217 protein-coding genes, 4 tRNA genes and 2 pseudogenes (2 of these 223 running past the window's edge) are annotated in these 226,197 nt (G+C 64.5%); 76 read left to right on the top strand and 147 right to left on the bottom strand.

Annotation, left to right across the window (positions count from 1 at the left end; translation table 11 throughout):
* Both dapD and AC50X7_RS05060 read left to right on the top strand, forming a co-directional pair.
* Positions 1 to 523, top strand: the 3' portion of a protein-coding gene (gene dapD / locus AC50X7_RS05055) for a 2,3,4,5-tetrahydropyridine-2,6-dicarboxylate N-succinyltransferase (RefSeq protein ID WP_307094445.1). Its footprint begins 518 nt before the window's first position; 523 of the gene's 1,041 nt are visible here — the last part of the coding sequence; the start codon falls outside the window, past its left edge; the stop codon is at positions 521 to 523.
* 5 nt (positions 524 to 528) lie between these two features.
* Positions 529 to 1,380, top strand: a complete 852-nt coding sequence (locus tag AC50X7_RS05060) for a transglycosylase SLT domain-containing protein (protein ID WP_494978019.1) — start codon at positions 529 to 531, stop codon at positions 1,378 to 1,380.
* A 23-nt stretch (positions 1,381 to 1,403) separates the two neighbouring features.
* Here AC50X7_RS05060 and AC50X7_RS05065 read toward each other — a convergent pair whose 3' ends face one another.
* Together AC50X7_RS05065 and AC50X7_RS05070 are read right to left on the bottom strand one after the other, a co-directional pair.
* Positions 1,404 to 2,015 (bottom strand): hypothetical protein, encoded by a 612-nt coding sequence (locus AC50X7_RS05065; protein WP_307094443.1) that lies wholly within the window; start codon positions 2,013 to 2,015, stop codon positions 1,404 to 1,406.
* 99 nt (positions 2,016 to 2,114) lie between these two features.
* Positions 2,115 to 2,723: a TetR/AcrR family transcriptional regulator gene (locus AC50X7_RS05070; protein WP_494978020.1), complete on the bottom strand. Its 609-nt coding sequence runs from the start codon at positions 2,721 to 2,723 to the stop codon at positions 2,115 to 2,117.
* A 129-nt stretch (positions 2,724 to 2,852) separates the two neighbouring features.
* On the opposite strand from AC50X7_RS05070, the gene galE reads away from it, so the two are divergent.
* Positions 2,853 to 3,866: a UDP-glucose 4-epimerase GalE gene (gene galE / locus AC50X7_RS05075; protein ID WP_494978021.1), complete on the top strand. Its 1,014-nt coding sequence runs from the start codon at positions 2,853 to 2,855 to the stop codon at positions 3,864 to 3,866.
* A gap of 132 nt (positions 3,867 to 3,998) precedes the next feature.
* On the opposite strand, the gene AC50X7_RS05080 is transcribed toward galE, so the two are convergent.
* The 3 genes from AC50X7_RS05080 to fdxA form a co-directional block, all read right to left on the bottom strand.
* Positions 3,999 to 5,285 carry a citrate synthase gene (locus AC50X7_RS05080; protein WP_494978022.1) on the bottom strand — a complete coding sequence of 429 codons (1,287 nt, stop codon included), beginning with the start codon at positions 5,283 to 5,285 and terminating at the stop codon, positions 3,999 to 4,001.
* A 233-nt stretch (positions 5,286 to 5,518) separates the two neighbouring features.
* Complete coding sequence (gene dapC, locus AC50X7_RS05085) at positions 5,519 to 6,661, bottom strand: succinyldiaminopimelate transaminase (protein ID WP_494978250.1); 1,143 nt, start codon at positions 6,659 to 6,661, stop codon at positions 5,519 to 5,521.
* Between the two features lie 14 nt (positions 6,662 to 6,675).
* Positions 6,676 to 7,002 (bottom strand): ferredoxin, encoded by a 327-nt coding sequence (gene fdxA / locus AC50X7_RS05090; RefSeq protein ID WP_009356972.1) that lies wholly within the window; start codon positions 7,000 to 7,002, stop codon positions 6,676 to 6,678.
* A gap of 135 nt (positions 7,003 to 7,137) precedes the next feature.
* Here fdxA and AC50X7_RS05095 point away from each other — a divergent pair, with 135 nt between their 5' ends.
* Positions 7,138 to 7,374 (top strand): putative acetyltransferase, encoded by a 237-nt coding sequence (locus AC50X7_RS05095; RefSeq protein WP_494978023.1) that lies wholly within the window; start codon positions 7,138 to 7,140, stop codon positions 7,372 to 7,374.
* 157 nt (positions 7,375 to 7,531) lie between these two features.
* Here AC50X7_RS05095 and typA read toward each other — a convergent pair whose 3' ends face one another.
* Positions 7,532 to 9,460, bottom strand: coding sequence for a translational GTPase TypA (typA, locus tag AC50X7_RS05100; protein ID WP_307094439.1), 1,929 nt, complete (start codon positions 9,458 to 9,460; stop codon positions 7,532 to 7,534).
* Positions 9,461 to 9,730: 270 nt separating this feature from the next.
* Here typA and AC50X7_RS05105 point away from each other — a divergent pair, with 270 nt between their 5' ends.
* Positions 9,731 to 10,606 carry an SGNH/GDSL hydrolase family protein gene (locus AC50X7_RS05105; RefSeq protein ID WP_494978024.1) on the top strand — a complete coding sequence of 292 codons (876 nt, stop codon included), beginning with the start codon at positions 9,731 to 9,733 and terminating at the stop codon, positions 10,604 to 10,606.
* A gap of 9 nt (positions 10,607 to 10,615) precedes the next feature.
* Here AC50X7_RS05105 and AC50X7_RS05110 read toward each other — a convergent pair whose 3' ends face one another.
* The 7 genes from AC50X7_RS05110 to ychF form a co-directional block, all read right to left on the bottom strand.
* Entirely contained in the window at positions 10,616 to 12,337 is a 1,722-nt protein-coding gene (locus tag AC50X7_RS05110) for a dipeptide ABC transporter ATP-binding protein (protein ID WP_494978025.1), read from the bottom strand.
* The gene (locus AC50X7_RS05115) at positions 12,334 to 13,284 is read right to left on the bottom strand and encodes an ABC transporter permease (protein WP_307094437.1); all 951 of its coding nucleotides are present in this window, start codon (positions 13,282 to 13,284) and stop codon (positions 12,334 to 12,336) included. Before AC50X7_RS05115 ends, AC50X7_RS05110 begins: the two co-directional genes overlap by 4 nt.
* Positions 13,274 to 14,203 carry an ABC transporter permease gene (locus tag AC50X7_RS05120; protein ID WP_307094436.1) on the bottom strand — a complete coding sequence of 310 codons (930 nt, stop codon included), beginning with the start codon at positions 14,201 to 14,203 and terminating at the stop codon, positions 13,274 to 13,276. Before AC50X7_RS05120 ends, AC50X7_RS05115 begins: the two co-directional genes overlap by 11 nt.
* A 129-nt stretch (positions 14,204 to 14,332) precedes the next feature.
* A complete protein-coding gene (locus tag AC50X7_RS05125) occupies positions 14,333 to 16,003 on the bottom strand; it encodes a peptide ABC transporter substrate-binding protein (RefSeq protein WP_307094435.1) in 1,671 nt (556 codons plus the stop codon).
* Positions 16,004 to 16,281: 278 nt separating this feature from the next.
* Positions 16,282 to 18,045 (bottom strand): ABC transporter family substrate-binding protein, encoded by a 1,764-nt coding sequence (locus AC50X7_RS05130; RefSeq protein WP_494978026.1) that lies wholly within the window; start codon positions 18,043 to 18,045, stop codon positions 16,282 to 16,284.
* Between the two features lie 63 nt (positions 18,046 to 18,108).
* The gene (locus AC50X7_RS05135) at positions 18,109 to 18,255 is read right to left on the bottom strand and encodes a hypothetical protein (protein ID WP_494978027.1); all 147 of its coding nucleotides are present in this window, start codon (positions 18,253 to 18,255) and stop codon (positions 18,109 to 18,111) included.
* A gap of 462 nt (positions 18,256 to 18,717) precedes the next feature.
* Positions 18,718 to 19,803: a redox-regulated ATPase YchF gene (ychF, locus tag AC50X7_RS05140; RefSeq protein ID WP_494978028.1), complete on the bottom strand. Its 1,086-nt coding sequence runs from the start codon at positions 19,801 to 19,803 to the stop codon at positions 18,718 to 18,720.
* A gap of 102 nt (positions 19,804 to 19,905) precedes the next feature.
* On the opposite strand from ychF, the gene AC50X7_RS05145 reads away from it, so the two are divergent.
* Positions 19,906 to 21,135 (top strand): DNA recombination protein RmuC, encoded by a 1,230-nt coding sequence (locus tag AC50X7_RS05145; protein WP_494978029.1) that lies wholly within the window; start codon positions 19,906 to 19,908, stop codon positions 21,133 to 21,135.
* 108 nt (positions 21,136 to 21,243) lie between these two features.
* Here AC50X7_RS05145 and AC50X7_RS05150 read toward each other — a convergent pair whose 3' ends face one another.
* The gene (locus AC50X7_RS05150) at positions 21,244 to 22,323 is read right to left on the bottom strand and encodes a 4-hydroxy-3-methylbut-2-enyl diphosphate reductase (RefSeq protein WP_494978030.1); all 1,080 of its coding nucleotides are present in this window, start codon (positions 22,321 to 22,323) and stop codon (positions 21,244 to 21,246) included.
* Between the two features lie 9 nt (positions 22,324 to 22,332).
* Complete coding sequence (locus AC50X7_RS05155) at positions 22,333 to 23,178, bottom strand: hypothetical protein (RefSeq protein WP_494978031.1); 846 nt, start codon at positions 23,176 to 23,178, stop codon at positions 22,333 to 22,335.
* Between the two features lie 177 nt (positions 23,179 to 23,355).
* Here AC50X7_RS05155 and xseA point away from each other — a divergent pair, with 177 nt between their 5' ends.
* Positions 23,356 to 24,696 carry an exodeoxyribonuclease VII large subunit gene (xseA, locus tag AC50X7_RS05160; RefSeq protein ID WP_494978032.1) on the top strand — a complete coding sequence of 447 codons (1,341 nt, stop codon included), beginning with the start codon at positions 23,356 to 23,358 and terminating at the stop codon, positions 24,694 to 24,696.
* The gene (locus AC50X7_RS05165) at positions 24,689 to 24,907 is read left to right on the top strand and encodes an exodeoxyribonuclease VII small subunit (RefSeq protein WP_494978033.1); all 219 of its coding nucleotides are present in this window, start codon (positions 24,689 to 24,691) and stop codon (positions 24,905 to 24,907) included. The genes xseA and AC50X7_RS05165 overlap by 8 nt, the downstream gene beginning before the upstream one ends.
* A gap of 9 nt (positions 24,908 to 24,916) precedes the next feature.
* On the opposite strand, the gene AC50X7_RS05170 is transcribed toward AC50X7_RS05165, so the two are convergent.
* The 6 genes from AC50X7_RS05170 to AC50X7_RS05195 all read right to left on the bottom strand — a co-directional run bounded on the left by AC50X7_RS05170 (position 24,917) and on the right by AC50X7_RS05195 (position 30,753).
* Entirely contained in the window at positions 24,917 to 25,771 is an 855-nt protein-coding gene (locus AC50X7_RS05170) for a PPK2 family polyphosphate kinase (protein WP_494978034.1), read from the bottom strand.
* Positions 25,772 to 25,823: 52 nt separating this feature from the next.
* Positions 25,824 to 27,044 (bottom strand): pyridoxal phosphate-dependent aminotransferase, encoded by a 1,221-nt coding sequence (locus AC50X7_RS05175; RefSeq protein WP_494978035.1) that lies wholly within the window; start codon positions 27,042 to 27,044, stop codon positions 25,824 to 25,826.
* A gap of 175 nt (positions 27,045 to 27,219) precedes the next feature.
* Positions 27,220 to 28,182: an ABC transporter substrate-binding protein gene (locus AC50X7_RS05180; RefSeq protein WP_494978036.1), complete on the bottom strand. Its 963-nt coding sequence runs from the start codon at positions 28,180 to 28,182 to the stop codon at positions 27,220 to 27,222.
* Positions 28,179 to 28,925, bottom strand: a complete 747-nt coding sequence (locus AC50X7_RS05185) for an ABC transporter permease (RefSeq protein WP_494978037.1) — start codon at positions 28,923 to 28,925, stop codon at positions 28,179 to 28,181. Before AC50X7_RS05185 ends, AC50X7_RS05180 begins: the two co-directional genes overlap by 4 nt.
* Entirely contained in the window at positions 28,922 to 29,653 is a 732-nt protein-coding gene (locus AC50X7_RS05190) for an ABC transporter permease (RefSeq protein ID WP_494978038.1), read from the bottom strand. The genes AC50X7_RS05185 and AC50X7_RS05190 overlap by 4 nt, the downstream gene beginning before the upstream one ends.
* Positions 29,653 to 30,753: an ABC transporter ATP-binding protein gene (locus AC50X7_RS05195; RefSeq protein ID WP_494978039.1), complete on the bottom strand. Its 1,101-nt coding sequence runs from the start codon at positions 30,751 to 30,753 to the stop codon at positions 29,653 to 29,655. Before AC50X7_RS05195 ends, AC50X7_RS05190 begins: the two co-directional genes overlap by 1 nt.
* Before the next feature lie 248 nt (positions 30,754 to 31,001).
* On the opposite strand from AC50X7_RS05195, the gene AC50X7_RS05200 reads away from it, so the two are divergent.
* A complete protein-coding gene (locus tag AC50X7_RS05200; RefSeq protein ID WP_494978040.1) occupies positions 31,002 to 32,015 on the top strand; it encodes a pirin family protein in 1,014 nt (337 codons plus the stop codon).
* Between the two features lie 4 nt (positions 32,016 to 32,019).
* Here AC50X7_RS05200 and AC50X7_RS05205 read toward each other — a convergent pair whose 3' ends face one another.
* Positions 32,020 to 32,967 carry an N-acetylglucosamine kinase gene (locus AC50X7_RS05205; protein ID WP_494978041.1) on the bottom strand — a complete coding sequence of 316 codons (948 nt, stop codon included), beginning with the start codon at positions 32,965 to 32,967 and terminating at the stop codon, positions 32,020 to 32,022.
* Positions 32,968 to 32,991: 24 nt separating this feature from the next.
* Entirely contained in the window at positions 32,992 to 34,002 is a 1,011-nt protein-coding gene (locus AC50X7_RS05210) for a LysR family transcriptional regulator (RefSeq protein ID WP_494978042.1), read from the bottom strand.
* Positions 34,003 to 34,106: 104 nt separating this feature from the next.
* On the opposite strand from AC50X7_RS05210, the gene AC50X7_RS05215 reads away from it, so the two are divergent.
* Together AC50X7_RS05215 and AC50X7_RS05220 are read left to right on the top strand one after the other, a co-directional pair.
* The gene (locus AC50X7_RS05215) at positions 34,107 to 35,375 is read left to right on the top strand and encodes an MFS transporter (protein WP_494978043.1); all 1,269 of its coding nucleotides are present in this window, start codon (positions 34,107 to 34,109) and stop codon (positions 35,373 to 35,375) included.
* A gap of 51 nt (positions 35,376 to 35,426) precedes the next feature.
* Entirely contained in the window at positions 35,427 to 35,930 is a 504-nt protein-coding gene (locus AC50X7_RS05220; RefSeq protein WP_307094416.1) for an Lrp/AsnC family transcriptional regulator, read from the top strand.
* A 14-nt stretch (positions 35,931 to 35,944) separates the two neighbouring features.
* Here AC50X7_RS05220 and AC50X7_RS05225 read toward each other — a convergent pair whose 3' ends face one another.
* On the bottom strand, positions 35,945 to 37,186 hold the full coding sequence (locus tag AC50X7_RS05225) for an MFS transporter (RefSeq protein WP_494978044.1): 1,242 nt from the start codon (positions 37,184 to 37,186) through the stop codon (positions 35,945 to 35,947).
* Between the two features lie 167 nt (positions 37,187 to 37,353).
* Here AC50X7_RS05225 and AC50X7_RS05230 point away from each other — a divergent pair, with 167 nt between their 5' ends.
* Genes AC50X7_RS05230 through corA form a run of 3 tightly spaced genes read left to right on the top strand, consistent with a single transcriptional unit; the run spans position 37,354 to position 39,353 of the window.
* On the top strand, positions 37,354 to 37,887 hold the full coding sequence (locus AC50X7_RS05230; RefSeq protein WP_494978045.1) for an Lrp/AsnC family transcriptional regulator: 534 nt from the start codon (positions 37,354 to 37,356) through the stop codon (positions 37,885 to 37,887).
* 10 nt (positions 37,888 to 37,897) lie between these two features.
* Positions 37,898 to 38,323 (top strand): DUF1761 domain-containing protein, encoded by a 426-nt coding sequence (locus tag AC50X7_RS05235; protein WP_494978046.1) that lies wholly within the window; start codon positions 37,898 to 37,900, stop codon positions 38,321 to 38,323.
* 34 nt (positions 38,324 to 38,357) lie between these two features.
* The gene (corA, locus tag AC50X7_RS05240; protein WP_494978047.1) at positions 38,358 to 39,353 is read left to right on the top strand and encodes a magnesium/cobalt transporter CorA; all 996 of its coding nucleotides are present in this window, start codon (positions 38,358 to 38,360) and stop codon (positions 39,351 to 39,353) included.
* A 52-nt stretch (positions 39,354 to 39,405) separates the two neighbouring features.
* Here the strand turns inward: corA and AC50X7_RS05245 are convergent.
* From AC50X7_RS05245 to galU, 4 genes are all read right to left on the bottom strand, one after another.
* Positions 39,406 to 39,478 (bottom strand) — tRNA-Ala (locus tag AC50X7_RS05245).
* Positions 39,479 to 39,596: 118 nt separating this feature from the next.
* On the bottom strand, positions 39,597 to 40,514 hold the full coding sequence (locus AC50X7_RS05250; protein WP_494978048.1) for a hypothetical protein: 918 nt from the start codon (positions 40,512 to 40,514) through the stop codon (positions 39,597 to 39,599).
* Between the two features lie 81 nt (positions 40,515 to 40,595).
* The gene (locus AC50X7_RS05255; protein WP_494978049.1) at positions 40,596 to 41,216 is read right to left on the bottom strand and encodes a GNAT family N-acetyltransferase; all 621 of its coding nucleotides are present in this window, start codon (positions 41,214 to 41,216) and stop codon (positions 40,596 to 40,598) included.
* 4 nt (positions 41,217 to 41,220) lie between these two features.
* Positions 41,221 to 42,126 (bottom strand): UTP--glucose-1-phosphate uridylyltransferase GalU, encoded by a 906-nt coding sequence (gene galU, locus AC50X7_RS05260; protein ID WP_494978050.1) that lies wholly within the window; start codon positions 42,124 to 42,126, stop codon positions 41,221 to 41,223.
* A gap of 104 nt (positions 42,127 to 42,230) precedes the next feature.
* On the opposite strand from galU, the gene AC50X7_RS05265 reads away from it, so the two are divergent.
* From AC50X7_RS05265 to cpaB (AC50X7_RS05275), 3 genes are all read left to right on the top strand, one after another.
* On the top strand, positions 42,231 to 42,851 hold the full coding sequence (locus tag AC50X7_RS05265; protein WP_494978051.1) for a 5-formyltetrahydrofolate cyclo-ligase: 621 nt from the start codon (positions 42,231 to 42,233) through the stop codon (positions 42,849 to 42,851).
* A gap of 118 nt (positions 42,852 to 42,969) precedes the next feature.
* Positions 42,970 to 43,239: an FmdB family zinc ribbon protein gene (locus AC50X7_RS05270; RefSeq protein ID WP_494978052.1), complete on the top strand. Its 270-nt coding sequence runs from the start codon at positions 42,970 to 42,972 to the stop codon at positions 43,237 to 43,239.
* Positions 43,240 to 43,330: 91 nt separating this feature from the next.
* Positions 43,331 to 44,044, top strand: a complete 714-nt coding sequence (gene cpaB / locus AC50X7_RS05275) for a Flp pilus assembly protein CpaB (RefSeq protein ID WP_494978053.1) — start codon at positions 43,331 to 43,333, stop codon at positions 44,042 to 44,044.
* A gap of 32 nt (positions 44,045 to 44,076) precedes the next feature.
* Here cpaB (AC50X7_RS05275) and AC50X7_RS05280 read toward each other — a convergent pair whose 3' ends face one another.
* The 7 genes from AC50X7_RS05280 to AC50X7_RS05310 form a co-directional block, all read right to left on the bottom strand.
* Positions 44,077 to 48,192 (bottom strand): AAA family ATPase, encoded by a 4,116-nt coding sequence (locus tag AC50X7_RS05280; protein ID WP_494978054.1) that lies wholly within the window; start codon positions 48,190 to 48,192, stop codon positions 44,077 to 44,079.
* Positions 48,193 to 48,323: 131 nt separating this feature from the next.
* A complete protein-coding gene (gene guaA / locus AC50X7_RS05285; RefSeq protein WP_494978055.1) occupies positions 48,324 to 49,913 on the bottom strand; it encodes a glutamine-hydrolyzing GMP synthase in 1,590 nt (529 codons plus the stop codon).
* An 87-nt stretch (positions 49,914 to 50,000) separates the two neighbouring features.
* Positions 50,001 to 50,555: a DUF3817 domain-containing protein gene (locus AC50X7_RS05290; RefSeq protein ID WP_494978056.1), complete on the bottom strand. Its 555-nt coding sequence runs from the start codon at positions 50,553 to 50,555 to the stop codon at positions 50,001 to 50,003.
* A complete protein-coding gene (locus AC50X7_RS05295) occupies positions 50,552 to 51,406 on the bottom strand; it encodes an SURF1 family protein (protein ID WP_494978057.1) in 855 nt (284 codons plus the stop codon). The genes AC50X7_RS05290 and AC50X7_RS05295 overlap by 4 nt, the downstream gene beginning before the upstream one ends.
* A gap of 116 nt (positions 51,407 to 51,522) precedes the next feature.
* Complete coding sequence (locus AC50X7_RS05300; RefSeq protein WP_307094404.1) at positions 51,523 to 52,011, bottom strand: PTS sugar transporter subunit IIA; 489 nt, start codon at positions 52,009 to 52,011, stop codon at positions 51,523 to 51,525.
* A gap of 41 nt (positions 52,012 to 52,052) precedes the next feature.
* Positions 52,053 to 53,792 carry a glycerol-3-phosphate dehydrogenase/oxidase gene (locus tag AC50X7_RS05305; RefSeq protein WP_494978058.1) on the bottom strand — a complete coding sequence of 580 codons (1,740 nt, stop codon included), beginning with the start codon at positions 53,790 to 53,792 and terminating at the stop codon, positions 52,053 to 52,055.
* A gap of 102 nt (positions 53,793 to 53,894) precedes the next feature.
* Complete coding sequence (locus AC50X7_RS05310; RefSeq protein WP_494978059.1) at positions 53,895 to 55,031, bottom strand: GuaB3 family IMP dehydrogenase-related protein; 1,137 nt, start codon at positions 55,029 to 55,031, stop codon at positions 53,895 to 53,897.
* Positions 55,032 to 55,080: 49 nt separating this feature from the next.
* Here AC50X7_RS05310 and AC50X7_RS05315 point away from each other — a divergent pair, with 49 nt between their 5' ends.
* A complete protein-coding gene (locus tag AC50X7_RS05315) occupies positions 55,081 to 55,710 on the top strand; it encodes a hypothetical protein (protein WP_494978060.1) in 630 nt (209 codons plus the stop codon).
* On the opposite strand, the gene AC50X7_RS05320 is transcribed toward AC50X7_RS05315, so the two are convergent.
* From AC50X7_RS05320 to AC50X7_RS05335, 4 genes are all read right to left on the bottom strand, one after another.
* Positions 55,682 to 57,406: an ABC transporter ATP-binding protein gene (locus tag AC50X7_RS05320; protein WP_494978061.1), complete on the bottom strand. Its 1,725-nt coding sequence runs from the start codon at positions 57,404 to 57,406 to the stop codon at positions 55,682 to 55,684. The genes AC50X7_RS05315 and AC50X7_RS05320 overlap by 29 nt on opposite strands.
* A 119-nt stretch (positions 57,407 to 57,525) precedes the next feature.
* Positions 57,526 to 59,037 carry an IMP dehydrogenase gene (gene guaB / locus AC50X7_RS05325; RefSeq protein ID WP_307094399.1) on the bottom strand — a complete coding sequence of 504 codons (1,512 nt, stop codon included), beginning with the start codon at positions 59,035 to 59,037 and terminating at the stop codon, positions 57,526 to 57,528.
* Between the two features lie 251 nt (positions 59,038 to 59,288).
* Complete coding sequence (locus AC50X7_RS05330; RefSeq protein WP_494978251.1) at positions 59,289 to 61,334, bottom strand: acyltransferase family protein; 2,046 nt, start codon at positions 61,332 to 61,334, stop codon at positions 59,289 to 59,291.
* A 159-nt stretch (positions 61,335 to 61,493) separates the two neighbouring features.
* A complete protein-coding gene (locus tag AC50X7_RS05335) occupies positions 61,494 to 63,017 on the bottom strand; it encodes an ATP-dependent DNA ligase (RefSeq protein WP_494978062.1) in 1,524 nt (507 codons plus the stop codon).
* Between the two features lie 66 nt (positions 63,018 to 63,083).
* On the opposite strand from AC50X7_RS05335, the gene AC50X7_RS05340 reads away from it, so the two are divergent.
* Positions 63,084 to 63,686: a dihydrofolate reductase family protein gene (locus AC50X7_RS05340; protein ID WP_307094397.1), complete on the top strand. Its 603-nt coding sequence runs from the start codon at positions 63,084 to 63,086 to the stop codon at positions 63,684 to 63,686.
* Between the two features lie 110 nt (positions 63,687 to 63,796).
* On the opposite strand, the gene groL is transcribed toward AC50X7_RS05340, so the two are convergent.
* Positions 63,797 to 65,407 (bottom strand): chaperonin GroEL, encoded by a 1,611-nt coding sequence (gene groL, locus AC50X7_RS05345; protein ID WP_494978063.1) that lies wholly within the window; start codon positions 65,405 to 65,407, stop codon positions 63,797 to 63,799.
* Positions 65,408 to 65,485: 78 nt separating this feature from the next.
* Positions 65,486 to 65,779, bottom strand: coding sequence for a co-chaperone GroES (gene groES / locus AC50X7_RS05350; protein WP_003805290.1), 294 nt, complete (start codon positions 65,777 to 65,779; stop codon positions 65,486 to 65,488).
* 225 nt (positions 65,780 to 66,004) lie between these two features.
* Here groES and AC50X7_RS05355 point away from each other — a divergent pair, with 225 nt between their 5' ends.
* Positions 66,005 to 66,940: a DMT family transporter gene (locus AC50X7_RS05355; RefSeq protein WP_494978064.1), complete on the top strand. Its 936-nt coding sequence runs from the start codon at positions 66,005 to 66,007 to the stop codon at positions 66,938 to 66,940.
* Here the strand turns inward: AC50X7_RS05355 and AC50X7_RS05360 are convergent.
* A complete protein-coding gene (locus AC50X7_RS05360; protein ID WP_494978065.1) occupies positions 66,865 to 67,242 on the bottom strand; it encodes a hypothetical protein in 378 nt (125 codons plus the stop codon). The genes AC50X7_RS05355 and AC50X7_RS05360 overlap by 76 nt on opposite strands.
* A 53-nt stretch (positions 67,243 to 67,295) precedes the next feature.
* Between AC50X7_RS05360 and AC50X7_RS05365 the strand changes: the two genes are divergently transcribed.
* A complete protein-coding gene (locus AC50X7_RS05365) occupies positions 67,296 to 68,570 on the top strand; it encodes a THUMP-like domain-containing protein (RefSeq protein ID WP_494978066.1) in 1,275 nt (424 codons plus the stop codon).
* A gap of 7 nt (positions 68,571 to 68,577) precedes the next feature.
* Here AC50X7_RS05365 and AC50X7_RS05370 read toward each other — a convergent pair whose 3' ends face one another.
* Together AC50X7_RS05370 and AC50X7_RS05375 are read right to left on the bottom strand one after the other, a co-directional pair.
* Complete coding sequence (locus tag AC50X7_RS05370) at positions 68,578 to 69,396, bottom strand: shikimate 5-dehydrogenase (protein ID WP_494978067.1); 819 nt, start codon at positions 69,394 to 69,396, stop codon at positions 68,578 to 68,580.
* An 89-nt stretch (positions 69,397 to 69,485) separates the two neighbouring features.
* Positions 69,486 to 70,931, bottom strand: coding sequence for a glycoside hydrolase family 3 N-terminal domain-containing protein (locus AC50X7_RS05375; RefSeq protein WP_494978252.1), 1,446 nt, complete (start codon positions 70,929 to 70,931; stop codon positions 69,486 to 69,488).
* Between the two features lie 401 nt (positions 70,932 to 71,332).
* Between AC50X7_RS05375 and AC50X7_RS05380 the strand changes: the two genes are divergently transcribed.
* Complete coding sequence (locus AC50X7_RS05380) at positions 71,333 to 72,484, top strand: glutamate--cysteine ligase (RefSeq protein WP_494978068.1); 1,152 nt, start codon at positions 71,333 to 71,335, stop codon at positions 72,482 to 72,484.
* A gap of 79 nt (positions 72,485 to 72,563) precedes the next feature.
* Here AC50X7_RS05380 and tsaD read toward each other — a convergent pair whose 3' ends face one another.
* The 6 genes from tsaD to AC50X7_RS05410 are packed head-to-tail and all read right to left on the bottom strand — an operon-like array spanning position 72,564 to position 77,849.
* Positions 72,564 to 73,652 (bottom strand): tRNA (adenosine(37)-N6)-threonylcarbamoyltransferase complex transferase subunit TsaD, encoded by a 1,089-nt coding sequence (gene tsaD, locus AC50X7_RS05385; RefSeq protein ID WP_494978069.1) that lies wholly within the window; start codon positions 73,650 to 73,652, stop codon positions 72,564 to 72,566.
* Positions 73,649 to 74,128 (bottom strand): ribosomal protein S18-alanine N-acetyltransferase, encoded by a 480-nt coding sequence (rimI, locus tag AC50X7_RS05390; protein WP_494978253.1) that lies wholly within the window; start codon positions 74,126 to 74,128, stop codon positions 73,649 to 73,651. The genes tsaD and rimI overlap by 4 nt, the downstream gene beginning before the upstream one ends.
* 44 nt (positions 74,129 to 74,172) lie before the next feature.
* The gene (gene tsaB / locus AC50X7_RS05395; RefSeq protein WP_494978070.1) at positions 74,173 to 74,844 is read right to left on the bottom strand and encodes a tRNA (adenosine(37)-N6)-threonylcarbamoyltransferase complex dimerization subunit type 1 TsaB; all 672 of its coding nucleotides are present in this window, start codon (positions 74,842 to 74,844) and stop codon (positions 74,173 to 74,175) included.
* The gene (gene tsaE, locus AC50X7_RS05400; RefSeq protein ID WP_494978071.1) at positions 74,844 to 75,503 is read right to left on the bottom strand and encodes a tRNA (adenosine(37)-N6)-threonylcarbamoyltransferase complex ATPase subunit type 1 TsaE; all 660 of its coding nucleotides are present in this window, start codon (positions 75,501 to 75,503) and stop codon (positions 74,844 to 74,846) included. Before tsaE ends, tsaB begins: the two co-directional genes overlap by 1 nt.
* Positions 75,500 to 76,720, bottom strand: a complete 1,221-nt coding sequence (gene alr / locus AC50X7_RS05405; RefSeq protein WP_494978072.1) for an alanine racemase — start codon at positions 76,718 to 76,720, stop codon at positions 75,500 to 75,502. The genes tsaE and alr overlap by 4 nt, the downstream gene beginning before the upstream one ends.
* 37 nt (positions 76,721 to 76,757) lie before the next feature.
* Positions 76,758 to 77,849, bottom strand: coding sequence for a carbohydrate kinase family protein (locus tag AC50X7_RS05410; RefSeq protein ID WP_494978073.1), 1,092 nt, complete (start codon positions 77,847 to 77,849; stop codon positions 76,758 to 76,760).
* 82 nt (positions 77,850 to 77,931) lie between these two features.
* Here AC50X7_RS05410 and AC50X7_RS05415 point away from each other — a divergent pair, with 82 nt between their 5' ends.
* From AC50X7_RS05415 to AC50X7_RS05425, 3 genes are all read left to right on the top strand, one after another.
* Complete coding sequence (locus AC50X7_RS05415) at positions 77,932 to 79,350, top strand: family 4 glycosyl hydrolase (RefSeq protein WP_494978074.1); 1,419 nt, start codon at positions 77,932 to 77,934, stop codon at positions 79,348 to 79,350.
* A 77-nt stretch (positions 79,351 to 79,427) separates the two neighbouring features.
* Positions 79,428 to 80,690: a D-inositol-3-phosphate glycosyltransferase gene (gene mshA, locus AC50X7_RS05420; protein ID WP_494978075.1), complete on the top strand. Its 1,263-nt coding sequence runs from the start codon at positions 79,428 to 79,430 to the stop codon at positions 80,688 to 80,690.
* Positions 80,691 to 80,744: 54 nt separating this feature from the next.
* Entirely contained in the window at positions 80,745 to 82,421 is a 1,677-nt protein-coding gene (locus tag AC50X7_RS05425) for a formate--tetrahydrofolate ligase (RefSeq protein ID WP_494978076.1), read from the top strand.
* 238 nt (positions 82,422 to 82,659) lie between these two features.
* Here the strand turns inward: AC50X7_RS05425 and AC50X7_RS05430 are convergent, their stop codons facing one another.
* The 8 genes from AC50X7_RS05430 to glmS form a co-directional block, all read right to left on the bottom strand.
* Positions 82,660 to 83,745 (bottom strand): inositol-3-phosphate synthase, encoded by a 1,086-nt coding sequence (locus tag AC50X7_RS05430; RefSeq protein ID WP_494978077.1) that lies wholly within the window; start codon positions 83,743 to 83,745, stop codon positions 82,660 to 82,662.
* Between the two features lie 163 nt (positions 83,746 to 83,908).
* A complete protein-coding gene (gene mgrA / locus AC50X7_RS05435; RefSeq protein WP_494978078.1) occupies positions 83,909 to 84,949 on the bottom strand; it encodes an L-glyceraldehyde 3-phosphate reductase in 1,041 nt (346 codons plus the stop codon).
* A 103-nt stretch (positions 84,950 to 85,052) separates the two neighbouring features.
* Positions 85,053 to 86,822: a malto-oligosyltrehalose trehalohydrolase gene (treZ, locus tag AC50X7_RS05440; protein ID WP_494978079.1), complete on the bottom strand. Its 1,770-nt coding sequence runs from the start codon at positions 86,820 to 86,822 to the stop codon at positions 85,053 to 85,055.
* A complete protein-coding gene (gene treY, locus AC50X7_RS05445; protein WP_494978080.1) occupies positions 86,819 to 89,146 on the bottom strand; it encodes a malto-oligosyltrehalose synthase in 2,328 nt (775 codons plus the stop codon). Before treY ends, treZ begins: the two co-directional genes overlap by 4 nt.
* Positions 89,143 to 91,401, bottom strand: coding sequence for a glycogen debranching protein GlgX (glgX, locus tag AC50X7_RS05450; RefSeq protein ID WP_494978081.1), 2,259 nt, complete (start codon positions 91,399 to 91,401; stop codon positions 89,143 to 89,145). The genes treY and glgX overlap by 4 nt, the downstream gene beginning before the upstream one ends.
* 66 nt (positions 91,402 to 91,467) lie before the next feature.
* Positions 91,468 to 93,057 carry an NAD(P)H-hydrate epimerase gene (locus AC50X7_RS05455; protein ID WP_494978082.1) on the bottom strand — a complete coding sequence of 530 codons (1,590 nt, stop codon included), beginning with the start codon at positions 93,055 to 93,057 and terminating at the stop codon, positions 91,468 to 91,470.
* A gap of 23 nt (positions 93,058 to 93,080) precedes the next feature.
* Positions 93,081 to 93,428 (bottom strand): holo-ACP synthase, encoded by a 348-nt coding sequence (locus AC50X7_RS05460; protein ID WP_307094374.1) that lies wholly within the window; start codon positions 93,426 to 93,428, stop codon positions 93,081 to 93,083.
* 126 nt (positions 93,429 to 93,554) lie between these two features.
* Complete coding sequence (gene glmS, locus AC50X7_RS05465; RefSeq protein WP_494978083.1) at positions 93,555 to 95,441, bottom strand: glutamine--fructose-6-phosphate transaminase (isomerizing); 1,887 nt, start codon at positions 95,439 to 95,441, stop codon at positions 93,555 to 93,557.
* 133 nt (positions 95,442 to 95,574) lie between these two features.
* Here glmS and coaA point away from each other — a divergent pair, with 133 nt between their 5' ends.
* From coaA to mscL, 3 genes are all read left to right on the top strand, one after another.
* Positions 95,575 to 96,543 (top strand): type I pantothenate kinase, encoded by a 969-nt coding sequence (gene coaA, locus AC50X7_RS05470; RefSeq protein WP_307094373.1) that lies wholly within the window; start codon positions 95,575 to 95,577, stop codon positions 96,541 to 96,543.
* A 5-nt stretch (positions 96,544 to 96,548) separates the two neighbouring features.
* Positions 96,549 to 97,427 carry a M15 family metallopeptidase gene (locus AC50X7_RS05475; RefSeq protein WP_494978084.1) on the top strand — a complete coding sequence of 293 codons (879 nt, stop codon included), beginning with the start codon at positions 96,549 to 96,551 and terminating at the stop codon, positions 97,425 to 97,427.
* A gap of 89 nt (positions 97,428 to 97,516) precedes the next feature.
* Positions 97,517 to 97,921, top strand: coding sequence for a large conductance mechanosensitive channel protein MscL (mscL, locus tag AC50X7_RS05480; protein ID WP_104042507.1), 405 nt, complete (start codon positions 97,517 to 97,519; stop codon positions 97,919 to 97,921).
* Between the two features lie 66 nt (positions 97,922 to 97,987).
* Here mscL and glmM read toward each other — a convergent pair whose 3' ends face one another.
* The 3 genes from glmM to rplM all read right to left on the bottom strand — a co-directional run bounded on the left by glmM (position 97,988) and on the right by rplM (position 100,529).
* On the bottom strand, positions 97,988 to 99,349 hold the full coding sequence (glmM, locus tag AC50X7_RS05485; RefSeq protein WP_494978085.1) for a phosphoglucosamine mutase: 1,362 nt from the start codon (positions 99,347 to 99,349) through the stop codon (positions 97,988 to 97,990).
* Positions 99,350 to 99,540: 191 nt separating this feature from the next.
* Positions 99,541 to 100,047 carry a 30S ribosomal protein S9 gene (gene rpsI / locus AC50X7_RS05490; protein ID WP_050684362.1) on the bottom strand — a complete coding sequence of 169 codons (507 nt, stop codon included), beginning with the start codon at positions 100,045 to 100,047 and terminating at the stop codon, positions 99,541 to 99,543.
* Positions 100,048 to 100,085: 38 nt separating this feature from the next.
* Positions 100,086 to 100,529 (bottom strand): 50S ribosomal protein L13, encoded by a 444-nt coding sequence (rplM, locus tag AC50X7_RS05495; protein ID WP_015937805.1) that lies wholly within the window; start codon positions 100,527 to 100,529, stop codon positions 100,086 to 100,088.
* A gap of 500 nt (positions 100,530 to 101,029) precedes the next feature.
* On the opposite strand from rplM, the gene AC50X7_RS05500 reads away from it, so the two are divergent.
* The 18 genes from AC50X7_RS05500 to AC50X7_RS05585 all read left to right on the top strand — a co-directional run bounded on the left by AC50X7_RS05500 (position 101,030) and on the right by AC50X7_RS05585 (position 116,675).
* Positions 101,030 to 101,491 carry a prepilin peptidase gene (locus AC50X7_RS05500; RefSeq protein ID WP_494978086.1) on the top strand — a complete coding sequence of 154 codons (462 nt, stop codon included), beginning with the start codon at positions 101,030 to 101,032 and terminating at the stop codon, positions 101,489 to 101,491.
* Positions 101,492 to 101,770: 279 nt separating this feature from the next.
* Positions 101,771 to 101,965, top strand: coding sequence for a Flp family type IVb pilin (locus AC50X7_RS05505; RefSeq protein ID WP_494978087.1), 195 nt, complete (start codon positions 101,771 to 101,773; stop codon positions 101,963 to 101,965).
* A gap of 184 nt (positions 101,966 to 102,149) precedes the next feature.
* Positions 102,150 to 102,593, top strand: coding sequence for a TadE/TadG family type IV pilus assembly protein (locus AC50X7_RS05510; protein ID WP_494978088.1), 444 nt, complete (start codon positions 102,150 to 102,152; stop codon positions 102,591 to 102,593).
* Complete coding sequence (locus AC50X7_RS05515; protein ID WP_494978089.1) at positions 102,581 to 103,615, top strand: pilus assembly protein TadG-related protein; 1,035 nt, start codon at positions 102,581 to 102,583, stop codon at positions 103,613 to 103,615. Before AC50X7_RS05510 ends, AC50X7_RS05515 begins: the two co-directional genes overlap by 13 nt.
* 69 nt (positions 103,616 to 103,684) lie before the next feature.
* Positions 103,685 to 104,431, top strand: a complete 747-nt coding sequence (gene cpaB / locus AC50X7_RS05520; protein ID WP_494978090.1) for a Flp pilus assembly protein CpaB — start codon at positions 103,685 to 103,687, stop codon at positions 104,429 to 104,431.
* Positions 104,428 to 105,624, top strand: a complete 1,197-nt coding sequence (locus AC50X7_RS05525; protein ID WP_494978091.1) for a CpaE/TadZ family protein — start codon at positions 104,428 to 104,430, stop codon at positions 105,622 to 105,624. The genes cpaB (AC50X7_RS05520) and AC50X7_RS05525 overlap by 4 nt, the downstream gene beginning before the upstream one ends.
* Complete coding sequence (locus AC50X7_RS05530; protein WP_494978092.1) at positions 105,621 to 107,066, top strand: TadA family conjugal transfer-associated ATPase; 1,446 nt, start codon at positions 105,621 to 105,623, stop codon at positions 107,064 to 107,066. Before AC50X7_RS05525 ends, AC50X7_RS05530 begins: the two co-directional genes overlap by 4 nt.
* Complete coding sequence (locus tag AC50X7_RS05535) at positions 107,063 to 108,010, top strand: type II secretion system F family protein (protein ID WP_494978093.1); 948 nt, start codon at positions 107,063 to 107,065, stop codon at positions 108,008 to 108,010. Before AC50X7_RS05530 ends, AC50X7_RS05535 begins: the two co-directional genes overlap by 4 nt.
* 9 nt (positions 108,011 to 108,019) lie before the next feature.
* Complete coding sequence (locus AC50X7_RS05540; protein WP_494978094.1) at positions 108,020 to 108,922, top strand: type II secretion system F family protein; 903 nt, start codon at positions 108,020 to 108,022, stop codon at positions 108,920 to 108,922.
* 262 nt (positions 108,923 to 109,184) lie between these two features.
* Positions 109,185 to 109,388, top strand: coding sequence for a Flp family type IVb pilin (locus AC50X7_RS05545; RefSeq protein ID WP_494978095.1), 204 nt, complete (start codon positions 109,185 to 109,187; stop codon positions 109,386 to 109,388).
* A gap of 96 nt (positions 109,389 to 109,484) precedes the next feature.
* Positions 109,485 to 109,856, top strand: coding sequence for a TadE family protein (locus tag AC50X7_RS05550; protein WP_307094360.1), 372 nt, complete (start codon positions 109,485 to 109,487; stop codon positions 109,854 to 109,856).
* Complete coding sequence (locus tag AC50X7_RS05555) at positions 109,844 to 110,809, top strand: pilus assembly protein TadG-related protein (RefSeq protein WP_494978096.1); 966 nt, start codon at positions 109,844 to 109,846, stop codon at positions 110,807 to 110,809. The genes AC50X7_RS05550 and AC50X7_RS05555 overlap by 13 nt, the downstream gene beginning before the upstream one ends.
* A gap of 28 nt (positions 110,810 to 110,837) precedes the next feature.
* Positions 110,838 to 111,596 (top strand): Flp pilus assembly protein CpaB, encoded by a 759-nt coding sequence (gene cpaB / locus AC50X7_RS05560; protein WP_494978097.1) that lies wholly within the window; start codon positions 110,838 to 110,840, stop codon positions 111,594 to 111,596.
* Positions 111,593 to 112,786 (top strand): CpaE/TadZ family protein, encoded by a 1,194-nt coding sequence (locus tag AC50X7_RS05565; protein ID WP_494978098.1) that lies wholly within the window; start codon positions 111,593 to 111,595, stop codon positions 112,784 to 112,786. Before cpaB (AC50X7_RS05560) ends, AC50X7_RS05565 begins: the two co-directional genes overlap by 4 nt.
* Positions 112,786 to 114,288: a TadA family conjugal transfer-associated ATPase gene (locus tag AC50X7_RS05570; protein ID WP_494978099.1), complete on the top strand. Its 1,503-nt coding sequence runs from the start codon at positions 112,786 to 112,788 to the stop codon at positions 114,286 to 114,288. Before AC50X7_RS05565 ends, AC50X7_RS05570 begins: the two co-directional genes overlap by 1 nt.
* An 8-nt stretch (positions 114,289 to 114,296) precedes the next feature.
* Positions 114,297 to 115,229 (top strand): type II secretion system F family protein, encoded by a 933-nt coding sequence (locus AC50X7_RS05575; RefSeq protein ID WP_494978100.1) that lies wholly within the window; start codon positions 114,297 to 114,299, stop codon positions 115,227 to 115,229.
* A 7-nt stretch (positions 115,230 to 115,236) separates the two neighbouring features.
* A complete protein-coding gene (locus tag AC50X7_RS05580; protein ID WP_494978101.1) occupies positions 115,237 to 116,118 on the top strand; it encodes a type II secretion system F family protein in 882 nt (293 codons plus the stop codon).
* A 92-nt stretch (positions 116,119 to 116,210) separates the two neighbouring features.
* Positions 116,211 to 116,675 carry an Hpt domain-containing protein gene (locus AC50X7_RS05585; protein ID WP_494978102.1) on the top strand — a complete coding sequence of 155 codons (465 nt, stop codon included), beginning with the start codon at positions 116,211 to 116,213 and terminating at the stop codon, positions 116,673 to 116,675.
* A gap of 30 nt (positions 116,676 to 116,705) precedes the next feature.
* Here the strand turns inward: AC50X7_RS05585 and AC50X7_RS05590 are convergent, their stop codons facing one another.
* Positions 116,706 to 117,497: a response regulator transcription factor gene (locus AC50X7_RS05590; protein ID WP_494978103.1), complete on the bottom strand. Its 792-nt coding sequence runs from the start codon at positions 117,495 to 117,497 to the stop codon at positions 116,706 to 116,708.
* A gap of 255 nt (positions 117,498 to 117,752) precedes the next feature.
* On the opposite strand from AC50X7_RS05590, the gene AC50X7_RS05595 reads away from it, so the two are divergent.
* The gene (locus AC50X7_RS05595; protein ID WP_494978104.1) at positions 117,753 to 119,420 is read left to right on the top strand and encodes a sensor histidine kinase; all 1,668 of its coding nucleotides are present in this window, start codon (positions 117,753 to 117,755) and stop codon (positions 119,418 to 119,420) included.
* 22 nt (positions 119,421 to 119,442) lie between these two features.
* Here AC50X7_RS05595 and AC50X7_RS05600 read toward each other — a convergent pair whose 3' ends face one another.
* From AC50X7_RS05600 to rpsJ, 31 genes are all read right to left on the bottom strand, one after another.
* On the bottom strand, positions 119,443 to 120,336 hold the full coding sequence (locus AC50X7_RS05600) for a tRNA pseudouridine synthase A (protein WP_494978105.1): 894 nt from the start codon (positions 120,334 to 120,336) through the stop codon (positions 119,443 to 119,445).
* A gap of 32 nt (positions 120,337 to 120,368) precedes the next feature.
* A complete protein-coding gene (gene rplQ, locus AC50X7_RS05605) occupies positions 120,369 to 120,956 on the bottom strand; it encodes a 50S ribosomal protein L17 (protein ID WP_307094349.1) in 588 nt (195 codons plus the stop codon).
* A 71-nt stretch (positions 120,957 to 121,027) separates the two neighbouring features.
* Positions 121,028 to 122,038 carry a DNA-directed RNA polymerase subunit alpha gene (locus tag AC50X7_RS05610; RefSeq protein ID WP_013601812.1) on the bottom strand — a complete coding sequence of 337 codons (1,011 nt, stop codon included), beginning with the start codon at positions 122,036 to 122,038 and terminating at the stop codon, positions 121,028 to 121,030.
* 130 nt (positions 122,039 to 122,168) lie between these two features.
* Positions 122,169 to 122,570 carry a 30S ribosomal protein S11 gene (gene rpsK, locus AC50X7_RS05615; protein WP_018760435.1) on the bottom strand — a complete coding sequence of 134 codons (402 nt, stop codon included), beginning with the start codon at positions 122,568 to 122,570 and terminating at the stop codon, positions 122,169 to 122,171.
* Between the two features lie 54 nt (positions 122,571 to 122,624).
* Positions 122,625 to 122,999, bottom strand: coding sequence for a 30S ribosomal protein S13 (gene rpsM / locus AC50X7_RS05620; RefSeq protein ID WP_003803743.1), 375 nt, complete (start codon positions 122,997 to 122,999; stop codon positions 122,625 to 122,627).
* Between the two features lie 177 nt (positions 123,000 to 123,176).
* Entirely contained in the window at positions 123,177 to 123,290 is a 114-nt protein-coding gene (rpmJ, locus tag AC50X7_RS05625; protein WP_009358722.1) for a 50S ribosomal protein L36, read from the bottom strand.
* A 68-nt stretch (positions 123,291 to 123,358) separates the two neighbouring features.
* The gene (gene infA / locus AC50X7_RS05630) at positions 123,359 to 123,580 is read right to left on the bottom strand and encodes a translation initiation factor IF-1 (protein WP_009358723.1); all 222 of its coding nucleotides are present in this window, start codon (positions 123,578 to 123,580) and stop codon (positions 123,359 to 123,361) included.
* Positions 123,581 to 123,755: 175 nt separating this feature from the next.
* Positions 123,756 to 124,697 (bottom strand): P1 family peptidase, encoded by a 942-nt coding sequence (locus AC50X7_RS05635; RefSeq protein WP_494978106.1) that lies wholly within the window; start codon positions 124,695 to 124,697, stop codon positions 123,756 to 123,758.
* 102 nt (positions 124,698 to 124,799) lie between these two features.
* Complete coding sequence (gene map / locus AC50X7_RS05640; RefSeq protein ID WP_494978107.1) at positions 124,800 to 125,627, bottom strand: type I methionyl aminopeptidase; 828 nt, start codon at positions 125,625 to 125,627, stop codon at positions 124,800 to 124,802.
* A gap of 70 nt (positions 125,628 to 125,697) precedes the next feature.
* On the bottom strand, positions 125,698 to 126,267 hold the full coding sequence (locus AC50X7_RS05645) for an adenylate kinase (RefSeq protein ID WP_494978254.1): 570 nt from the start codon (positions 126,265 to 126,267) through the stop codon (positions 125,698 to 125,700).
* A 5-nt stretch (positions 126,268 to 126,272) separates the two neighbouring features.
* Positions 126,273 to 127,583: a preprotein translocase subunit SecY gene (gene secY, locus AC50X7_RS05650; RefSeq protein WP_494978108.1), complete on the bottom strand. Its 1,311-nt coding sequence runs from the start codon at positions 127,581 to 127,583 to the stop codon at positions 126,273 to 126,275.
* A 216-nt stretch (positions 127,584 to 127,799) separates the two neighbouring features.
* Positions 127,800 to 128,291 (bottom strand): 50S ribosomal protein L15, encoded by a 492-nt coding sequence (gene rplO / locus AC50X7_RS05655; RefSeq protein WP_307094345.1) that lies wholly within the window; start codon positions 128,289 to 128,291, stop codon positions 127,800 to 127,802.
* Complete coding sequence (gene rpmD / locus AC50X7_RS05660; RefSeq protein ID WP_028269574.1) at positions 128,292 to 128,498, bottom strand: 50S ribosomal protein L30; 207 nt, start codon at positions 128,496 to 128,498, stop codon at positions 128,292 to 128,294. It lies immediately after the preceding gene.
* 2 nt (positions 128,499 to 128,500) lie between these two features.
* On the bottom strand, positions 128,501 to 129,223 hold the full coding sequence (gene rpsE, locus AC50X7_RS05665) for a 30S ribosomal protein S5 (RefSeq protein ID WP_461187378.1): 723 nt from the start codon (positions 129,221 to 129,223) through the stop codon (positions 128,501 to 128,503).
* Complete coding sequence (gene rplR, locus AC50X7_RS05670) at positions 129,220 to 129,603, bottom strand: 50S ribosomal protein L18 (RefSeq protein WP_079596676.1); 384 nt, start codon at positions 129,601 to 129,603, stop codon at positions 129,220 to 129,222. Before rplR ends, rpsE begins: the two co-directional genes overlap by 4 nt.
* A 2-nt stretch (positions 129,604 to 129,605) precedes the next feature.
* Positions 129,606 to 130,142, bottom strand: coding sequence for a 50S ribosomal protein L6 (gene rplF, locus AC50X7_RS05675; protein ID WP_104042533.1), 537 nt, complete (start codon positions 130,140 to 130,142; stop codon positions 129,606 to 129,608).
* Positions 130,143 to 130,160: 18 nt separating this feature from the next.
* Complete coding sequence (gene rpsH, locus AC50X7_RS05680; protein WP_104042534.1) at positions 130,161 to 130,559, bottom strand: 30S ribosomal protein S8; 399 nt, start codon at positions 130,557 to 130,559, stop codon at positions 130,161 to 130,163.
* Positions 130,560 to 130,653: 94 nt separating this feature from the next.
* Positions 130,654 to 131,235 (bottom strand): 50S ribosomal protein L5, encoded by a 582-nt coding sequence (rplE, locus tag AC50X7_RS05685; protein ID WP_104042535.1) that lies wholly within the window; start codon positions 131,233 to 131,235, stop codon positions 130,654 to 130,656.
* Positions 131,235 to 131,594 (bottom strand): 50S ribosomal protein L24, encoded by a 360-nt coding sequence (gene rplX / locus AC50X7_RS05690; RefSeq protein ID WP_104042536.1) that lies wholly within the window; start codon positions 131,592 to 131,594, stop codon positions 131,235 to 131,237. The genes rplE and rplX overlap by 1 nt, the downstream gene beginning before the upstream one ends.
* Positions 131,595 to 131,597: 3 nt before the next feature.
* The gene (rplN, locus tag AC50X7_RS05695) at positions 131,598 to 131,966 is read right to left on the bottom strand and encodes a 50S ribosomal protein L14 (RefSeq protein ID WP_024366126.1); all 369 of its coding nucleotides are present in this window, start codon (positions 131,964 to 131,966) and stop codon (positions 131,598 to 131,600) included.
* A gap of 480 nt (positions 131,967 to 132,446) precedes the next feature.
* The gene (gene rpsQ, locus AC50X7_RS05700) at positions 132,447 to 132,752 is read right to left on the bottom strand and encodes a 30S ribosomal protein S17 (protein WP_104042537.1); all 306 of its coding nucleotides are present in this window, start codon (positions 132,750 to 132,752) and stop codon (positions 132,447 to 132,449) included.
* Entirely contained in the window at positions 132,749 to 133,078 is a 330-nt protein-coding gene (gene rpmC, locus AC50X7_RS05705) for a 50S ribosomal protein L29 (protein ID WP_018760452.1), read from the bottom strand. The genes rpsQ and rpmC overlap by 4 nt, the downstream gene beginning before the upstream one ends.
* A 2-nt stretch (positions 133,079 to 133,080) precedes the next feature.
* A complete protein-coding gene (rplP, locus tag AC50X7_RS05710; protein WP_013601829.1) occupies positions 133,081 to 133,497 on the bottom strand; it encodes a 50S ribosomal protein L16 in 417 nt (138 codons plus the stop codon).
* On the bottom strand, positions 133,498 to 134,334 hold the full coding sequence (gene rpsC / locus AC50X7_RS05715) for a 30S ribosomal protein S3 (RefSeq protein WP_307094342.1): 837 nt from the start codon (positions 134,332 to 134,334) through the stop codon (positions 133,498 to 133,500).
* The gene (gene rplV, locus AC50X7_RS05720) at positions 134,335 to 134,700 is read right to left on the bottom strand and encodes a 50S ribosomal protein L22 (RefSeq protein WP_009358304.1); all 366 of its coding nucleotides are present in this window, start codon (positions 134,698 to 134,700) and stop codon (positions 134,335 to 134,337) included. It lies immediately after the preceding gene.
* Positions 134,701 to 134,738: 38 nt separating this feature from the next.
* Complete coding sequence (gene rpsS, locus AC50X7_RS05725) at positions 134,739 to 135,020, bottom strand: 30S ribosomal protein S19 (protein WP_003803803.1); 282 nt, start codon at positions 135,018 to 135,020, stop codon at positions 134,739 to 134,741.
* A gap of 12 nt (positions 135,021 to 135,032) precedes the next feature.
* Positions 135,033 to 135,872 (bottom strand): 50S ribosomal protein L2, encoded by an 840-nt coding sequence (gene rplB / locus AC50X7_RS05730; protein ID WP_043454598.1) that lies wholly within the window; start codon positions 135,870 to 135,872, stop codon positions 135,033 to 135,035.
* A gap of 29 nt (positions 135,873 to 135,901) precedes the next feature.
* Positions 135,902 to 136,207 (bottom strand): 50S ribosomal protein L23, encoded by a 306-nt coding sequence (gene rplW, locus AC50X7_RS05735; RefSeq protein WP_011692807.1) that lies wholly within the window; start codon positions 136,205 to 136,207, stop codon positions 135,902 to 135,904.
* Positions 136,204 to 136,827 carry a 50S ribosomal protein L4 gene (rplD, locus tag AC50X7_RS05740; protein ID WP_307094341.1) on the bottom strand — a complete coding sequence of 208 codons (624 nt, stop codon included), beginning with the start codon at positions 136,825 to 136,827 and terminating at the stop codon, positions 136,204 to 136,206. The genes rplW and rplD overlap by 4 nt, the downstream gene beginning before the upstream one ends.
* 4 nt (positions 136,828 to 136,831) lie before the next feature.
* Positions 136,832 to 137,482, bottom strand: a complete 651-nt coding sequence (rplC, locus tag AC50X7_RS05745) for a 50S ribosomal protein L3 (protein WP_013601833.1) — start codon at positions 137,480 to 137,482, stop codon at positions 136,832 to 136,834.
* 17 nt (positions 137,483 to 137,499) lie between these two features.
* Positions 137,500 to 137,808 (bottom strand): 30S ribosomal protein S10, encoded by a 309-nt coding sequence (gene rpsJ, locus AC50X7_RS05750; RefSeq protein WP_003803825.1) that lies wholly within the window; start codon positions 137,806 to 137,808, stop codon positions 137,500 to 137,502.
* A gap of 400 nt (positions 137,809 to 138,208) precedes the next feature.
* On the opposite strand from rpsJ, the gene AC50X7_RS05755 reads away from it, so the two are divergent.
* A complete protein-coding gene (locus AC50X7_RS05755) occupies positions 138,209 to 139,645 on the top strand; it encodes a GH1 family beta-glucosidase (protein ID WP_494978109.1) in 1,437 nt (478 codons plus the stop codon).
* A gap of 18 nt (positions 139,646 to 139,663) precedes the next feature.
* Here AC50X7_RS05755 and AC50X7_RS05760 read toward each other — a convergent pair whose 3' ends face one another.
* The 7 genes from AC50X7_RS05760 to rpoB all read right to left on the bottom strand — a co-directional run bounded on the left by AC50X7_RS05760 (position 139,664) and on the right by rpoB (position 152,232).
* Entirely contained in the window at positions 139,664 to 139,789 is a 126-nt protein-coding gene (locus AC50X7_RS05760; RefSeq protein ID WP_258061655.1) for a hypothetical protein, read from the bottom strand.
* Between the two features lie 101 nt (positions 139,790 to 139,890).
* Entirely contained in the window at positions 139,891 to 141,081 is a 1,191-nt protein-coding gene (tuf, locus tag AC50X7_RS05765) for an elongation factor Tu (RefSeq protein ID WP_163161890.1), read from the bottom strand.
* 261 nt (positions 141,082 to 141,342) lie between these two features.
* A complete protein-coding gene (gene fusA / locus AC50X7_RS05770; RefSeq protein ID WP_494978110.1) occupies positions 141,343 to 143,457 on the bottom strand; it encodes an elongation factor G in 2,115 nt (704 codons plus the stop codon).
* 69 nt (positions 143,458 to 143,526) lie between these two features.
* On the bottom strand, positions 143,527 to 143,997 hold the full coding sequence (gene rpsG / locus AC50X7_RS05775; protein WP_026531948.1) for a 30S ribosomal protein S7: 471 nt from the start codon (positions 143,995 to 143,997) through the stop codon (positions 143,527 to 143,529).
* 1 nt (position 143,998) lies between these two features.
* Positions 143,999 to 144,373: a 30S ribosomal protein S12 gene (gene rpsL / locus AC50X7_RS05780; RefSeq protein ID WP_011692814.1), complete on the bottom strand. Its 375-nt coding sequence runs from the start codon at positions 144,371 to 144,373 to the stop codon at positions 143,999 to 144,001.
* A gap of 344 nt (positions 144,374 to 144,717) precedes the next feature.
* Positions 144,718 to 148,617, bottom strand: coding sequence for a DNA-directed RNA polymerase subunit beta' (locus AC50X7_RS05785; protein ID WP_494978111.1), 3,900 nt, complete (start codon positions 148,615 to 148,617; stop codon positions 144,718 to 144,720).
* A gap of 105 nt (positions 148,618 to 148,722) precedes the next feature.
* Entirely contained in the window at positions 148,723 to 152,232 is a 3,510-nt protein-coding gene (gene rpoB, locus AC50X7_RS05790) for a DNA-directed RNA polymerase subunit beta (RefSeq protein ID WP_307094337.1), read from the bottom strand.
* A gap of 437 nt (positions 152,233 to 152,669) precedes the next feature.
* On the opposite strand from rpoB, the gene AC50X7_RS05795 reads away from it, so the two are divergent.
* Positions 152,670 to 153,869 (top strand): acetyl-CoA C-acetyltransferase, encoded by a 1,200-nt coding sequence (locus AC50X7_RS05795; protein WP_494978112.1) that lies wholly within the window; start codon positions 152,670 to 152,672, stop codon positions 153,867 to 153,869.
* A pseudogene (locus tag AC50X7_RS05800) lies at positions 153,869 to 154,375 on the top strand (aminoacyl-tRNA deacylase). The gene AC50X7_RS05795 and the pseudogene AC50X7_RS05800 overlap by 1 nt, the downstream one beginning before the upstream one ends.
* A gap of 85 nt (positions 154,376 to 154,460) precedes the next feature.
* Here the strand turns inward: AC50X7_RS05800 and rplL are convergent.
* From rplL to AC50X7_RS05845, 9 genes are all read right to left on the bottom strand, one after another.
* Positions 154,461 to 154,835: a 50S ribosomal protein L7/L12 gene (gene rplL, locus AC50X7_RS05805; RefSeq protein WP_307094334.1), complete on the bottom strand. Its 375-nt coding sequence runs from the start codon at positions 154,833 to 154,835 to the stop codon at positions 154,461 to 154,463.
* Positions 154,836 to 154,912: 77 nt separating this feature from the next.
* Positions 154,913 to 155,509, bottom strand: coding sequence for a 50S ribosomal protein L10 (rplJ, locus tag AC50X7_RS05810; protein WP_307094333.1), 597 nt, complete (start codon positions 155,507 to 155,509; stop codon positions 154,913 to 154,915).
* Positions 155,510 to 155,806: 297 nt separating this feature from the next.
* Positions 155,807 to 156,925: a GNAT family N-acetyltransferase gene (locus AC50X7_RS05815; protein ID WP_307094332.1), complete on the bottom strand. Its 1,119-nt coding sequence runs from the start codon at positions 156,923 to 156,925 to the stop codon at positions 155,807 to 155,809.
* A 7-nt stretch (positions 156,926 to 156,932) separates the two neighbouring features.
* A complete protein-coding gene (locus AC50X7_RS05820) occupies positions 156,933 to 158,069 on the bottom strand; it encodes a GNAT family N-acetyltransferase (RefSeq protein WP_494978113.1) in 1,137 nt (378 codons plus the stop codon).
* A gap of 131 nt (positions 158,070 to 158,200) precedes the next feature.
* Complete coding sequence (gene rplA, locus AC50X7_RS05825; protein ID WP_163161877.1) at positions 158,201 to 158,908, bottom strand: 50S ribosomal protein L1; 708 nt, start codon at positions 158,906 to 158,908, stop codon at positions 158,201 to 158,203.
* A gap of 182 nt (positions 158,909 to 159,090) precedes the next feature.
* Complete coding sequence (gene rplK / locus AC50X7_RS05830) at positions 159,091 to 159,522, bottom strand: 50S ribosomal protein L11 (RefSeq protein WP_003803853.1); 432 nt, start codon at positions 159,520 to 159,522, stop codon at positions 159,091 to 159,093.
* A 129-nt stretch (positions 159,523 to 159,651) separates the two neighbouring features.
* A complete protein-coding gene (gene nusG, locus AC50X7_RS05835) occupies positions 159,652 to 160,476 on the bottom strand; it encodes a transcription termination/antitermination protein NusG (RefSeq protein ID WP_494978114.1) in 825 nt (274 codons plus the stop codon).
* Positions 160,477 to 160,590: 114 nt separating this feature from the next.
* Positions 160,591 to 160,875, bottom strand: a complete 285-nt coding sequence (secE, locus tag AC50X7_RS05840) for a preprotein translocase subunit SecE (protein WP_307094329.1) — start codon at positions 160,873 to 160,875, stop codon at positions 160,591 to 160,593.
* Positions 160,876 to 160,957: 82 nt separating this feature from the next.
* A tRNA-Trp gene (locus AC50X7_RS05845) sits at positions 160,958 to 161,030 on the bottom strand.
* Between the two features lie 277 nt (positions 161,031 to 161,307).
* Here AC50X7_RS05845 and AC50X7_RS05850 point away from each other — a divergent pair.
* Positions 161,308 to 162,525, top strand: coding sequence for a pyridoxal phosphate-dependent aminotransferase (locus AC50X7_RS05850; protein WP_494978115.1), 1,218 nt, complete (start codon positions 161,308 to 161,310; stop codon positions 162,523 to 162,525).
* A 129-nt stretch (positions 162,526 to 162,654) separates the two neighbouring features.
* Here AC50X7_RS05850 and AC50X7_RS05855 read toward each other — a convergent pair whose 3' ends face one another.
* Together AC50X7_RS05855 and AC50X7_RS05860 are read right to left on the bottom strand one after the other, a co-directional pair.
* Positions 162,655 to 163,344 carry a LuxR C-terminal-related transcriptional regulator gene (locus tag AC50X7_RS05855; protein ID WP_494978116.1) on the bottom strand — a complete coding sequence of 230 codons (690 nt, stop codon included), beginning with the start codon at positions 163,342 to 163,344 and terminating at the stop codon, positions 162,655 to 162,657.
* Positions 163,341 to 164,783 (bottom strand): ATP-binding protein, encoded by a 1,443-nt coding sequence (locus AC50X7_RS05860; protein ID WP_494978117.1) that lies wholly within the window; start codon positions 164,781 to 164,783, stop codon positions 163,341 to 163,343. The genes AC50X7_RS05855 and AC50X7_RS05860 overlap by 4 nt, the downstream gene beginning before the upstream one ends.
* 124 nt (positions 164,784 to 164,907) lie before the next feature.
* Here AC50X7_RS05860 and AC50X7_RS05865 point away from each other — a divergent pair, with 124 nt between their 5' ends.
* The 5 genes from AC50X7_RS05865 to AC50X7_RS05885 all read left to right on the top strand — a co-directional run bounded on the left by AC50X7_RS05865 (position 164,908) and on the right by AC50X7_RS05885 (position 169,019).
* Positions 164,908 to 166,491, top strand: a complete 1,584-nt coding sequence (locus AC50X7_RS05865; RefSeq protein WP_494978118.1) for a PspC domain-containing protein — start codon at positions 164,908 to 164,910, stop codon at positions 166,489 to 166,491.
* Position 166,492: 1 nt separating this feature from the next.
* Positions 166,493 to 166,771 carry a hypothetical protein gene (locus AC50X7_RS05870; RefSeq protein ID WP_494978119.1) on the top strand — a complete coding sequence of 93 codons (279 nt, stop codon included), beginning with the start codon at positions 166,493 to 166,495 and terminating at the stop codon, positions 166,769 to 166,771.
* Positions 166,772 to 166,774: 3 nt separating this feature from the next.
* On the top strand, positions 166,775 to 167,032 hold the full coding sequence (locus AC50X7_RS05875) for a PspC domain-containing protein (protein ID WP_104042559.1): 258 nt from the start codon (positions 166,775 to 166,777) through the stop codon (positions 167,030 to 167,032).
* Positions 167,033 to 167,213: 181 nt separating this feature from the next.
* A complete protein-coding gene (locus AC50X7_RS05880) occupies positions 167,214 to 168,239 on the top strand; it encodes an ATP-dependent 6-phosphofructokinase (RefSeq protein WP_494978120.1) in 1,026 nt (341 codons plus the stop codon).
* A gap of 63 nt (positions 168,240 to 168,302) precedes the next feature.
* Entirely contained in the window at positions 168,303 to 169,019 is a 717-nt protein-coding gene (locus AC50X7_RS05885; RefSeq protein ID WP_307094322.1) for a GNAT family N-acetyltransferase, read from the top strand.
* Here AC50X7_RS05885 and AC50X7_RS05890 read toward each other — a convergent pair.
* From AC50X7_RS05890 to AC50X7_RS05915, 6 genes are all read right to left on the bottom strand, one after another.
* Positions 168,981 to 170,501, bottom strand: coding sequence for a DHA2 family efflux MFS transporter permease subunit (locus AC50X7_RS05890; protein ID WP_494978121.1), 1,521 nt, complete (start codon positions 170,499 to 170,501; stop codon positions 168,981 to 168,983). The genes AC50X7_RS05885 and AC50X7_RS05890 overlap by 39 nt on opposite strands.
* A 49-nt stretch (positions 170,502 to 170,550) precedes the next feature.
* The gene (locus AC50X7_RS05895; RefSeq protein ID WP_494978122.1) at positions 170,551 to 170,988 is read right to left on the bottom strand and encodes an ankyrin repeat domain-containing protein; all 438 of its coding nucleotides are present in this window, start codon (positions 170,986 to 170,988) and stop codon (positions 170,551 to 170,553) included.
* A complete protein-coding gene (gene ygfZ, locus AC50X7_RS05900; protein ID WP_494978123.1) occupies positions 170,988 to 172,070 on the bottom strand; it encodes a CAF17-like 4Fe-4S cluster assembly/insertion protein YgfZ in 1,083 nt (360 codons plus the stop codon). The genes AC50X7_RS05895 and ygfZ overlap by 1 nt, the downstream gene beginning before the upstream one ends.
* Before the next feature lie 63 nt (positions 172,071 to 172,133).
* Positions 172,134 to 172,874 carry a flavodoxin family protein gene (locus AC50X7_RS05905; protein ID WP_494978124.1) on the bottom strand — a complete coding sequence of 247 codons (741 nt, stop codon included), beginning with the start codon at positions 172,872 to 172,874 and terminating at the stop codon, positions 172,134 to 172,136.
* 40 nt (positions 172,875 to 172,914) lie between these two features.
* Positions 172,915 to 173,523 carry a nitrobindin family protein gene (locus AC50X7_RS05910; RefSeq protein WP_307094317.1) on the bottom strand — a complete coding sequence of 203 codons (609 nt, stop codon included), beginning with the start codon at positions 173,521 to 173,523 and terminating at the stop codon, positions 172,915 to 172,917.
* 169 nt (positions 173,524 to 173,692) lie between these two features.
* Positions 173,693 to 174,460, bottom strand: a complete 768-nt coding sequence (locus AC50X7_RS05915) for a permease (protein ID WP_494978125.1) — start codon at positions 174,458 to 174,460, stop codon at positions 173,693 to 173,695.
* Positions 174,461 to 174,796: 336 nt separating this feature from the next.
* Here AC50X7_RS05915 and AC50X7_RS05920 point away from each other — a divergent pair, with 336 nt between their 5' ends.
* The 8 genes from AC50X7_RS05920 to asd all read left to right on the top strand — a co-directional run bounded on the left by AC50X7_RS05920 (position 174,797) and on the right by asd (position 183,037).
* Positions 174,797 to 175,495, top strand: coding sequence for a winged helix-turn-helix transcriptional regulator (locus AC50X7_RS05920; RefSeq protein ID WP_163161846.1), 699 nt, complete (start codon positions 174,797 to 174,799; stop codon positions 175,493 to 175,495).
* Positions 175,496 to 175,545: 50 nt separating this feature from the next.
* Entirely contained in the window at positions 175,546 to 176,514 is a 969-nt protein-coding gene (gene mshD, locus AC50X7_RS05925) for a mycothiol synthase (RefSeq protein ID WP_494978126.1), read from the top strand.
* 130 nt (positions 176,515 to 176,644) lie between these two features.
* The gene (locus AC50X7_RS05930; RefSeq protein ID WP_494978127.1) at positions 176,645 to 178,894 is read left to right on the top strand and encodes an RNA degradosome polyphosphate kinase; all 2,250 of its coding nucleotides are present in this window, start codon (positions 176,645 to 176,647) and stop codon (positions 178,892 to 178,894) included.
* Positions 178,895 to 178,905: 11 nt separating this feature from the next.
* A complete protein-coding gene (locus AC50X7_RS05935; RefSeq protein WP_494978128.1) occupies positions 178,906 to 179,874 on the top strand; it encodes an NUDIX hydrolase in 969 nt (322 codons plus the stop codon).
* Positions 179,875 to 180,153: 279 nt separating this feature from the next.
* Positions 180,154 to 180,957 (top strand): thymidylate synthase, encoded by an 804-nt coding sequence (locus AC50X7_RS05940; protein ID WP_494978129.1) that lies wholly within the window; start codon positions 180,154 to 180,156, stop codon positions 180,955 to 180,957.
* Positions 180,954 to 181,538 carry a dihydrofolate reductase gene (locus AC50X7_RS05945; RefSeq protein ID WP_494978130.1) on the top strand — a complete coding sequence of 195 codons (585 nt, stop codon included), beginning with the start codon at positions 180,954 to 180,956 and terminating at the stop codon, positions 181,536 to 181,538. Before AC50X7_RS05940 ends, AC50X7_RS05945 begins: the two co-directional genes overlap by 4 nt.
* A gap of 1 nt (position 181,539) precedes the next feature.
* Positions 181,540 to 181,758, top strand: a complete 219-nt coding sequence (locus AC50X7_RS05950; RefSeq protein ID WP_494978131.1) for an NF038396 family protein — start codon at positions 181,540 to 181,542, stop codon at positions 181,756 to 181,758.
* A gap of 136 nt (positions 181,759 to 181,894) precedes the next feature.
* Positions 181,895 to 183,037 carry an aspartate-semialdehyde dehydrogenase gene (asd, locus tag AC50X7_RS05955; protein WP_494978132.1) on the top strand — a complete coding sequence of 381 codons (1,143 nt, stop codon included), beginning with the start codon at positions 181,895 to 181,897 and terminating at the stop codon, positions 183,035 to 183,037.
* A gap of 842 nt (positions 183,038 to 183,879) precedes the next feature.
* Here the strand turns inward: asd and AC50X7_RS05960 are convergent.
* Positions 183,880 to 185,013, bottom strand: coding sequence for a winged helix DNA-binding domain-containing protein (locus AC50X7_RS05960; protein ID WP_494978133.1), 1,134 nt, complete (start codon positions 185,011 to 185,013; stop codon positions 183,880 to 183,882).
* Between the two features lie 54 nt (positions 185,014 to 185,067).
* Between AC50X7_RS05960 and AC50X7_RS05965 the strand changes: the two genes are divergently transcribed.
* The gene (locus AC50X7_RS05965) at positions 185,068 to 185,562 is read left to right on the top strand and encodes a hypothetical protein (protein ID WP_494978134.1); all 495 of its coding nucleotides are present in this window, start codon (positions 185,068 to 185,070) and stop codon (positions 185,560 to 185,562) included.
* Here the strand turns inward: AC50X7_RS05965 and AC50X7_RS05970 are convergent.
* The 8 genes from AC50X7_RS05970 to AC50X7_RS06005 form a co-directional block, all read right to left on the bottom strand.
* Positions 185,543 to 186,610 carry a UDP-N-acetylmuramate dehydrogenase gene (locus AC50X7_RS05970; protein WP_494978135.1) on the bottom strand — a complete coding sequence of 356 codons (1,068 nt, stop codon included), beginning with the start codon at positions 186,608 to 186,610 and terminating at the stop codon, positions 185,543 to 185,545. The genes AC50X7_RS05965 and AC50X7_RS05970 overlap by 20 nt on opposite strands.
* 40 nt (positions 186,611 to 186,650) lie before the next feature.
* Positions 186,651 to 187,088, bottom strand: a complete 438-nt coding sequence (locus tag AC50X7_RS05975; protein ID WP_494978136.1) for a MaoC family dehydratase — start codon at positions 187,086 to 187,088, stop codon at positions 186,651 to 186,653.
* A 2-nt stretch (positions 187,089 to 187,090) separates the two neighbouring features.
* Positions 187,091 to 187,552, bottom strand: coding sequence for an FAS1-like dehydratase domain-containing protein (locus AC50X7_RS05980; protein ID WP_494978137.1), 462 nt, complete (start codon positions 187,550 to 187,552; stop codon positions 187,091 to 187,093).
* 41 nt (positions 187,553 to 187,593) lie between these two features.
* On the bottom strand, positions 187,594 to 187,818 hold the full coding sequence (locus AC50X7_RS05985; RefSeq protein WP_494978138.1) for a DUF3188 domain-containing protein: 225 nt from the start codon (positions 187,816 to 187,818) through the stop codon (positions 187,594 to 187,596).
* Positions 187,819 to 187,870: 52 nt separating this feature from the next.
* The gene (locus AC50X7_RS05990) at positions 187,871 to 188,791 is read right to left on the bottom strand and encodes a DUF2797 domain-containing protein (protein ID WP_494978139.1); all 921 of its coding nucleotides are present in this window, start codon (positions 188,789 to 188,791) and stop codon (positions 187,871 to 187,873) included.
* Positions 188,792 to 188,820: 29 nt separating this feature from the next.
* Positions 188,821 to 189,684: an HpcH/HpaI aldolase/citrate lyase family protein gene (locus AC50X7_RS05995; RefSeq protein ID WP_307094302.1), complete on the bottom strand. Its 864-nt coding sequence runs from the start codon at positions 189,682 to 189,684 to the stop codon at positions 188,821 to 188,823.
* A gap of 166 nt (positions 189,685 to 189,850) precedes the next feature.
* Entirely contained in the window at positions 189,851 to 190,792 is a 942-nt protein-coding gene (locus AC50X7_RS06000) for an aldo/keto reductase (protein WP_494978140.1), read from the bottom strand.
* Positions 190,793 to 190,843: 51 nt separating this feature from the next.
* On the bottom strand, positions 190,844 to 192,556 hold the full coding sequence (locus AC50X7_RS06005; RefSeq protein ID WP_494978141.1) for a glycoside hydrolase family 13 protein: 1,713 nt from the start codon (positions 192,554 to 192,556) through the stop codon (positions 190,844 to 190,846).
* 96 nt (positions 192,557 to 192,652) lie between these two features.
* Between AC50X7_RS06005 and AC50X7_RS06010 the strand changes: the two genes are divergently transcribed.
* Complete coding sequence (locus AC50X7_RS06010; RefSeq protein ID WP_494978142.1) at positions 192,653 to 193,861, top strand: ROK family protein; 1,209 nt, start codon at positions 192,653 to 192,655, stop codon at positions 193,859 to 193,861.
* Here the strand turns inward: AC50X7_RS06010 and AC50X7_RS06015 are convergent.
* From AC50X7_RS06015 to yidC, 4 genes are all read right to left on the bottom strand, one after another.
* Positions 193,854 to 194,513: an SDR family oxidoreductase gene (locus tag AC50X7_RS06015; RefSeq protein ID WP_494978143.1), complete on the bottom strand. Its 660-nt coding sequence runs from the start codon at positions 194,511 to 194,513 to the stop codon at positions 193,854 to 193,856. The genes AC50X7_RS06010 and AC50X7_RS06015 overlap by 8 nt on opposite strands.
* Before the next feature lie 16 nt (positions 194,514 to 194,529).
* Positions 194,530 to 195,087 (bottom strand): dihydrofolate reductase family protein, encoded by a 558-nt coding sequence (locus AC50X7_RS06020; RefSeq protein ID WP_494978144.1) that lies wholly within the window; start codon positions 195,085 to 195,087, stop codon positions 194,530 to 194,532.
* Positions 195,075 to 195,656: a carboxymuconolactone decarboxylase family protein gene (locus AC50X7_RS06025; protein ID WP_494978145.1), complete on the bottom strand. Its 582-nt coding sequence runs from the start codon at positions 195,654 to 195,656 to the stop codon at positions 195,075 to 195,077. The genes AC50X7_RS06020 and AC50X7_RS06025 overlap by 13 nt, the downstream gene beginning before the upstream one ends.
* Positions 195,657 to 195,735: 79 nt before the next feature.
* Positions 195,736 to 196,524: a membrane protein insertase YidC gene (gene yidC / locus AC50X7_RS06030; protein ID WP_494978146.1), complete on the bottom strand. Its 789-nt coding sequence runs from the start codon at positions 196,522 to 196,524 to the stop codon at positions 195,736 to 195,738.
* A gap of 240 nt (positions 196,525 to 196,764) precedes the next feature.
* Here yidC and AC50X7_RS06035 point away from each other — a divergent pair, with 240 nt between their 5' ends.
* Complete coding sequence (locus AC50X7_RS06035) at positions 196,765 to 197,958, top strand: acyltransferase family protein (protein WP_494978147.1); 1,194 nt, start codon at positions 196,765 to 196,767, stop codon at positions 197,956 to 197,958.
* Between the two features lie 197 nt (positions 197,959 to 198,155).
* On the opposite strand, the gene AC50X7_RS06040 is transcribed toward AC50X7_RS06035, so the two are convergent.
* Entirely contained in the window at positions 198,156 to 199,298 is a 1,143-nt protein-coding gene (locus tag AC50X7_RS06040; RefSeq protein ID WP_494978148.1) for a tyrosine-type recombinase/integrase, read from the bottom strand.
* Positions 199,299 to 201,165: 1,867 nt separating this feature from the next.
* Between AC50X7_RS06040 and AC50X7_RS06045 the strand changes: the two genes are divergently transcribed.
* Positions 201,166 to 201,846 carry a hypothetical protein gene (locus AC50X7_RS06045; protein ID WP_494978149.1) on the top strand — a complete coding sequence of 227 codons (681 nt, stop codon included), beginning with the start codon at positions 201,166 to 201,168 and terminating at the stop codon, positions 201,844 to 201,846.
* A gap of 299 nt (positions 201,847 to 202,145) precedes the next feature.
* On the opposite strand, the gene AC50X7_RS06050 is transcribed toward AC50X7_RS06045, so the two are convergent.
* Positions 202,146 to 202,853: a DNA adenine methylase gene (locus tag AC50X7_RS06050; RefSeq protein ID WP_494978150.1), complete on the bottom strand. Its 708-nt coding sequence runs from the start codon at positions 202,851 to 202,853 to the stop codon at positions 202,146 to 202,148.
* A 3-nt stretch (positions 202,854 to 202,856) separates the two neighbouring features.
* On the bottom strand, positions 202,857 to 203,777 hold the full coding sequence (locus tag AC50X7_RS06055; protein WP_494978151.1) for a helix-turn-helix domain-containing protein: 921 nt from the start codon (positions 203,775 to 203,777) through the stop codon (positions 202,857 to 202,859).
* A 301-nt stretch (positions 203,778 to 204,078) separates the two neighbouring features.
* Between AC50X7_RS06055 and AC50X7_RS06060 the strand changes: the two genes are divergently transcribed.
* Positions 204,079 to 204,654, top strand: coding sequence for a recombinase family protein (locus tag AC50X7_RS06060; protein ID WP_494978152.1), 576 nt, complete (start codon positions 204,079 to 204,081; stop codon positions 204,652 to 204,654).
* A gap of 54 nt (positions 204,655 to 204,708) precedes the next feature.
* Here AC50X7_RS06060 and AC50X7_RS06065 read toward each other — a convergent pair whose 3' ends face one another.
* The 5 genes from AC50X7_RS06065 to AC50X7_RS06085 all read right to left on the bottom strand — a co-directional run bounded on the left by AC50X7_RS06065 (position 204,709) and on the right by AC50X7_RS06085 (position 210,391).
* Positions 204,709 to 206,295, bottom strand: coding sequence for an SIR2 family protein (locus tag AC50X7_RS06065; RefSeq protein WP_494978153.1), 1,587 nt, complete (start codon positions 206,293 to 206,295; stop codon positions 204,709 to 204,711).
* A 308-nt stretch (positions 206,296 to 206,603) separates the two neighbouring features.
* Positions 206,604 to 206,677, bottom strand: a tRNA-Met gene (locus tag AC50X7_RS06070).
* A 61-nt stretch (positions 206,678 to 206,738) separates the two neighbouring features.
* Positions 206,739 to 206,810: transfer RNA gene (locus AC50X7_RS06075), tRNA-Thr, on the bottom strand.
* A gap of 383 nt (positions 206,811 to 207,193) precedes the next feature.
* The gene (locus AC50X7_RS06080) at positions 207,194 to 209,329 is read right to left on the bottom strand and encodes a DEAD/DEAH box helicase (RefSeq protein ID WP_494978154.1); all 2,136 of its coding nucleotides are present in this window, start codon (positions 209,327 to 209,329) and stop codon (positions 207,194 to 207,196) included.
* 405 nt (positions 209,330 to 209,734) lie between these two features.
* Positions 209,735 to 210,391 carry an MOSC domain-containing protein gene (locus tag AC50X7_RS06085; RefSeq protein ID WP_494978155.1) on the bottom strand — a complete coding sequence of 219 codons (657 nt, stop codon included), beginning with the start codon at positions 210,389 to 210,391 and terminating at the stop codon, positions 209,735 to 209,737.
* Between the two features lie 196 nt (positions 210,392 to 210,587).
* Between AC50X7_RS06085 and AC50X7_RS06090 the strand changes: the two genes are divergently transcribed.
* From AC50X7_RS06090 to AC50X7_RS06100, 3 genes are read left to right on the top strand one after another with little or no spacing between them, the layout of a single operon-like run.
* Positions 210,588 to 211,223 (top strand): Tat pathway signal protein, encoded by a 636-nt coding sequence (locus AC50X7_RS06090; protein ID WP_494978156.1) that lies wholly within the window; start codon positions 210,588 to 210,590, stop codon positions 211,221 to 211,223.
* A gap of 2 nt (positions 211,224 to 211,225) precedes the next feature.
* Positions 211,226 to 212,437 carry a glutathionylspermidine synthase family protein gene (locus tag AC50X7_RS06095; RefSeq protein ID WP_494978157.1) on the top strand — a complete coding sequence of 404 codons (1,212 nt, stop codon included), beginning with the start codon at positions 211,226 to 211,228 and terminating at the stop codon, positions 212,435 to 212,437.
* Between the two features lie 13 nt (positions 212,438 to 212,450).
* Positions 212,451 to 213,995 carry an APC family permease gene (locus tag AC50X7_RS06100; protein WP_494978158.1) on the top strand — a complete coding sequence of 515 codons (1,545 nt, stop codon included), beginning with the start codon at positions 212,451 to 212,453 and terminating at the stop codon, positions 213,993 to 213,995.
* Positions 213,996 to 214,088: 93 nt separating this feature from the next.
* Here AC50X7_RS06100 and AC50X7_RS06105 read toward each other — a convergent pair whose 3' ends face one another.
* The 6 genes from AC50X7_RS06105 to AC50X7_RS06130 are packed head-to-tail and all read right to left on the bottom strand — an operon-like array spanning position 214,089 to position 219,847.
* Complete coding sequence (locus AC50X7_RS06105) at positions 214,089 to 214,859, bottom strand: SDR family oxidoreductase (RefSeq protein ID WP_494978159.1); 771 nt, start codon at positions 214,857 to 214,859, stop codon at positions 214,089 to 214,091.
* 25 nt (positions 214,860 to 214,884) lie between these two features.
* Positions 214,885 to 216,273 (bottom strand): MFS transporter, encoded by a 1,389-nt coding sequence (locus AC50X7_RS06110; protein WP_494978160.1) that lies wholly within the window; start codon positions 216,271 to 216,273, stop codon positions 214,885 to 214,887.
* Entirely contained in the window at positions 216,270 to 216,779 is a 510-nt protein-coding gene (locus AC50X7_RS06115) for a winged helix-turn-helix transcriptional regulator (RefSeq protein ID WP_494978161.1), read from the bottom strand. Before AC50X7_RS06115 ends, AC50X7_RS06110 begins: the two co-directional genes overlap by 4 nt.
* Positions 216,780 to 216,828: 49 nt before the next feature.
* Positions 216,829 to 217,992, bottom strand: a complete 1,164-nt coding sequence (locus AC50X7_RS06120; RefSeq protein ID WP_494978162.1) for a cystathionine gamma-synthase — start codon at positions 217,990 to 217,992, stop codon at positions 216,829 to 216,831.
* Between the two features lie 26 nt (positions 217,993 to 218,018).
* Positions 218,019 to 219,404 (bottom strand): cystathionine beta-synthase, encoded by a 1,386-nt coding sequence (locus AC50X7_RS06125; protein WP_494978163.1) that lies wholly within the window; start codon positions 219,402 to 219,404, stop codon positions 218,019 to 218,021.
* Between the two features lie 35 nt (positions 219,405 to 219,439).
* The gene (locus tag AC50X7_RS06130; RefSeq protein ID WP_307094286.1) at positions 219,440 to 219,847 is read right to left on the bottom strand and encodes a VOC family protein; all 408 of its coding nucleotides are present in this window, start codon (positions 219,845 to 219,847) and stop codon (positions 219,440 to 219,442) included.
* Between the two features lie 154 nt (positions 219,848 to 220,001).
* On the opposite strand from AC50X7_RS06130, the gene AC50X7_RS06135 reads away from it, so the two are divergent.
* Entirely contained in the window at positions 220,002 to 220,985 is a 984-nt protein-coding gene (locus AC50X7_RS06135) for a DNA-3-methyladenine glycosylase family protein (RefSeq protein ID WP_494978164.1), read from the top strand.
* 509 nt (positions 220,986 to 221,494) lie between these two features.
* Here the strand turns inward: AC50X7_RS06135 and AC50X7_RS06140 are convergent.
* Positions 221,495 to 222,907: pseudogene (locus AC50X7_RS06140) on the bottom strand (AMP-binding protein); the annotation flags it as partial.
* A gap of 114 nt (positions 222,908 to 223,021) precedes the next feature.
* Here AC50X7_RS06140 and AC50X7_RS06145 point away from each other — a divergent pair.
* A complete protein-coding gene (locus AC50X7_RS06145; RefSeq protein WP_494978165.1) occupies positions 223,022 to 223,300 on the top strand; it encodes a putative quinol monooxygenase in 279 nt (92 codons plus the stop codon).
* A 77-nt stretch (positions 223,301 to 223,377) separates the two neighbouring features.
* Here AC50X7_RS06145 and AC50X7_RS06150 read toward each other — a convergent pair whose 3' ends face one another.
* Together AC50X7_RS06150 and AC50X7_RS06155 are read right to left on the bottom strand one after the other, a co-directional pair.
* Entirely contained in the window at positions 223,378 to 223,791 is a 414-nt protein-coding gene (locus tag AC50X7_RS06150) for a thioredoxin family protein (protein ID WP_494978166.1), read from the bottom strand.
* A gap of 158 nt (positions 223,792 to 223,949) precedes the next feature.
* Entirely contained in the window at positions 223,950 to 224,495 is a 546-nt protein-coding gene (locus AC50X7_RS06155) for an acyl-CoA thioesterase (RefSeq protein WP_494978167.1), read from the bottom strand.
* An 80-nt stretch (positions 224,496 to 224,575) separates the two neighbouring features.
* Between AC50X7_RS06155 and AC50X7_RS06160 the strand changes: the two genes are divergently transcribed.
* Positions 224,576 to 225,307 (top strand): potassium channel family protein, encoded by a 732-nt coding sequence (locus AC50X7_RS06160; protein WP_494978168.1) that lies wholly within the window; start codon positions 224,576 to 224,578, stop codon positions 225,305 to 225,307.
* A gap of 354 nt (positions 225,308 to 225,661) precedes the next feature.
* Positions 225,662 to 226,197: the 5' portion of a LysM peptidoglycan-binding domain-containing protein gene (locus AC50X7_RS06165; RefSeq protein WP_494978169.1), read on the top strand. Its footprint extends 493 nt past the window's final position; only the first 536 of its 1,029 coding nucleotides appear in the window; it begins with the start codon at positions 225,662 to 225,664; its stop codon lies beyond the right edge, outside the window.

Here is a 226,197-nt window from a genome sequence, read left to right on the forward strand (position 1 = left end):
CTACGTTGTCCCCACCGGCGTCAGGATTGCCGACGCCGACCGCGTACGCCTGGGTGCCCACCTTGCCGAAGGCACCACCGTGATGCACGAAGGCTTCGTCAACTTCAACGCCGGAACGTTGGGCACCTCCATGGTTGAAGGCCGGATTTCCGCCGGCGTGGTGACCGGTGACGGCAGCGACGTTGGCGGCGGAGCGTCCATCATGGGCACGCTGTCCGGCGGCGGCAAAGAGAAGATCACCATCGGCGAGCGGGTCCTGCTCGGAGCGAACTCCGGCGTGGGCATCAGCATCGGCGACGATTCAGTGGTGGAAGCCGGCCTGTATGTCACGGCCGGAACCCGCGTGCGGGTACCTGGTCCCAAGGACGAGGTGGGCGAAGACACCACCAAGATCGTGAAGGCCGCCGAACTCTCCGGAGTCCCCAACCTGCTGTTCCGCCGCAACTCCACCAACGGTGCTGTGGAGGTCCTCCCCCGCGCGGGCCAGACCGTGGAACTGAACGACGCCCTGCACGCCAACTGATTTACATGGCACGAAGCCGCGGCCTGCACCGCTTCCTGGTGATGCTGCTCGCCCTCGCACTGGTGGCCTGCGGCGTCTATGCGGCGGTATTTTTTGTGCAGCGTTCCGAGACTCTCGTTTCGGAACGCTGCATCGCCGTCGTAGGTGGAGGAACGGCAGAATTGGCACCCGACCAGGCCGTATACGCTTCCCTGATTACCGCCGTCGCCGTCCAGCGGGGACTCCCGCCGCGGGCCGCAAGCATCGCACTGGCCACTGCAATGCAGGAGTCCAAGCTCCGGAACATCGCCCACGGAGACCAGGCAGGCCCTGATTCGCGCGGGCTGTTCCAGCAGCGTCCCTCGCAGGGCTGGGGAACCGAGGCGCAGGTGATGGACCCGTACTATGCGGCCAACGCCTTCTACGACGCGCTGGTCCGAATCCCGGGTTACGAGTCGATGGAGATCACGGAAGCGGCGCAGACGGTCCAGCGGTCCGCCTTCCCCACCGCCTACGCCCAGCATGAGCAGATGGGGCGCTCATTTGCCTCCGGACTGTCAGGCCAGACGCCCGAAGCCGTCGAATGCACGCTCCGTTCCGCGGCTGCTGCCGGCGACCCCGTCGCCGTTTCAGCCGAACTGGCCCAGGCTTACGGTCCGCTGGACACGGCAGTGGAAGGCCAGACACTGGTGGTGGAAGCCAGCGGCAACCAGGCCTGGTCGGTAGCCCAGTGGGCCGTCGCAAACGCCAAGGGCTACGAAGTGACGCACGTGCAGGTGGCAGGACGCAGCTGGGACCGGGGAGAGCGGAAAGGCTGGCACGAATCATCCGCCGTTGACGGCCAGGTCCGGATCACGGTTTCACCTGCCAGCGCCTAAGGCTGAGCTCCCTGCCTGCTGTTCTAGGCCAGGATTTCCACAACGGGCTGGACATAGCTGCGGAACAGTTCAGGCTGGCCCATCAGCTGGTGGCTCATGATGATTTTGTCCGGCTCCAGGTACCACGCCCGCTGCTCATTCAACGGCAACTCGATAATAGTCAGCTTGAAGTCACGGGCGTCCCGCCCCACCTCCAGCAGCCTGTCATCCACCATGTCTTCCAGCAACTGGTCCGCACCGATGGCAGCGCGCTCCGCTTCCAGCTCGGCGTACTCGCTCCTGCGCTCCCGGGCCCAGGTGAGGGCAGAACCGAAGTGCGCCTGAAGTACGCGCTGCAGGGCGGGCGAATTGCCAAACGCCTCAAATTCGGGCGGCGACAGTTCCGGCGAAGTCTGCGGATGGGCCTTAAGCAGCTGCGCCCACCAGGCTTCCCATTCCGTCTTGAGCACGCCCAGGCCACCAACGTCCGCGGTGAGGTGGGAGTGGTCCGCCTGGCGGATCTTTGGAGCGGCGTGTGACAGGGCCGGATGGCCTGCGCCGTCCAGCCCGGCTGCATCGCGGACATACAGGGCGATCATCATTGGCCCGGACGTGTCGGTGGTGATCTGCCACCCGGAACCGCCTGTTTGGTGCATCCGTAATCCTTCCCTGGCGTGCTGTTACCGGGCCTGTTGATCCGGTTCCACGCCCCCGGTTATCAGTCTATTCCCCCACGTTCCCGACGTTAACGGCAGTTATGGTTCCAGCCCGTCAAGGTGCCGTCCCAGGACATCCAGGCACATGCGGGCCGTCATCCAGCCCGGCTGGAGCAGGGCATGCATGCACAGCCCGTCGAGGGTCGCCAGGAGCCTTTCGGCCTCCACCACCAGCGTCTCTTCGGGCTCATCCGCGGGCACCAGGGTGGTGATCAGCCGTCCCATCAGGGCGGCGACCTCCCGGTGGCTGCGGTCCGCCTCCGCTGCCAGGAAGGGCCTGATTCTCGCGGCGTTGCGGAAAGCCATCCAGACGCAGGCCTCCACAGCCCGTTGTTCGTCCAGCGGCAGCAGTTCGCTCAACAGGGTTAAAACAGCTTCGCGGTGTTCAACGGTTCCGGACGGCTGGTTTTGAACGGCGGGCAGGGCCTGGTCCATCCTCGCCACAATACTGTCGATGGCCCTGGCGAAGGAGTAGGTGAGGAGTTCCTCGCTTCCCGCGAAGTAGTGGCGCACTGACCCGACGGCGAGTCCCGCCTCGTCTGCCACTTCCCGCAGTGACGCCCTTTCGAGGCCGTCGACGGCGATGATTCGCCAGACCGCTTCGACCACATCCTGGCGCCGGGCTTTGGCATTGACGATTTTAGGCACTCCCCTTTTTAGCACAGCTGTGCTCAATAAGACCCCCAACCCGCCGACGGCATTTGGGCTCCTTGTCATGCTGCCCGTCATCCGGGACATACCGGCGGAACGGTGCCCGGTTGGGATAGCGTTGGAGGCATGAAAATTCTGGTCACAGGGGGCACCGGCTACATCGGTTCCCACACTGTTCTGTCCCTGCAGGAAGCCGGCCATGACGTGGTGGTGATCGACAACCTTGTCAACTCCAGCGAAGAGTCGCTCCGCCGGGTTGCGGAACTCACGGGTAAGACCGCCGAGTTCCACGACGTTGACCTGGTGGACGAAGGGGCCGTGGAGAAAGTATTCGCCGGTAACACCATCGACGCCGTCATCCACTTCGCCGGGTTGAAGGCTGTGGGCGAGTCGGTGCAGGAGCCGCTCAAGTACTACTACAACAACCTGGTGGGAACCCTGAACCTCATCCGGGTCATGGACCGGCACAACGTCCGCTCCATCGTCTTCAGCTCCTCAGCAACCGTATACGGCGAGCACAACCCCATCCCCTACGTCGAAAAGATGGAGATCGGGGCCAACAACCCCTACGGGCGAACCAAGGAACAGATCGAGGACATCCTCTCGGACCTGGGTTCAGCCGACAACCGTTGGCATATAGCGCTGCTGCGCTACTTCAACCCGGTCGGGGCGCACCCCTCCGGCCGGATTGGCGAGGACCCCCAGGGCATCCCGAACAATCTGGTGCCCTTCATTGCCCAGGTGGCCGTGGGCCGCCGTGAAAAGCTGATGGTGTTCGGGGGCGACTACGACACCCCGGACGGCACATGCCTGCGCGACTACATCCACGTGGTGGACCTCGCCGAAGGCCACGTTGCCGCCCTGAATCATGTGGCGGACCGCACCGGCGTCTTCCGCTGGAACCTCGGCTCCGGCAAGGGCTCCTCGGTGCTGGAGGTCCTGCGCTCCTTCGAGAAGGCAGTCGGCAAGCCCATCCCCTACGAGATCACTGGCCGCCGCGCCGGTGACCTGCCCGCCTTCTGGGCCGACGCCACCTCAGCCCTCGCCGACCTCAGCTGGTCCACCACCAAAACAGTGGATGAGATGTGCGAGGACCACTGGCGCTGGCAGAAAAACAACCCCCAGGGCTACGCCTCCTAACCCCCATCGATTGCTCCGTAAGTGCCCTTATCAGGCCCAAAACGGCAGTTACGGAGCAATCGGTGGTGATTAACGACGGCGGCCGCCCACCTTTGGAAGGTGGGTGGCCGACGTCGTAATTCAGAATGTGTGTTAACGGGCCGGGTAATCCCGCTCAGGCTCACCGATGTAGAGCTGCCGCGGGCGGCCGATCTTAGTGTTCGGGTCGCTGATCATTTCGCGCCACTGGGCGATCCAGCCGGGGAGGCGGCCGATGGCGAAGAGCACCGTGAACATCTTCTCCGGGAAGCCCATGGCTTTGTAGATGAGGCCGGTGTAGAAGTCGACGTTCGGGTAAAGCTTGCGCTGGATGAAGTAGTCATCGTTCAGCGCCTTCTCTTCCAGGCGCAGGGCGATGTCCAGCAGTTCGTCGTTGCCGCCGAGCTTGGTGAGGATCTCGTGGGCGGTGGCCTTGACGATCTTGGCGCGCGGATCGTAGTTCTTGTAGACGCGGTGCCCGAAGCCCATGAGGCGGACCCCGTCTTCCTTGTTCTTGACCTTCTCCATGTAGTCCTCGGGCTTGGTGCCGTCAGCCTGGATCTGGCGGAGCATCTTCAGCACTGCCTCGTTGGCGCCGCCGTGGGCAGGCCCGAACAGGGCGTTAATGCCTGCCGAAACGGACGCGAACAGGTTGGCGTTGGAGGAGCCCACCAGGCGCACGGTGGAGGTGGAGCAGTTCTGCTCGTGGTCCGCGTGCAGGATCAGCAGGAGGTCCAGGGCCTTCGCCACCACCGGGTCAACTTCGTACTGCTCAGCCGGAAGCCCGAAGCTGAGGCGCAGGAAGTTCTCCACGAGGTTGTGTGAGTTGTCCGGGTACAGCATCGGCTGGCCAATGGACTTCTTGTGGGCGTAGGCCGCGATCACCGGGAGCTTGGCCATGAGGCGGATGGTGGAAACTTCCACCTGCTCGGCGTTGAACGGATCCAGCGAGTCCTGGTAGAACGTGGACAGCGCGGAAACGGCCGAGGACAGGACGGGCATGGGGTGCGCGTCGCGCGGGAAGCCTCCGAAGAAGCCCTTGAGCTCCTCGTGCAGCAGCGTGTGGCGGCGGATCTTCTGGTCGAACTCTTCCAGCTCTGTGGGAGTGGGGAGGTTGCCGTAGATCAAGAGGTAGGACACTTCGAGGAAGCTGGAGTGCTGGGCCAGCTGTTCAATGGGGTATCCGCGGTAGCGCAGGATGCCCGCATCGCCATCAATGTAGGTGATGGCCGAAGTTGTGGCTGCTGTGTTCATGAAGCCGGGGTCAAAGGTGACTGCGCCCGTCTGCTTCAGCAGTTTGGAAACGTCGTAACCTTCGTTTCCTTCAACAACCTGGATGCGCGGCAGCTCGAGCTCGCCTCCTGCGTGGTGCAGGGTCGCAGCATTGTTGGTCTCAGTCATGGAGTCCCCTTCATGAGGCGTCTGGGCCTCTGTCGAAAGCTTGATCCAACATCAGGTGAGCCGCGCACGAAGCCTGAGAACACAGGTTCCAACACCCGGGCTGCCTTCTTGTAGAAAGCCACCATTGATAGTCAGTTAAAAACTACCGCTCCTTGGCGGGTGCCACTAATCCGCGACAGTCCAAAAAGCCCTAAACTGATCCGGATGTGGCGCGAGTCACAGCATTGTTACGCTCAAGCACCCAACCGGGCCACTGCGGCGTCGATCCGCTCGTCGGTTCCGGTGAGGGCCACCCGGACATAGCCATTGCCTGCCTCACCGTAGAAAACGCCGGGGCCCACCACGATGCCGCGCTCAGCGAGCCGGGCCACAGTGTCCCAGGTGCTCTCCCCCGCCGTGGACCAGAGGTAGAGCCCGGCGTCGGATTCCTTGATCTCCAGACCAAAGTCAAGCAGCGCCGGGACCAGCCGTTCGCGGCGTCCGCGGTAAAGGTCCTTCTGGGCCTCTACGTGCTCGTCGTCGCCCAGGGCAACCCGCATAGCCTCCTGCACCGGATAGGGCACGATCATGCCCGCGTGCTTGCGGCTGTTCACGAGGTTTGGCATCAGTTCCGGATCCCCGGCGACAAATGCGGCCCGGTATCCTGCCACGTTGGACTGCTTGCTCAACGAATACACAGCGAGCAGGCCCCGATGCGATCCACCCGCCACCCGCGGGTCCAGGATGCTAGGCACTGCCTGGCCGCCCCGCTGGACGTCCCAGTCGCCCCAGCCAAGTTCCGCATAGCATTCGTCGGAGGCCACCACGGCGCCCAGCTCCCGCGCCTGCGCGACGAGCGCCTTCAGGGATTCAATCCCCCGGACGCTGCCCGTGGGATTTCCGGGGGAATTGACCCAGATCAGCCGGACACGCGAGCGGGTGGCGTCGTCGAGTTCGTCCAGGTTGTCTGTGGCAACAGAGGTGGCGCCGGCGAGGGTGGCGCCGATGTCGTACGTGGGGTAGGCAACCTTGGGGCGGACGACGACGTCGCCTGGCTTCAGCCCCAGCAGCAGCGGCAGCCACGCCACCAGTTCCTTGGAGCCCACGGTGGGCATGATGTTCCGCGGGTCGAGTCCAACCACTCCCCGGCGGCGTTCAAACCATCCGGCGATGGCTTCCCGGAGCGCGGGTGTGCCGTGGACTGTGGGGTATCCGGGCGCATTGGCGGCGGCCTTCAAGGCTTCCTGGATCAGCGCGGGCGTGGGGTCCACAGGAGTGCCGATGGACAGGTTGACCGCTCCCCCTGGGTGCTCCGACGCCTTCGCTAGATACGGCGCCATGGCCTCCCACGGGTAGTCGGGCAGGTCAAGGCCGAACGTATTCACTGCTGCGGTCACCATTCCTGCCTGCGTTAGTGGTCTTGGTTTTGCGGCGGCAGTGCGGCGATCATCGGGTGGTCCTTGCCGGTGTTGCCGATCTTTGCGGCTCCGCCCGGTGACCCGAGGTCGTCAAAGAACTCCACGTTGGCCTTGTAGTAGTCGGCCCACTCATCCGGGGTGTCATCCTCGTAGTAAATGGCCTCAACAGGGCATACGGGCTCACAGGCCCCACAGTCCACGCACTCGTCCGGATGGATGTACAGCGAACGCTCACCCTCGTAGATGCAGTCGACGGGGCACTCCTCAATACATGCCTTGTCCTTGACATCTACACACGGCTGCGCGATTACGTACGTCACGTCCCTTGCCTCTCCACGTTGGTTCCGGCATCCCGCCGGCACTTGCATCCGGCTACATGGCCGGACCCTGACATCTGAGCCTATTATCTCCCGGTCCATTCCCGCGAACCTAGCCGGACTGCCTAGTATGAACTGGTGAGTCAGCCTTCTACTCCCACGGGGTTTCTTTCCGCGGCCGCGCCCGGCACCCGGGTGGTGGTCCGCTACCGCATCGAGGGCGGGCTCACGGATGCCCTGGGTGATCTGGTGGAGTGCAACGCCGGTGCCTGCACCGTACGCACCCGGCAGGCCGATGTCGTCATCCACCTTTCTGACGTAGTGGCCGCAAAAGAGGTTCCACCGGCACCGAAGCGCCGCCGGCCCGCACTCTAGCGGGTACTCACTGCACAGGGACTGCCCTCACGGGCCGAAGTTAGCGCGCAGGCCGGTACTCACTAAGCCGCACCACTGGTTAAAAGAAAAAGCCGGGACGACGGCGGAAAATCCGCCTGCCGTCCCGGCAAGTTCAATGGCCCGGAGGCTGGTGTTGCTAGACCTTGGCGCGTGCGCGGTTGGCCTTGGAGCGCTCGTTGGTGTCCAGGATCACCTTGCGGATGCGGATGGCTTCCGGGGTCACCTCAACGCATTCGTCCTCGCGGGCGAATTCGAGGGACTCTTCGAGCGTGAGGTCGCGCGGGGGCGTCAGGTTCTCGAAGGTGTCGGAGGAGGCTGCACGCATGTTGGTGAGCTTCTTTTCCTTGGTGATGTTGACGTCCATGTCATCGGCGCGGGAGTTCTCGCCGACAATCATGCCCTCGTAGACCTCGGAGGTGGGCTTCACGAAGAAGGAACCGCGCTCCTGCAGGTTGATCATGGCGAACGGCGTCACAACACCGGCGCGGTCGGCGATCATCGAACCGTTGGTGCGGTACTCGATGGGGCCGGCCCAGGGCTCGTACCCCTCGGAGATGGAAGCTGCGATGCCGGCGCCACGGGTGTCCGTGAGGAACTTGGTGCGGAAGCCGATCAGGCCACGGGCGGGAACGATGAATTCCATCCGGCACCAGCCGGTGCCGTGGTTGGCCATGTTAGTCATGCGGCCCTTGCGGGCTGCCATGAGCTGGGTGACGGCACCGAGGTACTCTTCCGGCACGTCGATGGTCATGTGTTCCATGGGCTCGTGGATCTTGCCGTCGATGGTTTTGGTAACAACCTGCGGCTTGCCCACGGTCAGCTCGAAGCCTTCGCGGCGCATCTGCTCGACGAGGATGGCCAGGGCCAGCTCGCCACGGCCCTGGACTTCCCAGGCGTCGGGACGCTCGGTGGGGAGAACCTTGATGGAGACGTTACCGATCAGTTCCTTGTCCAGGCGGTCCTTCACCTGGCGGGCGGTGACCTTGGCGCCCTTGACCTTGCCGGCCAGCGGCGAGGTGTTGATACCGATGGTCATGGAGATCGCGGGATCGTCCACGGTGATCAGCGGCAGCGGCTGCGGGTTCTCGGCGTCGGTCAGGGTCTCACCGATGGTGATTTCTTCAATACCGGCGACGGCGACGATCTCGCCGGGGCCGGCGGATTCGGCCGGGACGCGGTCCAAGGCCTTCGTGGCCAGCAGTTCGGTGATCTTGACGTTCTTCAGCTCACCGTTGGCGCGTGCCCAGGCAACGGTCTGGCCCTTGCGCAGGGTGCCGTTGTAGATGCGCAGCAGTGCCAGGCGGCCCAGGAACGGGGAGGCGTCCAGGTTGGTGACGTGCGCCTGAAGGACACCTTCCGGGTTGTAGGTGGGAGCCGGGATGTGCTCAATGATGGTCTTGAACAGCGGCTCGAGGTCCTCGTTCTCCGGGGCGGTGCCGTCGGTGGGCTGCTCCAGGGAGGCGCGGCCAACCTTGGCGGCAGCGTAGACAACGGGAACTTCGAGGATCTTATCGAGGTCCAGGTCCGGAACTTCGTCTGCCAGGTCAGAGGCCAGGCCCAGGAGGAGGTCCATGGACTCGTGGACGACTTCCTCGATGCGGGCATCGGGACGGTCGGTCTTGTTGACCAGCAGGATGACAGGCAGGTGGGCGGCCAGGGCCTTGCGGAGCACGAAGCGGGTCTGCGGCAGCGGGCCTTCGGAAGCGTCAACGAGGAGGACAACGCCGTCGACCATGGACAGGCCGCGCTCCACCTCGCCACCGAAGTCGGCGTGGCCGGGGGTGTCGATGACGTTGATGGTGATGGTCTCGCCGTTCGAGGACGGACCGTTGTAGGCCACCGTGGTGTTCTTGGCCAGGATGGTGATGCCCTTTTCGCGCTCGAGGTCACCGGAGTCCATCACGCGGTCTTCGAGGTGGTTGTGCTCGGCAAAGGAGTTGGTCTGCTTGAGCATGGCGTCGACCAGGGTGGTCTTGCCGTGGTCAACGTGGGCCACGATCGCGACGTTGCGGAGGTCACTGCGTGATGCAGTGGCTACCGCGGTGTTGGTGGTGGTTTCAGACATGCGTAATGGCTCGATTCAGTGGTGAAAGTCAGCTGTTGTATCGCGACATTTCCAACTGGAACGCACGACGATCAGGCCCTTAGCACAGGGCGCCTTCCTCAATTCTAGCCGCAGAGCCGTTTATTGGCCTAAATTTTTCGAGGCCCGCCAGGTTGGGCGGGCGCTCAACGGCCAGATCCCGGACAAAATTGGTGAGGAAAATCACTGGTCATTCCTACTGCCGTGCCACATGATTGCTCATACATTCAACGCACGCCCGAAAGACACCAGATGCAAAAAGCCTTGGCCCGGACCCGCTTTGCCGCATCCGGAGCCGCCACCGTTATCGCGTTGTTAGGTGCTATCGCCTTGTCGGGCTGCGAGGCACCGGTCCGGGCCTCCGCCGCCCCACTGTTGCAGGCTCCTGCCGCGGGCCAGCCGGAAACTGTGGCCGTGGATACAGGCGTTACGGCTGCCGGTGCCCGTGTCCTTAACCCGGCGAACGGACGGATTGAGGCCGTTGTCCCCGATATCAGCAGTACGGTTCTTCTGATCGGGGATTCGCAGTCGGAACCGCTGGACGGCTGGCCCCGGCAGGGTCTCGCCGCTGCAGGATACAAGGTCTACTTCGGCGGGCGGGGCGGCACTGGATTCGTCGCCGCCAACGGCAAGACAGGCAATTACATCGACGCCCTGTTGCGTGGTGAGTGGCTGCTCCCCGCGGGCACGCCGGCCCTGATTGTCCTTCAGGGCGGCGGCAACGATGCTGCCCGCGGAGCATCCGACAGCCAGATCGCCAACAACGCCGGGCGTCTGATCGCGGAACTGCAGGCCCGGTACCCGGACACCCGGCTCGCAATGATCGGCACTTTGGCCCGGGGCAAGGACAACGGGGGCGGCCGGCGCAGTGAAGTTGATGCCCTGCTGGGATCGGTGGCCGCGCAGCATGGCCTGCCCTTCGTATCCGTGGGTGACTGGCTCACGAGGTATGGCCTGGTAAGAGACCTCGCCGACTCGGTACACATGAATTCCAGTGGCAGGGAGGCCCTTGGCACCCTCCTGGAGCGCAGCCTGCGCGAGCTGGGCCTGGAGCGCAAACCGGCAGGTGTTCAGGGGGAAAGCAGTTGGAGCCGGAGCCCGCGGGCTCCGGCTCCAACCGGTGAATAAGAAGGACTGCTAAGCCACTTCGGGCGGAAGCATCAGCTTCGCGCCGGGGATGGCGTTCAGCAGTGCCTTCGTGTACTCCTGCTGCGGCGCTTCGAAGACGTTGTCAGTGGATCCGGTCTCCACCAGGCGGCCCTTTTCCATCACACATACGTGGTCCGCGATCTGCCGCACCACCGCAAGGTCGTGCGTGATGAAGAGGTAGGTCAACCCCAGGTTGGACTGAAGGTCGGCCAGCAGGTTCAGCACCTGGGCCTGAACCAGGACGTCCAGTGCGGATACTGCTTCATCGCAGATGATGACTTCAGGATCCAGGGCCAGGGCACGGGCGATGGCGACACGCTGCCGCTGCCCGCCCGAGAGCTCGTTCGGGTACCGCTGCATGGTGGATTGGGGCAGCGCCACCTGGTCCAGCAGTTCGCGGACCTTCTTTTCCCGGCTGGCCCTGTTCCCGATCTTGTGGACCCGCAATGGTTCCTCAATGGTCCGGAAGATGTTGTACATCGGGTCAAGGGAGCCGTACGGATCCTGGAAGATGGGCTGCACCCGGCGCCGGAACTTGAAGAGTTCCGAGGGCTTCAGGACCGAAGTGTCGACGCCGTCGAAAAGGATCCTGCCGTCGGTGGGCTTCTCAAGCTGGAGCACCATCTTGGCCACAGTGGACTTGCCGGAGCCCGACTCCCCCACGATCGCCGTCGTGGTTCCGCGAAGCACATCGAAGCTCACGCCGTCGACCGCCGCAAAGTCCGACGATCTCCCCAGGCCCTGCCGAAGTTTGTACACCTTCCGCAGATCCTGGATCTGCAGCACGTTGTCGGCAGTGAGGGCCTCTGCAGCAGGGGCCAAAAGATCCGCTGCCTCCACGCCCTGTTCCTTGGCAACCTGGATCCTTCGGCTGGCCAGGGAAGGTGCAGACTCGACGAGCCGCTTGGTGTAAGGGTGCTGCGGGTTTTGCAGCAGCTCCAGGGACGGCCCTGACTCCACCACCTGCCCGCGGTACATAACCACTACTTTGTCCGCGCGTTCAGCTGCGAGGCCAAGATCGTGCGTGATCAGCAGGACAGCCGTTCCCAGCCCGGAGGTCATGCCCTCAAGGTGGTCAAGGATCTGCCGCTGCACCGTGACGTCCAGGGCCGACGTAGGTTCGTCGGCGATCAGCAGCCTCGGCTGGCAGGACAGGCCGATGGCGATCAGGGCCCGCTGCCGCATTCCGCCGGAAAACTCGTGCGGGTACTGCTTGGCGCGACGGTGGGAGTCCGGCAACCCGGCCTGCGACAGGACCTTGGCGATGTCCTCGGGGCCACTCGGACGGCCGTTGGCCTGGAGCGTTTCCTTGACCTGGTAGCCGATCTTCCATACCGGGTTGAGGTTGGACATGGGGTCCTGGGGCACCATGCCGATGGTGTTGCCGCGCAGTTCGATCATCCGCTTTTCGGGTGCGTGCGAGATGTCTTCGCCGTCCAGCAGGATCTGCCCTCCGGAAACCCTGCCGTTGCCGGGCAGGAGGCCGATGGCAGCCAGAGCGGTGGTTGACTTTCCCGACCCCGATTCGCCCACGATGGCAACGGTCTCACCCGGCATGATGGTCAGGTGCGCGTTCCGGACAGCATTAACTTCACCGTTGCTGGTCTCGAACGTGATGGCCAGGTCCCGGATTTCCAGCAGGGGACGGTCCGCGGGTGTTCCGGCTTCAGTAATAGTGACATCGGACGTGGTCACGTGTGCCTCCTTCATCGCTGGCGGCTCTTCGGGTCAAGAGCGTCGCGCAGGGCATCGCCCAGCATGATAAAGCTCAGGACGGTGATGGACAGGGCGGCAGCCGGGTAGAGCAGCACGGCGGGGTTGGTGCGGATGGACGCCTGCGCCGCAGAAATGTCGTTGCCCCAGGACATGATGCTGCCGGGGAGCCCAATGCCGAGGAAGGACAACGTGGCCTCCAGCACGATGAACACACCAAGCTCCATCGTGGCCAGCACGATGATGGGAGCAAGGGCGTTGGGCAGCACGTGCCGGATCAGGCTTTGGATCCTGGACACGCCAAGCGAACGGGCGGCCGTGATGAAGTCGGCATTCCGGACTTCGATCACCGCGCCGCGGGTCAACCGTGCCATAGTTGGCCAGGCCAGCAACACGATGATCATGATGACTGTCCACACACTCTTGTTTTCCCGGAAGAACGGGAGCTGGGTCACCACCAATGCACCAAGCACCAGCGGGAGTGCGAAGAAGATATCGCCGAGGCGGGCGATAACGGCATCAACCCAGCCGCCATAAAAGCCGGCAAGCGCACCGAGCGTCACGCCGATGAGGAGCACACCGATGACGGCGAAGACACCCACCATAACGGAAGCCTGCGTGCCGTAAATGACGCGCGCGTACACGTCGCAGCCCTGGAAGGTAAACCCGAATGGGTGGCCGGCTGACGGTGCGCCGTCCGAGTTCGCCAACTGGCAGTTGTCGTTCGGCGCCGTCTGGGTGAACAGGCCGGGGAAGAACGCCACGATCAGGATGATCAGGATCATCACTGCCGAGACGATGAACAGCGGACGACGGCGGAGCTTCCGCCAGGCGTCGGCCCACAGGCTCAGCGGGGCCTGGTCAGTCTTTACCGCGTCCGTCGCCAGCAGAGGGGTCTCCTCGATGGGGGCAACGTAATGAGTGGTGTCTTGGTTACTTTTCATAGCGAATCCTCGGATCAAGCCAGGCGTACAGCAAATCAACCAGGAGGTTGGCGACAACAAAGACCAGCACCAGCACGCTTACGATTGCGACGACGGTGGGTCCCTCGCTGCGGAGAATCGCCTGGTAGAGCTTCTGCCCCACGCCGGGAACGTTGAAGATTCCCTCAGTCACGATGGCGCCGCCCATCAAGCCGCCGAGGCTTGCGCCCAGGTAGGTCACCACGGGGATCATCGAGTTGCGGAGGATATGTGCCATCACCACGCGCGGCCGGGACAGCCCCTTCGCCGTCGCGGTACGGACGTAATCAGCCGTCGAATTTTCAATCACAGACGCACGCGTGAGGCGAAGCACGTAGGCGAAGGACACCAACGCCAGCGCGAAGGCCGGAAGCAGCAGGGTGTCCCAGCCGACGTCCGTGCCGACCGTGGGTTTGGCCCAGCCAAGGTAAACACCGAAGACGAGCTGCAGGACGAAGCCAAGCACAAAGATAGGAATGGCAATGACGACGAGGGAGGCGAGCAGCACCGACGAGTCGAAGATTTTGCCCTTACGCAGGCCCGCGATGAGGCCGAAGCCGATGCCGAACACTGCCTGGATGACCAGCGCTTCGACAGCGAGCATCACCGTGACGGGGAAGACACGGCCGAGGGTTGCCGCGATGGGCTGGCCGGTGAAGTCGACGCCCAGGTTGAACGTAAAGAGGTTTTTGAGGAACAGGCCGTACTGGACCCAGAACGGCTGGTCGAGGTTGTACTGCTGGCGAAGGGCTGCGATGACGGCCTCGCTGGGCGGGCGCTCACCGAAGAGTGCCCTGACGGGATCGCCGGGGAGGGCAAACACCATGAAGTAGACCAGCAGGGTGGTGCCCAGGAATACGGGGATGACTTGGAGCAACCGGCGGAGAATGAACTGGATCACAGCACACCCTCCGGGGATTTTGGAGATGTTGGGAAATTCATGTGGGACAGCTTCCTGCCGGTATCAAGGCTATGGGGGCCCGGCTGTTGCCGGACCCCCACTAGCTATTTGAGTTGGACGGTCTCAGAACTACTTTGCGGTGATGTTGTAGTACTGAATGACACCGTTCCAGCCGCTGTCCACGTTGGTAACGTTCTGGCTCCACACGACCTGGCGTGCGGAGTACCACAGCGGGAGGTTGGGCAGGTCCTGGAACAGGATCTCCTGGGCCTCGGTGAACTTGGCGTTGGCGTCGTCCGTGGACTTGGCGCCCAGTCCTTCGTTGAGGAGCTTGTCGAACTCGGGGTTCGTGTAGCCCTCGTAGTTGGCGCTGGCACCGGTCTTCAGGAGCGGGCCGAGGAAGTTGTAGAGCGACGGGTAGTCGGCCTGCCAGCCTGCCCGGGTGAAGCCGGGGAGGGTCTTCGCTTCGCGGAGGTCGAGGATCTCAGCGAACTTGGCGAACGGCTGTCCCTCTGCCTGGATTCCCAGGTTGTTCTTCAGGTTGTTGGCAACAGCGTCGATCCATTCCTTGTTGCCGCCATCGGTGTTGTAGGCGAGCTGCAGGGTCTTGCCCGCGGGCCAGGGGCTGATGGCGTTGGCCTTTTCCCAGGCTTCCTTTGCCTTTGCGGCATCGAACTTCAGGACCTCGGATCCCGCAACGTTCTCGTTGTAGCCATCCACTGCCGGGGAGGTGAAGTCCTTGGCCGGGATGCGGGTGCCGCTGAAGATCACCTTGGTGATTTCATCACGGTTGATCGCCATGGAGATGGCCTGACGGCGCAGCTTGCCTGCTTCGCCCTGGAACTCGGGCAGGTAGCCCGGGATGTTCAGGGTGGAGTTGCCGGCGTACGGCTTGTTCAGGTGGTTCTCGGGGAAGTCCGTGGTGTAGGTCTTCAAGGCGTTCGTCGGAAGGACGTCCGTAACGTCCAGGTTGTTCGCCTGGATGTCAGTGTAGGCGGGAGCCGGATCAGTGTAGAACTTGAAGGTGACACCGCCGTTCTTGGCTACGCGGGGGCCGGCATAGTCCTCGTTCTTAACGAGTTCAATCTGGCTATCGTGCTGCCAGGCGCCTTCCTTGGCCATCTTGTAGGGGCCGTTGCCAACCGGGTTCTCGCCGTATGCTTTCGGATCGGCGATCGCCTGGGACGGGAGCGGCATAAAGGCGCTGTAGCCAAGGCGCAGCGGCCAGTCGGCCTCCGGCTGGGTCAGCTTAACCTCAATGGTCGTGTCGTCCTTAAGGACCAGACCGGAGAGGGTCTTGGCGGTGGGAGCGGGAACGTCGCTCTCGCCTTGCTTCTTGGTGGCGCTGACGGCGTCGTAGCCTTCAATCGACTCAAAGAAGCTGCTGTTGGACTGGGCGTTTGTGCTCAGTGCAGCAAAGTTCCAGGCGTCAACGAAGCTCTTGGCAGTAACTTCCTCACCGTTGGTGAACTTGGTGCCGCTCTTGACCTTGATCGTGTAGTTCTGGCCGTCGGGTGATTCGATCGACTCGGCAAGGGCGTTGACTGACTTCCCACTGGGGTCGTAGCTGGTCAGGCCTTCAAAGAGAAGTTCGACGACGCGGCCGCCATAAACTTCGTTGGTGTTTGCCGGCAGCAACGGGTTCTGTGGTTCGTTGCTGTAAGCGGTGATGACCTTATTGGGGTCGCCAGCAGGCTGGCTGGCACCGTCATTGCTGCCGCCTCCAGCGCCGCAGCCGGTCAGGGCGAGCGCGGCGATTGCCACGATGCCCAGTGCTTTGGAAGTGCGCGCAAAACGCATTCCGCCTCCTATGAGTTGTGGGAGAAAACGAGGGGAATCTTTGCTTCCCCGCAGGCGAGACGCAGTTATCAACTGTGACGCAACCTACATGTACGAGTAGCCTAACCGCACGAAGTCCAGATACTGGTACTCCGTTGCCAAACCGTGACCGGCGCGGTTTCAGTGCCCTAGTCGGTGAACGGAAGTTGTGCAAGTCACATGCTACTCGCCGGTAGGCTGAACAGCGAATTGAAAATGTGAACCGCGCCACGCACGCTGCGGCAGGTGTTCAGGGGCCCTTAGGCCAACCGCCAGTCCCAGACGTTCCACCAGACGCCCAGGGGTCCGGGGCTGGCTTTGACCCCGGTAATCCGGGCGTTGAAAGCAGTGGTACCCACGGTTTGGTACAGCGGCAGGCCGTAGGCGTTCTCCCACACTTGCTTATCAATTTCCGCCAGGAGTTCGTCCTGTTTGGCGAGGTCAGTGGTCCGGGCCAGTTCTTGCATAACCCTGTCGGCGTCGCCGTCGGAGAATCCGTTGAAATTGCTTCCTGCGCCCGTGCGAAAGATCTGCGGAACGCGGCTGACGCCCACTCCGTTGCCAATCCAGCCGAGCAGTGCCGCGTCGTGCGCGCCGCCACCCAGGGCCTTGGCCCAGTCGGCGTTGCTTTGGCCGGCGTCGACCACCTGGAAGCCTGCCAGCGCTGCCGAGTCCCTGATCAGGGCAAAGGCTTGAGCCCGGTTGGGGTTGTCGCGGTTGTAGAGGATGCGGACTATGGGGGTTTCTCCGTCCAACAGCGCCCTTGCACCGTCAATGTCCACGTCCGCATAACCTGCGGAGCCGTTGTTTTTGGCAGTATCTTCGTACTTTGGCTGCCCGGGCAGAAAGACGTGCGAGTCGAGGGGCTTTGCCTCGGGCAGCAGGTCCCCGACCACGGCATCAACAATGGCTTGGCGCGGCACCGTCTTCAGGAAGGCCTCGCGGACATCCTCCCGTCCGAAGGGCCCGGAGAAGTTTAGGTCCAGGTGGTCATACCCGGACTGGTTGTACCGCTCAACGGTGTTGCCCTGCCCGGCCAGGCCGGTGAACAGATCATCGGTACCTGCTGAGGGCTGGGGCGAAATGATGTCTGCCCGGCCGTTCCGGAGGGCATCCACTGCCGCCGGCAGCGCGCCGGTAAAGCGGATGTTGATCTCATCGAGCCACGGCTCCTGGCCCCAAACGTAATCCCGGTTGCGGACCAGCCGCATGGAAACTCCGGGGACGATGTCCCGGACGATATACGGGCCGCTGGAAAGGTAGACGGCGGGATCATCAGGAAGTTCCTTGGTATCAAATCCGGAGTTCCAAAAGTCGCTGACCTGCTTCAGCGCAGTGTTGACTGCGGGCTCTTCGACGTCCCCACGGGGTGAGTCCACGATGAGGTCGATGAGGTCTTCCTCATCGTTAAGGCCGCCTTTCGCGGCTACCACGTGCGCCGGCAGGCCGACGTCGAACGCCACTTCCCAGTCGGCGTAGGGCAGGGTGTACTCCAGGGTAATGGAACGTCCGTCCGCTCCCACCTCGGGAAGCACGGTTCCTGCCAGCCCGCTGGTGTCGGCGGCGGTGGAGAAATACTTGGTGCCAGTCCCGGCCATGGGATCGGCGTCGTCGAAGTAGCCTGAGCCGGCAGCCCAGCTCAGCAGGAGGTCACCGGCGTCGATGGCTTCGCCGTCGGACCAGGTGACGCCCTCGTTGACGGTGTACCTCACCTTCAGGGGCTCGTCCGAAACCTTTTCAAAACGCCCGAACTTTTCGTTGCGGACGACTGTGGACGAGGCATCAAGGTAGTAGAACCCCGAGTGCGTGATGTGCCCCACCTTCGAGTTGATGTCCGTGTTGCCGTCAGTGCTGTAGGGATTAAAGGAGGAGAACGCGTTGACCTCGGCAACGGTGGCGCTGCCACCGCGCTTGGCCTCCCCCACCACTACGGGCGTGGTGCCTCCGCTGCTTGAGCAGCCCGAAAGCACCAGGGCAGCTGCTACCGCCGCGGTGAGGACCTGCATCAGACGCCTGACCGGCATGCCGCCTCCTTGTTTTGCTTCTGCGGGAGGGGCTCCTGGAATTGCCAGGATGACGCCCTGTACTCAGGATAAGGCGTCCGACGGCGCCATCGTCGACGCCGTTCGCAGCAGCCGTGTTGCCTCCTGCCCCGCGCCGAGCAACGCTTCAGCACGACGGCGGTGCTCCCGCCGCTTGTCCGGGTCCATCTTGTCGAGCAGTGAGACCACCATCCGCGACCTCAGGTTCCTTTCGAAGACCTCCCGGTGGTCATCAATGAAGGTCCAGTACAACCCATCCCAGTCCGACGTTCAGGGCCGATGTGAGCAGGCCGTGGCAAATGAACGGATGCGCAGTGGACCCACCTGCCGGTTCCCGCCGTCGACAAGAATGTCGAGCCGGCGGCACCAGGAGACCGAGTGCTACAGGAGACGATCGCGCTACAGCAGGCGCCCAATGGGCGAACACACCGGCCGGCAACGGTATCAAGGCCAGAGAAGCTTACTATCGACCCGGTTCCAGCCGCAGCCAGACTCTGTCGCCCAGCAAGGGCCCTGGACCTGAACGCATAGGTGGAACAACCAGGATGCCCGGGCGCCTTGAGATAGGCCGAGGCAAAGGTGTCTGCCAAGTATCTGAGATGATTCGATCAGGTCAATCGTGCAGCTGATCGAGTCGCCGAACCGGCGACCTATTTACACATTGAATCTAAATTCAACTACATCGCCGTCGGCCATAACATATTCCTTGCCTTCGATCCTGACCTTACCCCGGGACTTGGCCTCTGCCATGGATCCCGCTTCGATGAGGTCGTGGAAGGAGACTACTTCCGCCTTGATGAAGCCGCGCTGGAAGTCGGTGTGGATTACACCGGCGGCCTGGGGAGCCGTATCGCCGCGGTGGATGGTCCAGGCCCGCGCTTCCTTGGGACCTGCGGTGAGGTAGGTCTGCAGGCCCAGGGTGTGGAAGCCGACCCTGGCCAACTGATCCAGCCCGGATTCGTCCTGGCCGTTCATTTCCAGCATCTCCCGGGCCTCTTCCTCATCCAGTTCCACGAGGTCGGCCTCAAGCTTTGCGTCGAGGAAGATGCAGTCGGCCGGGGCCACGAGGGCCCGCAGTTCTTCCTGCTTTTCCGGGCTGCCAAGGATTCCTTCGTCAGCATTAAAGACGTAGATGAAAGGCTTGGCTGTCAGGAGGCTGAGCTCCTTGAGGTGGTCCATCTCCAGCTTGTCGCTCTTGATGGAGGAGAAGATGGTGTCGCCGCGCTCAAGGACCTTCTGTGCGGCGAGGATGGCGTTCAGCTCCGCGGCCTCGCGCTTTTTAATCTTCACTTCTTTTTCAATGCGCGGAATGGCTTTTTCGATGGTCTGCAGGTCCGCGAGGATCAGTTCGGTGTTGATGGTCTCCATGTCGGAGCGGGGATCCACCTTGCCGTCGACGTGGATTACGTCTGGATCGTCGAAGACGCGCACCACCTGCGCGATGGCTTCTGCCTCGCGGATGTTGGCCAGGAACTGGTTCCCGAGGCCTTCACCCTCGCTGGCGCCCTTGACGATGCCCGCGATGTCCACGAAGGAGACCGCGGCGGGCAGCAGGCGCTGCGAGTTGAAGAGTTCGCCAAGCTGCTTGAGCCGGGGATCCGGCAGGCTGACAACGCCCACGTTGGGCTCGATGGTGGCGAACGGATAGTTCGCTGCCAGGACCTGGTTGCGGGTCAGTGCGTTGAAGAGGGTTGATTTGCCGACGTTGGGCAGTCCGACGATGCCAATAGTAAGAGCCACGAGCATTGATTCTACCCGCAGCAGGCGTGGAGGCGGTTCGGGGACTGGCTCGCCGAAATGTCGCTTCGGGAAATTGTCACAGCCCCATGCGACAGTGAGCACATGGATGCATTCGCGCTGATACTGGCTTTGTTCATGCTGTTACTGGGGGCCCTTGCGGGCGCCGCAGCCACTTACTTTGCGCTGCGGAGGAACAGCCGCGCGGTCGAAGAGGACTTCGACGCCGTCTCGTCGCGGCTTTCGGAGGTGAGCGCCCAGTTCGCCGCGGCCGACGCCGAACGCCGCCTTTTGGCTGCACAGAACCGGGAGCTGGGCGAATCGCGGTCCCAGGACGGCAGCGTGCTCCGTGCGCTGGCGCCCGTGGCCGAGAAATTGACAGCAGTGCAGCAGCAGGTGGCCCTCCTGGAGCGCGACCGGCTGGAACAGTACGGCCAGCTCGCCCAGCAGCTGCAGGAGGCCCGGCTCTCGGACGAGCAGCTGATCCGGTCCACCCACGCCCTGGAGTCGGCGCTGCGGTCCAACAGCGCGCGCGGGCAGTGGGGCGAGGTCCAGTTGCGGCGCGTGGTGGAGGCGTCTGGAATGCTGCGGCATGTCGACTTCATCGAGCAGGTCCACAGCTCCGGCAGCGAGTCGTCAGTCCGGCCGGACCTGGTGGTCCAGCTGCCCGGCGAGAAGCAGTTGGTGGTGGATGCAAAGGTCCCCCTGTCGGCCTACCTCGAAGCCCAGGAGCTCGGTGCGTCCATGGACTCGCGCACAGTACAGGCCGGGCCGGCCTTGAATACAGACCGCCGCTCCCAGCAGGCGCTTTTGGCTGCCCACGCGAAGGCCCTGCGGGCCCACGTGGACTCACTCAGCAACAAGAAGTACTGGGATATCCCCGGCAACTCCCCTGAGCTGGTGATCTGCTTCATCCCGGCTGAATCGATCCTGGCCGCGGCACTCATGGCTGACGCCGAACTCCTGGACCATGCGCTGTCCCGGAATGTGGTTTTGGCCTCGCCAAGCACGCTGCTGGCCGTGCTGAAATCTGTTGCCTTCACCTGGCGGCAGGACGTCCTGACCGACAGCGCCCGCGAACTCTTCGACCTCGCCAGGCAGCTGTACGACCGGATGGGGACCCTGGGCGAAAACGTCACCAAGCTGGGCTCATCCCTGAAGACGTCCGTGGACCGTTACAACTCAATGGTGGGGACGCTGGAAGCGCGTGTCCTTCCCACTGCCCGGAAGTTGAACACGCTGGAGGAATCCGGCCTGGTCACTCCTCCGGTTGTGGAGGTAACGCCGCGCGCGCTGGCCGCCCCCGAACTCCAGAGCGAGGACGAGGCCGCGTGAGGGCGGACGCCGGGTAGGGATTCCCGGCCAAGAACTCCGGGACACATGCTTTTGGAGACGGGAAGGGCCTGGCAACTGATAGCTGCCAGGCCCTCCTACTTCTTACTGTTAGCCGCGCGGGCGTCGTCCACCCAGGGCACGGCTGACATCGCCGGCCTGCTTCAGGGTGGCCCGGAGCTCCTTGGGCAGCGAGAAGAGGAGGTCTTCTTCGGCGGTGACGACTTCCTCAACCGAGCCGTAGCCGTAGTCCGCCAGCAGGCGGAGGACGTCCTGCACCAGCACTTCGGGTACGGATGCCCCGGACGTCACACCAACGGTTGCGACGCCTTCGAACCAGGCCTCGTCCACTTCATTGGCGAAGTCCACCCGGTAAGAGGCTTTGGCCCCGTATTCAAGTGCAACCTCCACCAGCCTTACGGAGTTGGAGGAGTTGGCCGACCCCACCACGATGACCAGGTCGGCCTGGGGTGAGATCTTCTTGATGGCCACCTGGCGGTTGGTGGTGGCGTAGCAGATGTCGTCGCTGGGCGGGTCCTGCAGGGTGGGGAACCGGTCCTTCAACAGACGGACCGTTTCCATGGTTTCGTCAACGCTGAGGGTGGTCTGTGATAGCCAGATGACCTTTTCCGGATCCCGCACCGTCACCTGGTCCACTTCGTGCGGGCCATTAATGATCTGGATGTGTTCCGGAGCTTCACCTGCGGTGCCTTCGACTTCCTCGTGGCCGTCGTGGCCGATCAGCAGGATGTCGAAATCGTCCTTCGCGAACCGTACGGCTTCCTTGTGCACCTTGGTCACCAGCGGGCACGTGGCGTCGATGGTGCGCAGGCCACGGTCCTCAGCGGACTGGACCACGGCCGGCGATACGCCGTGGGCAGAAAAAATCACCAGTGCGCCCTCGGGCACTTCGTCGGTTTCATCAACGAAGATGGCGCCCTGCTCCTCCAGTGAGCTGACCACGTGGACGTTGTGCACAATCTGCTTGCGCACATACACCGGCGGGCCGTAGTGCTCCAGGGCCTTCTCGACAGCGATGACGGCACGGTCAACGCCGGCGCAGTAGCCGCGGGGAGCAGCAAGCAGCACCTTCTTGGTTCCGGATACGGGGGCTGCAGCAGCTACTTCCTCAGGAGAGCGGCGCCTACGCGGGATAGTGGGCATCGAAAGGGAAACAGCTGAGGGGGTCATTACTCAATTCTACCGGTTTGCCGGCATCCGCTTTCGCGCTATGAGGCCTGCCACAATCCCCACCAGCAGTAATACCCCACCGCTGACTGCCGCTGCCTGGGTCCACGTCTGGAAGTCGGCGGAAGACGCCGCTACGAACTCGTTCCGGAACATGTTCGCCACCTCGTTTCCGCTGTCAGCTGCCAGCACGGCAGCAGAGCCCAACTGCGCGCCGAACGCCCAGAGAGCCGCCAGAAGCAACGCGCCAGCTCCTGCACCCGCGAGTACCTTCCAGCGGCGGCGGGCGGCTACGAAGGCAAGCAGCAGCGCCACCGCCGATCCCCCGGCCAGCAGGTAGCCGGCCGGGGCATAGGTACTGAGTCGCTCGGTCCATTCCTTCTGCCCGGGCTGACCCACGCTGATCAGCGTTTCCTCCGGCGGATCCAGGGGAATCCGGGTGGTGCGTGATATTTCCTCGGCGCCCAGCGCCACCAAGGGCGCGACGTCGAGGGTCAGGGAGGATGCGGGTGCTTCAGCGCCGGCACCTGTACCTGCGAAACTCAGGCGGTGGCTTTTCCGCAGCGTTTCTTCCCACGCAGCGGAGTAGCCGGGAAGACCGGTCAGGGACTCTGCGGCACCTTCCAGAACGGGCCGGACCAGGTCCGAGAGGAAGCCCGGGACGGCGCTGGTGTCGATCGTCCCGATTGCCGCCGCTGCCAGTCCCTGCTGGAACTCCGAGTTCCTGCCCAGCGGCGCCGCCAGTTCCACGAAGCCCTGCTCCTGGACGATGTTGCGGTCCAGCCAGATGGCCGGCACTGCCACAGCAGCAAGCAGTACGGCCAGCACGATGGCAGCAGCGGAAACAAAAGTGCGCACGGCAGGTCCTTCAGATCGATGGCGGTCCACCCATCCTAGGCGGGCAATCCGGCCCGCCACTGTCAGCCCCGCGTGCTACAGCTTATGGATAAGGTTGAATGACCGCCGCACAACAGACTGCCGCACAACAGACAAAGGACCCCATGCCTGCAGCTCCAGCTCCGCAAGGGAGCCCGCATGTCTGAACAGACCTCGCTTCCGGTTTCCGGGCAGAAGATGGCAGCGCCCACCACCCTGCCTGCGACGGCGGCGGAAACTACCCCGGACAATCCCTGGCCGCTGCAGCTCCTCTCGCAGAAGCTGAAAGCCCACATCGACCGCACCCCGTCGGCGTGGGTTGAAGGCCAGGTCATCGAACTGAACCGGCGCGGCACCAACGCCTACCTCACCTTGAGGGACGTTGACGCCGAAGTTTCGCTGCCTGCTTCGGTGTGGACCAAAGTGCTGGAGCGCCAGAATTTGCCGCTGGAGCGCGGTTCCCGGGTAGTGGCCCTGCTGAAGCCGGAGTTCTGGATTAAGACGGGCAGGTTGAACATGCTGGTCCGGGACATCAGGCCTGTGGGCTTGGGCGATCTTCTCGCCCGGATCGAGCGCCTGCGCCAGGCTCTCTCCGCCGAGGGGCTTTTTTCGGACTCCCGCAAGAAGCCGCTGCCCCTGCTGCCGCACCGCATCGGCCTCATCACCGGCCGCGACTCGGACGCCAAAAAGGACATCCTGCGGAACGCCGCCCTGCGCTGGCCTGCCGTGGAGTTTGAAATCCGCGAAGTGGCTGTCCAGGGCAACACTGCCGTGTCCCAGGTGGTCCGTGCCCTTCGGGAGCTGGACTCCCGGCCAGAGGTTGACGTCATTGTCATCGCCCGCGGCGGCGGCGCCCTCGAAGACCTGCTGCCCTTCAACAGCGAAGAACTCATCCGCGCCGTGGCGGCCGCCGCCACCCCGGTGGTGAGTGCCATTGGCCATGAGGCGGACAGGCCGTTGCTGGACGACGTCGCCGATCTTCGCGCCTCCACCCCCACGGACGCCGCCAAGCGGATTGTGCCCGAAGTATCCGAAGAACTGGCAGGTGTGCGCCAGGCCCGGGAGCAGCTGCGCCGGTGCATGGAACGCCTTGTGGACAGGGAAACGGACCGCCTGGCGTCCCTCCACTCAAGGCCGGTACTGGCTGCGCCCGAGGCCCTGGTGACCGTCCGCTCGGACGAAATTGAGCGGCTGCTCCGAAGGTCCTCCGCGGCGGTGAGCTCCACCGTGGTGCGCGCAGCCGACCAGCTGGAGCACCTGAAGGCCCAAGTGCGTGCGCTGTCACCGCAGAAAACGCTCGACCGGGGCTACGCCGTCGTCGAACTCGCAGATGCCCTGGCCGCAAGCCGCGGCAGCTCAGGGCATGCGGTGGTGCGCCGCCCGGCCGAGGCGCCGGCGGGAACGCCGCTCTCGGTCCGGGTTGCAGAAGGCCGCTTCGGCGCAACCTCCACGGGCGCACTTGAACAGCACAGATCGGAAACCGGAGAATCCAATGACTGAACAAAAGCCAGGAAACGACGTCGCAGCGCTGAGCTATGAGGAAGCGCGCGAACAGCTCGTCGCTGTGGTGGGCAGGCTGGAAGCGGGTGGCGCCAGCCTTGAGGAATCCCTGGCCCTGTGGGAACGCGGCGAAGCCTTGGCGGCGCGCTGCGAGGAGTGGCTGGAAGGGGCACGGAAGCGGCTGGCCGCTGCCCGCGACCAGCCGCTGTAGACACCATGCTCAGGATCGGATGATCAGCTCCCGCTCGGTGGCGACGTCGAACTCGGCCTTGGGCCACTCAAGGTTCAGCCCGGCCAGTGCCCCCAGGAGCAGCTGCTGCACTGCGATCCGGGCGTACCACTTCTTGTTGGCCGGAACCACGTGCCAGGGCGCGTCCGGAGTGCTCGTTTCATCGATGGCAGCCTGGTACGCATCCATATAGTCCTCCCAGAACGCCCGCTCATCGAGGTCGCCCCGGCTGTACTTCCAGTGCTTGGCCGGGTCGTCCAGCCGGGCCAGCAGCCGCGCCTTCTGCTCTTCCCCGCTGATGTGGAGCATCACCTTGACGACTTTGGTCCCCGAATCCGCAAGACGTCCCTCAAACTCATTGATTGCCACATAGCGGCGTTTGATCTCATCGGGGCTGGCCCAGCCGTGGACGCGGTGAATAAGCACGTCCTCATAATGGGAGCGGTCGAATACGCCCATCATGCCGGCAGCAGGCACTTCCTTCTGGATCCGCCACAGGAAGTCGTAGGACTTCTCCTCATCCGTCGGAGCCTTGAAAGCCTTGAACTGGATGCCTTGGGGGTCGGTGGCGGCCATGACGTGGTTTACGATTCCGCCCTTGCCTGCCGTGTCCATCGCCTGCAGGATCAGGAGGATCCGCTTCCGTCCGCCAAAGCGTGACTCCGCAAAAAGCTTCTCCTGCAACTCGCCCAGCTCGTCGTCCAGGTCCGCCAGGAGGGCCTTTCCGTCTACCTTGCTGCCGCTGTAGCCGGGAGTGGAATCGGGATCCACGTTTGCCAGCGAGAACCCCTCCCCCGCCCGAAGGGTCTCGGAGGGGTGCTGGTCGAATTGGACGACGCCGGCCATGGGGAATCCTTTCCGCGAAGGTTCACGGGACCGAATCGCCCGTGTCCACAGGCTAGTTCCCCTGATACCTGCTTAGGAAGTCCCCCATCCGCCCGACTGCCTCTTCGATGTCCTTGACGTTGGGCAGAGTCACCATGCGGAAGTGGTCCGGGCGTACCCAGTTAAAGGCGCGGCCGTGGGAAACCAGGATCTTCTGCTCCCGAAGGAGGTCCAGGACAAACTTCTCGTCGTCCCGGATGTGGTAGACCTCGGGGTCCAGCCGGGGGAAGAGGTAAAGGGCGCCGCGTGCCTGCTGGGTACTGACGCCGGGGATGGCGTTCAACATGTCGTAGGCCTTGTTGCGCTGCTCCAGCAGTCGCCCGCCCGGCAATATCAGGTCGTTGATGCTCTGGTAGCCGCCCAGCGCCGTCTGGATGGCGTGCTGGGCGGGCACATTCGCGCAGAGGCGCATATTCGCCAGGAGGCTGATGCCCTCAAGGTAATCCGCCGCGTCCTTCTTGGGACCGGATATGGCCATCCAGCCGGCGCGGTACCCGCACACGCGGTAGGCCTTGGACAGCCCGCTGAAGGTCAGGCACAGGACGTGGTCGCCGGTGAGCTTGGCAAGATTTACATGGACGGCGTCCTCGTACAGGATCTTCTCGTAGATCTCGTCAGCGAAGATCACCAGCCCGTGCTTTTCGGCGAGGGCCACGATCCTCTTCAACGTCTCCTCCGGGTAGACGGCGCCGGTGGGGTTGTTCGGGTTGATGACCACGATGCCCTTGGTCCGCGGCGTGATCTTGGCTTCCATGTCCTCAAGGTCGGGCTGCCAGCCGGATTCCTCGTCGCAGAGGTAGTGGACCGGCTTTCCGCTGGCGAGCGCCACGGACGCGGTCCACAGCGGGTAATCGGGCGTGGGAATCAGGACCTCGTCACCGTCGTCGAGCAGGGCCATCAAGGACATGGTGATGAGCTCGCTGACGCCGTTGCCCAGATAGATATCGTCCACGTGGATGTTTTGGATGCCGCGGGTCTGGTAGTACTGCGAGACGGCGGTCCGGGCGGAGAAGATGCCCCGGGAATCGCTGTAGCCCTGGGCGTGCGGCAGGTGGCGGATCATGTCCACCAGGATGGCGTCCGGCGCTTCGAAGCCAAAAGGGGCCGGATTGCCGATGTTCAGCTTGAGGATCCGGTGGCCCTCCGCCTCCATCTGCTGGGCGGCCTGAAGAATCGGTCCACGGATGTCGTAAAGGACGTTGTTGAGCTTCGTGGACTGCTTGAATTCTGCCATCCATCAAATATGCCACAGTAAGGATGGGCTTCCGTTGAGACGTCAGCCACACCCTGCCCGCGCCGTGCTGGCGACTCACCACCCAGGGAATTACGACGGCGGCTGCCGGCCAGGGAGGTCAGAGACCCCGCGAAGTCCGGCAGCCGCCGTCGTACTGGTATCAGGACGTGAAATCCTACTTGACGATGCCCTTGTCCTTGAGCCAGGCGTCAGCCGCTTCCTTGGCGCCCTGTTTTTGGCTGCCGCTGACTGCACGGTTGAGGTTGACCAGGTCCTCGGTGGTGAGGATCCTCGAGACCGAGTTGAGCGCTTCCTTTGCCTTGTCCGTCATCTTGGCCTCGTTGTAGAGCGGGATGACCTGCTGGGCGATGAAGTTGTTCTTCGGGTCCTCGAGGACCACCAGGTCGTTGTCGGTGATGGACGGGGTGGTGGTGTAGATGTCCGCCACCTGCACCTGGTCTTCGAGAAGTGCCTTGAGCGTCACGGGGCCACCGCCGTCGCTGAAGGGCTCCAGCTTTTTGGGCTCGCAGTTGTAGTTGCTCTTCAGGCCGGGCAGCCCGTAGGCGCGCTCAGCGAAGGTGGCCGGGGCTCCCACCACAATCTCGCTGCAGACCTTGGCCAGGTCCTCGATGGACTTTAGCTGGTACTTCTCCGCTGTTGCCTTGGTGACCACCATGGCGTCCTTGTTCTCGGCCTTGGCAGCTTCCAGCACGGCGAGGCCGTCGGGCAGCTTGTCCGGCAGGGCCTTGGCGATCTCGTCCGCCGAGACCTCCTTGGCTTCCTTGTCAACATGCAGCAGGAGGTTGCCGGTGTAGTCCGGAATCACGTCCACCGACCCGTCCTGGACGGCCTTGAAATAAACCTCGCGGGAGCCGATGTTCGGCTTGGTGGTGGCCGTGACGCCAGCTGCATTCAGCGCCCCTGCGTACAGCTCGGCGATGATCTGGCTCTCGGGGAAGTCCGCGGAACCTATCACCAGGGAGGTGGCTCCCCCGGACGCCGTGCCGCTGGTTGCCGGGGCATCGCTAAGCGGATCGGACGATCCACCGCAGGCGGACAGCGCCAGGGCCAGGCCGATTCCAGCGGCCACCCCGCCGAATGCCCGCCTGCCAAAGCTTTGTGGTCGGCTTTCTTTCATGACTTACCTCCTTGTGCCACAGTCTCCGCGACAACGGGGTCTGTGAGATCGACCGCAGCCTGCTGACTGCGGTGGGACTGCTTCGAGGCCCCTGTTGTCAGGAACAGCCTCTGGAATAGGGCAAGGACAAGATCGACGCTGATGGCCAGTGCGGCGATCAGCAACGATCCTCCAAGCATCTGCGGGAAGTCGCTGAGGACGAGTCCATCGAACAGGTACCGGCCCAGGCCGCCCAGGTTGATGTAGGCCACCACAGAGACGGTGGCGATCACCTGCAGCACACCTGTCCGGAACCCGCCGAACATCACCGTCAGGGCGTTGGGCAGTTCGGCCCGGAACAGGACCTGGAGTTCAGTCATCCCCATGGCGCGGGCGGCGTCCACCACGTTGCGGTCCACGCTGGAGATGCCGGCATAGGTTCCGGCCAGGAGGGGCGGCACGGTAAGGATCACCAGCGCCCAGACGGGAGGCATCAGTCCAATTCCGGCGAGCAGGACAAACAGCGTGAGCAGGCCCAGTGTGGGAAGGGCCCGCAAAGCACCGGCGAGCGCCACGATGGCCACCCTGCCCCTGCCGGTGTGGCCGACGTAGAGGCCCACCGGGACGGCAATGGCGGTGGCGATCAGCATCACGAGCCCCGTGTATTGCAGGTGCTCGCCCAGCCTGGCGGGGATGCCGACGCTCCCGGTCCAGTGCAGCGGGTCGACCAGCCAGGCGAAGGTGTCGGAGAAGACGTTGCTCATGCGTTTCCACCTCCAGTTTTCGGTGCGGAGAGGCGGCGGGCCGCGGCGACGGGCTCTGCTGCGCTGCCGCCGGCCGGTTGCGGCCCGCGTCCTTGCCCGGCCCGCTCCCACGGAGTGAGCAGCCGCTCAAGCAGGACCAGGATGGCGTCCATCAGCAGCGCGAGGACCAGGATGGCAACGATGCCCACCATGATTTCTGTTACGAAGCCCCGCTGCAGCCCTGAGGTAAAGAGCATGCCCAGGTTTCCCACGCCCAGCAGGGCAGCCACACTGACCAGCGAGATATTGCTGACCGAAACCACCCGGAGGCCGGCGAAGAGTACGGGAAGGGACAACGGGAGATCCACGCGCAGGAACCGGGCGAACGGCTTGTACCCCATGGCGACGGCGGCCTGGCTGACGTCTTTGTCCACGGAGTCGAAGGCGTCCAGGGCAGCCCGCACCAGCAGTGCCACCGCGTAGATGGTCAGGGCTACCACCACGTTGAGTGGGTCAAGGATCCTGGTCCCCAGGACGGTGGGCAGGATGATGAACAGTGCCAGCGAAGGAATCGTGTAGAGCAGCGAGGACGCCGTGAGCACCACCGAGCGGAGCAGCGGATGCTGCCGCGCCAGCTGCGCCAACGGAATGGAGATCGCCAGTCCCAGGACCATGGGCACCAGGGCCAGCACCATATGCTGGCCGGCCCGTTCCAGGACCATGCCGCTGTTCGCGAGGAACCACTCCATCAGAGCGCAGCCTGCCTGACCTGGCGCGCCTCTTCGATGAGGGCCAGGACTTCACCGCCCCTGACAACGCCGAGTACCCGGCCCTCGGTGTCGACGGCCACGCCGAGGCCGGACGGTGAGGACAGGGCCGCGTCCAGGGCGCGGCGCAAACTTTCACCCGGGCGGAAGAGTGATCCGCCGGGAATGAGACCGCCGCCGTTTCCGGGGCCGGTCCAGCCCAGCGGACGCCCGTCGGCATCCACCACGAGCTGCCAGCCGGGGGCCGTGGAATGGGAGTCGAAACTGCCGTGGGGACCGCGCACCACCGTCGGCACCTGGTGCACGGCCACGCCGTCGGACGGTGTGAATCCCAGGTGGCGGAACCCGCGGTCCCGCCCAACGAAGGCAGCCACGAAGTCGTTGGCCGGCGCCCGCAGGATCTCCTCCGGCGTGGCGTACTGCGCGAGCTTCCCGCCGGTGGCAAAGACGGCCACCTTATCGCCAAGGGTTGTGGCCTCGTCGATGTCGTGGGTGACGAAAACGATGGTTTTGGCCAGGTCTTTCTGGAGCCGCAGGAGTTCCTGCTGAAGTTCGTCGCGGACCACGGGATCCACCGCGCTGAAGGGTTCATCCATAAGGAGTACAGGTGGATCGGCGGCGAGTGCCCGGGCCACGCCCACGCGCTGCTGCTGGCCGCCGGAGAGCTGTGATGGGTAGCGCTTCCCCAAGGCGGGGGCCAGGCCGACGACATCGAGCAGTTCCTCGGCGCGTTTCCTTGCGTCGGACCTGGCCACTCCGTTCAGCCTGGGCACGGTGGCGATGTTGTCCAGCACCGAGCGGTGAGGCAGGAGTCCGGAAGACTGCATAACGTACCCCATGGAACGCCGCAGGTCCGGGGCGGGGACCGAGGTGACATCCTTGCCCGCCACGGTGATGACACCCGAAGTAGGCTCGACCATGCGGTTGATCATGCGCAGCGAGGTGGTCTTTCCGCAGCCGGATGGCCCGACAAAGACGGTGATGGAGCCTGGGCTGATGGACATGGTGAGCTGGTCCACGGCCGGTTGTCCGCCCTGGTACTGCTTGGTGACGCTCTGAAACTCGATCATGGCCTGGTCCATGGTGCGGACTTACCTGTTCTGTTGGACGGCTTCGGAAAGCAACGCGAAATGTCACAGCACGCTGATAGTTACGGTAACCCAAACCGGACGTTGCAACACCTGCAGCGCACCCCAATTCGGGCAAAGGAATCCCTACTGTAACTATTCGGGGCCGGTCCTCTGCCGGATGGGGGGTGTTCTGCCGGAACAGCGGGCACGTGGCCGGGCAGGACATACCGCAGTCTGGCCACCCGGCCTAAAGTGGAGAGGTGACCAACTTGGAAGTTTCCCCCCAGCAGGAAGTCTGCCCGCCGGCGAGCCGGGAAGGGAGCTCCGGCCCCTGCCTGCAGCTGTGGCCCGGGCGTGAAGTACCGCTGGGCGGGGTGCGCGCCATGAATGTCCAGCGGACGCTGCCCCAGCGCGGGCTTCCGACCATCGGCGCCTGGTGCTTTTTGGACAGTTTTGGCCCGGACCGGACTGCGATGTCCGTGCTTCCGCACCCGCACATCGGGCTCCAGACAGTGACCTGGCCGCTGGCCGGGACTATCCGGCACCGGGACAGCGTGGGCAGTGACGTGGTGGTGAGGCCGGGCGAGCTGAACATCATGACAGCCGGGCACGGCGTTTCCCATTCCGAGTTTGCCGTGCTGCCGCCGGAGGGCGGGCTGCCGCTGCAGCGCGGCCTCCAGCTGTGGGTAGCGCTTCCGGACGGGCAGCGGCACCGGCAGCCGGCTTTTGAACAGCACCGCAACCTTCCTCAAGTCGCCGGCGACGGCTTCACCGCCACCCTCATGGTGGGCGAATTGGGCGGTGTTGCCTCACCGGCCACCATGTATTCCCCGATTGTGGGAGCAGACATTTCCGTTGAGGGAAGTGCAGTGTTACCCCTCAACGAGCACTTCGAACACGGCATCCTGGTGCTCGACGGCGGGCTGACGCTGGACGGGCAGGACGTTCCGCCGGGACCGCTGGGCTACCTCGGCACCGGCCGCCGGGAACTCCGGGTTGAGGCGATGCCTGGCACCCGTTTCCTCCTGATCGGCGGCGAGCCGTTCCAGGAGGAGCTCCTTATGTGGTGGAACTTCGTGGGACGCACACACGATGAAGTAGAGCAGGCCCGGGAAGAGTGGGAAGCGCAGGCAGCCCTGCCCGACGTAGACACGGCGGCAGCCCGCTACGGTCTGGTCCCGGGGCACGGTCCTGACGCCGGCGCCGAGGCGGGCCGCATCCCTGCTCCGCCGCTGCCCGCAGTGCGGCTCACGCCGCGGAAGCGGGCTGTGTAGCGGCTTAGGCCTGTTCTGCCAGCAGCTGCAGCACGCCGAATACCGGATCCTGGTCCAGGATTCGGACATCCGTCACGCCGGCTTTCGCCAGGTGCCGCCGGAATGCCTCCTGCAGGGGCACGACGTTCATGCCCAAGCCGCTGCCCAGGATGACGGGACCCGGGATGCCCAGCTGCTGCAGTACCTGCAGCGCCAGCGCGGCGAGGTCCCGGCCTGCCTGCTCCAGCAGTTCCTGGCTTGCCGGATGCCCTGCCGCTGCGGCTTCCACCACGTGCCGGGCCTGCTGCGCCCAAAAGCGGCGGCCGGTGTCCGGCGAGTGGAACTGCGCAATGAGGCGGTTGGGGGTGTCAGCCCCGCAGGAGGCCAAAAGCGCGGCAGTCAGCTGATCCACCGGAAGGCCCTGGTTCATCCGCCGCAAGCTGTGGCGCACTGCTTCGCGGCCCAGCCAATAACCGCTGCCTTCATCCCCGAGAAGGTAGCCCCAACCGCCCGCCCTGGCCTCGCCGCCGTCGGCATTCCTGCCCCACGCCGCTGATCCCGTGCCGGCGATCACCGCCACGCCGGTGCTGGCGTTGCCGGCCGCGAGCAGCAACCGTGAATCATGGACCACAGTGATCCGGGCGCCGGGAACGTGCGGTTCGATCAGCGCAGCAAGGGCCGCCGCGTCTTCATCCGTATCGATGCCGCCGGAGCCTGCGTACACATGGGACACATCGCCCCCGCCAATCCGGGCGAAAAGGCTGGCCAGGTTGCGGGCTGCCTCATCGCGCGTGACGTTCTGCACGTTCGAGCTGCCTGCCGACTCATCCGCTACCGGGGTCCCGTTTTCGAAGCGGACTCCGCGGGTCTTGGTCCCGCCGATATCCAGGCCGATGATCACGCCGCGTGGCAGGTCGTGGGGCGGTGTCAGCGGATGAGCGGGCCGGGCGGAGGAGTTTTCCGTGTTCGTCACGTCACAAGAGTACTGGCCACAGGGCTACCGGACGTCCGTGTCGGGCCAGCCGGCGCCGGCCAGCCCGGACCGTCGCTTCACCAGCCCCGCCAGGAGATCCGGCCCCTCCGCGAGGACCATTTCGCGAAACAACCGGACAGCTGCCGGTTCAATTTCGGCCCTGCGGTGCCGCCAGCTCAGGCCAACATCACGGAAGGCCAGGGCCGAGTCAAGGGGCACTTCCACCCAGCCGAGGTTGCCCGTTTCCGCGCTGACGTTCCGGCCGGGAGCGTCGTCTCCCGGGGGCAGGATGCTCACCCCGAGCCCGGCCGAGACAAGGCCCCGGGCAGTGTGCGAATCCTGGCTTTCGAAGGCGATGCGGGGACGGTACCCGGCCTCACGGAACAAGGCATCGGTCAGCGAGCGCATGCCGTAACCGGGACCGAGCGCCACGAACGGGTCGGAGCGGATATCAGCGACCGAGGCCATTGGACTGCCCGCGAGCGGGTGGGTGTGGTGAACCACCAGACGCAGGGGTTCCCGGTACAACGCGGCAGACAGCAGGTGGCGGCCTGCCGCGGCAACGGGTGCAGTCAGGGCAAGGTCGGCATCTCCGGCCGCCAGCTCGGCCAGGCAGGAGTCCCGAGCTCCCTGGCTCAGCGTAAAAACTGCGCCCGGGTGATGGCTGCGGAAGGCGCTGATGAGGAGCGGGAGCGTGGACTCGCCAAAGGTGTGCTGGAACGAGACGGAGATCCTGCCGCGGACCACATCGGACTCGTTGCGGACCACGTCCAGACCGGCCTGGAACTCGGTCAGTGCCCTTTCGATATACGGCAACAGGGACCGGGCGGCGGGGGTGAGGCGCACTCCCCTGCCGTCCCGCACCAGGAGTTCGGTGCCGACGACGGCGCTGGCCCGTGCCAGTGCCCTGCTCACCGTGGACTGGGGTACTCCGAGGAGTTCGGCGGTTTCGGTGACGTGCTCGGTCCGGCCCAGTTCGGCCAGCAGCGGCAGGAGTGGAAGAAGCTGCACCAGCTGTTTGTGGTCGGGCTCCATGCTCCTCCTGGTTCGCCGGTGGCGGGCGGTTGTTCCGGATTTGATATGAGTCTGGCACAAAAGATGCATTGGAGGCGTTCCTGTGGCGGCACTACGCTTGCCAGATGCCCCACAGCCTTCCGCATCCAGGCCACCCCACCTCCCCGGCGGGCTGGGAGGGGCACGCGAAAGGCTCGACGGCGTATGGCCGGATCATCGCCGGCCTCGCCTTTGCCGGGGTTGCCACCTTTGCCCAGTTGTATTCCACCCAGGCTGTCCTTCCGATCCTTGCCACAGACCTGCAGATTACGGCCGCAGAGGCGGCGCTCACCATCTCCCTGGCCACCGTGGGGCTGGCGTTCACAGTGATCCCCTGGTCCTTCCTCGAGGACCGGATTGGCAGGGTCAAGGCCATGACGTGGGGAATCTCGGTGGCCACCGTACTGGGCCTGCTGGTTCCCCTGTCCACCAGCTTCGCCATGCTCCTCAGCCTGCGGCTCCTCGAAGGGATGGCCCTCGGCGGGATCCCGGCCATCGCGATCGCGTACCTCAACGAGGAGGTCACCAAGGCCCACGCAGCGGTGGCAGCCGGAAGCTACGTAGCGGGCACCACGCTGGGCGGCCTGGCCGGCCGGCTGGTGGCCGGACCCGCCGGGGAGCTGTGGGGCTGGCGTGCCGCCGCCCTGGCCGTGTCCATTCTTGCCACCCTCGCCGCGGTCGCTTTCCTGCTGCTGGTGCCGCGGGCGCGGGGATTTACCGCCGTGAAGGCTCCCGGCCTTCGCGGAGCTGCGCGCACCCTGGGCGGCCACTTGCGCAACATCCGGCTGCTGGCCCTCTACATCCAGGCTTTCCTGATGATGGGCGGCTTCGTGGCCGTCTACAACTACCTGGGGTTCCGGCTCTCGGGAGCGCCCTTCAGCCTGCCAACTACGGTCATCAGCCTCATTTTCCTGGCCTACCTGTCCGGGACTTTCACCTCCCGCTGGGCTGCGGGGCTCACCATGCGCTTTGGACGCCGCAACGTGCTGCTCACCGGTCTTGCCCTGTCGACGGCGGGCCTAGCCCTTACCCTGGCGCCCTCGCTGGTGCTGATCCTCGCAGGGCTCGTGGTTTTCACCGGCGGCTTCTTTGCGGCGCACAGCATCGGCGCGGGCTGGACCGGCGCCATCGCCAGCACCGGACGGGCGCAGGCGGCCTCGCTGTACAACCTTGCCTACTATCTGGGGTCAAGTCTGATCGGCTGGGCCGGGGGCCTGCTTTTCCAGGCTTATGGCTGGAATGCCCTGGCCGCCGCCGTCATGGTCCTCGCCTGCCTCACCGCGGTGACTGTCGCCGTCGTCCATCCTGCTGTTTCTCCTGCCGCCCCTCCCAGGGAAGCCGGCGGCGCGGCCTGAACGGGACCGCCTGCGTCTAGGATGAACGCAGGAACTTTTGGAGGAGCCGCCGTGAGCACGAATGCCAGGAACGTCAGGCCGGGAGTGCATCTGGAGCCCCTTGATGCCATCGACGAACGCCTTCTTGCCGCCCTGGTGGAGGATGCAAGGATCTCCAACAAGCAACTTGCCGAACTTGTGGGCATCGCTCCCTCCACAGCGCTGATGCGGACCCGTGCCCTGACGGAGCGGGGCATCGTGCAGGGTTTCGAGGCGAAGCTCAACCTGTCATCCATCGGCAGGTCCGTGCAGGCCCTGGTCGCAGTCCGGCTGCGCGCGCACGACCGGGACCAGATCGACCGCTTTACCGCGCGCGTCCCGCACCTGCCGGCAGTGCTGTCCACCTTCCATACCTCGGGCTCCGTGGATTACCTGCTGCACATCGCCGTTGCCACTACCGAGGATTTGCGGGACTGGGTGCTGGATAACCTGGCCACCGATCCGGTGGTGGGCCATACGGAAACCACGCTGGTGTTCGAACACATCCAGGGCAACCACGGCCCGCTCCCGGAGTAGCCGCAACTGCGGGCTTAAGCCCGGGTGCGCACTGCGCGGCGGAGCGTGACCGCAGCCATAACAAGCGCGGCCGAGCCACAGAGCAGCACGAATCCGGCCACGGAAGCCGCCAGGCCGAACACGCCCGCGGCCCAGCCGAGCCCCAGAACCGGGACCGCGCTGCCGAGGTAGGTGATGACGTACATCGCGCTGATGGTCTGCGCCTGGCGGGCGGGCTCCACCCGGGCGGCCACGTCATTGAAAACAGTGCGGAAAGCGAGGCCCTGTCCCACGCCGGCGGCAAGACTGGCTGCCACCAGCAACACAGGACTGTTCCATGCCCCTGCGCCGCCGAGCAGGAGAACCGAAGCGCCGAGGACCGCCAGCCCGCCCGGGACAACGTAACGGCCGCGCAGGGTCACCAGCTGGGTCAGCGCAGACGCCCCAAGGGTGAGACCAGCCAGCACACCGATCACCGGCCGGCTCTCCACACCCAGGATCTGGGCGAAGTAGCCGGGAGCCAGCGAGAGGCAGAAACCAAAGACCGCGAAGCTGAGGAAGCCGACGCCGGAGGCCAGCCAGAACGCGCCCCTCGCCTCCCGCGTCACGGAAGGCCGGCGCGGTGCCAGCAGGTGCAGCGGCCTGGGGCCTGCCGGCGGCCGGATGGCAGGGCGGGCACGCAGGAGGTACAGCGGGACCAGCAGCGCTGCGAGGACTGCAGCATGAATGTAGTACGGCGCCGATGTGGCCCCGGGAAGCAGGGACAGGAACCCGCCGATGACCGGGCCTGAGGCCACTCCCCCGGCAGAAGCCAGCAGTGTGAAGCGCGAGGCCCATTCCGGGCGTGAGGGCAGCAGTTCCCGCAGGGCGGCGGCACTGGCGCCGGTGGCAAGGGCAACGGCAATTCCCTGCAGCGCCCGGCCCGCGCACAGCCCGGCCAGGTTCTGCGCCTCGGCAAAGAGCCAGCCGCCCGCCAAACCGGCAACAACGGCCACGATCAGGGCAGCCCTGCGCCCGATGTGGTCTGACCAGTGCCCTGCCAGCATCAGCGTGGCCACCAGAGCCAGCACGTAGCTGGTAAACGCCGCAGTGACGTCCAGCGGCGACAGTCCGAGTTCCGCCTGCAGGAGCGGGTACAGGGGCGTGGCGAGGTTGGCGCCCACCAGGAGCGTAAAGATGACGGCACCGGCCAGCACGAGGCGTGCAGTCACCGACGCATCCCAGCCGGCCGTGGTGGCTGGAGCCGGACGCATGCGGAGTTCGCTGAAGACCGTCATTGTGCCGCCTTTGCTGCTGCCGCGGCGGTGGTCCTTGTGGGAGCCCGCAGCGGGTGGACATGTGATAGCTCTAGGGTGCAGCATTTTTGCCCGTTCGAGCGGAATGTGGTGCCACAATTGAGCAGGATCATCAAATACTCAGTGCTGCAGTGACGGAGAGTGACCATTTGAACAATCTAGACCCCACCGACCTGAAGATCCTCCTGGAGCTCATCCGGGACCCGAGGATCCAGATCGGTGAGCTCAGCGATGCACTCGGGGTTGCCCGGAACACGGCGCAGTCACGGGTGCGGCGCCTGCTCCGGGCCGGGGTCCTGCGGTCCGGCGGCCGCGAGGTGGACCTCGAGGCCGTGGGATTCGACGTGGTGGCATTCGTGACTATCGAGGTTTCGCACCGTGAGCTGGACGGGGTGGTGGGTGCGCTGCGGCTGATCCCGCAGGTCCTTGAGGTGCATGAGATCTCCGGGCGGGGCGACGTCTGGTGCCGGGTGGTGGCTACCGATACCCACAACCTCCAGGCGGCCCTGCGGCAGGTCCTGAGGATCAAGGGCGTGATCCGCACCGAAACAGTCCTGGCGCTGCACACGCACATCCCCTACCGGACCGAGCCCCTGATCAGCGGCCTGGCCAAAGCTGCCGGGGCCAGCCAACACGCTCCGGCTAAAGCTCCACCGACCGCCGGGGCTGGGACGGACAGCTAGGATTTTCAGAATGGATTGGCTCTCGTACGTTACACAGATCAACTGGCTCGCCGTTCTGCTTGCCTTCATCGCCACCATGGCCATCGGCTTTGTCTGGTACATGCCGGCCGTCCTGGGGAACCGATGGATGGCCGCCATCGGCAAGACCGAGGACGATCTCAAGAACATGAGCGGCGGGGCCGGAGTCTGGGTCCCCATGGTGGTGGCGGCGGCCCTGACGGCGATCCTGCTGGCTGTCCTGATCAGCAAGCTCGGGCTGGACAATGCCCTGGCAGGGGGCTGGTTTGCCCTCGTGGTGGGGCTGGTCTTCCGTGCCGGCGGCCACGTGATCCACAACGGCTTCGCGGGCCGGCCTGCCGCTGTCACCCTGATCGATTCCGGCCACGACCTGCTGGCCATGACCGTTTCGGGCGCCATCATCGGGGCGATGTCCTGATGCCGCGCACCACCTTGGCGAAGGACAGCAGGCCATGACCATCATTGATAACGCCGTTTACGTTGACGGCGTGCGCCACGCCGAGCCCGAAAATCTGGAACAGACGTTCGAGACCCTGGCGCACCACGGCGGGATGGCCTGGATCGGCCTCTACCGCCCCACTGCCCAGGAAATGGCGGCGGTGGCCACGGAGTTCGGACTGCACGCGCTGGCCGTGGAAGACGCCATCTCCGCGCACCAGCGTCCCAAGCTTGAGCGCTACGAAGACAACCTGTTTACCGTCCTTCGGCCTGCCCGGTACCTGGACGCCACGGAGACCGTGGAGTTCGGCGAGCTCCATATCTTCACCGGCAAAAACTTCGTCGTTACTGTGCGGCATGCCGAGACGGCCGGCGTGGCACGGGTGCGGCAGCGGCTCGAAAGCAGGCCGGACCTTCTGCGGCACGGGCCCGAGGCCGTCCTTTACGCCCTGCTGGACCGGGTGGTGGATGACTACGGGCCGGTGGTGGCCGGGCTTGAAAACGACATCGATGAGATTGAAGACCAGCTCTTCAGCGGCGACACCACCGTGTCCCGCCGGATCTACGAACTCGCCCGCGAGGTGATCCAGTTCCAGCGGGCCATCCACCCCCTGCCGGACATGCTGCACCAGCTTGAGCGTGGTTTTGAAAAGTACGATGTCGAAAGCAACCTCCGGCACAACCTTCGTGATGTGGAAGACCACGTGGAGCGGGTGATCTCCCGGGCGGATTCCTTCCGCGACCTGCTGCAGAACGCACTGACACTGGACGGCACCCTCACAGCCAACCGGCAGAACGAGGCGAGCGCCGAACAGAACGAACAGGTGAAAAAGATTTCCTCCTGGGCGGCGATTTTCTTCGCGCCATCCTTCGTGGCCGGCGTCTACGGCATGAACTTCGACCAAATGCCGGAGCTCCACTGGGACCTGGGCTACCCGATGGCTATCGGTCTGATGGCCGCGACGGCTGGCCTTATGTACGCCATCTTCAAGAAGAAGGGCTGGCTGTAGGGGAAGGCACCCGGCCACGAGGGCGGCAGCCTACTTGACCGGGAGAAATTTGTGGAGCTAAGGGGATTCGAACCCCTGACCTCTTCGATGCGAACGAAGCGCTCTACCAACTGAGCTATAACCCCGGGAACCAGCCGCTTTCCTTCAGGTGCGGCACCGGTGAACCTAGGCTACAAATTTTCCTGACCCAATGCCAAACCGGCGCCGCAAAGCCGGGTTGAGGAACTGGGCCGGGACCAAAACTCAAGCGCGGCGGCGCTGCAGGACGTCGTCGAGATTGCTCAGCGCGCTCTGGGCCTTGCTGAGCTGCTGGGCATCCGGAGCCGCTGTGGCGGGAACAGCGGTGGCGCCCTGCTTGAGGGACGGCTTGCCGGTCGCCTTCGGGGCCTCAGGCAGCTCGAGCGGCTCAGGCGCGGGCCGCTCCGCCTTGGCCGCCTCGACATAAACCGGCTTGGGCACCTCCACAGGATCCCAGGTGCTGCTCGGTGCAGCCTGGACTGCGCTGGTGTCACCGGCGGCGACGGCGACGGCAAGTGCTGCCTCGCGCAGTTCCACTGCTGTCAAGGGCCTGATCTTCGGCTTGTCGGCCTCGGCGTCAAAGAGCGGGCTCTCCGCGCGCACGGGCGCCGCTTCAGGCTTCGGCGGGACGTGGGCAACTGCGGGCCGCGGAGCAGGTGCGCTCATCGCCGAGCGGAAAGCAGCGTTCACTTTGGCTTTGCGGTCCCGGACCGCCAACCAGCGGAGAAGGGCCACCGACCCCACTGTCAAGGCCGCGCAAGCGAGGGGAAGTGCTGGGGCGCCCAGTCCAAATGCCAGCAGTATCGCAGAGACAAACGCGGTCAGCAGGGAGACAAGTCCCACGAGGGCAAGAGCCGTCCGGCCGTATCGGATCCGGAACTGGCCCGTCGGCGCAGCGGTGGCTGTGGCCGTAGCGGATCCGGCGCTCTTCCTGGTGTCCATGGCTTTCTCCTGCTGGGCGGCGACCTTGAGAACCAGCCCTGCTCGCGGGTCCGGTATTTCATCGGCGGGGACGTCTGCCAGGAAGTCGCCGGCGGCTTGGAACTGGTGCCGGCGGTTCCGGAGGACGTAGGGGGCAACCCATACAATCCAGAGCACAACGGCAACCACAAGGATCACTGAGCTGCTAAGGGGGAAGTCCACACTCAAAACCGTATGAGCATCACGTCGGCTGCAGCCGCATTAGCACCGGTGTGTCGTGGCGTGGCTGACAAATCAATGGATTTATGACGGCCGGGAGGCAAGCCAGCGGTGCAACAGCCCCTCTGGAACTTCATCGGATGTCAAGGCAAAGGACCGGTGGTCGGCCCATTCGCCGTTGATGTGCAGGTAGCGCGGCCTGTATCCCTCATCCCGGAAACCCAGCTTCTCCACCACCCGCAGGCTTGGCCCGTTCTCGGGCCGGATGTTGATTTCCATCCTGTGCAGCCCCAGGGTCCGGAAGCAGTGGTCGGTCACCAGTGCCACAGCGGTGGGCGCTATCCCCCGCCCCGCCCGCGACTGGTCCACCCAGTACCCGAGAGTCGCCATCATGGCCGATCCCCACACGATCGACGAAACAGTCAACTGGCCCACGATCGCAGGGTTTCTGCTGGCGGGAACACGTTCCGTAATCACAAACGGAAGGGCCGTTGCCTGTGCCGCTTGCGCGTTCAGGGAACGGACCATTTGCCGGTAATCAGGGAGGCCTCCGGCCGGGTCCGGGTTGGAAGCTTCCCATGGCTCCAGCCATTGGCTGTTGCGGGCCCGCACTTCTGTCCACTCTTTTTTGTCCCGGTACCTGATGGGCCTCAGGACCAGGTCTCCGCACTCCAAAGTCACGGGCCAGATGGGGCCGGGGCGCACAGTGCTACTTGGACAGGCCGGCGGTGAAGCCCGGAAGCCACTCCCGCAGGCCGGGACCCAGGTCATCGCTGTCAATGGCGAGCTGCACGCAGGCCTTGAGGTAGCTCAGTTTGTCACCCGTATCGTAGCGGCGTCCCCGGAAAACGACGCCGTACACGCCTTGCCCCTCGCCCTCTCCGGCCGCGAGTTCCTGCAGGGCGTCGGTGAGCTGGATTTCGCCGCCCCGCCCGGGTCCGGTGCGTTCGAGGACATCGAAGACAGCGGGGTGCAGTACGTACCGGCCAATGACTGCAAGGTTGGAAGGGGCTTCCTCGGCGGAGGGCTTTTCCACCAAGCGGTTGACACGCACGTAGCCCTCGCCGTCGATCTCCTCGATGTCTGCACAGCCGTAGGCGCTGATCTGCGACGGCTCAACCTCGATGAGTGCGACGACGGACCCTCCCGTGTGCGCCTGCACCTCGATCATGGTGCTGAGCAGTTCGTCGCGGGCGTCAATGAGGTCATCGCCCAGGAGGACTGCGAAGGCTTCATTGCCCACATGCTGCCTGGCACGGAGGACAGCATGGCCAAGGCCGTTCGGGTCGCCCTGGCGGACGTAGTGGATGTCGCCCAGGTTGCTTGCAGCCTGGATGGACTCAAGTTTCGCTGTGTCGCCCTTGTCCTCAAGGGTGGACTCCAGGGTTGGTACGCGGTCGAAGTGGTCCTCGAGGGCCCGCTTGTTCCTTCCGGTGATCATGAGGATGTCGTTGAGCCCTACATTCACGGCTTCCTCGACCACATACTGGATGGCAGGCTTGTCCACGACCGGAAGCATTTCCTTTGGCATGGCCTTGGTGGCAGGCAGGAACCTGGTGCCGAGTCCGGCAGCGGGTATTACGGCTTTGCGAACTCTCGGGTTACTGGTACTCACCCGACTAATCTAACGTCAGCGTCAAGCATTCAGTAATTATTGACCGGCTGCCGGCCACCCTGCGGCCACAGCCCGCGCCGCCACAACCAATGGAGGAAGACAGCATGCTCGAGGACGCCAAGGCAATCAAGGCCAGGATCCGTACCGCCCACCGCCGGCGGCGGGCTGCCCTCACCCAGCAGCAGCTGGACGCGGCCGGGTCAGGAATCGCCCGCCACGGCGCTGACTGGGCGGCATCCATGACCGGCGGCGCTCCTGCCACGTTCTGCGTCTACTTCGGGGTCGGCGTCGAACCGCCCACTCTTCCGCTGATCAACGCACTCCACAACAACGGTCACCGGGCCCTGCTCCCGGTGTGCGAACCCGGGCGGGAACTGGCGTGGGTCTTCTGGAACCCGGATGCCGGCTTTGAGCAGAGCCGGTACGCGCCGATCCTGGAGCCCAAAGGCGACCGGCACGGACCCGATGTGGCAGGAACCGCAGCCGCCCTCTTCATCCCGGCCACCGCCGTCGACCTTGCAGGCAACAGGGTAGGGCAAGGCGGCGGGTACTACGACAAGTTCCTGGGCCATCTCGCCACGGCGGGGACGAATATTCCGCTGGCCGCCATCATCTATGACGAAGAGCTGCTCCCCGCCGGTGAAATCCCCGAGGAGGAGTTCGACCGCCCCGTCCCTGCCGTCCTGGCGCCTTCCGGAATCCGGCTGCTCGACGGCCACCACTGAAGCTCGCAGTCGAGCGCTGCGGGGATGATAGAATTAGCACTCAGGCCCTGCGACTGCTAAACGGTAACTCCATCCGCGCAGCACGGGACCTCTCGTTTGCCCAAGAGGAGGAGCACTAGTGCCAACGTACGCGTACGCCTGCAAGGATTGCGGCCATGCCTTCGACATCGTCCAGTCGTTTTCGGACAGCACTTTGACCTCGTGCCCCGAGTGCCAGGGGACACTGCGCAAGAAGTTCAATAGCGTGGGTGTCGTCTTCAAGGGATCCGGCTTCTACCGCACCGATTCCCGGGACTCCAAGGGAAGCACCGTCTCGCCGGCCCCCGCGGCAACGCCCGCTCCCGCTGCGGCGCCTGCCGCGTCCGCTCCGGTGGCTGCAGCCAGCTAAGCAGGCGTGTTCGACGCCGGCCCGTCCGGCTTGTCCACATAGCGCACCGCGCATCTGTCGCAGGTGTTCGCCCCCACCGTAGCCTAGGCGCATGCCTGCAAACCTTCTCCGCCCGGGCCGGGCCGGCTCCCGCTACCCGCGCACCCCTCGCCGTCCCGGCAGATCCGCAGCGGCCCGGTTCGGCGGGTGGTTGAGCCGCAACCGGCGGCTCGCCGTGGCGCTGCTGCTGTGCGCGGCTGCCTCCATCACCGTGCATCAGCTCACTCCCGCGCCCGTCCACACCGTCACCGCCCTGGCGGCTGCGAGGGATCTGCCGGCCGGCTCAGCGATGAAGGCGACGGACCTGGCCCATGTGCAGGTGCCGCCGGCCATGATGGCCGCGGGTTTCCTGGACGAAGAGAGCGAGTTGGCTGGTAAACAGCTGGCGGCTCCGCTGCGCAAGGGACAGCTGCTGACGGACGCCCAACTGCTCGGTCCCGGGCTCCTGGCAGGCACCCCGCCTGGCTCGGCCGCCGTGCCCCTTCGAATGGCTGATCCGTCCTCGATCCAGCTCGTCTCGCCTGGGCAGCTTGTGAACGTGGTGCTGACGGCGGGCAACGGCTTCGACCACCAGGCACCGTCCGAAGTCCTGGCAACAGCCGTGCCGGTACTGTGGACCTCCGGCAAGGGCGGCGGAAGCGGCCAGTGGCTGGGCACGGCCGAGACGGACGGGCTTATAGTGGTTGCGGCCAGTTCCGAGCAGGCTGCGCGGCTGGCCGGTGCTTCCACCCAGGGCAAACTGTTCTTCGTCCTCGTTGGCCCTTAGCCCACCCTGATTTCAGGGTGAGCCCCGGCCCGTCAGCCCCAGTGCGGCGGCTTCTGTTCCTTCAGCCAGGCGTCATGGTCATCGTCGGCATCGCCCCAGCGCCTCGGGTCATCTTCCGAGGCCTTCGTGGGCAGACTGCCTTCAGTCCCGGCCTGGCCTTTGCCTTGCTCCTGGCCCTGCTCGTCTTCGGGGGCCGGATCCACGGGGACGGACTGACCGTCCGCGGAGCCTTTTTCGTTCTCTTCAGGGGCCACGGGGACCACCTCCTTGCTGTCCAAGTCTTTGTCCTGCGGCCGGCGCCGGGCCTGCTCCCCGGCGTCGATGCCATTGAGCGCCTGGTCAACGTCGTCGTCAAGGAACCCTGTTGAAGTTGCCGGCCGGCCGGGAAGCACCACCCGCTCAAGGCCCAGGTAACCTGCAATCCGGTCAGCGCAGGCTGAAGGATCCGTAAACACCTCAATGGTCCACAGCGGCATGTACCGCCACCCGAGCCGCTCCAGCAGCTGCGGCCGCAGCCGGCTCCGTTCGCGGACGCTCGTGGTGCGGTACTGCTCGGTGCCGTCGGACTCGATGGCTACCGGCCATGGAAGGTCGGTCTCGTCCCGGCCCATGGTGTTCAGCGGATCCGCGGCCGCCACAACGTCGATCGCGCCGTCATACTGGTGCCAGACCCGGGCGCCCCGTGCCCGGAGCCGGTCCCCCAGGTCCGCTACCAGTGGATCGGCACCGAGTGCCTGTTCGCTGGCAGCGGCCCGGGAAGCGGGAGTCCCCAGGTCCGTGTTTCCCGCAATCTCACGGTCCAGCAGTGCGTACAGGTCCACCGCCCCGTGCGTCAGCCGGGTGTGGTCCAGGTCTTCGGGCCGGAAGCAGGTCAGCACGTGTATGGACCTGCGGGCCCGGGTCATGGCCAGGGCGAATTTCTCCCGTCCCCCTTCAGCGGAGAGCGGACCGAAGTTGTGCAGGGCGCGGCCGTGCGGGGTGCGTCCAAAGCCCGGAGAGAATATGACGTGGTCGCGCACCAGGCCCTGGGCGCGTTCCAGGTCTACGACCCGGAATGACTCGGGTCCGGCGCCAAAGAATCCTGCAAGGCCCGGGTGGTTGGGCAGCTGGAGCCGGATCGACTCGCCAATCCGGGCAGCATGCCGGAGGCTTGCTGTGACCACGGCAAGGGACGTGCGGGGGCGGGTGCGGGCGTGTTCGAAGACCAGCTGTACCACCCGGTTGACCTCAGCCACCACCGACTCCACGCCTTCGTGGTCCGCGCTCGGAAGGCCGGTGCCGTCCGGCAGGTACTCCACCACCAAAGACCGGTCCAGGCCGGTAGCGGACTGGCCCTCCGGAAGGCGGCGCAGGGCGCCGTCGTAAAAGTTCTTGCTGAGCTGGAGCACCAGGTCCTCGTCCACCGCGCGGTAGACGAAGTTCAGCCGCCACACGGGGAGCACTGCCGAGAGCGCCTTGAAGGCACTCTCCACCCGCTGGTGTGCCGGTTCGCCTGCTGCCAGCCGCTCCACGCCCACAGTAAACGTCCGGGGGCTGGCGATCATGGCGTCGCCGAAGGCAATAACCTGGCGGGCGCGGGCAATCGACGGCAGCACGGCCTGGAGCGAGGTCCCTTCGGAGTCGAGGATGACCACGGCATCGAAGCGCTGTTCCGCGGGCAGCAGCCCGGTCATCAGGTAGGGGCTGACGGACCAGACCGGAACGAGGGTGCCGATCAGGTCGGGAGCCTGTGCGGTCAGCGCGGGCAGGGAAACCCTGCCGTCTTTGAGGAGGCTCCGCATGAGGTCTGCCTGCCGGGGGTGGGCTGCGATACCGGCCCGCCACCGCTCGGCCAGATCCCAGCGGAGCCGTGCTGCACCGCTGGCAATGTGCGCGTTGTCCGCCAGCCGGAATTCGGCCTCGAGCTGCCGCAGGGCGTCACCGTCGGACATGGCGAGGTAGTCGTCCCCGCTGATCATCGCTTCCAGCGCCGACTGCCACCATGCAAGTTCAAGTTCGGCAGCGACCGAACCTGCCGGTACCTCGCGTTCGGCCAGGTCGGCCAGGAGCTCCCCCAGCCCGTGCTCGCGCATGTTCTCCACCAGCAGGGTGCGCTCCGGCAGCGTTTTGAGGGTGTCGGTGTCGGCCACCAGCCGCTCAAGCCGTTCCATCAGCTCTTCATAACGGATTGTGGACAGCTCGCCGCCCGCCTCCGTGTGCTGGAGTGCCTCTCCCAGTTGGGTGAGCTCCCGTTCCAGGGCGCGGTACATCACGTTGATTTCCGCCAGCCCGGACGGCACTGCAGGGTGGCGCTGAGTGGTGGCATAGCCCGCCCACAACGCACGCTGTTCCTGGACCAGGACCAGGGAGCTGTGGAGATCGGCAATGTGCACGCCGGGCCGGACGTATTCCTTGGCCACCCTGCGCAGCCGCGAACGCTGCATTGCGGTCAACTCGATGCCGCGCTCACGGCGCCAGGCCGACGGCGCGGTGGCCGAGATGAGGTCAGTGACTGGCCTGTCGAAGATGTCCGGGGTGAACTTGTCCAGGCTTCCGCGGACGGCGACGAGGAGCTCAAGCTGCTCGCCCCATTCGGCGAAGGAAGCGCCGAGCCGGATTTCCGCGTGCTCCGCCACGGCGTCCATGCGTTCGCGCAAGGCCGGGAGGCCCTTCTCCACGGACCGGACCAAGTCCTGGGCCTCCTCGGTCTCCTTGCGTGTGAGGAGACGTGCGCCGTGCCAGGGGCTCGTGGTGGACGCCTTGCTGAAGCTGCCCAGCTCGGCGGCGCGCCGGAGCCTGCCGGCAAGCTCGTCCCGGTCCCGGATGCTGTCCAGGACACTGCGCTTCAGCCGCACGGTGGTGGCCGGTGCGGGGTGGATCGACGTCAGCTCGGCGAGCGACTGCATGGCTTGGTAGGGCGAGCAGCCCCAGCGCTGGCGGACGTTGTGCAGGGACGCAACATGGTCCATGAGCGCGTGACGGTGCTCGGTCAGGGTGCCGTGCAGGTTTCCGAGCTGCGGTTCCAGTGACTTTTCGTTCCGGACGATCGCGCGGACCAGCTGGCCCTTCAACTGCTGCGGAGTCACGTTCCCGGACAGCTGGAACAGGATGGACTCAAGGCCCAGGCCTTCGAGCTGGCCCGAAATTTCGTTGAGGCTGGCACGGCGGTCGCCTACTACCAGTACCGTCTTTCCGGCGTCCACCAGGGCACCGATGGTGTTGATGGCAGTTTGGGTCTGGCCGGTGCCCGGCGGGCTGCTGACCACAAGGGAATCACCGGCACGCGCTGCGTCGATCACGTACTGCTGGTCAACGTCTGCATCCAGCAGGAGCATCTCGTCGCGGGGGTGCCTGCTGTCCAGTGAAGGGAAACGGGACGGATCCGGCTCGTCGAAGTCCACAACTTCGCCGCCTGCCGCAGTGGCCAGGGCGGACACAAGGGGGTTTGAGTCGTTGATCCACGGATCGTCCAGGTTCCCGGAAAGGTCGGCGAAGGTGGAAACCAGCAGATTGTGCTGTGCCTCGGCGCCGTGGATGGGCCGGATCAGTGTTGCCAGTTTGTCCAAGACGGGCTGGGGATCGAAGCGGGCGGTGCTGTAGGCGAGCCGGGTGACGGCATTGACGTCGAAGACAATCCCGTGGGTGTTCTTCAGGTGCCGCACCAGGGCCGGGTTGATGTGCGCCTGCTCAGTCAATTGCAGTTCGTAGTCGTCCTCCCCCGGACGGACAGTGAGCGAAATCGCCGTGAGCATCACCGGAGCGGAAATGCGCTGCGGCTTGCCGCCCACCGCGGAAGTCCATACCACCGTGCCCGCGGAGAAGTAGCCGGCGTCGATACCGCGGTCATTGGCAAGCTCGAAAATCTTGGACCGGATGTTGCGGGAAGCCCTGGCCGCCACGACGTACTGCTGACGGTCCCGGATCAGAGTCGAAAGCCGGGTCTTGCGCCCGGCCATGAGCTGGGCGAGGCCGGACGGGTGGGCGTGCGTCAGGTCGATGGAGCCTTCGGGGGTCTTGGTGAAGCGCAGCATCGTATCCGCCCCGGTGACGGGTTTGAGCCCGGACAGCCATTTACGGAGCTCCTCGGAGCCTTCCGGGTGGCCTTGACCAACTGACACTTCTGCCTTCTTTTCTGCGTTTGCACGTGACGCCCTGGACCATACCGGCATGCATTCGAGCGTAGCCGCTTCCACGCCCGGACTGAGAGACCGCAACACTGGAGCAGGCTAAATTACGGAGGTTTTCGCTGAAGAAACAGCAGTGGCCGGCCTCCTTCACCGGAGGCCGGCCACTCATGATGCTATTCCCACTCGATGGTTCCCGGCGGCTTGCTGGTGACATCGAGTACTACGCGGTTGACACCCTCCACCTCGTTGGTGATGCGGTTCGAGATCCTGGCGAGGAGCTCGTACGGCAGGCGTGACCAGTCCGCGGTCATGGCGTCTTCCGAGGAGACGGGACGGAGCACGATGGGGTGGCCGTACGTGCGGCCGTCGCCCATGACGCCCACGCTGCGGACGTCGGCGAGCAGGACCACCGGCATCTGCCAGACCTCGTTATCCAGGCCGGCTGCGGTCAGCTCTGCACGGGCAATGGCGTCGGCTTTGCGCAGCAGGTCCAGCCGGTCCCTGGTAACCTCACCGACGATGCGGATCCCGAGCCCCGGTCCGGGGAAGGGCTGGCGGCCCACGATTTCCTGCGGGAGTCCCAGCTGGGCACCGACGGCGCGGACCTCGTCTTTGAACAGGGCACGCAGCGGCTCCACGAGTTCGAACTGCAGGTCCTCGGGCAGGCCGCCCACATTGTGGTGGCTCTTGATGTTCGCAGCACCTTCGCCGCCGCCGGATTCGACGACGTCCGGGTATAGCGTGCCCTGGACCAGGAACTTGATCTTCTCGCCATGGGCGGCTGCCTCGGCGATGATGGCAAGTTCTGCCTCTTCGAAGGCACGAATGAATTCGCGGCCTATGATCTTGCGCTTGGTTTCCGGATCGCTGACGCCGGCAAGGGCGGACAGGAAGCGTTCCTGCTCGTTGGCGACGTAGAGTTTCACGCCGGTGGCTGCGACAAAGTCGCGTTCCACCTGTTCCGCTTCGCCTTCACGCAGCAGTCCGTGGTCCACAAAAACACAGGTGAGCTGGTCGCCGACGGCACGCTGGACGAGGGCGGCCGCAACGGCGGAGTCAACGCCGCCGGACAGGCCGCAGATGACCCGGGCGTCGCCGATCTGCTTGCGGATGCGATCCACCTGCTCCTCAAGGATGTTTCCGGTGGTCCAGTTCGGCTCCAGCCGGGCGCCCTTGAAGAGGAAGTTTTCCAGCACCTGCTGGCCGTAGGCGGAGTGCTTGACCTCGGGGTGCCACTGGACTCCGAACAGGCCCTTTTCCTCGTTGGCGAAGGCAGCTACTTCAGCACCCGCCGTCGTCGCAAGGACTTCAAAGCCGTCCGGCGCCTCGTGGACGGAGTCACCGTGGCTCATCCAGGTGTTCTGGTGCTGGGGCATGCCTTCCAGGACCGACCGGCCCTCGCCGAGAATGGTGGTTTCCGTGGAGCCGTACTCCCGCAGCCCGGTCTTGTCCACCTTGCCGCCCAGGGCGTTGGCCATCGCCTGGAAGCCGTAGCAGATACCAAAAACGGGAACGCCGGCTTCGAAAAGGTCGGGACCGACGCTGGGTGCCCCGTCAGCGTAGACGCTGGAGGGGCCGCCGGAAAGGATGATGGCGGCGGGGTTCTTGGCCAGGAGCTGCTCGGTTGTGTAGGTATGCGGAACCACTTCCGAATACACATTCGCTTCCCGGACGCGGCGGGCAATCAGCTGCGCGTACTGGGCACCGTAGTCAACAACCAGCACCGGCTTCTGGGAAGTCTGGGATGCAGTGGGAGTAGTCACCGTACTAGCCTACTGGCCGCTGTTGCACCGGCGCACCTTGAGAAGCTGCCCTGTGACGGAGCGAACTCCCACGTTTGCGGCGGCTGCCTAGTACCTCTGCGGTGCCTGGGGGTTGGCCGCGAGCTCTGCCTCTACCTCAGCATGGAACTTCTTCTCCACGATGAAGGACAGGAACGGAATGACACCGCCCAGCGCCAGCAGGATCATCTTCAGGAACGGCCAGCGCATGAGGGACCAGAGCCGGAAGTTAGACATCAGGTAAACCACGTACATCCAGCCGTGCACAATGAGGACCGTTACGGACAAGTTGACTCCACCGAGCACCCCCGGCGGTTCCGCATCCGCGAAACCAAAGCCGAACGGCTGGCCGGTCACGGCGTTGGTGCCGCCGGCAAAGAGGTACTGCCCGAATCCGTACCGCGCGATCAGTTCGGCGCACAGCAGCAGCAGCATGGCGCCTGTGAGGTAGGCCAGCACCTTGTAGAACTTCAGGGCCGATCGGATCTGCGCCTCGGTGCCGCCGAAGCGGCGCTTTTTGCCGGACGCCTTGCCGGCAGTGTTGCTGCCTGCGCTGGCGCCTGCGGCGGTGTTGGTGCCCGTGTTAGTGCCTGCGGGCGGAGTGGCGGGTTTCGGATCAATCATGGCTGTACCTTTTGCTGGTTCTGTGCAGGTTGCTGGTTCTGTTCGTGGAGCAGCGGGTTGTCGTCGTCATCGTCGAGGCTCTCCTCAAGATCCCGGTGGTGGTCGTCCTTGACCAGCCGCCACCAGATAAAGAGGGCAAAGCCGGCGAAGACAACCCACTCAAGGGAGTAGAAGAGGTTTAGCCAGTTGATCTGCCGGGCAGGCGGCTGCGGGCCGATCTGCAGGGGAAGAAGGTCCCCCGGCACTGCCGCCGGGCTGACGTCCGCACCATCGGCAACTTCCGCAGTGGCTGCAACAAAGCCGGGATAGCTGCTGACTTCCCAGTAATTGATCAGCTCGGCCACCGAAACCGCCGTGGCCTCACCGGGGGCGGCTGCCGTCCCTGCAACTGGAGCTTCGGACGGAAGCAGCCGTCCGGTCAGTTCAACAGTGCCCGACGGCGGCGCTGGAGCATCTGCGGGGTCTGCCACCCATCCACGGGCAACCGGGATCCACGTCTGGGGCGACGCGGCAACGCCACTGAGGGTGGGGGCACCAGTGACGGCGAAGGCGGAGACTACCCAGTAGCCCGTCTTGCCGCCATGCAGGCGGCCAGGGACCAGGACCTGCTTGGCCGGGTCATAGGTACCCTGCGCGCTGACCATCTGGTCGGCGTCGGTACCGTGGAAGAAATCCCCCGGCTCCAGCGTTTCGGTCAGGGGCTGCACCTGCTCGGTGGCCGGGTTGACCGGCACTTCCGGCTGGGTGGACCGTCCGAACTGCCATTGACTGAGCAGCACGAACACCCCGGAAATAGCGATCGCGAAGATGAAACCTGCGATCCATCGGGGTTTAAGGGCTGTTTTCCACACGTCTTAACCGTACTTCGTTCCCTTGTAGAACAACTAAACGCCGGGGGCGCGACAGTCAAGTCCCGCCGCAGGATCCGGCAGCGGCTTCCTGCGGAAGGAGGCCCGTGGCCTGAGCGTCAGTGGTCGAAAAACACCAGGCTGGAATTGATAAGCTCCGCGATCACTTCGGCATCATAGGCGCGGCGCAGCGATTCGCGGAATGACTCCTTGGACAATGAGCGGGCCAGGGTGGCCAGGACCTCGAGGTGGTCCGAGAAGGAACTGGCAGGAGTGGCGATCAGCAGGATCACCGTGGCCGGACCGTCCGCGGCACCGAAGTCCAGCGCGTGGCCGTACTTGGCAATGCCGACAGCTATGGAGGTGCGGGACACGAACTCGCTGCGGGCATGGGGCAGCCCGATCCCGCCCGGGAGCCCGGTGGCCAGCTGGTGCTCGCGCGCGTTGACGTGCTTGAGGAATCCGGGCAGATCCGATACCCGTCCGGCGGCGAAGAGGCGTTCCGCGAGCTGGGTGGCGGCGTCCGCCTTGTCCGATGCCTCAAGCTCCAGGATCACCATTTCGGGTGTGGTGAGGCCGGCATCGTACCGGTCAAGTGGTTCCGCCAAGGCGTATCCCTTCAGTCAGCGAGTGCTGGTGCTGCGGCCCCTCAGCGCAAGGGCACGATGTCTTCCACACCCAGGCGGGCGGCGTCTGCGGATTCGTCGTCCGGCTGTTGCTGGCTTAGGCGCTCCGCCTCCACCCGTGCAATATAGTGCCTGACCTCATTTTCACGTTGGGCGTCGCTCCAGCCAAGGACGTCACCCATCAGTTTAGCGACTACGGGCACGGCAGACACACCACGGTCCCAGGCCTCGATGGATATCCTGGTCCGCCGGGTCAGGACGTCGTTGACATGGCGGGCACCCTCGTGGCTTGCCGCGTACACGGCTTCGGCCTGCAGGTAGTCATCGGCACCGGGGATCGGCTCGGCCAAGGCAGGGTTCTCCGCGATGATGGCCAGTAATTCGGGTGTCAGGGACCCGTACCGGTTGAGCAGATGCTCAATCCGGGCCACATGGACGCCCGATTCCTCCGCCGTGCGGTTTCTTCGGTTCCAGGCCGCCTTGTAGCCGCTGGCTCCCAGCAGCGGGATGGTTTCCGTGCAGCTGGGCGGTACCCGCTCGTCCATGGTGCGGGTGGCCTCGTCCACGGCGTCCTTGGCCATGACCCGGTACGTGGTCCACTTTCCGCCGGCCACCACCACCAGGCCTGGCACGGGGTGTGCCACCACGTGTTCGCGCGACAGCTTGGCGGTGGAGTCGTTTTCTCCGGCAAGCAGCGGGCGCAGGCCGGCGTAGACGCCTTCCACGTCTTCCCGGGTGAGGGGGCGCTTCAGGACCTTGTTGACGTGTTCCAGGATGTAGTCGATGTCCTTGCTGGACGCGGCGGGATGGGCCTTGTCCAGGTGCCAGTCGGTGTCCGTGGTGCCGATAATCCAGTGCCGGCCCCAGGGAATGACGAACAGCACCGACTTTTCGGTGCGCAGGATCAGTCCCACGGTGGACTGGAACCGGTCCCGCGGAACCACCAGGTGGATTCCCTTCGAGGCGCGGACCTTCAGCTGGCCGCGGTCGGTGACCATGGCCTGGGTTTCGTCCGTCCAGACTCCGGTGGCGTTGATGACCTGCTTGGCACGGACGTTGAACCGCGTCCCGTCCTCGTGGTTGACCACTTTGGCCCCCACGACACGTTCGCCTTCGCGCAGGAAGTCCACCACGGCCATCTGGTTTACTGCGTGGGCGCCGTAGTAGGCAGCTGTCCGGATAAGGTTGGCGCAGTATTTCGCATCGTCCACCTGGCCGTCGTAGTACCGGATGGAGCCCACAAAGGCATCGTTCTTCAGGCTGGGCGCCGCCCGCAGCGTGCCCCGCCTGCTGAGGTGTTTATGGAACGGCACACCCCTGCTGTGGCCGCTGGAGACGGACATGGCGTCGTACAGTGCAATGCCGGCGCCCACGTAGGGGCGCTCGAAGAAGGGTTTTGTCAGCGGATACAGGAACGGCACCGGCCGGGCCAAATGCGGCGCCAATTCGGAGAGCAGCAGCCCGCGCTCCTGCAACGCCTCCTTGACCAGGCCAAAGTCGAGCATCTCCAGGTAGCGCAGACCGCCGTGGATGAGTTTTGAGGACCTGGAGGACGTACCGGCTGCCCAGTCGCTCGCCTCGACGATCCCCACGTCCAGCCCCCGGGTGACGGCGTCAAGGGCCGCGCCGGTACCCACGATCCCGCCGCCGACAATCAGGATGTCCAGTTCCTGGCCCGGCTCCGCGGTTGCACGCAGCCGCTGGATGGCTGCTTCCCTGGCTGCGGGGCCCAGGGCCCCACCGTTAGCAGGAACACTCTTCATCGAACGCCTCCAGTGCCACTAGTCCCGGTAGTGAGACCACCCTACTTCGTTGCGGCACGCTTGGGCAGGGCGGCAGGGAGCATTGGGCCCCGCCGCCGCGCGTCAGTTCCCTGCGTAGGGGGAAACCACGACGTCGACCCGCTGGAATTCCTTCAGGTCCGAATAGCCGGTGGTCGCCATGGAACGGCGGAGCGCGCCGATGAGGTTGGAGGTTCCGTTGGTGTGATGGCCTGGTCCGAAAAGGACTTCCTCGAGCGGACCAACGGTACCGACGTTTGCACGGTCACCGCGGGGCAGTTCAAGGTGGTGGGCTTCCTGGCCCCAGTGCCAGCCCTTGCCGGGCGCCTCTTCGGCCCGGGCGAGGGCGCTGCCCAGCATCACGGCGTCGGCGCCCATGGCAATGGCCTTGACGATGTCGCCCGAGCTGCCCATGCCGCCGTCGGCAATGACATGGACGTAGCGGCCGCCGGACTCGTCCATGTAGTCACGGCGGGCGGCAGCAACGTCGGAAATCGCCGACGCCATCGGCGAGTGGATGCCCAGGGCACGGCGGGTGGTGGTGGTGGCACCGCCGCCGAAGCCCACCAGCACACCGGCTGCACCGGTGCGCATCAGGTGCAGCGCGGGCGTGTAGCCTGCCGCGCCGCCCACGATCACGGGCACGTCCAGTTCGTAGATGAACTGCTTGAGGTTCAGCGGCTCGTGGTCCTTGGAGACGTGCTCGGCTGACACGGTGGTGCCGCGGATCACAAAGATGTCGACGCCGGCGGCCACCACGGTCTTGTAGTGCTCCTGCGTGCGCTGCGGGGTCAGCGACCCGGCCACCGTCACGCCGGCGGCGCGCATCTCGGCGAGGCGGGAGGTGATCAGTTCGGGCTGGATGGGGGCCTTGTACAGCTCCTGCATCCGACCCGTCACGGCCGGGCTGTTGGTCTCGTCTTCCAGGGCGCCGATTTCGTCAAGGACGGGCTGCGGGTCCTCGTACCGGGTCCAGAGGCCCTCGAGGTCAAGGACGCCGAGGCCGCCCAGTTTCCCGAGCACAATGGCCGTCGCCGGAGACATGGCAGAATCCATGGGCGCGGCGATGACGGGCATGCTGAACTGGTAGGCGTCGATCTGCCAGGAGACGGAAACGTCCTTGGGGTCGCGGGTACGACGGTTGGGGACAATCGCAATGTCATCCAGGGAGTAGGCACGACGCCCACGCTTGCCACGGCCGATCTCGATCTCGTAAGTCACTGCTCTAGGTTATCCCAGCAGCAGTACTGTCCTTGGCTACAGTGGCTGGATGGGTTCACGTTGGATTTTTGACGGGCACATCGCCGGGATCGGCACCGCGTCCGGGCTGCGCGCCGTGGTGGGCCTGTGGCAGCACTCCCCCTTCGGCACCTTCGCCGACGTCATGGTCCAGCAGCCCTCCGGGCACAGGCTGCTGTTGGCACCCACCGGGGAGGTGGCAGATTTCATCTCCAGCACCTACAGCTTCGACGAGGTCCGGGTGGTGGAGGTAGGCGCCACTTTGGCCCGTGGTCTACTGTCGGTCGACGCCGGCTCCCTGGCTGTCCGCGCCCGGCTCGGCGGGAGGACCATCCTGGGCAGTGCGCTGCGGGCAGTGCCCCGGCCCCTCGCGGTCCATCCTTGCTGGCTCCGGGCGATCAGCCCGGTTGCCGCCGTTCTCAGCGGCGGGTCGCGTACCTCGGGAACCGCCGGGAGCGGCCGGAACGAGTATTACGGGGTGAGTGACCTCCACAGCATCAGCTCCGCCGTCGTCAGCTGGGACGGGGTGGACGCCGGAAAACTGGCCCAGATTCTGCCGGCAGTGGAGTTCGGCTTCAGCAGCGTTCCGCCGCAGCCGAGCCTCGCCCGGGTCCGCACCACGGTGGTGGACGTTACACCTCTTCGGTCTCCTCCGAGGTGAGCTGGGATTCGAACATCCTGAAGTAACGGCCCCGCAGCGCCACGAGTTCATTGTGCGTGCCCTGTTCCACAATCTGGCCGTCTTCGAGCATGTACACGATGTCCGCCTTTTCGATGGTGGCGAGCCGGTGGCTGATGGCGATGATGGTGCTGCTGCGGTCCGCGAAGAGGCGGGTAAAGATGCGGTGTTCGGCGAGGGCATCGATGGCGGACGTGGGCTCGTCCATCACCATGAACGAGGCGTCCCGGTAGAAGTTGCGGGCCATTGCCAGCCGTTGCCATTGGCCGCCGGAGAGCCCGCTGCCCTTGCGGCCCCGGGGATCCTCCATCCAGTTGCTGACGTGGTTGTCCAGTCCGTTGGGCAGTTTGTTGATGAAGTCCAGGGCCTCGGCGTCTGCGGCGGCCCTGCGGATGCGGTCATCGTTCCGGGGCGAGTCGACGTCGCCGAAGTAGATGTTCTCCGCAGCGGTGGCAAACTCGTACTTCAGGAACTCCTGGCTCAGTACTGCGAGATGCCGGTGCCAGGAGGTCACGTCGACGGCGGCGAGGTCCACGCCGTCGAGCATTACCTGCCCGGAGTCCGGGCGGTAGAGGCCGGCCAGAATCCGGATCAGGGTGGACTTTCCGGCGCCGTTCTCGCCTACGATCGCGATGTGCTGGCCTTCCCGGATGGTCATGCTGATTCCGCGGATCACCTCGATATCGCTGCCCGTGTAGGTGAAGCGGATGTCCTTCATTTCCACGGTCTTCGGGGTCTCCAGCAACGGAGGCGCGTGCTCGGCGTGGACGGGCAGCGCCATAAACAGTTCGTAGTCCTTGAGGTTGGCCAGGTCCTCGTCGATGGAGCTGAGGGAGGACACCAGGCTGTTGGCCGTGGACAGTGCCCGGCTGACGATCTGCTGCACGTAGAGGAACTGGCCCACAGGCTGAGCGCGAGCAATAATCTGGCCCACCACCCAGATCAGCGAGACCACCTCCGCGCCGTACTGCAGGGCGTCGGCCGCGAGCTGCTTGGGGATGTAGCGGCGCTGGAAATCAAGACGGCGGCGCTCATCCGCGTCGCGGAGCCGGGACCGGAAGTCCATCAGGAAGCCCACAATGCCGTAGAGACGCATCTCGGCAATGTGCTGTGGCCGGAGCAGGTTTTGTTCGATCATCCGGCGCTGCCGCCGGGAATCCACCTGCGTGTTCCAGTGGGCGATCTGTTCCCGGGACAGCTTGAACTGGAGGTACACGCTGGGCACGATGGCCACCAGCACGATCACGGCTATCCACCAGCTGACCAGCAGCAGGGCACCGATTGCGAGGACGACCGAGACGAGCTGGGTGAAGATCGCGGCGATCCGGTCCAGCACCCGGGCGTAGGAGTCGGAGAACCTTTTGGCGCGGTCGTACAGGTCTACGGTTTCTTTATCGTCGTAGCGCCAGAACTCGAGGGCAAGGAACCGCTCGTACATCTGGTCGCCAACGATGGCTCCCACCTTGAAGCTCATGAGCTGCTGGATGTACCGGTCCACGCTGTTGAACGCGCCCCAGAAAAGGCCCAGGGCAGCGGTGATGATGACGTAGACGATCGCCAGCTGCCCGGCTCCGGCATCTCCCGAGTAGGCTGCGGCCAGCGCCGTGGTGGTGAGCGCCGCGAAGTAGGTGGTGACCAGCGGAAGCACCGCCGAGATCAGCGAGCCGAGCACTTTCATGACTACCGCGCCCGGGGAGGCCCGGAAGCTGACGCGCAGGACCTGGGCTACGGCCCGGGCATACGGACGAAGGGCCAGCCGGCGTTGCGGCTGGCCCTTCGTCCGATCAGGAACGGTTGTCAGCGTGATCCGTAGTTCGGGGCCTCGACGGTCATCTGGATATCGTGCGGGTGCGATTCCTTCAGCCCGGCCGGGGTGATCCGGACGAACTTGCCGCGGGCCTTCAGCTCAGGGACGGTGGGGGCGCCGGTGTAGAACATGGTCTGGCGCAGGCCGCCCACCAGCTGGTACGCCACGGAAGCCAATGGACCGCGGTAGGCCACGCGGCCTTCGATGCCCTCGGGGATGAGCTTGTCATCGCCGGAGACGTCCGCCTGGAAGTAGCGGTCCTTGGAGTAGGACGTGTTCTTGCCCCGGGACTGCATGGCACCCAGGGAGCCCATGCCGCGGTAGGACTTGAACTGCTTGCCGTTGACGAAGATCAGCTCGCCCGGGGACTCGTCGCAGCCGGCCAGGAGGGAGCCCAGCATCACGGTGTCGGCGCCGGCAACCAGCGCCTTGCCGATGTCGCCGGAGTACTGCAGGCCGCCGTCGGCGATCAGCGGAACGCCGGCAGGAATGGCTGCCTTGGCGGATTCGTAGATGGCGGTGATCTGCGGGACGCCCACACCGGCCACCACGCGGGTGGTGCAGATGGAACCTGGCCCCACGCCCACCTTGATGCCGTCGGCGCCGGCGTCGATCAGGGCCTGTGCGCCTTCGCGGGTGGCGGCCTGGCCGCCGATGACGTCAACGTGCGCCGCCACGGGATCAGACTTGAGGCGGCGGATCATATCCAGCACGCCCTGCGAGTGGCCGTTCGCGGTATCCACGAACAGGGCGTCGACGCCGGCATCCACCAGTGCCATGGCGCGCTCCCAGCCGTCCCCGAAGAAGCCGATGGCAGCGCCCACGCGAAGGCGGCCTTCGTCGTCCTTGGTGGCCAGCGGGTACTGCTCGGCCTTTGTGAAGTCCTTGGTGGTGATCAGGCCCTTCAGCCGGCCCTGCTCGTCCACCAGCGGCAGCTTTTCGATCTTGTTCGTGGCCAGCTTGTGGGAGGCCTCCTCGCGGCTGATGCCGACGTGGCCGGTAACGAGGGGCATCTTGGTCATAACGTCGCTGACAAGCCGCAGAGGGAAGTCGGCCTCGGGCACAAAGCGGGTGTCGCGGTTGGTGACGATGCCCAGCAGGCGGTTGTCCTCGTCCACCACGGGCAGGCCGGACACGCGGTACTGGGCGCAGAGGTCATCCAGTTCGCGCAGGGTTGCCTCGGGCCGGATGGTCAGCGGGTTGGTGATCATCCCGGATTCGCTGCGCTTGACGCGGTCCACCTGGTCCGCCTGGTCGGCGATGGACAGGTTGCGGTGGACCACGCCCAGGCCGCCCTGGCGGGCCATGGCGATCGCCATCCGGGACTCGGTCACGGTGTCCATGGCCGCAGACAGCAGGGGCGTCTGCACGGTGATGCGCTTTGAGATCCGGGAGGACGTATCGGCTTCCGAAGGGATGACCTCGGTGTGGCCAGGCAGCAGCAGGACGTCGTCGTAGGTCAGGCCGATGAAGCCAAAGGGGTTGTGTTCGGGCTCGGTCATGAGTGCGCCTCTTACCTTGGTTGCTGTGCGGGTAGGGGTTGCAGCCGATGACCAGCCCGTCATTACGGGACTGGCCTGTGCAGAAGGGACCGCCACGTTGTCGGCGCTCCGGGGTCAGAAAGTGTTGAGTAAATATTAGAACCTCGGGGCCAATCCCCCTATTCCATGCAGGCAATGTGAGCAACCGCACGCGCCCTGACCTCGCAAGTCCTCACAGCCTCCCTGCGGGCGTGGGCCGGGCTGCCGCGCCGTCAGTTCCATCCGGTAGCTGCGAGGAGGCGCCGTTCGAACATGGGGATCATGCTTTCCACATAGGTGCGCGTGAGGTGGTTGTCGTCCTTGTAGACGTACACATTCCCCACCACACCGGGGCAGATTCCGCGCGCACAGATGAAGTCACTCAGATCCATCAGGTGCAGCCCCTGAACCTTGCCCGCATAGCTTTCGAGCGGCGAGGGGTTTACCAGCGACTTTTCAAGGGACACGCTGCACTCCGGCGCGTCCGGGCCGTTCCGCTGGATGCACTCGGGCATGTTGAACGTGAATCGGGGGTTGTCCCGGATGCCAATGATCTCGATCCCGGCATCCGCAAACGGCCGGACACCCTCAAGGTAGCCCGGGACTTCGGTCTCGAACGGGGCTTCCTCGTGGGTCAGTGACGCCACCGTGAACACTGCATCGGGCTGGTGTTCCAGGACGTAGGCAGCGCTGGCCTGGTTGTAGGCGTTGCACTCGGCGTTCCTTTCCGCCGACTCGGCCCCGAAGCGGCACGCCGGCATCAGCAGCGTCACCAGTTCCCAGCCCCGGGCAGCCGCAATCGGAGCCAGCGCACCCAGGTACTGCTGGGAGTGGGAGTCGCCCAGGACCACAATGCGTTTGGTGGTTTCCCCTTCAGGGACCTCCTGCCGGCATCCCTCAAGGATGGGGTTGCTGGTGGCGTTGGCACCGGTGCAGGGGGCATGGATACCGGCCCAGTCGTGGTCCAGCGCGGCCGGCCCCGGAATGATTTTGGCGTCAGGAACCGGCACCGGGGCGTTCTTCGGGGTGAGCGCCGCCGCCCCTGGCGTGAGCTCCCGGGGCTGAGCCGCCGTCGCGCTTTCCTCTGCAGTGAGGGTGGTCTGCCATACGGCGACGGGACCGGCGAGGACGGTGCCGCAGGCAACGATAACGACGGCGGTGCGCCAGTCCCGGCGTTTGGGCCAGTGCCAGTCGCGGAGCGGCTTTTCCACGAAACGCGTGGTGAGGACTGCGAGCACCACCGCTGCGCCGACGATTCCCAGTCCCTGGGACAGGTTTGGTGCCTCCACGCCGGTGGCCGCGAGCGCGAGCACCAGGACGGGCCAGTGCCACAGGTACAACGCATAGGAATTGTCGCCGAGCGCCACCAGCGGCTTGCTGCTCAGGAACCGGTCAACGCCGCAGCGGCTGCCGGTTTGTCCCGCGACGATGATTGCCGCCGCCGCGAGGGTGGGCCACAGCGCGACGTACCCGGGAAAGGACCGGTCCACGGTCAGCAGCAGGCCGCAGGAAACCATGGCGGCCAGTCCTGCCCAGCCCAGTACTACCCGCAGCGCCCTGGCAGGTTTGAGGTAAGGCAGCGCCAGGGCCAGGAGGGACCCCAGTGCGAACTCCCAGAGCCGGGCCCTGGTGTCGAAGTAGGCGTACGCCTGGTTGGTTGCGGTCTGCTCCACGGAGTAGGCGAGGGAAAAGGCGAAGACGGCACCGAAGACCAGCGCCAGCACTCCCCTGTAGTTCACTCTGCTGAGTGCGGGGACGCGGCGGAGCAGCGCCAACAGTGCAGCGCTGCCGGCGAAGATCACTGGCCACAGGATGAACACCTGGCCCTGGATGGAGAGCGACCAGAAATGCTGGAGCGGGCTGGCTCCGGCATGGTCCTGGGCGTAGTAGTCAACGGCTGTCTCGGCGAGCAGCCAGTTCTGGCTGTAGAGCAGCGACGCCCACGCCTGGTCCAGCACCTCGGGCCAGCGGCTCTGCGGCAGGATCAGCCGCGTCCCGGCAAGGACGCCAAGAATGACCACGACGGCGGCCGGCAGCAGCCGCTTGAACAAATGCAGCCAGTGCGCCAGGAGCCCGAAGGGACGCCCTGTTTCTGCTTTCCGGACAAAGGAAAGCGTGAGCAGGAACGCCGAAATCAGCAGGAAGATGTCCACGCCGCCGGACACCCGGCCCAGCCACACATGGTAGGCGACCACCATCAGCACGGCGAGGGCGCGGAGCCCCTGCACCTCGGGCCGGAAGGTCGGTTTGCGGGCCTTGGCATCGGCTCCGGGGAGCATTCCGGCTGCAGCCTCTGTTCTCGCTATCGACACAAAAAACCTCATGGTCGCATGGGCAAAACATCAATTCTACCCATTTGGGGTATTTTCCCTGCAAGGTACCGCGAGTCGCGGCCTGCACCGACGCCGGTGTTACGCCCGGCGGAGAAGCGGCACAAGCTACGGACGCAGCAGGGCACGCAGCGTCTGGATGGTGTCGGCTTCCGCAGCCGTTTTGTCGTCGCGGTAGCGCTTCACGCGTGCGAACCGCAGCGCGATTCCGCCGGGATAGCGCGAGGATTGCTGCACGCCGTCGATGGCTATCTCAACCACGGTGACGGGCTCTACCCACACGGTGCCCGCAGTGCGGCGCATCTCCAGCTCCTGGAAGCGCTCCGTCTGCCAGCGCAGCAGGGCGTCGGTGAGTCCCTTGAAGGTTTTGCCCACCATCACGTAGCCGCCGGGTTCGCCGAACTCCCCCGCGGGGTCGAGGGCTCCGAGATGCAGGTTCGACAGCAACCCGGTACGCCGTCCCGACCCCCACTCGCAGGCGAGCACCACCAGGTCGTAGGTGAGCACCGGCTTTACCTTAATCCAGTTCGAACCGCGCCGGCCTGCCGCGTACGTTGATCCGACCGCCTTCACCACCACGCCCTCATGGCCCGCGGCGAGCGCCTCTCCGGACACTCTTTCGGCAACGGCGGGATCCGCGGTGATCTCCCCCGGGATGCGGTACCCCGGGGCGATGCGCTCAAGCATGCCGATGCGGGTGGCCAGCGGCTCGTCGAGCAGGTCGCGCCCGTCGATGTGGAGCACATCGAAGAACCAGGGATGCAACAACGTATCGCGCGCGGCGTCCGCCCCAAACCGCGACATGGTCTCCTGGAACGGCCTTGGGCCCCCGTCCTCGTCGAGGGCGAGGGTCTCGCCGTCGAGGATCACCTCGCTCACCGGCAGTCCGCGCACCACCTCCACCACTTCGGGCAGGCGGTGGGTCACCTCGGCCAGGGTGCGGGTGTAGATGCGCACGTCGCCGCCGGCGCGATGCACCTGGATGCGTGCGCCGTCGAGCTTGTATTCCACCGATGCTTCCCCGGTGGTTTCCAGCGCCGCGCCGGCGCTGGCCGCGGTTGAGGCGAGCATGGGTTGCACAGGACGGCCGACGACGAGGCCGACGGCGTCGAGCTGGGCTGCCGTACCGGTGATCGCCAGCATGGCGGTCCCGCCGAGATCACCGGAAAGCATCGCTGCGCGGCGTACGGCGTCCACGGGGCGCTCCGCGGCGCGGGCTACGGCATCCGCCAGCACCCCTTCAAGCGCACCGGTGCGCAGTTCGCCGAGCAGCACGCCGGCGATGAAGGCCTGCTCGCGCTCCGTGGCTGCCGCCGTCAGCGACCTGAGGGTCGCGGCGCGTTCGGCTGCCGATCCAGCACCTGAGGGGACGAGCAGCCGGTCCAGCGCGGCGTCGAGGGCGGCCACGGTCAGGCTCGGCCCAGCGGCCGGCTCCCCCATGGCTGCTGACATGCCGCGCCAGCCCACTCCTACCCGGCCCTGACGCGGCCTGGCGGTGAGCAGGCCGACCGCTGTCGCGATCTCCCCGGGCTCCAGCCGGCGCAGCAGGTCTGCGAGCGCGTCAACCTTCGCGAGCCGGGAGCGGGTGGACGCAACGGCATCCGCGGTTTTCACGAGCTCATCGAGCAGCATGGCACCAGTCTGCCACGCACGCAGCCGAGGCTGGACAGCGCCGGAGTGCAGTTCCACAATGGGCGCATGGGTATCATCGTCGCGAACCTGTTCCTTACCCTCGACGGCGTCTATCAGGCGCCCGGCGGCCGGGAGGAGGACACCGCGGGCGGCTTCGCCTTTGGTGGCTGGCAGGCGCCGGTGTCCGACGACGAGGCTGAGGCGGCCATCGAGGCAGAGATCAGCCGCATCGACGCCCTGCTTCTGGGCCGGAAGACCTACGACATCTTCGCTGCCTACTGGCCGCACCAGTCCGGCGACATCGGCACCGCGCTCAACCGGGTGCCGAAGTTCGTCGTCTCCGGCAGCCTTTCCGATCCAAGCTGGGCCGGCACAACGGTCCTGCCGGATGCCACGGCCGCGGGCCGGCTCCGCGAGGAGTACGGCCAGGTGCACATGTTCGGCAGCGGGGTCCTCATCCGTTCACTGCTGGCGGCAGACGTGATCGACCGCCTCCACCTTTGGCTTTATCCGGTTACCCTCGGTCAGGGCAAGCGCCTGTTCGACGCCGGGACTATTCCCGCCTCATTCCGCCTCGCGGAGCCGGCGCGCAGCTTCCCGAAGGGGGCGGTGTCGCTGGTGTACGAGCGTGCCGGCGACGTTGAGACGCAGGAGATGGCCGGCACTTAGGCACCAAAAAACCGGCCCAGCGGATGCTGGACCGGCTTTTCGTGTGGGTGTGGGCCCACGCCGTCCGGGTTCCCTGACCGAGCGAAGCGAGGTGAGGGAGACGGTGGGGACTAGTGGCTGTGGCCTGCGTGCTCGTCTTCCTCGGCAGGCTTCTCCACAACGAGGGTCTCGGTGGTGAGAACCAGTGCAGCGATGGAGGCTGCGTTGCGGAGGGCTGCGCGGGTGACCTTGACGGGGTCGATGACACCGGCGGCGATCAGGTATTCGTACTCGCCCGACTTGGCGTTGAAGCCGTTGTTGGTTTCGAGTTCGGCAACCTTGGCGGTGATGACGTAGCCATCGAAGCCGGCGTTCTGGGCGATCCAGCGCAGCGGCTGGACCAGCGCGCGGCGGACGATGCCCACAGCAGCGGCGGCGTCCCCTTCGAGTGCCTTGACGGCGGGGTCCTCGTCGAGGGCCTTCAGTGCGTGGATCAGCGCGGAACCGCCGCCGGCCACGATGCCTTCTTCGAGGGCAGCGCGGGTGGAGGACACTGCATCTTCGATGCGGTGCTTCTTTTCCTTCAGCTCAACCTCGGTGGCGGCGCCGACCTTGATCACGCCGATGCCGCCGGCCAGCTTGGCAAGCCGCTCCTGCAGCTTTTCCTTGTCCCAGTCCGAGTCGGTGCGGGTCAGCTCGGCACGGAGCTGGGCAACGCGTGCTGCCACGTCCTCGGCCGAACCTGCGCCGTCAACAATGGTGGTGTTGTCCTTGGTGACCGTGATGCGGCGGGCGGTGCCCAGCACCTCAAGGCCAACCGTGTCCAGGCTCAGGCCCAGTTCCGGAGACACAACCTGTGCACCGGTGAGGGTGGCGATGTCCTGCAGCATGGCCTTGCGGCGGTCGCCGAAGCCCGGGGCCTTGACGGCGACGACGTTCAGGGTGCCGCGGATGCGGTTGACGATCAGCGTGGACAGGGCCTCGCCGTCGATGTCTTCAGCGATGATGAACAGCGGCTTGGAGCTCTGCAGCGCCTTTTCCAGCAGCGGCAGGAATTCCTGCACCGCGGAGATCTTGCCCTGGTTGATCAGGATGAGGGCATCCTCGAGGACTGCTTCCTGGCGTTCCGCGTCGGTGACGAAGTACGGGGACAGGTAGCCCTTGTCGAACTGCATGCCCTCGGTGAGGACCAGTTCGGTCTGGGTGGTGGAGGACTCCTCGATGGTGATCACACCATCCTTGCCCACCTTGCCGAATGCCTCGGCGAGGAGCTCGCCGATCTCGTCGCTCTGGGCGGAGATTGCTGCAACGTTGGCCACCTGGGTGCCTTCAACGGGGCGGGCGTTCTCCAGCAGGCGTGCGGCAACGGCTTCAACGGAAACCTCGATGCCGCGTTTGATCTGGCCGGGAGCGGCGCCTGCCGCTACGTTGCGCAGGCCTTCCTTGACCAGGGCCTGGGCCAGGACCGTCGCGGTGGTGGTGCCGTCGCCGGCAACATCGTTGGTTTTGGTGGCAACTTCCTTGGCCAACTGCGCGCCAAGGTTCTCGTACGGATCGTCCAGCTCAACTTCGCGGGCGATGGTGACGCCGTCGTTCGTGATGGTGGGCGCGCCCCACTTCTTGTCCAGGACGACGTTGCGGCCGCGCGGGCCGAGCGTCACCTTGACGGTGTTGGCGAGCTTATCGATGCCGGCTTCAAGAGACCGGCGTGCAGCGTCATTAAACGCAAGCTGCTTTGCCATGGTTTTTGTCCTTTCAAGACAGAACCCCGCGCAGCTGACCAGCAGAATGCAAGACCAGCGGCACGGGGATCCGGGGAGTTACTTTACGACGATCGCCAGGACGTCGCGGGCGGACAGCACGAGGTACTCGGTGCCGCCGGTCTTGACTTCGGTTCCGCCGTACTTGGAGTAGATAACGACGTCGCCCACGGCTACGTCGACAGGAACGCGGTTGCCGTCTTCGAAGCGGCCGGGGCCTACTGCAACAACTTCGCCTTCCTGGGGCTTCTCCTGCGCGGAGTCCGGGATAACCAGGCCGGAAGCCGTGGTCTGCTCGGCTTCGAGCGGGCGGACAACAATACGATCCTCAAGAGGCTTAATAGAGACCGACACTCGGACCTCTCCTTTTCGTCAGCAAATTCGTGGACTGGAAAGCTTTCCGCCCTGGCTGGCAAACCGTCGTCGCGGTGCCGGCAGCAGCCTGGCTGGCAGCTCTTCATGTGTTAGCACCCTCCTAGGGAGAGTGCTAATGAAGACTCTATGTAAGGGTTAGCACTCGGTCAAGACGAGTGCCAGCGTTTCGTCATCGGAGCACTTGCAGCAATGTACATTTGACCGGTGCGAGCTGCTGTTTACCTCATCCTTGCCAACCTGTTCTGGGCCGGAAACTTTGTGGTCGGCCAGGCCGCCATGCAGACCATGGAGCCGCTCCAGCTGACGTTCTGGCGCTGGGTCCTTGCTGCCGTGCCGCTGCTGGTGCTGGCCCACTTCGTCGAGCGGCCGGACTGGCGGGCGGTCCTGCGCCGCTGGCCGGTCCTGTTGCTCCTGAGTGCCCTGGGCATGAGCGGGTATACCTTGCTGCTCTACAGCGCCCTGCAGAACACCTCGGCCCTGAACGCCTCCCTGGTGACGGCCGCAAACCCGGCATTGATTGTGGTGCTGGCCGTGGTCCTGCTCCGGGACAGGCCGCGCCCGCTGAGCTGGGTGGGGATCAGCCTGGGCCTCCTTGGCGTCCTGCTGGTGCTTACCGGCGGCCAGTTGCAGCGCCTGGTGACATTCTCGATCAACCAGGGCGAACTGCTGATCCTGGGAGCCATCACCGTCTGGGGCCTCTACACCATCCTCGCCCGCCGGCTGAGCATCCCCGCAATTACCTCCACGGCGGTCCAGGTGGCCATGGCGGCTGTGGCCCTCAGCCCGCTCGCGCTCGTTTCGGGCGCCGGCCTGCCGGAAACCCCTGTAGAGGGCTGGTCCCTGGCGTTCATCGCCCTGTTCCCCTCGCTCGGTTCCTACCTGCTCTGGAACCTTGCCCTCAAGCGCACCACGGCAGCCAATGCCGGCAACTACCTGAACCTCATTGCCGTGTTCACCGCCATCATCACCGTGATCCTGGGCCAGCCCATCACTGTCCCGCAGGTCCTCGGCGGCGTCCTGGTCATTTCCGGGGTGCTGCTGACCAGTGCAGGGGGCAGGATCCCTCAGCGTCCAAGGTCGTCGAAATCGACGTCGTCTTCACCCTCGCCGCCGACGGCTGCCGATTTCCGCGCCCGGTAAAGAACCACGCCTGCGGCAGCTGCCATCAGCAGGGCGAAAACCAGCACGGCGATGCTGCCGGCCCGGGCGCCGTCGTACAGCCCGCGGATGTCCCGTGCTTCCTGGGTGTCGCCGGCGATGTCGTTGCCGCCCACCGAGTAGACGGTGGCGTTGAACGTGTCGAGGAAAAAGATGACCACCAAAAGCCCGATGCACACCACCGCCACCAGGGATCCGGCGATCAGTGCCGGCCGGGCGAATCTGGCGGGGCCCCTGTCCCTGGTTGGTTCTTCGGACTGCCGGGGGCCTGCGCTCTCTTCCATGGTTTCAACACTATCCGCATCCCGCCGGACGCTCCTCCATTAGGCTGGAACGCATGCCCCAAGCTCCCCAGGACCAGATCGCGCCGTTGCTCACCCCCGAGGGCTGGGAGCTTTTGGCGTCTCTGGGCCCCTACCAGGAGGACAAGTCCTTCGAGCTCAATTCAGCACTGCGCAAGGCCGGCCACTCCCCCGCTTTGGTTTCCGCCGTTCTGACCCAGTCCCGGCTCCGCACCAAGGCCGAGGGGAAGTTCGGGGAATTTGCCCGCAGCATGCTGTTCACCCAGGCAGGCCTGGAGCAGGCAACCAGGCTCAACGTGGCCGCGCGTCACGCGCAGCGGTTCGCAGAGGCCGGAATCAGCCACGTCGCTGACCTGGGGTGCGGCCTTGCCGCTGACTCGTTGGCGCTGGCGTCGATGGACATCAACGTGACGGCAGTGGAAATGGACGAGACCACTGCCGCCTGCGCCACTGTGAACCTCATCCCCTTTTCCAATGCGACGGTGGTCCATGCAGATGCCACCGCTGTTCCGCTGGACGGGATTGACGGCGTCTGGCTGGACCCTGCGCGGCGGGTCACCTCCACTTCCGGCACCAAGCGCATCTGGGACCCGGAGGCCTTTTCGCCGCCGCTGTCCTTTGTCCAGTCCCTTGCTGCGTCCGGCCGGGCGGTCGGTGTAAAGATGGGGCCGGGGATGCCCCATGACTCCGTGCCGGCCGGCTGCGAAGCCCAGTGGGTTTCCGTGGCCGGGGATGTCACCGAAGTGGCGCTGTGGTTCAACGCCGTGCAGCGCCCCGGCGTCCGCCGGGCGGCGCTGGTCCTGGGTTCCGAGGGGGCGGCTGAGCTCACCAGCGGGGAGGATTTCGGGGCCGGTCCCGCCGCCCCCGTGGGTCCGGTGGAGGGTTACCTGTACGAGCCCGACGGCGCCGTCATCCGCGCAGGACTGGTGGCCGACGTCGCACTGCAGCTGGGCGGGCACCTGGTGGATGAACACATCGCCTACATCTGCGCTCCGCAGCTGGTGGACACTCCCTTCGCGCGGGCCTACAAGGTCCTGAATGTTATGCCGTACAACGTCAAGGCACTCAAGGCGTGGGTGAAGGCTGAAGGCATCGGGGTGCTGGACATCAAGAAGCGCGGTACCGCCGTCACCCCCGAGGAACTCCGCAAACAGCTCCTCCCCGGAGGGAAAAACACGGGAGGGAAAAACACAGGAGGGAAGAACGCGGGAGAAAAAAACGCAGGAAAAAAGGGTGGCAACAAAACAGCCACCCTGGTCCTGACCCGCATCGGTGAGGACCGGGTGGCCATCGTGGTGGAACCCGTCTAAGAATCCGCTACTGGGCGCGCGTGAACTCCTCGGCGGCGCGCACCTGCTCGGCGCTGGGCCGCACACCGGTGTAGAGCACAAACTGCTCCAGCGCCTGGATGGTAGCCACCTCCGCTCCGGTGATCACCGGTTTTCCGGCAGCCCGGGCGGCAGCGATAAGCGGGGTTTCAGCAGGCAGGGCAACCACGTCGAACACCACCTGCGCGGCGTCGATGGTGTCCTGCGGGAAGGCCAGGGTGTCCGCTCCGGGTCCGCCGGCCATACCGAGGGGCGTGACGTTGATGATCAGGTCCGCCGTTCCGCCGTCGAGCGCCGGACGCCACTGGAACCCGTACTGTTCCGCGAGCGCCCGCCCGGTGGTTTCGTTCCGTGCGAGGACCGTGACGTTGGTGAACCCTGCATCCCGGAGTGCGGCCACGGTGGCCTTGGCCATGCCTCCTGCCCCCTGGACCAGCACAGAGTAGCTGGTAGGCACGGCGTTGGAGGCCAGCAGCTGTTCAATCGCCGTGTAGTCGGTGTTGTAGGCCTTCAGGTGCCCGTCCGTGTTCACGATGGTGTTGACCGAGTCGATGGCCTCGGCCGACGGGTCCATCTCGTCAACGAGGGCGATGACGTCCTCCTTGTACGGCATGGAGACGGCGCAGCCGCGGATCCCCAGGCCCCGCACGCCAGCGATGGCCTGTTCCAGGTTGGTGGGGGCGAACGCCTTGTAGATCCAGTTCAGCTCCAGCTGCTCGTACAGGTGGTTGTGGAAGCGGGTCCCGTTGTTGCTGGGCCGGGCCGAGAGCGAGATGCAGAGGGTCATGTCTTTATTCAGAATGGGCACCTCACCATTTAACCCGGTCCCACCCAACTAGCTCGCAGTTGTTGTCGTTTGGACCGCGCAAAACGACAACTACTGCCAGTCAGTTGGGATCAGGGGCAGCCGGTTCCTGCGGGGTAGCTTCCGACGGCGGCGGGCAGCTTTCCCGGTGCCGGCGCCTTCCCAACCAGGACCGCGGCGAGGGCATCGAAGGCACCCTGGGTGCGGCCGTACAGGGCCACCTTGACCGGCGCGCCGGAGTGCTGCAGCGGCCAGGGCGCGTCAAGGGCGACGGCGATGTCTCCCCCCGCAGGCCGTCCGCCGTACGGGATGAGGCTGACCAGGGGTCCGGAGCCGAGGGTCAGGCCGTGGCGCGCCGCGGCGTCCGCGAACCGCGCCCTGTCCGCCGGGCTGCCGCCCGCCACCCGGACCCCGCCGGGGGCCAGGGCTCCGCTGCAGTGGCCGGAAAGGACGGTGACGGCGGCGGCGGACACCTTGGCGGAAAGAGGGGCGCCGCTGCCGGCTGCACTTCCTCGTGCTTTGCCGGTTCCCGCGGCTGCCCGGCCGTGCCAGGTCATCATGGTTGCCACGCGCTGGGCAGCTTCATCCAGCCTTGCCGCGGGCAGGCTGCCCGTGGACACGGCGTGGACAATCGCAGCGTGGGCCTGCCCGACGTCCGCGGGCATCAGCAGGAGGTCAGCTCCCGCCGCAAGGGCCATGACCGCCGCGGATCCGGCAGGGTACTTCTTGTGCACTGCCCCCATGTTGAGGGCGTCAGTCACGGCCACACCCTTGAAGCCGAGTCCCCGCAGCGCCGCGTAAGTAGGCGCCGAGAGCGACGCCGGTACTCCGGGTTCCAGCGCGGGCACGGCGATATGGCCGGTCATCACCATCGGCGCACCGGCGGTGATGGCGGCCCGGAAGGGCTTCCAGTCGCGGGCTTTGAGTTCCGCGACGGTGGCCGGCTGCGTGGGAAGATTCAGGTGCGAATCCGTGGTCACCGAGCCGTGGCCGGGGAAATGCTTGACGGCGGGAAGAACACCTGAGGCCAGCATGCCCTGCGAGTATGCCACCCCGAGCGCCGCAGCCGCGTCCGGGTTCGCTGACATGGAACGGGCACCGATAGTGGGATCCGCCGGCCCGATGGTCACGTCAGTGTCCGGGGCAAAGTCCGTGTTGAAGCCCAAAGGCACCAACTCGCTTGCCAGCCCCTTCCCGGCCTCGCGCGCCAGGGGCCCGCTGCCTGCGGCGCCGAAGCTCATGGGCGCCGGCCACTCCGTCAGCGGCCCGCCCAGCCGTGCCACCAAGCCGCCCTCCTGGTCAACGCCGATCATCCCGGGCCACGGCCTGCCGTCCGCGGTGGCCGCCTGCCCAAGCCTTTGGTTGATGGCTCCCATGGCCGCGAGGTCCACCTTCCCCTGCCGGTCCAGCGGCACATTGTCACCCATGATGATGGACCCGGCAAGGTGCAGTCGTTCGACCGCGGCGGCATGGGCCGAAGGGTTCGTGCCCGTGAAGAACGGAAGCAGGACCTGTCCCGCCTTCTGTTCCGGCGACATCTTCGCCACGGCTGCGGCGGCTGCGTCCTGGTCCCGCTGCTGCGGGCCCCACCCCAGCGGGCGCAGGGCAGGATCCGCCGACGGCGCAGGTAAGCGCGAAGGTGAGGGGGAAGCCGTGCGGGGTGCCGGCGTCGGACGCGGTGTCGCGGAAGGTGCGGCGGGGGTGGAAGCTGCCTGCGACGGGACTGGGGCCGGGGCGGCGGTGCAGGATGCGAGCGCCACCGCAGCCGAGACTGCAGCCAGGACGGGGAAGGTTTTGTGAAGACTGTCACGCAGGTGTTGGAACGAGGCCATCAATACGATGCTACCCCTGCACTAGACTTGAAACACCCGTTCGCCTGCCGGCAGAAGCCCTTCAGTGACGGCGTGAGCCAGCGGCAAACAGGACAGTTAGGAAACGCGTGAAGATTGAGTTCGCTTCATCGAGGCAATCAACACTTGGTGTCGAATGGGAACTCGCGCTGGTGGACGGCAGGACGGGCGAGCTCGCCTCCGTGGCCAATGAGGTGCTCCGCGGCGTGGCCTCCCGCCACCCGGAGCTCAACGAGGATGACGAACACCCGCACATCAAGCAGGAACTGCTGCTGAATACGGTGGAACTGGTTACCGGCATCTGCGAGACCGCCGCCGATGCCAAGGAGGACCTCAGCAGGTCGCTCGCGGCCGTCCGGGAAATCACCGATCCCATGGGTGTGGAAGTGTTCTGCGCCGGAAGCCACCCGTTCAGCCCGCCGCAGCTTCAACCGGTGACAGACAAGGCCCGGTACGCAAAACTGATCGACCGCACCCAGTGGTGGGGCCGCCAGATGGTCATATACGGCGTCCACGTGCACGTTGGGCTGGACCGGCGCGAGAAGGCGCTCCCCGTGGTGGACGGGCTGGTCAACTACTTCCCGCACTTCCAGGCGCTCTCGGCGTCGAGCCCCTTCTGGGGCGGCGAGGACACCGGCTATGCGTCGCAGCGGGCGCTGATGTTCCAGCAGCTGCCGACGGCCGGGCTGCCCTTCCAGTTCAGCTCCTGGGACGACTACGAGTCCTATGTGCAGGACATGTTCACCACCGGAGTGATCGACACACTTTCGGAAATCCGCTGGGACATCCGGCCCGTGCCGAACCTGGGCACCATCGAGATGCGCATCTGCGACGGATTGGCCACGCTGGAAGAGGTGGGCGCCATCGCCGCCCTCACCCAGTGCCTGGTGGACGAGTTCTCCACCACCTTGGACAACGGCGGAAGCATCCCCACCATGCCACCGTGGCACGTCCAGGAGAACAAGTGGCGGGCAGCCCGCTACGGCATGGACGCCATCATCATCCTGGATGCTGCCGGTAAGGAACAGCTGGTCACCGACCATCTGCTCGAAACGTTGAACCGGCTCGAGCCCATCGCCGCGAAGCTGGGCTGCCCGGATGAGCTGGCCGACGTCGAAAAGATTATCCGCCGCGGTGCCGGCTACCAGCGCCAGCGCCGGGTTGCCGAGGAGCACGGCGGCGACCTCCAGGCGGTCGTCCTGGACTTGGTGAAGCAGATGCGGAACGGCCCCACCGCCTGAGGTGTCATACTCAGTTGCCCTATCAGTTGTGGTCCCTAAACCGGTGGTTTGGGGACAGCAACTGATAGGGCAAGGCGGGTCAGGCGGGGAGGGACACGGCTGTGACCGGCATGGACGAGTCCGGGGCGAAGCCGATTCCGCTGGGCCCCACCCCTGCCATCACAAGCTGCGCTCCGAGTGCGGCGACCATGGCGCCGTTGTCGGTGCAAAGGTCCAGCGGGGGTACGTGCAGCCTGATCCCGGCAGAGGCGCAGCGCTGGCCCGTCAGCTCGCGCAGGCGTGAGTTTGCCGCCACGCCGCCGCCGAGCAGCACATCCTTGATGCCGTTTTCCCGGCAGGCCAGCACAGCTTTGGACGAGATGATGTCCACCACGGCTTCCTGGAAGGCGGCCGCGATGTCCGGGACCGGGACCTCCTCGCCGCGGGCCTCGAACTGCTCAACGCACCTGGCGACAGCGGTTTTGAGGCCGCTGAAGGACCAGTCGTAGCGGTGCGGGCCGGGTTCGTCGGCCGTGCCCATGTATTTAGGCTGGCTGAGGCCGCGGGGGAAACGGATCGCCTTGGGGTTGCCGGTGCGGGCCACCTTGTCGATCGCGGGTCCGCCGGGATAGCCGAGTCCCAGGATGCGGGCCACCTTGTCGTAGGCTTCCCCGGCGGCGTCGTCAATGGTGGAGCCGAGGAGGACCACGTCGTCGGTGATGCTGTTGATTTTAAGGATCTCGGTGTGGCCGCCGGAGACCAGCAGGGCGCCGAGGTTCTCGGGCAGCCGGGGGGCGGCGGCTTGCTGTCCATCCAGCAGGCCCACACCCACGTGCGCCACGAGGTGGTTGATGGCGTACAGGGGCTTGCCGGTGGCCACGGCCAGGGCCTTCGCGGCACAGACCCCCACCATGAGGGCACCGGCCAGGCCGGGGCCGGACGTCACGGCGATGGCATCTACCTCAGCAAGGGTCACGCCGGCGTCGGACAGCGCCTGTTCGAGGGTAGGGACGAAGGCGTCAAGGTGCGCCCGCGAGGCAATTTCGGGGATGACCCCGCCAAACCGGACATGCTCGTCCATGGACGAGGACACGGTGTTGGTCAGGAGGGTGGTCCCCCGGACAATGCCCACCCCGGTCTCGTCGCAGGAGGATTCGATGCCGAGCACCAGGGGCTGCGAGCGGTTCATGGCTGGCCTGCTTCCGTTGATGTGCCATCTCCCGTTCCTTCGCGGGTGCTGCCGGCGAGCTGGAGCCGCATGATGAGGGCGTCCACACCGTCGCGGTAGTAGCGGGGACGGACGTGGATCTGCTCGAAACCGAAGCGCCGGTAAAGCTGCTGGGCGCGGGGGTTATCTGCGCGGACTTCCAGAAGGAGGTCCGCAGCGTACCTGCGGCGTGCCTCCTCAATAAGCCGGGTCAGGAGCGTGGTGCCGATCCCGCGCCCTTCATATTCGGGCACGACGGCGATGGTCTGGACATCCGCGATGGGTTCAATGCACATTAGCCCGGCGTAGCCCACGATGCCTTCGCTGCCCTCGGCCACCAAGTACCAACGGGTCTCCGGTTGGGCCAGCTCGTCATAAAACATGTGCAGGGGCCAGGCGTCCACCGGGAATAGCCGCTGCTCCAGGACGCTGACAGCAATGACGTCGTCGGGGGTCATCTCCCGCACGGAGACGCCGTGGTTGTTGGGATTCGGGGCGGTGCTCACAGGGCCCTCTTCCTCGGTCCGGGGACCTGGGCATCGGATTCGCGGAGGTACAGAGGGGTGGAATCAAGGAGAGCGTCACCTGCGGCGAGCCGGGCCAGCGCGAACTGTCCCAGGTACAGGGCATCCGGCTGCTCCTGGGCGAAGTCCGGGTTTACCTTCAGGGTGTCTGCATAGAGGCCGGCGCCGGCGCCATAGGCGGGAAGGTCCGGCAGGTCCTTCGCAAAGCCAACGTTGGGGCCGTCCTCCAAGACGGGAAGCTGGCCGTCGGCAAGGCTGTAGCGGGCCCAATAGACCTCTTTGCGCCGAGCGTCCGTCACCACCAGGAACTCGGGGGCTGCGGCGGTCGATTCCGCCACTTCCAGCGCCACTGCGTCCAGGCTCATCAGCCCGTGCAGTGGCTTGCCCCAGACGAAGGCCAGGGTGCGCGCCGTGGCGATGCCCGACCGCAGGCCGGTGAACGGGCCGGGACCCACGCCCACTACCAGGGCATCAACATCTCTTCCGCTGACGCCGGCATCGAAAAGCATCTGCTCGATGCCCGGCGCGAGCACCTCAGCGTGGCTGCGGGTGTCCTCGGTGGAGAAGGTGCCCACCACGCCTTCCAGGGCGTCGCCGGACACCAGCGCCGCGCTGGCCACAGCGGAGGTGTCGATGGCGAGGATGAGCATCAGGCTTTCCCTTCAAAGGCTGCGACGGGTTCGGGAACGAATGGCCAGCGCGGACCATAACCGCGCATCACGATAGTGCGGGGCTCGTCAGTGTCCTCAGTCTCGAAGTCCAGGGTGCCGCCGTCGGACCTGCGGAAACCGGGGCCCGCTCCGGCAGCGGGGCCAGCAGCGCCGAAGCCCGTGCCGTTGAGTCCCGTTCCGCCCAGCCCGATTGCCCGGTGCAGGTCGATCTCCAGCCGGCTCTCGCTCAGGTGCTCCACCCGGTCGTGGCCCCATTCAACAACCGTCACCGAGGAGTCGAGGGTGTTCTCGAGGTCGATGTCGTCAATCTCCGCGGCTGAGCCCAGGCGGTAGGCGTCCACATGGACCAGGTCCGGCCCACCGGGGCGCGGGCCGTCCGGCAGGTTGGGGTGGATGCGAACCAGCACGAACGTGGGGGAAATGATGCCGGCGCGGACGCCCAGCCCCTCCCCCAAACCCTGGGTAAAGGTGGTTTTCCCGGCACCCAGCTCGCCGGAGAGCACCAGCAGGTCCCCGGCTTCCAGGACCGCCGCCAGGCGCACGGCGAGCGCGTGGGTCTGGTCGGCCGTCGTCGCCCTGAAGGTCTTTTCCCAATTGGGGCGGGCCTCACCGTTGTCCCGGGGTTCGGGCGCGTTCATGCCGCCCCCTCCGAAGCCTGCACAGCGGCGGGGGCCTGTTCGTTGATGAAGCGGCGGGGAACCCGCGGGCTGATCCGGGTGACGATCTCATAGTTGATGGTTCCGGCCGCGCGCGCCCAGTCATCAGCGGTGGGGCCGCCGTCGGCACCGTCCCCGAACAGCTCGGCTTCGGCGCCCAGCAGGCCTGCACTCGCAGGGCCGGTGTTCCCGAGGTCGATGACCATCTGGTCCATGGCGATGCGTCCCACCACGGGGTACGTTGTGCCGGCCACGCGGACGGGCCCGCCGGTGGCGATGCGGGGAACTCCGTCGGCGTAGCCCACCGGGATCAGGCCGAGCGTGCTGGGGCCGCTGGTGCGGTAGCGGAGTCCATAGGAGACGCCTTGCCCGTCCGGGACCTCCTTGCACTGCGACACCAGGGTCCGGAGCGTCATGGCAGGGTGGAGCCCCAGCTCGGCGGACGTCTGTCCTTCAAAGGGCGACAACCCGTAGATCCCCAGGCCCACGCGGACCAGGTCAAAGTGGGTGTCCGGGCGGGACAGCGTTGCCGGTGTATTGGCCAGGTGCCGGACCTCTGGGTCAACGCCGGCATCCTCGGCCACAGCAAGTGCTTCCCTGAACGCCGCGAGCTGCTCGTCGGTCTCCGGCCGCTCCGGTTCGTCGGCGACGGCGAGGTGGGAGAAGATCCCCACCACGCGCAGCAGCCCCTGGTCCTGGTATTCCATGGCCTCGCCCACCAGGTGGTCCCAGGTATCAAGCGTTGCACCGTTGCGGCCCAGACCGGTGTCCACTTTCAGATGGATGCGGGCGGGGCGCTCCTGCTCCCGGGCAGCCGCGACAATACGGTCAAGTTCCCAGCCCGAGCACCCGATGTCGACGCCGGCTGCCACCGCTGCGCCGAAGTTGCTTTCCGTGGTGTGCAGCCAGGCGAGCAGCGGCGCGTCGATTCCGGCAGCCCGCAGCGCCAGGGCTTCGGAGATGTGGGCGACCCCCAGCCAGGAGGCACCGGCTTCCAGGGCAGCGCGGGCCACCGGGACCGCGCCGTGTCCGTAGGCATCCGCCTTCACCACCGCCATCACTTTCGCCGGGGAAGCTGCCGCCGCCAACCGGCGGACGTTGTGCCGGATCGCGTCAAGGTCGATCACGGCGGACCGTTCGTTGCGGGGGTCCTGTGCCGGGGCGGCGTCGAAATCACCGGTTGTTGCGGGGTAAGTCACCCTAGTGATTCTAGTGCTGGCGCTTCGGGCCGAATAATCAGGCGTCCGAGAGGTGCGCGATGGTTGCCGATGCCCTGCGCTGGGCTGCGAGCGGCACGTCCTGAACGATGTCGGCCAGGAAGGAGAACCGCCGGAGCCACTGGCTGGTCTGCCGTTCGGGCCGGGCATTGGCCCGCTGCCACCAGTCGGCGATGTCGCCCCAGCCCGGCGCGGCCAGCGATCCTCCCACCTCCTGGACCGCCAGCGAGGCACAAAGGTTTGCGAAACGCAGCCTGTTCCCCAGCGGCCAGCCGGCCAGGCTTCCAACGATGAACGCGGCGTCGAAACAGTCACCGGCACCGGTGGGGTCGAAGGCTTTGACGGGCAAGGAAGGCACCCACTCCTCCTCCCCGGTTTCGGAATCAACTGCCATGGCTCCCTGCGGCCCGAGCGTCACCACCGCAACCGGCACCCGGTCCGCCAGCGCGTACAGAGCGGTCCACGGATCATCTTTGCCGGTAAAGGCCATGGCCTCGCGCTGGTTGGGCAGGAACGCGTGGAAATACTGCAGGTTCTCCAGCCGGACCGGTGCCCATACGCCGCTGGGATCCCACCCGACGTCCCCGAACAGCTTTACCCCCGCCTGGTGTGCCTCCCTGGCCCACGGCTCAACGTCCAGCCCTACTTCCGCGATGCCGGCGAGCGCGGGAGGCGGGTCCCCGATAAGCTCCGACGCCGTCACCGGCGCTGCATGGCCGTGGGTCACCAGCGAGCGGTCCTTGTCGACGCACAGCGAAACCGTTACCGGCGAGTGCCACCCGGGGACCTTCCGTGACAGGCTGAGGTCCACGTGCTCCTGGCTGGACAGGATTCTCCAGTTGAAGTCCCCGTAGCCGTCGTCGCCGAAGGCCGCGGCCAGGCCGGTGCGCAGTCCCAGGCGTGCCGCAGCGATGGCCTGGTTAGCAACCCCGCCGGGGCAGCTGCCCATGCCGTCGCTCCAGATTTCCGTGCCAGGTTCGGGTCCGTGGGGCAGGCCGGTAAAGATGATGTCCTGGAACACCGTTCCTGCCAGCAGCACATCAAATCCGGGGTCCAAGGGCGAGCGGACGGCGGCCAGGGGGTCAAACGGGCGTGCTGGAATCGCGTCCATGTGCCGCACACTACGCCTTGCTACGGACATCCGGTAGGGGCGGCCGTAGGTACCGCGGACACCCGCGCCTAGACTGCTGATTATGCGGCTTCTGATTGTCGGCGGTGGCGGTTTCCGGGTTCCGCTGATCTACCGGGCGCTGGTAGCCGGCCCCTATAAAGGCCTGGTCACCGAACTGGTGCTGTACGACGTCGATCTCTCCCGCCTTGCCGCTGTGACAGCGGTCCTGCGCAGCATGCACGGGCCAGGTCTCCCGCTGCCGGTCCATCCCACCACCGACCTCCCGGAAGCGTTGGCGGGAACGCAGATAGTGTTTGCCGCCATCCGTCCAGGCGGCACCGCCGGACGGGTCCTGGACGAGAGGGTCGCTCAGGACCTGGGCCTGTTGGGGCAGGAAACCACCGGTGCCGGCGGTATTTCCTACGCCCTCCGGACCATTCCGCACATGGTGGACCTGGCGCGGTCAATGAAGGAACACTGCCCGGATGCGTGGCTGATCAACTTCACCAACCCCGCCGGCATGGTCACCGAGGCACTCCTGCCAGTACTTGGCACGCGCGTCATCGGGATCTGCGACTCCGCGGGCGGCCTGGTGCACCGCGCCGCCCGCGCCGCCGGCGTTACCCTGCCGGAAGGAACGCTCGACGGCGTGGGCTACTACGGGCTGAACCACTTGGGCTGGCTGTACCGGCTGGAGTCCGGCGGACGGGACGTCCTCCCAGCGCTGCTTTCGGATCCCCTGGCCCTTCAATCCTTCGAGGAGGGCCGGCTGTTTCCGCAGCCGTTCCTTGCCCGCCTCGGCGCGCTTCCCAATGAGTACCTGTATTACTACTACCAGCAGGACGCCGCGCGGGAGGCGATGCGTGCCATGCCCGCCACCCGCGGGGAATCCATCCACAGCCAGCAACAGGAGCTGTACCCGCGTCTGGCTGCAGCGGGCAATGAGGCCTTTGGGTTGTGGGAAGCTGCGCGCCGGTCGCGGGAAGAGGGCTATCTGGCGGAGGCCCGCGGGAAGGACGAACACCGCGATGAGTCCGACCTCGCCGGCGGCGGCTATGAGCGGGTGGCGCTGGCAGCCATGCGTGCCTTGACCGGGTCCGGGGACGCGCAGCTGATCCTGAACACCCGCAACACGGTGCCTTCCGCTGGCGCGCCGGCCGCTCCCATCCCAACCACCACTCCGTTGGCCACCCCCACAGCCGCCATTCCGGGCCTGCCGGTGGACGCCGTCGTCGAACTTCCCTGCACCGTTACGCCCGACGGCGCGCTGCCGCTGGCCCAGCAGCCTCCCCCGCCGGAGCAACTCGGGCTGCTGCGGCAGGTGAAGGACGTGGAGCGGCTGACCGTGCGGGCAGCGGTGGAAGGTGACCGGGAGTCGGCGGTGCAGGCCTTTGCCCGGCACCCGCTGGTGGGGTCCGAAGAGCTGGGCGCGGCGTTGCTTGCGGGCTACGAGGAGACGTTTCCGGCTTTGGGGAAGATGTGGCGCGGCGGGAGGCGTTGACACAGGAGTAGTGTTTTATCGAATGCCCAGCACTGACCCGGCGCGTTGACCCGCGCCGGTGGCCGGAAGGAGGTCCCGTGGCACCGGTCCGCAGGGTGGCTTTACTGTCCCTCCACACCTCCCCCATGGAGCAGCCGGGTTCCGGCGATGCCGGCGGCATGAACGTGTACATCCGTGAACTGGCCTCCGCACTGGCCGAGGCAGGTGTGGAAGTGGAGATCTTTACGCGTTCCACCTCCGCCGGTCAGCCCGCCGTCGAGCACCCCGATCCAGGGGTGTGTGTCCACAACGTCCTCGCCGGGCCCACAAAGAAGATTCCGAAGGAAGAGCTTCCCGGACTTCTCCACCACATGGTGGAAGAGATCGAGCAGATCCGGCAGCGGCAGCCGCACGGGCGGTACGACGTCATCCATTCGCACTACTGGGTGTCCGGCATTGCCGGCCTGGAGCTGTCCGAATTGTGGGGCGTGCCGCTGGTCCACACCATGCACACCATGGCGAAGGTCAAGAACCTCCTGCTCGAGTCCGGTGAGCAGCCTGAGCCGAGGCGCCGCGAGCTGGGTGAGCACCGCATTGTGGACGGTGCCGCACGGCTGATTGCGAACACCAGTGCCGAGGCGGCGGAACTGGTGTCGCACTACGGTGCCTCGTACGACCGGATAGACATCGCCCCGCCCGGGGTCGACCTCAGCACCTTCACGCCTGCGTTCCGCGCCAAATCGCGGACGAAGCGGGGCATCAGCCCGGAGACTTTCCACCTGGTTTTCGCGGGCCGGATCCAGCGGCTGAAAGGGCCACAGATCCTGGTGAAGGCGGCCGCCCTGTTACGGCGCCGGCGGCCGGACATCAACCTGCGGCTCACCATCCTCGGCTCGTTAAGCGGGAACAAGGAGTTCAACCTCCGGCGGCTGGTTGCCGAGGCGGGGATGGACGACGTCGTCACGCAGCTTCCGCCCGTGAATTCACTGGAGCTGGCTGCATGGTTCCGGGCGGCCGACGTGGTGGTGATGCCGTCCTACAGCGAGTCCTTTGGGCTGGTAGCGCTTGAAGCGCAGGCCTGCGGCACCCCGGTGGTGGCCACGCGGGTCGGCGGGCTGTCGCGGGCAATTTTTGACGGCAGGACGGGGCTGTTGGTGGACGGCCACCACGCCTCGGACTGGGCAGATGCTCTGGAGGCCCTGTATGACGACCCTGCCACCCGTGAAGACATGGGGCGGGCAGCCGCCACCCGCGCCCAAAACTCCGGGTGGCAGCGCACCGCCGCCATCACGCTCGAGACTTACCACGCCGCCGTCGACAAGCAGGTAAGCCATCCCCTGACAACCGTTCCTGCCTCGTAACGCTACAACTGCTCCTCCGCTTAAGTCGCCCTACCGCTCCAGCAAAGGACAACGATGCCTGCTACCCCGAGTGACCTTGAGATCGCCCGCGCGGCACGGATCCGGCCCATCGAGGGGATTGCGGCCGCCGCAGGCATCAACGGGGAGGCGGTGGAACTGTACGGGCGGTACAAGGCGAAAATTGATCCTGCGGCGCTTTCGGCACCGCCGCCGCACGGGAAGGTAGTGCTGGTCTCGGCCATGTCCCCCACCCCGGCCGGCGAAGGGAAATCAACCACCACCGTGGGGTTGGCCGACTCGCTTGCCCGGGCCGGGCACCGGGTGATGATCGCACTGCGGGAACCGTCGCTGGGCCCGGTCCTGGGTATGAAGGGCGGAGCCACGGGCGGCGGGTACTCGCAGGTGCTGCCGATGGACGAGATCAACCTGCACTTCACCGGCGACTTCCACGCCATGACGTCCGCAAACAATGCCTTGATGGCGCTGGTGGACAACCACATCTACCAGGGCAACGAGCTCAACATTGACCCCCGGCGCATGACGTTCAAACGGGTGCTGGACATGAACGACCGCGCCCTGCGGGAGGTGGTCATCGGGCTCGGCGGGCCCACGCAGGGGGTCCCCCGCCAGGACGGGTTCGACATCACCGTGGCGTCCGAGATCATGGCCGTTTTCTGCCTGGCCACCGATCTCGCGGACCTCCGCGAGCGGCTGGGCCGGATCACGTTCGGCTACACCTACAACCGTTCCCCCGTCACGGTGGCGGATCTGGGGGTGCAGGGCGCCCTGACCCTGCTCCTGAAGGAGGCCATCAAACCGAACCTGGTGCAGACCATCGCCGGAACCCCGGCCCTGGTCCATGGTGGTCCGTTCGCCAATATCGCCCACGGCTGCAACTCCCTTATCGCTACCCAGACGGCCCGGCGGCTCGCGGACATCGTTGTTACGGAGGCCGGTTTCGGCGCTGATTTGGGTGCCGAGAAGTTCATGGACATCAAGGCGCGGTTTGGCGGCGTGGCCCCTTCAGCCGTGGTGGTGGTAGCCACCGTGCGGGCGCTCAAGATGCAGGGTGGGGTGGCAAAAGACCGGCTTACGGTGCCAAACCTGGCGGCCCTTGAAGCCGGGGTGGTGAACCTGCGGCGGCATGTGCACAACGTGGAGAAGTTCGGTGTGACGCCGGTGGTGGCCATCAACAGGTTCTCTTCAGATACCCAGGAGGAACTCGACTGGCTGCTGGCCTGGTGTGCAGCTGAAGGAGTCCTGGCAGCAGTTGCGGATGTTTGGGCAGGCGGCGGCGGTGGCGACGGCGGCGACGAACTGGCAGCCCTCGTGGCCCGTGTGGTGGACGGGCCGAACAGCTTCCGTCATTTATACCCGCTGGAACTGCCGGTGGAGGACAAGATCCGGACCATAGCCCAGGAGATCTACGGTGCGGACGGCGTCGACTTCTCGGTGCCGGCACTGAAGCGGCTGGCTGACATCGAGCGGAACGGCTGGTCCGGGCTACCGGTGTGCATGGCCAAAACCCAGTACTCGTTCACGGACGACGCCTCCCGCCTCGGCGCACCCAAGGGCTTCACCATCCACGTGCGCGACCTCCTGCCCAAGACCGGTGCGGGGTTTATCGTGGCCTTGACCGGAGCGGTAATGACGATGCCCGGCCTACCCGCCGCCCCGGCCGCGATGCGCATGGACGTGGACGACGCCGGCAACCCGGTGGGCCTCACCTAACCCACCCCCACCAACCCTCTCTCACTTAATGCGGGTTTTCCGGCAACCCTCTCTCACTCCGAGCGGCACTCGCCTGAGCAGCCGCGCCATTCGCCGCTACCTGGGTTAAAAGGCGCGGCGCTCCCCCACCGAAGTGAGAGAGCGCCGCGTGAAAACCCACGTCAAGTGAACGAGGATCGTCCAGAAACCGCCGTTAAGTGAGAGAGGGCCTCAGGGGTAGGCAGCCGGTCGGGAGGGGTTAGCGGTCGAGGTCTCCGCGGATGAAGGCTTCCACCTTTTCGCGGGCGAGATCGTCGTTGAACTGCTCCGGCGGGGACTTCATGAAGTAGCTCGATGCTGAGAGCAGCGGGCCGCCGATGCCGCGGTCCAGGCCGATCTTGGCGGCGCGGATGGCGTCAATGATCACGCCGGCGGAGTTCGGTGAGTCCCAGACTTCCAGCTTGTATTCGAGCGACACGGGGGCGTCGCCGAAGTTGCGGCCTTCGAGGCGGACGAACGCCCACTTGCGGTCGTCAAGCCACTGGACGTAGTCGGACGGGCCTATGTGGACGTCCTTGGCGGCCAGCTCGGCTTCCACGTTGGACGTCACAGCCTGGGTCTTGGAGATTTTCTTGGACTCCAGGCGGTCGCGCTCCAGCATGTTCTTGAAGTCCATGTTGCCGCCGACGTTCAGCTGGTACGTGCGGTCCAGGGTGACTCCGCGGTCTTCGAAGAGCTTGGCCATAACGCGGTGGGTGATGGTGGCACCGATCTGGCTCTTGATGTCATCGCCAACGATCGGCACGCCCGCGGCAGAGAACTTGTCGGCCCACTCCTTGGTTCCGGCGATGAACACAGGCAGGGCGTTGACGAAGCCCACGCCGGCGTCAATAGCGCACTGGGCGTAGAACTCGGCAGCGGCTTGAGACCCGACCGGCAGGTAGCAGACCATCACGTCAACGGCAGCGTCCTTGAGTGCCTGGACAACGTCCACCGGCTCTTCGGTGGACTGCTCGATGGTTTCGAGGTAGTACTTGCCCAGACCGTCGAGGGTGTGGCCTCGCTGGACGGTGACGCCGGTGGGCGGCACGTCAGCGATTTTGATGGTGTTGTTTTCGCTCGCCAGGATCGCATCGGCAAGGTCAACGCCGACCTTTTTGCCATCAACGTCGAACGCAGCGACGAACTGAACGTCACCCACGTGGTACTGGCCAAACTCGACGTGCATCAGGCCCGGAATTGTGGCCTTGGGGTCAGCGTCCTTGTAGTACTGGACGCCCTGGACCAGCGAAGCGGCACAGTTTCCTACGCCGACGATTGCAACACGAATCGGATGTGAAGACACGGAACTCCTTTGAGACAAACGTCAGCCGGCCGGGTTCCGCTGTGAGGAAAGTACGACGGCGGCCGGCAGGCTCGGCGCCGCGCGGCGCCTTTTCATAGTACCCAACACAGTGGGACGGAGGCTTGTTCCCCCGTCCCACCTTGTGGGATGACAAACGGGGAGATCAGACCGGCTGTTTCCAGAGGTTGATGTCCGATTCCACCGCGAACTCGTCGATAGCGTCCAACTCGTCGGCAGTGAATTCAAGGTTGTCGACGGCGGCCAGGGAGTCCTCCAACTGGCGGACGCTGGACGCACCAATCAGTGCCGAGGTCACAGGAGAGCCCTTCGGCTGGTCCCGCAGGATCCACGCGATGGCCATCTGCGCCAACGACTGCCCACGGCTCTCGGCAATACCGTGCAGTCCGCGGATCCGGTCCAGCTTCTCGTCGGTGATGGCATCCTCCGACAGGAACCGGGCCTTGGCGGCCCGGGAGTCAGCCGGGATACCGTTGAGGTAGCGGTCGGTGAGCATGCCCTGGGCCAGCGGTGAGAAGGCGATGGAGCCGGCCCCGACCTGGTCCAGTGCCTCGTACAGGTTGGGGCTGCCGTTCTCGGTCCACCGGTTGAGCATGGAGTAGCTGGGCTGGTGGATCAGCAGTGGCGTTCCTAGATCCTTCAGGATGCGGGCGGCCTCGGTGGTCTGTTCAGGGGTGTAGGAGGAAATGCCCGCGTACAGCGCCTTGCCCGAACGTACTGCATAATCCAGGGCACCCATGGTCTCTTCAAGCGGCGTCTCGGGGTCCGGCCGGTGGCTGTAGAAAATGTCCACGTAGTCCAGGCCCATCCGCTGCAGCGACTGGTCCAGGCTGGAGATCAGGTACTTGCGGGAGCCCCACTCACCGTAGGGGCCGGGCCACATGTAGTAGCCGGCCTTGGTGGAGAGGACCAGTTCGTCACGGTACGGCTTGAAGTCGTCCTTGAGGTGCCGGCCGAAGTTGGTCTCGGCGGAACCGTCCGGCGGACCATAGTTGTTGGCGAGGTCGAAGTGGTTGACGCCCAGGTCGAAGGCGCGGCGCAGAATGGCGCGCTGTTCGTCAAAACGCTTGTCGTCGCCGAAGTTGTGCCAGAGGCCGAGTGAGATGGCCGGGAGTTTCAGGCCGCTGCGGCCGACGCGGCGGTAGGGCATGGAGTCGTAGCGGTCTTCCGCCGCGGAATAAGTCATACGTTCCATCCTGCCAGTTGTGACCCGCATAACAGCCCAAGGCGGAAAAGTTACGCCGCGGGCTGACATCATCAGCCCGCGGCGCACCTTGCCCTGGAAAGGATCAGGACTTCAGAATCGCGGCGCTCCAGGGAGCCAGTGCCAGTGCGTCGCCTTCGATGGCGGTACCCTCATCCGTTGTCAGCAGAACCGACCCGGACACGTCGTCCAGACGCACCTTGGCGTCGGAGAAGTTGAGCAGTACCTCAACACTGCCGCGCCGGAAACGCAGCCAGCCCTCGTCGTCGTCGAACTTCACGGCCGTCTCGCCGAAGCCAAGCCCCGCGAGTTCGGGGTGCTTCCGGCGAAGAGCGGTCAGGGAGCGATAAAGCTCAAGCAGCCGGGCGTGGTCACCGCCGGCGGCTTCGTCCCAGTTCAGCTTGGACCGGCGGAAGGTTTCCGGGTCCTGGGGATCGGGCACGACGGCGGGATCCCACCCCATGCGCTCGAACTCCTTGATCCGGCCCTCTGCTGTGGCCTTGCCCAGTTCGGGTTCGGGATGCGAGGTGAAGAACTGCCAGGGCGTGCTCGCGGCGAACTCCTCGCCCATAAACAGCATGGGCGTAAAAGGCGATGTCAGGGTGAGCACGGCCGCCAGAGCCAGCTGCCCGTAGGACAGCGACTGCGAGAGCCGGTCTCCTGTGGCGCGGTTGCCGATCTGGTCGTGGTTCTGGTTGCAGACCACCAGCGCTGCAGGGTGGACCAAGGCAGGATTAATCGGCCGGCCGTGGTGGCGACCGCGGAAGCTTGAGTAGCTGCCGTCGTGCAGGAAGCCGTCCTTCAAGACCTTCGCCAGGACCTCCAGGGACTGGAAATCCTCGTAATACCCGGTGGTTTCGCCGCTGACGCTTACGTGCACGGTGTGGTGGAAGTCGTCGCTCCACTGTCCGGCAAGCCCGTAGCCGTTGGCGTCCCGCGGGTAGATCAGGCGCGGGTTGTTCAGGTCAGACTCGGCGATCAGCGTCTTCGGGAGCCCGGTTTCCGCCGAAACGGCATCCCCCAGTGCACCAAACTCCTCCAGGATGTGCACAGCCCGCTCATCGCGCAGTGCGTGCACGGCATCGAGCCGGAGCCCGTCCACATGGTAGTCCCGGAGCCACAACGCGAGGTTGTCCAGGATGTACTCACGAACCACATCCGAGCCGGGCCCGTCCAGGTTGACGGCATCGCCCCAGGTGTTGGCGTCCCCCTGCTTCAGGTACGGGCCGAACTTGGGCAGGTAATTGCCGCTCGGGCCGAGGTGGTTGTACACCACGTCCTGGATGACGCCCAGGCCGGCGGCGTGGGCCGCGTCCACAAAGCGCTGGTAGGCGGCAGGTCCGCCGTAGCCTTCGTGGACCGCGTACCACTGCACGCCGTCGTAGCCCCAGTTGTGGGTGCCGTTGAAGCCGTTGACCGGCAGCAGCTCCACGAAGTCGACGCCCAGGTCCACCAGGTAGTCCAGCTTCCCGGCAGCGGCGTCCAGCGTCCCCTCGGGAGTAAAGGTCCCCACATGGAGTTCGTAAATGACCGAACCCTGCAGTTCCTTGCCCTTCCAGCCGCCGTCCTGCCAGGAGTAGGCGGCGGGGTCAAAGGTCCGGGAGAGCTTATGGACGCCGTCAGGCAGCCGGCGCGAGCGAGGATCGGGAACGGGCTGGCCGTCCCCGTCCAGCAGGTAGCCGTAGTCCACATCGCCGTCAGCCGGAGCATCCGGGGCGGTCCACCACCCCTCCGAGCCGGGCGCTGTCTCCTTCTTCAGCATCGGGTACTGCCGGCCGTCCGCCTGCAGGATCACCGAATGTGCGTCCGGGGCCCAGACGTCGAAACGCTCGGGTCCACTGTGTAAGAGGGTCATGCCTTTTCTCCATCCACCGGTACGAGCAAAGCGACGGGGTAGGTACCCAGCACCTCGCCAACCGAAACGGCGCCCGGCCCGTAGCCGGCACCGGTGAGCTCGTCCCGCACAGCGACGGGGAGTTCGACGGCGGTGTCCCGCCAGCCGCCGTCGGCCGCCAGCCCTGCAGGGAGCCGGGTGGCCAGCGTCAGGGCTCCGGTGGCCCCGTCAGCACCGCGGTGGAAGGCGAGCAGGTGATCAGCGGCAGCGCCTGTTGCTGTCACCGGGCTGTAGCCCTGGAACAGTTCGGGCCGGTCGCGGCGGAGCCGGAGCGCACGGGAGGTGACCAGGAGCTTGCTGGTCTCGGTCCCCGCCTCCGGCAAAGTGCCGGCGTCGAGCTTTGCCAGCTCTTCCTGGCGGACCGCGAATTCCAACGGCCGCCGGTTGTCCGGATCGGTCAGGGACCGTTCCCAGAATTCGCTGCCCTGGTACACATCGGGGACACCGGGCATGGTCAACTGGACCAGCTTGGCGGACACGGAGTTGGTGGCGGCGTAGGAGTCGATCCGTGCCACGAAGTCCTCCACCACCTGGGTGACCCGGTTATCGTCGAACGCAGCATCAACCGCGGCCTTGACGGAGGACTCGAACTCCTCGTCCGGGTCCGTCCACTTGGTGGAGTTGCCGGCCTCCCGGGCGGCTTTCTGCGCGTAGCCCTGCAGCCGCTCCCGGCTTGCAGGCCAGGCACCGATGATGGCCTGCCACAGCAGGTTCTCGTATGGGCCGTCCGGAATCGGGGCCAGCTCGCGGAGGCTGTTAAGCGTGGCAGTCCACTCCTGGGGCAGTTCCGCGATCACCGAGATCCGGGCCCGGGCATCCTCGCTGCGCTTGGTGTCGTGCGTGGACATGGTGGTCATGGAAAGCGGAAGTTCCTGCTGCCGCCGGGCCATCCGGTGGTGGAACTCTTCGGGAGAGACAGAGAATTCCGTCGGTTCGGCTCCGACCTCCGTCAGCGTGCCGAGGCGGGTGTAGCGGTAGAACGCTGTGTCCTCCACGCCCTTGGCCATCACCATGCCCGAGGTCTGCTGGAACCGGACCGCGATTGGGTTGGCCGGGTCCAGGAGCAGCGGCAGCAGGGTGCCGACGGCGACCTCCAGTTCGGGCCGGTGGGTCGCCGCGGACTCACAGGCTTCCTTGAGGATCTCGGCACCCGTTGGCAGGTATGACCGGTACACGGGGAAGGCAGCGATGATTTCAGCGATGGCATCGGCGGCTTGTTCCACGGAAAGCCCGTGGGACTCCGGAACCAGGCGGGCCAGCCGCAGCACCTCGGAGCGGAGGATGCCGTCGGCGATCATCCGCTTGGTGCCCCGGATCATTTCGGCGTAGTCCGCGGGGGCTGCTGATTCCCGCAGCTTCGCGTCGAGGTCATCGAGCGGCTGCTCGCCGGCCGGATCAACGAAGACCCGGTCAACATCAGCCAGGGCGTCGTACCCGGTGGTGCCCTCGGTGGCGAAGTCCTGGGGCAGGACCTCGCCCGGCTCGAGGATCTTTTCCACCAGGATGTAGGCCCCGCCGCTGAGGTCCTTCAGCCACCGCAGGTAGCCGGCAGGATCCGCCAGTCCATCAGGGTGGTCCACGCGGAGCCCGTCCACGAGCCCTTCGTTGAACCAGCGGCCGACTTCGGCATGGGCTTCCTCGAAGACGCGGGGCGTCTCCACCCGGATGCCGGCCAGCGTGGTGACCGCGAAGAAGCGCCGGTAGTTCAGCTCGGCATCGGCGCGGCGCCAGTCGATCAGCTCGTAGTGCTGGCGGCTGTGGACCTCTTGCGGCGAGTCACCGTCGGAATAACTGCCCTCGGCCAGCGGAAAGCGGTGGTCGTAGTAGCGGAGTTCGCCGTCCTTGACCTCCAGCTTGTCCAGGTCCTCAGAGGAGCCCAGCATGGGGAGGCGGATCTTCCCGCCTGCCAGATCCCACTCAACGTCGAAGGCGTCGGCGTACGGCGAACCCTGCCCTTCCTTCAGCAAGGACCACCACCAGGGGTTCTGCGCCGGCGTGGCCACGCCCACGTGGTTGGGCACGATGTCCACGAGGACACCCATGCCGTGCTCGCGGGCAGCCTTGGAGAGAGCCAGCAGCCCTTCCGGGCCGCCCCGCTCCGGGTCCACGGCGGAGGGGTCGGTCACGTCATAGCCGTGGTCCGAGCCCTGCTCCGCCGTCAGGATGGGCGAAAGGTAGATCCAGTCGACGCCAAGGTCCTTGAGGTACGGGACCTTGTTCGCAGCATCGAACAGGGTGAAGCTGCGGCGGATCTGCAGCCGGTAAGTGGAAGCCGGAACCCTCACTTCTCGCTCGCCTTCCGCGCCCCCACCTTGGTGGTCTTCCCGGGTTCAGCGATAACAGGGGTGCTGATGGATTCCCCTTCGCTGGTGGTGGCCTGCGTCAGCGCCGCGAGGGATGCGGCCACGGAGTGGTCCGGCTCCACTTCCTCGACGGTGTGGGCCCGCAGGACCACCAGGGACTTGGCTTCCACGGGCAGCGGCTCTCCGGCGGCGACGGGCTCGGTGTCCGCGTTCTGCCCGGCGGTGTCGATCATGACGTCCCAGGCAGGGGCGTACTCGTCGGACGGGAGCGTGAACTTGACGGTGTCATCGTGCGCGTTGAAGTACAGCAGGAAGCTGACGTCGGTGATCCGGCGGCCCCGGCTGTCCTTGCCCTGAATACCGTCGCCGTTAAGGAAGACGCCCACGGACCGGCCGAACCCGCTGTCCCAGGCCTCGGGCTTCATGGTTTCGCCGTCCGGGTCCAGCCATACGATGTCCGGCAGCCGCTCGCCCTCGCCCCGCAAGACCGGCCTGCCGTCGAAGAATCGGCTGCGCCGGAACGTGGGGTGCTTGGCGCGGAGGGCGTTGACCGCTGCGGTGAACTCAACCAACGGCTGGTCAATGGTCTCCCAGTGGATCCAGGTCAGCTCGGAGTCCTGGCAGTACCCGTTGTTGTTGCCCTGCTGGGTGCGTCCCATTTCGTCGCCGTGCAGGAGCATGGGCACGCCCTGGGACAGCAGCAGCGAGGCGATGAAGTTGCGCTGCTGGCGGGCCCGCAGTGCCAGGACCTCGGGATCGTCCGTGGGGCCTTCGACGCCGCAGTTCCAGGAGCGGTTGTGGGATTCGCCATCGTTGTTGCCCTCACCGTTGGCGTCGTTGTGCTTTTCGTTGTAGGAGACCAGGTCCGAGAGGGTGAAGCCGTCGTGGGCGGTGACGAAGTTGATGGACGCCACGGGGCGGCGGCCGGAGTGCTCGTACAGGTCCGCCGAACCGGTGATGCGGGAGGCGAATTCGCCCAGCGTTGCGGGCTCGCCGCGCCAGAAGTCGCGGACGGTATCGCGGTACTTGCCGTTCCATTCGGTCCACTGCGGCGGGAAGTTGCCAACCTGGTAGCCGCCGGGGCCAACGTCCCAGGGCTCGGCGATGAGCTTGACCTGGGAGACCACCGGGTCCTGCTGGATGAGTTCGAAGAAGGTGGACAGCTTGTCTACGTCGTAGAACTCGCGGGCCAGCGTGGAGGCGAGGTCGAAGCGGAACCCGTCAACGTGCATTTCGGTGACCCAGTAGCGCAGGGAGTCCATGAGCAGCTGCAGGGAGTGCGGCTGCCGGACGTTCAGCGAGTTGCCGGTGCCGGTGTAGTCCATGTAGTGCTTTTCGTCGCCGTCCATCAACCGGTAATAGGCGGCGTTGTCGATGCCCTTGAAGGACAGCGTAGGGCCAAGGTGGTTGCCTTCGGCGGTGTGGTTGTAGACGACGTCGAGGATGACCTCGATGCCTGCCTTGTGGAGCGAGCGGACCATGGCTTTGAAGTCCTGGACCTGCTGGCCGGTATCGCCGGTGGAGCTGTAGGTGTTCTGCGGCGCGAAGAAGCCGATGGTGTTGTAGCCCCAGTAGTTGTTCAGGCCCTTGTCCTGCAGGGTGCCGTCGTTGACGAACTGGTGCACGGGCATCAGCTCGATGGCGGTGACGCCCAGCTTCTGCAGGTGGGAGATGACGGCGGGGTGCGCCACGCCGGCGTACGTCCCGCGCTGTTCCTCGGGAATCTCCGGGTGCAGCTGGGTGAGGCCCTTGACGTGTGCCTCGTAGATGACCGACTGGTGATACGGAATCCGCAGGTTCTGGTCGCCGTCCCAGTCGAAGAACGGGTTGATGACCACGCCCATCATCATGTGACTGGCGGAGTCCTCGTTATTGATGGTGTCCGGCTCTTCGCCCAGGTTGTAGGTGAACAGCGACGGATCCCAGTCCACCTGGCCGTGGACGGCCTTGGCGTAGGGGTCCAGCAACAGCTTGTTGGGGTTGAAACGGTTGCCCGAAGCAGGATCGTAAGGGCCGTGGACCCGGTAGCCGTACTTCTGGCCGGGCTGGATCTGCGGGATGTAGCAGTGCCAGACGTACCCGTCCACCTCGTCCAGCGCGATGCGGGTTTCCTTGCCGTCGTCGTCAAAAAGGCAGAGTTCCACTTTTTCAGCACGTTCGCTGAACAGGGCAAAGTTGGTGCCGGTCCCGTTGTAGGTGGCGCCAAGGGGATAAGCCGATCCAGGCCAGACTTCCATAATGCTCCTCGTTGAAATTTCGGCAGCAGAGGGACAGGGCCCACTGCTGCCGGTGCGAACTAATGCCTACCGTAACGGCTGGGTACGACTATTACGCTTCCGGAACCCAGAGTTACTAAGCGTGCTTACTTTACCCCAAACTTGGGGTAAGGAGTCGGCGATTCCGCCAGCAGCGATCGGCCCGCCGGAGCTGGCATCCGACGCCGCCCTCCCCGCCCGGCCATGCAGCGCGGCTCCCAGCGCAGCCACGACAGCCCAATGCCCCTCCTCTTTTGCCCCCTGCGTTCGTGAGCGTCCGACGTCGGGACCCGCCTGGGCGAGCAGCGCACCGATGATGCCCGCGAGCACGTCTCCGCTGCCTGCGGTGGCGAGCCAGGGGGTGCCGTCGGCCTGGCTGTACACATCCCCGGACGGTGCTGCGACCAGCGTGGTGGCGCCCTTGAGCAGGACCGTCGCACCGGTGAGGGTGGCGGCTTGGCGCGCGGCCCCGAGGGTTCCTGCCTCTACTGTTGCGCGGTCCTGGCCAGCGCCCAGCCTCTTCAACAGTGCAGCGAGCTCGCCGGCGTGCGGAGTCAGCACCACGTGCGGGGCGAGCACAACAGGAAGGGCGGGCAGGGCACCGGCGTCGGCCACCACGGGGAGGCCGGAGTCGACGGCGTCCCGGGCGCGCTGCAGCTGTTCGTGGTCTGCTGGTCCCATGCCGGAACCCACCAGCCACGCCTGGACCCGGTTATCGGCTGTCGTGCCGGTACTGCAGACAACTTCAGGGCAGGATTGACGGACCAGGTCGGCGACCCCGGGCGGCCCGAGGTACCGCACCATGCCTACCCCACCTGCCAGGGCTCCCCTGCATGCCAGGACGGCCGCGCCTGGATAGGCAGCGGATCCCGCCACCACTCCCAGGACTCCCCGCGAGTACTTGTGGGCACGCCGGGCAGGGTTGGGAAGAAGGCCCGCGAGGTCTTCATCTTCGAGCCGGCGAACGGCCGGCCGGCCGAAATTCTCCTCGATGCCGATGGGCACCACTTGCACACTGCCTGCGTGATCGGCACCGGGGTCAGCCAGGAGGCCCGCCTTGGCCGCGCCGAACGTCACCGTTATATCCGCGGACAGCACTGGTCCGGAGACCTCGCCGGTGTCGGCGTCGACGCCGCTGGGCAGGTCGCAGGCCACTACAAAGCCGGCAGTGTGTCCCCGGCCGTCCGCGATGGCACTGACCAGGCCGGCAGCACTCCCCCGCAGCCCGCCTTTCGCACCTGTCCCCAGCACAGCATCGATGACGACGTCGGCGCGCGCCGCTTCTGCCGCCAGTTCGCTGAGTGCCGCGTCCGTAAGGTGCCGGACCCTGCCGCCGGCACGCTTAAAAGCAGCCAGGGCTTTGGAATGGGCTGAATCAGCGGTAAGCACCGCCGTCGTACGCATCCCCCGGGCGGCGAGGGCAGCACCGGCGTACAGACCGTCCCCGCCGTTGTTGCCTTTGCCGGTGAGCACCACAACATTGGAGCCGTAGAGCCGGTGGCTGCGGGACTTGAGCTCGAGCACCACGGCGTGGGCCAGCCCGTGGGCCGCGCGCTGCATCAGGACGTCGCCCAGGTTGGCGGCCAGGAGGGGTTCCTCGGCTTCCCGAACCTGGGTTCCGGTGTATGCGCTGATCACGTTGTCAGTTGCAGCGGGCCGGTTCAGCCTTCGGCCAGGACCGTGGCCGTGGCGATGCCGCCGTCGTGGCTGATGGAGAGGTGCCAGCGCTTGACGCCCTTGGACTCGGCGACGGCCAGCACGGTGCCCTTGACCTGGACGGTGGGGCCGTTGTGGTCCAGGCCGATCCAGCAGTCCTGCCAGTTCATGCCGGCGGGGGCACCGAGGACCTTCGCCACAGCTTCCTTCGCAGCGAACCTCGCGGCCAGCGAACGGGTGTTCAGCTCCCGCTCGGCGGGGACGAACAACCGGTCCTTCAGGCCGGGGGTGCGCTCAAGTTGGCGGCCGAACCGCTCGATGTCTACAACGTCTACGCCTATGCCAACGATCATGCGGCTTATTCTACGGTGACGTTCCTGCGCTCCCGGTGCGCCGTGCCCGGCGCCAGGTACAAAGAACGCCCCAGGCCAGGGCCCGGGGCGTTCGGTGCAAACAACCGGCGCGTCGCCGATCCGCAGTTACTCGACGGTGACGCTCTTGGCGAGGTTGCGGGGCTGGTCCACGTCGTAGCCCTTGGCTGCGGCGAGTTCCGCGGCGAAGATCTGCAGCGGGACGGTGGTCAGCAGCGGCATGAGCAGGGTGGGGGTTTCGGGGACGTAGAAGACGTGCTCGGCGTAGGCCTTCACGGCTTCGTCGCCTTCCTCGGCGATGACCAGGGTGCGGGCGCCGCGGGCGCGGACTTCCTGGATGTTGGAGACCACCTTGGCGTGCAGGGAGTCGCGGCCGCGCGGGGACGGGACCACCACGAACACCGGCTTGCCCTCATCGATCAGGGCGATCGGGCCGTGCTTGAGCTCACCGGCGGCGAAGCCCTCGGCGTGGATGTACGCGATTTCCTTCAGCTTCAGCGCACCCTCGAGAGCCACGGGGTAGCCCACATGGCGGCCCAGGAACAGGACGGACTGCTCATCGGCCATGCTGCGGGCCAGTTCACGGAGCGGGCCGGCGCCGTCGAGGATGGTCTGGATCTTGTCCGGGATCTTGTTCAGGTCCGCGAGGACGTCCTTGATTTGGCCGGAGAAGATGTTCCCGCGCAGCTGCGCCAGGTACAGGCCCAGCAGGTACGCGGCGGTGATCTGGGCCAGGAACGCCTTGGTGGAAGCCACCGCGATCTCCGGGCCGGCGTGGGTGTAGAGCACGGCATCGGACTCGCGGGGAATCGTGGAACCGTTGGTGTTACAGATCGAGATGGTCTTCGCGCCCTGTTCCCGGGCGTAGCGGACGGCCATCAGGGTGTCCATGGTTTCGCCGGACTGGCTGATGGAGACCACCAGGGTCTTCTCATCCAGGATCGGGTCGCGGTAGCGGAACTCGTGCGCGAGCTCCACCTCGGTGGGGATCCGGCACCAGTTCTCGATCGCGTACTTCGCCACCGTGCCGGCGTACGCGGCGGTGCCGCAGGCCAGGACGATGATCTTGTTGACCTGCTTCAGCAGCTCCGGATCGATCCGGAGCTCGTCAAGGGTGAGGTTTCCGTTCAGGTCCGAACGGCCCAGCAGGGTCTGCCGGACGGCGTCCGGCTGATCGTGGATTTCCTTCTCCATGAAGGAGCTGAAGCCGTCCTTCTTGGCCGAGGCCGGATCCCAATCAACGTGGTATTCCTTGCCGGCGGCCGGGTTGCCGAAGAAGTCGGTGATGTCCACCGACTCCGCGGTGATGGTGACGATCTGGTCCTGGCCCAGCTCAACCGCACGGCGGGTGTAGTCAATGAACCCGGACACGTCCGAGCCCAGGAAGTTCTCGCCCTCGCCCAGGCCCACCACCAGGGGTGAGTTGCGGCGGGCGGCTACGACGACGTCGGGCTGGTCAGCGTGCACGGCGAGGAGGGTGAAGGCTCCCTCGAGGCGCTGGCAGGCGAGCTCCATCGCGCGGGTGAGGCCGCCGTCGGAGACGTCCCCGCCGAGCTTGTTGCGGAAGATGTCCGCCAGCAGCGCCGCGGCCACCTCGGTGTCCGTCTCGGACAGGAACTCCACGCCCTTTTCCAGCAGCTCGAGCTTGAGCTCGGCGAAGTTTTCGATAATGCCGTTGTGGATCACGGCGAGCCTGCCGCCATCAGCCAGGTGCGGATGGGCGTTCCGGTCCGTCGGCCCGCCATGGGTGGCCCAGCGGGTGTGGCCGATCCCGGTCACCGTCTCCGGCAACGGACGTTCCTCCAGCTCGGTGATCAGGTTGCTCAGCTTCCCCGACTTCTTCCGGGACTCAATCAAACCCTGGGACACCACGGCGACCCCTGCGGAGTCGTAGCCCCGGTACTCCAGCCGGCGCAGCCCCTCAAGAACTACATCCAGCGCACTGTGACTTCCGCCGTGATCAGAACGGCCCACGTATCCTACGATTCCACACATAGGCTCAAGACTATCGGCAGGGGTGCCTGAGATCTAAACCGGGAAGCCTCCCGGGAGCCGCTTCTGTTGCGCACTCACCCTTATGAACGTGCGCCCGCATTTCGCTCTCAGCCGGGCTGGGGGCAGAATCTCTATGGTGACTGTGCAACGCAATGACGCGAACGGCGAAGGCGTCTCCCCGTTCGTTGAGCTGGACCGGCAGACCTGGTCCCGGCTTGCAGATGAGATGGAACAGCCTCTTAACCAGGAGGACATCGTCCGTCTCCGGGGCCTTGGCGACCCGCTGGATATCAGGGAAGTACGGGACGTTTACCTTCCGCTCTCCAGGCTGCTGCACCTGTATGTCGAGGCAGCGGGCCAGCTGCATGCCGCCACCACCACCTTCCTGGGTGAGCAGACCCAGCGCACCCCGTTTGTGATCGGCGTGGCGGGATCAGTCGCGGTCGGGAAGTCCACCATTGCCCGCGTGCTGCGTGAAATGCTGCGCCGCTGGCCGGGCACCCCGAATGTGGAACTCATCACCACTGACGGTTTCCTGTACCCGCTGGCTGAACTGAAGCGGCGGCAGCTGCTGGAGCGCAAGGGCTTCCCGGAGTCCTACGACCGCCGCGCGCTCCTGCGTTTTGTGAGCGAAATCAAGAGCGGCGCCGAGGAAGTGCGGGCGCCCTGGTATTCCCACGTCACCTACGACATCGTTCCGGGCAAGGAAGTGGTGGTCCGCCGGCCCGACGTGCTGATTGTGGAAGGGCTCAACGTCCTGGCCCCGGCACGGCCCCGGCATGACGGCCGGCAGGGACTGGCGCTGAGCGATTTCTTCGACTTCTCCATCTATGTGGACGCCAAAACCTCCTACATCGAGGAATGGTACGTGGACAGGTTCCGCAAGCTCCGCACCACCGCGTTCGCACAGCCGGAATCGTACTTCCACCGGTACGCGGCGCTTTCGGACGATGAGGCCGAGAGCACCGCCCGCGATATCTGGAAGCGCATTAATGAGCCCAACCTGGAGGAGAACGTCCTCCCGACGCGCGGCCGGGCACAGCTGGTGCTCACCAAGGAGGCGGACCACTCGATCCGCCGGATGTTGCTCCGGAAGGTTTAGCACAGGTGTGCTACAACTGCGCTCCTCCCTCCGGACGGGCTGAGAGGGCGACGAGCCGGCGCAGCTTCGCTCTCTTCCTCGCGGCGGGGGCAGGACTGACTGTGCTGGCGGCCTGCACGCCGGGGGCACCCGGGGCGGTGGCGCCGTCGTCGGGCTCCCCCTCTGCCTCTGCCTCACCTTCGCTTTCTCCCTCACCGATCACCACGGCGGAGGTCACGACTGAGGCCCCCGCACGTCCCGAGCCGTCCCCCACGCCGTCGCCCTCCTCTGCGCTGCCGCGGCAGTTCTCCCTCACCGACCCTTCCAGCCCGTGGGTCGTCGTGAACAAGCACCGGCCGCTGGTCCCGGCCGGCTACGTGCCGGCAAACCTCGTGCGGCCCGCCATTGCCACAACGGTTTCCGGCGAGGCAGCAATGCTGAACAGTACGACGGCGGAGGCGGCCGAAGCGATGTTCGCGGCTGCCGCGCGGGACGGCGTAGCCATGGTCCTCGCGAGCGGGTACCGCTCCTATGGCACGCAGGTTGTCACGTACAACGGGTATGTCGCCTCCCGTGGCCAGGCCGACGCGGACACGGCCAGCGCCCGGCCCGGCTACTCTGAACACCAGACCGGCTGGGCCTTCGACATCGCGGACGGCGGGGGCGTGTGCAGCTTCCAGCCGTGCTTCGCAGACCAGCCCGCGGCCGTGTGGGCAAAGACCAACGGTCACAAGTTCGGGTTTGTGGTGCGGTATCCATGGATGCTCCACCCCGTCACCGGCTACTACTACGAGCCTTGGCACCTGCGGTACATCGGCGTGGAGGCAGCCACGGACATGGTGAACCGTGGCATCAACACGCTGGAGGAGTACTTCGGCGTGGAGGCGGCGCCCGGGTATCCGTAGGGCTTAGGGGCAGGCTGCGTTCCCAACACGCACCGGGGAGATTGCCGCCCTTCAACAGCGGTCAACGAAGCTGGGCTAGCTTGGTTCCTATGCTGAGTGGATTCAAGAATTTCATTATGAAAGGCAACGTCGTTGACCTTGCCGTCGCCGTCGTTATTGGAACTGCCTTCGGCGCAGTGGTTACGGCGCTGGTGAACAAGGTGTTGATGCCCTTTGTCGCTGGGCTGGTGGGCTCCCCCAACTTCGACAGCTTCGCGAAGGTTGACCTGAACGGCAACGCCATCGAGTTCGGTGTCCTGCTGACCGCAATCGTCAATTTCCTGCTGATCGCCGCGGCCATCTACTTCGTCGTGGTGATGCCAATGAACCTGATGATCGAACGCCGGAACCGCAAACTGGGGATCAACCAGGACGTGAAAGAGGTGTCTGCCGAGGATCCGCAGATCGCGCTGCTAACCGAGATCCGCGACGCGCTCAAGAGCCGCACGCCTTAGGTCCTCGCACAACGCAAGCGGCCCGCCTTCCGAAGGAGGCGGGCCGCTTTTTGCTATTTCCGGGGTTTACTCGGAGACGAGTTCCAAAGCGAGCTCTGCGCGGACTACCTGAGCCAAGTGTTCAGCGATGGACTGGGCGGTCTCTTCGTCGGCAGCCTCCACCATCACCCGGACAACGGGCTCCGTGCCGGAGGGGCGGAGCAGGACGCGGCCGGTATCGCCGAGCGCGGCTTCCGCCGCCGCCACGGCCTGGGCCAGGACTTCACTGCCGCCAACCCTGGTGCGGTCCACGCCCTTGACGTTGATGAGTACCTGCGGAAGCTTAACCATCACCGTGGCAAGTTCCTTGAGCGGCTTCCCGGTCAGGGCAATCTGGGCTGCGAGCTGCAGTCCGGTGAGGACGCCGTCGCCCGTGGTGGCGTGGTCGGCGAAAATGACGTGCCCGGACTGCTCGCCGCCGAGGTTAAAGCCGCCGTCGCGCATTTCCTCGAGGACGTACCGGTCCCCCACTGCGGTTTCGCGGATGCTGATGCCGGCGTCGCGGAGCGCGATCTTGAGGCCAAGGTTGCTCATTACGGTAGCTACGAGGACGTCATCCCTGAGCTTGCCCGAGGCTTTCAGCGCGACTGCGAGGATGGCCATGATCTGGTCGCCGTCCACCTCGTTGCCCTCGTGGTCCACGGCGAGGCAGCGGTCGGCGTCGCCGTCATGGGCAATGCCCAAGTTTGCGCTGTACTTCACCACGGCTTCTTTGAGGGGACCCAGATGGGTGGAGCCGACGCCGTCGTTGATGTTGTGGCCGTCCGGGTCCGCGCCGATGACCACGACGTTCGCGCCGGCGTCCTTGAACACTTGAGGCGAGCAGCCGCTGGCGGCGCCGTGGGCGCAGTCGAGGACAACCGTGAGGCCGTCCAGGCGGTGCGGCAGGGTCTGGAGCAGGTGGACGATGTAGCGGTCCTCGGCGTCGGAGAAGCGCTGGATGCGTCCGACGTCGGCTCCAACCGGGCGCACTGCTTCCTTAGACATTTGCGCCTCGATGGCGTCCTCGACCTCGTCGGGGAGCTTCTGGCCGCCGCGGGCGAAGAACTTGATGCCGTTGTCCGGCGCAGGGTTGTGGGAGGCGGAGATCATCACGCCGAAGTCCGCGTCCAGATCGGCGACCAGGTAGGCGGCGGCAGGGGTGGGGAGGACACCGGCGTCGTACACGTCAACGCCGGAGCTGGACAGCCCGGCCTCCACCGCGGCGGCAATAAACTCACCGCTGGCGCGCGGGTCCCGGGCTACTACGGCGCGCGGCCTGGAGCCGTTGGTATTGCGGTCGTGGCCGAGCACGACGGCGGCCGCCTGGGCCAGCTGCATGGCCAGCTCCGCAGTCAACAGACCGTTCGCCAGCCCCCGGACACCATCAGTTCCAAATAATCTAGACACCGGTCAAGTCTAGAGGATGGGGTGGGTTGAGCTTGAAACGGCAGGTGAGGCGCCGTCTAATGGCTGTTTACCTGCTTTGGCACGCCGACCGGGAGCCGAAATTCCTCCATGCTCCTAAAGCAGGAGCACTTAGCGCAAAACGGCAGAAGCCCGCCCCGCCAATGGCGGGACGGGCTTCTGTGCAAACGGGTTTAGCGCTTGGAGTACTGCTGAGCCTTGCGGGCCTTCTTGAGACCGGCCTTCTTACGCTCGATGACGCGGGCGTCACGTGAGAGGTAGCCGGCTTTCTTCAGCGTGGCGCGGTTGTTCTCGACGTCGATCTCGTTCAGTGAACGGGCGATGCCGAGGCGCAGGGCGCCGGCCTGGCCGGAGATGCCGCCGCCGTGGATACGGGCGATGACGTCGTAGGCGCCTTCGAGATCAAGGATCTTGAAGGGCTCGTTGACGTCCTGCTGGTGCAGCTTGTTCGGGAAGTAGTTGTCCAGCGCGCGGCCGTTGATGGTCCACTTGCCGGAGCCGGGAACAACGCGGACGCGTGCAACGGCTTCCTTGCGGCGGCCAACTGCTGCGCCGGCAACGGTCAGTGCCGGGCGCTCCTTCTTCGGCGCAGCGGCGTCAGCAGCTGAGCTTTCAGAGGTGTAGCTGGTCAGGGTTTCCTCAGCCTCTACGGCTTCGGTGGTCTCTTCGTTCTGAGCCACGATTCTCCTTGTATAGATAAGTTGTTTGGTGGCCAGGACTACTGGGCGACCTGGGTAATTTCGAAAGTCTTGGGCTGCTGGGCGGCGTGCGGGTGCTCAGCACCGCGGTACACCTTCAGCTTGCCCAGCTGCTGTGCAGCGAGGGAGTTCTTCGGGAGCATGCCCTTGATGGCCTTCTCAACGGCGCGGACCGGGTTGGATTCCAGCAGTTCCGCGTAGTTGACGGAGGTCAGGCCGCCCGGGTAGCCGGAGTGGCGGTAAGCGCGCTTCTGCTCCAGCTTGGCACCGGTGAGGGCGACCTTTTCAGCGTTGATGATGATGACGAAGTCGCCCATGTCCATGTGGGATGCAAAGGTGGCCTTGTGCTTGCCGCGCAGCAGGATTGCGGTCTGGCTCGCGAGACGACCAAGGACAACGTCTGTGGCGTCAATGACGTGCCACTGGCGGTTGATATCGCCGGGCTTCGGGGTGTACGTACGCACGGTGTTTGCCTCGTTCTTATTCTGGCGTTCTTGTTTAGGAGCCACTCAGGGGTGGGCACCTACTATCTGCGCGCTACCGGAACAGAGGTGAGGGCTCTATGTAACCAGTCATCCTGTGGTTCCGAATGTGCACGTTGAGTAGTTATCCTGCAACCGGATTCTCAGCGGGCACGCACCATCGGAATAGGACACGCACAACGACTACCAAGATTAGCGCGTCAGGGGGTTCGGGGTCAAAATGGGGTAGCCGGGGGCTGACTCAGCACTTGCCGGCCTGACGGACGCAGGGGGTCCACGTGTTTGCAATGGGTGATGACGGCTCCGCCGGTTGGCTCCTTGTCATCGGAGCCGCCCTCCTGGGGCTGGTCCTCTCCCCTCTCGCGGAGACCCTCATCGCTAAGTACCTTCCCAGGCTAGGCGGACTTCCCCCTCTCTGCATCAGAATCACGACGGCGGTACTTACCGGCCTTACATGCGGCGCCTTCAGTTTGCGGTCTGGAATGGGGATTGCCCTGCCGGCCTTCCTATTCCTAGCGATTCTCGGCGTTCAACTCGCCCGGATTGACGTTGCACTACATTTGCTGCCTAACCCTCTTATATTAATGCTGCTCGCGGGCGGCTTTTCCTTGTTTTTGATGCCCGGAGTAATCAATCAGCAGGCTGATGATTTGCCGCGCGCACTGCTCGGAGCCGTCATATTGTTTACCGGCTACCTTATTTTGGGACTAACTTCCCCTGGCGGGATCGGAATGGGCGACGTGAAACTCGCAGCGCCCGTCGGTCTCTATCTCGGGTACCTAGGCTGGAGCCAACTGCTCTACGGTGCGCTCCTTGGCTTCATCCTGAATGGCCTGGTTACAGTGCTGATTCTCAGCCGAAAAGACCGGAATAAAACGTCAGAAGTGGCCCACGGGCCCTCAATGCTCGGCGCCCTTGCGGCCGTCACGCTCTTCGTCGCTTAGCAGCGTGGGCGTCCTTCTCCCGCCCTCCCCCTAGCCGACTGCGCCCTCAATCCAAGTAGTGAGTCCCTGTACTCGCTTCGCACTCCGAGTACTGCCCCCGCTTTTCGAGTACGTACTTTTTGCGCCCTTTAAAAAAGTCGAGTACCGCTACGCATTGTTGCCCCTATCCCCTAAATGGCAATGTCTCCTTAGCGAAGTCCAGCCGCTAGCGATTTAGTGGGCAACTGGAATTTCGTTGGAATAAATCCCAATCGATTTCACCGAATTAAGGAAATTACAATGACTTCAATCATGGTCTCGATGATGGCTTTTGTCGCCGGCGTCAAGGATCGCTTCTCGTCTGAGAAGGGCGCAACCGCCGTTGAGTACGGTCTGCTGGTTGCACTGATCGCCGCTGTGATCGTGGGCACCGTCGCGTTGTTGGGAACCGAAATCCATGCCGGGTTCACGACTATCCTCGGCCAACTGGATTAGCCAGCCTTTGCAACAGCCCAGCCTGTGCCCGGGAGCAGGGCGGTAGGTAGGACCGTAAAGTCCACCACCGCCCTCCTGCCGGGCTCCAGCCGCCGAAACGCAGGTTTATCCCGGCCGCAACTCGGCCATCATCCCAGCCGCAGCTTCCCCGAGAATCGGGGCATTTCGAATTCGGTGACACAACATGAATTTATTTGTCCTTCTAAGGTCCCGGCAGCGACGCCGGAACGAAACCGGAGCTGCGGCAGTCGAGTTTGTCCTCATCCTGCCTATTTTCCTGGTCCTCGTCCTGGGCATTGCTGAAATGGGACGGGCGTTCAACATCCAGGTTTCGCTGACAGAGGCAGCCCGTGAGGCCGCCCGATACGCCGCCATCCACAATGCCGAGACGGGCTACACCACTGCCAGTGCGCAGGCTGCGGGCGTAGCAGCAGCCCCGTCCGTCGCCCTGAGCGCCACCGACATCGGCATCTCATATTCCTCGGGCGCGTCGTGTACCACCAGCGGCAACGCCTTAGTCACGGTCACTTACACAACTGCCTGGATGACAGGGTTCCCCAACCTCATTCCGGGAATGCCTGCCACCCTTTCGATCGAAGGCAAAGGAGTTATGCGATGCGGCGGCTGAGATCACGAGCGAGCGAACGGGGTGCCATCGCTCCCCTGTCGGCGTTGATCATGGTGGCCCTCCTGGGCTTCACCGCCTTTGCCGTGGACGTCGCCACCATTTATTCAGAGCACGCCCAGCTGCAGAACGGGGCCGACGCAGCAGCCCTTTCCATCGCCCAAGGGTGCCTGGAAACGCCGCCGGCGGCCGGCTGCGCTGCCCCGGCCACCGAGGCAGCCGCGATGGCAGGTCAGAATGCCCTGGACGCCAACACCAACATTGTCAGTGCCACGGTGGGCGCCGGCGTCGTCAACGTCACCACACAATCCAAGGACACTTCCGGCAACAACCACTTCTCGCTGACTTTCGCGCGAGCCTTGGGAGCCCAGACTGCCGATATCCGAGCAACAGCGCAGGCTAAGTTTGGCGGTTTCGCGGCGGGCAATGTCATCCCACTGACATTCTCGAAATGCGAATCGGATCCCTTTTTCACCAAGGACCTGCAATTCTTCCCGGCGCATGGAAGCTCCCTCGCCTCGGACCCGCTATACGAATGCATAACCCCGTCGTCCTCCGGACTGGAAGTCCCCGGCGGTTTCGGCTGGCTGGACGACCCTTCCCATGACTGCAGCGTCAAGGTGGACATTGCCGACCCATGGGTCGACACAGACACCGGCAACGACTACAACAGCGACTGCGCAACCATGATGAACCGGTGGGGTGCCATTCTGGCGGACCCGTCAAAGACCGTGGAGATTCTGGTCCCTATTTTCGACAACCGGCGCGGCACCGGCTCCAACGCCGAATTCCATCTCGAAGCCTTCGCTCAAATCTCCCTTCGTGGCTGGCATCTGAAGGGTGGCAGCGGCCTGCCCGAAACGTACATGACCTCCGAGGCCACGGCGCTTTCGAATTCCTTAAACCTGAAGAACAGCGATCTTGGAGTCTTCGGCCGCTTTATCAGGAAGATCTCCCTGGCCGAAGCTATGACTCTTGGCGGACCAACAACATACGGGGCCACAGGAGCCCAACTGAGTAATTGACGTCCTTTATGCAGCACCTGGGCTTGGAGCAGCCAGCTCAGCCGAAAATGAACCAAAGGAGAAAGACAAGTGAAGAACCGCCTTCTGGGAGGCATCGTAGCGCTTGTGCTCGCGGTAGTTGGCACCATGCTCCTAGTCTCATATGTCCAGGGTTCCGAAGCCAGGGCCCAAGCTAATTTACAGCCAGTACAAGTATTGGTAATCGAGAAACAGATTCCACGCGGTGCCACCGTGGACCAGATACAGGACTCCGTGCGGCTGGCGTCGTTGCCCGGGGCATCCGTACCCAATGGAGCGCTGAAAAGCCTTGACGGCCTAAAGGATATGGTGGCCGCCGCTGACCTGGTACCCGGTGAGGCCCTCCTTGGCGTCCGTTTGGTGGATCCCACAAGCCTTGCGGCACCCGGCTCGGTCCCGGTGCCCAAGGGAATGCAGGAAGTTTCCGTTCAGCTTGAGGCCCAGCGCGTTGTTGGAGGCCGGATTGCCGCCGGCGACACCGTGGGCATCATGGCGTTGTTCTCAGCTGGCACCGGTACGGGCGCAGGTGAGGAGATCGGGCAGCAAATCTTCCACAAGGTCCTGGTCACCAGCGTCCAGCGCTCCACAGCAAAGGCATCGTCCTCCGGAGACGAGGCAGAGCAGGCTAATACCCAACTGCCAGAGGGCCAACTGCTGGTTACATTCGCCCGGAATGATGTGGACGCAGCAAAAATCGCCTTCGCTGCAGAATTTGGAAAGCTATGGCTCACGAAGGAACCTGGCTCCGCCACAGAAAGCAGCCCGACAGTTGTGAAAAAGACGGAGCTTTTCAAATGAGCAGGTTCATCGTGGTCACCGCTGACAACGCCTTCTCGCAGCGCGCCCAACAAGCCGCCAAGGGACTTCATGGCAGTATCCAAGTGCTGCCGGCCGACTATCTTCCCCCAAGTCCCGAAGATATCCTCCGGGCGGTAAGTGCCGAACCCGCGGAAGTTGTTCTCTTGGGTCCAGGGTTGCCGTCAGAAGATGCAATCCGGATGGCCAGTCTTTTCGACCTGCAATTTCCGGAGGTCAGCATTGTCCTGGTCACGGAGGCCAACGAGGGTATTGCGTTGCCGGCCATGCGCGCCGGCATCCGTGATCTGCTTCGGCCGGATGCGTCGAGTGATGACATCAGAAAGATGCTGGAACGGGCCAGCTTGACCTCCGCCAGCCGCCGCCGGGGACTGGGAGCCACCCTTGCCGAACCCAAGACCGGTGGCCGAATAATTGCCGTAATGTCACCCAAAGGCGGTGTGGGCAAGACCACCGTCACAACCAACCTGGCAGTGGCACTGGGCAAGATCGCCCCCATGAGTGTCGTGGTACTGGACCTCGACTTACAGTTTGGGGACGTAGCCAGTGGTTTACTGCTGGAGCCCGAGCGGACACTGGCTGATGCGGTGACGGGAGCTGCCGTCCAGGACACCCTGGTCCTGAAGTCTTACTTGACGCTGCACAACAGCGGCATCTACGCGCTTTGCGCTCCTGTCAACCCAGCCCACGCTGATCACATCACCGGGGAGCAGGTGGCGCATCTGATCCGGCAGTTAGCCGCCGAATTCCAATATGTAGTGGTCGACACGGCGCCCGGGCTGGGGGATCACTTGTTGGCCACCCTTGATCAAGCAACCGATGCAGTCTGGGTTTGCGGCATGGACGTACCGAGCATCAGGGGGCTGCGAACTGGCTTCCAGATCCTCACGGAGCTGGATCTTATGCCGGACAACCGTCACGTTGTATTGAATTTCGCTGACCGGAAGAGCGGCCTGTCAGTGCAGGACGTGGAGGCCACCATCAGCCGGCCGGTCGATATCGTCCTGCCGCGGTCGAGGGCTGTCCCATTTTCCACCAACAAAGGTGTTCCTCTCCTGCAGGAGGGCAGCCGCGATGGCGTGGCCCGTGGACTCAGACAACTGGCTGAAAGGTTCAAGCCGGGCTGGGAAGAACGACCCCACAAGAAGCTGCACAGAAGGGCACTGGTCTCATGAGTCTTACACGAAGGTTAGATGCCGCACGCGGTCTGGGTGCGCCCGGGGAGATGGGCGCACAAGCGCCGGCCACCCCTTGGGCCACGGCAGGTTTGGACCCGTCAGGATATCCAACGGCCTCACAGGAAGCCCGCAACCACAGCAACGAGTCGAACGAAGCGTTGGCTTCCGTAAAGGACCGGGCCGCCGTGGCACTCTACGAGCGGATGGGCAGCCGAATCACAGACAGCTCCTTGGAAGATTCAGAACTTCAGCAGTACGTGAAAGATGAGCTTCGGAAGATCATCGAGGAAGAAGAAATCCCGCTCACGCTTTCTGAACGCGGACGCCTGGTGCAGGAGATTATCGATGACGTCCTTGGGCTGGGTCCCCTTGAGAAGTTCCTCAGCGACAGCGACATCACCGAAATCATGGTGAATGGGCCCGAAAGGATCTATGTCGAGCGTAAAGGAAAACTCACACTCACCGGGTCCCGCTTTACCGGTGAGGAACACCTTCGGCGTGTGATCGAGCGGATTGTTACCAAAGTTGGTCGCCGGATCGACGAGTCATCGCCGCTGGTGGACGCCCGTCTCAGCGATGGATCGCGCGTCAACGCGATCATTCCGCCCCTGGCCGTGAGCGGTTCATCACTGACCATTCGTAAGTTCGGCCAGGTACCGCTCACAGTCAACAACCTCATCTCCCTCGGATCCATGTCCCCGGAAATGGCTGAACTCCTGAAAGCATGCGTGCGAGCACGGCTCAACATTATTGTTTCCGGAGGCACCGGTACCGGGAAGACCACCATGCTTAATGTGCTCTCGTCGTTCCTGCCGTCCGATGAACGCATCGTGACCATTGAGGACGCAGTTGAACTTCAACTTCAGCAAGACCACGTGATCCGGCTGGAAAGCCGGCCACGGAATATCGAAGGCAAGGGCGAGATTACCATTCGGGATCTGGTACGGAACTCGTTGCGGATGCGCCCGGACCGTATAGTGATCGGTGAAGTTCGTGGCGGGGAGTCCCTGGACATGCTGCAGGCCATGAACACGGGCCACGACGGGTCCATTTCTACAGTCCACGCCAACTCGCCAAGGGATGCCATTTCACGTTTGGAAACGCTGGTCCTGATGGCAGGCATGGACCTCCCGTTGCGGGCCATCCGCGAGCAAATTGCCTCGGCCATAAACGTTATCGTCCATATCTCCCGGCTTCGCGACGGGACCCGCCGCGTCACGCACGTCACCGAAGTGCAGGGAATGGAGGGCGACGTCGTTACCCTCCAGGATGCCTTCACATTTGACTACAGCGCGGGGGTTGACGCCGACGGCAGGTTCCTTGGTCGGGCGAAACCAACAGGGGTCCGCCCCCGGTTCGTCGACCATTTCGCTGAACTCGGCATCCCCATCTCGCCAGCGGTATTCGGCGCTGCGCCCCCCGGAGGTGGATTCCGGTGACGGTCACCCATCCCCTGTTCCTGGTGGCCGGACTTGCCCTCTGTTTCGGTGCGGTCGCGGTGCTCCTGCTCATAACCTTTGGAAGCAGCACCGGACAGATCGCGTTATCCCGGCGCCGGCCAGGGGTCGTGGCGAGTCCGTCCCTCCTCACGCGCGCCACGGATTCCGCCACCGCTTACCTGGAACGAAACGTCAGCCGGAAGGCTGCGTTCGGCAGCAGGGCTTCCCTTGAACAGGCCGGCCTCAAGATGCGCCAGGCCGACTTCATCCTTCTGGTGGCCTGCATCGCTGTTACAGCCGGTGTCATAGGCTTCATTTTGTATGGCTTCCTGGTCGCGCTCCTGTTGTCTGCAGCCACTCCGTTGGTGGCAAGGCTGACCCTCAACGTCCTTTCGGGTCGCCGGCGGACCCGGTTCGACGTCCAACTCGGCGACACATTACAGATGCTGGCCGGGGGCCTCCGTGCGGGGCACAGCCTGATGCGCTGCGTGGATGCGGTCGCCCAGGAAGCCGATGCGCCTACTTCCGAGGAATTCGCGCGGCTCGTGAACGAGTCACGGCTGGGTCGTGACCTGCAGGAGTCCATGCAGGATGCCGCAGTCCGCATGCGGAGCGAGGATTTCAGTTGGATCGGGCAGGCCATCGAGATTCACCGGGAGGTTGGCGGAGACCTGGCCGAGGTCCTGGACCAGGTTGGTGAGACTATCCGAGAGCGAAGCCAGATCAAGGGTCAAGTCAAGGCGCTCAGCGCAGAAGGCCGCCTTTCTGCCTACGTCCTGATCGCCTTACCCGTGGGCATGTTCCTGTACATGTCGGTAGCAGGTAGCGCCTACATTTCCACTCTCTATACCTCTGTCATCGGATGGGTCTTACTCGGAGTGGCGCTGGTCCTTTTGGCAGTCGGATCCTTCTGGCTTAGCCGTGTCGTTAAGATCAAGTTCTAGGAGGCGACCATGACACCCATGGCGTGGCTTTTTGTTGGTCTGATCGTTCTTCCCATTGGCTTTATGGCCTGGCTGCTAGTTGCCGTAGACCGGCGTGGGTTTGCGGCGGTGCAGTCGAACCTTAGCCGGGGTCGTTTCGGCGGTGCTGGCCTTGACGGTTCGCAGGCACCGCGGACGGACGCAAGCGGTCCATCCGACCTTGGCTTGCGCCTCACTCCCAGCCGCTACGCGGCTTGGCTCGACGGGCTGCTTGCCCGCGCCGGCCGGCCGGCGCAGTTGCCCCTCGACAGGCTGTTGATCGCCAAACCTGCCCTCGCGCTTATCGCCTGCATCCTGGGCATCCTGATGATCAGCAGGAATCTGACAGCACCTGCAGTAACGTTCGTGGCGCTTGCGGCTGCTTTGGCTTACTTCATCCCAGACATCCTGATCCACGGGCGCGGCGCGGAACGGCAGAAAGCCATGGAACTGGAACTGCCCAACACGTTGGACCAGATGCTCATCTCCGTGGAAGCCGGCCTTGGATTCGAATCAGCGATGGCCCGGGCCGCACAAAAAGGGAAGGGACCGCTGGCCTTCGAACTGACCCGTACTCTCCAGGACATGCAAGTTGGCAGGAGCCGCCGGGACGCGTACCTGGCTTTGGCCTCGCGGACGGACGTACCGGACCTCCGGACATTCGTTCGGGCAGTGGTCCAGGCCGATGTCTACGGCGTCGCCATCGCCGGCGTTCTCCGGATCCAAGCAAAGCAGATGCGTGTGAAGCGCCGGCAGCGGGCTGAGGAGAAAGCCATGAAACTGCCCATCAAGGTGCTGTTCCCGCTGATGTTCTGCATCCTGCCTGTGCTCTTTATCGTGATCATCGGCCCGGCTGTCATCAATGTGATGGCAAGTTTCGCAGGGAACCTTTAGGTCCTGCTAATCTCCACGCCTCTAAGGCGCCCCATAAACCGGACCCCCTCGGCACCCAGAACCGAGGGGGTCCTCTATGTGACCACGTGTGTTCAAACCCAGCGTCAGCGCAGCGGGAAGCAAGCAAAAGCGCAGGAAAAGTGCGGGAGTGAAAGCGTTTGCGCAGGATGTTCCAAGATCCAGGTTTTGGGCCAAATGCGCTTGCTAGCTTCGTATCAGTGCTGGTGCAGGGCCAGCCATCCGACTCGCTCAGGAGTACAAAATGCTTTCTCTTTACACCAACCTCATGATCCGCCTTCGCACCGAAGAGAAGGGCGCTACGGCCGTTGAGTACGGCATCATGGTCGCACTCATCGCTGTAGTGATCATCATCGCCGTGACCACCCTCGGCGACAGTCTCCTCAACCTGTTCACGGACGTCAACACGGACATCGTCAAGCCGCCCGCCGCAACCACCGCTCCGTAACGCCCTCCCGAGTCCGGTTCCGGACCCGGTACCGGAACCGCACCGCCTCGCGCAGCAGGGTCCAGAATACGAGTCATTTAAGAGGAGGTGCAGCAGGTGTCACACGATTCGGAGCGCGGAGCAGCCGCCGTCGAATTCGCTATCCTGCTGCCTCTCCTCTTGATGCTGGTGCTGGGAACCATCGAGTTCGGCCGGGCCTACAATGCCCAGATCACCCTCACCAATGCAGCCCGAGACGGCGTACGCTACATGGCCATCGTGAAGGACCCGGCCGAAGCCAAGAAGAAAGCCCAGGCTGCGGCTGCCTCGGTCAGTACCATCCCCACCTCGGACATCAAGCTGAGTACCGAAGTTTGCTCGGAGGGTGCCCAAGTGACGCTCACCATCAAGTACAACCTGTCCACCATTACAGGCATTGCAGGGCCGTTCCCCATGACGGGCAAAGGAGTCATGCTGTGCGGCGGCTGACCCAGAACAGAGCAACAAACGAACGCGGCGCCATCTCGGTCATCGTTGCCATCCTCCTGGTGACCCTCCTCGGCTTCGTGGCGATCGCCGTTGACGTCGGAGTCATCTACTCGGAACGCGCGCAACTGCAAAGCGGGGCGGACGCTTCCGCCATAGCAATGGCGCAGAAATGCGCCAAGAACCTCAACGATCCAGCCTGTTCAACGACGTCAGAGCTAGCCGCCAGCCTCGCCAACCAGAACGCCTTGGACGGCATGAGCAAGGTGCACAACATCGAGCTCGACAAGACCGACCGGACCGTCGCGGTCACCACGAGTGCCAAAGAAGTGGGAGGCCCGGACAACTCCGTTTCCCTCTTCTTCGCCAACGCCCTCGGCATTCCCAGCAAGGAAGTCGGCGCACGGGCATCGGCCGCTTGGGGAACTCCTTCCAAAGGACCCGTTATCCTGCCGCTGGCAATTGCCCACTGCAAACTGAACATCCCGGCCGGCGGAACGCAGGGTACGGAACAACTGCTGGAACAGTCCGTCAATGGATGCGGCGGTATCCCAGGCGGGTTCGGCTGGATACAGACGACTTCCACAAAATGCGCCATAACGGCAACAGCTGGCGCGTCCAACAGTTCCGGCATCTGGTTCTCCAGCGACACCGGCGCAAGTGTGCCATCCACGTGCACCGCCGCCGACTTTACGCAGATGAACAACCAGACAGTCCTCCTGCCCCTGTACGACGTAGCGACAGGAACCGGTTCCTCGGGCAAGTACTACATCAAGGGCTTCGCCGCGTTTCATGTCACGGGCTACCACTTCGCCAGCATCAGCTGGACGGCGGGATCGAGAGTGGATAACAAGGCCATCCGTGGCTACTTCGTGAAGTACGTTTCGCTTGCCCAAGGTTTTGAACTCGGCAACACCACAGACTATGGGGCGTCCATCGCCCGCCTCACCCTCTGACCACAACATCAAACCACGGAGTAACACAGTGAAGTCTCGCCTGCTCGCCGGAACGGCCGCGGTTGCCTTGGCGCTCGTGGGAGCCATCCTCATCATCGTCTACGCGAACGGCGCGGACCAGCGGGCACTGGCATCAACGGAACCCGTGGAAGTCCTTGTGGTCAAGACCGCAATCCCCGCCGGCACTCCGGTCAATGACATGACTGCCTCACTCGTAGTTGAGAAGGTCCCGGCCGCCGGGGTGTCCGATTCCGCCCTCAGCACCCTGGACAACAAGGCCGGCACTGTCAGCGCCGTGGACCTCGTGCCCGGCGAGCAGCTGTTGGAAGAACGCCTCGTCGCCCCGGCAGAGGTCAAAGCTGATGGCGCCGTCGAGGTGCCCGCAGGCATGCAGGAAGTCTCCTTCCAGCTGGAACCCCAGCGCGTAGTGGGAGGCCGGATCGACGTGGGCGACCACGTGGGCATCTCTCTGAACTTTGAGAACGGCACCGACAAGGCCGCCGCCGACGATGCCACCACCCAACTCACCCTTCGCAAGGTCCTGGTTACCGCCGTCCAGCGCGCACCCCAAACGGCCAGCGCCGAGAAACCCACCGAGGGCGAAGCGGATCCGGCAGACACCACCCTCCCCGAAGGCTCCCTCATGCTGACCGTCGCGGTCACCGACGTGGACGCCAGCAGGATCATCTTCACCTCCATCAACGGCAGCCTCTGGCTCACGAAGGAACCCCTGAACGCCAAGGACAACGGGCCCCGGACGGAACGAAAGGACGTGGTGTTCAAGTGAGCCGTTTCGTCCTCCTCTCCCCCAACGGCGAGTTCGACCAGAAGCTGCGTGCCGCCGTCGCGAACGGCCTCCGCGGCTCCGTCCAGACCATCGCCTCGGACATCCTCCCCGCCGGCCCCCAGGAGCTGTTCTCCCTCCTCAACCAGGAGCAGCCCGAAGTCCTGATCATCGGACCCGACGTCCCGTACGAAGAGGCACTACGGTTCGCCAAGGTCTTCGACGTCCAGCTTCCCGGCCTCAGCCTGGTGCTGGTCAGCGACGTGGACCAGTCCTTCCTCCTGCACGCCATGCGCGCCGGCATCCGGGACATCCTCAGCCCACAGGCGGACGCGGCCGAAATCCGGGTGCTCCTGGAACGTGCCTGCCAGTCCTTCGCCACCCGGCACCGCAGCCCCCAAACACAGGCTGAAAACGGCGGCAAGGGCCTGGTGATCGGTGTCTTCTCCCCCAAGGGCGGAGTCGGCAAAACAACCCTCGCCACCAATATCGCCATCGGCCTGGGCCAGGTCGCACCGATGAGCGTTGTCATCGTGGACCTGGACCTGCAGTTCGGCGACGTCGCCTCGGGCCTGTACCTTAACCCCGAGCACACTGTCACCGACGCCGTCTCGCCGGCAGCAGCCCAGGACTCCCTGGTTCTCAAGGCTTTCCTCACCGTGCACCCGGCCGGAATTTACGCCCTCTGCGCGCCGCCCAACCCGGTGGACGCGGACCACATCACGCCCGAACAGATCACTAGACTGCTCGAGCAGCTGGCCCAGGAATTCCAGTACGTGGTCCTGGACACCGCCCCCGGCATGCCCGAAATCGGCCTGGCTGCCATGGAACAGTGCACAGACGTCGTCTGGGTCAGCGCGATGGATATCCCCAGCCTGCGCGGCCTGCGCTCGGGCCTCGAGGTGCTCCGGCAGCTGGAGATCATGCCCGAATCCCGCCATGTTGTCCTGAACATGGCCGACGCCAAGTCCGGGCTCGACGTCCGCGACGTCGAATCCACCATCGGCGCGCCCGTGGACGTCAGCGTCCCCCGGTCCCGCGCTGTGGCGCTCTCCACCAACCGCGGCATCCCCGTCCTCCAGGAATCCAAAAAGGACCCCGCCGTCAAGAGCCTCCGCCAACTCGTCGAGCGGTTCAACCCGGCCTGGCGTGCCCAGGCCCAGCGCAAACTTCACCGAAGGGTGGTCATCTGATGAAGCTCTCCGAGCGGATCAGTGCGGTCCAGGACCGCAACCAGGCGCCCGGCAGCAACGTCGCCGTGCTCAAAGCGCCGCGCCCCGCTGCTCCTGCCGCGCCCTCGGCCATCCCGACGGCGGAGGGGCACCTTTCCGCGCGCCCCGCCGTCGTGCCGGCGCCCGACGCCGGCGCACAGTTGGTGCCCACCGCACCCAAGGTGGATGTCTTCGCAGCCATGAAGCACCGGGCAGCCACCGCCCTTTTCGAGCGGATGGGCTCCCGCTTCAACGACGCCGCCGTCACCGAGCAGGAACTCCGGGCCACCGCCAAGGAGGAACTGACCCGGATCATCGACGCCGAACAAGTCCCGCTCAGCGCCGACGAACGCACCAGGTTGGTCCGGGACGTCGCCGACGACGTATTGGGCTACGGCCCCCTCCAGCGCCTGCTGGACGATCCGGCCGTCACCGAAATCATGGTCAACCGGATGGACCAGATCTACGTGGAGCGGAAGGGCAAACTGACGCTCAGCGAGTCCCGTTTCAGTTCCGAAGAACACCTGCGCAAGGTCATTGAGCGGATCGTCTCCAAGGTGGGGCGCCGCATCGACGAGTCCTCCCCGCTGGTGGACGCCCGGCTTGAGGACGGTTCCCGTGTAAACGCCGTCATCCCGCCGCTTGCCGTGGGTGGTTCCTCACTCACCATCCGTAAGTTCAGCAAGACTCCGTTAACGGTCCAGAACCTGATCGATTTCGGGACACTGACACCGGAGATGGCTGAGCTGCTGAACGCGTGCGTCAAAGCCAAGCTCAACATCATCGTCTCCGGCGGTACAGGCACCGGCAAAACCACCCTTCTCAACGTGCTGTCCTCCTTCCTCCCGTCCGACGAACGGATCGTCACCATTGAGGATGCCGTGGAACTGCAAATCCAGCAGCAGCACGTTGTCCGGCTCGAAAGCCGGCCACCCAACACCGAGGGCAAGGGTGAAGTCACCATCCGCGAGCTGCTCCGAAACTCGCTGCGTATGCGTCCCGACCGGATTGTGGTGGGTGAGGTCCGCGGCGGGGAATCGCTGGACATGCTTCAGGCCATGAACACAGGCCACGATGGCTCCCTCTCCACCGTTCACTCCAACTCCCCCCGCGACGCGGTGGCTCGACTCGAAACGCTGGTCCTGATGGCCGGCATGGACCTGCCGCTGCGCGCAATCCGTGAACAGATCGCCTCCGCCGTGAACCTCATCGTCCAGATCTCCCGCCTGCGCGACGGCTCCCGCCGCATCACCCACGTCACGGAAGTCCAGGGCATGGAAGGAGACATCGTGACCCTCCAGGACGCGTTCGTCTTCGACTACTCCGCCGGCGTCGACGCCCACGGACGTTTCCTGGGAAAACCCGTAGCTACCGGCATCAGGCCGCGCTTCATCGACCGGTTTGAAGACCTGGGCATCCATGTCTCCCCCGCAGTCTTTGCCGGTCCCCAGGCCCCCGCAACCCAAACCACCCCCGGAAGATAGGCACGGCAATGATTCTTGCTGTTGGAGCAGTCGTCCTGCTCGTGGCCGTTAGCCTGCTGGGCGTGGCGGTGCTTTTGCCGAGCGCACCCGAGGTGCCGCTGGACCGCCGTCGCCCCTTTGAGCCCGAGCCGCCGTCGTCAATCGCCCGCCTGGCGCTCTCCGCCGTGCGGTCCTCCGAACGTCTCCTGCACGGACGCCACGTCTCCCTGTTCTCCCGCGCGGAACTCGAAAACGCCGGGCTCCGCCTAAGCCAGGCCGAGTTCTTCCTCCTGGTGGGCATCGGGGCCGGCATCGGAATGCTCGTGGGGGTAGTCACGGTAGGGCCGCTGGTGGGAATCCTGCTGGCCATCCTCGCGCCGTTCGTGGGGAAACTGGTCCTGGGATTCCTGGCCGGAAAACGCCGCGCCGCCTTCGACAGCCAGCTCGGCGATACCCTCCAACTGCTCTCGGGCGGCCTCCGTGCCGGGCACAGCGTCCTGCGCGCCATCGACGCTGCCGCCACCGAGTCGCAGAAGCCGACGTCGGAGGAGATGCGCCGGGTGATCACCGAAACCAGCCTAGGCCGTGACCTGCTGGCCGCCCTCAACGACACCGCCGAGCGGATGAAAAACGAGGACTTTGTCTGGATCTCCCAGGCCATTCAGATCAACCGCGAAGTGGGCGGCAACCTGGCCGACGTCCTGGACCAGGTGAACGAAACCATCCGCGAGCGCGCCGAAATCAAGGGGCACATCAAGGCCCTGGCGGCGGAGGGCAAGTTCTCTGCCTACATCCTCATCGCCATGCCCTTTGGCATCGTGGCCATGCTGCTGGCAGTCAGCCCCACCTACATGAACTCGATGTTCACCCATCCCCTGGGCTGGATCATGATCGGTGCCTCGTTTGTTCTTATGACCATCGGCGCGCTGTGGATGCGCAAGATCATCGACCTGAAGTTCTGAGGAAGCCATGAACCTGATAGTTCTCCTCTCCATCCTGCTGGTTTGTGTTCCCGTCGCCGGGCTGGCCTGGTCCGTCCTCACCGTGGACAAGCAGGGCCGCCTGGCGGTCAACGATCTCCTGTCGCGCGGCGCCCCACTCACAGTCGTTGAAGCCACCAAGCCTGGCATGCTCGAGGGCATCGGCCGGCGCCTCACACCGTCGTCGTATGTCTCGTTCCTGGACCGCCTGCTCGCCCTCGCCGGGCGGCCCGCCACCATGCCGCTGGGCAAAGTCCTGGGCTCCAAGCTGGGGTTGGGCCTGGCGGGCGCCACCGCGGGCATCTACCCCACTTCCATCGGCAGCACTCCCCTGATGAAGCTTGCGGGCCTGTTTCTGCTCGTCCTTGGGTATTTCATCCCCGACCTCCTGCTCTACAGCAAAGGGCAGGAACGCCAGAAAGTGATGCAGCTGGAACTGGCCAACACGCTGGACCAGATGCTGATCTCCGTGGAGGCCGGGCTGGGCTTCGAAGGGGCCATGGCCCGAGCCGGCGATAACGGCAAAGGACCGCTGGCGGAAGAGCTTGTCCGCACTCTGCAGGACATGCAGGTGGGCCGCAGCCGCCGGGAGTCCTACGTTGCGCTGGCCGAAAGGACCAACATTCCGGAGCTGCGCAGTTTTGTGCAGGCCGTGGTACAGGCGGATACGTACGGCATCGCCATCAGCCGGGTGCTCCGCGTTCAGGCGAAAGTGATGCGTGTAAAGCGCCGCCAACGCGCCGAAGAAAAGGCCATGAAACTGCCTGTGATGATCCTGTTTCCGCTGTTGTTCTTCATTTTTCCGGTCCTCTTCATCGCAATTCTCGGGCCGGCCGTCATCAACGCCGTGGTGACATTCAGCGGGCAATAAGCCCCGCAGCGAGGCTGCAAAAATGCCTCAAGTTTTACACAGGATCACCCGAAATAGGCCAGCCAACTAATTCCAGGAAGTAGCCTTGAAGAATGCAAAGTCCAGATCCCGGCTCCAGCGACAGGAGCGCAGCTGCGTTTCCACCGCAGCCCGGGATCACAACGGTTACCGCCTCGGATATTTCACAGGAGGCGGCCGGGCTCTTGCCGCTCGTTGACGCGGCGGTGCTGGAGGAGCTGGAGGACGAGCTTGCCGGCTCCGGACTAGCCCAACGGTTCGCCCGCGATTACGCAGCCATGTGGGACCTGCGCTGCTCCCGGCTTGCCGCTGCGGTGGACAGCCAGGACAGCGATTCAGCCCTGGACGCGGCCATCAGCCTGAAGATCAGCTCGGCCATGGTGGGCGGCTTGCGCCTGGCCAAGCTGGCTGAGCTGCTGGAAGTGCTCATCCGCCGGGGTGACTTTGGCCAGGGGCAGGTCCTCATGAAGCGGGTTGCCCACGACGGTGGCCAGACGGTTTCAGAGCTCCAGTCCACGTACATCCTCAAAAACGGCTAGCTCTTCGCCTTCGGCGTCCGGTCAAGGGGCCTATTCAGCGTCCGGCCTGCCCGGCGCCAGCCGGTATCCAACACCCCGCACGGTCTGCAGCCAGCGGGGCGTGACCGAATCTTCCTTCAGCTTCCGCCGCAGGTTGCCGATGTGGACCTCGACGGCGCGTTCGTCGGCCTCACTGATGTAGGTGTCCTCGTCGTAGTACTCACCGCGGACGGCCCGGACCAGATCGGCCCGGGTGCAGACAGCCCCGCCGCCGCGCAGGAGGACGTGCAGAAGATCGAATTCGCTTCTGGTGAGTCCCAGCGGCTCACCTTTAACTTCCACCGTGCGGCTCCGGTGGTTCAGCGCCAGCCCGTTGTGGTGCAGGACGGCGGAGTCCTCGGGCGGGGCGGCCGCAACTGCCGCAGCAGGCGCCGCTCCCCACCCGGACGCAAGCTCCTGACCCTTGATTTCGTGGCGGGGCCTGCGCATCATGGCTGAAACGCGCGCCCTCAGCTCCCGGGGGCGGAAAGGCTTGGCGATGTAATCGTCGGCCCCGGCATTGAGGGCGGACAGCAGGTCTGGCTCCTCGGTCCTGCCGGTGAGCATCACGACGTAGGCGTTGCTGAAGTTGCGGATCCGCCGCAGCACCTCGAAGCCGTCGATGTCCGGCAGCCCGATGTCCAGCGTCACCACGTTGGCCTGCTTGTCGCGGACCACTTCAACTCCGGCCCGCCCGTCAACCGCTGTATGCACCTCGAAGCCCGCCTGGCTCAACACTCCCTCGAGGAGGTTGCGCACATCGGCGTCGTCTTCGATTACTACAGCCACACCAAGATCGTCCATTGCTATCCCTGCGCCAGGCAGTTATGACCCCCCATCAGCCCAGCGCCAATGCCATAACCGCTCCAACCCTTTATACGCTACAGATAAGCCAAGCTGATGACATCTCTTTCAACCAAGCATTTGAAAAGTCAATTATTATGACAAGGCATGTAGATTACGAGCCGGAGAGGACGCGTGCCAGGTTGCTATACAGAAACAAGTACGCAGACGCGGCCCGAATCGGTTCCATGTCCCCGCGCGGCCGGAGCATGATCCATGGCTGAGCGCCTGTTCCCTCGCGGGCCCACCCGCTTCTTCGAGCGGCTCGGGCCCCGTTCGCAGGTTGCCCTGTGCCAGCTGCCCCTGATCCTAATCGTGGCAGCCCTTGCCGTGGCCACTCCGTTCGCTTGGCCTACGCTGTTGAACAGTCCCCTCTTTCTGGCCGGGATCCTGCTGTCCGGCGCCCTTTTCCTCGGCTGCCTCGTAGTTCCGTGGGAGCGGCTGACGCACCGCCCCTACCTGCTGATCCCCATCCTGGACTTCGTCGCGATCGGACTGCTGCGGAACGGGGCAGCTCCCCTTCTCCCGGGCCTGGCAGTGCTGGCGGTGTTCCCTGTCATCTGGCTCTCGGCCTCCGGCATGCTCACCCGGAGCAGCCTGGTCCTGAGCTTCTTCGGCCCCATGCTGATCATGGTTCCCTCCCTGGTGGGACGCTTCCCCCACCTGACGGCCTCGGACGTCACTACCACCTTCCTCTTTCCCCTCATGATGCTCTCCGTGTCCCTGGCGATCCGGTTTGCCGGCATGCACGTCCGGCTGCAGCAGCGCGAGCTGGCGGAGAAGGACAAGGAGCTCCGGGAGCTGCTCCGCGAGAGCAGGGAGCGTGAAAAGCTGCTAATGACGGTCCTTGACGCCACCGACGTCGGAATTGCCGCCGTCGACCGTTCCGGCCACTTGCTGGTGTCCAACAACCGGCAACGGAACTTCCGCCAGGCGACCCATGCCGATGACGCCGTCCCCGGCCAGGGCCACCAGCTGATCTTTGGGCAGGACAGGCGGACCCTCCTCCCGCCGGACAAACGCCCGATCAGCCGCGCCATCGCCGGCGAGTCCTTCGCGGACTACCTTGTGTGGGCTGGAGAGGGAGCGGAGCAGCGGGCCGTGACGACGGCGGCCCGGCCGCTGGTCAGCGAGGACGGCCAGCTCACTGGTGCCGTAGTGGTTTACAGTGACGTCACCGGCTGGGTGGAGGCCCTGGCGGCGAACCAGGAACTTGTCTCCAACGTGACGCACGAGTTCAAGACGCCCCTGAACTCCATCATCGGCAACGTGGACCTGGTACTCGACGACGTTGCCGCCTTGCCGCCGCAGGTGGCCCAACGCCTGCTGGTGGTTGAGCGCAACGCCGAGCGGCTGCTGGCGCTTGTGGCGGATTTGTCAGCTTCGGCGTCCGCTGCTCTCAACGTCCACCCCAAGCGCACGGACCTCGCCAGCCTGGTGGAGACCAGCATCGGTTCCGCGCAGGCACAGGCGGAGCACGCGAACATCCTCCTCACCGCCGACGTTCCCTCGCCCCTGTGGGCCTACGCGGACCCGCTCCGGATCGGGCAGGCCCTGGACAACCTCGTGTCCAACGCCATCAAGTACTCTCCCGACGGCGGGAGCATCAGCATCAGCGCCAACAGCACCAAGGAGTGGGTGCAGCTCAGCGTCAGCGACACCGGGATGGGAATCAGCGGCGAGGACACTGCCAGGGTCTTTAACCGCTTCTATCGAACCGAGTCCGCCAAGGGCGCCGCCATCGCCGGCGCGGGGCTGGGCCTGTCCATCACCAAGATGATTGTGGAGCGTCACGGCGGGAAGATCACGTGCGCCAGCGGTCAGGGCCGAGGGAGCACATTCACCCTGACCCTGCCGGCGGAGGGTCCGCCGCCGTCGTTCTAGTGCCAGGGAGCAACCGATTGGTTCAGTGCTCCCGCCGGGCCCGGGTGAGTTCTGCGCGGGCAAGGAGCTCGTCGTCGGACGGGTAAGCCACTTCCTCGAGGACCAGCGGGTGCGGCGCCGCCAGCACGGACTTGGCGTCCCGCTTCTTCGCCAGCAGCCGCTCGTGCAGCCAGCCCGGCTCCTCCACGCCCTCCCCCACGTACAGCGCGGAGCCGATCAGGGCGCGCACCATGTTGTGGCAGAACGCGTCGGCCTGGACGGTGGCCACAATGACGCCGTCTTCGGCCCGGGCGAACTCGAAGCGCTGCAGCTCGCGGACGGTGGTGGCGCCCTCCCGGGGCTTGCAGAAGGACAGGAAGTTCTGCAGCCCCAGGAGCTTGGCGGCGCCCTCGTTCAGCAGGGAAACGTCCAGTGGGTTCTTGTGCCACAGCGTGGAGTACCGGCCCAGCGGGTCCCACAGGGCGGGGCCGTCGGCGATGCGGTAGCTGTAGCGCCGCCACAGGGCGGAGAACCGGGCGTCGAAGCCCGGGGGCGCCAGTGAGATCCGGTGGACCTCTATTGCCCCGGTGAGGTCGCCGAGCACCCGGCTCAGTGCGCCGCGCATCCTGCGGAGCATGGCGACGGCGGGATCGAGCTCGTGCCCCCGCGGAAGTCCCAGCCACTCGGCTTCGGTGAGGTCCAGGTGGACCACCTGGCCGCGGGCATGGACCCCGGCGTCGGTGCGGCCGGCGACTGTCACTCGGACGGGACGCCGGACCAGCATATGCAGCGCCTCCTCGAGGACGCCCTGTATTGTGAGGCGCCCGGGCTGCAGTGCCCACCCGCTGAAGGGCCCGCCGTCGTACGACACATCAAGCCGGATACGCAAAAACCCGCCGCCCCCGATAACGGGGGCCGCGGGTTTTTGGTGGTTCATAGACTCAAGTCTATGCGAAGGAAATCAGCGAATTACTTCGCGTCCTTCTCTTCAGCAGCCGGAGCTTCGGGAGCTTCCTCAGCGGCCGGAGCCTCTTCAGTTGCAGCTTCTTCAGTTGCAGCTTCTTCAGCAACGGGAGCTTCAGCAGCTTCGGTCTCGGCAACCTCAGCCTCAGGTGCTTCCTCGGCAGCCGGAGCAGCCTTGTCTGCATCGCGCTTGGCAGCAGCAGTAGCCTCGGCTACAACGGCCTGCTTGGCGGAAACGGGCTCAAGGACGAGCTCGATAACAGCCATGGGAGCGTTGTCGCCCTTGCGGTTGCCGATCTTGGTGATGCGGGTGTAGCCGCCGTCGCGGTTCTCCACAGCCTGGGCGATGTCGGTGAACAGCTCGTGGACGACGCCCTTGTTGCTGATCAGGCCGAGCACGCGGCGGCGGGAAGCGAGGTCGCCACGCTTGGCGAAGGTCACCAGGCGCTCTGCGTACGGCTTCAGGCGCTTGGCCTTGGTCACCGTGGTGGTGATCCGCTTGTGCTCGAACAGTGCTGCTGCCAGGTTCGCGAGCATGAGGCGCTCGTGAGCCGGGCCGCCTCCGAGGCGCGGACCCTTAGTGGGGGTAGGCATAATTGTTTCTCCTCAAATGGAAGCCGTGGGCTGTGCACACCATGGTGCCCGGCCCGCGGCCAAGGTCTGGTTTAGAGTTCGTCGTCGCCGAAGGCGGCGTCGTCCTCTTCGATTGCTGCGGCGCGTGCTGCGAGGTCAAAACCGGGAGGCGAGTCCTTGAGGGACAGGCCCAGTTCAACCAGCTTTGCCTTGACCTCGTCAATGGACTTGGCACCGAAGTTGCGGATGTCCATCAGGTCAGCCTCGGAGCGGGCAACGAGTTCACCCACGGTGTGGATGCCCTCACGCTTGAGGCAGTTGTAGGAACGGACGGTAAGGTCCAGATCCTCGATCGGCAGGGCCATGTCGGCTGCCAGGGCAGCGTCGGTGGGCGACGGGCCGATCTCGATACCTTCAGCTGCGGTGTTCAGCTCACGTGCCAGACCGAAGAGCTCCACCAGGGTGGTGCCTGCGGAAGCGACAGCATCGCGCGGGGCGATGGCCTGCTTGGTCTCGACGTCGACAATCAGCTTGTCGAAGTCGGTGCGCTGCTCAACACGGGTTGCTTCCACGCGGAAAGTAACCTTCAGTACCGGCGAGTAGATGGAGTCGACCGGGATACGGCCGATCTCAGCATCGCCGGACTTGTTCTGAGCTGCCGAAACGTAGCCGCGGCCGCGCTCGATGGTCAGTTCGAGTTCGAACTTGCCCTTCGAGTTCAGCGTAGCGATGTGCAGATCCGGGTTGTGGAATTCGACGCCGGCCGGCGGAGCGATGTCCGCGGCGGTGACGACTCCGGGGCCCTGCTTGCGCAGGTAAGCGACAACCGGCTCATCGTGCTCGGAGGAGACCGACAGGCTCTTGATGTTCAGGATGATCTCAGTGACATCTTCCTTGACACCCGGAACCGTGGTGAACTCGTGCAGCACGCCATCGATCCGGATGCTGGTTACAGCGGCACCGGGGATGGAGGAGAGCAGGGTACGGCGGAGTGAGTTTCCGAGGGTGTAGCCGAAGCCCGGTTCCAGCGGTTCAATGATGAAACGCGAACGGTTTTCGGAGACTACCTCTTCGGAGAGGGTGGGGCGCTGTGCAATGAGCACTTAGGTTTCCTTTCGGCGAGCATCCGCTATATGACGCAACACAGGTGGTGGAAATTCGGTCTGAAGACTTAACGCGCTGGGCTTGCCCGGACCATCAACGGTCCGGGCAAGCTCATGCGGCGGAAAAGCCTTAGACGCGGCGGCGCTTCGGCGGGCGGCAGCCGTTGTGCGCAGCGGGGGTGACGTCCTGGATGGAGCCAACCTCGAGGCCTGCGGCCTGCAGCGAACGGATCGCGGTTTCGCGTCCTGAGCCCGGTCCCTTGACGAAAACGTCAACCTTGCGCATGCCGTGCTCCTGGGCACGCTTGGCAGCGGCTTCGGCAGCCATCTGGGCAGCGAACGGGGTGGACTTGCGTGAGCCCTTGAAGCCGACCTCACCTGAGGAAGCCCAAGAGATAACAGCGCCGCTCGGATCCGTGATGGAAACGATGGTGTTGTTAAACGTGCTCTTGATGTGCGCCTGGCCCAGCGCGATATTCTTTTTGTCCTTCTTACGCGGCTTGCGAACCGCGCCACGAGTCTTCGGGGGCATTATTTCTCCTACAGAAAGTTATTGGGGAAAGTACCGTTAATCCCGGACGGGATTTTAACGGGCCTTCTTCTTGCCGGCGACGGTGCGCTTCGGGCCCTTGCGGGTACGGGCGTTGGTCTTCGTACGCTGTCCGCGTACGGGCAGGCCCTTGCGGTGGCGCAGGCCTTCGTAGCTGCCGATTTCAACCTTGCGGCGGATATCTGCTGCTACTTCGCGGCGAAGGTCACCCTCAACCTTGTAGTTGCCTTCAATGTAGTCACGCAGCTCAACCAGCTGTGCATCAGTCAGGTCCTTGACGCGAACGTCAGCGCTGATGCCAGTGGCAGCCAGGGTTTCGTGTGCACGGGTCTTGCCCACGCCGTAGATGTAAGTAAGCGCAATTTCCAGCCGCTTTTCGCGGGGAATGTCTACGCCAGCGAGACGAGCCATAGTGGCAATGCTCCTTGAATAAACCGGAGGTCGTAAGCAGTACACCCGCACGTTCTGCGCGGCCCCGGCCTCCGACCGGGGGTTAGCTGTCCGGGCTCATACGTCCCAATTCAGCTTGTGCTGCCTTTTATTTACTTGCGTGGGTTAGCAACCCAGGATTTCCTTCAGGGAAGGAAATTAGCCCTGGCGCTGCTTGTGGCGCGGGTTCTCGCAGATCACCATGACCCGGCCATTACGGCGGATCACTTTGCACTTTTCGCAGATCTGCTTGACGCTCGGCTTGACCTTCATGGCATTCCTTTGCGTGTAACAGTTGGTCAACTGGAGCGGCTCAGCTCGCACTGAAGCCGCCCAGCAATTTACTTGTAGCGGTAGACGATACGACCACGGGTGAGGTCGTACGGGCTCAGCTCCACCACTACGCGGTCCTCAGGGAGAATCCTGATGTAGTGCTGACGCATCTTTCCAGAGATGTGTGCCAGTACGATGTGCTTGTTGGTGAGCTCAACGCGAAACATCGCGTTAGGCAGCGCCTCGGTCACAACGCCTTCGATCTCAATGACCCCGTCCTTCTTGGCCATACCCTCCGCTAACTGTTGTTGCCGCAGTCCCGCCGGATTGCACCGGGCATGACCACGAACGTTTTTGTTGGATCGATTGTCAGCTCCAGGCCCCAAAAGGGCGTGGCAGTCCAGACAACCAACAAGCAACACTACTCTGTATCGCCGCAAAAGTTAAATCGGCCATAGTAACGTACTAGGCGCCGTACGCACCATATTCCCCGGCTGGAGTGCTCACGGCTTGAGCACTGGCCACGCCATCCAGGATGGCCAGACGTACGACGTCGGCTGCCGCACTCTGCAGCGTAATGAGGCTCATCTGCCGGGCAGCTTCGTCCGTGCGGTCCAGGTGAACTGAATTCGTCGCGAGGCAAAAGACGGTGTCCCCATCGGCCAGAGTGTGGCTGGGAGTTAGAGCCCGGGCAATTCCAGCGTGGGCAGCAGAGGCTGTCCGCCTGCACTCGGCCACGTCCAGGATCGCATTGGTGCCGACGACGACAAGCGTGGTGTTGAGCGGTGCCCCGTTGCTGGATTCCGCCCTAACAGCCGAAGCCCTCTGGGTCGTTGTGTCGAACGGCAGTCCCAGCGCATTCACCACGGCCAGTGCCCCGACTACGACCCCATTGTCCAGCGTGACGGAGGCAGTACCTACTCCCCCTTTATAGACTCTGGCGATTAGCGCTCCGGTGCCGGCTCCAACGTTGCCGCGTTCGACGTCGTGCCCCTCCTGTTGCGCAGCGGCGGAGGCAATTGCCGCGTAGCCCATGTCCGCCGTCGGACGCGCCGAAAAGTCACCGCCGCGGCCGAGGTCGAAGATCGCAGCTGCCGGGACAATAGGTACTACTCCCCCTGGAACGGCGAAGCCCCGTTCATTTTCCTCGCACCAGCGCTGGGCACCGGTGGCAGCTGCAAGGCCGTAGGCGCTGCCGCCGGTGAGCACCACGGCGTCCACTGCGCTGACCAACGTGGTGGGGTCGAGTGCATCGGTTTCGTGGGTGGCCGGGCCGCCGCCTTGGACGTCCACTGAACCAACAGTGCCCAGCGGCGGCAGGACCACTGTCACGCCGGTGAGCCAGCCGTCGTCGGACTTCTGCGTCTGCCCTACCCGGATCCCCGGCACGTCAGTAATGGCTCCCATGACACCCATTGTTCCCCCTCCCCCAACTGGCTCGCACTTAGCGTCCTCAAACGCCGTTTTCACGACGTTAAATGCGAGTCAGTTGGGAAGGGAATGGGGAAACTACGGGATCGGGACGGGGGTGACGCCGAGGGGCACGAGGTGCTCCGCGCCGCCGTCGGGCGCTGAAAGCACCCAGATGCCCTTGTCGTGGACCGCAACGGAGTGCTCCCACTGGCAGGAGCGCTGGCCGTCCGTGGTGACCACGGTCCAGTCGTCTTCCAGCACGGCGGTGTCGATGCTGCCCCGGACCAGCATGGGCTCGATCGCCAGGCACAGGCCCGGCCTGATCTTGGGGCCGCGGTGGCTGGTGCGGTAGTTCAGCACGTCCGGCGGCATGTGCATTTCCGAGCCGATGCCGTGGCCCACGTAGTCCTCGAGGATGCCCAGCGGCTTGCCCGGCACGGAGGACACGTAGTCGTCGATGGCCGCGCCGATGTCGCCCACGTGCTTGCCGGTGGCCAGTGCCGCAATACCCCGCCACATTGCTGCACGGGTGACGTCCGAAAGGCGCTGATCCTCGGGGTCAGCGGTGCCCACGATGACGGTCCGGGCAGAGTCGGAGTGCCAGCCGTTGACGATCGCGCCGCCGTCGATCGAGATGATGTCGCCGTCGCGGAGAACGCGGCTGCCGGGGATGCCGTGCACCACTTCCTCGTTGACCGAGGTGCAGATGGTGGCCGGGAAACCGTGGTAGCCGAGGAAGTTGGACTTTGCGCCGGCTTCATTCAGGACTGCCGCGAAGACGTCGTCCAGGTGCTTCGTGGTGACGCCGGGGACCGCTGCGGCCACGGCAGCGTCGAGGGCACGGGTCAGGACCAGGCCTGCTTCATGCATGGTGCGCATCTGGGCGTTGGTCTTGTATTCGATGCGGGGCTGGCCAAAGGCCATGGTGTTTCCTTTCAAATGGCTGAGGCTCCTCCCGTTTACCGGGAGGAGCCTCGGAAATGCTTTGCCTGGATCAGGCTGCCTGTGCGGCCTTAATGGCCTGCATCACGCGATCGGTGACCTCGTCGATGGGGCCAATGCCGTCAACCTGGGTGAGGATGCCGCGCTCGGCATACTTGGCCACCACGGCTTCGGTCTGCTCGTGGTACAGGTCAAGGCGGTGGCGGATGACGGCTTCATTGTCGTCGCTCCGGCCCGTTTCCTTGGCCCGTCCCAGCAGGCGGTGTACCAGTTCCTCGTCGTCGGCAGTCAGCTGCAGGACGACGTCGAGCTTCTCTTCGCCCTGGGCGAGGATCTCGTCGAGGTAGTCCACCTGGGCGGTGGTGCGGGGGTAGCCGTCAAGCAGGAAGCCGCTTTCGACGTCGGACTCACCGAGCCGGTCGCGCACCATCTTGTTCGTGACGCTGTCCGGCACAAAGTCCCCGGCGTCCATGTACTTCTTGGCTTCAATGCCAAGGGGCGTCTCGCCCTTTACGTTTGCACGGAAGATATCGCCGGTGGAGATCGCCACAACGCCGAGGCGCTCCGAGATCCGCTCCGCCTGCGTTCCTTTTCCGGAACCGGGAGGTCCAATAATCAGCATTCTCGTCATCGCAAAAGCCCTTCGTAGTGACGTTGTTGTAGCTGCGCATCAATTTGCTTGACGGTTTCCAGGCCAACGCCCACCATGATCAGGATCGAGGTGCCACCGAACGGGAAGTTCTGGTTTGCGTTGATCAGTACCAGTGCCACCAGCGGAATCAGCGCCACGAAGCCCAGGTAGAGGGCGCCGGGCAGCGTGATCCGGGAAAGCACGTACTGCAGGTAGTCGGCGGTCGGTTTGCCCGCACGAATACCTGGGATGAAGCCGCCGTACTTCTTCATGTTGTCCGAGACCTCTTCAGGGTTGAAGGTGATCGCAACGTAGAAGTAGGTGAAGAACACGATCATGGCGAAGTAAAGCACCATGTAGATCGGCTGGTCGCCGCGGACCAGGTTGTTGTTGATCCATTCAACCCACGGCTGGATCTGTTCCCCCTGCCGCGGCTGGTTGAACTGCGAGATCAGGCCCGGCAGGTAGAGCATGGAGGAAGCGAAGATCACCGGGATAACGCCGGCCATGTTGACCTTGATGGGGATGTAAGTGCTGGTACCACCCACGGTGCGGCGGCCAATCATCCGCTTGGCGTACTGCACCGGCACGCGGCGCTGCGACTGCTCAACGAAGACGACGAGGGCCACGGTCAGCAGGCCAACGGCGAGGACGGTAAAGAACGTTCCGGGACCCTGCGAGCTCCAGATGGCGCCAAGGGAGGTGGGGAACGTGGCCGCGATGGAGGTGAAGATGAGCAAGGACATACCGTTGCCCACACCCTTCTCGGTGACGAGCTCGCCCATCCACATGATCAGGCCGGTGCCGGCCGTCAGGGTGATGATGATCAGGATGGTGGTGATGACGCTGCTGTCCGGGATGATCGGCAGGTTGCAGCCAGGCAGGAGCTGCCCGGATCGCGCCAGGGATACCAGCGTGGTGGCGTTCAGCAGGCCAAGGGCGATGGTGAGGTACCGGGTGTACTGGGTCAGTTTCGACTGACCGGACGCGCCCTCTTCGTAAAGCTGCTGGAACCGGGGAATGACCACCCTGAGCAACTGGACGATGATGCTTGCCGTGATGTACGGCATGATGCCCAGCGCGAAGATGGACACCTGGAGCAACGCGCCGCCGCTGAACAGGTTAACGAGCTGGTACAGGCCACCTGCGGTCTGACCGTTCTGCAAGCATTGCTGGACATTCTGGTAGTCCACACCAGGCGAGGGAATGAAGGCACCCAAGCGGAAGATGGTGATGATTCCCAGCGTGAACAACAACTTGCGTCGCAGATCAGGCGTGCGAAAGGCCCGGCCAAATGCGCTAAGCAAGCGTCCTCCTGGTGGTAAATAAGAATGGTGTGATGCGGATCTATGGATCCCAACACCCGAGTCTAACGGTTGGATGCGCCATGCGAACAATCGTGGGAAGCACAAAGGCGATGTGCGGCGGGAAAGATACGCCCGGCGGATGTGAAAAAACTCCCGGCCTCCAGGGCCTAAGCCCCGGAAACCGGGAGTCAACAACGGGCTTGGCGCCCACCGGCTCTAGAGAGCGGTGGTGCTTCCGCCTGCTGCAGCAATCTTTTCAGCGGCGCTGGCCGAGAATGCGTGGGCGGTGACGTCAACCTTGACGGTGATGTCGCCGGTGCCCAGCACCTTGACGGGCTGGTTCTTGCGAACGGCGCCCTTTTCGACCAGGTTCTCCACGGTGACTGTGCCACCTTCCGGGAACAGCTCGTTGAGCTTGTCCAGGTTTACAACCTGGAACTCCACCCGGAACGGGTTCTTGAAGCCGCGCAGCTTCGGCAGGCGCATGTGCAGCGGCAACTGGCCGCCGGCAAAGCCAGCCTTGACCTGGTAGCGGGCTGCAGTACCCTTCGTGCCACGACCGGCGGTCTTACCCTTGGAACCCTCACCACGACCAACGCGGGTCTTGGCGGTCTTGGCACCCGGGGCGGGACGCAGGTGGTGAACCTTCAGGGCGTTCTGCTTCTCAGCAGCGGCGCTCTGAGCCTTGTCAGCAGTGTTCTCTGCCATTTACTTCGCCTCCTCTACCTTTACCAGGTGCGGAACCGTGTTGAGCATTCCCACGGTTACGGCATCGGCGGTGCGGACAACGGTGTGTCCAATCCGCTTCAGTCCGAGGGACCGCAGGGTGTCGCGCTGGTTCTGCTTGCCGCCAATGGCGGACTTGATCTGAGTGATCTCCAACTGGGTGTCGGAGGGAATCAGGTTTTTAGCCATAACTAGACACCTGCCTTCGAATTCAGGAGAGCCTTCACCAGTGCCGGCGGAGCGATCTCGTCGAGGGGCAGGCCACGGCGTGCTGCCACTGCTGCCGGCTCTTCGAGGCGCTTCAGGGCATCAACGGTCGCGTGAACGATGTTGATGGCGTTGGAGGAACCGAGCGACTTGGAGAGGATGTCGTGGATGCCCACGCACTCCAGTACTGCACGGACCGGGCCGCCGGCGATAACACCGGTACCGGCGGAAGCCGGACGCAGCATAACGACGCCTGCAGCAGCCTCACCCTGAACGCGGTGCGGGATGGTGCTGCCAACGCGGGGAACGCGGAAGAAGGACTTTTTGGCCTCTTCTACGCCCTTCGCGATTGCGGCAGGAACTTCCTTAGCCTTGCCGTAGCCAACGCCGACCATACCGTTGCCGTCACCGACGACGACCAGGGCGGTGAAGCTGAAGCGACGACCACCCTTGACCACCTTGGAGACGCGGTTGATGGTGACGACGCGCTCTACGAACTGGCTCTTCTCGGCTTCACGGCCGCCGTCGCGGCCGCCACGGCCACCACGGTCGCCGCGGCCCTGGCCACGGTCGCCACGCTCGCCGCGACGAGCGCCGCCACGGCGGTCGTCGGCAGCTGCGGGAGCAGTGGTCTCAGTGGCAGCTACGGCTTCAGTAGCCTTCTGATCTGCAGACACAGTGTCCTTTTCCTTGTTTGCTTCCGTCACAGTGACAGCCCACCTTCACGTGCACCGTCAGCGACGGCGGCGATCCGGCCGTGGTACTTGTTACCACCGCGGTCGAAGACAACAGCTTCGATACCGGCAGCCTTGGCACGCTCTGCGACGAGTTCGCCAACGCGCTTGGCCTTGGCAGTCTTGTCGCCGTCGAATGCACGAAGGTCGGCTTCCAGAGTGGAGGCGCTCGCTACGGTCAGGCCCTTGGTGTCATCGACAACCTGGACGAATACGTGGCGTGCGGAACGGTTGACGACCAGACGAGGACGTACAGCCGTACCGGATATGCGCTTACGGATACGAAGCTGGCGGCGGCTGCGCGAAGCAGACTTGCTCTTGTTCGTACGCTTCTTGTTAATTGAGATGGCCATGGTTACTTACCAGCCTTTCCGACCTTGCGGCGGATGACTTCGCCGGCGTAACGGATGCCCTTGCCCTTATAGGGGTCCGGCTTCCGCAGCTTGCGAATGTTGGCAGCAACCTCGCCGACCTGCTGCTTGTTGATTCCTGAAACAGAGAGCTTGGTCGGGGTCTCAACTGCAAAGGTGATGCCGTCCGGTGCGGAGACATTGACCGGGTGGCTGTAACCGAGAGCGAACTCAAGGTCAGATCCCTTGGCCTGAACGCGGTAACCGGTACCAACGATTTCAAGCTTCTTCTCGTAGCCCTTGGTAACGCCCTCGATCATGTTGGAGATCAGGGTGCGGGTCAGGCCGTGGAGTGAACGGGAGGCGCGCTCGTCGTTCGGGCGGGCGACAGTCAGGGTGTCTGCTTCCAGGGAAACCTCAATCGGGCTGGCCACAGTGTGGTTCAGCTCGCCTTTGGAACCCTTGACGCTGACGACAGAGCCGTCAACCTTGACCTCAACGCCGGCAGGAACGGTGATGGGGAGACGTCCAATACGTGACATTATTCTCTTCCTTTCCCGTTACCAGACGTAAGCGAGGACTTCGCCGCCCACGCCCTTCTTGCCGGCCTGCTTGTCAGTCAGGAGGCCGGAAGAGGTGGACAGGATTGCGACACCCAGGCCACCCAGCACGTGCGGCAGGTTGGTGGACTTTGCGTAAACACGCAGGCCCGGCTTGGAGATACGACGAACACCAGCGATTGAACGCTCGCGGTTCGGTCCGAACTTGAGCTCGATGGTCAGCTTCTTGCCAACCTCAGCGTCTTCTTCCTTCCAGCTGGCAATGAAGCCTTCGGCCTTAAGGATGTCAGCAACGCGTGCCTTGAGCTTGCTGTACGGCATGGACACGGAATCGTGGTATGCCGAGTTTGCATTGCGCAGACGCGTAAGCATGTCTGCGACAGGATCTGTCATTGTCATGGTGGGCTCTTGCCCTTCCTCATAACGGTTTCCGCGGTACTTGCTTCCTGAACAGAGTCAGAAGCCGTACCGCCGGACCTTTTACGTAGTTAGATTAGTCTTCGGCCTTGAACGGGAAACCAAGCGCCTTGAGCAGCGCACGGCCTTCGTCATCGGTCTTGGCAGTGGTGACAACCGTGATGTCCATACCGCGGACGCGGTCGATCTTGTCCTGGTCGATCTCGTGGAACATAACCTGCTCGGTCAGACCGAAGGTGTAGTTGCCGTTACCGTCGAACTGCTTGCCGGAGAGACCACGGAAGTCCCTGATACGGGGCAGTGCGAGGCTGACCAGACGGTCCAGGAATTCCCACATGCGGTCTCCACGCAGGGTAGCGTGTGCACCGATGGGCATGCCTTCGCGCAGCTTGAACTGAGCGATGGACTTGCGGGCCTTGGTTACCTGCGGCTTCTGGCCGGTGATCTGGGTGAGGTCGCGGACAGCGCCGTCGATCAGCTTGGAGTCCTTGGCGGCATCTCCAACACCCATGTTCACAACGACCTTCACGAGGCGCGGAACCTGGTTGACGTTTTCGTACTTGAATTCCTCAATGAGCGTGCTCTTGATGGAATCGGCGTACTTGGTCTTCAGACGAGGAACGATCTTCGTTGCCGGAGTCTCGAGAGTCTCAGTCATTAGATGTCCTTCCCTGAGCTCTTGGCCACGCGGACGCGCACTTCGCGCTGGACGCCATTGCGCTCAACAGTCTCGGTGCGGAAGCCAACGCGGGTGGGCTTCTTGGTGGACGGGTCAACCAGAGCCACGTTGGAGATGTGGATCGAAGCTTCAACAACCTCGATGCCACCGGTCTTGGTGCCGCGCTGCGACTGACCGACCTTGGTGTGCTTGGTTACGCGGTTGATGCCTTCGACCAGCACGCGGTTGGTCTCGGGGAACACGCGCAGGACCTTGCCCTGCTTGCCGCGGTCGCCGCCACGCTCAGCCTTGGCGCCAGTGATGACCTGAACGAGGTCACCCTTTTTGATCTTAGCCATGGACTAGAGCACCTCCGGAGCCAGAGAAACGATCTTCATGAACTTCTTGTCACGAAGTTCACGACCAACCGGTCCGAAGATACGGGTACCGCGGGGGTCACCGTCAGCCTTCAGGATCACAGCTGCGTTCTCGTCAAACTTGATGTAGGAACCATCCGCACGGCGGCGTTCCTTCTTGGTACGGACGATGACTGCCTTGACAACATCGCCCTTCTTTACGTTGCCGCCGGGGATTGCATCCTTGACGGTTGCGACAATGACGTCGCCAATGCCTGCGTAGCGACGGCCAGATCCACCGAGAACGCGAATGGTAAGGATTTCCTTAGCACCCGTGTTGTCGGCGACCTTGAGTCGCGACTCCTGCTGAATCACTATTTACTCCTTGCGTCGCGCCGGTTCTCAGACCGAAAATCTTCCTACGGAATGAGCCTTGCGGAACGGTTGATCGGGGTGTCTCTTGACCTGCCTGGATTTTGCCAGACCAGGCCTAAACTCCCGTGCCAGAAGCAGTTGCTCCCATCCGGTCCAGGAGATCCTGGGCGCAAGGGGGCACTATGCTGTGGCACGCTTGTTTACGAGGTTAGATGTCGGCGCACGAAAGGCGCCATACAAACTCAAAATCTTAGCACGTTTTCCGCTCATCCCCATATCACCGCCGGCGCTCCCCCGCAAGACGGACGACGGCGTTACGCACGGCAGCCTCTCCGCCCACCCTGCCTGCCACTCCCCCACCAAGATGCCGTGCCGCCGTCGTGCACTCACCAGGGCATGTTCGGGGTGACGCTCCGCCGTTAAAGCGGAAACCCCCGCTCCCAAAGGGAGCAGGGGTTCCGGATACCGAAGCAGCAGGTGCTACTTGGCCTTCTCGAGGATTTCCACGAGCCGCCAGTTCTTGGTGGCGGACAGCGGACGGGTCTCGGCGATGACAACGAGGTCGCCGATGCCGGCGGTGTTCTCTTCGTCGTGTGCCTTGACCTTGGAGGTACGGCGGATGACCTTGCCGTACAGGGCGTGCTTCACGCGGTCTTCAACCTGAACAACGATGGTCTTTTCCATCTTGTCAGAGACCACGTAGCCGCGACGCGTTTTGCGGTAACCGCGCTGCTCAGCCGTTGCTGCGGTAGCAGTTTCGGTCACGTTCTCGTCCTTTTCACTCACTTGGCATCCTCCTCGGTCTCAACCGTTTCAGCCTTTTCGGCCTTCTTGGTTGCTGCCTTCTTGGACTTCTTTTCTTCCTTGGCTTCCACAACCGGTGCGGCAACCTCGGCACGAATGCCCAGCTCGCGCTCACGGAGAACGGTGTAGATGCGGGCGATGTCCTTCTTTACCGCGCGCAGCCGACCGTGGTTCTCCAGCTGTCCGGTGGCGGACTGGAAACGCAGGTTGAACAGCTCTTCCTTGGCCTTGCGGAGTTCTTCAACGAGACGCTCGTTGTCGAAACCGTCCAGCTGTGCGGGAGCCAGATCCTTGGATCCTACTGCCATTTCTATTCACCACCTTCGCGACGCAGAATGCGTGCCTTCAACGGGAGCTTGTGGATTGCCAGGCGCAGGGCCTCGCGTGCTACCGATTCTTCGACGCCGGAGATCTCGAAGAGAACCCGACCCGGCTTGACGTTTGCGACCCACCATTCCGGTGAACCCTTACCGGAACCCATGCGGGTTTCGGCAGGCTTCTTGGTGAGGGGACGGTCCGGGTAAATGTTGATCCAGACCTTACCGCCACGCTTGATGTGGCGGGTCATCGCGATACGTGCAGACTCGATCTGACGGTTGGTGACGTATGCCGGGCTCAGGGCCTGGATGCCGTACTCACCGAAGGAGACCTTGGTGCCGCCCGTAGCAGCGCCGGAACGACCCGGGTGGTGCTGCTTACGGTGCTTGACTCGACGTGGGATAAGCATTTAAGCCTGTCCTCCTTCTACTGCTGCAGCAGGTGCAGCCTCAACTGCCGGTGCTTCAGCAGCAGGAGCTGCGTCAGCGGCCGGGCGGTCGTTGCGACGGCGGCGGTCACCACGGTCAGCGCCACCCGGACGGCCCGGACGGTCGCTGGGACCGCGGCCGCGGGACGGGGCGGAAGCGGCCTGCTGGGCCAGTTCCTTGGCGGTGACGTCACCCTTGTAGATCCAGACCTTCACGCCGATGCGGCCGAAGGTGGTCTTGGCTTCGTAGAAGCCGTAGTCGATGTTCGCGCGGAGGGTGTGCAGGGGCACACGGCCTTCGCGGTAGAACTCCGAGCGGGACATTTCAGCGCCACCCAGTCGACCGGAGCAGGCGATACGGATGCCCTTGGCACCTGCACGCTGTGCGGACTGCATGGCCTTCTTCATTGCGCGGCGGAAAGCCACGCGTGAAGTCAGCTGTTCAGCAACGCCCTGGGCAACAAGCTGTGCTTCCATCTCGGGGTTCTTGACCTCGAGGATGTTCAGCTGGACCTGCTTGCCGGTGAGCTTTTCGAGCTCGCCGCGGATGCGGTCTGCTTCTGCTCCACGGCGGCCGATGACGATGCCCGGGCGGGCCGTGTGGATGTCCACGCGGACACGGTCACGGGTGCGCTCGATCTCAACCTTTGCGATACCGGCGCGCTCCATGCCCGTGGACATGAGCTGGCGGATGCGGATGTCTTCGCGAACGAAGTCCTTGTACCGCTGGCCGGCCTTGGTGCTGTCAGCGAACCAGTGCGATACGTGATCGGTGGTGATGCCGAGTCGGAACCCGTGCGGGTTTACTTTCTGTCCCACTTAGCGAGCCTCCTCTTTCTCCGGGGTAGCGACTACCACGGTGATGTGGCTGGTGCGCTTCTTGATCTGAAATGCACGACCCTGGGCACGCGGCTGGAACCGCTTCATGGTCGGGCCTTCATCAACAAACGCTTCGCTGATGATGAGGTCGCCTTCGTCAAACGCAACGCCGTCGCGGTCCGCGAGGACCCGGGCGTTGGAGATTGCCGACTGAACTACCTTGAATACCGGCTCCGAAGCTGCCTGCGGGGCAAACTTCAGAATTGCCAGAGCCTCATTCGCTTGCAAACCACGAACAAGGTTGACGACGCGCCGGGCCTTCATAGGCGTTACGCGGATGTGGCGCGCAATTGCCTTGGCTTCCATTGCTTTCCTTCTCTCGTCTTTGACGTAAGTGCAGGCGCCTAGCGGCGCTTGCCCTTACGGTCGTCCTTGACATGGCCGCGGAATGTCCGCGTGGGAGCGAATTCGCCGAGCTTGTGCCCGACCATCGACTCAGTGACAAACACCGGAATGTGCTTGCGTCCGTCGTGTACGGCGATCGTGTGCCCGAGCATGTCGGGGATGATCATCGAACGGCGGGACCAGGTCTTGATGACGTTCTTGGTGCCCTTTTCGTTTTCCCTGGCTACCTTCACAAAGAGGTGCTGGTCAACGAAAGGACCTTTTTTCAGGCTGCGTGGCATGTGTCCAGGCTCCTATCGCTTGTTCTTGCCAGTACGACGGCGACGCACAATAAGCTTGTCGCTCTCTTTGTTCGGGCGGCGCGTGCGGCCTTCCCGCTTACCGTTCGGGTTGACGGGGTTACGTCCACCGGACGTCTTGCCCTCGCCACCACCGTGCGGGTGGTCAACCGGGTTCATGGCGACACCACGGACGGTCGGGCGGACGCCCTTCCAGCGCATACGGCCGGCCTTGCCCCAGTTGATGTTCGACTGCTCGGCGTTGCCCACCTCGCCGACGGTTGCGCGGCAGCGCACGTCAACGTTGCGGATTTCACCGGAAGGCAGACGCAGCTGGGCGAAGCGGCCTTCCTTGGCAACGAGCTGGATGGATGCACCGGCGGAGCGGCCCATCTTGGCGCCGCCACCCGGACGCAGTTCAACTGCGTGGATAACGGTACCCACGGGGATGTTGCGCAGGGGCAGGTTGTTGCCAGGCTTGATGTCAGCGTTGGCACCTGCCTCTACGAAGTCACCCTGGGACAGCTTGTTCGGGGCGATGATGTAACGCTTGGTGCCATCAACGTAGTGCAGGAGGGCGATGCGAGCCGTACGGTTCGGATCGTACTCAATTTCAGCAACGCGGGCGTCAACGCCGTCCTTGTCGTGGCGACGGAAGTCGATCAGACGGTATTGGCGCTTGTGTCCGCCACCCTTGTGACGGGTGGTGATCTTACCGGTGTTGTTACGGCCGCCCTTTTTGGGCAACGGACGTACCAACGACTTTTCCGGCGTCGACCGCGTGATTTCGATGAAGTCCGCTACGCTCGAGCCACGACGGCCCGGGGTAGTCGGCTTGTATTTACGGATTCCCATAATTTATTTCCTCGTTAAAGTGGTCTCCGCTACGCGAGCGGACCGCCGAAGATGTCGATAGTGCCTTCTTTGAGGGTGACAATCGCACGCTTGGTGTTCTTGCGGGTACCCCATCCGAATTTGGTGCGCTTGCGCTTACCGGCACGGTTGATGGTGTTGATCGATTCGACCTTGACGGAGAAGATTTTCTCCACGGCCAGCTTGATCTCGGTCTTGTTCGACCGGGGGTCCACCAGGAAGGTGTACTTGCCCTCGTCGATCAGGCCGTAGCTCTTTTCCGACACGACGGGCGCAAGCACGACGTCGCGGGGATCCTTGATGGTGGCTGCACTCACTTGGCATCCTCCTCGTTCTTTGCCACTGCCTTGCCGGCAACGAATGCTTCGTAGGCAGCCTTGGTGAAGACAACGTCATCAGACACGAGAACGTCGTAGGTGTTCAGCTGGTCTGCGTACAGAACGTGAACACCGGCGAGGTTGCGCACGGACAGTGCAGCAACATCATTGGCGCGCTCGATGACAACCAGCAGGTTCTTGCGGTCGGAAACGCCGCGCAGCGTTGCAAGTGCAGTCTTGGCGGAAGGCTTGGCGCCCTCAACCAGTTCGGCAACAACGTGGATGCGTCCGTTGCGCGCCCGGTCAGACAGTGCGCCGCGCAGTGCAGCAGCAATCATCTTCTTGGGGGTGCGCTGGCTGTAGTCACGCGGTGTGGGACCGTGGACAACGCCACCGCCGGTCATGTGAGGAGCACGGATGGAACCCTGACGGGCGCGGCCGGTACCCTTCTGCTTGAACGGCTTGCGTCCTGCACCGGAAACTTCAGCGCGGGTCTTGGTCTTGTGGGTACCCTGGCGAGCAGCAGCGAGCTGGGCAACGACAACCTGGTGCAGCAGCGGCACGTTGGTCTGAACGTCGAAGATCTCTGCGGGCAGGTCAACCTGGACAGTGTTAGCCATTGGACTAGGCTCCCTTCACGGCGGTGCGTACGAGTACGACCTGGCCGCGGGCGCCGGGAACGGCACCCTTGATAAGGAGCAGCGACTTCTCGACGTCAACCGCGTGGACCGTGAGGTTCAGCGTGGTGTGACGAACGGCGCCCATGCGGCCGGCCATTTTCATGCCCTTGAAGACGCGGCTCGGGGTGGATGCGCCACCGATTGAACCGGGCTTACGGTGGTTCTTGTGGGCACCGTGGGAAGCTCCAACGCCGTGGAAGCCGTGACGCTTCATAACACCGGCGAAGCCCTTACCCTTGGTGGTGCCGATGACGTCGATCTTCTGGCCGGCTTCGAAGACCTCTACAGAGAGCTCCTGGCCCAGCTCGTACTCAGCAGCATCTGCGGTACGGAGTTCGACGACGTGGCGGCGAGGCGTGACGCCTGCCTTTTCAAAGTGACCAGCCAGCGGCTTGGTGACCTTGCGGGGATCGATCTGGCCGTAGCCGATCTGAACGGCTACGTAGCCATCAGCTTCTGCGTTGCGCAGCTGGGTGATGACGTTCGAATCTGCCTGGACCACAGTGACGGGGATGAGCTTGTTGTTCTCGTCCCAGACCTGGGTCATGCCGAGCTTCGTGCCCAGCAGGCCCTTTACGTTACGGGTTGCGGTCATAGTCTCTCAGCACCTCCCTACAGCTTGATTTCGATGTTCACGTCGGCCGGCAGGTCGAGACGCATAAGCGAGTCAACAGCCTTCGGCGTGGGATCGATGATGTCGATAAGACGCTTGTGCGTGCGCATTTCAAAGTGCTCGCGGCTGTCCTTGTACTTGTGCGGAGAGCGGATTACGCAGTAAACGTTCTTCTCCGTCGGCAGCGGCACGGGGCCAACTACAGTTGCGCCTGCGCGCGTGACCGTCTCAACGATCTTCCGTGCTGAAACGTCAATGACCTCGTGGTCGTATGACTTCAGCCGGATGCGGATTTTTTGTCCCGCCATGTCGCCTGACTCTCTTTCAGTCTGTGCTTCCCCTGATTAGGGCTGCCCTGTTCACTTACTGTTGTGCGGCTGCCGAAGCATTTGAAGTCGTAACTACCACCCGCCGCACAAGCTGAATCCGGATAAATCCGGGTTCCTCAACCTGCCGGCGCAACCGACCCCCGCGGTCGGGCGTGTCGCGCTTTCTGCGCGTACTCGTCCGCAATTCCATGGGGAGTGGGTTATGTTTGGGCTCCTACTTGGACCCTGGCACCCGGCATTATCCGGATCGGGACGCGAAAGAGCGCTTGAACAACTCATCTAGTATGCCGGAATTTAGCGCCAGAAGCGAATTGGCCCTTTCCACCGGCACCGTGGCTGGGTCATTGCCAACGGGTACGCCCGAATGGATGATAGGGGCATGACGCTGGAGAGCACCGAATCCGTGACAGAACTGGCCAGCCGCATGCCGCCGTCGTTCACCCTGGGTGTGGCGGCCGCAGCCTTCCAGATCGAAGGAGCCCTTACCCAGGGAGGCCGGGGCCCTTCCGGCTGGGACGCCTTCGCCGAGAAGCCGGGCAGCATCATGGACGGGCACTCCCCCGCTGTGGCCTGCGACCACTATAACCGCCTGCCGGAGGACATCGCCCTTCTCCAGGAGCTCGGCGTGGACTCCTACCGCTTCTCGCTGTCCTGGCCGAGGATCCAGCCCGACGGCCGGGGAAACCTGAACGCGGAGGGGCTGGACTTCTATGACCGGCTGATCGACCAGCTGCTCGCTGCCGGCATCTCCCCGATGGCCACCCTCTACCACTGGGATACCCCGCTGCCGCTGGAACAGGGCGGGGGCTGGATGAACCGTGAGACAGCTGAGCGGTTCGGCGACTACGCCGCTGCAGCCGGCGAACGCTATGGCGACCGGGTAGCGCAGTGGGTCACCCTGAACGAACCACTGTCGGTGACTTTGAATGGTTACGCCCTTGGCGTCCATGCTCCCGGCCACACCCTGATGTTCGACGCCCTGCCGGCCATCCACCACCAACTCCTGGCCCACGGCCTCGGCGCACAGGCCCTGCGTGCTGCCGGGGTCAAAGGAGACGTTGGTGTCACCAACCTCCACTCACCAGTCCGGCCTGCCAGCCGGAAGGTCGGGGACAGGCTGGTGGCGAAGCTGTACGACCTGCTCATGAACAGGATCTACGCCGATCCGGTCCTGCTGGGCCGCTGCCCCAGCCTGCCGCTGTATGCCAGGCCGTGGCTGCGCTCAATAGGCAGGATCTCCGACGCCGACATGCGGACCATCAATCAGCCGCTCGATTTCTATGGGCTCAACTACTACTTCCCGGTGAAGGTTGCCATCGGCCGCGGCGTGACGCCGATTCCAGCCAATACACACAAGGCTGTAGCCCGGCTCCCCTTCCATGAGGTGGGCTACCCGGAGTACGACAGCACCGGATTCGGCTGGCCCGTGGCTCCAGACCATTTGGGTGTCCAGCTGAAGGAACTGCAAGACCGGTACGGTGACGCGCTCCCGCCGGTCTACATCACCGAAGGCGGAGCGAGTTTCCCTGAGCCTGACCAGGTCTCCGGACCTGTCCAGGACGAGGAGCGGATGAACTACATCGCTTCGCACCTGCGCGCGGCGCTGGAGGCCACCTCGCCCGGCGGGGCGGCCTCGGGCGTGGACCTGCGCGGCTATTACGTGTGGACCCTAATGGACAATTTCGAGTGGGCGGCAGGCTACTCGCAGCGCTTCGGCCTGGTGCATGTGGACTTTGAAACGCTGGAGCGTACGCCTAAACAGTCCTTCTACTGGTACCAGTCGCTCAGCAAGGCACGGAGGGCCCTGGCAGGTTAGCCATCCCGCCCCGCGCCACTACTGGTTTTTGTTTGCCCGGTTAATCCGCTTGGCGCGGTCAATCTCGTTGCGGAAGTGCTTCTTGGCCCAGAACACACCGGCGACCACAACAACCGCGATGATCAAAAAAATAAGCCATCCCATAATGAACTCCTTTCGGTCCAGCAACAGTATCAGGGAGGGGTTAACCAAAGAGAACAGCCCCGCTGCAGTAGCAGCGGGGCTGTTCTTCAGTTCAACCGGAATTACTTGTTGATCTTGGTAACGCGTCCTGAACCAACGGTGCGGCCGCCTTCGCGGATTGCGAAGCCGAGGCCCTCTTCCATGGCGATGGGCTGGATGAGCGCAACGGTCATCTCAGTGTTGTCGCCAGGCATAACCATTTCCGTGCCCTCGGGCAGGGTGATAACGCCGGTTACGTCCGTGGTACGGAAGTAGAACTGCGGGCGGTAGTTGGAGTAGAACGGGTTGTGACGTCCGCCTTCGTCCTTGGAGAGGATGTAGACGTTAGCCTCGAAGTCGGTGTGCGGGGTGATGGAACCCGGCTTGACGACAACCTGGCCACGCTCTACGTCATCGCGCTTCAGACCGCGGAGCAGGAGGCCACAGTTCTCGCCGGCCCATGCTTCGTCGAGCTGCTTGTGGAACATCTCGATACCGGTAACCGTGGTCTTCTGGACCGGGCGGATGCCGACGATCTCGACCTCGGAGTTGATGGCGAGGGTTCCACGCTCGGCGCGGCCCGTAACAACGGTGCCACGGCCGGTGATGGTGAAGACGTCCTCGATAGGCATGAGGAACGGCTTGTCACGGTCACGTACGGGGTCCGGAACGGACTCGTCAACAGCAGCCATCAGGTCCTCAACGGACTTGACCCACTCCGGGTCGCCTTCCAGTGCCTTCAGGCCGGAAACGCGGACAACCGGTGCTTCGTCGCCATCGAAGCCCTGCGAGCTGAGCAGCTCACGAACTTCCATTTCAACGAGGTCCAGCAGTTCCTCATCGTCAACCATGTCGGACTTGTTCAGCGCGACCAGCAGGTAGGGAACACCAACCTGGCGGGCGAGCAGAACGTGCTCGCGGGTCTGAGCCATCGGGCCGTCAGTGGCGGCAACCACGAGGATTGCACCGTCCATCTGGGCAGCGCCGGTGATCATGTTCTTGATGTAGTCAGCGTGACCGGGAGCGTCTACGTGTGCGTAGTGGCGCTTTTCGGTCTGGTACTCAACGTGCGAGATGTTGATGGTAATGCCGCGCTGACGCTCTTCGGGAGCAGAGTCAATCGACGCGAAGTCACGCTTCTCGTTGAGGGTCGGGTACTTGTCGTACAGCACCTTGGAAATGGCGGCCGTCAACGTCGTCTTACCGTGGTCAACGTGACCAATGGTGCCGATGTTAACGTGCGGCTTAGTCCGCTCGAACTTTGCCTTTGCCACAGGTTCCTCCTAGAACGTTTTCAAATGACATACCCTTCAGCCGCGCTTGTCGCGGCGGAAACTCAGGTAAGTCTACTTGGGGGGCTTTGGAATGGTGAAATTGCAGATTCAGGAACTAATACTAGCCCCTCGAGCCTGTTCGTGCAGATGGCCGGAGTCCGGCTTGTCCGGATGAATCCGGCCGTACCCGGCCACCTGCACCAGGCGGGCCTCCGTCAAACGGAAGCACACCCGAGTTTGTTCGCTGCGAGCGTCCGAAGACTATTCGCCGCGGGTCTTCTGGATGATCTCGTCGGCAACTGCCTTCGGGACCTCCGCGTAGCTGTTGAACGTCATGGAGTACACAGCGCGGCCCTGGGTCTTCGAACGCAGGTCACCGATGTAGCCGAACATGCCGGACAGCGGAACGTGCGCACGGATGACCTTGACGCCCTGTGCATCTTCCATGGACTGCATCTGGCCACGGCGGGAGTTGAGGTCACCGATAACTTCACCCATGTATTCCTCAGGGGTGCGGACCTCGACATCCATCAGCGGTTCGAGCAGAACCGGGTTCGCCTTGCGTGCAGCTTCCTTGAAAGCCATACGGCCGGCGATCTTGAACGCCATTTCTGACGAGTCAACATCGTGGTACGCGCCGTCAATCAGCGTGGCCTTGATGCCCACAACAGGGTATCCGGCCAGGACGCCGTCGTTCAGTGCGTCCTGGATACCAGCGTCAACGGACGGGATGTACTCGCGGGGAACGCGGCCACCGGTGACCTTGTTCTCGAACTCGTACAGCTCGCCTTCCGAGGTGTCCATCGGCGCGATGGCGATCTGGATCTTTGCGAACTGACCCGAACCACCGGTCTGCTTCTTGTGCGTGTAGTCGTGGCGTTCGACGGCGCGCTTGATGGTTTCGCGGTAAGCAACCTGGGGCTTGCCCACGTTTGCCTCAACCTTGAATTCGCGGCGCATGCGGTCCACCAGGATGTCCAGGTGGAGCTCGCCCATGCCGGCGATGATGGTCTGGCCGGTGTCTTCGTTGAGGGACACCTGGAAGGTGGGGTCCTCAGCGGAGAGCTTCTGGATGGCCGTGGAGAGCTTCTCCTGGTCACCCTTGGTGTTCGGCTCGATGGCAACCGAGATCACGGGCTCCGGGAAGCTCATGGACTCGAGAACGATCTGGTTGCTGGAATCACACAGGGTGTCACCCGTGGTGGTGTCCTTCAGACCGATCGCTGCGTAGATGTGGCCGGCGGTTGCGCCCTCAACAGGCATTTCCTTGTTGGCGTGCATCTGGAACAGCTTGCCAATGCGCTCCTTCTTGCCCTTGGTGGAGTTAACCACCTGGGCGCCTGCTTCCACGTGACCGGAGTACACGCGGATGAAGGTGAGCTGGCCGAAGAACGGGTGCGCAGCAATCTTGAAGGCCAGTGCGGAGAACGGCTCTTCGGAGGAAGGCTTGCGGGTCAGTTCCTTCTCTTCGTCGCGGGGATCGTGGCCGACCATCGGGGGGACGTCGAGCGGGTTCGGCAGGTAGTCCACAACTGCATCGAGCATGGGCTGAACGCCGCGGTTCTTGAAGGCGGAACCGCAGAAGATCGGGTAGAGCTCGGAGTTGATCGTCATCTTGCGGATGCCGGCCTTGAGCTCGTCGATCGAGATTTCTTCACCCTCGAGGTACTTCTCCATGAGTTCCTCGGAGGACTCTGCAACCGTCTCAACGAGGTTTGCGCGGTACTCTTCGGCCTTTTCCTGGAGGTCAGCCGGGATCTCGCGGATCTCGTACTTCGCACCCATGGTGACGTCACCCTTGGCATCGCCGGGCCACACCAGTGCGCGCATGTAGAGCAGGTCCACGACGCCGATGAAGTCGTTCTCGGCACCGATGGGCAGCTGCATAACGAGCGGCTTGGCGCCCAGGCGGCTGATGATGGTGTCTACGGTGAAGTAGAAGTCGGCACCGAGCTTGTCCATCTTGTTGACGAAGCAGATGCGCGGAACGTTGTACTTGTCAGCCTGGCGCCAGACGGTCTCGGACTGCGGCTCAACGCCTTCCTTGCCATCAAAGACGGCGACGGCGCCGTCGAGGACGCGCAGGGAGCGCTCAACCTCAACGGTGAAGTCAACGTGGCCGGGGGTGTCGATGATGTTGATCTGGTTGTTTTCCCAGAAGCAGGTCACGGCGGCAGACGTGATGGTGATGCCGCGTTCCTTTTCCTGTTCCATCCAGTCAGTGGTCGAAGCGCCGTCGTGCGTTTCGCCGATCTTGTGGTTCACACCCGTGTAGAACAGGATGCGCTCGGTGGTGGTGGTCTTGCCGGCATCAATGTGGGCCATGATGCCGATGTTGCGGACCTTACTAAGGTCGGTAAGCACGTCCTGTGCCACGGTGTCTCCCTTTCGGATGGACTACACGTTCGCCGCCGGCCTGGAAGGGCCGGCGGCGTACGGGAAGTATTACCAGCGGTAGTGTGCGAAGGCCTTGTTGGACTCGGCCATCTTGTGGGTGTCTTCGCGACGCTTCACAGCGGCACCGAGACCGTTGGAGGCATCCAGGATTTCGTTCTGGAGGCGCTCGGTCATCGTCTTTTCGCGGCGGGCCTTGGAGTAGCCAACCAGCCAGCGCAGGGCGAGTGCGGTGGAGCGGCCCGGCTTGACCTCAACCGGAACCTGGTAGGTGGCGCCGCCGACGCGGCGTGAGCGGACCTCGAGGGAAGGCTTGACGTTGTCCATGGCCTTCTTGAGGGCTGCTACGGGGTCGCCGCCGGACTTGGCGCGTGCGCCTTCGAGGGCACCGTAGACGATGCGCTCTGCCGTGGACTTCTTGCCGTCAACGAGCACCTTGTTGATGAGCTGGGTGACCAGCGGGGAGCCGTAAACGGGATCTAGTACGAGCGGCCGCTTGGGGGCCGGACCCTTGCGAGGCATATTACTTCTTCTCCATCTTTGCGCCGTAGCGGCTGCGGGCCTGCTTACGGTTCTTGACACCCTGGGTATCGAGGGCGCCACGGACGATCTTGTAGCGGACACCCGGGAGGTCCTTTACGCGACCGCCGCGAACGAGCACAATGGAGTGCTCCTGCAGGTTGTGGCCTACACCGGGGATGTAAGCGGTGACTTCCACGCCGCCGTTGAGACGCACACGTGCCACCTTACGGAGGGCCGAGTTCGGCTTCTTCGGGGTGGTGGTGTAAACGCGGGTGCAAACACCGCGGCGCATCGGGCTGCCGTTAAGCGCGGGAGCCTTGGTCTTTTTGACCTTAGGCGTGCGGCCCTTGCGGACCAGCTGGTTAATCGTAGGCACTCTCGTGTTCTCCGTTGGTTTGATCTCTACCGGGGCATTCGGGCGTCAGCCGTCACTGCATCGGTTTTGGCGTTGTCCCTGCAGCCCTGGCGTCTCGAACTGTGCCTAGGCGTGCAAAAAAGTGGCATTCGTTGCGCACCTAGCCCGCAACCCGGAAACAAGCTCACACCCAGCATCATGAGAACAAAACCAAAATGATGCTGCGGCGGCCTTCATCCACTGCCACATAGAACAATTACAAAAAGTCTAACACGGCTTGATCCCAAGCCTTAATCGGGTGTATACGAAAGGCCCCGTCCCCCTGCAGAACTAAAGCAGAGGAAACGGGGCCTTCCTACGGGCTCTTACCGGAAGTCGTTGCCCAGGTCGTAGTCATCCAGCGGGATGGCGTGGAACTCAGGAGCTCCGTCGCCGCCCAGGGTGTCGTACGAGAAGTCACTGAATGCGCTGGGGCCGGTGAACAGGTTGGCCTTTGCTTCTTCAGTGGGCTCGACGGTGACCTCGGTGTAGCGCGGGAGGCCCGTGCCGGCCGGGATCAGCTTACCGATGATGACGTTTTCCTTGAGGCCGAGCAGCGGATCGCTCTTGCCTTCCATGGCCGCCTGCGTCAGGACGCGGGTGGTCTCCTGGAAGGAAGCTGCGGACAGCCAGGACTCGGTGGCCAGCGACGCCTTGGTGATGCCCATGAGCTCAGGACGTCCGGAAGCCGGAGCCTTGCCCTCGGACACAACACGGCGGTTGGCGTCCTCGAAGCGGCTGCGCTCGGCGAGCTCGCCGGGCAGCAGGTCCGATTCGCCGGACTCGATGACCGTGACGCGGCGCAGCATCTGGCGAACGATAACCTCGACATGCTTGTCGTGGATACCGATGCCCTGGCTGCGGTACACGCCCTGGACCTCGTCCACCAGGAACTTCTGTGCCGCACGGGGACCCATGATGCGCAGGACCTGCTTGGGATCCACGGGTCCGTTGATCAGCTTCTGGCCGACGGTGACGTGGTCGCCATCCTCGATCAGCAGGCGTGAACGGCGCAGGACCGGGTAGGCGATCTCTTCAGTTCCGTCATCGGGCGTGATGACCAGGCGCATCTGTCGCTCGGACTCTTCGATGGTAATGCGGCCGGCTGCTTCTGCAATCGGCGCAACACCCTTGGGAGTACGGGCTTCGAAGAGCTCCTGGATACGGGGCAGACCCTGGGTGATGTCGTCGCCACCGCTGGCAGAAACTGCACCACCGGTGTGGAACGTACGCATGGTCAGCTGGGTACCGGGCTCACCGATGGACTGTGCAGCGATGATGCCCACGGCTTCACCGATGTCCACGGTCTTGCCGGTGGCAAGCGAACGGCCGTAGCACAGGGCGCAGGTGCCGACGCTGGACTCACAGGTGAGTACGGAGCGGACCTTGACCTCGGTGATGCCCGCCGCGAACAGCTCGGCAATGACTACGTCACCGCAGTCGGTGCCGGCGGCTGCGAGAACGTTGCCCTCGGAGTCCACGACGTCGACAGCCAGCGTACGTGCGTAAGCGCTGTTTTCGACGTTCTCGTCCAGTACCAGCTCACCGTTGGAATCGGCGACGGCGATGGGCGTGACCAGGCCACGCTCAGTGCCGCAGTCCTCCTCGCGGACGATGACGTCCTGGGACACGTCCACCAGACGACGGGTCAGGTAACCCGAGTTGGCGGTACGCAGCGCGGTGTCAGCCAGACCCTTACGGGCACCGTGCGTGGCGATGAAGTATTCCAGAACCGACAGGCCCTCACGGTAGGAGGACTTAATGGGACGGGGAATAATTTCACCCTTCGGGTTGGCCACCAGGCCACGGATACCCGCGATCTGGCGAACCTGCATCCAGTTACCACGTGCACCGGAGGACACCATGCGGTTGATGGTGTTCATCGGCGACAGGCTGTCGCGCATTGCCTGGGCGATCTCGTTGGTTGCCTTGTTCCAGATCTCGATCAGTTCCTGGCGACGCTCGTCGTCGTCGATCAGGCCCTTGTCGTACTGGCCCTGGATCTTGGCGGCCCGCTCCTCGTAGCCGGCGAGGATCTGCGGCTTTGCGGCCGGAACCTCGATGTCCGAGATGGCGACCGTGACGCCTGAACGGGTGGCCCAGTAGAAACCGGCATCCTTCAGGTTGTCCAGCGTTGCCGCGGTGACAACCTTGGGGTAGCGCTCGGCGAGGTCGTTGACGATGCGGGACAGCTCGCCCTTGTCTGCCACAGCCTCAACCCAGGGGTAGTCCTCGGGCAGGGTCTCGTTGAAGAGCACCTGACCCAGGGAGGTCTGGACGAGTGCAGGCTGACCCTGCTCCCAGCCTTCCGGAGCTTCCCAGCCTGCGTAGGGCACGAAGCCTTCGAGGCGGATCTTGACCTGCGAGTTCAGGTGCAGCTCGCGGGCGTCGAACGCCATGATGGCTTCCGAAACCGACGCGAAGACGCGGCCTTCGCCAGCTGAACCGGCACGCTTGGTGGTCAGGTGGTAGAGGCCGATGATCATATCCTGCGAGGGCAGGGTGACCGGGCGTCCGTCGGAGGGCTTCAGGATGTTGTTCGAGGACAGCATCAGGATGCGGGCTTCAGCCTGGGCTTCGGGGCTCAGCGGCAGGTGCACTGCCATCTGGTCGCCGTCGAAGTCGGCGTTGAAGGCGCCACAAACCAGCGGGTGGAGCTGGATTGCCTTACCTTCAACAAGCTGCGGCTCGAACGCCTGGATGCCGAGGCGGTGCAGGGTAGGTGCACGGTTGAGCAGCACCGGGTGTTCGGTGATGATCTCTTCCAGCACGTCCCAAACCTGCGGACGGTAACGCTCAACCATGCGCTTGGCCGACTTGATGTTCTGCGCGTGGTTGAGGTCAACCAGGCGCTTCATCACGAACGGCTTGAAGAGCTCCAGGGCCATCTGCTTGGGCAGACCGCACTGGTGCAGCTTCAGCTGCGGGCCGACGACGATGACCGAACGGCCGGAGTAGTCGACGCGCTTGCCGAGGAGGTTCTGGCGGAAACGGCCCTGCTTGCCCTTGAGCATGTCGCTCAGGGACTTCAGCGGACGGTTGCCCGGTCCGGTGACCGGACGGCCGCGGCGGCCGTTGTCGAAGAGGCTGTCAACAGCTTCCTGAAGCATGCGCTTCTCGTTGTTGACGATGATCTCCGGAGCACCCAGGTCAAGCAGTCGCTTGAGGCGGTTGTTGCGGTTGATCACACGGCGGTACAGGTCGTTCAGGTCAGAGGTCGCGAAGCGGCCGCCGTCCAGCTGGACCATGGGGCGCAGTTCCGGCGGGATCACCGGGACGGCGTCGAGGACCATGCCAAGCGGGCTGTTGTTGGTGGTCAGGAACGCGTTGACCACCTTCAGGCGCTTGAGGGCACGGGTCTTGCGCTGGCCCTTACCGTTGGCGATGATGTCGCGCAGCAGGTCCGACTCGGCCTGCATGTCGAAGTTTTCAAGACGCTTCTTGATGGCTTCGGCACCCATGGAGCCTTCGAAGTACATGCCGTAGCGGTCGCGAAGCTCGCGGTACAGGCCTTCGTCACCCTCGAGGTCTGCGACCTTGAGGTTCTTGAAGCGGTCCCAGACCTGCTCGAGGCGCTCGATATCGGCGTCGGCACGCTTGCGCACGTTGGCCATCTGGCGGTCGGCGGAGTCGCGGGCCTTCTTCTTGTCGGCAGCCTTCGCGCCTTCACCCTCAAGGCGGGCAATTTCGCCTTCGAGGTCGCGGGCGATCGCCGCGATGTCGGAGTCGCGGTTGTCGATGAGCTGCTTCTTCTCGATGTCGTGCTCAACCTGCAGGTTGGGCAGTTCCTCGTGGCGGGCAGCTTCGTCAACGCTGGTGATCATGTAGGCAGCGAAGTAGATGACCTTTTCGAGGTCCTTCGGTGCCAGGTCAAGGAGGTAGCCCAGACGGGAGGGAACACCCTTGAAGTACCAGATGTGCGTGACGGGAGCAGCCAGCTCAATGTGGCCCATGCGTTCGCGGCGGACCTTTGCGCGGGTGACTTCAACGCCACAACGCTCGCAGATGATGCCCTTGAAGCGCACGCGCTTGTACTTGCCGCAGTAGCACTCCCAGTCCCGGGACGGGCCGAAGATCTTCTCGCAGAAGAGTCCGTCCTTCTCGGGCTTGAGGGTGCGGTAGTTGATGGTTTCCGGCTTCTTAACCTCGCCGTAAGACCAGCCGCGGATGTCTTCCGCGGTTGCGAGGCCGATTTGCATGAGGCCGAAGGAGGATTCGCTGGACATATGGTCCCTGTTCTCTCTTGTTCTCTAAATTCTGAAGTCTTGGGTTACGGGAAGAGGGAGGTGACTTGCTCCGGCGGGTGCGAACCCGCCGTCGCAAGTCCCCTGCTAAACCTCTTCTACCGAACTGGGCTCTGCACGAGACAGATCGATGCCCAGTTCTTCCGCAGCGGTGAAGACTGCGTCATCAGAGTCACGCATTTCAATTGTGGTTCCGTCCGTGGAGAGGACTTCCACGTTCAGGCACAGCGACTGCATTTCCTTGATCAAGACCTTGAAGGACTCGGGAACACCTGGCTCGGGGATGTTCTCGCCCTTGACGATGGCTTCGTAGACCTTCACACGACCATGGATGTCATCAGACTTGATCGTGAGGAGTTCCTGGAGCGTGTAGGCGGCGCCGTAAGCTTCGAGCGCCCACACTTCCATTTCACCGAAGCGCTGGCCACCGAACTGTGCCTTACCACCCAGCGGCTGCTGCGTGATCATGGAGTACGGGCCGGTGGAGCGCGCGTGGATCTTGTCGTCCACCAGGTGGTGGAGCTTCAGGATGTACATGTAGCCGACCGAGATCGGATCCGGGAACGGCTCGCCGGAGCGGCCGTCGAACAGACGGGTTTTGCCGGAGGAGTCGATCAGGCGCTGGCCGTCACGGGTCACGTTGGTGGAGTCCAGCAGGCCCGTGATTTCCTCTTCGCGGGCGCCGTCGAACACCGGCGTTGCAACAGTGGTCTGGCCACTTTCGCGCGGCAGGTTCGGCAGCTGCTTGACCCACTCGGGCTCGCCTTCGATCTTCCAACCGGTTTTGGCAACCCAACCGAGGTGCGTTTCGAGCACCTGGCCCACGTTCATACGGCCCGGGACACCCAGCGGGTTCAGGACGATATCAACGGGGGTGCCGTCGGCAAGGAAGGGCATGTCCTCGATCGGAAGGATCTTGGAGATAACACCCTTGTTGCCGTGGCGGCCGGCGAGCTTGTCGCCGTCGGTGATCTTGCGCTTGGCAGCCACGTAGACGCGGACCAGCTGGTTCACGCCCGGGGGCAGCTCGTCGTCGTTGTCGCGGTCGAAGACGCGCACGCCGATGACGGTACCGGACTCGCCGTGGGGCACCTTGAGGGAGGTGTCGCGGACTTCGCGGGACTTCTCACCGAAGATGGCGCGCAGCAGGCGCTCTTCCGGGGTCAGCTCGGTTTCACCCTTCGGGGTGACCTTTCCGACCAGGATGTCCCCTGCTTCAACCTCGGCACCGATGTGGATGATGCCGCGCTCGTCCAGGCCGCCAAGGACTTCCTCGGACACGTTGGGGATGTCACGGGTGATTTCCTCGGCACCAAGCTTGGTGTCGCGGGCATCAATCTCGTGCTCCTCGATGTGGATGGAGGAAAGTACGTCCTCGGCAACAATGCGCTGCGAGAGGATGATGGCGTCCTCGAAGTTGTGGCCTTCCCATGACATGAATGCCACGAGCAGGTTCTTACCAAGGGCGAGCTCGCCCTGGTCCGTTGCCGGGCCGTCGGCGATGATGCCGCCAACTTCCAGGCGCTGGCCTTCGTTTACCAGGACGCGGTTGTTGTAGCAGTTGCCCTGGTTGGAGCGCGCGAACTTGTTGATGCGGTAGTTGGTTTCCGTGCCGTCATCGTTGAGCATGATGACCAGCTCAGCGGAGACCTCGGTAACCACACCGGCCTTCTTCGCGATGGTGACATCGCCGGCGTCGACGGCTGCAGCGCGCTCCATGCCGGTGCCCACGAACGGAGCCTCGGAACGGACCAGCGGCACGGCCTGGCGCTGCATGTTGGCACCCATGAGTGCGCGGTTTGCATCGTCATGCTCGAGGAACGGGATCAGGGCGGTAGCCACGGACACCATCTGGCGCGGGGAAACGTCCATGAACTCGACGTCCTCGGCGGGAACCAGGACAGGCTCGCCTCCACCACCACGTGCACGGACCAGGACGGTGTCCTCGGCGAACTTCTTGTTCTCGTCCAGCGGCGCGTTGGCCTGGGCGATCAGCACCTCAGCCTCGTCGTCGGCCGTCAGGTACTGGACGTCGTCGGAAACCACGCCGTTCTTGACCAGGCGGTACGGCGTCTCGATGAAGCCGAACGGGTTGATGCGTCCGTACGATGCCAGCGAACCGATCAGACCGATGTTCGGGCCTTCAGGGGTTTCGATGGGGCACATACGTCCGTAGTGGGACGGGTGCACGTCACGGACTTCCATGCCGGCGCGGTCACGGGAGAGGCCACCGGGGCCAAGGGCCGACAGGCGGCGCTTGTGGGTCAGGCCCGAGAGCGGGTTGTTCTGGTCCATGAACTGCGACAGCTGGGAAGTTCCGAAGAACTCCTTGATCGCTGCGACCACGGGGCGGATGTTGATCAGGGTCTGCGGCGTGATGGCCTCAACGTCCTGAGTGGTCATACGCTCGCGGACAACGCGCTCCATACGGGACAGGCCGGTGCGGACCTGGTTCTCGATGAGCTCGCCGACGGCGCGGATGCGGCGGTTGCCGAAGTGGTCGATGTCGTCGATTTCGACGCGCAGGTCCACTTCCTGGCCATCGCGGATGCCCTTGGTGGTCTTCTCGCCGGCGTGCAGCGCGACGAGGAACTTGATCATGGCAACGATGTCTTCAACGTGCAGGACCGAAGCTTCCTTGTCGCCAAGGGAGCGGTCGATGCCAAGCTTGCGGTTGATCTTGTAGCGGCCAACCTTGGCCAGATCGTAGCGCTTGGAGTTGAAGTACAGGTTGTCCAGCAGGGACTGGGCAGCCTCAACGGTGGGCGGCTCGCCCGGGCGCAGCTTCCGGTAGATGTCCAGCAATGCGTCTTCGCGGGTTTCGGTGGCGTCCTTCTCCAGGGTTGCCCGCATGGAGTCGTACTGGCCGAACTCTTCGAGGATCTGGCCTTCGGTCCAGCCAAGGGCCTTCAGCAGGACGGTGACGGACTGCTTGCGCTTGCGGTCGAGGCGAACGCCGACCTGGTCACGCTTGTCGATTTCGAGCTCGAACCAGGCGCCGCGGGACGGGATGATCTTCGCAGTGAAGATGTCCTTGTCGCTGGTCTTGTCGGCGGCACGCTCGAAGTAGGCGCCCGGGGAACGGACCAGCTGGGAGACGACGACACGCTCGGTGCCGTTGACCACGAAGGTGCCCTTCTCGGTCATCAGCGGGAAGTCGCCCATGAACACGGTCTGCTGCTTGATTTCGCCCGTGTTGTTGTTCATGAACTCGGCCTTGACGTACAGCGGAGCCGAGTACGTTGCGTCCCGGTCCTTGCACTCGGCCATGGTGTACTTCGGGTCAGCGAACTCCGGATCGGAGAAGCTCAGGGACATGGTGCCCTGGAAGTCTTCAATCGGGGAGATCTCTTCGAAGATGTCCGAGAGACCGGACGTGGTGGCGACGCTAAGATCGTTTTCTTCGACGGCCTTCGCTACGCGTGCCTGCCAGCGTTCGTTTCCGACCAGCCAGTCGAAGCTGTCCGTCTGGAGGGCAAGCAGATTCGGAACGTCAAGGGGTTCGTGAATCTTTGCGAATGAGAGCCGGCGAGTGGCACCATCAGTGCTGTCGGCGGTGTTAGCGGTTTCGTTATTAGAGGTGCTCGAGGCGACCAAGAGGGATCCTTCCACAGACCTTCAGGCGTTTTCAGATCTCCCCCGCTGTGCACCCTGCGGAATGCTCCGCAGTGCTACCATCCGGTTCCGCTATATGACCCGGGGCCGGTGCTGACTATGCTGTGACGTTGTTGACGGCACGTTGATTGCCAGCTGCCAGGCGAAAGCCCACCGCTATATGAAGGCTGAAGGTAAACAGGGAAGACGCAAATATCTACGATACGGCAAAATAACCTACATGTCTACCCCACATCCGTCGCGATTGCAAGCACCGGTTTTGCGGACTGGCTCGCGGCGACTTCCAAGGCGGCTTCCCGCAGTCCGCGAAGCCGGACCCTGCCGGAATGCACATAGCGGCCGGGGCGTTTGAATAGTTGGGTGACGAGCGTCACGATAGCCTTGGTGGCCTACAACGGAACAGATCGGAAGAGATACACATGGGCAACTCCGCAGACAACACTGACGTTGTCATACTTGCAGCAGTCCGTACTCCGCAGGGCCGGATCAACGGGCAGCTGGCGAGCTTTACTGCCGTCGATCTCGGCGCGCACGCCATCAAGGCAGCGCTGGAGGCCAGCGGTGTAGACGCAGGCCAGGTGGACGCCGTCATTATGGGACAGGTGCTCCAGGCAGGCGCCGGGCAGAACCCCGCACGGCAAAGCTCCATCAGCGCCGGAATCGGCTGGAATGTTCCGGCCGTGACCGTGAACAAGGTCTGCCTCTCAGGGCTGACGGCGGTCATCGACGCCGCCCGCATGATCCGCGGCGGGGAGGCGTCCGTGGTGGTGGCGGGCGGTCAGGAGTCCATGACCCGGGCACCGCACCTGCTGCCCGGGTCGCGGCAGGGGTGGACCTACGGCGCCATCCAGGCCCTGGACGTTGCTGCGCACGATGGACTCACCGATGCCTTTGACGGCCAGTCAATGGGCCTGTCCACCGAGACCCGTAACCTTGCGCTGGGCATCGACAGGACGTCCCAGGACAACGTCGCCGCCCAGTCGCACCAGCGCGCGGCGCTGGCGGCCAAGAACGGCACGTTCGACGACGAGATCGTGCCCCTTAGCGTGAAGCAGCGCAAGGGCGATCCGCTGGTTGTCTCCACGGATGAGGGGGTCCGCCCCAACGCCTCCGTTGAGTCCCTGGCCGGGCTGCGGGCTGCCTTCGTCACGGACGGCACCATTACCGCCGGCAACTCCTCTCCCCTGTCCGACGGCGCCGCCGCCCTGGTCCTGGCTTCCCGCGCCTTTGCCGAGGAACACGGGCTGGAATACCTGGCAGTCGTCGGCAAGCCGGGCCAGGTTGCCGGGCCGGACAACTCGCTGCATTCCCAGCCGTCCAACGCCATCCTGAACGCCCTTGGCCGTGCGGGCTGGACCACCGCGGACCTGGACTTCATCGAGATCAATGAAGCGTTCGGATCCGTGGCAGTGCAGTCGCTGCAGGACCTGGACTACCCCTTGGAGAAGTGCAACATCCATGGCGGTGCCATCGCACTGGGCCATCCCATCGGCGCATCCGGCGCCCGCCTGGCAGCGCACGCCGCACACGAACTCAAGCGGCGCGGAACGGGCAAGGCAGCAGTGTCCCTGTGCGGCGGCGGCGGGCAGGGCGAAGCGCTCCTGCTGTACCGCGACTGATGGGAGACGAAACCGGGGCGGGCACTCTGCCTCAAGGCGGCGCCGGCAGGGACAGGTTCCTTTCCGACGCCGCAGCCCGGGGACTGCAGGTGGACGTAGTGGAAAGGCCGGCTGCGAAAAGCCTGGAAGAGGCGGCCGGCATCCTGGGCATCACGCCCGCGGACATCGTGAAGTCGCTGGTGGTCAAGCACAAGGACGGCTCGTTCCTCTTTGCGCTGATCCCCGGTGACCGCCAGATTTCCTGGCCCAAGCTGCGGAACCTTGTGGGCGTCAACAAGCTTTAGCTGCCGACCGCGGACGTGGCGCTGGTCGCAACCGGCTATGAACGCGGCACCATCACCCCGCTTGGCAGCACCAACGAGTGGCCGGTGTACGCCGATGCCACCATCAGGGGCCGGCGGATTTCCATGGGCGCAGGGGCGCACGGCTACAGCGCCTTTGTGGACGCCGATGCCCTCACGGGCGCGCTGCACGCCGTCGTCGCGGATATCAGCGATCCCGCCTGATCCGTCCCGCCCCAACTAAGTAGCGCTGGAACGCAGAAAGCCCCGCCCACAAACGTGGACGGGGCTTTCAAAGGAAAAGGCGTTGTTACTTGAGGGTAACGGTAGCGCCTGCAGCCTCGAGCTGCTCCTTGGCCTTCTCGGCAGCTTCCTTGGTGGCGCCTTCGAGAACAGCCTTGGGTGCGCTGTCAACCAGGTCCTTGGCTTCCTTGAGGCCGAGGGAGGTGATGGCGCGAACTTCCTTGATCACTGCGATCTTCTTTTCGCCGGCAGATTCGAGGACGACATCGAAGTCGGTCTTCTCTTCAACCTCTTCTGCAGCAGCGCCGGCGGGGCCAGCAACAGCTACAGCAGCAGCGGTAACTTCGAAGGTCTCTTCGAAGAGCTTGACGAACTCGGAGAGCTCGATGATGGTCAGTTCCTTGAAAGCTTCAATGAGCTCTTCGTTGCTGAGCTTCGCCATGGTAGGCGTCCTTCCTGTTGTGGTGTTCAGCGGCACGGAGCCACGCGTCACACCGGAGTCTGGTGGGGTGAAGAGAATTAGTTCTCTTCGGCTGCGGGAGCGTCAGCTGCGGGAGCTTCGGCTACTGCTTCGGCTGAAGCATCAGCAGATTCTTCAGCGGCAGGCGCCTCGGCAGCTGCCGGTGCACCGTTCTCTTCTTCAAGCTTGAGGCGCAGTGCGTCAATGATGCGTGCAGCAGCGGCGGCGGGTGCCTTGAGGACACCTGCAACCTTGGCGAGCTGCAGCTCACGGGACTCGAGTGCTGCCAGTGCGGCAACCTCGCTGGCGTTCAGTGCCTTGCCCTCGAAGTAACCGGTCTTGATAACCAGCTGCTTGTTGGTCTTGGCGAAATCCGTCAGGCTCTTGGCAGCGGCAACTGCGTCACCCTTGATGAACGCGATTGCAGTGGGGCCGGCAAGCTGGCCGTCGAATGCTTCGACGCCGGCTTCCTTGGCTGCAATGGCGGTCAGGGTGTTCTTGACGACCGAGAACTTGGTGTCCTGGCCGAGAGAAACACGCAGCTGCTTGATCTGTGCAACTGTGAGCCCACGGTATTCGGTCAGGACAGCGGCGTTCGATTCCTTGAAATCGTTAGTGATCTCAGCTACTGCTGAAACCTTTGCAGGCGTTGCCATAACCCTCCTTCCGGGGATAGTGCCGGTATGCGACGGTCCCCGCTCAAGGTGAGCTAAAACTAAAAAACGCCCCGCGCAGATGCACGGGGCTTGGCTCGACACGGAGATTCCGTGGAACTTGGCTTCGTTCACCTGCGCCGGTCGCCCTACGTTCAGGGTCCTTCGTCCAGAAAGCCACTGCTTCCCCCGCGCACAACTGCAGAGTTGAGCCATGTTCGAGAGAGTGGATTTCCAACAACCGACGGTCTTTGGTCCTTCAAGTCTACGGGAGAGCCACCACTGGCGCCAAATCGGGGCTCAGCTGGTGCTGGTGTGCAGGTGCGGGAGCTCCTTTTGCCAGATTCCCGTCACCCCTGCCGTCTGGAAACCCAGCTGCTGGTTGACGGTGAGGAGGTACCGGTTCTCCGGCGCGTTCCAGGTGTAGATGATCCGCGCGTCCGGGAACTGCTCGGTGAGCCGCTCCATATTGGCCACCTTGATCAGCAGGCCCAGCTTGTTCCCGCGATGCTCCTGCAGCACCAGCGTGTCGTCCTGGAAGACAACGTCCGCGCGGTGCGCCAGCACCGTGATGGTGGTCAGGCCTACCAGCGCTCCCGAGGCGAGGTGCTCGACGGCGGTGACCACCGTCCGCCTGCCCTGCGCAATGGCGACTTCCTCGGCTTCCCGGAGGATGTCGCCGTCGAGCACCATGTCCTGTTCAACGGGCGGATCCAAGGAGGGGTCGACGTCGGCCCCCGCCTGGTTCTCAAGGGCGGCCACGGCTTCCAGCCAAGCGTCGGGACAGCGGTCCGTCCAGTGGTGCAGGCGGTACCGTCCGCTGTTGGCAGCGTCGGCCTCGGCCTGCAGGTCTGCAACCAGCTTCGTGTCCAAGGGCAGCGCGCAGGAGCTGAACTGCTCGATGTGCTGGAGCGTGTAGCCGGTCTTTTGTGCGAACTCGACTTCACGGCTCTCCAACGGCACGAAGCCCTGCCCCGTGCCGGGAACCAGTTGGGCGCGTTCAAACTCATGGAGGGACGCCCCGGGGTGGTTCGTGTCCACCAGGATCATGGTGCGGCCTTCCCCGCGGGCAAACTGCTCGGCGGCCTGGAGAAGGCGGCGGCCCACGCCCTGGCGCTGGAACTCCGGCAGGATATCGAGGGTGAATTCGGCCAGGTCCAGGTTGTCCGTGAGCGGAAGGGCGATGTCGACCGTACCCACAATCTCCCCGTCCACCTTGGCGACAAGAATGAGCTGCCGTTCGTACGGGTCCTGGAACTCAAGCAGCTTCTCCAGGGGGCCGTAAGCGAGGTCGTCGCTCCCCCACGTCTGCATTCGAACCTTCCGGCCCACCTCGACGGCGGCGAGGAAGTCCGCTGCGTCCGGCGCGTCCAGTGAATCGGGAATCCAAAGCTGCTCGATCTTTACGTCAAAAGCCATAGGCGCATCATCCCAGCCGTTTCTGCCACTCGCCTTCATAACCTGCGGGTTTGAATCCAAGTGCGATATTTATGGCCAGCATATGTTGGTTTTCGTCGGCATTCCATGTCAGCACCGACCTTGCTGACGGCCATCTTGCCTGGGCGCGCCGCAGGTTCGCGACTTTGGCCAGCATGCCAAGGCGACGGCCGCGGTGTTCCGAGAGGACCAACGTGTCCTGCTGGAGGATGGTGTCCGGCACGCCGGCACGCCAGTTCAGGACGGTATAGGCCACCAGTTGCCCCGAGTCCCTGTGCCGGGCGGCCGTGACAGCTGATTGGACCCCGCTCCGGTTCAGCGTGTTCTCCTCTTCCCGGACCCTGGCGGCGTCCCAGTCCTCGCCTTCCCAATCCATCCCGGCGATGGGAACGTCCGTGGTCATCGTGGACTTGAGGCGGGCATAGGCATGCACCAGGTCCTCCGGGCAGGTGTCGTCCCAGCCGGTGAGGGTGTATTCCGCTGCCCGGGCCGGGGCGTCGGCCTCCAGCCGGTCCAGCAGTTCCGGTGCAACGGGCAGGTCGAGGCGGCTGGACCGTTCCACCTGTTCCAGCTCATAGCCCGCGGCAACGGCAAATGCCACGGCCGGTTCATCAAGCGGCAGTCCGCCGGCTCCGGATTTCGCCGGCAGCAGGGCAGCTCCGTCCGCAGCCTGCAACGGCACTTCGTGGTAGGCGTCAAGGGACGTCCTGCCGCGTTCGCGGGCGGCTGCTTCGGCGTGCTCCAGAAGGACACGGCCCAGGCCCTGGCGCCGGTATGCAGGGGCGACCAGAACCTGGATGCCGGCGGTGTGCGTGTTCTCACGCAAGGGGAACGTCACCGAGCACATGCCCACGGTTACCGCGCCGATCTTTGCCAGGTACAGTCGTCGTTCCTCATACTCATTGCCCCGCCAATACTCCACAGCCTCCTGCAGCGTGTCGCAGCGGTCCAGGCTGCCCCAGACGGCGAGCTCGTGCTCCACCCGCAGGGCGTGGCACTCCTGGAATTGGGCGGTAACCGGACCGGCACCAGCGGGCGTTTCGTTGCCCCGCGGCTGGACGTCCACGGCAGTTATCGCCAGCTCAACGGTTTTTCCAAAGTCGGGTGCCACTTCCGGTTCGGCCATTTCTACAGCTTAGGCAGGAATTCGCCCCTCCGGGCGTGGTTCCTGGGCTTAAACACCAAACCGCCCGGCGCGGGCGCCGGGCGGTTTGGTTGTGCAGCGGAAGGATCAACTGCGAAGCTTCAGACGAGGATTTAGGCCTCGGTCAGAACCTTGGTGACGTTGGGGTCAACGGAAATGCCGGGACCGAACGTGGTGGCAACGGTGGCCTTCTGGATGTAGCGGCCCTTGGAAGCGGACGGCTTCAGGCGAAGCACCTCTTCCAGTGCTGCTGCGTAGTTCTCAGCCAGCTTGATGGCATCGAAGGACACCTTGCCGATGATGAAGTGCAGGTTGGAGTGCTTGTCGACGCGGAAGTCGATCTTTCCACCCTTGATGTCGTTGACGGCCTTGGTGACGTCGGGGGTCACGGTGCCCGTCTTCGGGTTCGGCATCAGGTTACGCGGACCCAGGACCTTACCGAGGCGGCCAACCTTGCCCATGAGGTCAGGGGTGGCGACGGCGGCGTCGAAGTCGGTCCAGCCGGCTGCGATCTTTTCGATCAGGTCATCGGAACCAACGAAGTCGGCGCCGGCAGCGATTGCTGCCTCAGCCTTGTCACCGGTGGCGAAAACCAGGACGCGGGCAGTCTTACCGGTGCCGTGGGGCAGGTTGACGGTGCCGCGGACCATCTGGTCGGCCTTGCGGGGGTCCACGCCGAGGCGGAATGCAACCTCAACAGTGGCGTCGAACTTGGACGGGTTGGTGTCCTTGGCGAGGGTCACTGCCTCGAACGGCGCGTAGAACTTTTCCGCGTCGATCTTGGCGGCTGCTGCCTCATATGCTTTGCTGCGCTTTGCCATGCTGCTTATTTCTCCTTGTGCAGTTGTGGTCTGCGGACCGCGCTGGGCCCTGCCACAGTTGGTGAGCGGGCTCGTTATCCGTGCCCGGTTCCCAACATTTCAATTTCGGTGGTGCCGGTTTCCCGGCGGTGCCGCCCGTCGTCGTGATCGGTTTCCCGAGCCGACATCCGGCAGCGAGGGGATTAACCCTCGACGGTGATACCCATGGAGCGGGCGGTGCCGGCGATGATCTTCGCTGCGCCTTCGAGGCTGGTGGCGTTGAGGTCTTCCATCTTGGTGGAAGCGATCTCGTTGACCTGGGCCTGGGTCAGCTTGGCAACCTTGACGGTGTGCGGGGTTGCTGAACCCTTGGCGACGCCTGCAGCCTTCTTGATGAGCTCTGCAGCCGGCGGGGTCTTGGTGATGAACGTGAAGGAACGGTCTTCGTAGACCGTGATTTCCACGGGAATGACGTTTCCGCGCTGGGCTTCCGTCGCAGCGTTGTACGCCTTGCAGAATTCCATGATGTTGACACCGTGCTGGCCAAGCGCAGGACCGATCGGCGGAGCCGGGTTAGCGGCACCTGCCTGGATCTGCAGCTTGATGAGGCCGGTGACCTTCTTCTTGGGAGCCAATGTAGGGTCCTTCTCTCAATAACGTCCTGGGGCACAGGAGCGTGCCTCAGGTTTTTGGCCGCCATGGCGAGGCGACCGGCCGTTCCGGTGCTGCTAAAGCGGGCAGCCCCGGGACGAATTCTTGGGGTGTCAGATCTTGGTGACCTGGTTGAACGCCAGGGTGACGGGCGTTTCGCGCTCGAAGATGGAAACCAGCACCACGAGGGTCTGGGATTCGACCTTGATCTCGGAGATCGTGGCGGGAAGGGTCTCGAACGGGCCTTCCTTGACGATGACGGACTCGCCAACTTCGAAGTCGACATCCACGGGAGCCTGGTGCTGCTTGTTGACCGGCTTGCCCTTCTCGGCCTGCTCTTCCTCGAAGACGGGGGCGAGCATGGAGAAGACCTCGTCCAGGCGCAGCGGCACGGGGTTGTGGGCGTTGCCCACGAATCCGGTGACACCCGGGGTGTGGCGGACGGCGCCCCACGAGGCGTCGGTCAGGTCCATGCGGACCAGGACATAGCCGGGGATGCGGACGCGGTTGATGACCTTGCGCTGAGCGTTCTTAATCTCAACGACTTCTTCCATCGGCACCTGGATCTCGAAGATGTAATCTTCCATGTCCAGGGTCTGGATGCGGGTTTCAAGGTTGGCCTTCACGCGGTTTTCATAGCCAGCGTAGGAGTGGATGACGTACCAGTCTCCTTCCTGGCGGCGCAGCTTGGCCTTGAACTCCTCGGCGGGGTCAACGTCGGCCTTAGCGGCGGCAGCAGCGAGGGCGTCGGCGGACTCTTCCTCGGAGCCGGCGTCGTCCGCCTCAGCGTCCTCGTCAGACTCAACGTCTTCATCAGACTCGGCGTCGCTGGCTTCGGGCGCGGAGGAATCGACCTCAGACTCGTCACCGGCTTCTGCCGTGATGTCCGCGGACTCTTCCAGCTCAGTCTCGGTTACCTCGAGCTCCTGCTCAGACACTTGGTCTCCTGCTTCCTCATTGCCTAACATGCCTATTTAAATGGCTCAATTCCGCACACCGGTGTTTCCCTCCGGTTTCCCGGATGGAACACTCGGCCTGCGGACGGTTCAGCCTTAGTTGTCCGTGGGGACGCTGCCGCCGAAGATCCAGCTGACGGCGGTTCCAAAACCGAGGTCCAGCAGGCTGACGATGATCATCATGATGCCGACGAACACCAGCACCACGAGCGTGTAGTTGATCAGTTCCTTGCGGGTTGGTGCAACAACCTTCTTCAGTTCGCCGATGATCTGGCGGATGAAGAGTGCAATGCGGGCGAAGAAGTTTGCCTTGGCGTCCTTCTTAGCTGGGCGGCCCTTGGAGCTGCTGGCAGCTGTTTCGGTCACCTGGTCCTCGCTCATCTTTGCAATGTTGGATTACCCGGCCCTGATCAGAACCATGGTTGCTGCGCTTGCCCCGGATTTTCGCCCGGGGCAGCTTGCGCAGGGCAGACAGGACTCGAACCTGCAACCTGCGGTTTTGGAGACCGCTGCGCTACCAATTGCGCCACTACCCTATGGAGTGAATTCCACGCTTCGACAATGAACCACCAATTTCCACTGGGGCGCACGTCATCATCCGTGTTTTCAACACCGGTGAACCAGTCTACGCAACAACTTCGCGTTCGTCGAACCAGCCCGTTTCCGACCCTCCCCACTGACCAGTTATGACCTTGACTGGCAGGCAGTCACAATCAAAACGGGCAACCCGGAGGGTCCGGTGAACAGCATAGAGTAGATCACGTCGAATCCCACATTCCAGCCTCCGGGCTGCAAGCGAAGAACGGACCTGCCATGTCTGCCGCCCGCGTTTCCCAGCGCATTTCCGCTATTGCCGAATCCGCAACCCTTGCCGTTGATGCCAAGGCGAAGGCGCTGAAGGCAGCAGGCCGGCCGGTTATTGGTTTCGGTGCAGGTGAACCCGACTTTCCCACCCCGGACTACATCGTCCAGGCAGCCATCGAAGCAGCCAGCCAGCCGAAGTACCACCGCTACTCCCCCGCCGGCGGGCTGCCCGAGCTGAAGAAGGCCATTGCCGAGAAGACCCTGCGGGACTCCGGCTACGCCGTCGACGCTTCCCAGGTCCTGGTGACCAACGGCGGCAAGCAGGCGGTCTACAACACCTTCGCCACCCTGGTTGATCCGGGCGACGAAGTTATAGTCCCCACCCCGTTCTGGACCACCTATCCTGAGGCCATCCGCCTCGCCGGCGGCGTGCCGGTGGAGGTGTTTGCCGGCCCGGAGCAGGACTACCTGGTGTCCGTGGAACAGCTCGAAGCAGCCGTTACTGACAGGACGAAGATCCTGCTGTTCGTCTCGCCGTCGAACCCCACCGGATCCGTTTACTCACCCGAGAAGGTGGCGGAAATCGGCAAGTGGGCCGCTGCCAAGGGCCTGTGGGTTGTCACCGATGAAATCTACGAGCACCTGACCTACGACGGCGTTCCCTTCACCTCAATCGCTACCGCAGCCCCCGAATTGGGCGACAAGGTTGTCATCCTCAACGGGGTCGCCAAGACCTATGCCATGACCGGCTGGCGCGTGGGCTGGATGATCGGCCCGGCCGACGTCATCAAGGCTGCCACCAACCTGCAGTCCCACGCCACGTCCAACGTCTCCAACATCCCCCAGGTGGCCGCCCTCGCCGCCGTGTCCGGGCCGCTGACCGCCGTGGACGAGATGAAAGTCGCGTTCGACCGGCGCCGCAAGGCCATCGTCGCCGGCCTCAACGCCATTGAAGGTGTGGAATGCCCGACGCCGAAGGGCGCCTTCTACGTCTATGCGGACGTTCGCGCGCTGCTGGGCAAGGAATTCCCGACGGCGTCCGGCACCGCCACGCCGCAGACCTCCGCCGAACTCGCAGCCTTGATCCTGGACGAGGTGGAGGTGGCAGTGGTTCCGGGCGAGGCTTTCGGGCCCTCAGGCTACCTGCGCCTTTCTTACGCGCTTGGCGACGAGGACCTGGCCACCGGCGTCCAGCGGCTGCAGGACTTCCTCGGGAAGGCCCAGTAGGCACGCTCGCTCATTTCCTGCAGGAAAATCCCAAATGCTCTCTCACCCGGTGAGAGAGCATTTGAGTTTAAGCGACAGCAAGTGAGCAGGCGTTTAGGAAAAAGCGGCAGAAAGTGCGCGGGCGTCGGATTAGAGGAGGCGGCGCTCGGCGGCCCACTTGGTCAGTTCGTGCCGGCTGGAGAGCTGCAGCTTGCGAAGCACGGCGGACACGTGGGTTTCCACCGTCTTGATGCTGATGAACAGCTCCTTTGCCACTTCCTTGTAGCTGTAGCCGCGGGCGATCAGGCGCATGACCTCCAGCTCCCGGGCGGAAAGTTTGTCCAGTTCATCGTCCGCAATGTCCGCGGGGGCTGTGCCAAAGGCGTCCAGGACAAAACCGGCAAGCCGCGGCGAGAAGACGGCGTCCCCGCCGGCAACCCGGTACACGGCATCGGTGATTTCCGCCCCCGAGATGGTTTTGGTGACGTAGCCACGCGCTCCCGCGCGGATCACCGCCACAACGTCCTCGGCCGCGTCGGAAACGCTGAGGGCGAGGAATTTGGTGGTGGACAACAGGGCAGCGGAACCGGCGATGACTTCGCGGCCCCCGCCGCCGAGGCCGCCGGGCAGGTGGACGTCCAGCAGCACCACGTCCGGGCGCTCCTGCGCAATGACGGCGATAGCCTGCTCCACCGTGGCTGCCTCCCCCACCACGTGGATGCTGGGGTCGAGGTCCGCCTTCAGGCCTGAGCGGAAGATGGCGTGGTCGTCCACAATGACTACCCTTGCTGACCTGGCGGTCCGGACAGGTCCTGTACCGGGTTCCTGTGTTGTATTCATGGTTTACCTTCCGTGCTGTCCTGCGGGGCGGCGGGGAAGCCCAGCCGCACCTCCGTGCCTTCACTGGTGCTGGCGATGGTGGCCGTGCCGCCGTGTCGGTTCATCCGGCCGATGATGGACTCCCGCACGCCAAGCCTGTCCTCCGGCACGTCCTGCAGATCGAAGCCGGGGCCCCGGTCCTTGATGAAGACCTCGGCGCGGCCGTCGGATGCCTCCAGGTAGACCGAGACCGTCCCGCCGCCGTGGCGGGAGGCGTTCAGCATGGCCTCGCGGCTGGCCTGGATCAATGCCTCATGGCCCTCGCTAACGGTGGTGTCTCCCACGCTGACCACCTCGACCGCGTTGCCTAACAGGTCTTCCACTTCGGCAGCTGCGGCCTTGATCCGGTCCGACAACTGCCCGGCGTCCTTGCCCGGGTCCTCGAACAGCCAGCCCCGCAACTCCCGCTCCTGCGCGCGGGCCAGCCGGACGACGTCGTGCTCATTGGCGGCACGGCGCTGGATAAGTGCCAGCGTCTGGAGCACGGAGTCGTGCAGGTGGGCTGCAATCTCGGCCCGCTCGGTTTCCCGTATCCTGCCGGCGCGCTCCGCTTCCAGGTCCCGCCAGAATTTCAGCGCCCACGGAAGCAGGACCAGGACCACCCCACCGAGGACAGCCGCGGAAGCCAGCAGCGCCAGCCAGGTCTGTTCCCACGAACCCGATCCGGACACCATCACCAGAACGCCCGCCACCACCAGCGCCAGGCCTGCCGCAAGTCTGGCCCAACCGCCGGCCTGGTCCGCTTTGGTCTTGTCCACGAGCCCGGCCCGCCGGGTTTCATCCAGCTGCATCCATGCAATTGAGGCGCCGCCGAGAACTGCAGCCGCCGGTATCAGGGTGCCCAGCGGAACGTCCACACCCAGGAGCTGGGCGACCAGGATGCCCGCCACCAGGAGCAGCCCGACGCCCAGCAGGATCTCCTTGCCGTACCGCATCTCACGGAACCTGAACAAGGGCGGCCGGGCAGCCTCGGAAGCATGTCCGGGAGCCGGCCCGCCCGTTGGGTAGCCACGGGCACCGGGAGGGGCAGCGGACGCGCCACGGCCGCCGTCGGCCATTCCGGGCGGCACCGCTCCAGGGCTACGCAAGGACGCTCCAGTTCCTGCCGGTGCCATCCCCCGGGGAACGGAGGCGGGCACGGGCCCGCGGCTCACAGCCGGGGCAATGGGCGACGCCGGACGGCGCGCCTGCCGGCGGGCGCTTTCGTCCGCGGTTGGCACCATGATCCACAACCAGGCATAAAAAACGACGCCGGCCCCGCCGGCCAGCGAGGCCAGGACCATCGCAACCCGCACGTTCTTGACCGGCCAGCCCAGATGAATGGCAAGGCCGGAGCACACACCCGCGAGAAAGCGGTCGCTGCGGCGGACCAGCGGGGGGCGGGCGGGGACGGTTGTCATGGATCAATCCAAGCACGGATCAGGGTAGCCCGGACCGTATTCCGGCCGGAACCGGGGGCCACTCAGGGACCGTTCAGGGTGTCCCCCAATAGAGCCAAACCGCCGTGGGCGGAAGGATCGAGGTATGAACTCGCAAACCCCCACCCCTGATGACGGCCAGCCAACGGAGCCCCTCCCCAAGCGGGAAAACGAACACCCCACGGAGCCCCTGCTGCCGCCTGCTTCCCCATCGGCGTCGGACCAGAACCCGGAGCCGGAATCCACACAGGACTCCCCCCAGGAATCCAACCAGGACTTCGCGGCGCAGGACAGCTCCGGCGGGCCCACCGCAGGGCCGTCGGCCGGACCCTACTCAGGCCAAGGCACCTCAAGCCGGAACAGCGGCAGCTACGCCTACGCGGGAATGCCCAACCAACAGGCGGACTTCTTCGGGTGGATCCGCAGCCATGGAATCACGCGAGGCCAGGACCGCTGGATCGGTGGTGTCTCCAGCGGGATCGCCCAGCGCCTAGGCATTGACCCGCTGATCGTCCGCGGCGTCTTCATCGTCCTCACCCTCTTCGCGGGCATCGGTGTGCTTGCCTACGGCCTGGCGTGGGCGTTCCTGCCCGAGCCCGACGGCAGGATCCATGTCCAGGAGGCCGGGGCCGGCAGGTGGACCAGCGGCATGACCGGTTCCCTGATTGCGGTCATCCTCGGCTTCGGCGGACTGGGCGGCGGATTCTGGGGCTGGGGCGACCGCGGCTTCGGTGCCTTCCTCTGGACCGTCTTCTGGGTTGGCGGCGCCATCTACCTGATCTACTACCTCGCGCAGCGGAACAAGGCAGCGGTTGGAACACCGGCCAGCGCGGCAGGGCCAGTCACGGCCTCCTACCCCGGCAGCACAACCTACCCCGGCACCAACGCCTACTCGGCAGCGGCTACCACTGGAACCACTCCCCCTTACTCGGACGTTGCGGGCACAGGTCCTTTCACCGGCAGCCCTTACGGAGGCAGCGGGTCCGGCAGTGGATGGAACAACGGCGGTGCCGGTGGCACCCGCCAGCCGCAGGGTCCCCCACCCGCTCCCAAGGTCCGCCCCGCGGGTCCCGGTGCACCCGCCGTCGCTATCGCTGCCGGCAGCGCCCTGCTGGTGGGCGCGGGATTGAAAGCGCTGGATGTAACGAACATCATTGACCTCGGCGACTCCACCAACGCCATCGCCTGGGCCAGCGCAGCAGCCGTCCTGGGCCTCGGGATCCTCATCCTGGGCCTGCGCGGCAGGACCTCCGGCATCCTGTCGTTCTTCGCGGTGGCTGCCCTGATCATTGGCGGAATCTTCAACGTGGTGGGCAATAACGGCGACCGGGTCCGCTTCCAGCAGGTTGACTGGACGCCCACGAGCATCGGGCAGGCCAGCGACGGACTGAACATCACGGCAGGCCGCGGCACCGTTGACCTCACCGAGCTCGCCCTTGCCACCCCGCTACAGTCCGACGTCGTGGTCCCGCTGGACTTCACGGCGAGCAACGTCACGGTGGTCATTCCCGACACCGTGCCCGTGGACATCCGGGCCGACATGACCCTCGGCAACCTGACCGAAGGCGGAAGCCAGCGCGGCGGAACCACCACGCGGGAAAGCAGCTACAACACCGACAAGCCCGGCAGCCACCTGGTGATCCAGATCGACGGCACCGTCAGCAACGTCACCATCAAGGAAGGTAACTGACATGAGCAGCCAAACTCCGGACCCGTACGTTCCGGGAAGTTCGACGGCGGCACGCACCGATTCTGCCCCTCCTTCGGGGGCCCGGGTGGGAACCGTGGTGTGGGGCCTGATTGTCCTGGCCCTCGCCGCCCTGATCATCATCGCGCAGTTGGGAATCATCACCCTCAACGGGACCTACGTCCTGATCGGACTGATGATCGGCGCCGGCGCGGCCCTGGTGGTCGGCGGCCTCCTCTCCGCCCGGAAACGTGACAACAGCCCTACAACAGGGAAGTCTTGAACCATGGACAAGTTTTTCAGCATCGTCAGGGGCCTTGGCCTGAAACGCGGACCGGAGCGCTGGCTCGGAGGGGTGCTGGGAGGTATCGCAGCGAAGCTGAACGTGGATGTGGCCTTTGTCCGCATCGCTTTCCTCCTCTTCTGCCTGCTGCCCGGCCCGGCCGTCATTTTCTACCTCCTGGCCTGGGTGGTCCTGCCGGACCAGCGGAACGTCATCCCGCTCCAGACGTTCCTTGACCGTCGGTCCATCGACCGCCCCTGAGACTGTCAGCAGAAGGCCCCGCTCCTTGTTGGAGCGGGGGCCTTCTTGCGTTGCGGCCTGATCCTCCGGCGGGACCTTATGTAACCAGTTTGTGTCGTACCGCACACCCCGCACTAGACTCTATGTGAGCTCAGCGTGGCGCTCTGCCTGTATACCTTCTCCCAGGATTTGAGCCAGAGACATGAAAATTGGAATTCTCACCAGCGGTGGCGACTGCCCCGGATTGAACGCCGTGATCCGCGGAGCCGTCCTCAAAGGCATTGCCATCCACGGTCACGAATTCGTGGGTTTCCTCGACGGCTGGCGCGGCGTGGTCGAGGGCGACATCATTAACATCCCCCGCACCATGGTCCGCGGTATCGCCAAGCAGGGCGGCACCATTCTGGGCACCTCCCGCACCAACCCCTTCGAAAACGGCGGCGGCCCCGAGGTCATCAAAGCCCACATGGACCGGCTGGGCATTGACGCAATCATCGCGATCGGCGGTGAGGGAACCCTGGCCGCGGCCAAGCGCCTCACCGACGCCGGCCTGAAGATCGTGGGTGTTCCCAAGACCGTGGACAACGACCTCGACGCCACCGACTACACCTTCGGTTTTGACACGGCTGTGCAGATCGCCACGGAAGCCATCGACCGGCTCCGGACCACCGGCGAGTCCCACCACCGCTGCATGATCGCAGAAGTGATGGGCCGGCATGTCGGCTGGATCGCCCTGCACGCGGGCATGGCCGCGGGCGCCCACGCCATCCTCATTCCTGAGCAGAAGGTCAGCATCGAGCAGATCACCGAATGGGTGAAGGAAGCCCACGCCCGTGGCCGCGCGCCGCTGGTAGTGGTGGCCGAAGGGTTCGTCCCCGAGCACATGGAAACCCCGCACTCCGAACGTGGCCTGGATACGTTCGGCCGGCCCCGCCTGGGCGGCATCGCAGACCAGCTCGCCCCGGAACTTGAAGCCCGCACCGGCATTGAAACCCGTGCCACCATCCTCGGCCACATCCAGCGGGGCGGTGTACCGTCGGCCTTCGACCGCGTCCTCGCCACCCGGCTGGGCATGGCAGCCATCGACTCCGTGGTGGAAGGCTACTGGGGCACCATGGTCGCCTTGAAGGGCACGGACATCGAGCATGTGGGCTTCAAGGAAGCCCTGGGCCAGCTGAAGACCGTTCCGCAGAACCGGTACGACGAGGCCGCCGTCCTGTTCGGCTGAGGTGTTTCGCACAGCCAAGGTGTCCTGTTCGGCTGGGCTCCCTGCCCGCCCTAGGCTGGGAGCATGACACTTGACCCCGGTTCTGCCGCCATCATCCAGCTTGCCTGGGCCCGGCGCCTGGGACTCGACGACGACGCCTTCGGAACTGCCCTGGCCTCCGGCGAGCGGATCGTCCGGGCGGACGAATCGGCGCGGACCGTGGAGTTCGTGCGGCTCTTTGGCAGTTCGGCACTCGTGGGTCCGCAGTGGGTCATTGACGCCGCTGCGGGCATTCCGGATGAGGAGATGGCCCAGCACGTCACGCTCCTGACGCTGACCCGGTCCCACGGCGGCCACGGCCTGGGTGCTGCCGCGTTGTTCTTCGCCGACGATCTGCCCCTGAAGCAGCCATCGGAAGAGATGACCATTTCGCACGGCAACCCGGAGGCCATCGAATTGGAGGGCCGCTGCCCGCCGGATGACGTCAATGAGGTTGGCCTCTCTGACCTCGAAAACCGCTACACCATCGTGCATGAGGTTGACGGCCGCCGCGTACCCCTGGCCTGCGGGGCCTACTCAGAGTGGGTGGGCCTGCTGGCGCACCTGGGTGTCCTGGTGGATCCGGAGTGGCGGCGCCGGGGCCTGGGTTCACTCGCTGCGTCCATCGCGGCGCACGAGGCGCTGTCCGCAGGGCTCACACTGCAGTGGCGGACAGATGTCAGCAACACCGGATCCCTGGCACTGGCCCGGAAGCTCGGCCTGTCAGCCGGGGGAATCCAGACCAGCGTCCACCTTGGCTGAAGGGACGGCCCCGCTGCCGCCCCAGCCCTGAACCGGCTGGGGCTTCGCAAAGAACAGTGCCACGGCGGCCCCGACCAGTACCACCCCGGCGGGCAGCAGGATGGACTGCCCCATCGCCGTCGAGAAGCCGCTGTGGAGGGCCTCCGGCAAACTGCCGGACAAAGCCATTCCCTCGCCGGCAGCCCCGCCGGGTCCGCCCGCGGGAAGTTCGGCTGCGAGCCGGGACTGGATCAGCACGGCGATGGCGGCGCTGCCCAGCACTGCACCGAACTGCCGGGTGGTGTTGTAGACACCCGAGCCTGCGCCGGCCTGCCGCGGCGGAAGGTTCCGCGTGGCCGTGGTGCTCAGGGGCGCCCAGATGCCCGCGTTGGCAAAGCCCAGGACGGCGCTCGGCAGCAGGAACATCAGGATGGGGGTGTCCGGCTGCATCAGGACGGAGTTCCACACCAGCGCCACGGCCATCAGTGTCAGTCCGCCTGCGGCGAGGTACTTCGGGTTAACCCGATCCACGATCTTCCCCACCACCGGTGCCAGGCCGCCTGAGATCAGCGCCATGGGCACCATAAGGAGGGCGGACTGCGTTGGGGTCAGGCCACGGACCATCTGGTAGTAGAAGATCAGCGGGAGGCCGAAGGAGGTCACGGTGAAGCCCACCATGGTGATACCGATGTTGGCGAGGGAAAAGTTCCGGTCCCGGAACAGCCCCAGCGGCAGGAGCGGCTCACCCTTGTTGAAGCGCTGCCACACCACAAACCCGGTCAGCACGGCAAAGCCGGCGATGATCAGTCCCCACACACTGACCGGTCCAATGATGGTGCCCCAGTTGTAGGTTTCGCCTTCCTGGATGCCGAACACCAGGAGGAAGAGTCCGACGGCGCTGAGCACCACGCCCGGGATGTCGAACCGGTGCTGGTGGGTGCTGAGGGAGGGAACGTTCCGCCAGGCGAGGACGAACCCGACGATGCCGATGGGAACGTTGATGAAGAAAATCCACTCCCAGCCGAACCCGTCCACCAGCACACCGCCGAGGATGGGGCCTACCAGCGTGGCGACGCCGGCGGTGGCTCCCCAGATGGCCATGGCGGCACCCCGCCGGTCCGGCGGGAAGATCCGGGTGATGACGGCCATGGTCTGGGGTGTCATGATGGCTGCGCCGAAGCCCTGGATAACCCGCGCGGCAATCAGGGTTTGGACGTCACCGGACAGGCCGCACCACAGCGAAGCCAGGGTGAAAACCACCAGCCCGGCGAGATACAGCTTCTTCGGCCCGAAACGGTCGCCCAGCCTGCCCGTAATCAGCAGCGGGACGGCGTAGGCGAGGAGGTAGGCGCTGGTGACCCAGATGACCGCGTTGATATCCGCGCCAAGCCCCTCCATGATCCGGGGATTCGCTACGGAGACGATGGTGGTGTCGATCAGGATCATAAAGAACCCGATTACCAGTGACCAAAGGGCCGGCCACGGCCTTGCTACGTTTTCCACGGGTCATCCTTTGGTCAGGTGGTGATCTGCCGGGCGGGACCCGGTGGTGCTAGCCCAGGAGATCCAGGATCTCCTGGCGCGCGAACATCTGGGCCGCCGCGCGGGCAGATGGTGAACCGGCGTCAGGATCGGCTCCGGCGTCGAGCAGGACCCGGGCAACCTCCGTGTAGCCCTTGAAAGCCGCTCCGGCGAGCGGAGTCTGGCCGCGGTCGTTGGCGGTGTCCGCTTCAGCGCCGTGTCCCAGGATGAGCTGAACGGTCTCCGCGTGGCCGTGATAGGCGGCCAGCATCAGGAGGGAATCACCGGCGGAGTTGGTCAAGGCGGCGGGAGCGCCGGCGTCGAGATAGGCACGCAGCATTGCTGTGTCCCCTTCCCTGGCCGCCTGGAACAGCGTGTGTGCCAAAGCCAGCGCATCGTCGTCGTGCCCTCCCGGGGCCGCAGGAGATGCGTCCGACTGCCCTGAACCATGTCCTGCCGTGTCTGTCATTATCGGGGCCCCCTAAGGAATCCGGTCTGGCGCCCCACTACCTGGCCGGCGTCGGGGGCAACGATGAGTTCCTGGGCGGCAGGATAAGGCTCCTCGCCGTCCAACACCGTCAGTATTTCATCCGCGCCCACGGAACGCTTTATGACTGCCAGGGCAACCGGCCCCATCTCGTAGTGCTGCGCCACTGAGGTGACCGTCCCGACCTTCCGCTCTCCCACCAGCACAGGGCTTCCGGCCTGCGGCAGCGTGTGCTGGGATCCATCCAGCTGGAGGAAAACGAGCCGGCGCGGCGGGTGCCCGAGGTTGTGCACACGCGCGATGGTTTCCTGGCCTTTGTAGCAGCCCTTGGCCAGGTGGACTGCGGTGCGGAGCAGGTCCAGCTCGTGCGGGATGGTTTTGTCGTCCGTCTCAGCACCGATGCGGGGCCGCCAGGCGGCGAGCCGCAGCGCTTCGGCTGCGAGGACGCCGGCCAACTGTCGCCCTCCAACGGTCTGTTCCAGTTCCGCGGCCGGAACCAGGTACTCAAACCAGGGGCGCTCCAGCCCGGGATGGCTTGCCGGGGGGACGGTGGCGTAGGAGTAGCCGCCCGGGGCCACGTTGGGCCAGGGATCCTGCCACGCCAGCAGTGCGGACCATTCGGGAACTGCCCGGGTGCTGCCCACTGCCGCCCAATCGGCGGAAACGTCAGCAATTTCCACCCGCAGCATGAACTTCATCCTGTTCAGGAACTCTGCCAGGGGTGCTGCTTCGGCGGCTTCTACGAGCAGCCAGGTGGTCACGCCGTCGTCAATCACCCTGGCGTCGAAGTCGATCCTGCCCTGGACACTCAAGAGGAGCAGTTCGCTGGACTCCCCCGGCTGGAGGCCGGTCACCTGCTGCGAGGACAGCGTGTTGAGCCAGCTCAGCCTGTCCGGCCCGGTGACCGTGACAACGCCGCGGTGGGAAAGGTCGACGACGGCGGTACCGGCAGCGAGTGCGCGCTGCTCGCGCAGCGGCTCACCGTAGTGGGAGGCGACGCCGGCGTCCGCACCGGTTGCCTCAACGGCTCCAGGGCGCGACAACAGAGGGCTGGGAGTAGTCATACTGGGGGCAACGTCCTTAGGTCAGTGTGTATTCCGGTTTCGACAGCTCAACCACCGCAGGGGCTAGCGGTACTCCGGGTTTTCGAAATCGAAACGCGTTCCTGCCGCCCACTCCTGCGGAAGATTGCCGTGGGCCGGGTAACCGCCGGCGTCCTTGAGGATCCGGGCAAGGTGCAGGAGGTTCCAGGTCATGAAGGTGGCGTTTCGGTTGGTGAAGTCGCTTTCGGGCCCGCCGGAGCCCTCGTCCAGATAGCTGGGGCCTGGGCCCACCGGACCGATCCAGCCTGCGTCCGCCTGGGGCGGGATGCTGAAGCCGATGTGCTGGAGGCTGTAAAGGACGTTCATGGAGCAGTGTTTGATGCCGTCCTCGTTGCCGGTGATCAGGCAGCCGCCCACCTTGGGGTAGAAGACCCACTGGCCTTTGCTGTTGAGTTCGCCGGAGTGGGCATACAGCCGCTCTATCAGCTTCTTGGTCTGCGAGGAGTTGTCTCCCAGCCAGATGGGCCCGGCCACCACCAGGATGTCCGCGTCCTCCACTGCCGGGTAGAGCTCAGGCCATGCGTCAGTGGGCCAGCCGTACTGGGTCATGTCCGGGTAGACGCCGCTGGCGATATCGTGGTCCACGGTGCGGATCACCCTGGTGCTGACACCCTGCTTTTCCATGATGAGCCGGCTGATGTTGATCAGCCCGTCCGTGTTGGACGTCTGAGGCGATCTTTTCAGGGTCCCGTTGAAGAAAACAGCTTTCAGATCGCTGTAGTCCCGGCGGTTCCCGGAGGCAGGTACGCTCTGCGGATCTTCCATGTGCCACCACCCGCTTTCATTCCCTCCGGACCGCGGACGGTCAGGAGACTTTTTTGAGGAAGGCGGAGGCGTGGGCTTCCAGTCCCTTGCCCTCCTTGCCGCCGACGGCGACGTCCCACCGCCACAGCAGGTTCCCATCCACCAGGCCGAAGATGCGCGTGGCGGCGCTGTAGTCCTTGGAGTGGCTCCCACGCATCACCATGTCCGTTGTGAGCTGGATCTGGGGTCCTTTGATCTGCCCGTAGTACAGCTCGGAGATCCCGCCGGGATGCGAGATGGACACGGAGATGTCGAAGCCGCCCTCGCTGTTGCGGAGGGCTTCCACCTCATCGGCACTCTTCAACGCGGGAACGATGTCCGCCGGGATCAGGCCGGGGCCGCCATCGGCATCGAGCTGCTTGCGCTCCAGTGCCCAAAAGCCGGTCTCGACGGTCAGGGGCCGCAGGCGCGTGCCGTCGTCGTCCGTCAACCAGCTCTCCGCACGGTACTGGAGGTAAGCCAGCCCGTTGTGGGTGAAGGACACGTGCTGCAGGAAGTGTTCCGAGTCCTCGTCCCCGGAGCCCAAACGGCCGCGGCCCTCCCACTCACCAATGAGCCAGGAAAGCGGGACAAGTTCTGGGGTCAGGTCTGTGGGAATCTCAATCGGCACAGCAAATACCTCGGGAAACTGCTAGCTCCGGAAAGGGTCTACTTCTGGCCTTTGAACAGGCGGTAGACCACAAAGCCGGCAAACCACGCCATGGACAGGCTGGCGATGCCGAGCAGGACAAGGAAGAAGATTTCAAAAGCAAGTACGGACATGATGCCATCCTAACCCGTTAGTAGATGAGTAGTTTGTCTATGAAGTAAGCCAGGGAACCCACCGCGGAGACGGGCGCCAGCCCCATGCTAAGGGCAGCAGGACCATTAAGCGGTGCACCGCGGAGCGTCACGAGCCGGCGGAAGCTGACCAGGACCGCGCCCACCACAACACCAAAGATGGCAGCCGGCAGGACGGCGATGTCGGAGAGGACCAGCCCTGCGAGCGGACCGGCAAGTCCGGCGAGGATGATGCCCAGGGGCGCGATGATGCTGTCCGGCCACCTGATCAGGCAGGCCATCAGGGCAACTGCCGCGCTGATGGCTGCCACCAGCAGCATCTCCCTTACCCCGTTGAACCGGGCGCCGGCGATCCAGCCCGCGCCGAGGCAGGCCAGCAGCACTCCCACCGAGCAGCCAAGCGTCGACTCCAGCCGCTGGGCCTGCCCCGTTCCGCGGATCAGCTGCACCACAAAGACAGCCATGATTCCCAGGGCGATGAAGGGCGGTGTCCAGTCCAGGTAGCCCGGAGCGGGCGCGTACGCGGCGGCGAGCGCCGAGCCGGCTCCGGCGAGGGCAATCACCGCCGCGAGTGTCTTTTTGGCGGGAATCCGGAGGAAATGGGGCCAGCCGATGCCCACCGCGGCCGCGCTGGCCACGGCAACAGCGACGAGGGCCTCGCGGGAGGTGTATACCCCGGCGATGATCGCAGCCAGCCCGGCGATGCCCACCACGCCGATGGTCCACGAGCCAAGGGAGCGGACCGGCGCCTGCAGGTCCGCCGTCATACGGATCCCGGCCGGGGCTTAGTCTGTGCACTCACTGCGCTGCATCCCATCCTGCGTTGACCTTGGAAGGCGGTCCGCCCTCAGTGGCAGGGCATCAGGCCCTGCCACAATCCTGCCTTATGTGAACGGCTTATGTCGCAAAACGTCCCTCGATCAGGACCGGACCAGTGCCAGCTTAAGGGCCGCCGGGTATACTCGGAGCTCAGCTAAGTTCCCTGCTGAAGTGGCCGGACCCCTGCCGTCGGCGGAGTCCCAAACCGGGGCAGGGAGCCAGTACCGGCCGGTGAGAATCCGGTTCAGTCGCCCAACGATGCGCGGACGGCCCTTGGAGGAACAATGTCGCACATCCTGTTACTGACGAACAGCACCGGTTCTTCGGTGGACATCCTGCCTGCCTTGGAATTGCTGAACCACCGGGTCCACATCCTCCCCGCCGAGCCCACCGCCCTGCTGGAGACGGACCCCTGCGACATCGTGCTGCTGGACGCCCGCAAGGACCTGGTGGGGGCCCGGTCCCTCACCCAGCTCCTCAAGGCCACCGGCCTGAGCGCCCCGCTGGTGCTGATCCTCACCGAAGGCGGCATGGCCGCTGTCTCCTCCGCCTGGGCCGTGGACGACATCGTGCTCGAATCTGCCGGCCCCGCCGAGGTGGAGGCCCGTATCCGGCTGTCCGTCGCCCGGGCCGTCCCCGAGCAGGAGGACACGCCGTCCGAAATCCGCGCCGCCGGCGTCGTCATCGATGAGGCGAGCTACACCGCCCGTGTGAACGGGGCACCCCTGAACCTGACGTTCAAGGAATTCGAGCTCCTGAAGTACCTGGCACAGCACCCCGGCCGTGTGTTCACCCGCCAGCAGTTGCTCACCGAAGTGTGGGGCTACGACTACTACGGGGGCACCCGTACCGTGGACGTCCACGTCCGGCGGCTGCGCGCCAAACTCGGCGCCGACCACGAGAACCTCATCAGCACTGTCCGCAACGTTGGCTACCGGCTCACCCTGGTGCGGCAGCAGGAAGACGAGCTGACGGAAGCCTGAGCCGGGCTGACCGCGGTCCGGTATCCGATGATCCCGTATAGCCTTGCCTCATGACTCCAGCGCACCCTGAGAAGTGGCCCGTCCAAGTTGTTCAAGGCGGTATTGACCGGCAGCTCCTGAAGGACTGCGGCAATCTGCTGGCTGCAGCGGAAGAGTCTGACGGCAACCCCTCCATATCGGAGCAGACCCTCATCAGCATGCGCGCCGGCGATTCCGCGGAACACCAGGTGCTCACCCTTGCCCTGTATGCCCCGGACGAGGACTCTGATCCCTCCTCCGGCCAGGACCTTGCAGGGTTCGCGGCGGTGGTCGAAGAAGCGGACGGCAGCGGCGTGGTCGAAATCGCCGTGCATCCCAGCTACCGCAACCAGGGTGTCGCCGACCGCCTCGTGGGCGCCCTCCAGGACAAGCGGGGGCTCCAGGGACTGAAAGCATGGTCGCACGGCAACCATGAGGCAGCCGCGGATCTTGCCGCCCGCTACGGCTATGTGCCCGTGCGCGAGCTGTGGAAAATGCGGATGACGACGGCGGCGGCGGACCTTCCCGACGTCGTCCTTCCGGACGGAGTTCACATCCGGGCGTTTGTGCCCGGCCAGGATGAGGACGGCTGGCTGGCTGCCAACCGTGCAGCGTTTTCCCACCACCCCGAGCAGGGCAGCCTCACCCGCGCCGACCTCGATGCCCGTATGGCTGAGGAATGGTTTGACCCCGCAGGCTTCCTCCTTGCCGTCAATGGGAACGGCCGGCTGCTCGGCTACCACTGGACCAAGGTGCACCCCAGCCACGGCTCCCACCCCGCGATCGGTGAAATCTATGTGGTGGGCGTGACCCCGGAAGCCCAGGGGTCGGGCCTGGGCAAAGCGCTCACGGTGGCGGGCATCAAGTACCTGCAGGGCCTGGGGCTGCACGCGGTCATGCTGTACGTCGACGCCGACAACGCACCCGCGGTCTCCCTGTACCGGCGGCTGGGCTTCACGCGCTGGGACATGGATGTGATGTACGGCCCCGCGTCGGGTTAGTCCAATCCCCTGACGCAAGGGCCCTGCGGCGTGAAATCCACGGCCCCTGGCTACTGATTGCTTGTAAGGTTGAAACAGAACCGCGCAGGCCGGATACGGCCGCATCAAAGCGCCAGGTAAAGGAGATGCCATGAACCCGGAACCTTCCGGAGCAGCCACGTCCCAAGAGACTCCAGTCCCCGTGCGCGCCCGATTCGGCTCCTCGGAGGTTCCGGCGTCGCGGGCCACACAGGACCGGATTGACATCCCGGACTTCGCGCCCAACCTGGAACCCGAGGGCGACATCCGGCCGGACCGCTTCCTTGACCGGGAACTGAGCTGGCTCAGCTTCAACTCCAGGGTCCTGGAACTTGCCGAAGACGCTTCCCTGCACCTGCTGGAACGGGTCAGCTTCCTCTCCATTTTCGCGTCCAACCTGGACGAGTTTTTTATGGTCCGCGTGGCCGGCCTGAAGCGGCGCATCGCCACCGGACTGGCTGTTCCCTCCCCTGCAGGCCTGAGCCCGGTGGAAGTGCTGGAAAAAATCGGTGAGGAAGCCCACCGGCTCCAGCAGCGCCACGCACAGGTCTTCGCGGAACAGATCCGCCCGGCCCTGGCTTACGAGCACATCCACCTGATGCACTGGGACGAACTGGATGATGCTGCCAAGCAGCAGCTCAGCCAGATGTTCGCCGAAAAAGTGTTCCCCATCCTGACGCCCCTGGCGGTGGACCCGGCACATCCGTTCCCCTACATTTCGGGCCTTTCCCTGAACCTGGCCGTCGTGGTGCGGAACCCCGTCAGCGACAAGGAACTGTTCGCGCGTGTCAAGGTGCCGGACCAGCTGCCGCGGCTCATCTCCATCGACGGCCCGCGTGCCGGCGCGGTGGCAGGCCGCGTGGCCCGCTTCATCGCGCTTGAGGAAGTCATCGCCGTCCACCTGGACAAATTGTTTGCCGGGATGGAGGTCCTCGAGCACCACACCTTCCGGGTCACCAGGAACGAGGACGTGGAGGTTGAAGAGGACGACGCCGAGAACCTGCTGCAGGCGCTCGAAAAGGAACTGCTGCGCCGCCGCTTCGGCCCGCCCGTCCGGCTCGAGGTGACCAACGACATCAACCCGAACATCCGTGCGCTGCTGATCCGCGAACTGGGCGTTGAGGAATCCGAGGTCTACTCGGTCCCGGCCCCGCTGGATCTCCGGGGCCTTTCAGTCATTGCCGGCATCGACCGCGCCGACCTCCACTACCCCAAGCACGTTCCCCATACCTCCCGGTACCTGAACGAGTCCGAGACCTCCAAGGCCGCCAACGTCTTCGCCGCGATGCGCCGCCGCGACATCCTGCTCCACCACCCGTACGACTCGTTTTCGACCTCGGTGCAGGCCTTCCTGGAGCAGGCGGCGGCGGACCCCAAGGTCCAGGCCATCAAACAGACCCTGTACCGCACCTCGGGCGACTCCCCCATTGTGGACGCCCTCATTGATGCCGCCGAGGCAGGCAAACAGGTCCTGGCCCTGGTGGAGATCAAGGCCAGGTTTGATGAGCAGGCAAACATCTCCTGGGCCCGCAAGCTTGAACAGGCCGGCGTGCACGTGGTGTACGGCATCGTGGGCCTGAAGACGCACTGCAAGCTCTCGCTGGTGGTGCGCCAGGAAGTGGACGGGCTGCGGCGGTACTGCCACATCGGCACGGGCAACTACCACCCCCGCACAGCCCGGTACTACGAGGATCTGGGCCTGCTCACGGCCAACGACCAGGTGGGCGAGGACCTCTCCAAGCTTTTCAACCAGCTCTCCGGCTACGCTCCCAAGTCAACCTTCAAGAGGCTTCTGGTCGCTCCGCGTTCGGTGCGTTCCGGGCTGATCGACCGGATCGAAACCGAGATCCGGAACGCCCGGGCCGGGCTGCCGGCCCGGGTCCAGATCAAGGTCAACTCCATGGTGGACGAAGCCATCATCGACTCGCTCTACCGTGCGTCCCAGGCCGGGGTGAAGGTGGATGTTATCGTCCGCGGCATCTGCTCGCTGCGCCCGGCGGTGCCCGGGCTCAGCGACAACATCACCGTCCGTTCGGTCCTGGGCCGGTTCCTGGAGCACTCCCGCGTGTTCGCATTCGCGAACGGTGGGAATCCGGTGGTGTATATCGGCTCGGCGGACATGATGCACCGCAACCTGGACCGCCGGGTTGAGGCCCTGGTCCAGCTGAGCGCTCCCGATGACATCAACTACGTCCTGGACCTGTTGCGCCGCTACATGGCCCCGGAAACTGCAAGCTGGCACCTGGACAACGAAGGGAACTGGTCGCGTCACCATCTGGCCGACGACGGCAGGCGGCTGGAGGACGTCCAGTCCTTCCTGCTGGCCTCACGGCCGCGGCAACGTAGCCTGAGCCGACGGTAAGGGCTGCGGTTTTGTCGAGCGACGCACTCGTAGCAGACCAGACAGACCACCCAGGCGAACCGGTAGCCGTCACGGCTGCCGGGGCGCTGCCGTGGCGCGTCAACAAGGACGCACTTGAAGTACTGCTGATCCATCGGCCCCGTTATGACGATTGGTCCTGGCCAAAAGGCAAGATCGACGACGGCGAGACCATCCCTGAATGCGCCGTCCGCGAGGTGTGGGAGGAGATTGGGCTCACTGCCGCACTGGGCAGGCCGCTGCCCCCCATCCACTATCACGTGGCAAGCGGCTTGAAAGTCGTTCATTACTGGGCCGTCAAGGTCAATGGCGCCGGGCTGGTTCCGGACGGCAAGGAGGTGGACAGCGTGATGTGGTGTGCCCCGGATAAGGCGGCCCGGCTGCTGTCCAACCCCTCCGACGTGGAACCCCTTGAATACCTGCGGGACGCCCACGAGCGTGGGGAACTGGACACTTGGCCCCTGCTGGTGGTCCGGCACGCAAAAGCAAAGCCCCGTTCGTCCTGGAGCAAGGCTGAAGGCGAGCGGCCGCTGGCTGCCACCGGAACGCGCCAGGCACAAGCTGTGGGCCGGCTGCTCCAGGCATGGAAGCCGCCCCGGGTTGTCACCAGCCCGTGGCTCCGATGTGTTGCCACGGTCGCGCCCTATGCAAAGGCGACCGGTGCAAAGGTCAAACTGGTGGAGGCCCTTACCGAACACCGGCACGAGCGGAGCCCCAAGAAAACAGCGGCAGTCATCGAGGCCCTTCTCGAGAGGCAGCGGCCGGTAGCCGTCTGCACCCACCGGCCGGCGCTGCCCACCGTATTCGGGGAGCTGGCCAAACACATGCCCGCGCATCTGGGCGCCCTTCTGCCCGCCGAGGAACCGTTTCTGTCCCCCGGCGAACTGGTGGTGTGCCATGTGGCTCCAGGCGGGAAAAACAGGATTGTTGCCGTGGAGCAGTTCAAGCCGTTCGACGACTGACTCCTGCAGTGACAGCGTCGGCAACCACAGCATCGCGGCACGCCCTTTGGGTGGGGATCCTGGGCTGACTGGTCAGCTCGCTGCAGCCCGCCGGAAACGCCGGCATCCTTCCGGCCAGTCCAACCGCCACCCCGCCCCCGATCCCGGCGGCATCATCGTGCCCTCGCCTGGCCCGTGCTGGGCTGCCTGGCCGTCCACGCCACTGGTGGGGCTGCTCGGCGTAAGGTTGCGGAGGTCATGATGCCCGAAGGCCGGGACCCACCCCGATAGACTTGGGGGGTGAGCATCCCAACGCCTTATGAAGACCTCCTGCGCGATGTCCTGGCTTCCGGCACGCACAAGTCGGACCGCACCGGGACTGGAACCACCAGCGTTTTCGGGCGCCAAATGCGCTTTGATCTGGCCAAGAGTTTCCCCCTGATCACCACCAAGCGGGTCCATTTCAAGTCCGTGGCAGTTGAGCTCCTGTGGTTCCTGCGCGGCGAAACGAACGTGAAATGGATGCAGGACCAGGGCGTCACCATCTGGAACGAGTGGGCTGACGCCGATGGTGACCTGGGGCCCGTTTACGGCGTCCAATGGCGCAGCTGGCCCACCCCGGACGGCGGCCACATCGACCAGATCGCCGAGCTGGTAGAGAACCTGAAGTCCAACCCGGACTCCCGCCGGCACATCGTCTCCGCCTGGAACGTCTCCGAACTGCACGACATGGCCCTGCCACCGTGCCACGCGTTCTTCCAGTTCTACGTGGCGGACGGCAAACTCTCCTGCCAGCTGTACCAGCGCTCCGCGGACATGTTCCTGGGTGTGCCGTTCAACATCGCCTCCTACGCACTGCTCACCTGCATGGTGGCCCAGCAAGTGGGACTCGAGCCCGGCGAGTTTGTCTGGACCGGCGGTGACGTCCACATCTACGAAAACCACATGGACCAGGTCCTCAAACAGCTGGAACGCGAACCGTACGAGTACCCGCAGCTGAAGATCAACCGCAAGCCGGCCTCGATCTTCGATTACACGCTGGAGGACTTCGAAGTGGTCGGCTACCGGCACCACCCCACGATCAAGGCCCCGATCGCCGTATGAGCACGGAGAACTTCACCGATCCGCAGTCCTTTACTGAGGAACTGGCTGCTTCCGTGACCGGCGTGGGGCTCGTTTGGGCGCAAACCTCGGACGGCGTTATCGGCAAAGACGGGGACATGCCCTGGCACCTGCCGGAGGACCTGAAGCACTTCAACCGGCTCACGCTAGGCCACCCCGTGGTGATGGGACGCAAGACCTGGCTGTCCTTTCCGGAGAAGTACCGCCCGCTGCCCGGCCGGACCAATATCGTTGTCACCCGGCAAAAAAGCTGGGCCGATACGCCCGAGGCGGAGGGCGCCGTCGTGGTTACCTCCCTTGATGACGCGCTGCTTGAGTCCCAGTTCGTCGACGGCGGCGGAACCGTCTGGATCCTGGGCGGCGGCGAGATTTTCCGCCAATCAACCGAGCTCGCCAACGTTGCGGTGGTCACCACTATCGACGTCGATGCTGACGGCGATACGTTCGCCCCCGAGCTTGGCACGAGTTGGGAGGCTGCCGCTTCCGTCCCGCCGGACGGCTGGCTGACGGCCGCCAACGGAACACGCTACAGATTCACTAAATGGTTAAGGACTGAGGGCTAGCATGTTGAAGAAACCGGAAACCCTCTTTGTGCTGGGCTACATGCTGCTCCCCCTGCTGGCGCTGCTGTCCGCCATCGTGGGGTTCACCATGATCCTTGGCGGCAACAAGATCGCCGGCGCCATCGTGCTGGTGGTGGTGACGCAGGCGTTCGCCTTCGGCGCGTTCTTCGCGCTGCGCGCCCGGAAGGCCGCGGTCTTGGAGCAGTCCGACCGGGGCTAGCCATGGGGGGAATCCCCGACCCCGCAGCCAAACAGTTCGACGGGTAACGGGGCAGCTTCCTGGTGGTCTTCGACCGGGAATCAGTGAGTGACGTAACCGACTGCGCTGTGCCGGTACCGGCGACTAAACTGGACCAATGACTACAGCAGCTACCCCTTCCGTCGGCCTGGTCGGATGGCGCGGCATGGTCGGTTCCGTCCTCATGCAGCGTATGCAGGACGAGGGCGACTTCGCCAACATCAACCCGGTGTTCTTCTCCACTTCCAACGCGGGAGGTGCCGCGCCGTCCATTGCTGGAACAGCAGAAGGCAGCGCAGGCAAGCTCGAAAACGCGTTCGACGTCGACACGCTGGCTAAGCTGCCCATTATCGTCACCGCCCAGGGCGGCGACTACACCAAGCAGGTGCACGGCGAGCTGCGCAGCCGCGGCTGGGACGGTCTCTGGATCGATGCCGCCTCCACCCTGCGCATGAACGACGACTCGATCATCGTCCTGGACCCCATCAACCGGGACGTCATTGACAAGGGCCTGGTCAACGGGACCAAGGACTTCATCGGCGGCAACTGCACCGTGTCCTGCATGCTCATGGGCCTCGGCGGGCTGTTCAAGAACAACCTGGTGGAATGGGGCACCTCCATGACCTACCAGGCTGCTTCCGGCGGCGGCGCCCGGCACATGCGTGAACTCCTCAGCCAGTTCGGCACGCTCAACGCCGAGGTCAGCACGGAATTGGACGACCCCGCCTCGGCCATCCTGGACATCGACCGCAAGGTCCTGGCCCACCAGCGCACCGGCATCGACGCCACCGAGTTCGGCGTCCCGCTGGCCGGCTCCCTGATCCCCTGGATCGACGCGGACCTCGGCAACGGGCAGTCCAAGGAAGAATGGAAGGCCGGGGTTGAGACCAACAAGATCCTCGGAACCTCCGACCAGGACCGGGTCATCATGGACGGGCTCTGCGTCCGCATCGGCGCCATGCGCTCGCACTCCCAGGCCCTCACCCTCAAGCTCCGCGAGGACCTGTCCGTCGCCGAGATCGAGAAGCTGCTGGCCGAGGACAACCAGTGGGCCAAGGTGGTCCCGAACACCAAGGAAGCCTCCATGGCGGAGCTGACCCCGGTGGCAGCGTCCGGCACCCTGGACATCCCCGTGGGCCGTATCCGCAAGATGGAGATGGGCCCGCAGTACATCAGCGCCTTCACCGTGGGCGACCAGCTCCTCTGGGGCGCCGCCGAGCCGCTGCGCCGCATGCTCAACATCGCCACCGGGAACCTGTAACCCGCGCTCCTTCACAAAGGCGGCCCTGCCCCACATGAACGGTCCTGCCCAGGACCGCTCATGCGGGGCAGGGCCGCCTTTGTTGTCAGTCGGACATCCTTCGGGAACGCGCCGCCATCGCAGTAAGTCGCTGCTTGAGCTCTACAGGCCGGCCAAGGTGCTTCCATTGGAGCCGAAGGACCAGCCACCCATCTTCGACCAGCGCATTCTCCCGCCGGCGTTTGGCAAGAAGGACCTCCTCCACGGGCCGGTAGTCGGTGTACTTACCGGTGCCATCAAATTCGATGATGATCTTTGCTTCCCGGTCAGCAAAATCGCCCGGAAGAGCCCGCCGGAAGTAGAAATTTCAACCTGGGGTGTGAAGCTTTGTATGCCCAGTGCGTGCAATAGGAGCCTGGTCCGCGTCTCGCCCGCTGATTCGGATCGTCCATCCAACGCGTCCAACAGAAGTTGCGCGCGCCTGCTCCCCCGTTTCTCCTGCCCTTCGTCCAGTAGTGCTTTCATCTTCATGAGGCTGGCTCCTTTCCGCAACGCGTGGTCACCGATCACGGCAGCGTGTTGGAGCGGCAGGATCCGGGCGCAGTCCAGGACTGTTGAGTCGACGCTACGGAAAAGCCGGGCCAACGCCCGTCCACCAGGGCACGGAGACTGTCAGGTTTCATGGTCAAACATTCCCCTGCCCGCCGGTCGCGCTGGAAGCCTAACTTGGTTGGATGTGGACAACCGGCCGCGCTGTATTCAGCACCAGCGGCCTTGGCCCGCACAAGCGGTGTTGCCCAGGACCGCTTGTGCGGGGCAGGGCCGCTTGAACGGTAGGGGGAGACGATTCGCCCGCGTGCCCGTCAGTGATCCAGGAACTTCAGGTAGCGTTCAGCGGAGCGGGCGAAGGCAGCCCGGGCCGCAACCCCGAGCGGTCGGTTTTCGTCGAAGAGCTCGGGCACGACGGCGGCACGCGGACCTTTGCCGGTGACCGCCCAGGTGCCTATCGCCTCTCCCCCGGCCACCACGGTCTTTTTGAAGACGCCGTTGCCGCCGGGGACGATCTTGTTGGCGTGCTCCGGTGCCAGGACCAGACTCCGGTCCCTGTAGCCCAGCACAAACTCGTCAAAGCCGGGCAACAGGAGGACGGACCGCTGGCCGGGCACACCGCCGTCAGGCAGGGACGCTGTCGCCGGGGACAGCCAGTAGCTGAGGCCCTCAAATTCCAACTCCACCAGCTCTTCCTTAACGTCTTCCAGCGCCGCCCGAACCTCTGTCAGGGGAATCTGCGTCCACCACGCGAAGTCCCGTACAGTTGCCGGGCCGTGGCTCCGGAAGTAGCGCAAGAGAAACTCCGCGATCGCCTCCTCACGTTCGAGCTTCCGCGACACGGGGATCCAGCTCTCGAAGGCCACAAGCAGTTGCTGGTTTCCGGCCAGCGGCCCCTGCACGAGCCACCCATGCCGGCACAGCGTCCCCAGGATATGGACGCCCCGCTGGCCGGTGGTTGGCTGCCCTGCGGCCTCAAAGACGGTGAAAAGCTCCGCCCGGCTGGCAGCCCCGCCGCCGGCAACCCGCTCCAGCGCAACGTCGCGGGTCTTCTCTATGTCCGCCCACGTGATGCCCAGTTCGCGGTGCCGGGCGGCGATGCTCTTGGTGAGCCGCGCTGCAGTGAGGTCCAGCATCCAGTGCAGGTCCTCCGGCGCTACAAGGTGCAAGGTGCCCCGCATCGGCCACGACCGCACCACAACACCCGAGTCGAGGGCTGAGCGCACGTCCTGCAAACCCGCTCCCGGTACCCTCACGCCCACAGCCCACAGTGCAGCCTGCAGATCCTGGGCCTGCATCGCGGTCATCCACCGGACCGTCCCGGCCACGGAGGCCGCGACATCCGGTACCACCGGCGGCGCGGCCTGCATCGGCACCAGCCGTTGGGACGCCAGCCGCAGCCTGCCCATGCTTTGGCGGTCAAGTCGGGTTCCCACCCTCGAAGCCATGGGCCCATCCTAGGCTCCGTAGTGGCCCGCCAGCATGGCCGCTAGGGTAGAAGCATGACTTTGGGGAGTTTGTGGCAGTTGCTTGATTTGAGAACGAAGCGGTGGATGGCTGGCGGGACAGTGTCCGTCCTGGCGGGAACGGGCCTGGGGCTGGCCTCCTTGTCCGCCGTCCTGGAAAGCGGGCGTTCTGACCCCCTGCTGCTCCTTCCACCCCTCGCCTTAAGCCTGGGCGGCGGATACGCGGTACTCTTTCCCGGCATCAGCGTGAACCGGAACGGCCTGCACATCTTCCGTGACTGGCGCCGGCACCCTCCGTTCGGGAAGGCCCTGTGGGTCCTGTCCCTCGCCATCGCCGCGGGGGGACTTGTGACCTGCATCGTGGCCGGCCTGGCCAACCCGCTGGCCCCCGGCCTGCTCGTCTGGCTGTTTATGGGGCTCTACCTTGCCAGCGCCGGCTGGGCCTCCGCCATGATGGGGGTGGGCTACGCCGTCACGGGGGCGCTGAACGCAGAACCTGATGAGGCGCGGGCTACAGTTCCAAGCCGATAAGCAGCGGCTCCGGGTGCAGTTTGATTCCGAAGCGCTGTTCGACGCCGGAACGCACTTCGCGCGCCACGGCCACCACGTCCGCGGCGCTGGCCGAGCCGCGGTTGGTGATGGCGAGCGTGTGCTTGGTGGACAAGGATGCGCGGCCCCCGCTGACGCTGCCCGGCTCCAGGCCGAAGCCCTTGCTGAAGCCGGATTGGTCGATCAGCCAGGCTGCGGAGAGCTTCACCAACCCGTCTTGGCCTGCCGGGTAACGCGGCGCCCCCTCGGGAAGCGCCGCAGCGACGTCGGCCGGGACGATGGGGTTGGTGAAAAACGAACCCGTCGAGTACGTGTCCCGGTCCTCGGGGTCCCACACCATGCCCTTCGAAGCCCGCAGGCGCAGCACCTCGCGGCGCACGTCGGTGGCGTAGGCGCGTTTGCCCTGCTCCACGCCCAGCGACCGTGCCAGCTCCGCGTAGCGGATAGGTGCGCTCATGCGGCCCAGCGGCAGTTGGAACTCCGCGGTCAGCACCACGAAGCGGGGTGAGCCGTTGACGGTGGTCTGCTTAAGGATGGAGTCCCGGTAGCCGAATTTCAGCTCCGAGTTCGTAAACGTCTTGACGGCGTTCCGCTCGCGGTCCCAGGTTCGGACAGCGGCGATGGTCTGGGAAACATCAGAGCCGTAGGCCCCCACATTCTGCACCGGAGTTGCGCCCGTTGAGCCAGGGATGCCGGCGAGGGCCTCGATGCCGGACCACGCGTGCAGGACGGCATGCTGCACCAGCTTGTCCCAGTTGTGCCCGGCCTGCACCACCACGGCCACGCCGCCGCAGGAGTCCTCCGCGTTGACGGTGAACCCCTCCGAGGCGATTTTGACGACGGTGCCGGGGAACCCGTCGTCGGAAATCAGCAGGTTGGAGCCGCCGCTGATGATCAGCAGCGGCTCACCGGCTGCGTCCGCCGAACGGACGGCGTCGATGATCTCCGCCTCGGTCCGGGCCTCGATGAAGGCGCCGGCCGGGCCTCCGACGGCGGCCGTGGTCAGCTGGGAAAGCAGAGTGGAAGTCACTTAACAACACTATCGGGAAAGTCAGGCCAGGCTTCCCGGCTCAGCTGAGCCGGACCACTGCCTGGGCCTTCATCAGGACTTTCTGCCCGGCGGAAACTACGGTGAGGTCGACGCGGGCGGTGCCGGCCTCGGCGTCGAGCTTTCCGATGGTGCCGCTGACCTCGATGGTGGCGCCGGGCTCAGCGGTTCCCGTGGTGTCGGTGACCAGGACCGGCTTGGTAAAGCGGGTCTGGAAGTCGACAACGGCGGCTGGGTTCCCTGCCCAGTCAGTGACCAGCTGAACGGCGGAGCCCATGGTGAACATGCCGTGCGCGATGACGCCGGGCAGTTCCACGCCGGTGGCGAAGGCCTCGTTCCAGTGGATGGGGTTGAAATCGCCGGAAGCGCCGGCGTACTTAACCAGGTCTGTGCGGGTGACCTCGATGGTGCGGCTGCCGATTTCCTGGCCGGCGCTGAGTTCGTTGAAGGTGGGGCTCATGGTTACTGTCCCTCTCCGCGGACCAGGATGGATGACGTGGTGGTGGTGACCGGCTCCCGGGAATCATCCGAGCCCAGGACGAAGATTTCGGCACGCGTGGTGATCATCGCTCCCCCGCCCATGGCACGGACGCCGTCCACGTGGAGCTCCGCAACCAGGCGGTCGCCGGCCAGGATGGGCCGGTGGTGGATGAAGCGCTGATCGGCATGGACCACGCGGGAGAAGTCGATGCCGGCCTCGGGATCCTCGATGAGCTGGGCGTCTGCGCGCTGGGCGATGATGATGGCGAACGTTGGCGGGGCAACCAGATCGGTGTGGCCAAGTGCCTTGGCAGCGTCTACATCAAAGTGCGCAGGGTGGGTGGCTTTGACGGCGCGGGCGAATTCGCGGATCTTCTCGCGGCCAACGTCATAAACCTCTGCAGCAGGGTAGCTTCGGCCCTGCAGGTCCGGATTGATAGTCATGGGCTCAAGCCTATCGCCACGCTTGGGAGCGGCCTGAAAGGTTACCGGCGCAGGTTCTTCCGGATGGTTTGGCCACGGACCACGATCCCGGCGATGTGCAGGACCAGGCCCAGCCCGATCAGGGGAAGGGATGCGGTGGCGAGGCCGGGGTTGCCGCTGGTGTTGCCCACCAGGTTCAGGATGATGCCGACGGCGATCAGTCCCATCGCGCTGAAGACCAGGACTTTATAGCGGGTGGGCGCGGTGGCCCAAAATTCGTTCAGCACTCTGCCATTCTACTGGGGTGCGGCCGGGGCCTGCCCCGGTGTTGGCTCCAAGTCAGAACAACGCTTCCTGGACGGCCGGCACCTCGGAGCTGTAGTGGCCCAGTTCGATGGTGCGGCCCTTGAGCTGGCCAAGATCCACCACGAATTCCAGGTCGGCGCCATCGAGGGCGGCCAGCACAAAGCTGCCGCAGATGGACTGGATGGTGAACCCGTGCTGCCCCGAAGCCAGCGCGTGGGGGTACGCGTGCCGGACGCTTCCGGAGCACAGCCGTTCCGCCAGTCCGGGCCTGCTCCAGCTTTCGTCCACCACTTCGAAACCGTCTTCGCCGGCCCCGGAAATGACGTGGCGGGCGGTGGTTGCAAGTGCCGCGTTATGGGCACTGAGCCTGGAAGCAGGAGCCGGGGTTGCCAGGGCGGCGGCTTTGGCCGCGGACCGCACCTGCTGCGGAAGCCCGCCGTCGCGCGTTACCAGGTCCTCAAGGATCCGCACCACACGCCCGTCCGCCGCGCGGGCCACGTAGCTCGCCGCCACGGCACCCTGTTCGGCGAGCCGCTGCCATTTTCGAAGATCAGACGCAGTACCTACTTTGCTTGCCCCGTTGGCGAAGGTGGCGACGTAGAGCCAGTGCGGCTGCATCAGGTAGCTGCGCAGGCCGGGCGGGACGCCTCCACCCCTGTGGAAGTCGTGCATCAGCCGGAAGTCGTCCACCACAAAGCACCGCTCGCATTGGTTCCCGCGGGCCACCGGTGATTGCCCGGCACACAGGACGTGGTCCCGGTGGGCGGGTCCGTGCACGCGGTGGTGGCCAAGGCAGGTTTTCCCCTCGGCGGCGAGCCGGAAACCCAGGCGGGTGCCGCCGTCGAGCGCTATCTCCCGGAAAGTGCCGTCCGAAGCCTGCAGCCGCAGCACCGGGCAGGAGGCCGGCGGGGCAGGCCAAAAGACCCCGTGGACCAGATAACGGGTATCGGTCACGGGGTCTCCTGACGTGAAGCGTGTGGGTGCTACAGCGCGGGCTGCACCCCAAAGGCTACCGCGAGCTTCATGATCTTCTCGGCGCGGCCCAGCCGGGGCAGGTCCGAGCCGTCACGGATGACGCGGCCGTTGGCTTCGAAGTCGGCCATGAAGTCAGTGGCCCAGGCGACGTCCGACGGTGTGGGGCTGATGACCTCGTTGATGACGGGGGTCTGGTCGATGGCAAGGCAAAGTTTGCCGGTCATGCCCATCATCACGGTGACACCGGTCTGCTCCCGCAGGATGGGGTGGTTGGTGCCGACGGTGGGGCCGTCGATGGGGCCGGGGAGGTTCCCGACGCGGCTTGCTACCACCAGTTTGGCGCGCGGGTAGGCCATAGCCTCAGCCGTGGCGGCCATGCCGGTGTCCCGGCGGAAGTCCCCGGAACCGAAGGCCAGGCGGAAAGCGCCCTGGGCCTTGGCGATGTTGTTGGCTTCCTCGATGCCGACGGCGGATTCCACCAGCGGGATGACGGGGGTGTTGCCGTCCATGCGGTGGAAGCTCTCGGTGACCTGGTCGGCGGATTCGGTCTTGGCGAGCATCACGCCGAGGAGGCCGGGAGTGCCGCGGAGGCCGGCGAGGTCGGCGGCCCAGAAGGGGCTGGTGGCATCGTTGATCCGGACCCAGGCCTTGCCGCCGGCGGTCAGCCAGTCAACCACGTTGTTCCGTGCCTGGTCCTTCTGGGAAGGGTCCACGGCGTCTTCAATATCCAGGATGATCGAGTCGGCGCGGGACACAGCCGACTGGTCAAAAAGCTCCGTCTTCATGGCATTAACAAGGAGCCATGAGCGTGCGATTTCTGCTGGGATATTGCGTTCCGGCCTTACGGTCTCGGTGGCGATGGTAGACGTCATGTATCTACCGTATCCGCCCCGCAACCGGCATTGCGCAGAATTCGGCCCCCTTGTGAGGTTCAATACGAACTAAACCGGATATGACAGGGCTCGCGGTGAGAGTAGGTAGCAGCAAGTGCCGTCATGGAGCTTCAAAACGACACTTGCTGCTACCCGGTTGGGAAGGTCAGGGGATGTTGCTGCCCCGGGCCGTCACCCAGAGCCTGTACCACTCTGCCCGGCTCATGGCCTCGGCCACGCGGGCAGCGTCAGCGCAGGCACGGATCCTGCCGGGGTTGACCGTTCCGATTACCGGGGCGATACCCGCCGGGTGCTTCATCAGCCAACCGAGCAGGACAGCTTCGCCGGAGCTGCCGTACTCCCCCGCCAGCTCCGCAACCAGCTCTGCGGTTGCGGCTTCGGCCGACGTCGGGCTGTCCTGTTCCGCGCCCGTATACAGGCCGCGGGCCAGCGAGCCGTAGGCCTGCAGGGTGATCGAGTTGCGGACGCAGTACTCCAGCGTGCCGTGCGGGAAGCTGTAGTCCAGGTGCTCGGCATGGTTTACCAGCACCTGGCTTTCCAGCCAGGCCCGCTTGAGCAGGCTCACTTCCAGCTGGTTCGCCACCACCGGGGTTTCCAGCCGGTCCTGCAGCGCTTCAATCTGCGCCCCGGACATGTTGGACACACCCAGCTGCCGGACCTTTCCTTCGGCCATCAGCTGCCCGACGGCGGCGGCAACCTCTGCGGGGTCCGCCAAGGGGTCCGGGCGGTGCAGCAGGAGGATGTCCACGTAGTCCGTCCGCAGCCGCTTCAGGCTTTCGTTGACGCGCTCCAGGATTGCCTCACGGCTGAGGTCGTAGTGCGTCTGCAGGCCGCGTTCGTTCAGCCTGATGCCACACTTGGTCTGCAGCCGGATGCGGTCCCGAAGCCCTGGCGTGGCAGCCAGCACCTCGCCGAAGACGGCCTCGGATTTGCCGCTGCGGTAAATGTCCGCGTGGTCAAAGAGGGTGATCCCCGCGTCCAGCGCGGCCTCGACGGCGGCAGCGGCCTCGTCCACATGCTCACCTGCGTGCGGCTCGTCGGACCAGCTGCCGCCCAGGCCCATGCAGCCATAAACCAGTTCCTGCATCAGCTCAGCTCCTGCATCAGGCTGCGCACCCCGGGAGGCATTGTGCTGACATCAGCGCAGCCATGCGGTGGTGGCGGCGGGCAGCTTGCCGTCCTCGAGGGGGGCGCTGCTGGCCAGGACCGCGCCTGCCGGAAGGTCGACGGCGGTGTCCCCGAAGTTGGTCACTGACTGCCAGCCGTTGGGCCGGCGGAAGTGCAGGACGTCCGGGGTGCCGGTCTCCACCCATTCCAATTCCTCGTCGGTCTGCAGTTCGCGGCGGAGCTTCAGGGCGGCGCGGTACAGCTCCAGGGTGGAGCCTTGGGTACCGTCCTGTGCCTCCACCGCGTACTTGCTGAACCAGTCCGGCTGGGGCAGGTGCGCGCCGCCGTCACCGAAGCCGAAGGAGGTTCCTTCCACCTTCCAGGGCAGCGGCACGCGGCAGCCGTCGCGGCCGATTTCCACGCCCTTGTTACGGAAGAAGGACGGGTCCTGCCGCTCCGACTCGGGGATGTCGGCCACTTCCTGGAGGCCAAGTTCCTCGCCCTGGTACAAGTACGCGGAGCCCGGGACGGCGAGCATCAGCAGTGTGGCGGCGCGGGCACGGCGTTCACCGAGCTCCACATCCAGCTCCTCGGCGGGTCCGCCGGCAAGGAGCCAGTCCTTGCCGTCCTGGCCCTTGGTGCGCTCCTTGCCCCTGGACACCTGGGGCAGGCCGTAACGGGTAGCGTGGCGGACCACGTCGTGGTTGGAAAAGACCCACGTGGAGGAGGCACCGGTGGCCGCAGCCTCGGCGAGGTTCCGGGTGATGATTTCGCGGTACTCAGCACCGTCGAAGTCGGCCTGCAGCAGGTCGAAGTTGAAGGCCTGGCCGAGGCCCTGCGGGCTGGCGTAGCGGGCACGCCGCGTGGCGTGGACCCAGGCTTCGGCGACGGCGGTGCGCGGCGGGTTGTACTCGTTGAACACCTCGCGCCATTCGGCGTAGATCTCGTGGACCTCGTCGCGGTCCCAGAAAGGGTGGGTGCCGTCGTCGAATCCGTCCACACCGGTGTTGGCCGCGCTCAATTCCAGCTTCGAGAGCAGGGGTTCAGTGAGGTCCTTGGTAAGGGCGTGGGCGACGTCCACCCGGAACCCGTCGACGCCCCGGTCAGACCAGAACCGCAGGGTCTTGAGGAAGTCCTCGCGGATCTCCCGGTTGGACCAGTTCAGGTCCGGCTGTTCCTTGGCGAAGATGTGCATGTACCACTGTCCCGGGGTGCCGTCCGGTTCGGTGATGCGCTCCCAGGCAGGGCCGCCGAAAACGGAGTCCCAGTCCGACGGCGGGAACTCGCCGTTGGGGCCCTTGCCGTCACGGAAGATGTAGCGGTCCCGGGCCGGTGATCCCTTGGGTGAAGCGAGCGCTTCCTTGAACCACTCGTGCCGGTCCGAGGAGTGGTTGGGCACGATGTCCGCGATGAGCTTGATGCCCGCCTTATGCAGCGCGTTGGCCATCTCGTCGAAGTCCGCCAGCGTTCCCAGCTTGGGGTCCACGTCGCGGTAGTCGTCCACGTCGTAGCCGCCGTCTGCCAGCGCCGAGGGGTAGAACGGGCTCAACCAGACAGCGTCGATCCCCAGCGACTTCAGGTACGGGACCTTGGCAGTGATGCCCTTGAGGTCACCGATGCCGTCGCCGTTGGAGTCCGCGAAGCTCCGCGGGTAGATCTGGTACACAGAGGCCTGGCGCCACCAGTTGGGATCGGCCAGGCGGTCGGAATCGGAAAGGGTTGCCAGTGTGGCGGTGGTGGACAAGGGGTGATCCTTTGCTTCTTGTCGACTATATTTATATTGATTCTAAATTTAGTTGCCCGATCATTATCTGGCGCGACGTACGGAAAGGTCAACAGCATGGCTGATACGGCCCCGGCAACCCCCCAACTGCTGCGCAGGGTCAGTGCCGGCTCTGTGCTGGAGTTCATGCGCTCCTCCGGCGACGTGACCGTGACGGAGGTCATGGAAGCAACGGGGCTGACGCGTGCCACAGGCATTGCGGTGTGTGAAGACCTCAAAGAACGGGGCTGGATCCGGGAGCTGGAAAACCAGCGGGCTTTTGGCGGGTACCAGAAGGGGCGCCCCGCCAGGCGTTTCGAGCTGAACGAGCGGGCCGGCTACGTACTGGGCATGGACGTCGGGGTGTCAAAGGCAACGGTGGTGGTGTCAGATCTCCGCGGAAATTTTGTTGGCAGGTCAAGCCTGCCGTTCCCGGAAGCGGAGATTTCGGCGGAGGAACGCGTCTCCGTCATCGACCACGCGGCCCTGATGGCCCTGGACAGCGCGGGCGCCTCGGCCGATTCTGTCCTGGCCGCAGCCGCCGGCATCGCCGCCCCCGTGGACCGGAACGGGGACGTGCTGGTGGCCCAGCACTTCTGGGGACTGTTCGACGTCGGCCTGAAGTCGGCGCTGCGGGAGCGGCACGGCTGGACAGTGCTGCTCGAAAACGACGCCAACCTTGCAGCCCTTGGGGACCGCTGGCGGGGCGCTGCGGCGGGAGTCGAGGACGTCGTCGTGATTCTTGCCAGTGAACGCCTGGGTGCAGGGATGCTCGACGGCGGGCGGCTGCTCCACGGCAGCCGCGGCGGCGCCGGCGAGCTCGCATTCCTCGAGCAGGTCCAGGGCGTGGGCGACACGTTCGGCATTGCGAGCCTCGCCAGGGCCTGGGCCGCAGAAGCCATCGCCGGCAAGGCCAGGACGTCCCTTCGCGCCCACCTGCAGCATGGCGGCGCGGAAGCCGAGCACGTCTTTGCGGCCGCCGCTGGCGGGGACGGCGTGGCCCTGAAGATCCTCGACCGCCTGGCCGACAGGATGGCCAGGGTCATTGGCGCGGTGGCCACGATGCTCAACCCTGAGCTCGTGGTTATTGGCGGCGCCGTGGCCAACTCGGCCGGTGTGCTGCTGGAACCGATCGCCGGGAAGCTGAAGGAGTTCACCGCCACGCCGCCGCGGGTGGCGGTATCGCCACTGGGCGACTCGATCGTCACCGTCGGTGCCGTGCGTGCCGCCCTGGACTATGTGGAGAAGAACTCCTTGGACCTGGAGCTTGCCGGCGCAGTCAGCTAAGTGACTCCAGCGCGGCGGCAACCGGCAGCGAACCGTCGCAGAATTCAATCATCCGGCCAGCCGTTTCCGGCAGGTCCAGCACCGCGGCCGCCACGATGGCCGTGTTGCTGCGCGACGTTCCCCGGTCCCCCTCGCCGGGTTCCGGGTCCACCTTGATCGAGCCGGTGCCGGGTTTGTCCGTCAGGGTGCCGGGCCCCAGGATGGTCCACGCGAGGTTGGTGCCCCGAAGATAATCATCAGCGGCGGCTTTGGCTTCGGCGTAGGCGAAGAAGCCGTTGTTCTCCGGCACGCCGTGGTCCTTGCGGGCTCCCAGGTAGGACACCATCACGTAGCGGTTCACTCCCGCCTGCGCTGCGGCGTCCATCGACCGGATGGCCGCGTCCCGGTCCACGGCGTACGTGCGGGCCGGGTTCCCGCCGCCGGCGCCCGCGGACCAGACCACGGCGTCGTGGCCCTTTAGCGCCTCGGCGATTGCCGCCGTCGTCGTGTTTTCCACGTCAAGGACCGACGGTGTGGCGCCCGTTTGCGCGACGTCGGGGACATGGTCCGGGTTGCGGATGAACGAGGTGACGCTGTGGCCCTCCCCGGCGAGGATGGTGGACAGGCGGAGGGCCACTTTGCCGTGGCCGCCGATGATGGCGATGCGGGTCATGGACCCATTCTGCCCCTCAGGGCAGGCAACGGTAGCGAAGGTACACCACGCCGTTGCCGAACCGGTGCTCGTCGAGGAGCTCCAGCCTGGCTTCCAGTCCGTCCGGCAGGGCGCGAAGGCCTCCCCCGACGACGACGGGATTGATCAGGAACCCGCACTCGTCCACCAGCCCGGCAGCCATTGCCAGCCCTGCCAGGTTGGCGCCGCCGATGCCCATCTTGCCGTCCCTGGCATCCTTCATGGCACGGACGGTGGCCGGATCGAAGGTGCGCTCGATCCTGGTCCGTTGCGTCAAAGGGGCTTCGAGCGAGGAGGAGTAGACAACCTTGTCTGCCCGCTTCCAAATGGCGGCGTAGTCCTGGATGACCGGCGGGTCCCCGGGTGCACCCATGGTTTCCCAGACAGACATAACGTCGTACATCCGGCGGCCGAGCAGGAAGGTCCCCAGATCCCGTTCGAGGTCGTTGACGAAGGCGTGGACTTCCTCGTGCGGTGCGCTCCAGTCGAAGTTGCCGTTACGGTCCGCGACATAGCCATCCAGGGAGGTGATGGCTGTGTAGGTCAGCTGCGCCACGGCATGGCTCCCAGCAGGGCTGACTGCAGTTCCGGGCTGAGGCCTGCGGGGACGTCCAGGTCAACGTTCAGAGCGAGGAGCGCGCGGCTGAAGAAGTTCCGGGCAGCCGCGGCCAGGGTGATGTCGGCGAGTTCCCGGTCGGTGAAGCCTTCGTCCCGCAGGGCCTGCGCGTCGCTGTCGGTCATGGCCGCGGCGTCCGTGCTGAGTTCCACGGCATAGTCCATCATGGCCACCTCTCCGGAGGACAATCCGGCATCGTGGAAATCGCGGGTAACGGGCAAAAGTTCCGCTTCGGTCATGATGGTCAACGTCTTCTTGCCATGGGCCAACCTGCAGTGCGTGGACCCGATGGCCTGGGCCGCGGCCAGGGTCACCAGCTCGTAGCGGCGCAGGCCCAAGGATGAGCTGATCGCCTGCGTCAGTGATTCCCAGGCCACGTACGCCTCGGGATTCAGGCTGATGGCCTTGGTATGGCTTGGCACGTAGCCGAGCGAGCGGACGTCGTCGTCGTAGATGTCAGCCTGCAGGCCGTCCACTTCGGACTCGGGGATCGTTTTGAGGATGGTCATTGCGGGTCCTCGGGGGGGCGGGGGCTTTCGTTGGTGCGCTAATTCTGGTCCCGGCCCTTGTGTTTGTAAACCAGCCGATTCAGGCATTGCGGGTGACCAGGAACTGCTGGACCAGCGTCCAGAGGTTGGAGACGGTCCAGTAGATGAGGACGCCGATGGGGAAGATGATGCCGCCTGCGCCGAACACCACCGGCAGGACATACAGCAGGATCTTCTGCTGGCGTAGGAACGGGCTCTCCGGGTCCTGGGCGGCCACGGTACGGGCCAGCACGAGCCGCTGGGTGAGGAACTGGCAGCCGGTCATCGCCAGGATCATCACGACGGCGAGAACGGCGACTGTGGTTGGGTCACCTCCGCCGTGCACCAGGGAGGCGGACAGCGGCGCATCAAAGATGGCGGATGAGGCGAACTGGACCGCATTGGCGTGGCTCATAGCTCCAATCCCTTCACCCCGTGCGCTGGCGTCCGCGATACCGGCCAACAACTGGAAGAGGGCAAGGAAGAAGGGCGCCTGGACCAGCAGGGGCAGGCAGGCGGAGAACGGGTTGGTGCCGTGCTTTTTGTACACGGCCATCTGTTCCTGGGCCATGGCCTGCCGTGACAGCTGGTCGGTTTTGCCCCGGTACTTATCCTGAAGCGCCTTGAGGTCCGGCTGCAGCTGCCGCATCCGGCGCTGTGCACGAACCTGGGCGAGGAACACCGGGATCAATGCTGCCCGTATGACGAGCACCAGCCCGATGATGGCCAGCGTCCAGGTCCAGCCTTCCGCAGCCGGCATACCGAGGGCCGCCAGTCCATCGTGAAAGGCCACCATGATGACGGACACCAGCCACCTGAACGGCTCCATCACCTCATTCAAGAAGTCCATTCAGTCCCCCACTCCGCTGTTGCTGCAAAAGCTACTGTGCCTGCACCGTCCCTGTCATGGAGCCGGCCTTTCTTCCAGGTGACCCTGCTGGGAAATGGCCACGTAGCCCTTGGCCAAAATTCGAGTACAGGAGACGGGTGCCCTTGGAAGTATGGGCTGATAGCGTCAGTTTCAGCTCGATGGTAGCGCCACCTGCGCCTGCCGTTGAGGTCTGAGAGGGACCAGCGAGGGGACCGGGACATGGAAAAACGGACGGCGAGCACCAATCCCCCGCTTCCGGCCGTCGCGCTTGGACGCCTTACCGAGCCGGATACCACCGCCGACCGTCTTGTCCGCGACCGCACGGGGCGGGACCGGTACCTGGACCTGCTCCGGGCGGTCGCCCTCACGCGCATCGTCGCGTATCACACTTTTTCCGGTGCAGCCTGGCTGACCCTGGTCTTCCCGTCCATGGGCGTGATGTTCGCCCTCGCGGGTTCCCTCATGGCTCGTTCCCTCGAACGGCCTGCCCTGGGCGTCCTGAAAAGCCGAGCCCGGCGTCTCCTGCTCCCGCTGTGGGTTTACAGCGCCACGGTTGTGCCCCTCATGCTCCTGCAGGGCTGGAGCCCGGAGCAGCAGGAGGGACGTTCCTGGGCGGACATCGTGTTCTGGTTCATCCCCCTGGGAGACGCGCCCTACCCGGATACCATCGGATCCGAGGACGGCGTGTTTGGCAACATCTGGGCGCACGAAGCCGGGGTGATCCTCTGGTACATCCGCGCCTACTTCTGGTTCATGCTGCTGTCACCCCTTCTGCTGGCGGCTTTCCGCCGGGTGCCCTGGATTACGCTGATGGCGCCGCTCGGACTCTTGGTGCCCATCGTCGCCGGCTGGATCACACTGCCCACGTGGGCTGAAAACGGCGTCAGCGACTTCGCAACCTACGGCTCCTGCTGGATCCTCGGGTTCGCCCACTACTCGGGAATGCTGCGCAGGATCCCGGCCTGGACCGTGTTTTCGGCAGGTCCGGTGATCATGGTGCTGGGCCTGCTGTGGGCAGCACCCCAGCTTGCGGACGTGGGGTGGGACATGAACCACGTTTTTGGAGGGAATGGGCTGTACGCCTTTGGGTTCTGCGCGATGCTCCTGTGGATCTCGCCATCCTGGACGTCACTGCCTCGGCCAGTCAGTTTCCTCGACAGGCCACTGACACTCATGAACAACAGGGCAGTCACCATCTACCTGTGGCACACCCTGCTGCTGTCGCAATGCTACACCCTCGTCAACAAGCTCTGGGAAATCGACCTGATGGGCGAAACCATCCCGTGGCTGCTGGACAGTGAATGGTCAATATTCGCCGGCGCCTGGCTGCTCCTTGCCCTCGTGTTCGTGACCGTGGGCTGGGTCGAGGACGTGGCGGCGAAACGGGCGCCGCGGCTCTGGCCGGACCGATAACCCGACCTGTCCGTTACGCGGGACTAAAAAAGCCCCCGGATCTGTTGATCCCAGGGGCTTTTCCTGTAGCGGTGGGGAGGCTCGATCTCCCGACCTCACGATTATGAGACGTGCGGTTCCGCCCCTAAGTCGCTGGTGTTATCTTTCCACTTGTAGCCATTTTGTAGCCATCTTGTTTCTCGTGGCCAACCACGTGGCTACGCAACGTCGCCGTTCAGGAGTGCATCCACAGCCCGCGCAGAGGACTGTGCATCATGGGCGAAGAGTTGTGCATACACGTCAAGAGTCGTCACGGCAGAGCTATGCCCGGCAATTTGCTGAACCACTTTCACGTTAGCCCCGGCGCTGATGGCAAGCGTGACTGCGGTACGGCGGAGGTCATGGAAGACCATTTCAGGAAACGTCGAGTCCACTTTCCGGCACCGCTCCACGGCTGGGTGGAAGACCCGGCGCGCGAAGTTGGAAGACCGCAGTTGAGTGCCAGTTGGTGAAGTAAATACCAGCCCACCGGAGGCCACGTGCTTCACGTGCGCCTCAAGCTCAGTCGCAACAGAGCGAGGAATGGGAACCGTGCGGGGCTTGCGGCCCTTAGTCGTCTCCCGAAACTCCAGACGCCCATCCACGGGCACGAGGGTAGACCGAACGACAACCTGGGGGTTGTCACCAATGGTGAGGGCACCCGCCCTCAGGCCCGAGACTTCCGACCATCTCAGCCCCGTGGTGCCGGCGAAGAGGATCAAGAGCTTGTAAGTGTCGTGAGACTGCCCGGCATAGCGTCCGCCCTCTGCGGCCTGCTCTGCCAGCGCCATGAGTTGTGCAGCGGTGAGCGCGGCAGGCTCCCTCACGGGCTCAGGAGTCGGCACGTGATTGATCGTGGCGTTACGCGCGGGATTGGCGGCAAGATGGCCACTGTCCACGGCGTATTGCAACATCCGGCCCAGTTGTCGGTACGCCCGGCGTCGGGCGTCATCGGTGGTAAAGGTTGCCAGCCACTCATTGATCACAGGCAGAGTGACACTTGCCAAGGTGCGGTGCTCAAGGTGGGGCTTCATGTGCTTTTCGTAGATGCGCCGGTACCCGGCCACGGTTACGGGTGACGTAGGCCGCTGGCCCCGTGCGCCCACGCGCTCTATCCGGTCGAGCCATTCAAGGTACAGATCATGAAATCTGATCTTGCCCCCCTTGCGGGTGTCAATCAGGGTGCCCCCCGCCTTAGCGGTGTTGATCTGCAACTCATGAGCCAATGCCTCTGCCTTGGTCCTGAACTGCTTGTAGGTGCGCTTACCTGCTACGCGGTAATCGTGCCGCCACTTCCCGTTTTCAAGTTTGTTGATAGCCATCCGGACACTGTAGCCATCAAGTCGTAGGTTCGCGAACAGGGCTTGCCGTCCAATTAGCGGCAGAATAACGGCGCTCTTACGGTCGTTACTCTATCGTTACAATCTTTCCCCTTCCCTGAGATGGCGCGGAGCGCCCATAAGCTTCGATTCCGCTTCTCGGGTGTTGTTCATGTGTTACTTCGGGTGTTGGGCAAAGGGTCCCTACGGCCGCTGATAGTCTTTTTTCACGCCATCACGGAGGGCCGGGAGCCCTCCAGATTGGTACTCCCGAAGACATGCGATCACCCCTTGGGAATGGGGCCGCACTTCACTGATTCAGCAGTGAAATGTCTGCTTGGATTCCGCTCTGCGGCATGCTCCAGCCTTGTGGCTCAGAGCATCCCAGCGCGATCCACCACAACACATCATCGTGCGCCCCTTTTGGTGCGCCCTGTCCCCCACTGCCGTCTGCCCTTTTGGCATCGGCACCCATCCTCATGGAGTTTCGTTTGTATCAACCACCATCACGGCCACCCTCGAAAAGGCCAGAGAGCTTACCGGGTCCATCTACATGGACCGCCGCGCAACGGCGCAGTACATAAGCGTCAGTGAGAAGTTCCTAGCTTCTCACTTGACCGACGGGCCGAAGCGTATGCGCGTCGGCTCCAGGATCGTTTACCGGTTGTCCGACGTGGAGAACTGGATGCGCCAGCAAGAAGTGACGGAATGAGCAGCCCCTCCGCTGGGGCTACGCGACTGACAAAGGAAGAGCAGTTGCCTAATAATGCACCGGCCATGAACAAGGCCCAGCAGGGGCAGAAGTTCGCGCCAACATTGGGCAGTTTCGTCTTCCGGCAGCCGCCATACACCCTTTTTTCCGGGACACGCGGTAGTGGCCGCCGTGGGTAGAAAGAAGACCCAACACAAGTGCGAGATAAAGGGCTGTGCCAAGGAGGCCCACGGTCGTAACAAGTGCTGGACGCACTTCAAGCGATGGGATCGCGCCTACGGGCACTTGCGGTGCCATTGGCCGGGATGCAGAGTCCACCAGGAGGACGGCGGACGACGCATGAACGGCGTGTTCTACTGCCGAAAACACGAATCCGCACACCTGCGAATCACACCGCAGGCCCTTGAACTGAACATCCGGCGCTTAGGGGACGGCGTCGTTGCTACCGCCAACGGCTGTTGGCTGTGGCAAGTGCCTACCAATGGCGACGGTTACGGGATCTTTGTCCCTGAAGGTGCGAACACTGCCGAGTGGCTAACCCACCGAGTTGCATGGGGCTTACTAATTGGCGGGCACAAGCCAAAGCACCAACTGGACCACCGCACTTGCAAGCAGCGCAATTGCGTGAACCCTCACCACCTTGAGCCAGTCACGGCCAGCACAAACCAACAGCGGAAGCGGAAGCCTCCTCAATGGGGATGGATCAATCGCACTGCCGCAACTTCACCAGTAGTCCACGAGTTCGCCGCGCGTCACGGCTTACCCGTGCCAGATCATGGCGCAGGAACCACGACCAGAAAGGCTCGATGCACGACAACCCCGAAACTCTCAGCCAAGCCCGAGAGTTTGACAAGACCAATGCCCACTATCGCCGCTTAGGGCTGTGCACCCGGTGTGCACCACAGGCGGCCTACGGGCACTCGCAGGGATTCAGCAGGATATACATCCCCTGCGCGGCGTGCCTGCCTCTTATTGCTGATTTCCCAAAGCAGGAGGTAAGCCAGTGGCGAAGCCACGGGCGACGCTTACCGCTGGCATGCCGCTGACCGACTCCCGGTCCCGGCTCTGAGGGTGGGGACAGCGTCTCCTCCTCCCGGCATCCCACTGAGGGTCATACCACCCTCAGACACCCTTACCAGTTTCCAAGGAGAAACACCCATGAGCAGTACCAAGAACACGACCGCCATCAAGGCGGCACAGTCCGCCATCACTCAGGCAGAGGCAAAACATGCGGCGCTGTTGGCTGAGGCCACCACCGCCCAGGAGAACGTGAGCAAGGCAGAGGCCGAACTCAAGCGCATTGAGCAGTGCATTGCTACGGATGATCCGACAGCCGGACTTGAAGACTTGACCAAGGCGGACTCGGAACTTAGGTTCTTCAAGTTGCAATTGCAGGCCAAAAGTCGCGCAGCCGCCGTTGCTGGCGGCGCGGTGGCAACTGAGAAGACTGCGCTGATCATGGCCCGTGTCGAGGCTGGCGAGTACGCCCTTCACATGGACAAGCTGCAGCCCGAGGCCGAAGCCCTCGCCTCCAAGATTGCGGCACTGTTGGCTGAGCACGTGGCATTGTGCGATACCCACGACGCTGGGCGCAGTCAGCTACTGGCAGATGCCAAGCACTCCGACGCATTCAACCAGCAGGGCACCGGCAACCCCGCGTCCCCCCTCTCGTGGGGACACGAAAATGGCAAGCGGCACAAGCCCTCATGGATCGAGATTGACGGGGAACCCGTGCCTGAAATTGGTGGGAAGTGGCGGGGGCAGGCAATCCACAAGCGCGTGGAGTGGATCATGAACCACGGCCAGGCGACGGCAGCAGAGCACTCGCCCATTCTCTAAAGAAGGACAAGGCCGGGGCTTCACGGCCCCGGCCCTTTTTCATCCCCTGCTAGCTCTCGGTGCGGGCCTAGAGGGTGCAGACAGCGTCTCCACCCGCCGACACCCGCTCGTGGCCCTAAACACCCGCATCCCCGAGGCCGGGAATCGAAGGCTTTCTATCCTGTACGTCACCAGCGCGGCTAAGACCAGCGGGGCCACCACGGAACGTGGAAGGGGACCCTGCCCCCCCTGCCTGCCGGATCGAGCCGCTGGCGTCAACAGCGGCCCGCAGCAACCCACTTAGGAGAGAGTCGGCGCACCTAAAAAAGCGCGTCCGACAGCCACCTATCGGGATGATTTACGTCAGGGGGGAAAGAGGATCGGATATATACAGCTTCCTTGTTGGACTTTCCTGCGACTCCCATGTGGTCGATAAGGGGGCGGAACGGTAAGTAATTTGCCTCTCCGCTCTCGCATGCGATGATCTGACCTTGGCGGCTTTCAACCCATGTAGCCAGTGACGAGTAATCGATAAACTCGCTGCTGTAGCGGTAACCCAAACCGGGCGCCCCCTGGTAAGGAGGGTCAATGAACCAAGTAGCTTCCACGTCCGGAGCGTCCGTGTAATCACCGTGGATAATCTCCCAGTGTCGGATTTTTGGCAAATTTTCAGCGAAGACTCGCCGGCTTATTTCCCAATTCCTAGCCAATACAGGAGTCACCTTGATGGTCTTATACCTAAAGGCTTGCTTAGTGGCTGCGTGGATAATGTGAAGGAACTCTGAAGACTTTTCGCCAATGCTGAGTAGAGGCATCTCCATGATCGACTGAGGCGTCGCGTTCTCCAACAACCACTTCCAGATGTCAACGACCTGGGGGTCTTTCTCTATCAGAGTGACCTGCTTTTGCCACCGATTGCCATACAGAGAATAGGCAGCAGCACCAGCGAATGGTTCGATAATTCGGTCATGCTCTGGCTCAGGGTACCTTCGAGCGAGCTGCTTTTTCCGCCCGTAGTAATAGAACACTGTTCACCCTTTGAAATGGAACGACAACTTGCCAACTTTCCTGCGGAAAGCGCTCAGGTACTTGTCATCGGAGATGAGCGCGATCGCACCGGCAGCCATCTTATCCCGTCCAGACGCCGTCATGCCGGTAACCTTCGTGTTGCGACCCGTCGTGCCGCTGATGGCCCCCCAGTCGGACTCGGTCAAGGCGTCCGTAAAGAACACTCCAGTGATTGTCGGCGCAGCGGCCCGTTCAACGGTGCCTCCGACGTAGTCCCACACAATGGCCATGAGTTGCCGAACGTCACGGTGGTGAGCCTGCCAGGTGATGTTAGTTAGTACGTCGATGCGGGCGACCCCAGGGGCCCTCTTGGACCCCTTGGTGATCGATCCGACTGTGGACTTCACCTCCAATCCTTGTGGATAGTTCCGCAACTGAGCCTCAGTTGCATCTACCGCCCCGACGGGAACAATGTCCGGGTGCCCCTTCTCAATTGGGTTTGGAATGGCGCCTACCTCCGAAGCCAGTTCAGAGGCGAAAACGGCTCCGACCATGCCGCTTTGTGCTTTGAAGTCAACAGTTCGGAAAAGGGAAGTCGGCAAGGCGTTCATGACCAAGTTGGCACGTAGGACGCTGTTCCGCACAGACAACGCCGTCACGGTGAAGCCGCAGTCGATCTTGAACTCCGGATCTATCAAGTAACCCGCTTGCTTCCTGTCATCCGGACCTTTAGGAAACATGTCGGCTGGTTCCACCGACAGCGCCCTGGCGATTGCGTGTACGTTCCGCAGCCCCAGATTCCGTTGACCTCTTTCGACGTCGCTTAGGTATGTGCGGTCCAATCCAGCAAGTTCGGCGAGGTGCTCCTGGGAGATTCCGTGGGAGGCGCGGAGGGAACGAACAGTGTTCCCAAAGGCGGTAAGTTCATCGTCAGCTTCAATCACGGATGCAAGGCTTCTAGAGCGTGGACTATGAGTCCACGGACTATGAGTCACATATTAGGTCGCCTCGCTCACACGACGTGGTCTTCTCCGGCAACATCACCGGCAGCACGGTCGGCGCAGGCGGCTCCAGCTAGGCCACTTCTGCTTCTCAAAAACGATCGTTTAGTGAGTGTGAAAACGACTGCCTGCCGTGCGCGGCTGCGCCCTATGTTTGCAAGGGTGTCTGATTATCAAAACCCACTCGCATAATCTAATTCCCATAACACCTTTGTTTAATGAGTAAGTGAGAACGGAGCAGGCCATGGCACTGATTGGCTATATGAGGGTCAGCACGGCAGAGCAAAAGACAGACGGCCAGCGGGACGCCCTGATTGCGGCAGGCGTTAAGGATGACGCGCGGCACTTGTTCCAGGATCACGGCGTGAGCGGGGCCAAGGCTAGCCGTCCCGGTTTTGATAAGTGCCTTGCGGCGCTGCGGGACGGAGACACGTTGGTAGTCGCCAAGCTGGACCGCTTGGGGCGGTCCCTGGGGAATCTCGTGCATCTGTTCCAGGACTTGGCAGAGCGGGGTGTAAGCGTGCGGGTGCTGGATAACCCCATGCTCAGCACGGACGGCAACAAAGCCCAGGCAAAGCTCATGCTGGGCATCTTTGGAACGCTGGCTGAGTATGAGCGGGACTTGCTCAGGGAGCGGACCAACGTGGGACTGGAGGCGGCACGCGCACGCGGCCGCAACGGCGGCAGGCCAGCCCTTTTGGACAGTCCCAAGATCGCCAGGGCAAAGGAGTTGCACGCTGCGGGCAACCTCTCGCCCAAAGAAGTTGCGGATACCGTGGGCGTATCCGTAGCGACGCTGTACCGCTACCTCGCGAAGTAAAGACGAAGCCCCCGGATCACTGATCCGGGGGCTTTCCACAATGGTTAGACGCCTCTACATGCGGAACCCTAGTGCTTCCCAGAGCTTCTCGCTGTCACCCTCAAAGCCTCCTCCATAAACCAGGTGGTCGAACTTGGAACAAAGCTTGGCTACATCTGTTGGAACCGTAGTCCTCCCAGCCAACCGTTGAACCAGGAAATCTCGAAGAGCGACAACGTCAGCTGCGTCGTAGGTGCACCCCACTCCGAGGTTCACACGCAGATCAGGATAATTTGCGCTGAGTTTTTGGAAGGACATGTCCTGCCACTGAGCCGGACGCCGGCCAGGATAGGGCGTGAGGGGTGTAGTCCCGTCCAGCAGTTGCCGCGCCCTCAAAGGCAGCTTGTCCCTGTCAACCTGATAGTTCGCCTTCTCGGCCAACCAAAGGGGATACCAGATGGGTGAGTACTTCGCTCCCCTAAAGATGGATGGAATGAGGCGTTCGAACATGTTCGGCACATTGTGGTCGTGCGCTCCCGCCAACATGTCGAGGAAGAAATCCGCGCGGGAAAAGGCTGAGTAGCCCTTCATGCCGAGCCGCTCCATCGTCCCCACGCCGACCACGACTTCCACGGAATCCGCTTCGGTGTCCTCATCGAACGGAAGGACGTACACCCGGCCTGTTGGCTCGCTGGAGTAGGCCAACTGATAGACACTCTCGCTGAGTTGCCGCAACAACTTAACGGGGAAATGCTGCGGAAGCGAAGACAACATGTCGTAGAGTTCGCCGAAGTCCGCCAAGCCAATTTCTTGAACGCCGAACGTGTGCTCGGCGACAGTGATTGTGGATCGGGCCAGCCCTTCTACCCTCGTGGGACCGGGCCGCCCCACAAAAATAAGTCGATTGTTTAGGGTCTGGAGTTGCTCTTCGGTTAGGCAATCCACCAAGTTGCCGAGGAGTCGCTGGATATGAGGATCCCGAAGACTGTACCCAATGAAGATCACCGGATGCTCAACAAAAAGCGTCAGCATCTTGGCAATTAGGTAAGGGTTGCGATCCCAGAAAGCCTCATAGTCCTCCGCCGTCAGCACCATGGATGCTGGGTCGGAAGCCGATCCGTGGATTTTGTAGATTTCCCCCACCGCCTGAGTCGCTGAGAACAGGACGGTTTGTTGCCCGACGTAAACCTCCATGTCAGGCAAGGCATCTTCGATCACCGAATCGTAGTTTGTAGTTATGACGGCGTGAGCCCTGACGCTAGCCAGCTTCTCCAATTCGGGGATAAGCCCCTCTCGCTGGGTCAGCTTCAGCGCGTTGATGTAGTTCGCCGCCTCCACCTTCAGCGGGTCACCTTCCTGGGTGACGGACTCCTCGTACTTGCCTCTGGATTCAGAGTAGTCATCGGAAAAGAACCAGGTGTCGTAGAAGTCAGCCGCAATGCGGGAGGCTATGGCAGGCAACTTCATCTCTTCAGAAAGGCCCCCTACCTTTCCCTCGTAGTAGCTGAGGGACCTGCCAGTAAGGCCAGCGAGTTCGCGCAAAAGACCCTCCCAGTCAGGGGAGTCAATGTAGCGGCGCGAGAAGCCCGACCCAATGAACAAGACGGGCAGCGTCTTCGAGTTCACCAGAAGTGCTTTGAGCTGGTCAGTAGCGTCTGTCAAGAGTCCCCCTAGAACCGGATATGGCGGGCCTGAGGCCCTGGAGGCTAGTGTATCGGCCGCAAAAGCTCGGACCGGCTTCCAGCCCGCCCTATGTGGATTAAGGCCTCAGGATGGGCGTCAGGGCTGGCAGGAGCACGACAGCAGAGGAGCGCGGCCTGACTTGTGATTCGTAATAGCCATTTCGTAGCCACCACTCAGAGAATGGCTACGATTCGGAGAGAACGCAGGAGAATCTTCATCTGTCAAGCATTTTCTTCTGAGCAACGAAAAACCCCCGGAATCTAAGGGATTCCAGGGGTTTATCTATGTAGCGGTGGGGAGGCTCGATCTCCCGACCTCACGATTATGAGTCGTGCGCTCTAACCAACTGAGCTACACCGCCACGAATGAGGAAAACCTGTGTCAAGCCGGTCAAAACCGCCTTGACACAGGCCCTCATTCAGAGCCCCCCACCGGAATCGATCCGGTGACCTCGTTCTTACCAAGAACGCGCTCTACCACTGAGCTAGGGGGGCAACGAGTAAATACTCTACCGGAAGATTTCCGCACCAACAAATCGGGGGCAAGAGCGGTTCCAGAGCGGTGCAACAGTTGCATTTGGCTCTGGCAAGTCCCTCAAATTCCGCGCCAGTACTGGGACCAAGGCCTGCGCGGCTGCGCCGGAGAAGCACCGCGGCCGGGCTTTCGGGGGCCTTCCGAAGCCCAAATGTGTCCACCCCCACGTCGGCTCAGAGTTTTTGTCCAGATATGCAGGGCTGAAGGGCCTGGAAGTCGGCATATCTGGACAAAAACTCTTACGGGTTAAATGGCGATGGGCCGGCTCGAAAGCCGGCCCATCGCCGTCGTTAATTCCTCAGTCCGGAATCCTCAGTCGTGAGAACTCAAACCAGCGGAAGGGTTACCACTTGCCCTTGCGGTTGAAGTCGCGCTGGCCGCCCTCGTTGCCGTGGCGGGGCTTGCGGGAACCGTCGCCGTGGCCGCCGAAGCGGGAGTCGCTGGCCTGGCCGCGGCTGGAACCGCTGTCAGCGCTGAAGGAACGCTCGCTGTACGAACGGCCGCCACGGTCCGCGGAGGAACGCTCGCCGTCGTTCTTACGGAATTCCTTCTTGAAGCCGCCGTTGCCCTTGAAGTTGCCACCGCGGTCACCGCCACGGTCGCCGCCGCGGTTCCCCTGGTAGGCGCCACGCTCGCCGGAGGGCTTGCGGCCGTTGTCCAGCTCCAGGTGGATCAGCTCGCCGCCGATCCGGGTGCGGGACAGCGCACGCAGCTGCTCGGGGCTCAGGTCCGCCGGAAGCTCCACGAGGGAGTGGTCCGAGCGGATGTCGATGCCGCCGATCTGCGCCGAGGAGATACCGCCCTCGTTGGCAATGGCGCCCACGATGGAGCCGGGCATAACGCGCTGGCGGCGTCCCACGGCGATCCGGTAGGTGGCATTGCCCTCGGTGAGGGTGCGGGTCGGTCCACGTGAGCCGAAGCCGTCTTTGGACCGCTCGCGCTTCTGGAACTCGGGGGCTGCCGGCAGTTCCTTGACCAGCAGCGGCTGGCCGCCCTGGGCCATGACGGCAAGCGCAGCAGCGATTTCCGCGGCCGGAACGTTGTGCTCTTCCTCGTAGGAAGCGATGAGGTCGCGGAACGCCGAAACGTCCTCGGAGGCGAGGGTCTCCGTGATCTTCTCGGCGAACTTGCCCAGGCGCAGGGTGTTCACGGTCTCGGCAGTCGGCAGGTGCATCTGCTCCACCGGCTGGCGGGTTGCCTTCTCGATGGAACGCAGCAGGTACTTCTCCCGCGGCGTCATGAACAGGATGGCGTCGCCGGAACGGCCTGCACGGCCGGTGCGGCCGATGCGGTGGACGTAGGACTCGGTGTCGTGCGGGATGTCGTAGTTGACCACGTGGCTGATCCGCTCAACGTCAAGGCCGCGGGCCGCGACGTCGGTGGCCACCAGGATGTCGATGCGGCCTTCCTTCAGCGCGTCAACAGTGCGTTCGCGCTGCTGCTGCGGGATGTCGCCGTTGATGGCGGCGGCCTGGAAGCCCCGCGCCTTCAGCTTGTCAGCCAGGTCCTCGGTGGCCATCTTGGTGCGCACGAAGGCGATGACGCCGTCGAACTCTTCCACCTCAAGGATGCGGGTCAGGGCGTCGAGCTTGTGCGGGCCCATGACCTGCAGGTACCGCTGGCGGGTGTTGGCGCCGGTGGTGGTCTTGGACTTGACGGAGATCTCGGCCGGGTTGTTCAGGTACTGCTTGGACATGCGGCGGATCTGGCTCGGCATGGTGGCCGAGAACAGTGCCACCTGGCGGTCCGAAGGCGTCTGCTGGAAGATCTGCTCCACGTCTTCGGCGAAGCCCATGCGCAGCATTTCGTCGGCCTCGTCCAGCACCAGGTACTGGAGTTCGGACAGGTCCAAGGAACCCTTGGAAATGTGGTCGATCACGCGGCCGGGGGTACCCACAACAACCTGGGCGCCGCGGCGAAGGCCGGCGAGCTGCGGGCCGTAGGCGGAGCCGCCGTACACGGGGAGGACGGTGAAGTCGTCGATGTGCTTGGCGTAGGAGGTGAAGGCCTCGGCAACCTGGAGCGCGAGCTCGCGGGTGGGAGCCAGCACCAGGGCCTGCGTCTTGCGGGACGGGCCGTTGAGGTCGTGGAGCTCGGCCAGGCGGGACAGTGCCGGTACTGCGAATGCTGCAGTCTTACCGGTGCCGGTCTGGGCGAGGCCCACAACGTCGCGGCCTTCAAGCAGCAGCGGGATGGTTGCTGCCTGGATGGGGGAAGGCTTTTCGTAGCCGACGTCCTGCAGGGCGGCGAGGACGCGGCCGTCGATGCCGAGGTCGGCGAACTTGATGCCCTCTTCGTCTTCCTCAGGACTGGCCGCCGGAGCTTCCTCGGCCTTCACTGCGGGTGCGGGGGCCGCTGCTGCAGCAGCTTCGTCTGCGGGGGCGGGCTCTGCTGCGGGGACAGCGGCCTCGGTGAATTCGACGGCGGCGGTTTCGGGGGTTGCCGCTTCGAAGGTAGCGTCGTTTTGATTTTCGGGCATAGGAGAATATTCCTCATCCATAGGGGGCCAGGCGGCACTACCCGAGGTGAGCGGAGCCGCAGTACGTGTGCCGTGGATGCCGGGCATACATTGACCGGCCGGTCACATAGAAGTCCGGCGCTTTCGCAATCCCGTGGCAGGACTTCCCGCTGCATCTCTTGGCTGCTATCCCAGCAGTCTGTACAGCGTTTTCTTTAGCCGGCTCTCCCTATGAAAATGCCCGCTTCGCATTTGCGGGCCCCAACACTTGCCAGTCCTGCCTCAAAAATTGGGCAGGAATAAGGGATTTCCGGAGTGGGGGATATTTCAAGTGTAGGGCACGCACCTGCCCCAGGGGTAATTGAGGGCACGACGGCGGCGGTGAGCTTGCGCACACGGCTCCCCTGCCAGCGCCCACGAGAGCAGTTACCGGCCCAGCTGCCGCTCTAGGAGTGCGAACTTCTGCCTGAACTCGGGCTGCTGCAGGCGGATCCCGCCGTCGGCCTCGGCGTCGAGCAATGCTTCCATGGACTCCCGGTCCGGTTCGCTGAACCACTTACCCACAGTGACCCCGTGGGTGGGAACGTATAGCCGGTGAATATGGTCCCCCGCCCGGATGACGCCAACACGGATCACCCGAAGATACGTGCCTACCCGGCCCTCGGCGGTGAACCTCTTAACGAACCGGGGCTCCCCCATCCTTCGCTGGAAGGTGGCACATGGGGTGCGCGGCGACGTCACCTCAACCTCCACGTCGAGCCCGATCTTCCAGCGCTCCCCAATGACGGCTTTGGTGGCGTCGATCCCGCCTACGCGAAGGTTCTCCCCGAAGATTCCCGGCGGAAGCTCGCGCTCCAGCTCGCCAGCCCAAAAGTCGGCGTCCACCTGCGAGTAGGCGTAGAGGGCCTGGTCCGGCCCGCCGTGGTGCACCCGGTTCGCCTGGATATCGCCCTGAAGGCCCAGCTTGTGCACCTTTACCGGTCCCTCCACCGCACGCTTGTCGATGGCGGTTACCCCCACGCTGGAGGCATCCGGCACGAGCTGGTGGACACGGCAGACGGCGAGCACAGAGGCGGTTTCCATGGCACCAGTGTAGGGGCGCAAAAGTGCGCTGCATTCACTTAACTGACTGGCATTTCCGTTGTCAACGCGCACTTTCGCGACGTTAAACGCGAGCGACTTAGGCCAGCTACGGGCTGCAGGGACTACGCTGATTCGAGGATTGCAATTGGGGGTGCAGCGCTGTGCCCAATTCACGTGGACAACTGAGGGGGACGCCATGGACCCGAATAAGGATCCGGAGCACGATCCAGCCAAGGGCGATGGCCAGCAGGCCCGCGCGCCGCGCGGGTCCGATGCTGCACCGGACGATACACCCGGCCGGGACGCGCCCAAACCTCCCCCGTGGCAGGTTCCCAAGCCGGAGCTGCGCCCGGACCTCCTCAACGAACCTGTCACCCCGGTGGACCCATTCGCCCGCGACCGCGAACGGCAGCTCAATGAGGCCGCTGCCCATAAGAAGCGCTCCCAGCGGCGGACCGTCGTCGTGGGTTTGGGCGTAACAGCACTTCTCGCCGGCACCATCACGGCAATCGTGGCCAGCAACCAGGACGACCCCGAGTATGCGCAGGTATGTTTCAATGACGAAACCGGCGAGCGCGTGGAGGACGCCAGCTGTGACAGCTCCGCAGGCAGGGGCGGCGGCATCTACGCCTGGTACTTTTTCTCCCGCGGCTCGTTCGTCCCCGCCATCGGACAGAACCGCTCCACCGCACCCAACTACAGCAGGACCGTGCCCAGCGGAGCCAAAGCTTCAACGGGATACAGCAGACAGGGCGGCACTGTCAGCCGCGGCGGCTTCGGCACCAGCGCGAAAAGCGGTTCCGGCGGCGGCGGCAAAGTTTCGGGAGGATAGGCGTGAAGCGGAAGGTGAGCGAGCCCAGGCCTGGGTGGAAGCAGAAGATTGAAGAACAGGGCCTGGTGTTCTCCACCACCACGATGGATGACGGGCGGAAGATCGAGTACTGGAACGAGGCCGCGTACTACGAATTCACCGTGGACGAGGTTGAGACCCTTGAGGTAACGGCGGAGGACATGCACAAGATGTGCCTGGAGGCCGCCCGGTTCCTGGCCACCGGGGCCATGGGACACATCGGCATCGGCCCGCAGGCGCTGGAACTGGCCGCCGAGTCGCTCCAGGCCTCCGACGTGGACGTCTACGGCCGGTTTGACTTCATCTATGACGGTCAGGGCGGGCCGGCCAAGATGCTCGAGTACAACGCGGACACTCCCACCGGCCTGATTGAGGCAGCCGTGGCCCAATGGTTCTGGCTACAGGACGTTTTCCCGGAGAAGGACCAGTGGAACGGCATCCACGAAGCGCTGATCCGGCAGTGGAAGAAGGTGCAGTACCGCACGGGAATGAGCACCCTGCACGTTGCCCACTCGGAAGTTGAGGAGTCCGGCGAGGACTGGATGACTGCCGCCTACATGCGGGATGTAGCCAGCCAGGCCGGGTGGACCACCATCGGCATCAATATGTCCGATATCGGCTGGGACCCTAATTTGAACCGCTTTGTGGACATGGATAACTTCATGATCAGCACCATGTTCAAGCTGTATCCGTGGGAGCTGATGATGAAGGAGCCGTTTGGGCACCGGCTGCTGGAGCGCGCCCACAACCCCCGCTGGGTGGAACCGGCCTGGAAGATGCTGCTCTCCAATAAGGCACTCCTCGCGGCACTGTGGCACCTGTACCCGGAGCACCCTAACCTGCTGCCGGCCTACCTCAACGAGCGGGGCCCGCTGAAGGAATGGGTGGCCAAGCCCCTGCACGGCCGCGAGGGCGACAACATCAGGATCCATGCCAAGGGCATCAACCTCGAACAGCCCGGAGGGTACGGACGCGAAGGCTGGTGCTACCAGCAGTACCAACCGCTGCCCGATTTCGATGGCAACCACCCGGTCCTTGGCCTGTGGGTGGTGGACGGCGAATCCGTAGGCTGCGGACTCCGCGAATCGGACGGCCCCATCACCGATTACTTCTGCAGGTTCGTGCCCAACATTATCGACGCTGCTGCCCCGCTCTCGGCCGCGGCCCATTCAAGCAAAGCAGGTATCGCACTATGAGCCCGGTAACACTATGAGCACGGAAACCACGACGGCGGGAGGACCGGGCGGCGCGCCCGGCACCTCCGTTCCGCCCAAGGGCCTCCGCGCCGGCGTCCTGGACCTCGGCGACTCGGTCATGCTGGGTCTGGCATCAACGGCGCCGGTGTATTCGCTCGCGGCGACCCTGGGCCTCATTGTTGCGGTGAACGGGGACTACACTCCCCTGATCCTGTTGCTGGGCTTCATCCCGGTCCTGTTCATCGCCTACGCCTTCCGCGAGCTCAACAGTGCCATCCCGGACTGCGGCACTACGTTCACCTGGTCCCGGCGGGCCTTTGGGCCATGGGCGGGGTGGCTGGGCGGCTGGGGTGTTGCGCTTGCCGGCATCGTGGTGCTGGCCAATCTCGCGCAGGTGGCGGGCCAGTATCTCTGGCTCCTGGTGGGTGACGGCTCGTTGGCTGAGAACAAGGTGCTGGTCACCGCCACGGGTGTGCTGTTCATCGCCGTGATGACACTGGTGAATTACCGGGGAATCCGGCTGGGCGAGCACGTCCAGCGGGTCCTGACCTATGTGCAGTACATTTCGCTCGGTATTTTTGCACTTGCCATTGTGGTGGGGATTGTCCGCGGTTCAGCCAGCGGCGACATAACAATCCAGTCCTTCAATTTTGAGTGGTTCAACCCGGTTGGTGCCTTCGCGGACCCCGGCGCCGTGGTGCACGGAGTGCTGCTGGCACTCTTCATCTACTGGGGCTGGGACACCTGCCTGGCGGTCAACGAGGAAACCGAGAACCCTTCCACCACCCCGGGCCGGGGGGCCGTGATCTCCGCGTTCGTCCTGGTGGCCATCTATGTATCCGTTGCACTTCTGGTGATGATGTACGCCACCGTCGGCACTGACGGGATAGGCCTGGGCAATGAGGCCAACCAGGACGATGTATTCCTGGCCATGAAGGACGTGGTGCTGGGACCGTGGGGCTGGCTGATCGTCGTCGCGGTCCTGGCTTCAGTGCTGTCCTCCACCCAGACCACAATCCTGCCCACGGCCCGCGGAACCCTGTCCATGGGGGTGTATGGCGCGCTGCCCGCGAAGTTCGGCGAGGTGCACACGAAGAACCAGACGCCCGGATTCTCCACCCAGGTCATGGGGGCCGCGGCCGTTGCCTATTACGTGGCCATGAGCTTCCTGAGCGAAAACCTGCTCTCGGACTCGATCAGCGCCATCAGCCTGTTCATCGCGTTCTATTACGCGCTCACGGGGTACGCCTGCTTCTGGTTCTTCCGGAAGACGCTGGGCGGGTCCGCACGGCATCTGTGGTTCCGGGGCATCCTGCCGCTGGTAGGCGCGCTGCTGCTGACCGCTGCCTTCTTCATCTCGGCCGTGCAGATGTGGGACCCGGCGTACGGCGATACCCAGATCTTCGGCGTTGGCGGGGCATTCATCAGCGGCGTGGTGCTGCTGGCCCTGGGCGTGGTGCTCGCAGTCGTCTGCCGGTTCCTTCCCGCAACCCGCGGCTACTTCACCGGCGGACATCCAGCCGCCGCCGGACAAACCCCCGTCCCCTCCCCCAAGTAGCTCGCAGACAACGTCGCGAAACCACGTTTTCACTACGTTAACTGCGAGCCAGTTGGATGGATGGGCCGGAGGGTCGCCAGGGCGACAACCAGCTCAGGCGGAGAAGCCGCCGTCGGACTTGATGAGCTGGCCGGAGACCCAGCGGCCGGCGGGTGAGAGCAGGAATGCCACCGTACCGGCGACGTCGGCAGGGGTGCCCATGCGGCCGGTGGGCTGGCGGGCCAGGACAGCTTCCCTGATCCCGTCATCCATCCAGCCCGTGTCCACCGGCCCCGGGTTGAGGACGTTCGCCGAGATCCCCAGCGGCCCCAGCTCGCGGGCGGCGGCAATCACGATCCTGTCCAGCGCCCCCTTTGAGGCGCCATAGGGCAGGTTGAACGCTGTGTGGTCACTGGTCAGCGCAACGATCGCGCCGCCGTCGTCCGACGCCTGCCGCGCGAACCCGGCAATCAGTTGCCAGCTGGCCCGCGTGTTTACGGCGAAGTGGCGCTCGAAGGACTCCAGGCTGGTGTCCAGGATTCCGGAGTCCACCGATTCGGCGTGGCTGAGCACCATGCCCTGCAGCGGACCGGCCAGCCGCACCGCTTCAGCCAGCAGCCGCTCCGGCGTTTCAGGGTCCTCCAAATTCGCGGGCAGGGAGTGCACGCGCGCGCCGATGGCTTCCAGCTCGGCGGTCAAACGGACGACGTCGTCCGGCTCGCTCCCCCACGGCATCCGGGCATCGTAGTCCTGCCAGTAAGCCAGGACCAGGTCCCAGCCTTCCGCTGCCAACTGGCGGGCGATACCGGCGCCTATGCTGGCAAGCCTGCCGACGCCCGTGACCAGGGCGGCTTTGCGCGCACTTGCGGGTAATGGAGATTCCATCCGCCCAGCCTACTGGCGGAACGCGCTACGAAGCTGGCACCGGCTCCGCTTCCCGGGAGGCCGAATGCTTGCGGATGGTGGCGCTGATGACCGCCGCGATGGTGCACATGGCTGCCGCGCCGAACCAGGCATAGGTGTACTGGCCGGTGGCGTCCCTGATGGCACCGGCGCCCAGTGCTGCCGCGGCCGCTCCGAGCTGGTGGGCCGCAAACACCCAGCCGAACACCACGCTGCCGTCTGCGCCGAAGGTTTCCCGGCAGATGGCCGCCGTCGGGGGTACCGTGGCCACCCAGTCGAGGCCGTAAATCACCACAAAAACGATCATGCTGGGCTGGACTTCGGCGCTCAGGAGCAGGGGAAGCACCAGCAGGCCGATCCCGCGGAACTGATAATAGACGGCGAGCAGGATCCGGGGGTTGAACCGGTCGGTCAGCCAGCCGGAGGCAATGGTGCCCACGATGTCGAAGATGCCGACGACGGCGAGCAGGCCGGCGGCGGTGGTTTCGGGCATGCCGTGGTCGTGCGCGGAGGGTATGAAGTGGGTGCCGATCAGGCCGTTGGTGGTGGCTCCGCAGATCGCGAACCCTGCTGCCAACGCCCAGAAGGTACGGATACGGCTTGCCCTCTTCAGGACCTGCAGTGCGCGCACCGCGGCGTTGGTGCGGGGTCCGCTGTCCGGCGCGGCCGCCTGGACGGTGGCTCCGGCGGCGGGCGGCTCCGCCCCGTAAGGCAGCACGCCGGCCTCGGCTGGAGAGTTCTTGAGGAACTTCAGCACCAGCGGAACAACGGCCAGGGCCCCCGCAGCAATCAGCAGGGACGCCTGCCGCCACCCCGGATCCTGTGCCAGCATGGCGATGAACGGCAGGAAGACCAGCTGCCCGGCCGCGCTGCCAGCCGTCAGGATGCCGATCACCAGGCCCCGGCTCTTCACGAACCAGGTGTTGGCAATGGTGGCGGCGAAAACCAGTGCCATGGATCCGGTGCCGATCCCGATCAACAGGCCCCAGGTCAGCAGGATCTGCCAGGACTGGTTCACCAGTACGGTGAGGGCGCTGCCCAGACCGATCAGCACCAGCGCCGTTGCCGTGACCTTCCGGATGCCGAACCGCTCCATCAGCGCAGCCGCGAACGGTGCCGTCAGCCCGAAGAGAACCAGGTTGATGCTGACGGCCCCGGACAAAACGGTGGTGGACCAGCCGAACTCCTGCTGCAGCGGCACCATCAGAACCCCCGGCGCCGCACGGAAACCGGCGGCGCCCACCAACGCAAGGAAGGCAACAGCCGCAACAACCCAGGCGGGGTGCAGGCGCCTGGGCCGCCGGGGTGCGGGGGCGGGCACGACGGCGGCAGCCTGGCTTTGGTAGGGGCCGCCAGCTGCCGGGGAGGTTCCTTCGATGGTCTGATCCGCGCTCATGCTGCTGCTCCCGTGGCAGGCGTGGCGGTGGCAAGGGCCACGGGAGCCTTGGTCCTTGTTTGGCTGTGCCAGCTCGTGTTGGCGGCGGTCAGCCGTTCACCGCACCCGGTACAGGTATCCGCGGAGCTGGTTCGCTGCCCGCAGCCGGAGTGGATAACGTACATGTGCGCCTGCTCCGAGGGAGCCGGCAGGTGTTTCTCCGCCCAGATGGTGACCGCATTCAGCACCGGGAGAGCGTCTTCACCCTTGGGTGTGAGGACGTACTCGCTCCGGGCGCGGCCGCCGTCGTCGTAGGCCCGTTTGGTCAGCAGCCCGGACCCCACCAGGCCTGCCAGACGCCTGGTGAGCACGGAGTCGGCCACTTCCAGCCGGGCCTTCATGGCGTCGAAGCGGCCGTTCCCGAAGAACACTTCCCGGAGCACCAGGATGGACCAGGGATCGCCAAGGATATCCAGGCCGCGGGCCATGCTGCAGTTGCGCCGGGACCAGTCCGATCGGAGTGCCATACCTGCACGCTAGCTACCTTTCTTGAAGAAAGCCAGCATGTCGAGGGAACTAGGGGATGGAAGAGAACGCCTGGTCCAGGTCGGCCACCAGGTCCTCCACGTCCTCGATGCCGCAGGACAGGCGGAGCAGGTTCACCGGAACAGCCAGTTCCGTACCCTTGACCGACGCGTGGGTCATCTCGGACGGGTAGTTCATCAGCGATTCGATGCCGCCCAGGGACTCCGCCAGGGTGAACACCGAGGTGGATTCGGCCACCTTCCGGGCGGCCGCTTCACCGCCCTTGAACTGCACCGAGACCATACCGCCGAAGCTCCGCATCTGTCTCCTGGCCAACTCGTGGCCGGGGTGGGACTGCAGACCCGGGTAGAGGACGGCTTCAACCTCGGGGCGTTCCAGCAGCCATTCCGCTACGGCCTGGCCGTTAAGGCTGTGCCGGTCCATCCGCACACCGAGGGTCTTGAGCCCGCGGGTGGTGAGGAAGGCGTCCATCGGCCCTGAAACGGCTCCCACGGCGAACTGTACAAAGCCGATCTTTTCGGCCAGTTCAGGGTCCTTGACCACAACGGCCCCGCCCACCACGTCCGAGTGTCCGCCAATGTACTTGGTGGTGGAGTGCACCACGATGTCGGCACCGAGTGCCAGCGGCGTCTGCAGGTAGGGCGAAGCGAAGGTGTTGTCCACCACCAGGAGGGCGCCGGCGTCGTGCGCCACCGCGGCGAGGGCCTCGATGTCCGTGATCTTCATCAGCGGGTTGGAGGGCGTTTCCACCCAGACGAAGCGGGTTTTGTTGGCGGCGACGGCTTTGGTGACGGCGTCGAGGTCGGCCATGTCCACGGGGGTGTTGCCTATCCCCCAGCCGCCGAGCACCCGGCTGATCAGGCGGTAGGTGCCGCCATAGGCATCGTTGCCCAGCACAATGTGGTCACCGGGCCGGGTCAGGGCGCGGATGAGGGAGTCCTCGGCCGCGAGTCCTGAGCTGAAGCTGTAGGCGTGGCTGCCGCCTTCCAGCGCAGCGAGCTGTTCCTGCAGCGCGTCACGGGTGGGGTTGCCGCCGCGGCCGTATTCATAGCCGTCGCGGAGCCCGCCGATGCCGTCCTGGGCGTAGGTGGAGCTGAAGTGCAGCGGCGGCACAACGGCACCGGTGCGGGGTTCAAAAGCCTGGCCGGCGTGTACGGCACGTGTGTTGAAACCCTGGTTGTTCGATACGGACATGATGCTCCTTTACGGCGGTGTTGCTGTCAGTTGCTGAGGTAGGCCAGGAGGTCGTGCCGGGTGAGGATGCCCACTGGCGCACCCACAAACGTAACCATCACGGTGTCCACGTCCGAGAGCAGCTCCCGGGCCGCCGAGATGGTTTCGAGCGAACCGATAACAGGCAGCTTGGGGCCCATGTGCTCGGAAATCTTGTCCGTCAGCTTGGCTTCACCGCGGAACAGCTTGGCCGTAAGGGTGCGCTCATCCACCGCGCCGAGCACCTCGCCCATCACCACCGGCGGCTCCTGGGACAGGACCGGGATGTGGCTGACGCCGAACTCGTTCATGATGTTGATGACATCGCGGACGGACTCGTTGGGGTGGATATGTACCAGGTCCGGCAGCTCGCCGTTCTTGGAACTGATGACCTCGCCCACCGAGGTCTCTTCGCCGCCCGAGAGGAAGCCGTAGGACCGCATCCACTGATCGTTGAAAATTTTGGCCAGGTAGCCGCGGCCGGAGTCGGGAAGGATGACGACGACGACAGCGGACTCCGGCAGGTCCCGCGCCACCTGCAGCGCCGCCACCACAGCCATGCCCGAGGATCCGCCCACCAGCAGGCCCTCCTCGCGGGCGAGGCGGCGGGTCATGGCGAACGAATCGGCGTCGGTGACAGCGATGACCTGGTCCGGGACGGACTTGTCGTAGTTCGCCGGCCACATGTCCTCCCCCACGCCTTCAACAAAGTAGGGGCGTCCGGTGCCGCCCGAGTAGACCGAACCTTCAGGGTCCGCGCCGATGATCCGGACCACCCCGCCATCGGACGCCGGCCTGCCCGCCGAAACTTCTTTGAGGAAGCGGCCCGTGCCGGTGATGGTGCCGCCGGTGCCCGCGCCGATGACGCAGTGCGTGACCGTGCCGTCGGTATCCCGCCAAATCTCCGGGCCGGTGGTCAGGTAGTGGCTGCCGGGTGCCGCGGGGTTGGAGAACTGGTCCGGCTTGTACGAGCCCGGCGTCTCATGGACCAGCCGGTCCGAGACGCCGTAGTAGCTTTGCGGGCTGTCGGGCGGGACGGCAGTGGGCGTCACCACCACTTCGGCACCGTAGGCCTCCAGGACGGCCCGCTTGTCCTCGCCCACCTTGTCCGGCACCACAAAGATGCACTTGTAGCCCTTTTGCTGGGCCACCAGTGCCAGCCCGACGCCTGTGTTGCCGGACGTGGGCTCAATGATGGTGCCGCCGGGCTGCAGTTTGCCGTCCCGCTCCGCGTCCTCAACCATCTTGACCGCGATGCGGTCCTTGATGGATCCGCCGGGGTTCAGGTACTCCAGCTTGACCAGGACTGTGGCTTTGATGCCCTCCGTCACGTGGTTGAGCTTGATGAGCGGGGTATTGCCGATGAGGTCCAGGACGGACTGGGCGTACTTCATGTGTACAAAGCTACCGCTTTCGCCGGCGCAATCCCCTACCCGGCCGCCTGCGCCTGCTGGTCAGCGGGAAGGTTTTCCCAAAGGCCCATCACGTTGCCTTCGGTGTCCTTGAAATATGCGAAGGAGCCCATCCCCGGGATGGTTTCCTTCGGCCTCACCACGGCACCGCCCAAGGACTCCACCGTCTTCAGCGTGGCCTCGATGTCCTCCACGTCCACGGTGAGGACGGGGTTGGACAGGTCCGCCTCCCGGGCCATCATGCCGCCGTTGATGGCACCCGCTTCTGTGGGTTGTCCCGTGGACTCGTCCATGGGCGTGGTGACCACCATGTTGTAGTCCATGCCCGGCACGGGATCGATCCGCCAGCCGAGGGCCTCCTTGTAGAAGCTCCTGGCCCGCTCCTGGTCGTCCGCGGGGATTTCGAAATGCACTACTCCACCCATCGTTTCCTCCTGGTCTTTCGAGCTTTCGGGCACGGTGTTTCCGCACCACAGGCAGGATTCTAGTCCCCGGATGCCCGTGGGATAAGGCCCGGTGGAACCGCCGCCGTTCAGCCCTGCGGGGTGCTTTGTCACCCCGCCGTGGGACGATGGTTGCATGACGATCGCAGAGCCACCCGCGCGGCTGGCAGCCGCCGCGGATGCCTCGCTCCGGTGGTATCCGGGCGGCCCTTATGACCTGGCGCGGACCCTTGGCCCGCTCCTGCGCGGCAACAGCGATCCGTCCTTCAGTGTCCAGGGCAGCGCCATCTGGCATGCCTTCACCACCGGGGAGGGACCGGCCACCGTGCGCTTGACTCCGGCCGGCAGTTCTGAGCTGGAGCACCGCGTGGACGTGCAGGCGTGGGGCCCCGGTTCCGCCGCGGCCATCGGATCGGTCCCGCGGCTCCTGGGGGCGGAGGATGACTGGCAGGGCTTTGACGAGCCTGCGTTCCACGCCACGCTCCCCCGCATTGTGCAGGATGCCCGACGGCGGAGCCTGGCCCTGCGGCTTCCGTCCAGCGGGCGCATCATCGACCAACTCGTGCCCATCATCCTGGAACAAAAAGTGACAGTGATCGAGGCACGCCGGGCCTACCGGTACCTTCTGCACCGCTACGGCTCCCCCGCACCCCAGGCCGGATCCCCGGCTCCTGCCGGGCTGCTGCTGGCACCCACGGCGGCCCGGTGGCTGCAGGTTCCCAGCTGGGAGTGGCACAGGGCGGGAGTGGGGCCGCAGCGCTCCGCGACCGTCATGCGCGCACTGCGCTCCGCCGTCGCGCTTGAACGGCTGGCAGCGCTGCCGGCCGTTGAGGCGGCGACGAAAATGCAGACCATCCCGGGCATCGGCATCTGGACGGCGGCAGAGGTGGTGCAGCGCACCCATGGCTGCCCGGACTCCATCTCGGTGGGCGACTACCACCTCGCCGCCTACGTAGGCGCTGCGCTGACGGGACAGCGGACGGACGATGCCGGCATGCTCCGCCTGCTCGCTCCGTGGCAAGGGCACCGCCAGCGCGTGGTCCGGATGATCCAGAGCAGCGGCTTCCGCAAACCCACCTTCGGCCCGCGGATGACCATCCAGGACCACCGCCGGCACTGACGCCGCGGGAGGGCGTGAGCCGGTGCGGTTTTCCGGGGACTCGCGCCGGCGATGGGTATAGCGTGGCGCCAGGGAGCCTGTCCCAGAGCGCCCGTATTTCAAATGCCCTGAAGTCACCCATGATCCACACGGACAAACTGACCAAGACCTTCACCGTCAAGAAGGAAACAGTAGAAGCCGTTAAGGGCGTCAACATCGACGGATTGGCTACATCGGGCAGGGCAACGGCGGTGGCCACAGCTTCCGGGTCATTGACGAATGGTGATGCAGGGCCGCTTCTACAGAATGAACTCTGCGGACACCTTCCTGGGCCTCCTCGCCGCTTCCGTGACTGCCGCCGTCGGACTGGTGGTGGGTGTCCGGGCCATCAGCCGCAACATTCGCTAGGCCAGGCCCGCGTCCACAGGGCGGCAGCGGTCAAAGCCCCAGCCTGGCCACGGCTTCCTCCCGAATCTCCACCTTGCGGATCTTCCCGGAGACGGTCATGGGGAAGGTGGCACGGACGTTTAGATCACCATGTCCTTCATGCGGCCTTCGATGACCACGTATCCTTCCTCGTCCATCCGGGCCAGGTCGCCGGTGTGCATCCAGCCATCGGGGTCAATGGCCTCCGCGGTCTCGTCCGGCTGGTTCCAGTACCCTTCCATCACCGCATAACCGCGCGTGCACAGTTCCCCAATCTGCCCGCGGTCCAGCACCTCGCCCGAGGCCGGATCCACAATTTTGCTTTCCAGGTGCGGCATGGTCCGTCCCACGGTTTCCGTGCGGTGCTGCAGGCCGTCGCCGTGCCGGGTCATGGTGGACACCGGAGACGTCTCGGTCATGCCGTAGCAGATGGCCACGTCCCGCATGTTCATGTCCGAAATAACGCGTCTCATCACCTCGATGGGACAGAGCGACCCGGCCATCACACCCGTGCGCAAGGTGGACAGGTCATAGGAGGCAAAGTCCGGCAGCGCGAGCTCGGCGATGAACATGGTGGGCACGCCGTACAGGGACGTGCCGCCAAAGTCCTGCACCGCTTCCAGCGCAGCAGCCGGGTTGAAGCCGCGGCTTGGGATGATCGTCGCTGCCCCGTGGCTCAAGGCGTTAAGGTTGCCGATCACCATGCCGAAGCAGTGGTAGAACGGCACCGGAATCACCACACGGTCGTGCTCTGAGTAGTGAAGCAGCTCCCCTATCGAGTAGCCGTTATTGAGAATGTTGTGGTGGGTCAGCGCGGCGCCTTTGGGAAAGCCCGTGGTCCCGGCGGTGTACTGCAGGTTGATGGGATCGTGCGGGCTGAGTTCAGCCATGCGGGCCCGCAGCCCTGAATGCCCGACGTCGTCCGCCCGCCTCAGCAGCTCGGCGTACGTCAGCTCCGCGTCGCTTAGCGGGATGCCGGCGTCGAGCCCCTCACCGCCGGGGCCTTCTCCGCCCGGCCCTTCCCCGCCGGGGCTTTCCCCGCCCGGCGCTGGCAGGAACACAAGCTCGCGCAGGTCCGGGCACTCCGCGAGCGCCCGCCGGGCCATGCCCACGTAATCGCTGTTCCGGTCCGAAGGGGCCGTGACCAGCATCCGCATGCTGTTTTGCTTCACCACGAACTCAAGTTCGTGGCTGCGGTAGGCGGGATTGACGTTAACGAGGACGGCGCCGGCCTTCGCCGTGGCGTACTGCAGCAGCGTCCACTCGGCGCAGTTCGGGCTCCAGATCCCCACCCGGTCACCCTTGGCGATGCCCAAGGCGAGCAGCGCACGGGCCAGCCGGTCGACGTCGTCATTCATCTTGGTGTAGCTCCACCGCCGCGCGTCGGCGCCCGGCACCGGGGCCGCCTCGATCAGCGCATCGTGGAACGGGAACCTGGCCACCACCCGCTCAAAGTTCGCGCCGATGGTTTCCTCGAGAAGCGGAACGTCAGTGTCCCCGGCTGTGTAAGCACGCATGATGGCACGCTACCAAGCAGCTACCGGCAAAAGAAGCACAAGGGGGCGCAACAGTCCCCGCGGCGGCAGTCAACAGCAACGGGCCTGCGGGCAACGGCCGGTATTGTGAAATCCATGAGTTCACCCATTGACCTGCAGGCAACTTTCATCCCCAACGACGGCGAGTTTTACCGTGTGAAGCTGGCCCTCGAAATCGCCATCGATGAGGTGGTAAACGAGCCCGGCTGCATCCGTTATGAGCTCACCGAAGCCACGGAGGAGAAACTGGTCCTCACCGAGCAGTGGGCGTCGGAGGAGGACCTGGCCAAGCACTCCAGGGGCATCGCGGTGCAGGACCTGAACGAATCCCTGAGCGCGCTGCTGGCCGAGCCCGTCAAGCTGGAGCGCCTCTGACGTCCGGCCTGTAATACCGGTTACAAAAAAGCAGCGCCCTCCATGTGGAGGGCGCTGCTTCGAACTTTAAGGAATGGTTACGCGTCGGGAATCTGCGTGCCGTCCTGCGGGCCCGCTGCGGCAGCGGCTTCTTCCCGCTGGCGCGCCACGTGGGCGTGGACCTCGTCCATGTCCAGTGCCTTGACAGCGTCAACGACCTGTTCGAGCTGCTGCGAGTTCAGGGCGCCCGGCTGTGAGAACACCAGCACCTTTTCGCGGAATGCCATCAGCGTGGGAATGGAGGAGATGCCTGCCTCGGCGGCGAGTTGCTGCTCAGCCTCCGTGTCCACCTTGGTGAAGAGGACGTCCGGGTGCTTCTCCGAAACGGTGGAGTATGTGGGTCCGAACTGCTTGCAGGGGCCACACCATTCTGCCCAAAAATCCACCAGGACAATGTCGTTGCCCTCGATGGTCGATGCGAACTGTTCACCAGTGATGTCAACGGTAGCCATGTGTCCACGGTACGCGTGGAGGCGCGGGATGTCGCGGCCGGAGGCGTTTGTTCGCTCCCCGCGTCATCGGGAATAACCTGCCCGCCCACAGATACAGCGGGATCAACGGTGCTCTTTCCGGGAGTCCTCAACATTGCTGCTGCCCGGACACGCGGCCGCTAGCCCCAGACGTGCGGCGCTGGCCTCCGGCTGCCGGGAAGGGCGCTGGATGCGCGCCACTCGTGGACCCAGTCAGGAAGCACCAGATCCGCGGGCGGCTGGCCGAACTCCCGCAGGATATCCTCCTGGCTGACCGGCCGGCCCCCCTGAACCAGGCGGGTGGCGATGTACGCGCGGGCGTAGATCTCGCCGTCGGCCACCATGCGCTGCTCGAAGTAGATGGCCTTGGCGTCCAGGCCAATGATGCGGGTTTCGACGGTGTACTGCTGCCACAGCTGGAGAGACTTCCGGAAAGCGATGGTTTCCGCGGCGACCACCGGACCCCACCCCCGGCGGCGCATCCGCTTCCACACCCCGCTCCGGGCCATCAGGTCGAACCGGCCCAGGTCCAGCAGGGAAAGGTACATCCCGTTATTGACGTGCATGGCGATGTCGATGTCCGTGGGCAGCACCCGCAGCGGCAGCGACGAACTGTCCCAGACCGTCAGCGGCGGGCGGCGGGAAGAGGTGAAAAGCAGCAGGAGGGTTCGCAGAAGCAGGTGCATCGGACCATGTTACCTGTCGGTAACATGGAGCGGGATCAGTGCGCCGAACCTGGCTGGCTCCTCCACGTAGGATTTGCTGCATGACCCAACAACGCTACCGGGACCTGGCGGACTGGCCGCTCACGATGACTGCGCTCATCTTCCTGGCAGCGTATGCGTGGCAGGTGATCGGCCGCCTTGAAGGCAGCGGGGCGTTTTGGCTGGAAGCAGTCATGTGGGCCACCTGGTGCATTTTTGCCGTGGACTACATAGCAAATTTGTGGCTGGCGGATGACAAGAGCAACTGGTTCTTCCGGAACCTGCATGAACTGCTGATTGTGGCCCTGCCGTTCTTTCGGCCGTTGCGCCTGCTCCGGCTGGTGACACTGTTGTCCGTACTGCACCGGACGCTCGGGGACACGCTCCGGGGCCGCGTGGTCACGTACGTGGCGGGGTCTGCCACAATGCTGGTGTTTGTGGGTGCCCTCGCCGTCCTTGACGTTGAACAGTCAGTCCCGGACGCCAAAATCATCACCTTCGGCGACGCGCTGTGGTGGGCCATGACCACCATCACCACTGTCGGCTACGGGGACATGTATCCCGTGACGCCCATCGGGCGGATGGTGGCGGCCGCCCTCATGATGAGCGGAATTGCCGTCCTGGGTGTGGTCACAGCCTCCATCGCCTCCTGGCTGGTCCAGCGTGTGGAGGACACCGCTGAAGCCGCGGCCGATGCTGAGGAGCCCGTCCGTGCCGAGTTGGTGGAACTGGTGGCGGAGATGGTTTCGCTTCGCCGCGAAATCGCCGAGCTCAGGGACCAGCACAGCCGCTAGTCCATGTCTTCCGCGCTAAGTAGCGGGTCGCTTGCCGGTGCGTAGCTGGGCCGGAACCCTCAAGTACCGGGCCAAAAATATTCGGGTAATCCCTACTGGTGCCGGCGCCGTGCCGATTTCCTAGACTCGGGATTCCTAGGACCCAACATGTGCTGGCCTGTTCACCGGATGGCTTCCGGGCGGCAGTGCCTTTCGCGGAGCTTCCGTATCTTCTGGGTATGCGGACGCCTCCATCATGTGCCGATGGCGGCCCGGTCTGAATCGGGGCCGCCGGCGCATCACACTGCGTCCGTCCCGCTTTCGCTTGTTGCGCCTGCAGCTGCCCGGCTGGGACCGAACCTCGATGGGTTACCCATGAACTTTGAAGCCACAGATCCACCAATCCCCAGTGTCGCCACCAATGTCCCCCAGTCCGACCTGACGGCCAGCCTGCCCACCATCAGCAACAAGTTATGGGCCGGCATGGCCACCGTTGCCGTGGTGGCGGCCGTGGGAGTCGGGGCGCTGGCTGGACCGGCCACCTCCCTGTTGCAGGGTACGACGGCGGCTGCCCCCGTTGCTGAGGCGGCCCCCGAAGCAGCGGCCGGCGTTGGCGCCGCGGGCCCGCCTGCCTCCGGCGGTGATTCCGGCACCCCTTCCGGTACTGGCCAGCAGCGGGCGCCCGCAGCTGCACCTGCGGCCGTGCCGCCTGCTGCGGGAAAACCGACGAAGGCACCCCCGGCACCACCCGCCGTCAAGCCTGCACCCACCCCTAAACCACCTCCCGCGGCACCGGCCGCGGACTCCAATCGCTACACCGTGGTGTCCGGGGACACAGTAGGTGCCATTGCGGGCAGGTTTGGGGTGGACATGAACGCGATGCTCTCAGCCAATGGGCTAAGTGCCTTCAG

The organism is Pseudarthrobacter sp. Hb11, from assembly GCF_059383655.1.

Bases quoted from the DNA above. Each gene is read 5' to 3' on its own strand.
- AC50X7_RS05060 (WP_494978019.1), top strand. From the start codon at position 529: ATGGCACGAAGCCGCGGCCTGCACCGCTTCCTGGTGATGCTGCTCGCC.
- AC50X7_RS05065 (WP_307094443.1), bottom strand. From the start codon at position 2,015: ATGCACCAAACAGGCGGTTCCGGGTGGCAGATCACCACCGACACGTCC.
- galE (WP_494978021.1), top strand. From the start codon at position 2,853: ATGAAAATTCTGGTCACAGGGGGCACCGGCTACATCGGTTCCCACACT.
- AC50X7_RS05080 (WP_494978022.1), bottom strand. From the start codon at position 5,285: ATGACTGAGACCAACAATGCTGCGACCCTGCACCACGCAGGAGGCGAG.
- typA (WP_307094439.1), bottom strand. From the start codon at position 9,460: ATGTCTGAAACCACCACCAACACCGCGGTAGCCACTGCATCACGCAGT.
- AC50X7_RS05105 (WP_494978024.1), top strand. From the start codon at position 9,731: ATGCAAAAAGCCTTGGCCCGGACCCGCTTTGCCGCATCCGGAGCCGCC.
- AC50X7_RS05110 (WP_494978025.1), bottom strand. From the start codon at position 12,337: ATGAAGGAGGCACACGTGACCACGTCCGATGTCACTATTACTGAAGCC.
- AC50X7_RS05115 (WP_307094437.1), bottom strand. From the start codon at position 13,284: ATGAAAAGTAACCAAGACACCACTCATTACGTTGCCCCCATCGAGGAG.
- AC50X7_RS05125 (WP_307094435.1), bottom strand. From the start codon at position 16,003: ATGCGTTTTGCGCGCACTTCCAAAGCACTGGGCATCGTGGCAATCGCC.
- AC50X7_RS05130 (WP_494978026.1), bottom strand. From the start codon at position 18,045: ATGCCGGTCAGGCGTCTGATGCAGGTCCTCACCGCGGCGGTAGCAGCT.
- AC50X7_RS05135 (WP_494978027.1), bottom strand. From the start codon at position 18,255: ATGGTGGTCTCACTGCTCGACAAGATGGACCCGGACAAGCGGCGGGAG.
- AC50X7_RS05145 (WP_494978029.1), top strand. From the start codon at position 19,906: ATGGATGCATTCGCGCTGATACTGGCTTTGTTCATGCTGTTACTGGGG.
- AC50X7_RS05150 (WP_494978030.1), bottom strand. From the start codon at position 22,323: ATGACCCCCTCAGCTGTTTCCCTTTCGATGCCCACTATCCCGCGTAGG.
- xseA (WP_494978032.1), top strand. From the start codon at position 23,356: ATGTCTGAACAGACCTCGCTTCCGGTTTCCGGGCAGAAGATGGCAGCG.
- AC50X7_RS05165 (WP_494978033.1), top strand. From the start codon at position 24,689: ATGACTGAACAAAAGCCAGGAAACGACGTCGCAGCGCTGAGCTATGAG.
- AC50X7_RS05170 (WP_494978034.1), bottom strand. From the start codon at position 25,771: ATGGCCGGCGTCGTCCAATTCGACCAGCACCCCTCCGAGACCCTTCGG.
- AC50X7_RS05175 (WP_494978035.1), bottom strand. From the start codon at position 27,044: ATGGCAGAATTCAAGCAGTCCACGAAGCTCAACAACGTCCTTTACGAC.
- AC50X7_RS05180 (WP_494978036.1), bottom strand. From the start codon at position 28,182: ATGAAAGAAAGCCGACCACAAAGCTTTGGCAGGCGGGCATTCGGCGGG.
- AC50X7_RS05185 (WP_494978037.1), bottom strand. From the start codon at position 28,925: ATGAGCAACGTCTTCTCCGACACCTTCGCCTGGCTGGTCGACCCGCTG.
- AC50X7_RS05190 (WP_494978038.1), bottom strand. From the start codon at position 29,653: ATGGAGTGGTTCCTCGCGAACAGCGGCATGGTCCTGGAACGGGCCGGC.
- AC50X7_RS05195 (WP_494978039.1), bottom strand. From the start codon at position 30,753: ATGGACCAGGCCATGATCGAGTTTCAGAGCGTCACCAAGCAGTACCAG.
- AC50X7_RS05210 (WP_494978042.1), bottom strand. From the start codon at position 34,002: ATGGAGCCCGACCACAAACAGCTGGTGCAGCTTCTTCCACTCCTGCCG.
- AC50X7_RS05215 (WP_494978043.1), top strand. From the start codon at position 34,107: ATGCCCCACAGCCTTCCGCATCCAGGCCACCCCACCTCCCCGGCGGGC.
- AC50X7_RS05225 (WP_494978044.1), bottom strand. From the start codon at position 37,186: ATGACGGTCTTCAGCGAACTCCGCATGCGTCCGGCTCCAGCCACCACG.
- AC50X7_RS05235 (WP_494978046.1), top strand. From the start codon at position 37,898: ATGGATTGGCTCTCGTACGTTACACAGATCAACTGGCTCGCCGTTCTG.
- corA (WP_494978047.1), top strand. From the start codon at position 38,358: ATGACCATCATTGATAACGCCGTTTACGTTGACGGCGTGCGCCACGCC.
- AC50X7_RS05265 (WP_494978051.1), top strand. From the start codon at position 42,231: ATGCTCGAGGACGCCAAGGCAATCAAGGCCAGGATCCGTACCGCCCAC.
- cpaB (WP_494978053.1), top strand. From the start codon at position 43,331: ATGCCTGCAAACCTTCTCCGCCCGGGCCGGGCCGGCTCCCGCTACCCG.
- AC50X7_RS05280 (WP_494978054.1), bottom strand. From the start codon at position 48,192: ATGCCGGTATGGTCCAGGGCGTCACGTGCAAACGCAGAAAAGAAGGCA.
- AC50X7_RS05290 (WP_494978056.1), bottom strand. From the start codon at position 50,555: ATGATTGATCCGAAACCCGCCACTCCGCCCGCAGGCACTAACACGGGC.
- AC50X7_RS05305 (WP_494978058.1), bottom strand. From the start codon at position 53,792: ATGAAGAGTGTTCCTGCTAACGGTGGGGCCCTGGGCCCCGCAGCCAGG.
- AC50X7_RS05315 (WP_494978060.1), top strand. From the start codon at position 55,081: ATGGGTTCACGTTGGATTTTTGACGGGCACATCGCCGGGATCGGCACC.
- AC50X7_RS05320 (WP_494978061.1), bottom strand. From the start codon at position 57,406: ATGAAAGTGCTCGGCTCGCTGATCTCGGCGGTGCTTCCGCTGGTCACC.
- guaB (WP_307094399.1), bottom strand. From the start codon at position 59,037: ATGACCGAGCCCGAACACAACCCCTTTGGCTTCATCGGCCTGACCTAC.
- AC50X7_RS05330 (WP_494978251.1), bottom strand. From the start codon at position 61,334: ATGCTCCCCGGAGCCGATGCCAAGGCCCGCAAACCGACCTTCCGGCCC.
- AC50X7_RS05335 (WP_494978062.1), bottom strand. From the start codon at position 63,017: ATGCTGCTCGATGAGCTCGTGAAAACCGCGGATGCCGTTGCGTCCACC.
- AC50X7_RS05340 (WP_307094397.1), top strand. From the start codon at position 63,084: ATGGGTATCATCGTCGCGAACCTGTTCCTTACCCTCGACGGCGTCTAT.
- groL (WP_494978063.1), bottom strand. From the start codon at position 65,407: ATGGCAAAGCAGCTTGCGTTTAATGACGCTGCACGCCGGTCTCTTGAA.
- AC50X7_RS05360 (WP_494978065.1), bottom strand. From the start codon at position 67,242: ATGGAAGAGAGCGCAGGCCCCCGGCAGTCCGAAGAACCAACCAGGGAC.
- AC50X7_RS05365 (WP_494978066.1), top strand. From the start codon at position 67,296: ATGCCCCAAGCTCCCCAGGACCAGATCGCGCCGTTGCTCACCCCCGAG.
- AC50X7_RS05375 (WP_494978252.1), bottom strand. From the start codon at position 70,931: ATGTCGCCGGAACAGAAGGCGGGACAGGTCCTGCTTCCGTTCTTCACG.
- tsaD (WP_494978069.1), bottom strand. From the start codon at position 73,652: ATGAACCGCTCGCAGCCCCTGGTGCTCGGCATCGAATCCTCCTGCGAC.
- rimI (WP_494978253.1), bottom strand. From the start codon at position 74,128: ATGACCCCCGACGACGTCATTGCTGTCAGCGTCCTGGAGCAGCGGCTA.
- tsaB (WP_494978070.1), bottom strand. From the start codon at position 74,844: ATGCTCATCCTCGCCATCGACACCTCCGCTGTGGCCAGCGCGGCGCTG.
- tsaE (WP_494978071.1), bottom strand. From the start codon at position 75,503: ATGAACGCGCCCGAACCCCGGGACAACGGTGAGGCCCGCCCCAATTGG.
- AC50X7_RS05410 (WP_494978073.1), bottom strand. From the start codon at position 77,849: ATGGACGCGATTCCAGCACGCCCGTTTGACCCCCTGGCCGCCGTCCGC.
- AC50X7_RS05415 (WP_494978074.1), top strand. From the start codon at position 77,932: ATGCGGCTTCTGATTGTCGGCGGTGGCGGTTTCCGGGTTCCGCTGATC.
- AC50X7_RS05425 (WP_494978076.1), top strand. From the start codon at position 80,745: ATGCCTGCTACCCCGAGTGACCTTGAGATCGCCCGCGCGGCACGGATC.
- mgrA (WP_494978078.1), bottom strand. From the start codon at position 84,949: ATGACTTATTCCGCGGCGGAAGACCGCTACGACTCCATGCCCTACCGC.
- treZ (WP_494978079.1), bottom strand. From the start codon at position 86,822: ATGACCCTCTTACACAGTGGACCCGAGCGTTTCGACGTCTGGGCCCCG.
- glgX (WP_494978081.1), bottom strand. From the start codon at position 91,401: ATGGAAGTCTGGCCTGGATCGGCTTATCCCCTTGGCGCCACCTACAAC.
- AC50X7_RS05460 (WP_307094374.1), bottom strand. From the start codon at position 93,428: ATGATCGTTGGCATAGGCGTAGACGTTGTAGACATCGAGCGGTTCGGC.
- glmS (WP_494978083.1), bottom strand. From the start codon at position 95,441: ATGTGTGGAATCGTAGGATACGTGGGCCGTTCTGATCACGGCGGAAGT.
- coaA (WP_307094373.1), top strand. From the start codon at position 95,575: ATGGTGACTGTGCAACGCAATGACGCGAACGGCGAAGGCGTCTCCCCG.
- mscL (WP_104042507.1), top strand. From the start codon at position 97,517: ATGCTGAGTGGATTCAAGAATTTCATTATGAAAGGCAACGTCGTTGAC.
- AC50X7_RS05500 (WP_494978086.1), top strand. From the start codon at position 101,030: ATGGGGATTGCCCTGCCGGCCTTCCTATTCCTAGCGATTCTCGGCGTT.
- AC50X7_RS05505 (WP_494978087.1), top strand. From the start codon at position 101,771: ATGACTTCAATCATGGTCTCGATGATGGCTTTTGTCGCCGGCGTCAAG.
- AC50X7_RS05510 (WP_494978088.1), top strand. From the start codon at position 102,150: ATGAATTTATTTGTCCTTCTAAGGTCCCGGCAGCGACGCCGGAACGAA.
- AC50X7_RS05515 (WP_494978089.1), top strand. From the start codon at position 102,581: ATGCGGCGGCTGAGATCACGAGCGAGCGAACGGGGTGCCATCGCTCCC.
- AC50X7_RS05525 (WP_494978091.1), top strand. From the start codon at position 104,428: ATGAGCAGGTTCATCGTGGTCACCGCTGACAACGCCTTCTCGCAGCGC.
- AC50X7_RS05530 (WP_494978092.1), top strand. From the start codon at position 105,621: ATGAGTCTTACACGAAGGTTAGATGCCGCACGCGGTCTGGGTGCGCCC.
- AC50X7_RS05540 (WP_494978094.1), top strand. From the start codon at position 108,020: ATGACACCCATGGCGTGGCTTTTTGTTGGTCTGATCGTTCTTCCCATT.
- AC50X7_RS05545 (WP_494978095.1), top strand. From the start codon at position 109,185: ATGCTTTCTCTTTACACCAACCTCATGATCCGCCTTCGCACCGAAGAG.
- AC50X7_RS05570 (WP_494978099.1), top strand. From the start codon at position 112,786: ATGAAGCTCTCCGAGCGGATCAGTGCGGTCCAGGACCGCAACCAGGCG.
- AC50X7_RS05575 (WP_494978100.1), top strand. From the start codon at position 114,297: ATGATTCTTGCTGTTGGAGCAGTCGTCCTGCTCGTGGCCGTTAGCCTG.
- AC50X7_RS05580 (WP_494978101.1), top strand. From the start codon at position 115,237: ATGAACCTGATAGTTCTCCTCTCCATCCTGCTGGTTTGTGTTCCCGTC.
- AC50X7_RS05585 (WP_494978102.1), top strand. From the start codon at position 116,211: ATGCAAAGTCCAGATCCCGGCTCCAGCGACAGGAGCGCAGCTGCGTTT.
- AC50X7_RS05590 (WP_494978103.1), bottom strand. From the start codon at position 117,497: ATGGACGATCTTGGTGTGGCTGTAGTAATCGAAGACGACGCCGATGTG.
- AC50X7_RS05595 (WP_494978104.1), top strand. From the start codon at position 117,753: ATGGCTGAGCGCCTGTTCCCTCGCGGGCCCACCCGCTTCTTCGAGCGG.
- AC50X7_RS05600 (WP_494978105.1), bottom strand. From the start codon at position 120,336: ATGAACCACCAAAAACCCGCGGCCCCCGTTATCGGGGGCGGCGGGTTT.
- rplQ (WP_307094349.1), bottom strand. From the start codon at position 120,956: ATGCCTACCCCCACTAAGGGTCCGCGCCTCGGAGGCGGCCCGGCTCAC.
- rpsK (WP_018760435.1), bottom strand. From the start codon at position 122,570: ATGCCCCCGAAGACTCGTGGCGCGGTTCGCAAGCCGCGTAAGAAGGAC.
- rpsM (WP_003803743.1), bottom strand. From the start codon at position 122,999: ATGGCTCGTCTCGCTGGCGTAGACATTCCCCGCGAAAAGCGGCTGGAA.
- rpmJ (WP_009358722.1), bottom strand. From the start codon at position 123,290: ATGAAGGTCAAGCCGAGCGTCAAGCAGATCTGCGAAAAGTGCAAAGTG.
- infA (WP_009358723.1), bottom strand. From the start codon at position 123,580: ATGGCCAAGAAGGACGGGGTCATTGAGATCGAAGGCGTTGTGACCGAG.
- AC50X7_RS05635 (WP_494978106.1), bottom strand. From the start codon at position 124,697: ATGGGAGCCATTACTGACGTGCCGGGGATCCGGGTAGGGCAGACGCAG.
- map (WP_494978107.1), bottom strand. From the start codon at position 125,627: ATGGCCTTTGGCCAGCCCCGCATCGAATACAAGACCAACGCCCAGATG.
- AC50X7_RS05645 (WP_494978254.1), bottom strand. From the start codon at position 126,267: ATGCTGATTATTGGACCTCCCGGTTCCGGAAAAGGAACGCAGGCGGAG.
- rplO (WP_307094345.1), bottom strand. From the start codon at position 128,291: ATGGCAGAGAACACTGCTGACAAGGCTCAGAGCGCCGCTGCTGAGAAG.
- rpmD (WP_028269574.1), bottom strand. From the start codon at position 128,498: ATGGCTAAAAACCTGATTCCCTCCGACACCCAGTTGGAGATCACTCAG.
- rplR (WP_079596676.1), bottom strand. From the start codon at position 129,603: ATGGCCATCTCAATTAACAAGAAGCGTACGAACAAGAGCAAGTCTGCT.
- rplF (WP_104042533.1), bottom strand. From the start codon at position 130,142: ATGTCACGTATTGGACGTCTCCCCATCACCGTTCCTGCCGGCGTTGAG.
- rpsH (WP_104042534.1), bottom strand. From the start codon at position 130,559: ATGACAATGACAGATCCTGTCGCAGACATGCTTACGCGTCTGCGCAAT.
- rplE (WP_104042535.1), bottom strand. From the start codon at position 131,235: ATGACTGAGACTCTCGAGACTCCGGCAACGAAGATCGTTCCTCGTCTG.
- rplX (WP_104042536.1), bottom strand. From the start codon at position 131,594: ATGGCTAAGATCAAAAAGGGTGACCTCGTTCAGGTCATCACTGGCGCC.
- rpmC (WP_018760452.1), bottom strand. From the start codon at position 133,078: ATGGCAGTAGGATCCAAGGATCTGGCTCCCGCACAGCTGGACGGTTTC.
- rplP (WP_013601829.1), bottom strand. From the start codon at position 133,497: ATGCTTATCCCACGTCGAGTCAAGCACCGTAAGCAGCACCACCCGGGT.
- rplV (WP_009358304.1), bottom strand. From the start codon at position 134,700: ATGGAAGCCAAGGCAATTGCGCGCCACATCCGCGTAACGCCTATGAAG.
- rpsS (WP_003803803.1), bottom strand. From the start codon at position 135,020: ATGCCACGCAGCCTGAAAAAAGGTCCTTTCGTTGACCAGCACCTCTTT.
- rplB (WP_043454598.1), bottom strand. From the start codon at position 135,872: ATGGGAATCCGTAAATACAAGCCGACTACCCCGGGCCGTCGTGGCTCG.
- rplD (WP_307094341.1), bottom strand. From the start codon at position 136,827: ATGGCTAACACTGTCCAGGTTGACCTGCCCGCAGAGATCTTCGACGTT.
- rplC (WP_013601833.1), bottom strand. From the start codon at position 137,482: ATGACCGCAACCCGTAACGTAAAGGGCCTGCTGGGCACGAAGCTCGGC.
- rpsJ (WP_003803825.1), bottom strand. From the start codon at position 137,808: ATGGCGGGACAAAAAATCCGCATCCGGCTGAAGTCATACGACCACGAG.
- AC50X7_RS05755 (WP_494978109.1), top strand. From the start codon at position 138,209: ATGACGCTGGAGAGCACCGAATCCGTGACAGAACTGGCCAGCCGCATG.
- AC50X7_RS05760 (WP_258061655.1), bottom strand. From the start codon at position 139,789: ATGGGATGGCTTATTTTTTTGATCATCGCGGTTGTTGTGGTCGCCGGT.
- rpsG (WP_026531948.1), bottom strand. From the start codon at position 143,997: ATGCCTCGCAAGGGTCCGGCCCCCAAGCGGCCGCTCGTACTAGATCCC.
- AC50X7_RS05785 (WP_494978111.1), bottom strand. From the start codon at position 148,617: ATGTCCAGCGAATCCTCCTTCGGCCTCATGCAAATCGGCCTCGCAACC.
- AC50X7_RS05795 (WP_494978112.1), top strand. From the start codon at position 152,670: ATGGGCAACTCCGCAGACAACACTGACGTTGTCATACTTGCAGCAGTC.
- rplL (WP_307094334.1), bottom strand. From the start codon at position 154,835: ATGGCGAAGCTCAGCAACGAAGAGCTCATTGAAGCTTTCAAGGAACTG.
- rplJ (WP_307094333.1), bottom strand. From the start codon at position 155,509: ATGGCAACGCCTGCAAAGGTTTCAGCAGTAGCTGAGATCACTAACGAT.
- AC50X7_RS05815 (WP_307094332.1), bottom strand. From the start codon at position 156,925: ATGGCTTTTGACGTAAAGATCGAGCAGCTTTGGATTCCCGATTCACTG.
- AC50X7_RS05820 (WP_494978113.1), bottom strand. From the start codon at position 158,069: ATGGCCGAACCGGAAGTGGCACCCGACTTTGGAAAAACCGTTGAGCTG.
- rplA (WP_163161877.1), bottom strand. From the start codon at position 158,908: ATGGCAAAGCGCAGCAAAGCATATGAGGCAGCAGCCGCCAAGATCGAC.
- secE (WP_307094329.1), bottom strand. From the start codon at position 160,875: ATGAGCGAGGACCAGGTGACCGAAACAGCTGCCAGCAGCTCCAAGGGC.
- AC50X7_RS05850 (WP_494978115.1), top strand. From the start codon at position 161,308: ATGTCTGCCGCCCGCGTTTCCCAGCGCATTTCCGCTATTGCCGAATCC.
- AC50X7_RS05855 (WP_494978116.1), bottom strand. From the start codon at position 163,344: ATGAATACAACACAGGAACCCGGTACAGGACCTGTCCGGACCGCCAGG.
- AC50X7_RS05860 (WP_494978117.1), bottom strand. From the start codon at position 164,783: ATGACAACCGTCCCCGCCCGCCCCCCGCTGGTCCGCCGCAGCGACCGC.
- AC50X7_RS05865 (WP_494978118.1), top strand. From the start codon at position 164,908: ATGAACTCGCAAACCCCCACCCCTGATGACGGCCAGCCAACGGAGCCC.
- AC50X7_RS05870 (WP_494978119.1), top strand. From the start codon at position 166,493: ATGAGCAGCCAAACTCCGGACCCGTACGTTCCGGGAAGTTCGACGGCG.
- AC50X7_RS05875 (WP_104042559.1), top strand. From the start codon at position 166,775: ATGGACAAGTTTTTCAGCATCGTCAGGGGCCTTGGCCTGAAACGCGGA.
- AC50X7_RS05880 (WP_494978120.1), top strand. From the start codon at position 167,214: ATGAAAATTGGAATTCTCACCAGCGGTGGCGACTGCCCCGGATTGAAC.
- AC50X7_RS05885 (WP_307094322.1), top strand. From the start codon at position 168,303: ATGACACTTGACCCCGGTTCTGCCGCCATCATCCAGCTTGCCTGGGCC.
- AC50X7_RS05895 (WP_494978122.1), bottom strand. From the start codon at position 170,988: ATGACAGACACGGCAGGACATGGTTCAGGGCAGTCGGACGCATCTCCT.
- ygfZ (WP_494978123.1), bottom strand. From the start codon at position 172,070: ATGACTACTCCCAGCCCTCTGTTGTCGCGCCCTGGAGCCGTTGAGGCA.
- AC50X7_RS05905 (WP_494978124.1), bottom strand. From the start codon at position 172,874: ATGGAAGATCCGCAGAGCGTACCTGCCTCCGGGAACCGCCGGGACTAC.
- AC50X7_RS05915 (WP_494978125.1), bottom strand. From the start codon at position 174,460: ATGACGGCGGACCTGCAGGCGCCGGTCCGCTCCCTTGGCTCGTGGACC.
- AC50X7_RS05920 (WP_163161846.1), top strand. From the start codon at position 174,797: ATGTCGCACATCCTGTTACTGACGAACAGCACCGGTTCTTCGGTGGAC.
- mshD (WP_494978126.1), top strand. From the start codon at position 175,546: ATGACTCCAGCGCACCCTGAGAAGTGGCCCGTCCAAGTTGTTCAAGGC.
- AC50X7_RS05930 (WP_494978127.1), top strand. From the start codon at position 176,645: ATGAACCCGGAACCTTCCGGAGCAGCCACGTCCCAAGAGACTCCAGTC.
- AC50X7_RS05945 (WP_494978130.1), top strand. From the start codon at position 180,954: ATGAGCACGGAGAACTTCACCGATCCGCAGTCCTTTACTGAGGAACTG.
- AC50X7_RS05950 (WP_494978131.1), top strand. From the start codon at position 181,540: ATGTTGAAGAAACCGGAAACCCTCTTTGTGCTGGGCTACATGCTGCTC.
- asd (WP_494978132.1), top strand. From the start codon at position 181,895: ATGACTACAGCAGCTACCCCTTCCGTCGGCCTGGTCGGATGGCGCGGC.
- AC50X7_RS05960 (WP_494978133.1), bottom strand. From the start codon at position 185,013: ATGGCTTCGAGGGTGGGAACCCGACTTGACCGCCAAAGCATGGGCAGG.
- AC50X7_RS05965 (WP_494978134.1), top strand. From the start codon at position 185,068: ATGACTTTGGGGAGTTTGTGGCAGTTGCTTGATTTGAGAACGAAGCGG.
- AC50X7_RS05975 (WP_494978136.1), bottom strand. From the start codon at position 187,088: ATGAGCCCCACCTTCAACGAACTCAGCGCCGGCCAGGAAATCGGCAGC.
- AC50X7_RS05980 (WP_494978137.1), bottom strand. From the start codon at position 187,552: ATGACTATCAATCCGGACCTGCAGGGCCGAAGCTACCCTGCTGCAGAG.
- AC50X7_RS05995 (WP_307094302.1), bottom strand. From the start codon at position 189,684: ATGACGTCTACCATCGCCACCGAGACCGTAAGGCCGGAACGCAATATC.
- AC50X7_RS06000 (WP_494978140.1), bottom strand. From the start codon at position 190,792: ATGCAGGAACTGGTTTATGGCTGCATGGGCCTGGGCGGCAGCTGGTCC.
- AC50X7_RS06010 (WP_494978142.1), top strand. From the start codon at position 192,653: ATGGCTGATACGGCCCCGGCAACCCCCCAACTGCTGCGCAGGGTCAGT.
- AC50X7_RS06015 (WP_494978143.1), bottom strand. From the start codon at position 194,513: ATGACCCGCATCGCCATCATCGGCGGCCACGGCAAAGTGGCCCTCCGC.
- AC50X7_RS06025 (WP_494978145.1), bottom strand. From the start codon at position 195,656: ATGACCATCCTCAAAACGATCCCCGAGTCCGAAGTGGACGGCCTGCAG.
- yidC (WP_494978146.1), bottom strand. From the start codon at position 196,524: ATGGACTTCTTGAATGAGGTGATGGAGCCGTTCAGGTGGCTGGTGTCC.
- AC50X7_RS06035 (WP_494978147.1), top strand. From the start codon at position 196,765: ATGGAAAAACGGACGGCGAGCACCAATCCCCCGCTTCCGGCCGTCGCG.
- AC50X7_RS06040 (WP_494978148.1), bottom strand. From the start codon at position 199,298: ATGGCTATCAACAAACTTGAAAACGGGAAGTGGCGGCACGATTACCGC.
- AC50X7_RS06045 (WP_494978149.1), top strand. From the start codon at position 201,166: ATGAGCAGTACCAAGAACACGACCGCCATCAAGGCGGCACAGTCCGCC.
- AC50X7_RS06060 (WP_494978152.1), top strand. From the start codon at position 204,079: ATGGCACTGATTGGCTATATGAGGGTCAGCACGGCAGAGCAAAAGACA.
- AC50X7_RS06080 (WP_494978154.1), bottom strand. From the start codon at position 209,329: ATGCCCGAAAATCAAAACGACGCTACCTTCGAAGCGGCAACCCCCGAA.
- AC50X7_RS06085 (WP_494978155.1), bottom strand. From the start codon at position 210,391: ATGGAAACCGCCTCTGTGCTCGCCGTCTGCCGTGTCCACCAGCTCGTG.
- AC50X7_RS06090 (WP_494978156.1), top strand. From the start codon at position 210,588: ATGGACCCGAATAAGGATCCGGAGCACGATCCAGCCAAGGGCGATGGC.
- AC50X7_RS06100 (WP_494978158.1), top strand. From the start codon at position 212,451: ATGAGCACGGAAACCACGACGGCGGGAGGACCGGGCGGCGCGCCCGGC.
- AC50X7_RS06105 (WP_494978159.1), bottom strand. From the start codon at position 214,859: ATGGAATCTCCATTACCCGCAAGTGCGCGCAAAGCCGCCCTGGTCACG.
- AC50X7_RS06110 (WP_494978160.1), bottom strand. From the start codon at position 216,273: ATGAGCGCGGATCAGACCATCGAAGGAACCTCCCCGGCAGCTGGCGGC.
- AC50X7_RS06115 (WP_494978161.1), bottom strand. From the start codon at position 216,779: ATGGCACTCCGATCGGACTGGTCCCGGCGCAACTGCAGCATGGCCCGC.
- AC50X7_RS06120 (WP_494978162.1), bottom strand. From the start codon at position 217,992: ATGTCCGTATCGAACAACCAGGGTTTCAACACACGTGCCGTACACGCC.
- AC50X7_RS06125 (WP_494978163.1), bottom strand. From the start codon at position 219,404: ATGAAGTACGCCCAGTCCGTCCTGGACCTCATCGGCAATACCCCGCTC.
- AC50X7_RS06130 (WP_307094286.1), bottom strand. From the start codon at position 219,847: ATGGGTGGAGTAGTGCATTTCGAAATCCCCGCGGACGACCAGGAGCGG.
- AC50X7_RS06135 (WP_494978164.1), top strand. From the start codon at position 220,002: ATGACGATCGCAGAGCCACCCGCGCGGCTGGCAGCCGCCGCGGATGCC.
- AC50X7_RS06145 (WP_494978165.1), top strand. From the start codon at position 223,022: ATGAGTTCACCCATTGACCTGCAGGCAACTTTCATCCCCAACGACGGC.
- AC50X7_RS06150 (WP_494978166.1), bottom strand. From the start codon at position 223,791: ATGGCTACCGTTGACATCACTGGTGAACAGTTCGCATCGACCATCGAG.
- AC50X7_RS06155 (WP_494978167.1), bottom strand. From the start codon at position 224,495: ATGCACCTGCTTCTGCGAACCCTCCTGCTGCTTTTCACCTCTTCCCGC.
- AC50X7_RS06160 (WP_494978168.1), top strand. From the start codon at position 224,576: ATGACCCAACAACGCTACCGGGACCTGGCGGACTGGCCGCTCACGATG.